The sequence below is a fragment of the Serratia sp. CY27727 genome (genome assembly GCF_052169275.1).
In the GTDB taxonomy this organism is placed as follows: Bacteria; Pseudomonadota; Gammaproteobacteria; order Enterobacterales; family Enterobacteriaceae; genus Serratia; species Serratia sarumanii.
In genome coordinates this window covers 115,343-342,891 of the sequence record NZ_JBJNLB010000004.1, presented here as the reverse complement: position 1 = coordinate 342,891, position 227,549 = coordinate 115,343, and the positions used below count along the sequence as shown (strand labels likewise).

Sequence of the window (227,549 nt, the reverse complement as noted above, 5' to 3'; positions counted from 1 at the left end):
GTCAACGATCCGAGCGCCCGGCCGAGCCAGATCCAGGGCCAGATCAAGGCCGACGGCACGGTGATGGTGGTCAACCGCAACGGTGTGGTGTTCAGCGGCAGCAGTCAGGTCAACGTGCGCAATTTGGCGGCGGCGGCGGCCAATATCAGCGATGAGCAATTCAGTCAACGCGGGCTGTATTACGACAACACAGGCAGCCGCCCGACATTCACCGATGCGGCGGGCGCGGTGCGGGTGGAACAGGGAGCACAGTTGACTACGGCGCCTTCGGCCAGCTCGACCCAGGGGGGCGGATACGTGCTGCTCCTCGGTGGCGAGGTGGAGAACGCCGGGCAGATCGTCACACCCAAGGGCCAGACCACTTTGGCCGCCGGCGATAGTTTTGTCATTCGCCGCGGGCAGGGTACCGACGGCAACGTGATGTCGACCACGCGCGGCAACGAGGTGCTGCCGGGCTTCGCCGCCGACAGCAGTGCCGGCCGGGTGCGCAACAGCGGCCTGGTGCAGGCCGCCACCGGCGATATCAGCCTCAGCGGCCGCGAGGTGGAGCAGGCCGGCGTATTGCTTTCCAGCAGTTCGGTGGACAGTCGCGGCACCCTGCACCTGAAGGCCAGCGAGCGGATCACCCTGGCCGAAGGTGCCACCAGCGCGATTCTGGTGGACAGCAGCGGCAGCGCCGCCCTCGATAGCCAGCGCGAGGCCTTGCTCAAGCCGCTGAACGGCTCCAGTGCCGCCGTCAGCCGGGGCGACGACGACCGCCGCGACCTGTCACGGGTAGAGATCGACTCCGCCGGCAGCGTCGATTTCCAGGGCGGCTCCATCACCCTCGCCAGCGGTGGTCAGGTGGCGGTCAACGCTGGCCAGCGCGCGCAGCTGCGTGACGGCGCGGTGATCGATGTCTCCGGCGCGCAAGGCGTGCAAGTGGCGATGGAGACCAACAGCATCAAGGTCAACGTGCGCGGAAACGAGCAGCGCGACGCCTCGGTCAACCGCGAGGGCGGCGGTCTGAACAGCCAAGACGTGTGGGTCGACGTGCGCGACCTGGTACGGGTGCCTGCCGGCACCAACGGCTATGCCAGCGACCGCTGGTACACCGCCGGCGGCCTGCTGGAACTGGGCGGTTACCTTGGCACGCGCAACCATTCGGCAGGCGAGTGGATGGCCCAGGGCGGCATCGTCAGTTTCACCGGCAACGACGTGGTGACCCAGGCCGGTTCGCAGATCAACCTGTCCGGCGGTACCCTCGATGTGCAGGGCGGCTACATCCGCCAGACCTGGCTGAAGGGCTCGGACGGACGCCTTTACGAACTCGGGTCGGCGCCGGGCGACCTGCTCTACGACGGCATCTACCGCGGTTACGAGGCACACAGCGAGCGCTGGGACCAGACCCGTTATTTCTACAATCCGCTGATCGCGCCGACCCAGCGCTACGAGAACGGCTACATCGTCGGCCGTGACGCCGGCAGTCTGGTGATCGGCAGCGCCAATGCGCGGCTCGACGGCCTGGTAGTTGGCGATACCTATCGCGGCGAGCGGCAGAGCGAAGCGCCACAGGCCGGTCTGGACGGCTACAACCAGTCGCAGAATGCCGTGGCGCGCGGCGCGCAGTTGGTCGTCGGACGCTACACCCCCTACTACGTGAAGAGCAGCGGCCTGCTGGAGTACGCTCTCGGCGCCGATGCCGGCAGCCTCAAGCAGGTGGTCATCGGTGCCGGCGAGGCGGCGGCCGAAGAGCTGACCCTGGACGCTCCGGTGGCCACTGAGCGCCAGGGCCGCCTGAGCCTGGACAGCGAACTGCTCAACGGCTTCCAGCTGGGCGGCCTGAAGGTGGCGGCCGGCGAGAGCATCCGCGTCGACGGCGCGCTGACCTTGGCCAATGGCGGCGAAGCGATCCTGTTCGCCAATGACGTGGCGATCGACGCCGACATCACCGCCCGTGGCGGCAGCCTGCAGGCCGGCAACGTACTGGCGCAGATTTCCCCGAACGGGACGAACGATGGGGTCGTCGATGCCGGCCGCGAAGCCGGCATCCTGCGCGTGGGCGATGGCGTACGACTGGATGCCAGCGGCTTGTGGAGCAACCTGCTGCTGGCGCCGGAGGTCAACGATACGTTGGCCTACCGCGACGGCGGACGGATTTCCCTGCGCAGCGGCGGCGACCTGAGCCTGGGGCAGGGCAGTTTGCTCGATGTGTCGTCCGGGGCAGCAATGCTGGCCGATGGCAAGCGACTGGGCGGCCGTGGTGGGGATATCGCCTTGCATGCCAGTGCCGGTCCGGCGCTGGCTGGAGACGGCCAACTGCAGTTGGGCGGTACATTGAGCGGTCTCGGCGTGAGCGGCGCCGGCACGCTGTCGCTGCAGAGCGGCAAGGTGCGGATCGGCGGCGACGATCTCGGAGATGGCAGCCTGCAACTGGCCGAAGATTTCTTCCAGCAGGGCTTCGCCAACTACCGGGTGGTCGGTCGCTCCGGATTGACGATAGCCGAGGATGCCCAGGTGCGGGTCACGCGACCGGTCTACCGTGTCGCCGCCGGGGCCGGCGAGGTCGCGGCTGGCGAGGCGCCGCGAGAGGCGCTGGAGGCCTGGACGCCGCCGCTGTACCTGGAGGATGTCTTGGCCGGACGCTTGATACAACGCGAAGGGGCGGATCTGTACCTGCAGGCAGGCGGCGACGGCAATATCCTCGAGCAACTCGATCCCGCCAGCCAGACGCTGGAGCTGGGGCATGGTTCGCTGGTTGAGGTCGATCCGGGGCGCGCCATCGTCCTGCGCGGTTCCGGACAGATCACCTTGGATGGCACTCTGAACGCTTGGGGCGGACGCATCGACGTGCGCCAGCAGCAGTTCGGCCAGATCGATGTCGCCGAAAGCTTCCAGAGCGCCCAGGCGCAGGCTCACGCACGTTCCATCTGGATCGGCGAACAGGCCGTGCTGGATGTTGCGGGGCGCGCTACGACGGCGCTCGACTGGCGCGGACGGACTTATGGAGAGGTGCAGTCCGGCGGCAGCATTGTCATCGGCGGTGAGATCGACCCGACCAGGGCGACCGCAACCTCGGCGGATGCCTTTGTCATCGTTCGCCCCGGCGCGCGCCTGGAGGCCTCTGGCAGCCAGGCGCTGCTGGATGTACCCGGCCAGGGAAGGATCCTGGTGGCTGGTGACGGTGGACGCATTGCCCTCAGTTCCTATAACGGATTGTTCCTCGATGGTGCGTTGCGCGCTGCAGCTGGCGGTCATGGGGCGGCGGGCGGCAGCCTGGAATTGGCGCTGGAGTCGCCGCTGTATCGCGTCAGCGAGTTGCAGGGCGCTGGAGTGCTGGCGTGGCGCGAACTGCAGGTGGCGCAACAGATGGAGGAGCCGCTGGGCAGCGAGTTATCGCCGGGGCAGGCGGATACTGCGCTGCGCTATGGCCAGGGGCGGCTGGCGGTCGAACAGGTCGAGGCGGGAGGTTTCGATCGACTGTCCTTGCTGAGCAACGGCGGTATCAGTTTTGCAGGTGATGTGAGCTTGGCGCTGGGGCAGAGTCTCAACCTGTACAGCGGCTCCCTATCCTTGGCCGTGGGAGCGGCAGATGACACTGCGGTGAGCCTGAGGGCGCCCTATGTGCATCTTTCCGGGCTCGGAAATTATTACGCCGTCAGCGGCATGCGACGACCGCAAATCCTGCATTCGCAATTGCCAGAGGCGGCTGTCTCCCGGGCGCGACTGCAGATCGCTGCCAGCGGACTACTGGAGCAGGCCGGCAGTCTGTCCCTCGGTATGCGTGGCGATATCCCGGGCCAGTCCGAGTATTACCAGCGACTGGGGTTCGAGCAGGCGATCCTGAGCAGCCAGGGTGATCTGCGTTTCTTGGGGGCCGTGTCGGACGGGGACTCGCGCGGACGATTGTGGACGCGTGGTGGTCTGGAACTGCTGGCGGCGCAACTTTATCCCAGCAGCGGGGTGGTCGCAGAAGTCCGTGCCGGGGTCGTCAGCGATCCCGGTCGGTCTGAACGTTTTGACGAAGCCTATGGCCTGCGGATCGGCAGGACGACGTCGACCTCGTCGGCTATGCCTTACTCCGTCTTTGGTGCTCTCGAATTGTTTGCCTCCGATGTGCAGCAGGGCGGTGTGATCCGCGCGCCGCTGGGCCGCATCGAACTGGGCAATGGCCTCAGCGGCGCCGAGAGCTGGCAGGTCGAGTTGCTGCCCGGCAGTCTAACCTCTGTCAGCGGTACCGGCCTGGTGATGCCCTATGGCGGTACCACCGACGGAGTCAGCTATCGCTACGACGGCAAGGATATCGGTCTGGCCGGCGCCGGTGGCGTTTCGGGTACCGGGCTGACCACCGGTATCACGTTGAATGGCCAGCGGGTGAAGGTTGACGATGGTGCGCGCCTGGATCTGTCCGGCGGTGGCGAACTGACTGGCGCCGGCTTTATCTCAGGTCGCGGCGGTTCTACCGACGCCCGCTTCCATCCGCTGGTGCAGATAGATGCCGAGGGGCGCTTCCACCTGCCGGAGTTGGGCGACAATCCGGTCTACGCCATCCTTCCCGGGGTGCAGCCCGGCTATGCGCCGCAGGGCGGCGAGGCCGGGGCGGTGGCGCCGCTGGCCGGCCAGCAGGTCACCCTGACCCTGGGCGTCCCCGGATTGCCGGCCGGTACCTACACCCTGTTGCCTTCCACCTATGCCCTGTTGCCCGGTGCCTTCCGCGTCGAACTCAACGGCCGTGGGACGCCGGTCGCGACCCAGGCCCTGCGCAATGGCTCCTGGTCCAGTGCCGGTTATCTGTCCGTAGGCGGAACCGCGATTCGCGATAGCCTGGCCAGCCAGGTGATCCTGTCTTCGGCCGATACTCTGCGACGATACTCGCAGTACAACGAAACCAGCTATGCCGATTTCGTCCGTGCAGACGCCGCACGCCTGGGTGTGCCGCGCGCCATGTTGCCGGCGGACGCCCGTGCGCTGCTGCTCAACCTGGCTAGGAGTGAGGACGCGCAGGTCGGTTTTCACTTCGCTGGCGAAGCCTCGTTCAAGGCGGCGAAGGACGGCTATGGCGGCTCGCTGATCCTCAGTAACCTGAATGGCTACGAGGTGCTGGCCGCCGGTACCCAACCGACCTCCGGCTTCAACGGTGCCTCGGTGTACGCCGACGATCTCGTTGCCCTGGACGCCAGCCGCCTGGTGATTGGCGGCATGCCGGCGGTGCAGTACGGCCAGACCGGCAATCTGGTCAATTTCACCGGTCCCAACGGAGCGGTCGCGGTGCGCTCCGGAGCCCGCCTGTCCGCCGCCGAGGTGTTGCTGCTCGGTAATGTTGAAGTCGAGGCGGGCGCCGCCATCGATACCCGCGGGCGTGGAGAGGGCGCCTTCGATTCCAGTGATGGCTATGTCTACCAGTCTGGCGACCGTGGTCTGTTGGCGCTGTCCAACGGCTGGCTGAATTTCCTCGCGCCGGCCGCTGGCAATACCGCCCAGATCAGCATCGGCGAATGCACGCTCAGCGTTTGCGCGCCGGTGGAACTTTATTCGGAAGGCACCCTGGGAATCGCCACCAACGGTTCGGTGCAACTCGACGACAACGTTCGTTATGGCACGCGCAATCTAAGCCTGGCGCTAAGTGCGATCAATATCGGCTCCAGCCAGTCGCTGGCCGACGCGGCCGCTCGTGGCGTGTTGCCGAACGGCCTGGTGCTGGATCAGACGGTGCTCCAGCGCCTGCTGCGCGGCGAGCGCGGGGCGGGTATTCCGGCCCTGGAAAATCTGATCCTCAGCGCCCGCGACGCGGTGAACATGTACGGTAGTGTCAGCCTCGACACCTACGACCCGGCCACCGGCAAATCCAGCCTGGCCAACCTGGTGCTGGGCACGCCGGCCATCTACGGCCATGGCACCGGCGAGGATGTCGCCAGCATTCGCACCGCTAGCCTGGTCTGGAGCGGCTCCAGCCAGCCGGCTGCGGCACCGGTCGCCGGCGGCGCCGGTAGCGGCAGCGGAACCCTGCGGGTGGACGCCGAGCGCATCACCCTAGGCTACGGCGCGAATACCCAGCCGACCGGCGAGACCGACGAGGCGCGCCTGGCGCTGGGCTTCGCCGAGGTGCAACTGAACGCCAGCGAGCGGATCAGCGCCAACCACAAGGGCAGCTTGCGGGTCTACCAGCGCCTGGACGGCTATGTCGCCGGCGAAGGCTTGCACTACAGCGGCGGCGACCTGCGCCTGAGCACGCCGTTGCTGACCGGCGAGGCCGGTTCGCTGAGTCGGATCAGCAGTGGCGGTAGCCTCAGCCTGGCGGCACCGGCGGGCGCTGCCGCGGTGACCTTCGACAGCGGCACCGCCGGGCTTGGTGCCGAGTTGTCCCTGAGCGCCCGCGAGATCCGCCTGGATAGCGCGGTCTCGCTACCCAGCGGCAAGCTGAGCCTGAGCGCCGAAGACGACCTGGAGCTGGGCGATGGCGCGCGCATCGACCTGGCCGGACGCAAGGCCAGCTTCAACGATGTGGATAAATACAGTTGGGGTGGCGACCTGCTGCTGAGCAGTCGCGCCGGCGACATCCGCCAGGCTGCCGGTTCGCTGATCGACCTGTCGGCGCGTAACAACCGCGGCGGTACCCTGAGCGCCGTGGCGTTGGCCGAGGACGCCGGGGTTGTGGACCTGCAGGGCCGCATACTGGGTAGCGCCAGCGGCGACTACGATGCCGGCGGCACCCGCGTGCCGTTCCTCGGTGGCGAGCTGGAAATCCGCGCCCAGCGCCTGGGCGACGGCGTCAGCCTGAGCGAGCAGTTCACCGCCTTGAACCAGCGCCTGAACCAGGGCGAGGTCTTCGGCGCGCGGCGCTTCCAGCTCAAGCAAGGCGACCTGCAGATCGGCGACGGCCTGAAGGCGCATCGCATCGAGGTGTCCCTCGACAATGGCCAGCTCGGCGTGAGCGGCACGGTGGACGCCAGCGGCGCACAGGTCGGCGAGATCCGTCTGGCCGGCGGCCGCGGCCTGAGCCTGGGCGGCAACGCGCTGCTGGATGCGCATGGGAGCCTGCTGCGGCGCGACAGCTACGGGCAGATCATCGACAGCCCGAACCGGGCGATGGTCGAGCTGAGTTCCGGCAGCGGCACCTTGGTCCTGGCCGGCAGCGCGCGCATCGACCTGCGCCATGGCACCGCGGCGCCAGCGGAACAGGCCGATGGCGTCGCCCGTGGCACGTTGGAGTTGCACGCGCCACGCGTGGGCGAGGTCAGCGCCGGCGACATCGCCATCGATGCCAGCGGCGCGCTGGACATCCGCGGCGCCGGCAGCATCACCCTGAACGCGGTGCAGCGTTACGACGGTGCGCCCTGGGGCAACGATCCGGCGGCCGGCGGGCGGCCCTACCAGGTGATCGACCAGGCTTACCTCGATGCGCGGCATGCCGAGAGCAGCGCGTTCATCGCCGCGGCGCTGGCCAACCGCGAGTTGCTCGACGGCAAGCTGGCCGGACTGACCAATGCCACCTACGCGGATGCTTTCCACCTGCGTCCAGGGGTGGAGATCGTCAGCGCAACGGCGGACGGCGACTTGGTGGTGCAGGGCGATCTCGATCTGTCCGGCTACCGCTACGCCAGCCTCAATCCGAACACGCCGCTGACCGAGGTCTACGGTTCCGGCGAGGTCGGCGCGCTGGTGCTGCGCGCCGGCGGTGACCTGAACCTCTACGGCAGTATCAACGACGGCTTCGCGCCGCCGCCGGACTCGCCGGACGACAAGGGCTGGATCCTCACCCCGGGAGTGCAGCCGTTCGGTGGCGACCTGGTGGTTCCCGGTCCGGGCGTGGTGCTCGGCGACGGTACCGCGTTCCTCGGCGGCCGTACCCTCAACTACGACCTGCCGATCAAGGGCACCACCCTGGCCGCCGGCACCCGTCTGGCCACCGAGGCGGTACTCGAACAGCCCTATACCCTGGCCGTCGGCAGCGTGCTGGTAGCGGACATCCACGATGCCGCTGGCAACCTGCTGTACGCCGCGGGCAGCCTGCTGCGCGACGGGGTGACGCTGGAGGCCGGCAGCCGGCTGGGTGCCGGTACCCTGCTGGCGGCACCGGCCAGCGTGCAGGCGATGACCTGGCCGGCTGGGGTACCGTTGCCGAGCGTCGAGGCTTCCGGCAATACACTGCTGCTCAATGGCGAACTGCCCCTGGCACGGGGCGCGCTGATTCCTTCGCAGACCGACGTGGTGCTGAGCGGCGATGCGTCCTCCATCGAACTGCGCCCCAGCGACGGAACACGTCAGGGGCGCAACTGGGCGCTGGCCGAGATGTTGCCGGCCGGCAGCCAGTCCTGGTCCCTGCGTCTGGTCGCCGGTGCCGATCTGTCGGCTGCCGACAATCGGTTGGTGCGGCCGGATTCCACGGCGAGCTTGAACCTGGCCGATGCGCATTATCAGGTCAGGATCGCAGAAGGGGCTGGCGGCGGCCAGGTCTGGAGCGATCGCATCGGCGAGATGGGCATGGGGTTGGAGCCGGGAACGCCGGTCGATGAAGACAATGCCTGGATTTGTTCCATCGATGCCGGCTATTGCGTATCTACGCCCAAGGCCACCTGGGCGCCTGGGAACTGGCTAGGTATGCCGGAAGGTGTGGCAGTAACCGACGAGGAGTTTGCAGGCATCTGCCAGTTCTTCCCCGACCAATGCATCATCAACTCGACGACCAAGCTGGAGCCGCAGAACCAGTTGTTCAGCGTCCTGCGCACTGGCACCGGTGACCTCGATCTGGCCAGCGCCGGCAACCTGACACAGTGGTCGCCGTATGGCGTCTATACCGCGGGAACGCAGGCCGTCGATGTCGGGGCGCCGTTCAATCAGCCGCGCGGCCAGTTCGACGGAACGCTGTTGGGTAGCAATGGCGCGGACTACGAGTCGCTGGCGGCAGGCCAATACCAGGCCTGGTATCCGCAATACGGCGGCAACCTGAATGTCAGTGTGGGGGGCGACCTGGCGGGTGATGTCTGGGCAAGCAGTCTGAACAACGCCATGAGTCTGACGCGTTCCAGCGCGTCGGTCGGCAATTGGCTATGGCGCCAGGGCAATGACGATACACCCGTCGCTTGGTGGGTTAATTTCGGTAGCTATGCAATGGTAGCGGATGCCGAACTTCCGGCCCTGCTCGGTTTCACTGGTTTTGGCACCCTGGGCGGTGGCGATGTCAGCATGCGGGTCGGGGGGGCCGCTGGCAACCTTGTGCCGCGGGGAACCGACAGCCTGCCGGCGATTAGTGAGAAAGCCTTCCGTAGCCAGGGGTTAATTGTCGCGGTGGGGAGCAACGGACGGGTCGAGCGCGATGGCACCCTGACGCTTGGCGGCGGCGGTGATATGGACATCCGCGTCGGTGGGACGCTCAATCCCGACTTGCAGGCTCGGGTCATTTCCGTCGGCGACAAGAGCGGCAGCAGCCGGCTTGATCTGCAGGGTGTGCTGGTCAACCTGCGCGGCACGGCGCAGTTTAGCAGCGGCGCTATCGGTGGCGTCGGTCCTTTATATGACATGTTCGCCGGACAACGGGACCCGACGGACACCCGCCCGTACGATGCCTTTACCGCCACGCGCAGCAACGCGTCCGGCGGTCTGGTAGTGATCCCCGGTGACGCCACCTTGCGCCTGGATACTCGCGGCGACCTGGTGCTCGGTGGGAGCGGCGACCCAGGACGGGTCAACCTGCCCAACAGCTCTGTTTTCTCGACTCAAGAGGGTATTCAGTACGCTGGCGGTGGGGTCAGCTGGTTTAGCCTGTGGAGCGAGCATACCGCCATTGACCTGTTTGCCGCCGGCGGTAACCTGACGCCGAGCACTCAAGTCGCGGAGTATGCCGTCAATAGCGGGTTGAACACCTCACCCAGCGATGGGCGTTTCATTTATCCAGCGATTCTGCGTGCTGCCGCTCCGACAGGGAGTATCTACCTGGGGCCATCGAGCAGTGTGCTGCAATCGGACCATTTGCTGAATACCGCCACATCGTTGCTGCTGGCGCCGTCGCTCAATGGCGAGCTGGCGTTGCTAGCCGGCGAGTCCATCTATGCGGGAGGCTACTCGGTGCAGCGCTCGGGCGCCGATCCGGCCAGTCTCCCATCGATCTGGTCGCCGGCTTTCGCCGGCTATGCGGACGCCGGTTTCGTCGACCGGGTAGCTGGCAACGGTAGTCCAGACGGCAACCCGGCGCTGGTAGAGGGGCTACCGTTGTTCTACTTCGGCGCTGACAGCGCAGCGGCCCTGGTGCGCAACCTACAGCCGGTACGTTTCTATGCGTTGAGTGGGGACATCGTCGGGCTCAACAGTGGTGCGCTGATTCGCTTCAGCGACCAGGCGGGCGGGCGCGCCGGACAAATCTGGTATGAGGGCGCTGGTCCGGTGTGGATGCGCGCCGGACGCGATATCGTCGCTTCCGGCACTCCGTTGGGAAGGACGGCCAGCCAGATCGATATGACGACCTCTTTCACCGGCAACCTCTTCGTCCATGACAACCCCAACGACCTCTCTTTGGTCCAGGCCGGCCGCGACATCCTCTACAGCAACTTCAACGTCGCCGGCCCCGGTACCCTGGATATCAGCGCCGGGCGCAACATCCTCATGGAGGACCGCGCGGCGATCACCAGTCTCGGCGCGGTGGTGCCGGGCGACAGCCGGCCGGGTGCCGATATCGTGCTCCAGGCCGGCGCGGCGGGTGCCGACTACCAGGCCTTCCTCGAGCGCTACCTGGATCCGGCCAACCTAGCGCAGGCCGGCACCCCGCTGGCCGAGCAGCCGGGCAAGGTGGTCAGGACCTACGAAAGGGAGTTGGCCAAGTGGTTGGACGAGCGCTTCGGCTTCGCCGGCGACGCGGAACAAGCCCAGGCGTTTTTCGCCGGCCTGTCCGCCGAGCAGCAGCGGATCTTCGCCCGCCAGGTGTACTTCGCCGAACTCAGGGCCGGCGGCCGCGAGTACAACGAGGTCGGCGGCGTGCGTCAGGGGAGTTACCTGCGCGGGCGCAACGTCATCGCCGCGCTGTTCCCGGAGAGTGATCCGGCAGGTAACTCGATCAGTTATGAGGGTGACATCATTATGTACGGCGCTGCCGGCGTACACACTGATTTTGGCGGTGATATCCAGTTGCTCACCCCAGGCGGGCGGCAGGTATTCGGCATCGAAGGTGAGGCGCCGCCGTCCACCGCAGGCATCGTCACCCAGGGCCAGGGCGATATCCAGACCTACTCGCGGGGCAGTATCCTGCTCGGCCAAAGCCGTATCATGACCACTTTCGGCGGCGGCATTCTGGCCTGGTCTGCAGAAGGCGACATCAACGCTGGCCGCGGCGCCCAGACTACCGTGGTGTACACTCCACCGCGGCGTATTTACGACGGCTGGGGCAACGTGACGTTGTCGCCGCAGGTGCCGAGCACCGGCGCGGGCATCGCCACGTTGAATCCGATTCCTGAGGTGGCGCCGGGCGACATCGACCTGATCGCGCCGCTCGGCACCATCGATGCCGGCGAGGCGGGCATTCGGGTCTCCGGCAACGTCAACGTGGCGGCGCTGCAGGTGGTCAACGCGGCGAACATCCAGACCCAGGGCCAGAGCAGTGGTATCCCTATGACGGCGGCGGTGAACGTCGGGGCGCTGACCTCGGCCAGCCAGGCGGCGGGCAGCGCGGTGCAGGCAGCGGAGCAGGTATCGCGCCAGGCGAAGCGCAATCAGCCTTCGACGATCAGCGTGGAGATCCTCGGCTACGGCGATGAACGTCTGGAGGCGGGAGGCAGCGCGACGGCTACGCCGGTGGCCGGCTACCGCTATGACAGCCAAGTACAGGTATTGGGTGCCGGGCCGCTAAGTCCGCAATCGCGCGAGCAACTGACCCCCGAGGAACGTAATCGATTATCGCTGTAATATGACGACCTACCCGCCGCGGATACCGCGGCGGGTTCTATCCTCTGTCACCGTTCCCCCCCTGCATAACCTGCGCATATTTCGTTTCTATGACGATGGTGCCTTTTTTGTGATTTTTTTTCGTTATTTTCTGCATGTTGGCCGGTAAATCCCGAATTTTGTGAAGTTTTGGTGACAACCGTTCGGTCTACGCCATCGCCAACCGTCTAGATAGTGTCAGTTGATATCGGTGAGGCATGTGGGCCGATTCAGCACCAGGTTGCGGCTCTTGCTCATAACTCACGAGCAAGGTGTCAGCGGTTGATGCCATCAAGAACAGAGTTCATCCAATGCATGACATTGATAAGAATAATCGGTGGGTTGTTTGCCTGAGCATGCTGGCGGTAACCCTGCCTGCGATGTCGTCAGCGGCTACCGAATCGCCGTCCGCCGTCGCGTCGGAAACCGTCGTCGACGCTGCGCAAGCGCCTCGGGTCAATATTAATGAATATATCGTGCGCGGCAATACGGTGCTCAGCGCCCGCGAGATAGAAAAGGCGGTCTACCCGTTTTTAGGGCCGCAACGCACACTGGCGGATGTGGAAAGCGCTCAGCAGGCATTGCAACAGATCTATCACAGCAAAGGTTATCAATCCGTTTATGTCGCGCTGCCTGAACAGCAGGTCAGCGGCGGAGTGGTCTATCTGCAAGTCACCGAAACCCGCGTTGGCCGGGTGCGCGTGGTGGGCGCTAAGTATCATTCACCGCTGGCGATCCGCGATGAGGTGCCTGCGCTGGCTGAAGACAAGGTGCCCAACTTCGGTAAAGTGCAAGACGAGTTAAGCGCGGTGAATCGCAGCGGTGAACGCCAGGTGACGCCAACGGTAAAAGAAGGAGTGGTGCCCGGGACCATGGATGTCGACCTGAACGTCGACGACAAGAACCCCTGGGGTGGCAGTCTGACGTTGAACAACGACTACAGTGCCGATACCAAGCGGTTGCGGGCCATCGCGTCTTTGAGCAATTCCAATCTGTGGCAGAAAGGGCACAGCGCTTCGCTGACCTTCTTCACCGCGCCGGAGAAGACCGATAACGCCAAAGTCTGGTCAGCCAGTTACAGCCTGCCACTGAGCGAACAATGGGCGCTGCGTTTCTCCGGATACCAGTCGGACAGCGACGTGGCGACGGTGGGCGGCACCAACGTGTTGGGTAAAGGGCACTCTTATGGCGCGACGACGATCTACACCTTGCCGTCCGGCGGCGAGTGGACTCATCAACTGAGTCTGGGGCTGGAGTTTAAAGATTTTGATGAAAACGTGATGTACGGCGGCGTCGAAGACCGGGTACCGCTGAAGTATGCACCTTTTACCTTCGGATATAGCGGCTACTACTTCAACGATCGGCGGCAGGGCAACCTCAGTCTCAGCATCGTGACCGCTACCAGCGATTTTCTCCATTACGGCAGCGACTACGACGAGTTTGATCGCAAGCGCTATCGCGCCAGTAAAGATTTCGCTTTGCTGAAAGGGGACGCAGGTCTGACGGAAGCGCTCGGCGGCGATTGGCTGTTGGCGGTAAAAAGCGCGTTTCAGATCGCCTCCGGCCCGTTGGTTTCCAATGAGCAATTCTCAGCGGGTGGCGCCACATCGGTGCGCGGCTATCTCGCGGCGGAACAGTCCGCCGATGATGGAGTGATGGGCAGTGTGGAGCTACGCACGCCTTCATTCTCTTCCTGGGTGGGTTCACCGGTTACCGAGTTACGTCTGCACGCGTTTACAGATGCGGCGCAGCTGTGGTTACGCGATGCGCTGCCCGAACAGAAAGACAGTTTCAACATGGCCAGCGTTGGCGTAGGAGCCAGCGCTGCGATTTCCGACTGGCTATACGGCAATGTCGATCTGGGATTGCCGCTGATTGAAGGGCCCAACACCGGGAAGAACGACCCGCGCGCGCAGTTCAGCGTCAGCGCGAATTTCTAATTATTCGGGGTGTGCGAATGAACACCGTCATTACCAACACAGCGCTATTTCGGAGTGTTTGACCATGCAACGCTTATTGATGTTATTGCTCGTTTGTCTAAGCACGCTATTGACGCCGTTAGCGGCGCAGGCCTGGTGGCAGGAAGACTGGAGTTACCGCAAGCAGATTTCCGTCGATACCACCGCGGAAGGGGCTGCGTTAAATGACCGTATCGGGCGTGTACCGTTGCTGGTGCGCTTGCATACCGGCAACTTCGCGTTTGATGGCACGCAGGAGAAAGGCGCGGATTTGCGCTTCGTCGCCGCCGATGACAAGACCGTGCTGAATTATCAGATAGAAAGCTTCGATCCGTTGCTGGGGGTGGCCTACATATGGGTCGATGCGCCGGATGTCGCGGGTGGACAGCGGCAGGACATCTGGATGTATTACGGCAACGCGAAGGCGCCCGCCACGGTCAACGGCCAGTTGACCTTCGATCCCGATTATACCCTGGTGTACCACTTTGACAGTGCGCCGGGCGCTGCGCCGCGCGATACCACGGCGTATGCGAACAATGCGCAAACAGCGCCGGGCGGCATTGTCGACGGTGTCCTGGGACATGCCGCGCAGTTTACCGGCGGTGAGCCGATGATGATCCCGGCGTCACCTTCGTTAGCGGTGCCGGCAGCGGGCAGCTTTACCTTAAGCGCCTGGATCCGTGCCGATCAGCCGAGTGGAGAGCAGTTGATCTATGCGCGCCGCGATTCCGGCAATTCATTCCTGATCGGCCTGGCGGAGGGAAGTCCGTTCGTGGAAGTTAACGGGCAACGCAGTGCGGCGGCGCAGCCGATCGGCGAGGCGCAATGGCAGCATCTTGCTGCGGTCGCCGGCGCGGACGGCGTCACGCTGTATCTGAATGGCCAGCCGGTGAGCACGCTGGCGCTGGCTTTGCCGCCTTTGAATACGATCGCCGCCGTCGGCGGTGATGTCGCAAGCGTACCGACACAGGAAGGCGCTGTCGCCCCACCAGAGAATGGTGTTGCGCTAGATCATCGGGCGTTTATCGGTGCGATTGATGAACTGCGGCTGTCGAAAGTGGCGCGCCCGGCGGCTCTGCTGATGGCTGATTATCTGGCGCAGGGGGCGGATTCGAAACTGGTGGTCTATGGCGTCGACGAAAAGCAGTCCGGTTTCGGATTCGGCAGCCTTGGGTTCCTGCTGAACGCGGTGCCCGTGGATGCCTGGGTAATCATCGCCATCCTCTGCCTGATGATGGCCCAATCCTGGGTGATCATGGTGCGTAAAAATCGCAACGTCAGCCGCGTCGAAGAAGCCAACAAAAACTTCCGCGAGGTCTTTGCCGATGTCGGCACGCGTTTGGAGGCGTTGGCCGACGACGCGCCGTTGGCCAACCGGCTGCAGCACTCCACGCTATGGCGAATTTACGCTGTGGCAGTGCACGAGTTGCGCGTCCGCCGCAGCCAGTCGGGCGGACGAGTGATGACGGTTTCGCTAGCTACGCTGGAGGCGATTCGCGCGTCTATGGACTCTGTGCGTACGGAAGAGAACCGCAAGTTGGGCGCGCGCATGGGTATTTTGTCCAACGCTATCGCCGGTGGGCCGTATATCGGTCTGTTGGGAACGGTGCTGGGCATTATGGTGGTGTTTCTTGGCACGGCGATGGCGGGGGACGTGAACATTAATGCGGTGGCGCCCGGTATGGCGGCGGCGTTGCTGGCGACCGCGATGGGACTGTTGGTCGCTATACCCGCCCTGTTTGGCTACAACCGGCTGGTGGCGCGTAATCGCAACGTCAGCGCCGACATGCGCGTGTTCCTCGACGAGTTCATTGCACGCATGGCTGAAGTGTACGGCTCCGAAGGTCGTGAACCGTCCCCTGCAGCGGCAGGAGGGGAGCGCTAATGGCCTCGATGAACCTTTCCCATGACGATGAGGATAACGACGGCCCGGTAGATGGGATCAACATCACTCCGTTGGTCGATGTGCTGATGGTGGTGCTGGTGATGTTCATCCTGACGGCCACGGCGCAGATCGCCGGTATTCAGGTCAATCTGCCGAAGGCCAGTGCGTCGGTCTCTTTATCGGAACAAAAAACCAAGGCCATTTCGGTGAACGATGCCGGACAGGTTTTTCTCGACGCCTATCCGGTCACCTTGCCCGAACTGGAAGATCGTTTACGCACTGAGAAAGCGTTGAACCCGAATTTTCCGGTGATCGTGCGCGGCGACGCCGGGGTGCAATACCAAAAGGTGGTTGAGGTGCTCGATCTGTTGCGTCGCCTCGAGCTGTCTCAGGTGGGGCTGGTGACGGGCAAACCCCGTCAATAAAAATGAGTTCGGGGAAAAACATGTTGTTTAACTCAAAACAAACGAACCAGCCGGCTGAGCCTAGGGTTAAGCGTTCGCCGAAGTTTTACCTTTGGCTGGCGCTTGCCGTAGCGCTGGTGGCGGTGGTGGGAACGTTTATCTGGCAATGGGCCAATGAGATGAGCGGGGTTCGGCGTGAGACGCCGAAGGTACCGATGATCATTCCTTTGCCGCCACCGCCGCCACCGCCACCGGAACCGCCGAAACAGCCGGAACCGGAACCGGAAAAAGTCGTGGAGCCGGAACCGCCGCCGGAGCCGAAGCCCGTTGAGGAACCCAAACCGCAGGAAGAAGCGCCAAAGCCGGCTGACGATCTGGCCAAGGCGATGGAGATGGACGGCGCCGCGCAAGCGGGCGGCGACGCTTTCAACATCGGCGCCGGTTCGGGAAGCGGCATGAGCGGTAGCGGCGGTGGTGGCGGGATAGGTAATGCGACCTACGGCCAATATTTGTCGCACGTCTTTCAGAAGGTCCTGCGTGAGGACGAGAACACGCGGATGTTGAGTTTCCGGCTGCAGCTCAATCTGTGGCTGAACGAGTCCGGACAAGTAACACGTGTGGACATCGTGAAGTCCAGCGGCGAACGGGATATCGACGAGAAGGTCGTCGCCGCATTGCGGCGCGTGCCGGCGATGACGCAAAAGCCCCCGAAGTCGCTGTCGTTGCCAGTGCGAATTTTATTACAGGGGCGGCGCCCAGGCTGACCTATTACCACTTATGAATCGTATTATTGCGGGAGCAGCGTGAAAATGAATTTCCAGCTTAATGGTGTGGCAACGTGGGTTGCCGTAAGCCTGGCTCTGTCTGCGGGGTCGGCGTTGGCGGCCCCTTCGGAAAACGCCACGGTTAATTTGATCCGGCTGTTGGTCAAGCAGGGCGTGTTGACCAAGGAACAGTCCGAAACGCTGGTGCGCCAGGCGGAGGAGGAGGCGCAGCAGGCGCGTCAGCGGCAGCCGCGCACCGCGGTGGCCGCTGACGCAGGGTCTGACGTGCAGCCGGGCGATGTACGTGTGCCCTATATTCCGGAAACCGTGCGCGATCAAATTCGCGACGAGGTTAAAGGGGAAGTGATCGCCCAGGCGAAGTCAGAGAATTGGGCGGCGCCGAATACTTTCCCGGACTGGGCTTCACGCATTAAAGTGACCGGTGATGTGCGAACGCGCAACGAATCGCGTTTTTATTCCGGCGCGAACAGCGATCAGGTCATCGATTTTAATGCGTTGAATGACGGTGAGCCGTATGACGTCAATACTATGACCAGCTCTTCACTGCCGCCGTTGCTGAACACGCGTAAAAATCGTGAGAATCGCTTCCGCGTGCGTGCGCGGCTGGGCGTCGAGGCCGCGCTGAGCGATAACTGGAGCAGTGCCGTTCGTGTTGCGACAGGCAGCGACGATAGCCCAGTCTCCACTAACCAGACGCTGGGCGATAATTCGAGCAAGAAAAACATTTGGTTGGATCGTGCCTGGATCGGTTGGCATTCGTCGAATAACGTCTGGGACGTAAAGCTCGGCCGTGCGGCTAACCCGTTCGTTTCTACGGATATCCTCTTTTCCAACGAGTTGAATCTGGATGGCGTTGCGCTGAGTGCATCGCATCTGAAGGTGGCGGACAACGCCAGCCTGTTCGGCACGCTGGGCGCTTTCCCATTGGAATACGGTTCCGACTCCTGGCCTTCGCGCAGCCAAAATAAAGGCAAGAGTGAAGACAAGTGGCTATTCGGCGCTCAGGTTGGTTCCGAGTGGCAAATCAATGAGACCAATAAATTGCGCGGTGCATTGGCCTATTACTACTTCGATAATATTGAAGGACAGCGCTCGTCATCCTGCAGCTTGTATACTGGCGATCCCGCCTGCGATACGGACTGGTCGCGCCCTGGTTTCATGCAAAAGGGCAACACGTTGTTCCTGTTACGCAATATTGCGCTGGACCCCAATAATCCGCAACAAACGCCGCTGCCGCAATACGTCGGTCTGGCTTCCGAATTTAATCTGCTGGATGTGAACCTGATTTGGGATACCGAAACCTTTAACGCGCTGAAACTGCGCCTGCAGGGTGACTATGTGCGTAACCTGGCCTATGACGAGAGCAAAATGCGCCGGCGTTCCGAGGGGCAGATCATCAATAACCTGAACGGCGATGGCGCAGTGCAAAGTGGGGCGAATGCCTGGATGGTGCAGGCGGTGCTCGGCCGCTCTATGGATATGAGCCATGAAGGCGATTGGAATGTGTACGCCGGTTATAAATACATTCAGCCGGATGCCCTGCCGGACGCTTACAACGATTCCAGTTTCCATCTGGGTGGTACCAATGCCAAAGGGTATTACCTAGGCGCCAATTATGCACTGACCGGCAATGTGTCGGTGGAAGGGCGCTGGAGCAGTTCGGATGAGGTTTACGGCGATCCTTTATCGATCAACGTCTTCCAGCTGGATCTTAACGCGCGTTTCTGACGCTGATGAACGGTGAGGGAAAAGAGGCATGAATGAGCAACGTTTTCGTCTCCCATTCTGGTGGGGGTGTTTGCTAGCGGTACTGTTGTCGGAGATTTTAATGCCAGGATCGGCCTCGGCCGTGGAACAGACCATGGAGGAGCGTCTGCGCGCGCAGCTACGCAACACGAACCAACAATTGCAAGCGATGCAATCGGGGCAGGCGCAACTGCAGGCGGCGCGCAACGCTGCGGAAGCCCAGCTGAAAGCGGCGCAGGCTCAGGTGAAGCAATTGCAGACGGAGTTGGAACATGCGCAGAACCAGGGTAAGGCGCTGGCGCAACAGCAGGATAGCGTACGCAACCAGGCCAGCGAACAAATCGCCGCCAGCCGACAACAGGCGGGGCAATACAAGCAAGCTTACGATGAACTGTTGGTGTTGGCGCGAGGGAAAGAGGCGGAACGGGTCAACTTACAGACTCGTTTTCAGCAGCAGCAGATGGCGTTGGCCTCTTGCACGGTCAAGAACCAGAAACTGTATGCCCTGGGTAAGGAGGTGCTGACGGAATATGAAAGCCTGGGCACTGGCAGTCTGTTGAAAATGCGGCAGCCGTTCGCCACCTCTTCGCGCGTCAAGTTTGATGAAATTGCACAATCTTACGGCGATCGGCTCTATGAAAATCGCGCCGATGCGCGCCAGACGACGCAACAACCCTAATTCCCATGCAACTAAAGAGAGCCAATGCGATGAGTGCACATGACATGATAGAGAGTGTTACTTCCCCGTTATTGACGGAAATGCTGCAGTCGGCGGGATACCGAACCAATGAAACGGAACTGAATGGCGTAATGCAATTGCTCAGCGCCAGCCAGGGAGTGGGGTTTAGCCTGCGGTTCGGTAATCCGGGCCAAGCGTTGGGTGAATACCTGGACTTCACGCTGAGCACCGCCCTGCGTATCGATGGGGTCTTGCCGGAGGGGCTGGTCGCGCAATGGAACCACTCCAGGCGTTTCTCACGCTTGACGGAACAGAACGGTTTTCTGGTGCTGGAAACGGATGTGATGGTTGCCGGTGGCGTAAGCCGCGGTTATTTGCAGGCGACGCTCGAGCTATGGGACCGCTTGCTGCAGGAGTTTCTGTTGTATTTGCGTAATACGATTCATTCGGTAAATGAAAAAGAACCTGCCACCGTCGAAGAGCCCGATCCCGCGCTGCCGCAAACGTTGCGCAGTGAGTTAGCTTCGTAACGATGGGAACCCGCCGTGCGGTGGGAACCTGATCGTGAGTTATTTCCGGAAAAATGGGGACAGGCAAAGTATGTCGATGAAAGAAAGGGGCCGGCGTCGTCGTGTCGTTATCGGTTTGGTGGGAGGAGGAATAGGCATTGCCGTTCTGGTCGGCGTCATGGCGCTGCGGCCCACTACGGTGGAAAGCGTCGCATCACGCGAGCAGCCGGTCAAATCTCTCAGCCCGGTGGCGAGTCTGGGAGCCGTGTCCGTGGCGTCGACGGAATTGCGTCAATGGTTGGCAGGCTTGACGCCGGCCTGGCGTAACGCACTGGCGGAAAAAGCCGAGCTCAGAGACCAATGGCTGAAGGAGCGGCTGGCCGAAAAAGCGCTGGTGGCCGAAGCTAAAGCCAAAGGCTGGGAACAAAACGAACAGGTTCACGCCGCGATTGCGGCGGCGACGCAGCAGATCCTGTTGCGCAGCTATCTTGATGCCGTGAGCCAACCACCGCAAGAGTACCCTTCGCAGCAGGAGTTGACGGAGGCTTATGAGCAGGCAAAGAGTCGCTTGCAGATCCCGGAACGTTTTCATTTAAGGCAGATTTTTTTAGCCGCATCGGCTGAGGATATGTCGTCTCTGAATTCGGCTCGCACTCTGGCGAATCAGTTGGTGAAAGAAGCTAAGGCGAAGGACGCCAATTTCGCCGATCTTGCACGCCGCTATTCGCAGGATCCGCAAACGGTGGTGCAAGGCGGTGATCTGGGCGAGTTGCCGTTACAACAGCTGTTGCCAGAAGCCCGTTCGGCGGTCTCGGCGCTGAAACCCGGCGAGGTGTCGGCGGCCATTCAGTCGGCATCAGGCTTTCATATCATCAAGCTGGAAGGCGTCACACCGGCGCGCACCGCGACGGAAAATGAAGTGGTACCGCAGTTGCGCAGCGCGTTGCGTCAACAACGGCAGGCGCAACTGGCGCAACGTTATCTGCAGAACATGGTTGGGACAGCGACGCTGAATATCGACGGTGCGGCCTTGAGCGCCATCATGGCATCCCCCTGTACGATGGAAGACCTATGTTGATGAAAAGCATGTTCTGGCGTTCGTGGTGCCGCCGTATTGTGGACGGAATGGCTTTGCTGGGCGGCGTAGCGGCCACGCGGTCGGAGACCGACAAGCATAGCGCATGGCATGAGTACGCGCTGTTTGTTGGCGCTGCATTTCAACGGATGCTGGCCGATGATAAGCCGGCCGTTAAGCGGTTCCATACGTTTTTCGACGATTGGTCAATCAGGAATAGTGGGGGGATACCGCCTTCGATCATCATTCGCGTTTGGTTGGATGAGGAGGGGGGCGTTGCACGCCTGGATACCGTGTCAGTATTGGAAGAAAGACAGGCAATAACGGCGGATTTGCAGCAGATTTTGACGGCGCGTCCAATCGACAAACGTCCTCCTGCAGGCATGCCGATGCCTTTGCTTGTGCGACTGTGGCTGACGTATAGGGAATGATCGATGCCACGATATAAAGAGCAGCGGGAGGGGGGGGCCGAGACACAGGACGAGATGGAAAATGTGCTGTCAAACGTCACGTGGAAGGTCATCTTTGATGAAGATGACCTGGCCGCACGCAAGTTTGCGGCTGTGGCGCGCAGCGGCAGCCTGAAAAAAGTCTCCCGCCAGTTCGGTGTGCGCGTCGATAAGCTGCGCGATGAATTAACTCTGCTTGAATCGCGAGTGGGGTATAAGTTGTTCGTGCGCAATAAGAGCATCCTCGAACTCACACCAGTTGGTCGGCGGATTTATGCTCTGTTGCATGCCTCGACATTGTCCGGTTTGAATGTGGCGTCCGCAACAATAAAAATATCGGTGTCGCCGCTGTTGTTGGATGGTTTTTTGCTGCGGCCGCTGATTTCCTGGTTGCGCAAAAGCGCCGGTGAAAAAGTCGTGACGCTGATTCCCGATTGCCCGTATGAAGACGATGCAGATATTCGCGTATGGCTCAGTCAACCCGGCGAAGTTTCGAGCCTGAATCAGCATGTGGCGGGGAAACGGCTGGCCCCGTTGCCGTTTATGCCTTTTATTGCCAGCAGTTACGCCAGTAAACTGATATTGCCGCATTGTCTTGACGATCTGAATGACTATATGTTGATTCATTATCAGGGATATCAGGAATACCCGGCGCTTGACCCCTGGAATCATTTCATCGCGCACCGCAGGCATTCGGTAATGCACGTCTCCTCCTATACGGCGGCGAAGGAGCTGATTCGCTGGGCCGGCGTAATCGGCCTGTTGCCGGCGCAACTGCCGCAGTTCAATAGCAATTTTTTACCGTTACCTGACCTGTTTCCACAACTGATGGCATTGGACGTTTGGATTGGGCTAACGCTGCGCGCGGAAAGAGAACCGGAAATTTGCAGGGTGTTTAAACTGTTTGAGGCTGGCTTGCTTAATGCCATCAACGAAAACAACTCGCGGTAGCTATGTAATAGGTTTTATTGACAGAGAGAGTTGTTGGGTAGAAGGGAAAAAGTGAGATGACTGCGTGACGTTCGTTATGTATTGGTTGCTATTGTTTACTAAAGTGCAACCCACTATTGTCATAACTGCGGTTTTTGCAGCGAAACAAGCAACCTAGAATAGCCGCATTCCGCCGTCTCCGCTTGGTGAGAGCCTGTGTCCGCGGAGATGGCCGGAATATCCTCATCAGCCATGGGAGAAGAGATATGCCAACCCCTCTTGAAATAGTGCGCGCAACCTATGAAGGCAGCTCCGAAGAAAACGGCCGTAATCTGCTGGCGGCGCTGGCCCCCGATGCCGAGTGGACCGAAGCCGCCGGTTTCCCCTACGCCGGTACCTATATCGGCCCGGAGAACATCATCAAGAACGTGCATCAGCGCCTGGGCAGCGAGTGGCAAGGTTACCGCGCCGATGTCGACCACTTTTACGACGCCGGCGACAATGTGATCGCGCAAGGTTTTTATCACGGCACCTACCGGGCCACCGGCAAATCCTTCAGCGCCTCTTTTGCGCATATTTATACGCTGCGCGGCGGCAAAATCGTGAAGTTCGTGCAGATCGTCGACAGCGCCAAAGTGCTGGAAGCGATGCAGCCTTAATCGCCGCTGCGCTTGCCGAATTTGCGGTCGAACTCGCGCCGGTAACCCCGGGCCTTGTTGCGATCGCGGATCCACAGATAGCCGCACACCAGCGCAACCGCTCCCGAGAAGGTGACGTTGCGCATATCCCGGTCATACCAAAACACCAGCAGCGCATCCAGCGCCGCAATCAGCGCGATCCATTTATACATATGGGATTGACGCCGCGTGGCGGCGTTGAGTCGCTTTAACTGTCTGGCTTCGTCCAACACCGGTTTTTGCTGCATAGCGTTTCGTTATCATCAGGCTGTTCACGCTAAATTAGCAGAATTTCCCTCACCGTCGCAAAGATTAACGCGCGGTGCCATGCGGTTTTCCCCGCCGCTGGCGCGGGGCAGAAAATTTGTGCCGGACGCTTGAATTGTCCATTGGGCGTGGTAGGTTATTTATTCGCTATTTTTGGGTTTTTATTCAATGGGGGAATGATGATTGTAAGAACTTGGCATGGCTGCGTTCCCTTAAAATATCAACAAGGTTTTGCGGATCATTTAGTTGTCACAGGTGTGCAGCACGCTAAGGCCATTGCTGGGAATTGCGGTGCTTTTGTACGACAGGAAATCCAGGGGGAATATGCTCATTTTTTCCTTGCCACCTATTGGGAATCTCTGGCGGCAGTAAAAGATTTTGCCGGTGAAGAATATCAGATTGCAGTGACCTATCCCGATGATGAGCGTTTTTCTTTGATTTCAGATCCCTATGTATTTCACCATCAGGTAGAAGAAATTGCTGCGCTATGACTTTAAAACAGCAGGAGGATGTGATGAACGATAAAACGGCACGCCCGCAGGATGTGGTTCAGCAACAGCTTGACGCCTATAACGCCCGCGACATCGACGCCTTCATGGCCTGCTGGGCGGACGACGCGCAGTATTACGAGCATCCCGACACGCTGCTGGCCAGCGGCAAGGCGGCGATCCGCGAACGGCATCTGGTGCGTTTCCAGGAGCCGAGTCTGTACGGTGAACGGATAAAACGCATGGCGGTGGGGAACATGGTGGTCGATCAGGAAGTGGTGACACGGAACTTCCCGCAGGGGCGCGGCAAAATGGATGTCATCGCCATTTACGAAGTGGAACAGGGGCGGATCGCCAAAGCCTGGTTCAAGATCGGCCCCTGCGTGCCGGATGAGGGCGCGCTCTAGCCGCGCATTATTGCAACGCCATCACCGCTTCTATCTCTACGCACACCTGCGGTGAAAACAACGCGCTGACCGCCATCAGTGAACAGGCCGGCAGCGCGCCATCGAAATAGTCAAACAGCACCGGGCGCACGCCCGCCAGATCGGCGATGTCGGTCAGGAACACGCTGATTTTAATCAACGCTTTAAGATTAACGCCTTCGCTGGCGGCGATAGTGGCTAACTGCTCGAGGATCTCTTGCGTTTGCTCCGGCGCGCTCAAGCCTTGCGCGTCGGTGGCGAAGGCCGTCAATCCCGATACGTACAGGCGATCGCCGTGGCGCACCGCATGCACATAGGGGCCGCCCGGCGTAGGTAACTGCGGATAATTCGTGCGTTTTAATGATGTCATGATCAAACCCCGCGCAAGACCGGTTAATAAAATCGACAAACTTGGTTAGGATACTGAGGAAACGGCGGCCAGACGCCGCGCACCGATGATATTTGAGAGTATCATCCCTCTTTATTTTATACGCCGTCTCTCACCCGAATGTGACAGTGCGGCGCAGCTCGGCCACAAGGACGCATGAGACGATGAACCCGCTTTTTACTCCCTACCTGCAACGCTGGCAACTGGAACAGGACGGCAAAGCCTTCGAAACCCACAGCAGTCTGCTGATGCCGGTGCGTTACCGGGGCGAGGCGGCGATGCTGAAGATCGCCCGCGAGCAGGAGGAGCGCTTCGGTGGCCAACTGATGTGCTGGTGGCGTGGGAAAGGCGCCGCGCAGGTGCTGGCGTGGCATGACGACGGCATTCTGCTGGAGCGCGCGCAGGGTGAAGGCTCGTTGGCGCAGCTGGTGCGTGACGGCGACGATGAGCAGGCCACGCAAATCCTGTGCCGGGCGATTGCCGCCTTGCATGCGCCGCGAGCGGAACCGTTGCCCGAGCTGATCCCGCTGCAGGAGTGGTTCAGCTCACTGTGGCCGGCGGCGCAGGCGCACGGCGGCATGCTGCGTCTCTGTGCCACGGCGGCGGCGGAATTGCTGAACAGCCCGCGAGAAGAGAGCGTGCTGCACGGCGATATTCACCATGACAACGTGCTGGACTTCGGCGAACGCGGCTGGCTGGCGATCGATCCCAAGCGTTTGTACGGCGAACGGGGCTTCGACTACGCCAATATCTTCTGCAATCCCAACTACGGCATCGCCACCGATCCGGCCATTTTCCAGCGCCGCGTGGAACAGGTCTGTCGCTTGGCCGGGCTGGATCGCCGGCGCTTGCTGCAATGGATCCTGGCCTGGTCGGGGCTCTCCGCCGCCTGGTTCATGGAAGACGGGCAGGCGGCGGACATTGACTTTCGCGTCGCCGAGCTGGCGGCGCGCGCGCTGGATCTCCCGCTGCCGGGCGGCGACTCAGGGTTCATCCTGCCAGTAATCGAGCGAGGTTGAAGGGCGCTGCAGGTAGCGCACCTGCTGGCCGTCTGCGCCGCGCGCCATCGCCTGGTATTTGCCGGAATCCGGGTACATCACCAGCTCCGGCTGTTCGCGCGTGCTGACGGACAGGTACTTCAGCGGCGCATCGGAGGTGTTGATGATCTGGTGCGGGTATTCCGGGCCCGGCGGAATGAAGATGACATCCCCGCTGACGATCGGCAGCATTTCTCCGGCCACCCGCAGCGTACCGCTGCCTTCCAGAATGATGAACATTTCCTCCTGCGCGTAGTGAAAATGGTAGGGGCAGGAGCGCATACCCGGCGCGACACAATCGAAAGAGGCGCCCAGCTTGTCGGCGGCGGTGCCGGTGCCGAGGCGAGCGCCGACGCTGTCATACAGCGGCGGCCGCCGATCGTGCCGCTTATCTACTCGTTCGACATTGCGTATCAGGCGCTGAGCCAACAGCGCAGCTTTCTCAGTCATAGGCTTCCTTGGTGACGGCGTCACTTATTTTGTGAATTGATCTCAAGACGACAGAGAAAGTGAAGGCGCCATGGCGGCACTTGTCAATGTAGACCGCCCGTTATGCTTGGCTTGTTCGCTGCGGCAGCGACAGCAGCAGATGGGCGATCGCGCCGCCGACGATGCCCCAGAAGGCCGAACCGATGCCCAGTAACGTGACGCCGGAGGCGGTGATGAGGAAGGCGATCAGCGCCGCGTCGCGCTGTTTCTCATCATGCAGCGCGCGCTGCAGGCTGCCGCCGATGGTGCCGAGCAGCGCCAGCCCGGCGATGGTGTGGATCAGGGCGAGGGGCAACGCGCTGAACAGCAGGCCGATGGCGCCGCCGAACAGCCCGGCCAATAGGTAGAAGCCGCCGGCGGCCACCGCGCCCATATAGCGGCGCTGCGGATCGGGATGCACGTCCGGGCCCATGCAGATGGCGGCGGTGATCGCGGCGATGCACACCGAGAATCCGCCGAACGGCGCCAGCAGCAGCGCGGTGAGCGCCGTCCAGGCGATCAGCGGTGAGGTGGGGACGCGGTAGCCCGCCGCCCGCAGCGTGGCGATGCCAGGCGCATTCTGCGAAGCCATGGTCACCACGAAGAACGGCACGCCGATGCCCAGCAGCGTCGGCCAGCTGAAGTGCGGCGCGATAAATTCCGGCATGGCAAACGCCGGCGCGTGTTGTGCCGGCTGGATATTGCCCTGCAGCGCGGCGATCGCCAGCCCGGCCGCCAGCGTCAGCACGATGGCGTAGCGCGGCAGATAACGGCGGCTGAGCAGATAGGCCAGCCCCATGCCGGCGCTCAGCGGGAAATTGAGCTGCAGCGAAGCGAAGGCGTCCAGCCCGAAACGCAGCAGGATCCCCGCCAGCATCGCGGCGGAAATCGCCTGCGGAATATAGTCCATCAGGCGGGCGAACAGCCCGGTGACGCCGCACAGCAGGATCAGACCGGAAGCGAAGATAAACACCCCGATCGCCTCGTTGATCGGCGTACCGGGCAGGCTGGTGACCAGCAGCGCCGCGCCGGGCGTCGACCAGGCGGTGAGGATAGGAGTGCGATAGTAAAGCGACAGTCCCAGCGAGGTGACGCCCATCGCGATCCCCAGCGCGCTCAGCCAGCCGCCGATCTGCGCCGGTGTGGCGCCCGCGGCGGCGGCGGCCTGGAAAATGATCGCGGCAGAGCTGGTGTAACCCACCAGAACGGCGACAAAGCCGGCCATGACGGCGGGCAGGGTCAGATGGCGCAGGGAGAGGGCTGGGCGCATGAGAAGCTCCAATTGGTGGTTGTGCGTTATAACGCACGATGAGAAATCAGCATAGCACCGTGCGCTATAGCGCACAAGCGGGTATAATCGAGCCCGACATGCAGAGGAGAACAGGATGCAGGAACTTGCCGGCCATTTGGCGCACACCCTTCGCACGCTGCGTGCACAGCGCGGCTGGAGCCTGACGCAGGCGGCGGAATACACCGGCGTCAGCAAGGCGATGCTCGGGCAGATCGAACGCGGCGAGTCCAGCCCGACGGTGGCGACGCTGTGGAAGATCGCCACCGGTTTCAACGTGGCGTTCTCCGCTTTTCTTGAGGCGTCGCCCGCGCAGCAGCAGGCGACGCTGCACCGCTACGGCGATCTGCCGGTGTACGATCAGGACAACGCCGACATGCGCGTGGTGCCGTTGTTTCCCTACGATCGCCAGCTGGGTTTCGATATGTTCGTCATCGATCTTGCGCCGGGCGCGCTCAGCGAGTCGTCGCCCCATGAGCCGGGCGTGATCGAGCATGTGATCGTGATCAGCGGCCGGTTGGAGTTGGCGATAGAGGGCGAATGGCACAGCCTGGCCGCCGGCGAGGCGATGCGCTTTCAGGCCGATCGGCCGCACGCTTACCGCAACGCCAGTTCACAAACGGTGCGTATTCACGATCTGATCCACTATCCTCAATCCTGACTCAACGCGGCGGCCGTGGGCTTTGACTCCGCGCCGCCAAACGCCTACCTTGTTGAAAATGACTCTTATTTCAAAGGCTGTCGCCCACGACGGGGCGGCGTTGCAGCCGACTCAAAAGGAGCTTGATTTTGCCGGTCACCAATCGACGTCAGTTTATTAAACTCAGTGCGCAAACCGCAGGAGCCGTATTCGCAATGACTTCATTACCCAACAGTATCCGCCTGGCGATGGCGGCGGAGGGCGGCGCGGCCGCCGGCGATGAATTCCTGTGGCTGGAAGAGCTGCAGGGTAAAAAAGCGCTGCAATGGGTGCAGCAGGAAAATCAGCGCACCGTGGCGCGTTTCGGCCAGGGCGAAGACTTTCAGCGCATTGAGCGCGAGGTGCTGGATATCCTCAATAAAGACACCCAGATCCCGTGGGTGAGCAAGCGCGGCGAGTACTATTACAACTTCTGGCAGGACCAGGCCAACCCGCGCGGCCTGCTGCGGCGCACCACGCTGGACGAGTACCGCAAGGCCAAACCGGCCTGGGAAACGGTGCTGGATATCGATGCGTTGGGCAAGGCGGAGGGCAAGGATTGGGTTTATCAGGGCTCGCAGCCGCTGGCGCCGGAATACCGCTATTGCCTGATGCAGCTGTCGCCGGACGGCGGCGACGCCACCGAAATCCGCGAATTCGATCTGGTGGCCAAACGCTTCGTCAAGGACGGCTTCAACGTGCCGGTGGCGAAAAGCCGGGTCTCCTGGGTCGATCGGGACACGCTGTTCATCGCCACCGATTTCGGCCCCGGATCGATGACCCAGTCCGGCTACGCGCGCATCGCCAAACGCTGGCGGCGCGGCACGCCGCTGAGCGCCGCCGAAACGCTGTACGAAGCGCAGCCCGAGGACATGGCGGTCTTCGCCTATCACGATCGCACGCCGGGCTTTGAGCGCGATTTCGTCGGCCGTAGCCTGGACTTCTATCGCCGCGACTACTTCTTGCTGGCTCAGGACGGCCGGCAGATCAAAATCGACATCCCGGCCGACGCCGAGCTGGATACGCACCGTGAATGGCTGCTGATTAAACCGAGCAGCGACTGGGAGGTGGGCGGCAAGCGCTATCCGTCCGGCGCGCTGTTGGCGGCCAACTTCGATGACTATCTGGCGGGCAAGCGTGAGCTGCAGCCGCTGTTTATCCCAACGGCGGAGCAGGCGCTGAGCGGCTACAGCGGCACCCGCGATCACCTGATCCTCAGCATCATGGATAACGTGGTCAACCGGCTGGAAGTGCTGACGCCGAAGGGCGGCAGTTGGCAACGTCGCCCGCTGGGCAACCCCGGCGCCATCAGCACCATTTCCGCCGGCGGCATCGACGAAGAGAGCAACGCCTATTTCCTGACCGTCAGCGGGTTCCTGCAGCCGACCTCGCTGTACATGGGCAATCTCGACGGCGGTGAGGCGACGTTGCTGAAACAGGCGCCGCAGGATTTTGACGCGTCAGGCTACCGGGTGAGCCAGCATTTTGCGCGCTCCAAGGATGGCACCCGCGTGCCGTACTTCCAGATTGCCGCCAAAGATCTCAAATCGGACGGCAGCACGCCGACGCTGCTGTATGGCTACGGCGGGTTTGAGGTGCCGCTGCTGCCGGGCTATCTCGGCGGCAAGGCGCCGGCCTGGCTGGAGCGCGGCGGGGTGTACGTGGTAGCCAACATCCGCGGCGGCGGCGAATACGGCCCGGCCTGGCACCAGGCAGCGCTCAAGCAGAATCGCCATCGCGCCTACGAGGATTTCGCCGCCGTGGCCGAAGATCTTATCGCACGCAAGGTGACCTCGGCGCCGCATTTGGGGGCGCGCGGCGGCAGCAACGGCGGCCTGTTGGTGGGCAATATGCTGACGCAGTATCCGCAGCTGTTCGGCTGCATCGTCTGCGAAGTGCCGCTGCTGGACATGCAGCGTTATACCCAGCTTTCCGCCGGCGCGTCGTGGATCGCCGAATACGGTGACCCGAGCAAGCCGGGGGAGTGGGCCTACATCAAGACCTTCTCGCCGTACCACAACATTCAGGCGCAGACGGCCTATCCGCCGGTGCTGTTCTATACCGCCACCAGCGACGATCGGGTCAACCCGGCCCACGCCCGTAAAATGGCGGCGCGCATGCAGGCGATGGGGTATCAGCAGGCTTATTTCTACGAGAATACCGAAGGCGGGCACAGCGCCGCCGCCGACAAGCAACAGGCGGCGTTCCACAGCGCATTGGTGAGCGAGTTCATGTGGGCCAACCTGAGCGGCAAACCCAAGTCAGCGTAAGCCTTTTTCTTGCAGGCATAAAAAAACACCGGGGCGTTAACTCCGGTGTTTTTATTTACGCTCAATCTGCCGGCGATCAGCGAGCCGCGGTGGCTTCCTGCGCTTTCTGATTGGCGTCTTCGGTGGTGTCCAGCGTCATGCGGTACAGCTTCGGCGCGGTCAGCATCATCAGGATAGCGATGACGGCGGTGACGATACCGATCTGCATAAACACATGGCTGTAGATGGCCAGCGAAGCGTGCGCGTCGTTGATGTCGCTCGGGACGGCGGTCAGACCGGCAACCTTACCGGCGATCAGCGCGGCGGCGGCGGTAGTCAGGAACCAGGAGCCCATGATGAAGCCCATCAGGCGCTGCGGCACCAGCTGCGCCACCATCGCCAGGCCCAGGCCGGAAATCATCAGCTCGCCGATGCTCTGCAGCGCGTAGCTCAGGATCAGCCAGTTGACCGACACGATGCCCTGTTCGTTGGCGAAGCTGGCGCCCCACGGCAGCACCAGGAAGGCGCAGGAGCAGAGGATCATGCCGAAAGCGAACTTGTGCGGCATCGGCAGGCGATCGCCCATTTTGTTATACAGCGCCGCCAGAATCGGGCTGGCGAGCATGATCCAGAATGGGTTCAGCGCCTGATACTGCTCCGGCTCGAAGGCGACGCCGAAGATGCTGTGTTCCACGTTGTGGATGGCGAAGAAGTTCAGCGAGGTTGGCATCTGGCTGTACAGCACGAAGAACACCACCGCTTCCAGCATCAGCAGGAAGGCGACGATCATCTTGCGGCGAGCGGCGCCGTGCAGGGCGAAGGTTTCCTTGGCGAACACCAGAACGATGCCGGCGGAAACCAGGGCCAGCGCCCAGCGCGCGATCACCTGGTTGTGCAGCAGCCAGCTGGACACGGCGATCAACGCCACGATGCCGACCAGCACCATCAGCAGTTTCGGCAGATGCAGCGGCTTGAAGTCAGGCTTGGAACCGTTTTCCTTCACCCACTTGCGGCACATCATAAAGTTGACCAGGGTGATCAGCATGCCGACCACGCTCAGCGAGAACGCCACGCTCCAGCCGTATTTCGCCGCCAGCCACGGAGTGGCCAGCATAGAGAAGAAGGAGCCGATGTTCACCGACATGTAATACATGGTGAAGGCACCGTCGAGACGCGGATCGTCTTTCTCATAGCAGGTGGACAACAGGGAGGACGGGTTGGCCTTGAACAGACCGCTGCCCACGGCGATGGTCGCCATGCCCATGTAGACCCAGAAGATGTCGTGGCCGGAGTAAGCCACCATGGCGTAACCGGCGGCCAGCACCAGCGCGCCGAGCACGATCACGCGTTTGGCGCCCAGCACTTTGTCGCCCAGCCAGCCGCCGATGGCGACGAAACCGTATACCAGGGCGCTGAAGGAAGAGAACAGGGTGATGGAGTCGGCTTCGCTCATGCCGAGCATCTTGACCAGATAAACCGCCATGATGCCCTGCAGGCCGTAGTAGCCGAAACGCTCCCACAGTTCGATCGAGAAGATCAGATAGAACGCTTTCGGTTGTTTGAACGCGTTAAGGCTCACGCTCTCCGGATGTTGGTTGTTTGCTGTTGACACTGGTACCTCTGTTTTTTCGCAGCCCGTCTTTGGAGGACGGGAAAGTACAAAAGTTGATGCGGAACGGCATCCTTTTGCGTTGTTATAGGATGGGGACGGCGGTTAATGTTCACTATCTTTGTCAACGAGGCAAGCAGTTTGTCATATTCGGTTACATTTAACGCCCGCAGGATTATGCCGCGATGTTGCAAATGTTATGCAGTATTAACTTTCGGGTTTTAATGGTTTGCCGATTTTTTGTTTTGATTAAAAGCTATACGAATTTTAAACAGGGATATATTCTGCTGAATTGCTATTTTTTAGCGCATCAGTGTAGGTGAGGTTATTAATCCGTTGGAATGTTGTGCACATGGCGCGTTTTGTAAAATTATAGAAATTTGGGAAAACGAGACTGGCATTTGTGAACGCCTTGTGATCCTGAAAGCGTGACGTTCACCGCAATTTTCGACTAATTTTTCGCTTGAAAATAACACGGCACTGAGTTTTTCACTGAAAACCTCGAAATTGCCGGGGTTACTGCTGCGCGATATCACATTTCCGATAAAAAAGAGGCGCTGGCGGGGGGATAGGTGGCGACGGGTGCGGTTTGCCGCACCCAACAGACTCAGGATTCCGGATAAACCTTTTCTTTATACTCGCACAGGTCTTCGATAATGCAGGAGCCACAGCGCGGTTTGCGCGCGATGCAGGTATAGCGGCCGTGCAGGATCAGCCAGTGGTGGCAATCGACCTTGAATTCGGCGGGCACCACCTTCAACAGCTTCTCTTCCACCTGATCGACGTTCTTGCCTGGCGCGAAGTGAGTGCGGTTGCACACCCGGAAGATGTGGGTGTCCACGGCGATGGTCGCCCAGCCGAAGGCGGTATTGAGCACCACGTTGGCGGTCTTGCGGCCGACGCCTGGCAGCGCTTCCAGCGCGGCACGATCTTCCGGCACTTCGCCGCCGTGCAGCTCCAGCAGCATGCGGCAGGTTTTGATCACGTTTTCGGCCTTGCTGTTGAACAGACCAATGGTCTTGATGTACTCCTTGACGCCATCAACCCCCAGCGCCAGCATGGCGGCGGGGGTGTTGGCGACCGGATAAAGCTTGGCGGTCGCTTTGTTGACGCTGACGTCGGTGGCCTGTGCGGACAGCAATACCGCGATCAGCAGTTCAAACGGCGTGGTGTACACCAGTTCGGTGGTCGGATGCGGGTTGTTGTCGCGCAGCCGGGTCAGAATTTCCAGTCGCTTCTGCTTGTTCATCAGGCCTTCTCAGCACGTCCTTGTTCCAGCAGCGGTTCCACCGCCACGGCGCGGGCTTTGCGCGCCTTCATTTTTTCGTCGATCAGATATTTGACCGCCAGCAGCAGCCCCAGGCCGATAAAGGCGCCCGGCGGCAACATGGCCAGCAGGAAGGGGCTGTCGAAATGCACCACTTCGATGCGCAGTGACTTGGCCCAGCCGCCCAGCAGCTGGTCGGCGCCATCGAACAGCGTGCCGTTGCCCAACAGTTCTCGCATCGAGCCCAGCGTCACCATCACGCCGGTGGCGCCGAGGCCGATGGCCAGACCGTCCAGCGCCGAGAGGCCGACCGGTTTTCGCGCCGCCACCGCTTCGGCACGGCCGACCACGATGCAGTTGGTCACGATCAACGGAATAAAGATCCCGAGCGACTGATACAAACCGAAGGCATAGGCGTTGATCAGCATCTGCACGATGCTCACCACCGCGGCGATGATCATCACGTAGATCGGAATACGCACTTCGCTCGGCACCCAGCGGCGCACCGCGGAAATCGAGGCGTTGGTCAAGACCAAAACCAGGGTGGTGGCCAACCCCAGGCCGAGCGCGTTGGTGACGGTGGAGGTCACCGCCAGCAGCGGGCACATGCCCAGCAGCTGCACCAGGGCGGAGTTGTTCTTCCACAACCCCTGGACGATCAATTCTTTGGCTTCACTCATTCGGCGGCTCCACACGCAGGTAAGCTTTCAAGTTTAGGCGGCAGCGTTTCCATATACAACGCCGTGCGGCGCACTGCATTGACCACCGCACGCGGGGTGATGGTAGCGCCGGTGAACTGATCGAACATACCGCCGTCTTTCTTCACCGCCCAGCGCTTATCGTCCGGGCCTTCGATTTTCTTGCCGCTGAAGAAGGAAATCCAGTCGGAAATGCGCAGTTCGATTTTGTCCCCCAGCCCCGGGGTTTCGTGGTGTTCAATCACGCGGGTGCCGAGCACCGTGCCGTTGAAATCGGCGCCGACCAGCAGCTTGATGGCGCCAGAGTAGCCGTCCGGCGCGGTGGTTTCCAGCGCGGCGGCGGTCGGTTGCCCGTTTTTGCGCGCCAGGTACAAGCGGTGCGGCGCGCCGTCGCCCAGCGCCGGATCGCTGACCAGGAAGCATTCGTTCTGCATAATGTTGTCGTAGTTTTCCGGCGGCACCACCTGATCGAGCAGCGCTTTTTGCTGCAGCGCCGCCTGATGGGCGATGGTGCCTTTCGTCAAGGTATAGACCACGGCGGTCAGGCCGGTGGTGACCGCCGCGAACACCGCCAGCGTGGTGCCGTGCTTTCTCATGGAATTCAGCATGGCGGCTCCTCAGCGATGGCCGTACACGCGCGGCTGCGTGTAGTGGTCGATTAACGGGACGGTGATGTTGGCGAGCAGCACGGCGAAAGCCACGCCGTCGGGGTAGCCGCCATAGACGCGGATCAGCCAGACCAGCACGCCGATCAGCGCGCCGTAGATCAGGCGGCCCTTCGGCGTGGTGGAGGCGCTGACCGGATCGGTGGCGATAAAGAACGCGCCCAGCATGCTGGCGCCGGAGAACAGGTGGATCAGCGGCGAAGCCTGATGCGCCGGATCGATCCACCAGGCAAGGCCGGAGCAGAAGGCGATGGCGGCCAACATGCTGAAAGGGATTTGCCAATGGATCAGGCGCCGCGCCAGCATAAACAGGCCGCCGGCCAGGAAGCCGAGGTTGACCCATTGCCAGCCGATGCCGGCCAGCGCGCCGCCGAACAGCGGCTGCTGCAACACCTGTTCCACGCTGTGGCCGCTGCGCAGGCCGGTTTTGAAGCCGTCGAGCGGAGTAGCCTGGCTGATGCCGTCCACGCCCATCTGCAGTTCGTGCAGCGTCGCGCCTTGCGAGGTATGGCCGCTGAAAATGGCCAGCAGCGTGTCGTGGAGCGACAGCGCGGTGGCGCGCAGCTCATCCGGCGGCAGCCAGCTGGTCATCTGTACCGGGAAGGAGATCAGCAGCACCACGTAACCGACCATCGCCGGGTTGAACGGGTTCTGCCCGAGGCCGCCGTACAGCTGCTTGGCGATGACGATGGCGAAGAAGGTACCGATGACGATCATCCACCACGGGGCCAGCGGCGGCAGGCTGATGCCGAGCAGCAGGGCGGTCAGCAAAGCGGAGTTATCCGCCAGCCGGCTGCGCACCGGCAGCTTGCGCAGCCTGAGGATCGCGCCTTCTGCGGCCAGCGCGACGATCGCCGCCAGCGCCACCTGGATCAATACGCCGTAGCCGAAGAACCAAATCTGCGCCGCGATGCCGGGAATGCACGCCAACATCACCCACAGCATGATGCGGCTGGTGCTTTGCTGGTTGTGGGTGAACGGCGAGCTGGCGATGTGTAAGCCTTTGGCGGCTGTGGGTGATACCGGCCTGAACTTCATAGAGTAACGATACCTTCTGCGCCGCGCCTGCGGCAGTTTCGATGCGCCGTTCTGAAGGCGCGGCAAAAATGATAGCCGAGCATTCTACCTGATTCGATGCGAGGGTAATACGCCTTAATAATAGGGGTATTCAGCTTTCCGCACATCTGGCGATCGGGACGGCGCGATTTGATTTTTTTTTGGCCGGAAAATGGGCTAACGTGAGGAATTGTCAGTGGAACTTGTGCCGCCATCGACTGCAATAAATGGGTTAACCGTATGAATGAAATATCATTTTTCACCAGATTTCCGCACAAAATAACAACTTTCACATAATCCGTGTAGGTTACTATCGCGAACATTATTGAGTCAGTGAACCCATAATAATGACAAATGAAGACATTTTTTTTATTGAAGAGCTAATTGAGTGGGTGGAGATACATCTGGAGAAACGGCCAAACCTGGATGAAGTCGCGCGTATTTCGGGCTATTCCAAGTGGCATCTGCAGCGTAAATTCAAGCGTATTACCGGCATTCAACTCGCCACCTACATCCGTTCGCGTATCCTGACGCGCGCCGCGGTGGCGCTGCGCATTACTCGTCGCTCGATCATCGACATTTCCGATGAGCTGGGCTTCGACTCGCAGCAGACCTTTACCCGCATGTTCAAGCAGCGCTTCGGCACCACGCCCAATCGCTACCGATCGATGACGCACTGGGACGTGAAAAACCTGATGCCGCGCTTTAACTTCGATGCCAGCTACGGCGCCGGTTATTACCCGGAAGTGAAGCGGCTGACGCTGCCCGAGATGCAGTTGGTCGGTTTCACGCGCCGGCTGGATTTCGCCTCCGAACAGGAGCTGGAGTACTCTTCCTGCATGGCGATGAAGGACGAGATTTTCAACGACTTCTTCAAGGGGCTGCACGTCGACTGTCGGCGGATTTACAGCATCTACTCCCCTCATGCCGGGGAGGGCGACGAGCTCTCATCCACGCTGGTGATGGCGGTCGATCCTGAACACAAAAAAGATATTCTTTCCAACTATCAAATCGACACTTTCCATCTGCCGAGCCGCGAGTTTATCTCCATCAACCATAAGGGTTCGGCGAAAGAGTGTTTGCAGTTTTTCGGCTACCTGATGTCGCATGTAATGCCGGGGCTGAAGGATGAAGTGCGCGGCAGTATGGAAATGGAGATCATTCAAACCAAAGAGTGGAATCCGGAATCCAAACTGCGCCAGATTGATGTGGATTACACCTACCTGATCTCTATCGATTAAACGGCGCCGGCGTCAGCCAGGCGCCGCTGTCATCATTTGTCTTCCGTTTCCGCCGCCAGCGATTCCCTGGCGGCTTTTTTGGCTTTGGCGCGGGCGATAGCCGCCGCGACCGCCGCCTTGCGCGGATCTTCCTCGGTGACTGCCGCCGCCGTTTCCGCCGCTGCAGGGGCATCCGCCTGCTGAGCCGCTTTCTTGGCTTTGACACGCGCCAGTGCCGCCGCGACCGCCGCCTTGCGCGGATCTTCCTCGGCGGTTACCGGCGCCGTTTCGGCCGGTGCAGGGGCGTCCGCCTGCTGCGCCGCTTTCTTGGCTTTGGCGCGGGCGATAGCCGCCGCGACCGCCGCCTTGCGCGGATCTTCCTCGGCGGTTGCCGGCACCGTTTCCGCCGCTGCAGGGGCGTCCGCCTGCTGCGCCGCTTTCTTGGCTTTGGCGCGGGCGATAGCCGCCGCGACCGCCGCCTTGCGCGGATCTTCCTCGGTGGCTGCCGGCGCCGTTTCCGCCGCTGCAGGGGCATCCGTCTGCTGCGCCGCTTTCTTGGCTTTGACACGCGCCAGAGCGGCAGCGACCGCCGCCTTGCGCGGATCTTCTTCGGCGGCTGCCGGCGCCGGTTCCGCTGCGGCTGGGGTATCTGCCAGCTGCTCTGCCTTTTTGGCTTTGACGCGCGCCAGGGCGGCAGCAACGGCCGCTTTACGCGGATCGTCCTCTGTTGCCGCCGGGGCGGCGTTGTCTGCGGCCGGCGCTTCCTTGCGCGCTTTCACGCGGGCCAGCGCCGCGGCCACGGCGGCTTTGCGCGCGTCGTCGCCGGAGGCCGCCGGTGGCGCCTCTTTTTCCGCCTCGGCCGCCAACTGGGCGCGGCGTTCACGCGCCTGCGCTTTACGCGCTTCGCGGGCGGCGATCATTTCGCTGTTATCCGGCTGCTGGCCGTCGACCGGCGTGACCGCCGCTTCGGCATTTTTGCTGCGCACGCGCGCCAACGCGGCCTGCACCGCACCCTGATCGTCGTCGGTCAGTTTGACGGCGGCTTTTTTGTGCCGCTCTTCGCGCGCCAGCTTCTCGCGCTCCAGGCGGGCCAGCTTGGCTTCGTAACGCGCCTTGGCCTCGGCGGCGCGCGCCGCTTCCAGATCGATAGCCTTGATCTCGGCCTTTTCCTGACGGTAGTACTGCACCAGCGGGATGTTGCTGGGGCAGACGAACGCGCAGGCGCCGCATTCAATGCAGTCGAACAGGTTATGGTTGCGCGCCTTGTCGTGCTCCTGCCCACGGCTGAACCAGTACAGCTGCTGCGGCAGCAGCCCGGCAGGGCAAGCGTCTACGCACAGGCCGCAGCGGATGCAGGACTGCTCCGGCTCCTGCGGTGTCATTTCATCGACCGTCGGCGCCAGAATGCAGTTGCTGATCTTGACGATCGGCACGTTCAGCGCAGGCAGGGTGAAGCCCATCAGCGGGCCGCCCATGACCACCATCTGCTGCGCCTGCGGGCGGAAACCGGCGAAGTCAAGCAGGTGCTGCACCGGCGTGCCGATGCGCGCCCACAGGTTGCCCGGGCGCTCGATCGCGTCGCCGGTCAGGGTCACTACGCGCTCAATCAGCGGTTCACCGTCGACGATCGCTCGCTTGATGGCGAAGGCGGTGCCGACGTTTTGCATCAATACGCCGATGGCGGAGGAGTGCTTGCCGTGCGGCACTTCCTTGCCGGTCAGGATCTTGGTCAGCTGTTTGGCGCCGCCGGACGGGTATTTGGTGGGGATAACGCGCAGCGCAATGCCGGACTGGCCGCGCAACGCCTGCTTCAGCGCCGCGATCGCCTCCGGTTTGTTGTCTTCAATGCCGATCAGCGTGACCTTGGGTTGCAGAATATGTTGCAGGATCTGCGTGCCTTCAACGATCTGATCGGCATGTTCCTGCATCAGGCGATCGTCGGCGGTGATGTAAGGTTCGCACTCGGCGGCGTTGAGGATCAGCGTTTCCACGCCGCTCATGCCGCCCTGCAGCTTGCTGGCGGTTGGGAAACCGGCGCCGCCCAGACCGGCGATGCCGGCCTGATGAATACGTTGAATCAGATCCGCGGCGGGCGCTTGGCGATAGTCAGCCACCGGATCGCGCTCGCACCAGCGGTCTTCGCCGTCCGCCTCGATAATCACGCACAGCTCCGTCAGCCCGGAAGGGTGCGCGGTGATGTGCGGCGTGATGGCGCTGACGGTGCCCGAGGTCGGGGCGTGAACCGGCACGGTGCGGCCGCGGCCGACGGTCAGCGGCTGGCCTTTCAACACCCGATCGCCGGCATTGACGCACAGCTCGCCTTCCGGCCCCAGATGCTGCTGCAGCGGAATGATAAAGGTCTTGGGCAGGGGAGCGACACGCAGCGGCGCACCGCTGGACTGCGTTTTCATTTCCGGCGGATGGATCCCGCCGTTGAAATCCCAGATCCGGTCTTTTTTAAAGGCGGCGAACAGATTAAGCATGTTGCTCCACGTGGATCACTTGCACCGGGATCGTCTTCATGTCCCACTTCCAGTTGGCGGTGGTGGTGGCGACCGGTCTCATTTCAATACAGTCGGTAGGGCAAGGGGCGACGCACAGGTCGCAGCCGGTGCAGAGGTCGGTGATGACGGTGTGCATGGCGCGGGTGGCGCCGACGATGGCGTCCACCGGGCAGGCCTGAATGCACTTGGTGCAGCCGATGCAGTTGGCCTCGTCGATATAGGCCACTTTACGCTCCGGTTCGGCGGCGGCTTCGCTGCCCAGCGGCTGCGGCTCGACGTTGAGCAGCTCCGCCAGTTTCAACATCACCTGTTCGCCACCCGGCGCGCATTTGTTGATCATCTCGCCGTTGGCCACCGCCTCGGCGTAGGGGCGGCAACCGGGGTAGCCGCACTGGCCGCACTGGCTCTGCGGCAGGATCGCGTCGACCTGCTCGGCGACCGGATCCTCCTCCACCTCAAAACGGCGCGCGGCGTAGCCCAGCACCAGTCCGAACAGCAGCCCGAGCGCGCTTAAAGCCGCGATAGCTATCCACAACGCAGTCATTAGAATTTCACCAGCCCGGTAAAGCCCATAAAGGCCAGCGACATCAGCCCGGCGGTGATCAGCGCGATCGAGGAGCCGCGGAACGGCGCCGGCACGTCGGCGACCGCCAGACGTTCGCGAATGGCGGCAAACAGCACCATGACCAGCGAGAAACCGGCGGCGGCGCTGAAGCCGTACACGGCGGACTGCAGGAAGTTGTAGCCGAGGTTAACGTTAAGCAACGCCACGCCCAGCACCGCGCAGTTGGTGGTGATCAGCGGCAGGAAGATGCCCAGCAGGCGGTAGAGCGCCGGGCTGGTCTTGCGCACCACCATCTCGGTGAACTGCACGACGACGGCGATCACCAGAATGAAGGAGAGCGTGCGCAGGTACACCAGATCCAGCGGAACCAGAATAAAGGTGTTGATCACCCAGGCGCTGACGGAGGCCAGCGTCATGACGAAGGTGGTGGCCATTCCCATGCCGATGGCGCTTTCCAGCTTCTTGGAAACGCCGAGGAACGGGCACAGGCCAAGAAACTTCACCAGAACGAAGTTGTTCACCAGTACGGTGCCGACAAACAGGAGCAGGTATTCGGTCATTGCGATGCCTAAAAAAATAAAAGCCGCCTATTATCGGGAATCGGCGGCCGGACGACAACATATGAATCGCAGGGGTATTGCCTTTTTTGGCGAAAATTTACACAAAACACCCGATAAAACGTGCTGCAACCGCCCTTAACGTTCGGTAAAGGTGCCTTTGACCCGCTGCGAGCGCTTGATGTAAGGCACCAGCAGCGCCGCCATCAGCAGCGGCCAGCCGAGGCTGCGCACCGCCACTTCATCCGGCACCGGCGCGAAGGCGAAGGCTTTCACCGCCAGGAGCACCGTGATCAGCAGCCACAGCAAAAACAGTTTGGGAAAGCGCTGCGAGCGCTGGCAAAACAGCCACAGCAGCCACAGGGTGAAGCACCACATCAAGAGCGTGGTCAGCACCGAAAAGTACCATTGCAGGGTAAACGCCTGGGCGTTGGTCAGCAGGTAGTCGCGCGATTCGGGCATGAAGATCGCCATGGCGTACAGGAGCAGCATCAGGCTGGCGCTGAGCAGGGTGACGATCAGATAGGCCATCGGGGCCAGCAACCAACCGCCGATACGAGAGTATTCAGCTTGAGACATAAAGGCTTCCTGATTGAAACGGGGATCACAGGCGGCATAGCTTAGCGGGTAATACCGGCTTCGTCATCTCAATCAACCGGATAGCTCGGCATCGCGGCGGGTGGCAGCACGTTTGGCTACTCGACGCCGTATTAAGCCCGCTTCAAATTAACATCTCATTTACTTCTTGTTCCATCCGGCCGCATGGTGTCAAATCGAAAGGTCTGTCGTGAGCCTGCAAGAGGAAATCCCATGGCTGAGAAAATTCGTGTCGGGCTGGTCGGTTACGGCTACGCCGGCAAAACCTTTCATGCGCCGCTTGTCGCCGGTACGCCTGGGCTCGAGCTGGCTGCCGTCGCCAGCAGCGATGCCGGCAAAGTGCACGCCGACTGGCCGTCGATGGCGGTGGTGGGCGATGCGCAGGCGCTGTTCACCGATCCCACCCTCGATCTGATCGTGATTCCCACTCCCAACGATACCCACTTCCCGCTGGCGCAGCAGGCGCTGGCCGCCGGCAAGCACGTGGTGGTGGATAAACCGTTTACCGTGACATTGTCACAAGCGCAGGCGCTGCAACAGCAGGCGCAGCAGAGCGGTTTGCTGCTGTCGGTATTTCACAACCGCCGCTGGGACAGCGACTTCCTTACTCTGAAAGCGCTGCTGAATGAGGGCGCGCTGGGCGAGGTGGTCTATTTCGAGTCGCATTTCGATCGCTACCGGCCGCAGGTGCGCCAGCGCTGGCGCGAACAGGGCGGCGTCGGCAGCGGCATCTGGTTCGATTTGGGGCCGCATCTGCTCGATCAGGCGCTGCAACTCTTCGGCAAACCCGAGCGGCTGTTTGTCGATCTGGGTGAGCTGCGGCCGGGGGCGCAGGCGGTGGACTATTTCCACGCGCTGCTGAGCTATGGCGATCGCCGCGTGGTGCTGCACGCCAGCATGCTGGTGGCGGCAGAGAGCCAGCGCTACGTGGTGCACGGCACCCGCGGCAGCTATGTCAAATATGGCCTGGATCCGCAGGAAGACCGGTTGAAGGCCGGCGAGCGCCTGCCGCAGGCCGATTGGGGCTATGACATGCGCGAGGGTGTAGTGACGCTGTCACGTGGCGATCTGCTGGCGGAGCAACCGCTGCTCAACATTCCCGGCAACTACCCGGCTTATTACGCCGCGGTGCGCGACGCGATCGCCGGCATCGGCGAAAACCCGGTGCCGGCCGCCGACGCCATTGCGGTGATGGCATTGATCGAACTGGGGCTGGAATCGGCCCGGTTGCAGCAGGCGCTGCCGGTGGTCTGATCCCGTTCATTTCTCTGTGCCCGGCGCCATGTCGGGCCTTTTTACGACTTTACGTGCAAGGAAATCCGTTTCATGTCCTGGTTGCAGCGTTTGCGCATTGATAAATTTTTGCTGGTCCTGATTTTGGTGGTGATCGTCGCCTCCCTGTTCCCCTGCGAAGGCATCTGGAAAACCTTCTTTGAGCACCTGACCACCGCCGCCATCGCGCTGCTGTTCTTTATGCACGGCGCCAAACTGTCGCGCGAGGCGATCGTCGCCGGCATGAGCCACTGGAAGCTGCATCTGCTGGTGTTCCTCAGCACTTTTGCGCTGTTCCCGCTGCTCGGCCTGGCGATGAACCTGCTGGTGCCGGGCATCATGACGCCGACGGTCTATCTCGGCTTCCTCTACCTGTGCGCGCTGCCGGCCACGGTGCAATCGGCCATCGCCTTTACCTCGGCGGCGGGCGGCAACGTGGCGGCGGCGATCTGCAGCGCCTCGGCGTCGAGCATTCTCGGTGTGTTCCTGTCGCCGCTGCTGGTGGGGGCGTTGATGCATACCCAGGGCGGCAATACCGACGTGCTGCACGCCATCGGTTCAATCATTCTGCAGCTGATGGTGCCGTTCGTCGTCGGTCACCTGGCGCGGCCGCTGATCGGCAAGTGGGTCGATCGCCATCGTAAGCTGATCAACCTGACCGACCGCTCGTCGATCCTGCTGGTGGTGTATACTGCGTTCAGCGCGGCGGTGGTGGAAGGGATTTGGCATCGCATCGACGGCTGGTCGCTGCTGACCATCCTGGTGATGTCGCTGGTGCTGCTGACGGTGGTGTTGGTGATCAACACCTACGCGGCGCGCTGGCTGGGCTTCAATACCGCCGATGAGATCACTATCGTCTTCTGCGGCTCGAAAAAAAGCCTGGCGAACGGCATCCCGATGGCCAACGTGCTGTTCCCGGCCGCGGCGGTAGGCGCCATGGTGCTGCCGCTGATGATTTTCCACCAGGTGCAGCTGATGGTGTGCGCGGTGCTGGCGCAGCGCTATGCGCGTAAAACCGCCAAACAACGGGCCGAGGCGGAGGCGCTGGCGGCCAAATAGACCGCAGGCCGCTAACGGCAGCCCAGCGCGTCGAGCAGAAAGTCGGCGCGCTCGTCGGGTGAGGCGCGCGGCAGCTCCTGCAGCCGATAGCCCGATCGACGGTAGACGGCCAGCATCGCTCGATAGGTCTGCTCGGCTTCGGCGAAAGATTGTTTTCTCTCGCTGTCCTGCGCGTAGATCGCTCGCCATGGCGGGGCGATGAACACCGTATCGGCATAGCGAAAAGCGCCGATCGCCGCGGTTAAGGGGGCGGGGATCGGCAACCCGCACAGCGTCAGGTAACCGGCGATATCCGGCAGGCCGCGATCGAAGAACCAGCATGTTGCGCCCGTCGCTTCCCGCCATGAGCGCAGTTCCCAATCCAGCATCCGCTCGGCGAAAGCCTGGCGATCGCCCCACGGCAGCGCATTGCCGCCAATACTCACCTGCTCCTGAATAATCGCCCGGCCCGCCTCCTGCGAATGCGGGTAGCCACGGCGATGAAGAACCTCGATGAGCGTGCTTTTGCCCGAACCCGGGCCGCCGGTCAGCACGATGCGGCGTAGTTTGTCAGACATAAGAAATTCCTCTAGTGCGGCAGAGTTATGGGTGAAAACAGCGATAAAGACGAGCAGGCAGAAGAAAACGGGGGATGAGAAGAAGGCGCCGTGTGGCGCCTTGGGGGAATTTAACCTTGCACTTTGGCGCGCAGCGCCTGTTTTTCCTGCTCGCTGAGGAAGGCCAGCTTCAGGCCGTTTTCCTGCGCGGTGCGGATTTCCTCCGGCGTCAGCCCGGCCTGCGGCGCGGCGACGCGGTATTCGTGCTCGATCTCGATGCCCTGAACCGCCGGATCGTCGGTGTTGATCGATGCCAGCACGCCGTGGCGCAGGAAGGTGGCCAGCGGATGCTGCGCCAGCGAAGGCACGGTGCTGGTCTGGATGTTGGAGGTCAGGCAGGATTCGATGCCGATGCCGTGTTCCGCCAGGAAGTCCATCAGTGCCGGATCTTCGACCGCTTTCACCCCGTGGCCGATACGCTCGGCACCCAGCTCGCGGATCGCCTGCCAGATGCTTTCCGGGCCGGCGGCTTCGCCCGCGTGCACGGTGATGCGCAGACCGGCGTCGCGCGCGCGGTTGAAGTGGTTGAGGAACAGGCTGCCGGGGAAGCCCAGCTCATCGCCCGCCAAATCCAGCGCGGTAATGCCGTCGCGGAGCGCCAGCAACCCTTCCAATTCCTGCAGACAGGCGGCCTCGCCAAAGGTGCGGCTCATGATGCCGATCAGGCGAATGTCGATGTCGCGATCGCGGCAGCCCGAGCGGATCCCGTCGATCACCGCTTCCACTACGCCGGCGACCGGCAGCTGATGCTTCATCGCCATGTAGTAAGGAGAAAAACGCAGCTCGGCGTAGTGCAGGCCGGCGTTGGCGGCGTCCTCGACGTTTTCGTAGGCCACCCGGCGGCAGGCGTCCAGATCGCCCAGCACCGCTACGCCCCAGTCCAGTTTCTGCAGGAAGCTGACCAGATCCGGTTCGGCGTGGGTGATCTGCACGTGCGGGCGCAGGCTCTCCAAATCGTTGGCCGGCAGGGCGAGGTTGAACTGACGACCGAGGTCGAGAATGGTCTGCGCGCGGATGTTGCCGTCGAGATGGCGGTGAATGTCGGTAAGCGGTAGGCGGGGATCGATCATGCTGGGCACTCGCTAATTTATCGTAGGTAAAGTGCAGAACAGTATAAAAACAAATGAATGAAACTTGCCATCTCGTTGCATAAAAAAGTGACCTTAATCACAAATAATGCGAGGTGTATCGCATTATCGTCGTGAATCAGGCTTTCAACACGCTGACGCCCGCCTGCTGCAACGGCGCGATCAATGCGTCGTCGGTGGCGCGTTCAACGATGATGGTATGTGCCAGCGTAATGTCACCGATCGCATACTGCGAGGCGGCGTTAAGCTTGGCGGCGGAGGCCAGCACCACGGTTTCCGCCGCGCGGGCCGCCAGCGCGCGTTTGATGTAGGCCTCCTCCAGATCGCCGGTGCTCAGCCCCGCGGTGGGGTGCACGCCGGTCACGCCCATAAAATAGAGATCGGCGCGAATATGCGACATCGCTTCCACCGCGGCGGCGCCAACGCTGACGATCGAATGTTTGTACAGCCGGCCGCCGATCAGGATCACCTCCACCGTGGGGTGATCGGCCAGGCCCACGGCGACGCTGGGGCTGTGGGTGACGATAGTGGCGTTCAGATTGGGCGGCAGCTGCCGGACCAGTTCTGCGGAGGTGGTGCCGCCGTCGATGATCACCACCTGGCCGGGGGCGATCAGCGCCGCCGCCGCTTTGGCGATCGCGCGTTTGGCGCCGGATTCCAACTGATTGCGTTCGGCGAAGCTGGCAATGGCGGAAGAAACCGGCAGGGCGCCGCCATGCACCCGCTGCAGCAACCCCTCGGCGTCCAGTTCGCGCAGATCGCGCCGGACAGTATCTTCCGACAGCCCGAACATTTCGCTGAGCTGCTTGGCCAACACCTGGCCGTCCTGGGCCAGTTTTTCCAGAATGATCTTCTTGCGCTGGCTGGTCAACATGGCCATTTTCCTCTCAAATTTGATTTGCACGAAATATCTTGATCATACACGAAACTGCACGATAGTATCAATTTCCTTCCTCTGGCGGAGTAAACCGATGATAGCCACTAAAGACAGGGTTCGCATTGTCGAAACCCGGGTGTTGTCCGATGACTGGTACCTGCTGAAAAAAACCACCTTTGATTTTCTGCGGCGCGATGGCGTCTGGCAGCGACAAAGCCGTGAGACTTACGATCGCGGTGACGGCGCGGTGATTTTGCTGTTCAACCGACAGGCGCAAACGGTGATCCTGACGCGCCAGTTCCGCTTTCCGGTCTTCGTTAACGGCCATGACGGCATGTTGATTGAGGCCGCCGCCGGCTTGCTGGACAACGCGTCGCCGGAGGCGCGCATCCGCGCTGAAGCGGAAGAGGAAACCGGCTATTTCGTGCAGAACGTGGAAAAGGTGTTCGAAGCCTATATGAGCCCAGGCTCGGTCACCGAGAAGCTGCACTTTTTCGTCGGCGAATATCAGGCAGACGACCGCATCAACGAGGGCGGCGGCGTGGCGGCGGAGGGGGAAGATCTGGAGGTACTCGAGCTGCCGCTGGCGCAAGCCCTGCAGGCGATTCGCCAGGGCACGATCGTTGATGCCAAGACCATCATGCTGCTGCAGTTTGTCGCCTTGAACCGGACATTGGAGGAAGAACGATGAAAGCCCAACAAATCCTGATCGCCGGCCCCTATCGCAGCGGCACCGATGGCGATCCGCAGCGTATCGCTGCCAATCTGGCGCGCCTGGAACAGGCGGCGCTGGCGGTTTACCAGCGGGGGCACGTGCCGGTGATCGGTGAGTGGCTGGCGCTGCCTTTGGCGGCCGCGGCGGGTTCCACGCAGGTTGGCGATGCGGTGAGCGAGGCGTTTCTTTACCCGGTGGCCCACCGGCTGATTGCGCAGTGTCAGGCGGTGTATCGCATCGAAGGGGCATCTGCGGGGGCCGATAACGACGTGCGGCTGGCCAACGAGTGGGGCCTGACGGTCTATCGCCGCCTGGAGGAGATCCCGCCTGTTCAGGGGTAACGAAGGGGCGGGCAGAGGCTCGCCCCCTCGCGCTATTGCTCGTCCAGCACCAACCGCAATCCGGCGATCAGCTTGTCCATGCCGGCCTCCAGCTTGCTGCGCGGGCAGCCGACGTTGAGGCGCAGGAAACCGCGGCCTTCCTCGCCGTAGGTAAAGCCCGGCATGATCGCCACCTTTTCGCGCTCGATCAGCACCTGCTGCAGCGCTCGATCGTCTACGGCCAGCGGCCGCAGATCGATCCAGGCCAGGTAGGTGGCCTGCGGCGGGCGCCAGCCCAGCGCCGGAAACGCCTGCTCCAGCCGCTCGGCGACGTAGGTCAGATTATCCTGCAGGTAGTCGCGCAGGGCATCCAGCCAGGGTTCGCCGTGCCGATAGGCGGCCACGTGCGCGGCCACCGCCAGCACCGCCGGCGAAGAAAGGCCGTCGCGGGCTTTGAGCTGCTGGAAGTAGGCTTCGCGGCTGGCGGCGTCGTTGATGAAGCCGTAGGCGCCGGTCAGCGCCGGAATGTTGAAACTCTTGGAACCTGAGGTCAGCAGGGCCCAGGCGCCGCTCGCCACCTGGCTCCACGGTGTATGGCGGTGTTCCCCCCACACCATGTCCATATGGATCTCGTCGCTGATGACGCGCACGTCGTGGCGCTCGCACAGTTCGGCCATCTGCTGCAGCTCGTCGCGGCGCCACACTTTGCCGGTGGGGTTATGCGGGCTGCACAGCAGCAGGATCTTGGTCTGCGGCCGCGCCAGCAACGCTTCGAGGTGCGCCATATCGCAGCGCCAGTCGTCGCCGGCTTTTTGCAGCGGGCAGGCCAACAGCTGGCGCTGGTTGGCGAGGATCACCTTGTAGAAAGCGTCGTAGGCCGGGGTATGGGTCACCACGTAATCGCCCGGCACCGACCACTGGCGGATCAGCTGCGCCGCCATGTAGATAACGGAAGGGCCGTACACCGCCGTCGCGGTGTCGATGGCGACGTTGAAACGTTGCTGATACCAGTGGCGCAGCGCGCCGAGAAAATCCTCGTGCTGCCAGCGGCTGTAGCCCAGCACGCCGTGCTGCAGGCGCTGCTGCAATGCGTCGAGAATGCACGGCGCGGTGGCGAAATCCATATCGGAGATGGTGAACGGCAGCAGGTCGTCGCTGCCGAAACGATCGGCGATATAGTCCCACTGGGTGCACCAGGTGCCGTGGCGGTCGATCGGGGTGGAGAAATCAAACATGGGTGGCTCCCTGCAGCGCCGCGGCAGGTTGCGCCGTGGCTATCAGTGAGTCTAATTCATCCTTCACCGATTGCACCTGCGGGCCGATCACCACCTGCAGATTGTGGTCGTTGAGATGCACCACGCCGATGGCGCGGTTGGCCTTCAGCGCCGCGTCGTCCACCCGGCTCATGTCGTTGACCGACAGGCGCAGGCGGGTGATGCAGTTGTCCAGCGTGATGATGTTGTCCGGGCCGCCGAGCGCCGCCAAAATCGCCGGCACGTTGTAGCCGGATTTGCCCACCGCGCCGCTCGGCGCGCTTTGGCTGCCGGCACCGTCGCTCTCGCGGCCCGGCGTTTTGATGTTAAAGCGCTGGATGGCGAAGCGGAAAATGGCGTAATAGCCGACGAACCAGACGGCGGCCACCACCGGCACCAGATACCACTTGGTGGCGGTGCCGTGCAGAATGCCGAACACCACGAAGTCGATGATATTGCCGTCGGTATTGCCGATGGTCACGCCCAGCAGCGCCATCACGGTAAAGCCCAGCCCGGTGAGCAGCGCGTGGATCAGGTAGAGGAACGGCGCGACGAACAGGAACAGGAACTCGATCGGCTCGGTGGTGCCGCCGACCACGCAGGCCACCACGCCGGAAATCAACAGCCCTTTGATTTTATGACGGTTCTCCGGTTTGGCGCAGTGGTACATCGCCAGCGCCGCGCCCGGCAGGCCGCCGAGGAACGCCGGCATTTTACCCTGCGACAGGAAGCGGGTGGCGCTTTCGGCGAAGCCGGTGGTGGTTGGGCAGGAAAGCTGCGCCTGGAAGATGGTCAGGGCGCCGCTGACGCTGTGGCCGCACACTTCCATCGTGCCGCCCGCCTCGGTAAAGCGGATCAGCGCCACCAGAATGTGCTGCAGGCCGAACGGCAGCAGCAGGCGTTCGCCGGTGCCGAACAGCATCGGGCCAAAGGCGCCGGCGCTGTTGATCACCCAACCCAGCCCGGTGATGCCGGCGGCGAACCACGGCCAGATCAGCGGGATCACCAGGCCGCACAGGCCCAGCACCACGGTGGTGACGATCGGCACGAAGCGCGTGCCGCCGAAGAACGCCAGCGCGTCCGGGAGGCGGATGGTGTGGAAGCGTTCATGCAGGCGATAGACGATGATGCCGACGATCACCGCGCCGAGGATGCCGGTATCGATCGACTGAATGCCGAGGATGTTCTGGATATTGTTGGCTTTCAGCACCAGCGGATCGCTGGTGGGCAGCACGCCGGCGGCGGTCAGGTAGAAATTGGTGCCCAGATTCAGCACGGCGAAGCCGACGAAGCCGGAGAAGGCGGCGACGCCCTTGTTCTCGCGCGCCATACCCAGCGGAATGGCGATGGCGAACATCACCGGCAGGAAGCTGAAGGCGAAGGAGCCTACCTTGCTCATCCAGGTAAAGACCAGCTGGAAGATCGGGTGGCCGATAAACGGCATCAGGGTGATCACGTCGCGGCTGCTCAGCGAGCTGCCGATCCCCAGCATGATGCCGCAGAAAGAGAGCAAGGCGACGGGCAACATGAAGGTTTTGCCCAGGCTCTGGAAGAACTCCCAGAGGGTGATTTTTGGTTTGTTGGCTGCTGACATAACCGACTTCTCCTGGCGAAAAGACGAGCAAAAAGAGGACTGCAGATTAGGTAAAAAGAAGATAAAACGTTTTACCTAGCAAAAATGCGCCGCCAATCACAAATCTGCCGCCCGGTTTTTAGCGACAATGCGGCTGGCAGTAAAACGTTTTACTGAGCTAACGGATTCGGTATACCCTTGATCATTACGGCGCGGGTTGCCCAGGAACGGGTTCGCAGAGACTATGAGCATCAAAAAGATCACCATCACCGATGTGGCGCAACAGGCGGGCGTGTCGGTCACCACGGTTTCCCTGGTGTTGAGCGGCAAGGGGCGCATTTCGCCGACCACCGTCGAGAAGGTCAATCAGGCGATAGAGCAGCTGGGCTATGTGCGCAATCGCCAGGCGGCGACGCTGCGCGGCGGGGAGTCCGGGGTGATCGGCCTTATTCTGCGCGACATCTGCGAACCCTTCTATGCCGAAATGACCGCCGGGCTGAGCGAAGCGCTGGAGGCGCACGATAAGCTGCTGTTTTTGACGCAGAGCGGGCGCGACGGCCAGGGCCTGCAGCGGGCGTTTGACGCGCTGCTGGCGCAGGGCGTCGATGGCATCGTGCTGGCGGGCGGCATTCGCGCGGCGGCGGGCCTGAAGGAGAAGGCGGCCGAGCAGGGCGTACCGCTGGTCTGCGTGGCGCGCTCCAGCGGTCTCGACGGCGTGGACGTGGTGCGGCCGGACAACATGCAGGCCGCCAAGCTGGCCACCGAATTTTTGATCAAGCGCGGCCACAGCCAAATCGCCTACCTCGGCGGCCAGAGCGATTCATTGACGCGCGCCGAGCGGCTGGGCGGCTTTTGCGCCACGCTGGTGCAGTACGGCCTGCCGTTTCGCAGTGAATGGATCGTCGAGTGCGATTGCCGGCAGCGCCAGGCGGCGGAAGCGGCGGAGCAACTGCTGCGCCATTACCCGAACATTACCGCCATCGTCTGCCACAAGGCATCGGTGGCGCTCGGCGCCTATTTTGGCCTGGCGCGCAGCGGCCGCAGCATCGGTTCGGACGGGGTCGACGCCTACTACGGGCGGCAGGTGGCGCTGATCGGCTTTGGCGACGTGCCGGAGGCCGAACTGACCGAGCCGCCGCTGACCTTCGTCTCCAGCTCGGCGCGGGAAGTGGGGCGCAGCGCCGCCGCGCGCCTGCTGCAGCGCATCGGTGACGCCGACCTGCCGGCGCAGAACGTCATTCTGCCGCCGACGCTGATCCGGCGCGGTTCTGCCTAGCCCTGCTGCTGTTCCTCCTCCGCCTCCCGGCGGATCCAGCCGATAAAGGTTTTCATCGCCGGCGTCAGATCTCGCGATTTCAAATGGGTCAGCCAATAGGCGCCGAGCGCGGCCTCGGCGGCGAACGGCCGCTGCAGCGCGCCGGCGGCCAGTTCGCGGCGGAACATGCTGACCGGCGCCAGCGCCACGCCATCGCACTGGATCGCGCCTTCCACCATCAGCCTTGACGAGTCGAACACCGGGCCGTTGATCCGCCACGGCGTCACCTGTGCCGCCGCGAACCAGCGTTCCCACTCGTCCTTGCGGTAGGTGCGCATCAGCTGCTCGTGCTGCAGATCCTGCGGCGTGCGCAGGCGCGCGGCGACCGCCGGCGGGCAAAGCACCGTCAGCGGCGCGTCGAACAGCTTGATATTGCAGGTGGCGGGCCAGAGGCCTTCGCCGAAGCGGATGGCGAAATCCATGCCGTCGGCCGACAGATTGACCAGATTGTTGTGGGTCAGCACCCGCAGATCGATAAACGGGTGCGCCGTGCGGAATGCCGCCAGCCGCGGCATCAGCCAGCCGACGGCGAAGGTGCCGACCACCGCCACCGTCAGCACCTCGTGGAAATGCCCGCCTTCGAACTGCTGCAGCACCGCCTCGATGCGGTCGAAGGCGTCGCTCAATACCGGCAGCAGCGCCTGGCCCTCTTCGGTCAGATCCAGCCCGCGCGGCAGGCGGCGGAACAGCTGAATGCCCAGCTGTTCTTCCAGCATGCGCACCTGCTGGCTGACGGCGGCCTGGGTGACGCGCAGCTCCAGACCGGCGCGGGTGAAGTTCAGGTGGCGAGCGGAGGATTCGAACGCCCGCAGGGCGTTGAGGGGAAGTCGATTGCGCATTGTCGATAGCCATAAGTTTTTCTTTATGCTGGCTGAAATTATTATCGCTTGTCAACCCGGCGGCAAAATCCGATATTTGGCGCGGCTGCTGTGAGCGTCGCCGCAGCCTTAAAGGAATGACATCATCAATCAGGGAAAGCGCCGTGCATAACGCCAATAAAAACTTTTGGCCGCGGCCGATACCCTGCAACCTAAGAGCTTCTATCATGACGAAAATGAACCGCCTGGCGGCCGCGCTGATCGCCGCACTGATCTTGCCGACCGCTCAGGCCGCGCAGCAGCAGGATATCGACGCCGTTATTCAGCCGCTGATGAAAAAATATGGCGTACCGGGCATGGCGATCGCCGTGTCGGTCGACGGCAAACAGCAGATTTACCCGTATGGCGTCGCCTCGAAGCAGACCGGCAAACCGATCACCGAGCAGACGCTGTTCGAAGTGGGCTCGCTGAGCAAAACCTTCACCGCGACGCTGGCGGTCTATGCGCAGCAGCAGGGCAAGCTGTCGTTCAACGATCCGGCCAGCCGCTACCTGCCCGAGCTGCGCGGCAGCGCCTTCGACGGCGTCAGCCTGCTGAATCTGGCGACGCATACCTCCGGCCTGCCGCTGTTCGTGCCGGACGACGTCACCAACAACGCCCAGCTGATGGCCTACTACCGGGCCTGGCAGCCGAAACACCCGGCGGGCAGCTACCGCGTCTATTCCAACCTCGGCATCGGCATGCTGGGCATGATCGCCGCCAAGAGCCTCGACCAGCCGTTTATCCAGGCGATGGAACAGGGGATGCTGCCGGCGCTGGGCATGAGCCACACCTACGTTCAGGTGCCGGCGGCGCAGATGGCTAACTATGCGCAGGGTTACAGCAAGGACGATAAGCCGGTGCGGGTCAATCCCGGCCCGCTGGACGCCGAATCTTACGGCATCAAGTCCAACGCTCGCGATCTGATTCGCTATCTGGACGCCAACCTGCAGCAGGTGAAGGTGGCGCAGCCGTGGCGCGACGCGCTGGCCGCGACGCACGTCGGGTATTACAAGGCGGGCGCGTTCACGCAGGATCTGATGTGGGAGAACTACCCGTATCCAGTGAAACTGTCGCGTTTGATTGAAGGCAACAACGCCGGGATGATCATGAACGGCACGCCGGCCACCGCCATCACGCCGCCGCAGCCGGAATTGCGCGCCGGCTGGTATAACAAAACCGGCTCCACCGGCGGCTTCTCCACCTACGCGGTATTTATCCCGGCGAAAAATATCGCCGTGGTGATGCTGGCCAACAAGTGGTTCCCGAACGACGATCGCGTCGAGGCGGCTTACCACATCGTCCAGGCGCTGGAGAAGCGCTGACGGCCAGGGGCGCCGACGAGGCGCCCCTACCAGCGATGCTGCCGTTCACGTTGCTCGCGCATGAAATCGATAAAGGCGCGCAGCTTGAGCGGCAGATGCCGGCCGGCGGGAAAGTAGATGAAAAAACCCGACGCTTCGCTGGCGTAATCCGGCAGCACTTCCACCAGTTGCCCCTGCGCCAGCTCCTGCAACACCGTGCCCTGAAAACGCTGTGCGATACCCAGGCCCACCAACGCCGCATCCTTGATCAGCCGATCTTCGTTAAAAATCAAACTGCCGCTGACGTCCAGCGCGCGTTCATCGTCGCCCAGGCTGAAATACCAGGGTTCCAGTTTGCCGCTGCCGGGGAAGCGGTAGCGCAGGCAGTGGTGAACGGGCAGATCGTCCGGCGTGGCCGGTACGCCGCAGCGCGCCAGATAGTCGGGCGAGGCGACCAGCACCCGGCGCTGGCCGTTGTCGATCGGCACGGCGATCATGTCCTTTTGCAGCATGGCATGCATGCGAATGCCGGCATCGAAACTGCCTAGCACCAGATCGGAAAAGCGGTCTTCGGTAAACAGCTCCAGCTGCACCTCGGGATAGCGCCGCTGAAACGCCGCCAGATGCGGCATTACCAGCAGCGAAGCGGCCAGCTGCGGCAGCGTAATGCGCAGCAGGCCCGCCGGCTGCGCGCCCAGAGCGCGCACGTCGTCCGCCGCCACGTCGATCTGGCTCATCGCCGGCGATACCTTCTGATAGAACAACCGGCCCTCGTCGCTGAGGCGCACCGAGCGGCTGGTGCGGTGAAATAACCGCACTCCCAGCTGATTCTCCAGCGCCTGAATGTTTTGCGACACCGCCGGCGGCGTGACGCCCAGTTGGCTGGCCGCGCGGGTAAAGTTGCCCAGGCGCGCGACGGCTTCGAAATAGGGCAACAGCTGCAGGAGTGAACTCATCTATCAATAACCTGTGCTTAATGATTCATTAAATTATGCCTTATTTTAATTTATGACGAAGGTTTTAGACTGGTTTTACTTTCCATCAGAGAGATGAAAATCATGTCGGCAGAACAACGGGCGTTAACAGAACGGATCGCGGCGATCGATCAACAGGCGATGGCCGAAGGGCGCATCGTGGGTAGCGTAGTGCTGGTGGCGCGGCGGGGCGAGATTTGCTACGCCGGGGCGGCCGGCTATGCCGATCGCGAAGCGCGGCGGCCGATGCGGCGAGAAACGCAGTTTCGACTGTCGTCGGTCTCCAAACCCTATACCACGCTGGCGGCGCTGCGCCTGATTGAGCAGGGCAAGCTGAGCCTGGACGACGCGGTCAGCGACTGGCTGCCGTGGTTCACTCCGGCGTTGGCGGACGGCCGGCGCCCGGCGATCAAGATTCGTCATTTGCTGAGCCACACCGCCGGGCTGGACTATCGGCTGAACCAGCCGCCGGCGGGCGTTTATCATCAGCTGGGGATCCAGGATGGCGTGGAGCTGTCGACGCTGACGCTGGAGCAAAACCTGCGGCTGTTGGCACAGGCGCCGTTGCTGTCGGCGCCGGGGGAGCGCTTCAATTATTCGCTGGCGATCGACGTGCTTGGCGCGGTGCTGGAACGGGTGACGGGCATGCCGCTGCCGCAGCTGTTTGTCGAATGGGTGGCGCGGCCGCTGGGGCTCGGCAATACCGCGTTTTATGCGGCGGACGCCGCGAACCTGGCGACGCCGTATTACAACACGCCGCAAGGGCCGCAGCGCATGCATGAAGGCCTGCGGCTGGCGCTGCCGGAGGAGATGGCGGGGGGCGAGGTACTGTTTTCACCCGCGCGGGCGCTTAACGCCGGGGCCTATCCTTCCGGCGGCGCGGGCATGGTCGGCGATGCCGACGATGTGCTGCGGCTGGTGGAGGCGCTGCGCAGCGGCGGGCAGGGCATGTTGCGGCCGGACACGGTGGCGTTGCTGCGCAGCCCGCACGTGGGGGCGCAGGCGCAAACGCAAGGGCCGGGCTGGGGATTCGGTTTCGGCGGGGCGCTGCTGGTGGACACAGATGCCGCGCAGACGCCGCAGCATGCCGGCACGCTGACCTGGGGCGGCGTTTACGGCCACAGCTGGTTCTTTGATCCACAGGCGCAGCTGAGCGTGGTGATACTGACCAACACCGCGTTTGAAGGCATGTGCGGCCGCTATCCGCAGCAGATCCGCGATGCGGTTTACGCCGCGAAAATGGGGTAAATAAAAAGGGCCCCGCAGGGGGCCCTTGATCAGGCTGTCAGGCGATTACTGCGCCGGTGCCGGAGCGGGTTCCGCTTCCTGCGCCGGTTCAGCGTCTTCCGCCGGGGCGCCCAGCATGGCGAACTGGCCGATGAACTCTTGCAGCGACATCTTGTTGCCGTTGAGGTCAACCTGGTTGTCGGCATAGTGGAACTTGCTCGCGATCACGCCGTCTTTCTGGGTGGTCAGCTTGAACATCTGGCCCATGGCCGCCAGGCCCTGCACTTGCTGCTGCGCCAGTTTCTGCGCGTCTTCCGCATTGTAACCCTGCAACAGCGCGGTTTTCGCGGTCACTTCGGTGGCCATCGCTTCCGGAATGGTCAGGTTGATATCCAGCTTTTTAACCGCCTGCGCGATCAGCTGATCCGGCGATTGCGCCGGGGAGGCGGCTTTGCTCGGATCGGTCAGCGCCAGATCCAGCGTGAAGGTGCTCTCGCCCTTGCTGTTTTTCCAGCTCAGCGGCGCGATGCTGAGGCTCGGGTTGCCTTTCAGCAGCAGCGGCAGGTTCTTTTGCAACAGCTCGGCGTTTTGCTGCTCATACACGGCCGGATCCAGGTTCTCGCCCTGTTGCAGCAGCGCCATGGTCTGGCGGTTGTAGCTGTCGGCGAAGTCTTTCAGCGCCTTGCCGTCGACGTTGTCGATTTTCAGCGCCAGCTTGCCGGCGCCGAAATCGTTGCCTTGCACCTTGAGCGCGTCCATGGTGTAGTCGATCTGGCCGCCAATGTTGCTGCTGCCTTGCTCGCCGAACTTGCTCACCAGGTTGAAACCGTCCAACGCCACGGTATCTTTACCGTCGATCGTCAGTTTGAACTGCTTCAGCGTCATCGTCTGATCGCCGAGCTTCACGCCGAACTTGCTCTCGTTGCTGTTGCCTTTCAGGTTGAAGCCCTGGAAGGTGATCTGCTCGTTTTGACCGAATTCGTTCGGGCTGGCGAACACGATATTGTCGCTATTGGCGTCCAGCACGAATTTTTTCAGATCGCTGGACACATCGGCGTTAATGGTGGCGCCGCTGAATTTCAGCGAAGACTTATCCTTCTGGTAGTCCAGCGGGATGATGTCGATGGCGGACGAGGTGTCCCCGCTGTAAGAGATGCGCGAATCGGCGGTAAACAGCGATTTGCCTTTGGTGGTGTCAAACAGACCTTTCACCGCCGGGGTATTTTCCAGCTCGGTATGCACCGACGCCATGCTCGGCAGCAGATTGAATTTTTTCAGCTGGGCGAAGGGGAACGGGCCGTGATCGATGGTTTCCAGGAACGCCACTTCTTCGCCGGCTTTCAGCGCCGCGTCTTCACTGGTATCCGTGCCGTCGGAACGCAGCACATAACGCACTTTACTGCTGAACAGGCCGCGCTGGTAATTTTCATAGCTCAGCTTCACGCCGGCTTTCGGCAGGTAAGCTTTCAGCTGGCCGTTGGCGTTGTCGACGACTTCGCCCATGTGCTGCTCGATCAGTTTCCCGGTGTACCAGGATGCCCCGGTCCATGCTGCGCCAAGAACCACAATGACGCTGACAGCGACTAACGATTTTTTCATAGCTCTGTTTCATCCTTTTTTCTTATCACCCTCCGTTGCGCGGGAGGGGCAAATAGGGGCCGAAAATAAACGCCCGCAGGCGTTTAATTGTGGGGGTAGCTCTCGCTTTCAGCAAGCAATTTGCTGAAATTTATCAACGGTTAGGCCAGTTGGTTATAAACCCTGGCGATGCGGCCGCTGCCGCTGACGTTGACCGGGGATTCGAAAGCCCCGATAAAGCAGGATTCGCCCGGCTTGAGCGTCAGGCGTTGCCCGGATTTTTCCAACGTCGCTTCGCCGGTGACGCAGAACACGATGGCGGCGCTTTGCTGCGCCAGCGCCTGTGGGGCGGCGGTCAAATCGTGCAGCGAGAAGGCGAAATCCTCCACCGGAATCGGGAAGAACAGCTCGTTGCCGCGTGGCTCCGGCTGGGTCAGCAGGCCGGAAGCCGGCTGCGGGCGGAACTGCAGATTGGCCAGCAGCTCGGGCACGTCGATGAATTTCGGCGTCAGGCCCGCGCGCAACACGTTGTCCGAGTTGGCCATCACCTCCAGCGCCACGCCTTTCAGGTAGGCGTGCGGTGTTTCGGCATACAGGAACATCGCTTCGCCCGGCGCGAGCTGCACCACGTTCAGCAGCAGCGGTGAGAACAGGCCGCTGTCGTCCGGATAGAAGCCGGCGATAAAGCGTACGGTATCCCAGGGTTCCCCCTGCTGGCTATTGAGCGCGGCTTTCAATACGCCGAGCGCCAGCGACTTTTGCTCGCCGCTCATCGTCAGCAGGCTGGCGAACAGGGTTGCGAGATGCGCGGTGTCCGGCTGTTGCAGGAAGGCGGCGATGTCGTGGTGTGCGCCGGCGATCGGTTGCAGCAGGGAAACGATATCGGCCAGTTCGCGAAAGCCGTTCATCGCCAGGAACGGCGTGAGGGCGAACACCAGCTCGGGCTTGTGGTTGGGATCTTTATAGTTGCGTTCGGCGGCGCTCAGGGGGATGCCGGCGGCATTCTCTTTCGCGAAGCCGATTTCGGCCGCCGCTTTGCTCGGGTGGACCTGGATCGACAGTGGCTGATCGGCGCAGAGTACTTTAAACAGGAACGGCAACTCGCCAAAGCGGCTGGCGACGTTGGTGCCCAGCTGTTTTGGCTGGTCTTCATCGATCAGATCGCGCAGCGAACGCAGCTCGCCGTCGGCGCCCGGCACGCGGGAAGGGCTCTTGGGATGGGCGCCCATCCACAGTTCGGCCATCGGCAGATTATCAGGGTTGGCGATGCCGTAAAGACGGGTCAGCGCATCGTGGCTGCCCCAGGCGTAATTCTGTACCGCGTTGGTCATTTTTTGCATGTCGATAAACGTCCTTAGCGTCATTGCCGTACCGGATGGCAATAACTTACTGATTTTATACGGTTAGTTAAATCTGTGCCGACAACCATCATACGCCCGCGTCGGCAGGAAAAATCATGGGCGCGATCAAAACAACGCCGAATAACGTCGCGCCCGGCAACGGGGCCAAAGTATAGCGTGATAACGATCGGCGCCTCAATTGGCGCGCAGGCCTCAAGGCGGCCCGGAAAACCCGCCGTTCGATTATTTTTTGAACCGGCAGGATTATTGCCGATAGTCCGCTCATCCTGCCGCATTATTTATTATTCAGCATGTCAAAATATGACTGCTGAATTTATTTTTTACCGTCTGAGCCATTCCCTTATTATTATTTTCGCGCTGCGCCGGGCGATCACACGCCGAGCTTAAACCTGCGCGTCAGACCCCTTTACCGTAACGGCTAACGAGTCGATTTAACAAAACCAGAGGTCTGTTGCATGAAGAAACTGTTGTTGCTGTTGGGGCTTTGCGCCGGCGCAGCCCAGGCGGCGGTGATTGTCACCTATCCCTACGCGGCGCCGCGCGCCGTGGCGATCGCGCCGGCGCCGATCGTCGTTGCACCCGCGCCGGTCGCGGTTCCCGCCGCGATCGTGCCCGTGGCGCACCCGTTGGCGCTCACCGCCGGCGCGGTGGCGACCGGGGCCTATCGGCATCATGAACGGCAGGACGCCTACGACGAGATCAATCATCTGCAGCAACAACGTATCGATGAGCTCAATCATTTACAGGCGCAGCGCATCAATAATTTTAATTCGCGTCATCCGCGTTAATGATTAGCCACACTTTTATTCTCCTGGCTCATTCCCGGCCGTTTATTTCGCCGCGGGTTAACCGATGGAAAATAACCGCGTCGTTAATGGGTAAAAAAGATGAAACGTGCTGTGAGATAACTCTCTTAATGCGAATAGTTATTATGTCACTATACTGGGAGTGTATGCCGACGGGGGGTAGCGCGTCGGCCTAACCCTACGATTTTAGGAATTATGCTAAGGAGATAATGATGGCAGGCGTTCGTATCGAAAAAGACTCTATGGGCCCCATCGAAGTACCGGCCGACAAGCTGTGGGGCGCGCAAACCCAGCGTTCGTTGGCGCATTTCCGCATTTCCTCCGAAAAGATGCCGACCGCGCTGATCCACGCGCTGGCGTTGACCAAGCGCGCCGCCGCGCAGGTGAACGTGGATCTGGGGCTGCTGCCGGCCGAACGGGGCGCCGCCATCATCAGCGCCGCCGACGAAGTGCTGGCGGACAGCCATGCCGACCAGTTTCCGCTGTCGATCTGGCAAACCGGTTCCGGCACCCAGACCAACATGAACATGAACGAAGTGTTGGCCAACCGCGCCAGCGAGCTGCTGGGCGGCGTGCGCGGTGAAGAGCGCAAGGTGCACCCGAACGACGACGTCAATAAAAGCCAAAGCTCCAACGACGTGTTTCCCACCGCGATGCACGTGGCGGCGGTGATTGCGCTGCGCGAACATCTGATCCCCGAGCTGAAAGTGCTGCACAAGACGCTGAGCGACAAGGCTGAAGCCTACCGCGACATCGTCAAAATCGGCCGTACCCACCTGCAGGACGCCACGCCGCTGACCCTGGGGCAGGAGATCTCCGGTTGGGCGGCGATGCTGGCGCACAATCTGAAACACATCGAGGACAGTATCCCGCACATCGCCGAGCTGGCGCTTGGCGGCACGGCGGTCGGCACCGGGCTGAACACCCATCCGGAGTACGCGGTGCGCGTGGCTAAAGCGCTGGCGGAGTTGACCCATCAGCCGTTCGTCACCGCCCCGAACAAGTTCGAAGCGCTGGCGACCTGCGACGCGCTGGTGCAGGGGCATGGCGCGCTGAAAGGGCTGGCGGCCTCGCTGATGAAGATCGCCAACGACGTGCGCTGGCTGGCTTCCGGCCCGCGCTGCGGCATCGGCGAAATTTCGATCCCGGAGAACGAACCGGGCAGTTCCATCATGCCGGGCAAGGTCAACCCGACCCAGTGTGAGGCGATGACCATGCTGTGCGCCCAGGTGCTGGGCAACGACGTGGCGGTAAACATCGGCGGCGCTTCCGGCAACTTCGAGCTGAACGTGTTCCGCCCGATGGTGATCCACAACTACCTGCAGTCGATTCGCCTGCTGGCCGACGGCATGCAGGGCTTCAACGAGCACTGCGCGGTGGGCATCGAACCGAACCGCGATCGCATCACCCAGTTGCTGAACGAATCGCTGATGCTGGTGACGGCGCTCAACACCCACATCGGCTACGACAAGGCGGCGGAAATCGCCAAGAAAGCGCACAAGGAAGGGCTGACGCTGAAAGCCGCGGCGCTGAAGCTCGGCTACCTGACCGAAGCGCAGTTCGACGAGTGGGTGCGGCCGGAAGCGATGGTCGGCAGCATGCAGAAATGATTGATCTGTGAGGCAACCGGGGGCTTACTGAGGTAAGCCCTTTTTTTGTGGAGAAATCAAGATGTCGCGCGCACAACGTTTACTCGATCTGATGCAGCTGCTGCGCAGCCGCCGTTATCCGGTGGCGGGCCATGCGCTGGCGCAGACGCTGGGTATCAGCATGCGCACGCTGTACCGCGATATCGCCACGCTGCAGCAGCAGGGGGCGGAGATCGCCGGCGAGGCGGGCGTCGGCTATGTGCTGCGCCCCGGCTTTATGCTGCCGCCGCTGATGTTCTCGCAGGCGGAGACAGAAGCGTTGGTGCTGGGGATGCGCTGGGTCAGCCGCCGCGGCGATAGCCAGCTGGCGAGCGCGGCGGGCCAGGCGCTGGCCAAGATCGCCGCCGTGCTGCCGCCGGCGCTGCGGGAGGAGCTGGAGGCCAACACGCTATTGATCGCGCCGGTTCAGGCACCGTCGGTGGCAGATGAGCTGCGGGTGCTGATCCGTGACACCATTCGCCGCGAGCGCAAGCTGCATATCGACTATCTCGATCTGGCGGGGCAGCGCAGCGAACGCCTGCTGTGGCCCTTTGCGCTGGGCTTTTTCGACCAGCTCCAGGTGCTGGTCGCCTGGTGCGAGCTGCGCCAGGCGTTTCGCCATTTTCGCCTCGATCGCATTCAGGCCGCCATGCCGTTGGAACAGCGCTATCCGCGCGGCCGGCGGCGGCTGCTGAAAGAGTGGCGCCTCAGCGAGGGCATTGTGGAGCAATAGCGGCACGCTGCTGCCATAAACTGTCAGCCGCGCGCTTTAGTCTGTGCCTATCGGGAACCGGCCGGTTCCCATCACCCAGAGGACAGACCGATGACTCTTCCCAGCATGACCCTGCTTTACGTCGACAACCCGCTGAACAGCGCCGCCTTTTATCAACGCTTACTGGGACAGGCGCCGGTAGAGCTTTCCCCTGGCTTCGCCCTGTTCGTGCTCAACAACGGCTTTAAGCTGGGGATGTGGGCCAAACAGGGGGTAAAACCTGCGGCGACCCTGACCGGCGGCGGCGGTGAACTGGGCTTTTTGTGCCAGGATCCGCAAGAGGTCGAGGCGCGCTATAACCAGTGGCGCGAACTCGGGCTGCCGATTGAGCAAACGCCGACCGAGATGGCGTTCGGTTACACCTTCGTGGCGCGGGATCCGGACGGCCATCGCCTGCGGGTGTATGCCCTCAGCGAGTAGCGTCGTCGGTATACAGGTGCAGGCGTGGCACCAGCAGCCGCAGCGGCCGGGCGTCGGGTTTGTAACGGTGTTTCACCGCGTCGACGTCGTAGTTGAGCAGCTCGCCAATCTTCGGCACCGCGGCGCCGTTTTCAACCTGACACAGGGCGATCAGCGGCAGCGGGCAGGGGTGTTGCACCTGTTTTTGCTGCTGCTGATACCACACCCGGGCGATCGGCTGCACTTTGACCGGCCGCTTGATTTTCAGCGTCGCGTGCTGCGGCAGGCGGCTGACGTCGTCTATCTCGCGGCTGACTAGGGCAGCCCACTGTTCACGGCTGTGCGGCGGCACCGCGCGGCCGGCTTTCAGGCTTTTCTCCAGCTGCGCCAGGATGTCGTCCCGCTTGACGTTTTTGATTATGTGCTTGTTGGCCCAGCCGAAGCGCACGGAGTCGGGATTGGTCAGGGCGGTGAGGGTGCGATAGGCGCTGAGGGTAATCAGCCCGTGCAGATGGGTGTGCACGAACTCGAAACGCTGCTCCGGCGCCAGGCCGGAATCGACGGTGATAATCTGTTCCAGCTCGCCCTTCAGGCGATTGATCAGCGCCAGCTGCGTTTGCAGCACCTGATACTCCGGCTGCTCCACCGCCAGACAGATGACGCCGGGCAGGCGAACGGCGGCCTTGCTGCTGACATTCTCCCGGTTATGGTGGATAAACAGCCGCTGATAGTGCTCCAGCGCCAGATCGCGCGCCGCTTGCCCCACATGCTGTTCGACCGCGATATGTGAGATGGCCTGATGTTCCTGGCCTTTTTCAACCTCCGGCAGGCTGAACACCCGCGCCGCCAGCAACCGCAGCGGGGCGATCTGCTGCTGCAGCGCGCCGAGCGCCTGCTCCAGTTCGCTAAAGCAGGCGTTCATCCGGCCTATCACATCGTATCTGCTCATCGCACCTTCCTGTTTTAGTTACAACATACTATAGAAGAGTAGCAGACTGGGGGCAACATAGGCCACCGGGGAAAAGGCGGCTTCATTGGCCACCCGGCTTACCAGCGGAAAATACGCCATAACGGTCTTTGGCGGCAGGGCACGCAATACACTCTGTATGCGTAGTGTTTTGATTCATTTATGGATTTTCTCCTGTTCGTTTGTGTTTTGTTTAATCCATTTTCCGCTCGCCGTTGTCCAAACGCTGGAACAAACGGAATGGCAGGACGCGATGAGCCCTTGGGGTTATCTTTTCTTCTGTCATTAACGGGCGCTTTAAACGGAGGTTCACTGTGGATATTAAACAGAAAGTCAAAAACATGACGCTGGAAGAGAAAATCGGGCAAAAAATCATGCTGGATTTTCGCTACTGGGATCGGAGCGGTAGCAGCAATCAGGATATGACCGTTCCCGATGAAGCCATTGGCAAGCTGATCGCCGATAACCACGTGGGTGGGGTGATCCTGTTTGCCAATAATCTGAAAGACAAGCAGCAGATCAACACATTGACGGCCTGGTATGCCGCGATGAAAACCCACGCGGGCATTCGTTTGTTTATTGGCACCGATAACGAAGGCGGTAACGTTTTCCGGCTGCCGCGCGGCGACTATGCCTCATTTCCCGGCAATATGGCGCTCGCAGCGGCGATTGAGGGCGGTGCGGATAAACATCTCGCCGTTGAACAAGGCAAACTGATGGCCCAGGATATGCGCGCGTTGCATATCAATACCAACTTTGCCCCGGTCGTGGACGTCAACACCAACCCGTTCAATCCGGTGATTAACGTTCGCGCCTTCAGCGATGATAAGAACACCGTTTCCCGTCTGGCAGAGAAAATGGTGGCGGGCATGAAACAGCAGGGGCTGATCACCGCTTACAAGCACTTCCCCGGCCATGGCAGCACCTCGACCGACTCGCATACCGGTTTGCCGCGCGTCGATCGCACGCGGGAAGAGGCTTTTGCCATCGATATCGCCCCTTACAAGCAGGCCATCGATCGCTGCGCGGCGCCGGACATGGTCATGACCGCCCATATTCAGTATCCGGCACTGGATAACCGCCAGATAGGCACCCGCAGCGGTGAAAAAATCACGGTGCCGGCCACCATGTCGCATGAAATTCAGACCCAGATCCTGCGCAATGAATTGGGGTATGCCGGCGTAACGATTTCAGACGCGCTGGATATGGGCGCGATTGCCGAGCATTTCAGCCAGCAAGCGGCCGCTGAAAACGTCTTTGCCGCCGGGGTGGATATTGCCCTGATGCCTGTCAGCATCGCCTCGCCGGCCCAGGCGCGCTTGCTGCCGGAACTGATCCGTTACCTTGCGGACAGGGTGAAAACGGGGCATCTCAGCGAGGCTGATATCGATGCCTCGGTCGAGCGAATTTTGCGCCTCAAATTACGCCATAACCTGATGGGGCATCGCGAAGCTCCTTGTTCCAGCAGCGTTTCGTCCTCAGCGCACAAGCTGGAAAAACGCATCGCCGATCGCTCCATTACCGTGGTGATCAATCGCCACAGCCTGTTGCCGTTGAAGGACAAAACGCTGCGCTACTTTATTTTGACCCCGTGGGGCGAGCAGGCCAACGGCATTGCGCGCGTGATGGCGCAGGAGGGGTATCAGAACGTCGTTGCCGCGAAGGAAACGGAACTGAGCGATGCCCAGATCAGAGAGCATATTGCCGGCTGCGACGTGTTCCTGCTCGGAACGCTGTCAACCCGCTTTACGCCTGCCGAGCAGGATGGGGTGGTGACTTCCGCAACCGGAGCGGGCAATGACGGCAGCCCTTATCCGGGCTGGTTGAAATACGCTGCCGAGCAGGGGAAAAAACGCGTTCACCTCTCACTGCGCGCCCCTTACGATATCGTGAACTATGCCGCAGAGGTGGAGGCGGCCGTCGCCACCTACGCCTACTACGGTTATGACAGCGGCGTGTGGCGCGGCCCTTCGATGGTCTCTTTAGCGCAGGTGCTGACGGGTAAAACCAAACCGCAGGGCAAATTGCCGGTCAACACTTGGCATGACTACGATGCGGAAACCAATACGGGCAAGGTGGCGTTCCCTCGCGGGACTGGGCTGAGCTGGTGATGGGGTAAGGACACCGGCGTCGTCTGAAAAAGGCGACGCCGGCAGCTTGATAGCGGGCAGTTTCTTGCTCTGCACGTAACGACATGGGATAACCGTCACTCACGGAAGGAGAATCAGGATGCCGACAGGCGCAACAAAATTAGGCGGATGGCTGTTGATGGCCGCCATGCTGGGCGTGAGCGGATGCGCCAAGCCACCCGAACCGGAGAAGCCCCCGCGGCCGACACCGCCGATAACACCGATGCGGGGCATCTGGCTGGCCACGATCATTGGCCTGGACTGGCCGCCGGCGGCCTCCCTGAAGGCGGAAACCGCGCAAGAGCGGGTTTGCCAGCAGAAACAGGGGCTGACGGACGCGCTGGACGAGATGGTGAAAACCGGGATTAACACGGTTTATTTTCAGGTTAAACCGGACGGCACGGCCCTGTGGCGCTCAAACATCTTGCCCTGGTCTGAGGTGTTGACCGGCACCGTTGGCCAGGATCCCGGCTATGATCCGCTGGCCTTTATGCTGCAAGAAGCGCACCGGCGCGGCATTAAGGTGCATGCCTGGCTGAACCCTTATCGGGTTTCCATGAATACCCGCCCACAGACGATTGAGGCACTCAATCATACGCTGCAGTCGCCGCCGGCCAGCGTCTATGCGCTGCATCCCGACTGGATACGCACCGCCAACGAGCGCTTCGTGCTCGACCCCGGCCTGCCCGACGTGCGCAACTGGATCACCGGCGTGGTGGCTGAAATAGTCAAAAACTACGATGTCGACGGCATTCAGTTTGACGATTATTTCTATTACGAAACGCCGCAATCGCCGCTGGATGATGAACGAACGTATCGCGCATACGGCAAAGGATTTGCAGACAAAGCCGCCTGGCGCAGAGACAACACGCTGCAATTGATAAAACAGGTGTCAGCCGCCGTCAAAGCATTGAAGCCCGAGGTTGCGTTTGGCGTCAGCCCGGCGGGCGTATGGCGAAACAAAGCGGACGATCCTGACGGTTCGGCGACGCGGGCAGGCGCGCCATCGTACGATACGGCCTATGCCGATACGCGCCAGTGGGTAAAACTGGGGCTGCTCGATTACATCGCACCGCAGCTGTATTGGCCTTTTGATCGCGAAATTGTCCGCTACGACGTGCTGGCCAACTGGTGGGCCGAGGTGGTGAAAGGCACGTCGGTTCGGCTCTATGCCGGGGTGGCGCTGTATAAAGTAGGCACGCCTGCCGCCGGTGAGCCGGCCTGGGCCGTCGAGGGCGGCGTTCCCGAACTGAAAAGGCAGCTCGATCTCAACGAAAGCCTGCCGGGAATGGGGGGAACCATCCTGTTCCGGCAACGCTATCTGACTGAGCCGCAAACGGATAAGGCGGTGGAGTACCTGCGCACCCGCTGGAAAACCGGTCAATAATCACAGGCACTGGCATGACAAGCCGCGGCAAACCACCGCGGCTTTTTCTCTTCAAAGGCGCGCCGCTTCCGGCAGGCGTTTCAGGTAATGCACCACCAGCAGCGCCAGCAGCAGCATCAGGCTGATGAACGCCGCCACGCCATTCCAGCCGAAACTGTGCCAGAACACGCCGCCGAGGGTGCCGGCCACGCTCGAGCCGACGTAATAGCAGAACAGATACAGCGACGACGCCTGGCCTTTGGCGCGGCGCGCGCGGCGGCCGATCCAGCTGCTGGCCACCGAGTGGGCGGCGAAAAAGCCGGCGGTGAACAGCATCATGCCGATAAAGATCGCCGGCACCTGCGGCAGCGCGGTAATCAGGATCCCGATCAGCATAATCACGATCGAGGCCAGCAGCACCGGGCCGCGCCCGAAGCGCGAGGTGAGCGCGCCGGCCTTGGGCGAGCTGTAGGAGCCGGTGAGGTATACCACCGACAGCAGGCCGACGATCGCCTGGCTCAGGTGGTAAGGATCCGCCAGCAGGCGATAGCCGATGTAGTTGAACAGGGTGACGAAGCTGCCCATCAGCAGGAAACCTTCCGCGAACAGCAGCGGCAGGCCCTTATCGTGCCAATGCAGTTTGAAATTGATCAGCAGGGTGCGCGGGCGCAGCGAGCTGGCGCGAAAATGCCGCGAGGCGGGCAGGATGCGCCAGAACATGCAGGCGGCGGCGAGGGCGAACAGGCCGATGACCCCGAGCGACACGCGCCAGGAGAAGAAGTCGGTCAACACCCCGGTCACCAGGCGGCCGCTCATGCCGCCGATCGAGTTGCCGCTGATATACAGCCCCATCGAGAAGGCGACGAAGCTGGGATGGATCTCTTCGCTGAGATAGGTCATGCCGACCGCCGCCACGCCGCTCAGCGACAGGCCGATCAGCGCGCGCATCAGCAAGATGCCGTGCCAGCTGGTCATAAAGGCGCAGATCAGCGTGCAGACCGCCGCCAGCAGCAACGCCACCACCATCACCGATTTGCGGCCGATGGCGTCGGACAGCGGCCCGGTGAACATCAGGCCGATCGCCAGCAGGCCGGTGGAGACCGAGAGCGACAGGCTGCTTTCCGCCGGCGAGACGCCGAAATCTTGCGACAGCACCGGCAGGATCGGCTGCACGCAGTAGAGCAGCGCGAAGGTCGCCAGCCCGGCGGAAAACAGCGCCAGCGTCACGCGCATAAACTGCGGCGTGCCGCGTTCGATGTAAGGGAGTTTGTTGTTGAGGGTGGAGCGTTTTACTTTTGGCGCAGCGGCCGCGTCATCGTTGGCGGCCAGCGTCGACGGCATCGCGGCCGCAGAACGCACAGGGGTTGTCACAGCGTTTCCTTACCGAACGTCGGGGAGATAAACAGACACTTTGCAGATAACAAAATGATAGGGAGTGGCGATTTTTTTGTCTAATATATTAATAATTAAAATTAAGACGTTTTAAATATGAATATCGAATTGAGGCACCTGCGTTACTTTATCGCTGTGGCGGAAGAGCTGCATTTTGGCCGCGCCGCCGAGCGGCTGCGCATCTCCCAGCCGCCGCTCAGCCAGCAAATCCAGGCGCTGGAGGAGATGGTCGGCGCGCGGCTGCTGGCGCGCAACAACCGCAACGTCAGTTTGACCCAGGCCGGGGAGATGTTCCTCAAAGAAGCCTATCAGGTGCTCGATCAGGTCGGGCGCGCGGCGGAAAAGGCGGCGCGTCTGGATCGCGGCGAACTGGGGGAAATTACCATCGGCTTTACCTCTTCCGCGCCCTTTATCGGCGTGGTGTCGCGCAGCCTGCGCGCCTTTCGTCAGCACTCGCCGCAGGTGCATATCAAAATGCGCGAAATCAACACCAAACAGCAGATCGAACCGCTGCTGAACGGTGAGCTGGATCTGGGGGTGATGCGCAACACGCGGCTGCCGGAAGCGCTTCACTATCAGCTGCTGCTGCGCGAACCGCTGGTGGCGGTGGTGCCGCAAGGGCATCCGCTGGGGGAAACGCCCGGCGGCGCACTGCGTTTCCAACATCTGGCGCAGGAGCCGTTCGTGTTTTTCTCGCGCGAAGTGGGCACCGCGCTGTACGACGAAATTCTGCTGCTGCTCGGCAAGGCCGGCATAACTCCGTACATCACCCAGGAAGTGGGCGAAGCGATGACCATTATCGGGCTGGTTTCCGCCGGGTTGGGGGTGTCGATTCTGCCGGCCTCTTTCGCCCGGGTGCGGGTGGACGGCGTGCGCTATCTGCCGCTGGCGGAACCCGACGCCACCACCGAAGTGTGGCTGGTGCATCACCGCCGGCGGCCGCTGACCGCTGCGGCGCAGGCGCTGATGGCGTTGATGCTCAAATGACGCCGAAACCGGGTAAATAAAACTCGATTCACGCTGAAATTGCGAGGAATTTGTGCAGCAAATCACATAACGAATCAAATAGTTGACGCTGTATGACAAAAGCCCCACCATAACCCCTAGTCTTTATTTAGAAGCGCGAAAAATAGTAGGAGCAGGTTTGTGATTGCGGTTGGGCAGCCTGGGCATATCGATCAAATCAAGCAGACTAATGCGGGGGCGGTTTATCGGCTAATCGATCAACTGGGCCCGATTTCGCGCATCGAACTGTCAAAACGCGCGCAGCTGGCGCCCGCCAGCATCACCAAGATAGTGCGCGAACTGCTGGAAGCCCACCTGGTCAAGGAAACCGAGTACCAGGAAATCGGCAGCCGGGGCCGCCCGGCGGTGGGACTGGTGCTGGACACCGAAGCCTGGCATTACCTGTCCGCCCGCATCAGCCGCGGCAGCATCACGCTGGCGCTGCGCGATCTCAGCAGCAAACTGGTGGTGGAGGAACAGCTGCCGCTGGCGGCCGAACACCCCGAACCGCTGTTGAAACGCATTCTGACCGAAGTCGATCAGTTCTTTATCCGCCACCAAAGCAAGCTGGAGCGGCTGACGGCGATCGCCATCACGCTGCCGGGCATGATCGACGTGCAGTCCGGCGTGGTGCACCGCATGCCGTTTTACGACGTGCTGGAGATGCCGCTCGGCCCGGCGCTGGAAACCCGCACCGGCCTGCCGGTTTACCTGCAGCACGACATCAGCGCCTGGACCATGGCCGAGGCGCTGTACGGCGCCTCACGCGGCAGCCAGAACGTCATTCAGGTGGTGATCGACCATAACGTCGGCGCCGGGGTGATCACCGGCGGCCATGTGCTGCACGCCGGCAGCCACAGCGTGGTGGAGATTGGCCACACCCAGGTCGATCCTTACGGCAAACGCTGCTACTGCGGCAACCACGGCTGTCTCGAAACCGTGGCCAGCATCGAAAACATGCTGGAGATCGCCCAGCAGCGGCTGAGCGGCTCGATGAGCTCCAGCCTGCACGGGGCGCCGCTGACCGTCGAATCGCTGTGCGACGCCGCGCTGGCGGGCGATCAGCTGGCGCGGGACATCATCCTCGGCGTCGGCCACAGCGTGGGGCGCATTCTGGCTATCATGGTCAACCTGTTCAATCCGGAGAAGATCCTGGTGGGCTCGCCGCTCAACCGCGCGGCGGAGATCCTGCATCCGGCCATCGCCTCCTGCATTCGTCAGCAGGCGCTGCCGGCCTACAGCGAGCAGGTCAAGGTCGAATCCACGCAGTTCTTCAATCAGGGCACCATGCCCGGCGCGGCGCTGGTGAAAGAGGCGCTGTACAACGGTTCATTGCTGGTGCAGCTGCTGCAGGGCTAACATCAGAACTTCTTATTAATTCCGCAAAAGATTGAGCTACCTCAAGCCCCTATGAGGGCGCATCCCCTAGAATTTTTCCGCAAGACTTCTTCGCCGCCGGTGCGGCGACACATTGTTAACGGGGCATTCTGGGGCATTTTATTCATGTTGAAGCGTTTATTTGTGACAGGCACGGATACCGACGTCGGTAAAACCGTGGTTTCCCGCGGGTTGATGCAGGCGCTGGCCGCCGATGGCCGTTCGGTGGCCGGCTACAAGCCGATCGCCGCACGCTGCCAGGAAACCAGTGAGGGCATCCGCAATAAAGACGCTTTGGTGTTGCAGGCCACCTCAACCCTGCCGCTGTCCTACGAGGAGATCAATCCCATCACCTGCCTGGATGAGGTGTTTCACGCGCATGCAACCGAGGACATCAACTATGGCGTGATGAGCAGCGGTCTGCGCGATCTGTCCGCCAAAGCCGACACGGTGGTGGTGGAAGGCAGCGGCGGTTGGCGGGTGCTGATGAACGATCTGCGGCCTTACGCCGAGTGGGTGGTGCAGGAACAGCTGCCGGTGGTGCTGGTGGTGGGCATCAAACTGGGCTGCGTCAGCCACGCGCTGCTGACCGCGCAGTCGATCATCAACGACGGCCTGCCGCTGCTGGGCTGGGTGGCCAACCGCATCAACCCGGGGTTGGCGCACTATGCCGAAACCATCGCGGCGCTGCAGCAGCGCATTCCCGCGCCGCTGCTGGGTGAAATTCCGTATCTGCCGCGCGCGGAGCAGCGCGAACTGGCGCACTACCTCGATATTTCCACGCTGCTGTAAGCCCGCTCAGGCGCAGAGCGTCGCCAACAGCCGGGCGGCGATCAGCAGGCCCAGCCCATACACCGTGTGGGTGAGCAGGCTGAGGAGCCGCGCTTTTCGTGGGTAGGCGGTTTTCGCCGCCGCCACGCCAAAGCCCAGCGCGGGCTGCATCACCAGAAACGGCGCCGCCAGGCTCAGCCAGCCGCTCAACAGCGCGATGAGCGGCTCCGGCGCCGCATACCACTCGCTGCCCGCCAACCCGAGCGGGATAAAGGCAAACGCGATGCCGATGGCGTAATGCAATATCCAGCCGATTTCTCTCTCCCCCCGGCGCGGCGGCGCCGTAACGATGGTGGCGTGAAACCAGCGGCCGTCGAACATGCCGAGAAACCAACGGCCCACCAGCGCATAATCGAGAGAAGGGATGCCGAAGCGCCGCTTCAGTAGCAGCGCCCACAGATCCATGCAGAGGATGGCGCCGGCGCCGGTTAACAGGATGCGCACTAACAGATCGGGGGTCATAGGGTGTCCTTGGCTCAGTGACGTGATAATGTGCGCACAGTGTGCAACTTAAAGTCGGCTTCAAGTCAATGGCAAAAGAACTGGATATCGGCGCGGTGGCGCGCCTGAGCGGAGTCGCGCCTTCCGCGCTGCGGCATTACGAGAAAAAGGGGCTGATCGCGTCGACGGGCCGCCACGGTTTGCGCCGCCAATACGCCGCCGGCGTGCTTGACCAACTGCGGCTGATCGCGCTGGCGCGCCTGGCCGGTTTTACGCTGGACGAGATGAGCGCCTTGTTTGACGAACGGGGCAAGATAGCGCTCGATCGCGGGCTGCTGGCGGCGCGGGCGGATGAACTGGATCGCCATATCCAACGCCTGATGCAGGTGCGCGACGGGCTGCGCCACATGGTCAATTGCCCTGAACCCGAGCACCTGCAGTGCCCGCAGTTCAGGAAAATCCTGCAGCAGGGCGAGTTCTAAGCCTCGCGTTTGGGCGGCGGCGCCGAGTGATACACCGACACCGGCCGCAGGCCGCGCGACACGGTGGTGGCGATCACGCACGAGAGCAGAATGCCGGGCAGCAGCGCGTATTCGCCGGTCATTTCAAACACCATCAGCGCCGCCATGATTGGCGCATGGGTGGTGGCGGCCAGCAGGGTGGCCATGCCGGTCAGCGCCAGCAGCAGCGGCACCGCCGCATCCATGCCCGGCCACAGGCCAAACAGCTGACCGATGATCGAACCGAGCGCGGCGCCGACGAACAGCGTCGGGGTGAAGACCCCGCCCGGCGCGCCCGACCCGCTGCTGGCGAGGATCGCCAACAGTTTGCACACCAGGATCGCCCCCAGCAGCAATACCCCCGGCGGCGCGATCAGCAGCGCCTGTACCACGCTGTAACCGTTGCCCCACACCTGCGGGAACAGCAGAGAAAGCAGCCCGACGATCAGGCCGCCCAGCGCCAGCTGCAACGGCGGCTTCAACCGCAGCGAGCGGAAGGCATGGCCGGTGGCGGTCATCAGCCATAAAAACAGCGGCCCACCGGCGCCGGCCACCACGCCGACCAGCGCCATCAGCAGGTATTGCGTCGGCAAGGGGGCGGCGAGCGGCGTCACCAGATAGAGCGGCGCCTGGCCGCCGTTGAGCAGGTTGGTCATCAGCAGGGCGCTGACCGCGGCGATCACCACCGGGCCGATCGAGGCCAGCATCAGGGTGCCGAACAGGATCTCGGCGATAAACAGGCTGCCCGCCAGCGGCGCATGATAGGCGCTGGCCATCCCGGCGGCGGCGGCGCAGGCCACCCACAGTTTCCACTCTTTCTCGTGCGTAAAGCGCTGGGCGAACAGCGAGCCCACCAGCGCCGCCAGCAGGATCATCGCGCCTTCGCGGCCGATGGCGCTGCCGCTCGACACCACCAGCAGCGACGCCAGGCACTTCACCAGGCTGGCGCCGGTGTCCAGCTTGCCGTTGCCGGTCTCGATCGCTTCCATATAGTCGGTGGGCGCCGCCGGGCGCTGGTGGCGGTAGCGCTGATGCATATACAGCAGCAGGCCCGCCGCCAGCCCGCCCAGCGCCGGAGTGAGGGCGCGCCGCCAGCCGGGCAGCGCGGCGGCGGCGGCCACCAGGCTGCCGTCGGCATTGCCGAGCAGCAGCCACTCGAGGCCAATCATCGAACGGTGGAACAGCCACACCGCCAGAGCGGCGGCGACGCCGATGAACACGGCGATAAACAGGCTGCGCAACAGGGCGCGATAGTGGTGCAGGTGGACCAATCTTTTCATGCGTGGGCGGCGTCGTGAGAAAAATCAAAGGGTCATCAGCGCATTGTGCTTGGCGCTCCGGCCGATGACCAGTGAATCTTTAGCAAACTGCGGCGTGGGCGGGGCGGCGAGCGCCCCGGCGTGGGTTATTGCGGCGTCAGCACCCGGCGCGTGCGGCCGGAGCTGAGGTAGTCGGCGATGTAATCCTGCGAGATTTCGCCGCTGTAGCGGCCGTCTTCATCGACGATCGGCATCCAGGAGGTGTTGTGCTCGTACAGCTTCGACAGCACCACGCGCAGGTTCTCCTCCGCACGGGCGGTGACGCGGAAACGGTGCAGGCTGTCGGCGCAGACGCCCGGCGCGCCGCGCGCCTCGCGGCGCTTGACGTACCCCAGCGGCTTGCCGTCGGCGTCCACCACCGTCACCGAGCGGGCGTCGATATCGTCCATCAGCCCGAACGCTTCCACTAGCGGCGTCTCCCGCCGCACCGTCACCGTTTCCTGTTGATCGGCCACGTCGCCGGCCTGCACCAGCAGCAGGCGCTTCAGCGTGCGATCCTGGCCGACAAAGGAAGCGACGAAGTCGTTGGCCGGCCGCGCCAGCAGCTCATCGGCGCTGGCGTTCTGCACGATTTTGCCTTGGCGGAACACCGCGATGCGATCGCCGAGCTTCAGCGCCTCGTCGATGTCGTGGCTCACCAGCATCACGGTCTTTTTCAGCTGGCGCTGCATGTCGAGAAACTCGTTCTGGATGGTTTCGCGGTTGATCGGATCCACTGCGCCGAAGGGTTCATCCATCAGCAGCACCGGTGGATCGGCCGCCAGCGCGCGGATCACGCCGATGCGCTGCTGCTGCCCGCCGGACATCTCTTTCGGGTAGCGGTGCAAAAAACGCTTGGGATCCAGCGCCACCATGCTCATCAGCTCCTCGGCGCGATCGTGGCAGCGTTTTTTGTCCCAGCCCAGCATGCGCGGCACCACGGTGATGTTCTCCTCGATGGTCATGTTGGGAAACAGGCCGATCTGCTGGATGACGTAGCCGATTTTGCGGCGCAGGCTGACGGTATCCAGCGCGCTGGTGTCTTCGCCGTTGACCAGAATGGTGCCGCCGGTGGGTTCGATCAGGCGGTTGATCATCTTCAGCGTGGTGGTTTTGCCGCAGCCGGAAGGGCCGAGCAGCACGCAGATTTCGCCTTCCGGCACGTCCAGATTGATGTTGTCTACGGCGTTGAACGGCGTGCCGTTCTTTTGCATGAACTGTTTGGTCAGATTTTCCAATTTAATCATGAGCGGATCCCCTTGGGCGTTAGCGCAATTTGCAAGCGGTGCAATAACCAATCGAGGACGATCGCCAGCAGGCTGATCATCACGGCACCGGTAATCAACTGGCGGATGTCGCTGCTGCTGATGCCGTTGAGCAGCAGTAGGCCGAGGCCGCCGGCGCCGATCACCGCAGCGATCGCCATCACGCCGATATTCATTACCACGGCGGTGCGGATGCCGCCGAAAATCACCGGCAGCGCCACCGGGATCTCCACCCAGCGCAGGCGTTGCCAGAACGTCATGCCGATGCCGCGGCCGGCTTCGCGCAGCCCGCCGGGCAGGTTGTCGAGCGCGGTGTGGGTGTTGCGCACGATTGGCAGCAGCGAGTAAAGGAACACCGCGGTGATCGCCGGCACGTAGCCGATGCCGTGGCCGATTAAGGAAAACAGCGGGATCATCAGCCCGAACAGGGCGATGGAGGGCACGGTCAGCACCAGCGTGGCCAGGCTCAGCACCGGCGTCGCCAGCCATTTGTGGCGGACGATCAGCACGCCGAGCGGCACGCCGATCAGGATCGCCAGGCCGACGGCGACGCCGACCAGCAGCAGATGTTCCAGCGTCAATCCAGCGATATAGGCCCAGTTTTGCCAGGCGTAAAGTATGGTATTCATCACATGCCTCCCTAAATCAGGCCGCGCTGCTTGAGGAACGCGTCGGCGACCTGTTGCGGCGTCTGGTAGTCGATATCCACCCTGGCGTTAAGCTCGGTGATCACCTGATTGTTGAACTGTTTCGACAGCGTGTTCAGCGCCTCTTCCAGCCCCGGCGTGTTTTGCAACACGTCGGCGCGCACCACCGGCGTGACCGCATAGCTCGGGAAGTAACCCTTGTCGTCTTCGAGCACCTGCAGATCGAAGCCTTTCACCCGGCCGTCGGTGGTGTACACCAGCCCGGCGTCGACGAAGCCGTCGCGGATGGCGTTGTAGACCAGGCCGGGGTCCATTTGGCGGATTTGCGGACGATCGAGCGGCATGTCGTACAGCGCCTGCATCGGCTTCAGGCCGTCCGAGCGGCCGGCAAACTCCAGATCCAGCCCCAGCAGCCAGTTGTGTTTCGGGTCGGTTTTACGCACCTGTTCCACTTTGGCCACCAGCTGCGACATGGTGCGAATCTGCTCTTTTTCCGCGCGCTGGCGCTGCATGGCGAAGGCGTAGGTGTTGTTCATGTCCGCCGGCTGCAGCCACACCAGGCCGAGTTTGGCGTCGAGCTTTTTCACCGTGTCGTAAGTTTCCTGCGGCGTCATGCGCTTATTGATGTGGTTAAAGATGATCAGCGAGGTGCCGGTGTATTCCCAGGTCATGTCGATCTGTTTGTTGATCATGGCGTTGCGGGTGATCACCGTGGCCAGATTGGTCTTGGGTTCGACCTGAAAACCTTTGGCCCGCAGGTATTGCACGGTGATCGCCGACAGAATGCGCTGTTCGGTGAAGTTCTTGCTCGCCAGCGTCAGCGGGGCGGCCCAGGCGGCCGCGCCGGTCATCAGCAAGGAGAACAGCAGCGCGTGGCGGAGTCGTTGTAACCATCGAGTCATCGCGTTTCTCCCATCAGGATGCGGTGTGCGGGCTGAGCCGGCGGCCGAGACCGGCCAGCGCCAGATCGAGCAGCAGGGCGATCAGCGCGGTGGCGGCGGCGCCGAGGATCAGCGTCGGGAAGTCGTTCAGGTAGATGCCGGGGAAGATCAGTTCGCCGTAGCTGCTGGCGCCGATCAAAAACGCCAGCGGCGCGGTGCCGACGTTGATCGCCATCGCGATGCGCACCCCGGCGAAGATCACCGGCAGGGCGTTGGGCAGTTCGACCTGGCGCAGCCGCTGCCCGGCGGTCATGCCAATACCGTTGGCGGCCTCGACCAGCGCCGGCGGTACCGAACGCAGGCCGGCATAGGTATTGCGCACGATGGGCAGCAGCGAGGCGAGGAACAGCGCCACCACCGCCGGCCGGTCGCCGATGCCGATGATCACCATCGCCAGCGCCAGCACCGCCAGCGGCGGCAGGGTGTTGCCGACGTTGAAGATCTGCATCACGTGCTCCGCCCAGCGGCGGGCGAAAGGGCGGCTCAGCAGGATGCCGCTGGGAATGCCGACCAGCAGCGACAGCAGCATGGAGCACGCCACCAGGAACATGTGCTGCTGGCCGAGGTAAATCAAATCTTCCCGGCGCGACTTGAGGGTTTCCCAGCCGATGCCGTAAACCAGCAGCGCGACGACGGCGATAAACAGCAGGCTCCCGAGGAGCAGGCGCCGGTATGGCGCTGACTTGTGCATGATGTTGCGTCCTCCGTTGCGCGGAGCGGCCGATAGGCGGCGCATTCCGCTCTGATTGTTACCCACTGCCCGGCGGGCGTGGTGGTACAAAACGGGCGTTTCGCATGAGGTTAGCGAGATTGAGCGAAGGGTGCGTTCGGCACAGCGTGCTGAACGTAGGCTCAATACGTGAGTTAATCAGCATAAGATACTGATATTTAAACCCGAGAAAGCACGAAGCCCAAAGGCGCCGGCTAGGGAAGGTATAGCACCCTGACGTTGAGCGTGCCAAGTTTTATGAACAAAATCAGCTGATTGAGTTTGCCCAGATTGGCGCCGCAGACCGCGTCAGCGCTGGGATGCGAGGAAAGTAAAAAAAATCCGCAGCAAAACGTTACGCCGTAACAATCAGTCCAAATGGTGCGATTCGCCGCCGGCAAAGGCAGGATGTGAGGGCGGATAGACTCGGCGCAGACGCTTGCTGATATACTCAGGGAAAATAAAAACGCCAGGAAGCCTGCATAACGCCATGACAAATAACGTTTCACCCGCACCCATCGCCCACCGCCCGCTGATCCTGATCGCCTGCATGCTGGCGATGTTCATGTCGGCGATCGAAGCCACCATCGTCGCCACCGCCATGCCGACCATCATCGGCGATCTCGGCGGCTTTTCGCTGCTGGGCTGGGTGTTCGCGGTCTATTTGCTGGCGCAGGCGATCACCATTCCCATCTACGGCCGGCTGGCGGATCTCTACGGCCGCAAGCGGGTGTTCTTCTTCGGCGCCACGCTGTTCCTGCTGGGATCGGTGCTGTGCGGCTTCGCCCCCGACATGTATTGGCTGATCGGCTTCCGTCTGCTGCAGGGGCTGGGCGCCGGTGCCATCATGCCGATCGCCTCCACCATCATCGGCGACATCTACAGCGCCACCGAGCGGCCGAAGGTGATGGGCTACCTGTCGAGCGTGTGGGGCGTGTCGGCGATCATCGGCCCGCTGCTGGGGGCGTTTATCGTGCAGCACCTGCCGTGGGCGCTGGTTTTCTGGGTCAACCTGCCGATCGGCCTGCTGGCGATGTTCTTCCTCTGGCGCTATCTGCCGGCGCATCAGCAGCTGCGGCGGCACGCGCTGGATCTGGCGGGCACCGCCTGGCTGACGTTGTTCGTTTCGGCGCTGTTGCTGGCGCTGTTGCAGATGGAAAGCCTGGGATGGTGGGTGGCGCCGTTGCTCGCGCTGGCGGCGGCGTCGCTGGCACTGCTTGTCCGCCAGGAGCGGCGCGCGGTCGAACCGCTGTTCCCGCTGGCGCTGTGGCAAAGCCGGGTGATCGTCGCCGGCAACATCGGCGGGCTGGTGATCGGCGCGGCGATGATGGGCATCAGCGCCTTCCTGCCTACTTTCATTCAGGGCGTAATGGGCGGCTCGCCGCTGGAGGCGGGCACCACGCTGGCGCTGATGTCGATCGGTTGGCCGCTGGCCAGCACGCTGAGCGGCCGTTTGATGCTGATGACCTCGTACCGCGCGACGGCGTTGCTGGGTGCGCTGCTGTTGGTGGCGGGCGGCCTGATCCTGCTGATGCTGCAGCCGATCGGCGGCCTGCTGTGGGGGCGGGTGGCGGCGTTTATGGTCGGCGCCGGCATGGGGTTGTGCAACACCACGTTTTTAGTGTCGGTGCAGAACGCGGCGCATTACAGCATTCGCGGCATCGCCACCGCCTGTACGGTGTTTACCCGCATGGTGGGTTCGGCCATCGGCACCGCGATTTTGGGCGCCACGCTGAACCTCAACCTGCAGTGGCGTTTGCCGGAGGTTGACGATCCGGTGCAGCGGCTGATGGAGCCGGCGGTGCGGCAGAGCATGGGGAGCGAAGCGCTGGCGCAGCTGATCCAGCAGGTGGCGGCTTCGCTGCATTGGGTGTTCCTGGCGTCGGCGTTGGTGTCGTTGCTGGCGTTGGCGGCGGCGATGCTGATCCCGGCGCGTTGTCGACCGCAGGGCGAAGGGGAAGAGGCGGAGCAGGCGTAAGGGAAAAGTAAAGGGCGCGGCTGTGAATGAACTGCGCCCTGGATAGCCGATGCGGCTTACTGCGTGTTGGAGGTATCCTGGCTGCTGCCGGTCTGCGCCGCGTCACCGCGATCGTCGCCATTGTTCAGGCGGGTATAGACGATCTTCTGGGTGTCGTTTTCGCAGTGGCCGACCACTTGGCCGCCCGCTTGATCGGCCTGATCGTTAGGCACGATCTCCAGTTTGAAGCCGGACTCCGGAACGCCGTTATTGATGATTTTCTGCGAAATGTCCGCTTTCACGCTTTCGCAGGAGGCCAGAGCCGCCAACGGCGCGCCGGCCAGCAAGACAGCGGTTAATATCAGCGTTTTCTTCATCACGTCATCCTTTTAGACAATGGACTTCCTGTAACAGGATAGCAGTAATGGCGGCCGGGTTTCACGCTTGCCCGCCCGCCGCAGGCGGATTAAGGATTAATCCGACGCCCGGTCTGACGATCCAGACATTTACGGGTGTCAGGCTCCCAGTACGCGTTGACGTTGTTGCTGTCGTTGCAGCGATCTTCGTCATCCGCCGCGCGATCGGCCTTGTCGAACTCTTTCTCGACGCGAGTGTTAACCTTGTGGCGCAGGGATTTGGTATCATTCCACTGCTCTTTGCTCTGGCGTGCTTCTTCGGTGCTCATCGCGCCGCTGCCTTTGCCATCGACGGTGACGCAGGTGCTGCCCTGCGTGCAGGTGGCGGCCAGCGCCGGCGCCTGCCAGGCGCCCATAACGGCCAGCATGGCGACCGGCAGCATCCCGCGCAGCAGTCGTTGGGTCGAAAATGTTTTCATCGTTTCATCCTTATGAGTGAGTGCGCCTGATGATGGCGACACTGGCGTTACTTCGCCCGCAGGCGTGGTGACAAATATACCACCGCGCTTCTGAAATTCACCAGCCAAGCGCCGATTCGTTTACTTTATCGAGAGAAAACTGCGACCGATGTTAAAAACCACGCTGTTGTTTTTCGCCACCGCCCTGGCTGAAATTATCGGCTGTTTCTTGCCTTATCTCTGGCTCAAAAAGCAGGGCAGCGCCTGGCTATTGCTGCCGGCGGCAGTGAGCCTGATGCTGTTTGTCTGGCTGTTGACGCTGCATCCGGCGGCCAGCGGGCGGGTCTATGCGGCCTACGGCGGCGTGTATGTGGCGACGGCGTTGCTGTGGCTGCGGGTGGTGGACGGGGTGAAGCTGTCTGCGCTGGACTGGGTGGGCGCGGGGGTGGCGCTGGCGGGTATGTTGATCATCGTTTCCGGCTGGCGCGCAGCCTGAGCAAACACGGCGGGAGTCGCCTCCCGCCGCCGGAGATCAGGCGCCGCGGTGGATGTTCAGCCCGGCGAAGGACTGGCTGACCGGCATCATTTCCAGCGTGTTGATGTTGACGCGCGCCGGCAACGTCGCGACCCAGAACACCGACTCGGCGATGTCTTCCGGCGTCAGCGCATCGGCGCCTTCGTAGGTTTTGTTGACCTTGCCGTCATCGCCCTTGAAGCGCACGTTGGAGAACTCGGTGCCGCCCACCAGGCCCGGCTCGATATCGGTCACGCGGATGCGCGTGCCGTGCAGATCGGCGCGCAGGCCCAGGCTGAACTGTTTGACGAACGCCTTGGTGGCGCCGTACACGTTGCCGCCGGCGTAAGGCCAGTTGGCGGCGGTGGAGCCGATGTTGATCACATGGCCGACGTTGCGCTCGACCATGGCCGGCAGCAGCGCGCGCGTCATGTTCACCAGCCCCTTGGCGTTGGTGTCGATCATGGTTTCCCAGTCATCGGCGTTGGCCTTGTGCGCCGGCTCCAGCCCCAGCGCCAGGCCGGCGTTGTTCACCAGCACGTCGATCTGGCGCAGCTCGGCCGGCAGTGTTTCGATCGCCTGTTGAATGGCGGCGCGGTTGCGCACGTCGAGCCGCACGATGTGCAGCGCTTGCCCTAATTCGTCCTGCAGCTCTTCGAGACGCTCAAGGCGGCGCCCGGCGGCGATCACTTGATGGCCTTCACGGATAAAACGGCGTGCGATTGCCTCGCCGAAACCGGAGGTGGCGCCGGTAACAAAAATAATCATGTTGCTGTTCCTCAACTGTTTTTACCCTACATGCCTCTATCATTAGCACAAACCAGCTGGCAGTGGCAGCGGTTATCGCGGCGCAGAGAAAAAAAGGCCGCACCGGGCCGGCGGCCCGGTGCGGATCAATGCTGAGGCGGCAGGTGGTAGACCACGGCGTCATACTTGACGCGTTCGCAACGCCCGGCCAGCACGCCGCCCAGCGACTCGGCGAGGCGGCGGCTGGCGGTATTTTGCTCGGCCACCGGGTAGATAAGGTGCGGCGGCTGAAAGCGCTCGCTGACCCAGCGCGCGATGCCCTGCACGATTTCGCGCCCGTAGCCCTGGCCGTGCAGGCTCTCTTTCACCCAGATGCCCAGCTCCGGGGTGCGGCTGCGCAGGTTGTGCGCGCCGCCGACGCCGACAAACTGCCGGTCTTCGCGCCGGCGGGCGACGAAGATCACTTCTTCGCCTTCGCGCATCAGCGGCAGCCAGCCTTGCCAGACGTTGGCGAAATCTTCCGGCGACGCCTCCGGCTCAAAGGTCATAAAGCGCGTCAGAGTGGGGGTGATCGCCTGGTAAACATCGTCGGCGTCTGCTGCGGTAAAGGGGGCAATCAACAAACGGTCGGTGTCCACGCGGCACTGAGAAAGGTCATTATGATTCATCTTATTTTCCCTCGCTTTTCAGGCCAGAACGGCAAAAAATCCGCGCCCATAAATCAGGGCGGATCGTCGATATTACGCGCATTGGCGGCAGAAGCGACTTATTTTTCGCCGCTTGGGCAAGATGGAAAGATCGGGATTGGTGACAATGTCACATTATGAATGAAGCGGCGAGCGCGCTGAGGTGCGCCCGCCGCCGGGGATCAGAACTTCACCGAGCCTTGCAGATAGATCGTACGCGGCTGGCCGATGTACAGACCTTTGTTATTGTCGTCATAGGCACGGGTGAAATACTCGTGGTTGAACAGGTTTTTCACGCCGACGCCCAGATTCAGGCCGGCCATTTCCGGGCCGAAATCATAGGCGGCGCGCACGCCCCACAGCATATAGCCGGGAATGCGGCCGGTGCTGCCGTCGGCGCTTTCCGCCACGGTGTTGGCGTTATCGGCGAACTGGCTGGATTGGAACTCGCCGTTGAGGTTAAACGCCCAGTTGCCCGGCGTGTAGTCCAGCCCCAGCGTGCCTTTATGCTTCGGTGAGAACGGCACCTGGTTGCCCTTGTAGCCGCCGTCTTCGCGGATAGTGGCGTTGACGTAGGCGTAGCTGGCGTAGGCGGTCAGATCGTCCAGTTTCGGCGTCAGCTGCGACAGATCGTAACGCAGGCTGCCCTCCAGCCCGGCGTGGCGAGTTTTGCCGCGCGCGGTCACGCTGTCGGTCACCTGGTTGGAGTCGTACTGGTTGTTGAAGTTGATCAGGAACAGCCCGATCTCGCCGGTCAGCGCATCGCCGGCGTAGCGGGTGCCCAGCTCCCAGGTGCGCGCCTTCTCCGGTTCAATCTTGCCGCTGTCGACCGCTTTGCCCATCTGGCTGTACTGCACGGTGCCGAAGGAGCCTTCGGTGTTGGCGTACAGGTTCCAGTATTCGTTAAGGTGATACATCACGTTCAACGCCGGCAGCGGCGCGTTATAGCTGACGTCGAGGCGGTTGTTCTTGATGTAGTTGTTCTGATACGACTTGATGTACTCGTAGCGCATGCCTGGCGTGATGGTCCAGTCGCCGATGTCGATGCGATCGTCGATATAGAAGGCGTGCGCCTCGGTGCCGGACTGGGTATCGCGATCGTACGGGCTGGCGCTGGACGGCAGCCGGCCGGTGCTGGCCTTGCTGGTGTAGCGCAGCTCGTGGGTGGATTCGCTGACGTAGCGGTAGCCGACGCCGACCTCATGCGCCGAGTCTCCCCAGCGGAAGCTCTGGCTGTAGCGCGGTTCCACGCCGCGCACCCAGTATTCGCGCGGTGACAGCGTCAGATTTTTGCCCTGATCCAGATAGCCGCTGCGCAGGGTGTAGGTGTAGAAGCTCTGCACGTCGAACTTGTGCTGTTGATCCGGCTGATACTGATAGCCGAAGTTCGCCAGCTGGCGGCGGCCCCAGAACTTGTCGTACGGGCGCGTCGACTGGAACGGGTTGGCGTTGTAGTCCGCCCGGCTCAGGCCGCCCGGCATGTCCGCCTCGCCTTCGTAGTATTGCAGCAGGCTGTTGAAGGTGTGCACCTCGTTCGGTGCGTAACGGCTTTTCAGCATCACGTCGTCAATCTTGGTCGCGCTGTGCTCGCGCCAGTCGCTGCCGCGCGTGCCGGAGTAGAGCAGCGCCGCGCCGAAGCCGTTGTCGGCGGTGCCGCCGATCATCAGGTTGCCGGTGCCTTTCGGGTGATCCTGGCGCGAAGTCGGGCTGAGCTGCCCCTGCATGCCGGCTTCCATGCCGAAGGTTTTCGGGATGGCGCGGGTGACGAAGTTGACGACGCCGCCGACGCTCTGCGGCCCATAACGCACCGCGCCGCCGCCGCGCACCACGTCGATCGCGTCCATATTGCCGAGCGAGACCGGCGCCAGCGACAGCTGCGGCTGGCCGTAAGGCGCGAAGGGCACCGGGATGCCGTCCATCAGTACGGTGGAGCGGCTGGCGAGGCGCGGGTTGAGGCCGCGAATGCCGAAGTTCAGCGCCATGTCATGGCTGCCGGTGCCGTTGTTCTCCGGCGCCACCACGCCCGGCACGCGGTTCAACGCTTCGCGCACGGTGGTGGTGCCGGTTTTGGCGAATTCTTCCCGGCGCACCACGTCGCGCGCGCCGGGATGTTCGAACACGTCTACCTGGCGGCCTTCCGCCAGCCAGTCACCGACCACGGTGATGTCTTCTTCCTTCTGCGGCTGAGGCCGTTTGGCCAGCGTGTAACCGTTGTTGCCGAGCGCTTTAGCCTGCAGGCCGCTGCCCGCCAGCAGGGCGTTCAGGCCGTCATCGACGCCGTAGCTGCCGCTCAGGCCCGGCGAACGTTTACCGGCGGTCAGCGTGCCGTCCACCGAGAGCGCGATGCCGGCGCGAGCGGCGAAAGCGTTCAGCGCGCCGTCCAGCTCACCGGCCGGAATATGATAGGCTGCGGCGGCGCTGGCGGCGCTCGCCGTCAGCGGTGCGGCGAATGCCAGGCCAATAGCCACGGCCAGCGGTGTGGCGCGTTTTCCCCAAAGCGAAGCCGGCGCTCCCTTTCCCCAAGCGTTGTTCATACCTTCTCCTGAATCATTTTTTATTTATTGCTGCAGTGTTTTCCTGGGAGTCGGATGAGCGAAGCAAAAGGGACAATCAAGAATGCGATTTTTTATCATTTTCATTTAAAAAGATTCAGGCGGGAACGATTTGCAGCCAATAACGGGTAAAGCTCTGCAGGCGCACCGGCAGCGTCTGGCTGAGCAGGGCGAGGGCGCGATCGGTATCGTTGAGCGGGAAACTGCCGCTGACGCGCAGGCCGGCGACGGCCGGATCGCAGCTCAGGTGGCCGCGTCGGTAGCGCGCCAGTTCGGCGATCACCCGGTCCAGCCGCCATTGGCTGACGCTCAGCACGCCGCGCAGCCAGCCGTCCTCCGCCGCCGCCGGTTGCTTGTCGCTGAAGGCCGAGGCGCTGAAGCCGATCTGTTCCCCGGCGCCCACCCGGCGCGTTTGCTGCGGATCCTGCGCCAGCTGCGCTTCGACCGCATGCTCCAGCACTGTCAGGCGCGTCTCGCCGCCGATCTCGCGCACCAAAAAGCGGGTGCCGAGCGCGCGCATCGCTCCCTGCGGGCTTTGCACCCACAGCGGCCGGGGGTCGCGCCCGGTAATCAGGCTGATTTCTCCGGCGTGCAAACGGATCAACCGTTGACGATCGTCGTAATGCACGTCCACCGCACTGGCGGTGTTGAGCACCAGTTGGGTGCCGTCGCTTAACACAATGGGTTTGATTTCGCCGGTGGCGGTGCGGTAGTCGGCGCGCAGCTCCCGGCCGAACGGCGATTGGTAAAGGAAACCGCCGCCGCCCACGCCAAGCAACAGCAGCAGGCTCTTCAGCAGGGTGCGGCGATCGATCGCCGACTGGCGGCCGGCGCGATCGAGCGCACGGTAGCTGAACTTGCCCGGCACGCCTTGCAGCTGGCTCTGCAGCGCTTCGACGCGCTGCCAGGCCCAGCGGTGATCGGCGTGCTGCTGGTGCCAGGCTTGCCACTGTAGGCGCTGGCGGTCGGTGACGTGCTCATCGCACAACAGGGCATACCAGTGTGCGGCCATCTTCAGCGCCTGGCGCTGCTCGGGGGTAATGGCGTTGCTCATGAGAAAACGTCGTTTTCCAGGCTGAACAGCAGGCAATGCTCGGTGGCCTTGGCCATGTATTTTTTAACCGAACTGACCGACACGCCGAGACGCACGGCGATGTCCGCATAGCCCAGGCCTTCGAGCTGCGACAGCAGAAAGGCCTGTTTCGCTTTCGGCCCCAGGCCGTCGAGCATGGCGTCTATCTGCTGCAGGCTTTCCAACAGGCTCTGGCGCTGTTCCGGCGACGGGGCGTAGCCTTCCGGGATCAGCGTCAGCATCTCCAGATAGGCGCGCTCCAGCGTTCTGCGGCGGAACAGATCGACCATCACCCGCTTGGCGACGGTGACCAGAAAGTCTTTCGGCTCGCGCAGGGTCGCCGCGGCGTCGCTTTTCAGCAGGCGCATAAAGGTGTCCTGCGCCACATCGTCCGCGTCGAAAGCGCAGCCCAGCCGCCGGCGCAACCATCCCTGCAACCAGGCGTGATGGGTGGCGTAAAGGCGCGACAGCGCGGCGTGCGGGGCGGAAGCGGTGGCGGACATGGTTTTCGCATTGCTGGTCAAAAAGATGCGCGGATGATAATTGAGAATGGTTATCGTTTCAAGTTTGTCGGGTGGGTTCCTGAATGGTTCCGGCCTCTTTTTATCGCGTTGAAATAGGCTGACGGGCGCGAAAATATCCCTTTGCCCATTAAAGGTGCAGCAACGGTGTTATTTCGGTAAGCAAACGGTTGCTATTAGTCTGCCGTCGAAGATCGCCGCGTGTTTTATTCTTTTTCTTCGGTTGGTTTTCTTTGTTTAATTAGTATCACTTTGTTTTAACGTGAAAATATATTTTATGTCGGTCTGTTGGTACACGGCTTGCTATGCTTAACCCGGTCTTTAAGTTTGGGCAACAGAAGGCATTGTTTCATCGACGCAGGTTATTATGCGGGTGAGATTGGCCGGTCGTCACAAGGAAGAAAATAATGGCACTGCAATTCACCACGGCTATTCGTGGCAATTTTTTTGATATCGCGGCCTGCGTGGAGGAACCGCAACAGCTTGACGAACGCCTGCGGCACATTCCCGACGGTTTGTTGCTGCTGAACGGGGGCGTCATCGTCTGGTTCGGCAGCTGGCAGCAGGGCGAGGCGCTGCTGCCGCCGGGTTTCGCGGTCACGGAGTATCGCGACAAACCGATCGTACCGGGCTTTATCGACACCCATATCCACTATCCGCAAACCGAAATGATTGCCGCCTATGGCGACCAACTGCTGGACTGGTTAAATAATTACACCTTCCCGACCGAAAGCCGCTATGGCTGCGAGCGGCACGCCGACGCGATGTCGGCCTTCTTTCTGCGGGAGTTGCTGAGCAACGGCACCACCACCGCGCTGGTGTTCGGCAGCGTGCACCCGCAGTCGGTCGATGCGCTGTTCAGCCAGGCGCAAACGCTGAACATGCGCCTGATCGCCGGTAAGGTGATGATGGATCGCCATGCGCCGCAGGCGCTGCTGGAAACGCCGGAGCAGAGTTACCGCGACACGCGCGAGTTGATTGAACGCTGGCACGGCAAAGGCCGCCTCGGTTACGCCATTACGCCGCGCTTTGCGCCAACCAGCACCCCGGCGCTGCTGGCGCAGGTGCAGCGGCTGCGCGAAGAATTCCCCGACGTGTGGCTGCAGACGCACCTGAGCGAGAATCCGCAGGAAGTGGCCTGGGTAAAATCGCTGTTCCCGCAAAGCCAAAGCTATCTGGACGTTTACCATCGCTACGGCATGACCGGCGGCAAAAGCGTGTTCGCCCACTGCCTGCACCTGGAGGAGCAGGAGTGGGACTGCCTGTGTGAGACCCGTTCGGCGATCGCCTTTTGCCCCACCTCCAACCTGTTCCTCGGCAGCGGGCTGTTCGACCTGCAGCAGGCCTGGCGCAAGCGGGTGAAGCTCGGCATCGGCACCGACGTGGGGGCAGGCACCTCCTTCAATATGCTGCGCACGCTGGGCGAGGCGTACAAGGTCGGCCAGCTGCAGCATTACCGGCTCTCCGCCGTAGAAGCGTTCTATCACGCCACCCTGGGCGGCGCCCGCGCGCTGTCGCTGGACGACAAAATCGGCAACTTCGACGTCGGCAAAGAGGCGGATTTCGTGGTGCTCGATCCGGCGGTGACGCCGCTGCAGCAGTTACGCTACGCCAACAGCGCCACGCCGGCGGAACAAGGCTTCGTGCTGATGACGCTGGGGGACGATCGCAATATTTATCGCACCTATGTGGACGGCAAGGTGGTTTATCAGGCGGCGGTGTCAGACTGATTTCATTCGCGGTGTTGGCGCAAAGGCATATTGGAATACGCCGACACCGCGTGGCGACAATTTTAACATAAGGAAGTGAAAGCCTTGATAGCGTTATTGCTGCACACATTGTGGATGAAAAACAGACAATGGAAGGGCGGCGCATGATTATTTATTGGACATGCCGAGATGTAGTCTGAATACGATTATTTGGTTAGGAGACTCTTTATTGGTTTTTTATGAATATACCTAGTGATATACAGCCATGTTGCTGGATAAGTGCGTAAAAAGCATTGCATTTCTTCGGGGGGCTCTATATCATAATGAGAATAATTATCTTTACGATATCGCTGCTTAAAAAGCAACAGGCTTGTTTTAATCACTGTTGCTGTTTTTTCGGTGTACTTCTGCATTTTACGAGCCAGGATTGGCTTGAGCTTTATTTCTGGAAAGGGATTTCATGCGTGATTTGTTTCGACAGGAAGCCACGGATCATCAGCGGGCGAAATGGGCGGGTAAGGCCTTATTGATAAACGGCTTGCCCGCCTGGTGCTTTGGTCTTTTATCGTTTTTATTTATTCTTGTTTTCCTCTCTTTTCTTATATTCAGTCATTATACGCGCCGCATTAATGTTTATGGTGAAATCACCACCTTCCCCCGCTCAGTCAATGTGTTTGCACCCCAGCAGGGTTTTATCTCGGAACGCTTCGTCGAAGTGGGCGACGTGGTTAAAAAAGGCCAGCGTCTTTATCAGATTGATGTCAGCCGGGTGACGGATAACGGGAAAGTGAGCGCCAATACGCGCCTGGCGCTGGAAAACCAGTTAAAACACGTTGACAGCATCATCCTTAAGTTGCAAGACAACAAGCGCATGACGCTGGAAAATCTACGCGCGCAAAAAAAACAGTATGAATTGGCGCACATGCAGTCCAAACAGCTGTTGGATAACGCACGAGAAGGGGTGGCATTTGCTCAGGACAACATGCGTTCCTATAAGGAATATCAGCAGCGCGGTCTGATTACCAAAGATCAGCTTAGCGGACAAACCTATTCGTTTTATCAACAACAAAGTCTGTTCCAAAACCTGCATAGCCAACACATTCAGGAATCGTTGCAAATTACGAATTTGGAAAGCGACATCGTTACGCGCGCGGCAGATTTCGATAATCAAATTTCACAGTACCAGTTTCAGCGTAATGATTTGCAACGGCAGTTAGCGGAAGCCGATGCCAGCGGCGCATTGATCGTGAACGCCCCGAGCGATGGCCGCATTGAATCTCTCAGCGTTACCCCGGGTCAGATGGTCAATAGCGGTGACAGTCTGGTACAGATTATTCCACGTAATGGCGCGATTTATCAGCTAGTTTTATGGTTGCCGAACGCCAGTGTGCCTTATGTTTCAGCGGGGGACGCCATCAACATTCGTTATGATGCTTTCCCCTATGAGAAGTTTGGCCAGTTTCCCGGCAGGATAGAAAGCATCGCTTATGTGCCGGCCTCCATGCAAGAAATGTCAACTTACAGCAGTTCTCCCGTGCATCAGCCCAACGCGCAAACGGCATCTTATTACAAGGTCACCGTTTCCCTGGATGAAACGCATATCAGTTACCAGGGCAAGGCGTTGCAGCTCACTAACGGCATGCGGGCTCAATCCACGCTGTTTCTGGAAAAAAGGCCTTTATATCAATGGATGTTCTCGCCTTTCTACGATATGAAAAACAGCCTGATGGGGCCAATCAATGACTGAATCTTATTTCGACACGCTAAAGGGCAAACTCAATTTGTCGCTGCGCCGCAAAGTGCCGCAGATCCTGCAAACTGAAGCCTCGGAATGTGGGCTGGCCAGTCTGGCGATGGTATGCCATTACCATGGCTTGCAAATCGATCTGTTTAATCTGCGCAGCCGCTACGGCTTTTCTTCACGCGGGGCGACGCTGTCCGCGCTGATTGACATCGCGAGCGCACTGAAACTGCAATCCAGAGCGTTATCGCTGAATATCGATGAACTTAAGGCATTGAAAATGCCTTGTATTCTGCATTGGGACATGAAGCATTTCGTGGTGCTTGTCAGTGTCAGCCGAGGGCGGGCGGTGATCCATGATCCTGCCTTTGGCCGTAAAGTGCTGGGGTTGCATGAACTGTCGCGGCATTTTACCGGCGTAGCGCTTGAGCTGTGGCCAGACAGTGAATTTCAGCCGATCAAACAGCAAAGCAGATTGCGTTTTCGCAAGCTGATGAGCAATGTGCGCGGCCTCAAGGGGGCCTTGCTAAAGATCTTCTGTCTGTCGATCGTGATTGAAACGGTTAATCTGCTGTTGCCCGTCGGTACGCAGTTGGTCATGGACCATGTGATTCTGGCCGGCGATCATGATCTTTTAGCGCTGATATGCATAGGATTGCTGTTTTTTATTTTATTCCGTACCGGCGTATCCATGTTGCGCTCGTGGATCTCTATCGTCATGGGCGCGTTGATAGACGTGCAATGGAAGGCGGGAGTGTTCGATCATCTGATGAAATTGCCGCTTTCCTTCTTTGAGAAGCGCAAGTTGGGTGATATTCAATCCCGTTTCGGCTCATTGGATACGATAAGAGCGACTTTCACTACCAGCATCGTCAGCAGTATTATTGATGGCATCATGTCCGTAGGCGTATTTATCATGATGCTGCTCTATGGCGGCTGGTTGGTTTGGGTGGTGCTCGGCTTTACGGCGATATACGTTATTCTCAGGTTGTCGACCTATCAATATTATCGGCAGCTGTCGGAAGAGCAGTTGGTGAAAGGGGCACGAGCCGGGTCTCATTTCATGGAAACGTTGTATAGCGTCAGTACGTTAAAGGCGCTGGGGTTATCTGAAACCCGTTCGCAGTATTGGCTGAATCTAAACGTAGAAACGATCAATGCCGGTATCAAGCTGACCAAATTAAACATGATGTTTGGCGGCCTAGGGGCGTTTATCGCCACCTGCGATCAGGTGATCATCCTTTGGCTAGGCGCGGCATTGGTCATAGACAATCAAATGACGATCGGCATGTTTATCGCGTTTAACGCCTACCGCGGGCAGTTTTCGGAGCGTGCCAGCAGCCTGATCGACATGATGCTTCAGCTGCGAATGCTGAGTTTGCATAATGAAAGGGTGGCGGACATTGTGCTTTCGTCACCGGAATCGCAAATGCCCGCGCGCCAGCTCTTCACAAAAGGCAAAGCCGCAGAGCTTCAGGTGCGGAATCTGCGCTACCAGTATGATCGCTTGGCGAAACCCATTATCGCGGATTTGAATCTCAGCATTGCAGCGGGAGAAAGCGTGGCGATTGTCGGTCCCTCCGGCGCGGGTAAAACCACGTTGATGAAGTTAATGTGTGGGTTGCTGTCGCCGGATGAAGGGGCCGTGCTGGTCGACGGTATGGATATCAGCAACATTGGCGTTAATAATTATCGCCAATGTATCGCTTGCGTGTTGCAGGATGACAAGCTGCTGGCGGGATCTATCGCTGAAAATATTTCAGGATTTGATGCCGAGATGGATCTGAAGCGTATTGAGGCGTGCGCACGACGTTGCAATATGCATGATGATATTCAGAACATGCCGATGGGCTATGAAACATTGATCGGCGAACTGGGGGGGAGCCTTTCTGGCGGGCAGAAACAGCGCTTATTGATAGCCCGTGCGCTCTATCGTCGCCCCAGCATTCTGTTTATGGACGAAGCGACTAGCCACCTGGATCTAGATAATGAAACACATATTAACCGCGCTATTTCACAACTGAACATTACCCGCGTGATTATTGCGCACCGTCCGTCGACGATTGCCTCTGCGGATAGAGTCATTCGACTCGGGTAATGTCAGCTTCGCTTTACCTGGCCTCTTCACCCCGATATTTTCGCTACGTCAACCGCGCACTCATCCTGCGGTGAACCCATGAAAAAAGGGTTATCACAATGATAACCCTGGCATGATGTGACGCTTTAGGCGCTGAAGCCAATGTTAACCGCTGAGGTCAACCGCGAGGCTTGCAGGGCCCCGATCAGTTCGAATCGGTATTGTTGTTGTTCCCCCACATGGTACCGCCGCCGTTGCTCCCGCCCCAGGGAATGCCTGATGGGCCAACTGAGCCGGGGGCACGATCGCCGGTGACATAGTTACCGACAGCACCGCCGACAATAGTGCCGACAACGCCGCCCGCCACGCCACCGATAGAGCCGATGCCGCCGCCGATCGCTGCGCCGACAGTTTCTGCGGAAACCGTCAATGTACCGCTGCGATCTCCTGCACCGGAAATGATTGAACATTCTTCAGAGGTAAGATTGCGCATACTTGCTCCTTAGTAATTAAATTTTAAAATAAGCCACGTTGATCATGCTGAGCGTCGCCCGTGATCGCTATTGAGCAATTTATGCGTGGCGATAACGGCAAAGGCGATAAGGGCGTATTTCAAGAAACGATTGAGGCTGAAATAATCCGCAATCACGCCAACAACAAGCCCGATTAAAATGGCGAACAATATAATGAATAATCTTTTCATATGATGGATACGAATCTTCCTGCATTAGTTACTGTCGGCAGGATTGTTCGTCGATGTTTGTTTATTGCCACCCAACATGGACTCCACCATTTTGCCAGCGGTATAGGCGGCACCACCGATAACGGCACCGGCAACAGCGCCTGGGCCAGCACCGACGCCGCCAGCCATGGCGCCGGTCATCGCTCCACCAACCGCGCCGGCAGCGACTGCACCGCCCAACTCTGCATAGCTGAAATCCCCAGCTGCCGCGATAAAGTTCACTTCATTAAGTGTAAGCTCTCTCATAATGACTTCCTTATATTATTGGTTTTTGGTTTTTGCAGTTTTCCGATACCAGAAAAATGCCACTAGCAAGGTTGAAAAGATAAAGGATTGAATGATTGTGCTGGTAAACCTCCTGTCTTCGGAAAAAAATAAAGAATAAAAAATATCCATAAATGTGTAGTAAAAGCAGAACAAAAAAATCCAACTGCTTGGTAATTTCATCAGTGCCTCGATAGGTTTGATTGATAGGGGGTATCTTCTCGCGTTATTCCAATGATGTTGACAACGCGTGCAGCAATTGCGTCAGCGCTCGAAGAAGTTGAGCGTTGTTTAAAATGCTGTAATGCGTTTCTGCACAATAACTGAGTTGAACGCTATGCGAGGATTGCATCTCCCAGCGTTGTGCAAGATGGGGGTGTTTACGCTGACGTTGCTGGCTGAGCCAAAGCGTTAGCGGTATCGCTATCTGCGGCAGGGGGCCGGCGTTATTCGTTAGTTCGAACGATTTTTTCAGCGCCCAACAGAAGGTTTCGGCATGTTCCAGCGTGATCTTCTCCGCAAGCACGCTCTGATTCAGCGCATAGTGCATTTTTATCTCGTTGGCGAAGCTGTCTATCGCATTCGTTTCTTGACGCCGACACAAATGGCGCGCAATACCGAGGGAGTCGAACAGACTGAGGTAACTTTGGGCCACGCTGAAACGTCGCTTCACTGCGGGCTGCTGGGCGGGCAAACCGCTGTCGACAACCACCGCATGCGCAAAGGGCGCGCCTTGTTCCGCGGCCAGCGCCGCCATATGGACAGCTAATTGGCCACCCAATGACCAGCCGGCGATAACGGCCGTGTCGCGTTTGGCACGCGGTATGGCCGCCAAGTGGGAGGCGGCCAATCGCTGCAGGGTGAGTGTGTCGTCTGCGCCTGGCGCGGCCAACCCCGGGCTGGCGATGGTAATGATGTTGGCGCAGGCGCAAAGCTGTTTTGTCCACTTTGCATATTGATGTACCTGGCCGCCGGCGCCATGCACCAAATACAAGGTGGGCAGAGTGGGGCGATCGGCTGAGCCGGACAGCATCGATAACGGCAGGGGCGCATTCGCGCGCAGACGCTCGGCAAGTTTATCGAGCTGTGAGTAGCCAAGGATTTCCGCCAGGGTTAATTCCACATTAAGGGCGCGCTTGATGTTGCCCAAAAACGTGATGCCGGAAAGCGAGCTGCCGCCATTGCTGAAGAAGCTGGCATGGGGGTCGATCTTGTCTGGGGTACAGCCTAACGTATTCGCCAACAGCTCTCGTAGCAGCATGAGTTCCGCGGACGCCGCGGGTGCAACATCGCTGGCCTGACTCCGTTCGGTGCCTGGCGATAGCAAGGTGCGATCCAATTTGCCGTTGCGTGAAAGCGGGAAACGTTCAATGAGATGATAGCGGGATGGCGCCATATACGTGGGCAATGCGGCCGTAACCAGCTCGCGTATTCTTTGCTCTGCTTGAATGCAGGTTTTCCCCGCCTCGGTCAATGTGATGTAAGCCTCCAGATGCGGTGTGCCGTTCCCGGTTTCATCGCGACAGACGACACACGCTTCAGCGACCAGCTCGCTGCTTTTGAGCGCGAATTCGACGTCACCCAATTCGACGCGAAAACCTTGCAGTTTCACCTGTTGGTCTTCGCGGCCGAGAAACTCGATGTAACCGCTGCGATGCCAACGGCCGCGATCGCCGGTGCGGTACACGCGTTCTCCGGTGGTTGGGAAAAGCACAAAGCTGCCGGCGGTGGTTTGGCTATCGCGCCAATACTCGCGGGCAACCCCAACGCCACCGATATAAATGTCGCCGGTAACGCCGAAACCGCACGGCTCGAGTTTTTCATCCAACACCCACATGCTCTGATTTGGCAATGCGGTTCCATAGGGGATGGCGTTTCTGTAGTGCGTATCTCGTGTAACCGGATGATAAATTGACCATATTGCCCCTTCGGTTGCACCGCCAAGGCTGGTGATGGTGGCGTTGGGGCAAAGCCGATGTGCCTCGGCGATCAGCCGCGAAGAGATGCGATCGCCGCTCAGCCAAATATGCCGCAGTTGAGGCAGCGACAGGATGTTTTCTTGTGCGCAATATTGCACCAACATTTGCAAGATGGCGGGAACCGAGTTCCAGATGCTGATTTGCCGCTGGCGTATCGCATTTAGCCATGCTGACGGCTCTTTCGCTTCATGCGGCGATAGCACCGTTACCGATGCGCCTGCTAGCCAGCTGCCGAACAGGTCATAGACCGATAAATCGAAGGCCAGATCGGCGAGCGCCAATACGTTGTCACGATGAGAAACGTTAAACTGTCGGTTCATGGTCAGCAAGGTATTGGTGACGGCACCCTGTTCCATAGCCACACCTTTTGGCGTGCCGGTCGTCCCCGACGTATAAATGACATAGGCGAGCGCTTCCGCTTCGCCTGGCGGGAAGGTCGTCGCTGTGTCTGTGACATGAGGGGAAAACAGCGCCTCCAGATCTTGAATGCGGGTAGTCTGCGGATAGCGGGCGCGATGGTGAGCCTGGTTGCTCAAAACCCAGGCGCAACCTGATATCCGCATAATGGCCGCTGCGCGGGCATCCGGCAATCCTTCGGCCAACGGCAAGTAGGCGCGTCCGGCGAGGATCACGCCGAGCGCCGCAATAGCTTGATGAGCGCCGCGTGGAAGATCGATGGCGATGAGCGCGCCTGGGGCGGTATGGGCGATCAGCCAATGCGCCACGAGGCCGGCGTGCCGCAACAGTCGATCGTAATGCCATACGCTATCGCCCTCGTACAACGCCGGGCGATCCGCATGCTGGTGGGCAGTGCGTAACAGCCGATCGGAAAGAGGTTGCCGCAAGAATGCCGGCATTGCCTGTCCGATGGAGAGCTGACGCAATTGCCTGTTATCGGCCATTGACGCCAGCGAATAGTGGCCGACGGCCCGCGAGGGATCGCAGGCAATTTGCTGCAGCAGCAATGCGTAAGCTTGCGCCAATCCGTCAATGCGCTCCGGCGTAAACAGCTTGGCGTTGTATTGCCATTCCAACTGAATGCCCTCCGCGCTGGAAATCACTTCCAGAACCAGATCAAACTTGGGCGGCGCATAGCCTCTCGGTAGGGTGTTAACCTGCGCACCGCCAACATTCAGCTCATTGCTTTTGCGATGTTGGCAGACGAACATGATTTGAAAAATGGGGTGAAACTTGCCGCGCGTGGGCTTGAGTTGTTCAACCAGGTAAGAGAATGGCAAACCCTGATGTTTGAAAGCGCGCGCAAATTTATTCGCGTTCTTTTGCAGCAGCGCGGTGAAACTGTCGTCGCCAGTGATGATAAATTGGTGAGCGATCGTGTTGACGAAGCTGCCCACGGCATCGTTTAACGTCGGCTCGTTCCTGTTGGCGATCGGGCTACCGATGACCACGCGATCCGTCGCAGATTCTCTGGCAATCAGTAACGCGAAGGCGGAGTGCAACAGCGTAAACAGCGTCGTACCGTTATGTTTGGCTAACTGGGCCAGAGCCGACTGCAGTTCGTTCGTCAGCGATGTTCTGACGATATTCTGTGTTTTTCCTGCCGCGGTGATGGCGATATCGTATTCAAGCGCGTGTTTTTCCGGCGCACCATCCAGTTCATCGCGCCAAAACGCCATGCTGTCATCGACATTGGCGACGGCGAGGAAAGGGTCTTCAAGGTAGCGGAAAAACGCCTGGCCGTTGTCATAATGGCAATGCTCTTCGTGCGCGTGATAGCCACGGCTCAGTTCATCCACCAGCAAATTGGCCGTCCAGCCGTCGACCACGCAATGGTGAAAAGTCAAGAACAGATAGTGGTGCTGCGCGCTCTTTCTCAAGATCCGGCAGCGCAGGGGATACTCGGCACCGAGATCAAACGGAATCGTGCACTGGGCGTTAAGCGCCGCTAGCATACTTTTTTGCTGCTCCTCACTATTCTGCCCGCTGATGTCCTCGAGACTGTGTTCGAAAATGGTTTCATCAGGGTGCACGATGTCAACGGTGATGGCTTCCCCGTCTAGCCGATAGCGGCCGCAAAGCGCACCGTGCCGCTTGAGTAGTTTTTTCAGCGCGGCGAGCAAACGCGTGGGTTCAAAGGGCCCCAGGATCTCTTTGGCGATCGGAATGTTATACAGCGGGCTGTTCTTGGTGAAGTTTTCATACAGCCACAGGTATTGCCCCGCGTAGTGATTGACGGTGTAACAAGGCTTCTCCCCGGTGTCTCGCACTGCATTATCTGGCGTACAGACAGATAAAAATGCGGTGATGTCTTCCTGCACCGCACTGAGGGCGGCGGCGTCGACATGCTCAATGGTTTGGCGTCGAGGCGACAGCTCGCCGAATGTTGCTCCCTGTTTCGCCATTTCCATCAGATTGATCAGGCCGATGACGCTCATCAGTGCACTCCTTCTATGTTGACGTCGATAGCTTTCCCTGTTCGACCGCTTTTATTCGGGCGTTTGTCGCTGTGGGCGGAAATCAAATTCAGCCAATGCGACAAGCTACACAACTGCACTCCCGGGTTTCTCCGCTGTGCCATTGTGAAGGCGGCGCGATGATCGATATTCTCGCCATCATCGAAGCCGAAGATCCTCAGTACGCAGCCGTTCAATCGCTCATTGGCCGTATCGAACCGGATGTGCGGGAAATAGCCAAGCCGCGCGGAAAAGGCTATCAACTCAGTAACGCCGGCGTCGACGGCTTGGCGGCGCGAATCGGTTTTATGCAGCAACAGCAGCCGCTCATGCCGAAAATCGCGCAGCAGGCTTTGCGTGAGTCTGGCGCCGCCGGCTGTATCATGCATAAAGATCATGTAGTTAACTCGGCCGGGCAGGACGAGCAGCAGGGCCGAAAGCGCATCAAGCCAACTGGCATATTGCGTGGCTTCGTTCGGTACGTTGAATATGGCCGCGTTCAGCGGCCATTCAGCATGCAACGGCAGCGCCTGCGGTGACAGAATGTCCACACCGTGTTTGTCGGCGAGGGCGGCCAACAAAAGTCGTTCATCTGCGCCTTCGGGAGATTGAATAAACAGCCGGCTGCTGGCCGGCGCCTCGGTTGATAGGCGGCGGCCGATAGCGCAGCGGATGTCCAGATGCTGCGGATCCAGGCCATAGCGTGCATGGGCCAGCTGCGTTAGGTGTCGGCAGAAATCGGCGAGTCTCGGATGTTCAAAAATATCGCTCAGGTTCAGATCCAACCGACAGTGGGCGTTAAGCGCGTTAATGATTTTTATGGCCTGCAGCGACTCGCCGCCGAGCGTGAAGAAGTCGCCATCGTCACTGCCCAGCGTCGCGAGCCAAACCTCATTCACCAGGGTGTTGAATGTCGTCGAACGCAATTCCCGTGTGGGTTCAGGCAGCCGGGATTGTCTTTCCAGGGTGCGATAATCAATCTTGCCGTTAGCCAGTTTGGCCAGCGGCGTTGGGTGATGCACGAAGCGCTGAGGAATATGTGCATTGGGCAGTTCGCCATACAGCGTGCGGCGCATTGCCTCGCTGAGCGGCTGCCGGCTGTGATAATGCGCGTACAGTTCCGTTCCCGCGTCGCCGCTTTTGGCCAGCACGGCAATTTCGACAATTGCAGGCAACCGGGCCAGACAGCTTTCTATCTCACCCATATTGACGCGCTGCCCGGCGATTTTCGCTTCACGAATTTTGCGGCCAAGGAACACCAGCTGCCCATCCTGGCGCTGGCAGGCGATATCGCCGGTACGAAAGGCGGGCATGGGATGGCCGTTAACCTCAAGGGTGACGAACTTTTCCGCGCTCAGCGTTGGCTGATGCAAATATCCCAGGCTGACGGTCGCTCCGGCTATCAGTAATTCGCCGCTGCAGCCGAGCGGCAACAGCCTGAGATCCTCGCCGACGATCGCCGTGTATATACCGTCCAACGGTGCGCCTATCGTCACGGCGGCGCCATCGTTTTTGATTTCGGCGACCGTCGCCACCACGGTTGTCTCGGTTGGGCCGTAGGAGTTGAATAACTTTCTGCCTTTGGGATAGTGCGCGAACCAGCTTTCTTTGGCTCGCGGTGAAAGGCTTTCGCCGCCGATGATAACGGTCGTGACGGCCGGCGGCAGCGTCTGTTCGCCGCCGGAGGCGAACAGCATCTCATTAAAGTAGGCAGTCGGCAGATCCAGCAGGCTGATTTGATGATCGGCGCAGAATGTGAAGAAAGCGGCAAAACTGTGCTTGACGGCCTCAGGGGCGATACACAGGTGGGCGCCGGCACCCAGCGTCATGAAAATTTCTTCAATGCACGCATCGAAATGCAAGGGCGCAAATTGCAACACGCGTTCATGCGGTTGAATGCCATAGCATTTTATCGCCGCATCGACAAAAACGTTGAGAGCATGTCGGGCGCCTATCACGCCTTTAGGCATTCCCGTCGAGCCGGAGGTAAACATGATATAGCCGGTTCCGGCCGGGAATGGCGGCGCCTCTGCCGCTGTTTGCCGGCGAAACACGGTGAAGTGCGCGAAATCCGCCGGCATATCGAGTGTCGATGCGCGCCAATGCGCCAATACGTCAGGTTCGGAATGAAAGGAGGGAAGTGTGCGATCGGTAATCAGGATAGCGTCGCTAAACTGTTCAAGCAGTTGACGATGAGCCGCTCCATCCCCTTTGGCATTCAGGTTGACGAACGGCATTTTCAACTGCAGCGCAGCAAGCATGCAGATGATGGCTTCCGGCCCTTGCGGCAAGTCGAGCAACAGCACGGTGTATGCAGCACGGGCGGGGGCCAGGGTATCGGCCAGCGCACGCCACTGTTGCTGCAAAACGGCATAAGACAGCGCTCTTAGCGACAACGAAGCGTGTGCGGGCGTGAGGATCGCCGTGCGTTGCGGCGCTTGAACGACGGCGCGATCGATACGTTGCATTATATCGACCACGTTCTCGTTGGCTGCTTTACCCTGCAGCGAGAGCGGGAAACGTTGTCGCAATGCCGCGACGGAAAGATTTTCCGGGTCGTGATACAGCAAGTCGCACAAGGTCTGTATCCCCTGGCTGTGCCGCACCAGGCTGGCCGCATCGTAAAGCCCTGAGTCGGCATCGATCTCCAGCCGAAGCGTTTGGTTATCGAGATCGGGACGCATGTTGAAGACCAGATCCTGCGCGCCTCCTGAGCGTAAATTACGGATTTCGCTGCGCTGCGCGGAAGAAAATGAGGCTGCCGCTTCAAAGGGAATGATATTGACCACGATGTTGAACAGCGGCGAGCGGCTGGTGACGCTCCTCAGACTTTTTATCTCTTCGTAACGGAACGCTTGATGTTTTTTGAGTTGCCTGAGCATGCGTTCAATGGTTTGCGCCAACTGTCGGCATGAGGCCGTGTCCTCAATATCGAGCGTCAAAGGAACAACGTTGGTTTTGCAAGTCAGCGCCTGCCTCGTCAGGGAGTCTGTTCGCGCCATCATTGGGACGCCGATCGTTTGCTGTTTCTCGCCGGTACACAAGTACAAATATGCCATCACTGCCACGAAAGTGCGCGCCAGCCAAGAAGGGTGCCCGGTTTGCAGCGCAAGGCGCTCGGCAGGATAGGGCAACGACGTCACATGGCGGATCGTTTGTCCCGAGGGAATATTGGCGCAGGCTAATGTCATCGGGTCTGGCAGTGAGGCGCTGGCTGCTTGCCAAAAATGTCGGTCCGCTTGATAGGCGGCTGACTGTTTATACTCAGATTCAGCCCTGAGCAAGGCATCGATCGCAGGTACGTCTTGCGGTTGCTGCGTTTGGCCTCGGTAGGCCTGTGCCACTTGGTGGATCAGCAAATAAGTGCCGTAACCATCAAGCAGCAGATGGTGGCTGCAGAAATACCACAGAAAGCGTTGCTCACCCAGTCTAATGATTTTTTGTCTGAATAACGGCGCAGCGTTCAACGAGAACGGGCGCTTGGTATCCGCTTCCATTAATTCGATAGCGGTGGCCATATTGTTGGCGCGCTGCGAAAGATCTACCCATTCCACTGAGATGTTGGCGGTGACGGGATATTGATAAGGCGTACCGTTATCTTCATCAAACAGAACGTGCAGCGTCGGCGTTTGGCTGATGACGCGATGAATGGCACGTTTCATTCTTGCGATATCGAGAGTGTGATTTATTTCGACATATTCCGCGATATTATAGCTCGATTTGTCATCGCCGATCTTGGTGCCGTAGTAAAATCCCGCCTGTGAATCCAATAGTTGATGCTTGCTCATCGGCTCATCCCTGATGTTTATTTTTCTTTATTTTTTTACCGTCATCAGTTTGCCCGTTCGGCGGGAACGCCATACAACCGTGCGACGTTCTGCGATTGGGTGAACTGTTTTAAGGTGTTCCAAACATAAATGCGCGCTGCCTGGCTTGCAGCAAAAATCTAAAATACACAGCGTGCCGCCCTCATCCCATTCTGAGGTATGGAGAAGAAACTGCGGATCGTTAATAAATCGACCCAGCGTCTCATCTCTCAGGTAGGCCCAGGTTATATATCCTAACGGATTATCCAAATGGTCGAATAATATTTTGAATTGGTTTTGATTAATCGCTTCCTGAGTCCATAGCTGCAACGTTTTTATATGGTACAAACTGTAATTTTTATTCATCAGCATACAGTTAACGGCGAAGCCCAGGCTCTCGTATTGACTGAACTTACTTTTACCCTGCTGGTTTTCTTTGATAAAACTCACGAAATATCCTCAGCGTTATTATTGTAATACGTTGATCGCCTGGCGCTCGAAACGATCCAGATAGGTTTGCAACTGTTCGCTGATCTCGCTGACTTCACCGCGCCAGCCGGCAATTTCTTGAAAAATCACTTCACGGCGCATGAACGCGCGGGAGCCCAACCTTCGGGTGACGGTCTGCTTCATCGCCTGTTGTAATCCGGCGGCGGTTTGATCCGCTGATGTTTCCTGAAGGTACTTCGCGTATAACCGCTGGAATGCCAGAGAAAATTTCTCCTCCGCTGTCGTACCCTGTTGTTCGGCGGAAACCCTTACGGGCGAGTCGATGAGCCGATGCAACAGGGCAATCGCCGGATGAGCATTCCCCTGGCCCAGACCTTGTCGACGGCTAAAGACGCCGGGAGCCAAATCGAACATTTTTTGCAAGCGTTCGCCTAAGGCGAACCATTCGGCGGTGAGAGGCAGGCGTTGTAAAAATGCAGGGGCAAAACCCACCATACCGAGATTATCCAGCAGGCAGGCTCGCTTGTAGGCCATACTAAAGGCCGCGCCGATGCCTTGGTGCGCTGCCGCGAGAAATGCCGGGCCAAATTGATGCTTGGCTAAATAAAAAGCGAGATCTTGCATGCCTCTCAGCAACAAAGGGGCGTCTTCGTTGAGTTTGTTGTGCTGAATGTAGCTGCGGCCGGGATCTCGACGTTCTGCGGGAAAAACGCTGCGAACACCATGAAAGTCCAGCAGCCTGCCGGCCATATCGCAATTGGAGGGTGAGGTCATCATCACCAAATGGCGGGTACGGCAGTAAGCTATCTGCGTCGCAAGGCGCCGGGCAAGCTCGCAGAGCCCGTAGAATGCTCGTTCTTCCTGCGGCAATGCCAACCAGCGCACAGCGTCAAACTCAGAGGGACGAGGCAGAAAGGACGGTGCGGCGACAATGAGCTTTTCGGTCCGCTCAATATCCGAAGGCTGCCTTTGCATCGCATCATGAGGATGATAGTAGGGTGCGCGGCAAAAATGTGCAGGGCGCACGACGGGTTCGCGCACCAGCAACGCCTTACGGTTATGGACATCTCCCGCCGATGCAGGAGAGAGGGTGGCGATGGGGTTGTCGGTCAGCAAGATCGCCTTATTGGGCACGGCGCCGTAAGGCAGCAGTTTGGCCATGACGTTTCCCCACAATGCCTCCAATACTGCGCCGGTCATTGTCAACTCGCCATCGACATGCTTTGCCCCTTGACCGACTAACGCATTGGCTCCGATGCCTTTAACCTGCCATCGCCCATCAAAGCCACAGCGTGCGCCACCGCCGTTGCGCGAAATAGCCCCGCCGCCATAACGTTCGGCGAAAAAGACTTTTTCATCGTTTAAGAGCGGCGTGCCGTCATCAAAAATAGCATGACGATTATTTTCTTCGATGAGATAGCTGGCCTCATTTTTCAGTTCGTCCTGCTCGGCAGGGCTTAATTCGTTGTGCCAGAGTAATTGAGAACCTGTCTTTTTTGCGACAAAAGGAATCAAGCTTTCGTGAAGCATGGCGAGGTTTTTCATTTTTTTAATCGTTATTTTTATGGGCGCAGGGCAAGTTAAATGTCGGCCTTATTTTTCAAGGGATAATAAGGCCCACGTTTTTTTAATTTGAAGAATCCGGTGTTGAAAGTGACGACGACGGTGAAGGGCGACCACCGCCACTGCCATTCCATGTTGGGCCCATGGGAACCTGTGGAATAGCAACGTTAACCGGCATGTGCGGTGCGGCCTGAATAGCGATTTCTGTGCCCACGCCCACGGCTAATGATACGGGGGTGGGCAATTTCGCTATTGTGCTCAGGCTGCCGACAATAAGTGAAGTCGGATTATAAGAATCATTGCCGTCAGAACCGTTAATACATGACAACTCAACTTCCGTTAAGGCTCTCATTTAAGCTCCTTCTTGCGAGAGGTAATAGATAACACAAGCGAAAAAATAACTGCCATCGACAAACCATACATTGCCGTGATTTTAAGGGCGGCTGTATCCAAAAGGATCGCTTGGCGCTGCAGGCAGTAGTCTAAAAATACGGCAAGGGGGAATATCAAGAACAGCATGACGATATGGTACGTGCGCAAGCCTTTTTTCTTCGCGTTTTTATAAGTTGCACTGATAATGAGGATGAAAATGACAATAAGAACTATTTCCGTTATAAGCTGCAATTTGATTAGCTCCGTTAATCAAAATTTACATCAAGTTACATTGAGTAACCTGATAAGTCAACAGGGTATTTTATGATTCTTCTTTATTTATCAATGGCATTGAATTAATTTCCTATAAACTAATTACATTATGTGACTATATGTTGATGATAAAAAACAAAGATGACACCGGAGCTTCTGGCAGCGGCCGGCGAGGCGGCTAACTTCTAATCACTTGTTTTTGCTCAAACTGCCAACTGCACCTAAGCTAGGAGGTGACTCAGAGGGAGCGATTCCCCGAGACCTTATTCCGTGAACATGGAGGAGTTTCGATTTGATGCGTTTATCCACATTGGTGCTGGCGATCGGCATGGCGCTGGGCTCGCAGGCACAGGCAGCAGAAACCCAACCTCACGCCGACCATAGCGCACTGCCCAGCGGCCAGGCGAAGGAGGCTAACGTGACCGGTGAAGCCAATCAGCACGACAAGCAAAAGACTCAAAATCCGTTCTTCTATCAAAGCCGTCTGCCGTTCCAGGCGCCGCCGTTCAACCTGATCAAGGAGAGCGACTACGCGCCGGCGATCGAAGCGGGCATCAAGCAAAAGCGGGAAGAGGTGGAGAAGATCGCCAACAACCCGGCCAAGCCTAATTTCAAGAATACCTTGGTGGCGCTGGAGCAGGCCGGTTCGCTGCTGACGCGGGTGATGAACGTGTTCGGCGCCATGACCTCGGCCAACACCAGCGACGCGCTGCAAAAGCTGGATGAAGAAACCTCGCCGAAGCTGGCGGCGCTGAACGACGACATCATGCTCAACGGCAAGCTGTTCGCGCGCATCAAGTCCATCTATCAGGATCGCGATGCGCTGAAGCTGGATCCGGAGTCGCGCCGGCTGGTGGAAGTGACCTACAAGAACTTCGAGCTGGCGGGCGCCAACCTGTCGGACGCCGACAAGGCCAAGCTGAAGGCGCTGAACCAGGAAGCGGCGACGCTGAGCACCCAGTTCACCAACAAGCTGCTGGCGGCGAGCAAAAACGGTGCGCTGGCGATAACCGACCAGGCGAAGCTGGACGGCCTGTCGGAAGGCGAGCTGGCTGCGGCGGCCCAGGCGGCCGCCGAACGCAAGCTGGAGAAACAGTGGCTGCTGGTGCTGCAAAACACCACGCAACAGCCGTTGCTGCAGAGCCTGAAAGATCGCGACACCCGCCAGGCGCTGTTCGACGCCTCCTGGACTCGTGCGGAGAAGGGCGACGGCAACGATACCCGCCAGACCATTTCCCGTCTGGCCAAGGTGCGCGCCGAGCAGGCCAGGCTGCTGGGCTACCCGAACTACGCCGCCTGGAAACTGCAAAACCAGATGGCCAAGACGCCGGATGCCGCGCTGAGCTTTATGCGCAACATCGTGCCGGCGGCCACCGCGCGCGCCGAGCGTGAAGCCAAAGACATTCAGGCGGTGATCGACCAGCAGAAAGGCGACTTCAAGGTGCAGGCCTGGGACTGGCAGTTCTATGCCGAACAGGTGCGCAAGGCCAAGTACGATCTGGACGAGTCGCAGATCAAGCCTTACTTCGAGCTGAACAACGTGCTGAACAACGGCGTGTTCTACGCCGCCAACCTGCTGTACGGCATCAGTTTCAAGGAGCGCCAGGACATCCCGGTCTATCAGCCGGACGTCAAGGTGTACGAAGTGTTCGACAAGGACGGCAAGTCGCTGGCGCTGTTCTACACCGACTACTTCAAGCGCGACAACAAGGGCGGCGGCGCCTGGATGAGCAACTTCGTCGATCAGTCGAAGCTCAACGGCACCAAGCCGGTGATTTACAACGTCGCCAACTTCACCAAACCGGCACCGGGCCAGCCGGCGCTGCTGTCGTATGACGACGTAATCACCATGTTCCACGAGTTCGGCCATGCGCTGCACGGCATGTTCGCCGATCAGGAATACCCGAGCCTGTCGGGCACCAACACCGCGCGCGACTTCGTCGAGTTCCCGTCGCAGTTCAACGAGCACTGGGTCAGCGATCCGAAAGTGTTCAGCCACTTCGCCAAGCACTACCAGACCGGCGAGGCGATGCCGCAGGAACTGGTCGACAAGATCAAGAAGGCCGACAAGTTCAACAAGGGCTACAGCATGACCGAGCTGCTGTCCGCCGCGCTGCTGGACATGCACTGGCACATGCTGACCGCCGATCAGCCGCAGCAGGACGTGGACAAGTTCGAGGCCGAGTCGCTGCAAAAAGACAAGGTCGATCTCAGCTACGTGCCGCCGCGCTACCGCTCCAGCTACTTCCAGCACATCTGGGGTAACGGCTATGCCGCGGGCTACTATGCCTATCTGTGGACGGAAATGCTGGCGGACGACGCCTTCCAGTGGTTCACCGAACACGGCGGCCTGACCGCCGAAAACGGCCAGCGCTTCCGCGACATGATCCTGTCGCGCGGCAACAGCCAGGATCTGGAGAAGCTGTACATCGACTGGCGCGGCAAAGAACCGAGCATCGAACCGATGCTGATCAACCGCGGGTTGAAGGACGAGTAAGTTCGGCCACTCCCGGTAAGCAAACAAAAGGGCGCGTTATGCGCCCTTGGTCTTTTTGGCTTGGTCGACATTCAGCGGTTCACCACCTTGGCCGGCAGGGCCACTACCAGCAGCGAGCTGAGCAGCAGGCAGCCGGCGAAGGCCCAGAGCGCGCCGCCGCTCTTGCCGGTCAGATCCAACGCCAGCCCCATCAGCGAATTGCTCACCAGCCCGGCGATGTTGGCCAGCGAACAGGCCAGCGCGAAGCCGGTCGCCGCCGCCGTGCCGCGCAGGAAGGTGGCCGGCAGGCTGAAGAACACCGGCACCGCACCGATGATCGCCGCCTGGGCGATGGAGAACAGCAGCACCGTGGCCAGCGCATTGTGGGTGAAGAAGGTGCTGCCGGCCATCGCCAGCGCGCCGACGATAAACGGCACGATGATATGCCAGCGCCGTTCGCGCAGCCGGTCGGAACTGCTGCCGATCAGCAACATGCCGAGCAGGGCGGCGACGCTGGGGATCGCCGTCAGGTAACCGATGGTGGTGATGTCGGTGACGCCGGCGGTTTTGATGAAGGTCGGCATCCAAAAGCCCATGGCGTAGGCGCTGAGCAGAATGGCGAAGTCGATGCCGCCGAGCATCCAGACTTTCAGGTTGAAGAAGCCGTCGCGGAAGCTGTGCTTGCCGTGATCGGCCTCGGCGTCGTCGCGCGCCAGATCGTCGGCGATGCGCTGTTTCTCCTCGGGCGTCAGCCACTTGGCCTGCTGGTAGGTGTTAGGCAACAGCCAAAAGGTCAGCACGCCCAACAGCACGCTGGGAATGCCCTCCAGCAAAAACAGCCATTGCCAGCCGTGCAGCCCGTGAAGCATGTCGAAATGGCCCATGATCCAGCCGGACAGCGGCCCGCCGATCACGCTGGACAGCGGCAGGCCGATCATGAACAGCGCGATGATGCGGCCGCGGCGATAGGTCGGGAACCACAGCGTCAGGTAAAAGAGCACGCCGGGCAAAAAACCGGCCTCCGCCACGCCGAGCAGGAAACGAATGACGTAGAACTGGGTCGGCGTGGTGACGAACATGGTGGCGGTGGACAACAGCCCCCAGGTGATCATGATGCGGGCGATCCACATTTTGGCGCCGACGCGCTGCAGGATCAGGTTGCTCGGCACTTCGAACAGAATATAGCCGACGAAGAACAGCCCGGCGCCGAGGCCGAAGGCCGCTTCGCTCAGCTGCAGCGCGTCGGCCATCTGCAGCTTGGCCAGCCCGACGTTGATGCGATCGAGGTAGGCCGCCAGGTAACACAGGCAAAGAAACGGGATCAGTTTCCAGGTGATTTTGCGGTACAGCAGCAGCGATTCTGCGTCCGCTTTCCCCGCCAGCGGGGTGTCGACAATGGCCATGATGTTGTCTCCAGGTGGTACGTGTTGGCCTCCGCAGGAGGCGCCTGTTGTGTTTGCGTTGCAGGGGCGCCGCCCTGTTTCGGGCGGTCGCGTGAGGCGCTGTTTGCGCCTTCGTTATTGTCGTTGCAGGTGAATCCTTGACTCATAACCGGTTCAGGTAGTCGAGCGCCTCCCGTTTGTGCACCACGTCGCCGTATTTGCTGTCGATGTCGAACAGGTTGGCTTCGTGCGGGCCGGGGTGACGATCGCCGACGCACTCGCGCACCACCATGGCGCGAAAGCCGTGCTGCACCGCGTCCACCGCGCTGGCGCGGATGCAGCCGCTGGTGGAGCAGCCGATCATCAGCAGCGTGTCGATCCCTTGCGCCACCAGCAGCGGCGCCAGCGCGGTGCCGAAGAAGGCGCTGGCGTATTGCTTGCTCAGCACCACCTCATCGGCCAGCGGCGCTACCGCCGGGCAGAACGCCGCCAGCGGGTTGCCCGCCACCATGTCCTTCATCACCGGCGCTTTTTTGACCCACAGACCGCCATCGGCAAAATGGCCTGCATGATAGCGGATATGGGTGTGGATGACAGGAATTCCCGTGCGGCGCGCGCAGGCCAGCAGCTCGCGGCTCTCCTCGACCGCGCTCACCACGCCCGGCGCGAACAGCGGCGCGCCTTCGGTGGTGTAGGCCTGCATAAAGTCGATCGCCAGCAGCGCCGGGCGCCGGCCGAAGCCGATACGCTGGTCCCAGACGCCGCGGTAGTTGTCGCTGAGGGTGTCGTTCATTCTGCCTCCTCAATAGGCGCCGGACAGCAGGGCGCCGGCGCCGGGAACGATCGGTTCCAGCTCCAGCGCGGTCAGCATCGCGTAAGTGGTGGCGATGGCGGCGGTGATCACCGGCTTGCCGGTTTGGGCCTCCACCGTCGGAACCGCCGGCAGCGAAGGCATCTGCACGCAGGCGGACAGCACGATAGCATCGACCTCGCGTAAATCCATCTCGGCGACGATCCCCGGCAGCCTGGCCGGATCGTGCCGGCCGACTTCGAGGTTGTCCGGGATCTCCAGCGCGCGCCATACCTTGACCTCAATGCCTTCGTGCTGGATGTAGTCCACCACCAGCTGGGTCAGCGGTTTCATGTAGGGCGCCACCAGCGCAATGCGTTTGGCGCCGATCACCTTCAGGCCGTTGACCAGCGCGCCGGCGCTGCTGATAACCGGCGCGGCGGCCTGATTGTCTTTCGTCACCTGCGCCAGCCGAGCCTGCGATTCGCGGTGGTAGCCCAGCCCCATCGCCATGATGGCCACCAGGCAGGCGTAGCCGAGCACGTCGACCCGCGCGTCGGACAGCTCCAGCGCGCAGCGATCGGACTCGGCGTCCATCGCCGCCAGCTCTTCTTTATTGACGTGCTTCATGCGCATGCGGCTGGAGTGAAAGGTGAAGCGCTCCGGGCGTATCAGCTGGCGCGCGCCCAGCATCGCCGGGATCTCGGTTTCCATCGTGGTGTTGGAGCTGGGCACGATCTGGCCGATGCGGTAGTGGTTGCTCATGTCGGTGTTCCTCAGTTAATCCAGAAAATCGCCCAGGGCGCGGAAGAAGCCGTCGAAGTCGTCCCACGGGATCATGTGCCCGGCGTTCTCGACCTCGACGATGGCGATCTCCGGCTGCAGCGCGCGGATCTCCGCCCGGTCTTCGGGCTGAATGACGCCGCCTTTGCCCGCGGCCATCAGCAGCGTCGGCATGGTCAGCAGCGGGTAGTCGCGGTGGCTGTCCACCTGATGAAAATCGTCGTAGGCGCGTTGGATCGCCGGCTCGTAGCAGGTGTGCAGCCACTCGGCGCGCAGCCGGCGCTGCTCTTCGCTCCAGGTCGGGCAGAAGGCGCGCATCTGCTCGGCGCTCATGCCCGGCAGCGACTGCCGGATCGAGTCGGCGTACCACGGCCATTGGCCGGGATAGGCGCGGCGGCCGGGGCCGGAAACCGGCGGATCGACCAGCACCAGCCGCCGCACGCCGGCGGGCTGCAAAACGGCGGCGCGCAGGGCGAAGCGGGCGCCCATCGAATGGCCGAGCAGGGCGTAACTGTCCAGGCTCAGCGCGGCGGCGAAGGCGTTGACGTCCTGCGCGCAGGTCTCCGCGTCATAAGCCAGTTCCGGGCCGCTGGACGACAAACCGCGGCCGCGCACGTCGAGCACGTAGACGTCGTATTTTTCCCCCAGCCGCTCGGCGACGAAACCCCAGGTGATCGCCGGGCTGGTGATGCCGGGGATCAGGATCAGCGCCGGGCCGTGGCCGCCGTAGCGCAGGTAGTGTTGGCGAATGCCGTTGGCGTGAACGTGGGCGCCGTAGAGGAAGGTGCTCATGCGGCGTTCTCCGATTTCAGCGCTTGCGCGTACAGGTCATAGCCGTAGACCCAGGCCGGATCTTCCTGGGTGCGCAGGAAGGTGTTGGCGTTGGACACCGCCTGCACCCGTGAAGCGCGCTCCTTGCGGTTGGCTTCATACAGCTGGAAGGCGGTGCGGTAGTCGCCAAGGCCGGTTTCCTGCAGGCAGCGGGTCAGCATGGCGGCGTCTTCGATCGCCATCGCCGCGCCCTGCGCCATATGCGGCTTCATCGGGTGGCAGGCATCGCCGAGCAGCACCAGGCGGCCCTCGCTCCACAGCGGCAGCGGTTTGCGGTTCAGCAATGGCCATTTGGTGACCTGCTCGCTGGATTCGATCAGCGCCTGCACGATCGGGTGGTAGCCGGCGAAGGTCTCGAACATCTCTTCGCGGCTGCTGTCGATGAAGCTGCCCTGGAAATCCCAGGCCGGGTGCGGCACGCCGCTGACGTAGTAATACTCGTCGCGCCGTTGGGTGGTGTAGTAGACCATCAGATGGCGGTCCGCCGACCACCACTTCACGCAGTCTTCGAACGTCAGGTTGTATTTCGCCAGCTTCTCGCCGCGGATCAGCGCGCGGTGGGCCACCCAGCCGCTGTAGGTCGGCGCTTCGGCGCCCAGCAGATGTTCGCGGATGCGTGAATTGATGCCGTCGGCGCCGATCACGATGTCGGCATGGGCCGAGGTGCCGTCGACGAAGTTCAGCACCACCTCGTCACCGCGATCTTCAATCTTGCTCAGGCATTTGCCGAAGTGCAGGGTGCCGGGCTGCAGCGCGGAGAGCTGCAACGCCTGCAAATCGCCGCGGTGCACCGTCACATAGGCGGCGCCGTACTCCCGGCGGGCGAAGCCGCCCAGTTCGATGCGCGACAGGTAGTCGCCGCTTTCAGCGTCGCGGCTGAACCAGAAATCGGGATGAGACGCCATCTGCTCCAGCCGCTGCTCAATACCGAGCCGGCGGAAAATCTTCAGTACGTTCGGCCCCATGTGAATGCCGGCGCCGAGGCGCGAGAACGCCGGGCTCTGTTCATACAGATCGACGGTAAAGCCGGCTTTTTGCAGCAGCCCGGCGGCGGCGGCACCCCCCAGCCCGGCGCCGACGACGGCGATGCGTGGTTGTTTGCTCATCATGTTTCCCCTGTCTGTTGGCTTTTTTCAGCGTAGGTCCAACGCATGGCTGGACGATCGATTTATAGTGTATGCGCTAGATAACGCAAAGTTGCAAAAGTGTTAAATCAGATCTTGCTCACGCTAATTGACAGCGCTTTACTGTTAAACTCATGTTAATCACAGGATTGACAAGGGGTGAAATAGGACTTTCTTATGGTGGATATTCGCAGCTTGCTTTCCTTTGATTTTTTGATTTAGATAAAAATGAGTGTGTTCGCTTTAAATTGTTTGAAAAATCACCGCCGCCTTGCGGGCGTCGGACACCCTTGACGAGACAGGAGACAGGCCATGGCGGTCAATGAAACCCAGTTGGTACAGCTGTTCGAGCAGGTGCTTACGCTGTCGAAGGTCGATGCTTCGCAGAGCGTGGCGATTTTGAAAAGCCATTATTCCGATGCGCGCACGGTGCGCGCCGCGACCGACGCGGCGCTGCGGCTGGGCGCCAGGGTGTATGCCGTCGAGCTGCCGGCGTTCAACCATCCGCGGGCGATGGGCAACGACATGACCGCCTATTGCGGCGATACCGCGCTGACCGGCAACCTGGCGGCGCAGCGTGCGCTGGAGGCCGCCGACCTGATCGTCGATACCATGATGCTGCTGCATTCGCCGGAGCAGGAGCAGATCCTGAAAACCGGCACCCGCATCCTGCTGGCGGTGGAGCCGCCGGAGGTGCTGGCGCGCATGTTGCCTAACGCGGAGGACAAGGCGCGGGTGCTGGCCGCCGCCGCCGTGCTGGAGCAGGCGAAGCTGATGCAGGTAACCTCCGCCGCCGGCAGCGATTTCCGCGCGCCGCTCGGGCAATACCCGACGGTGACCGAGTACGGCTATGCCGATGAACCGGGGCGCTGGGATCACTGGCCGAGCGGGTTCCTGTTCACCTGGCCGAATGAGGAGCAGGCGGAAGGGGTGTTGGTGCTGGAGGTCGGCGATATCTTGCTGCCGTTTAAAAGCTACGCGCGCGAACGCATCACGCTGGAGATCGAACAAGGCTTCGTCACCCGCATTCACGGCGGCTTCGAGGCGGAATACCTGCGCGAATACATGAAATACTTCGACGATCCGGAGGTGTACGGCATCTCGCATATCGGCTGGGGCCTGCAGCCGCGCGCCCAGTGGACGGCGATGGGCCTGCACGACAAGAACGACGGCATGTGCATGGACGCGCGCGCGTTCTACGGCAACTTCCTGTTCTCCACCGGGCCGAACACCGAAGTGGGCGGCACGCGCAAAACGCCTTGCCATATGGACATCGCGCTGCGCCGCTGCGACATCCGCCTCGACGGGCAAACGGTGGTGGCGGACGGGGAAGTGGTGGCACCGGAGGCCTCGCGCGTGCGTCGGGCTTAATCGTTGCTGCCAACGGCGGGGGTTTGTACTATTCTCGTGAATTCCATAGATGGTGAGAGTAACGCAATGACGCCCCCCGAATACCCGTCAGCCGTGAGCGGCCAACCCGAAAATTATCATTTTACCGAGCAAGTCGGGCACCTGCTGCGCAAGGTTTATCAGCGCCACCTGGCGATTTTTCAGCAAAACGTCGGCGATTCGCAGCTGACGGCGGTGCAGTTCATCACCCTGTGCGCGGTGCGCGATATGGGGCCGAGCTCGCTGACCGAGCTGGTGCAGGTGACGGCGGTGGATCAGGCCACCATACGCGGCATCGTCGAGCGGCTAAAGGCGCGCGATCTGATCACGGTGACGCCGGATCCGGTGGATCGGCGCAAGGTGGTGGTCGGCCTGACCGACGCCGGCGCCGTGCTGCTGACGGAAACGGTGCCGCAGGCGGCGAAAATCACAGAGCTGACGTTCGGCACGCTCAACCCGGCCGAACGGATAGCGCTGATATTCCTGCTGAATAAAATGCTGGAAGATCCGCCCACGCAACGTCGGTTGCCTGGTGGTCGGTGGCGAGAGGCCAGCCCATAAGACCATCAAGTGCAGGCGGAGACGCGAACAATGGCGATATCTGAAGTGCAATCGCCCAGGGAAGGCACGAAAACCACGCTGACGGAGCATCCGCTGATGCTGTCGGTGAACGGCGAACAGTTTCATGCGCAGGTGATGGCGGATACGCCGCTCTTGCTGGTACTGCGCAACGATCTGGCGCTCAACGGCCCGAAATACGGCTGCGGCCTGGGCGAATGCGGCGCCTGTACCGTGTTGATCGACGGCGTGGCGGCGCGCTCCTGCGTGATCCCGGCGCTTGGCGTGTCCGGGCGGGCGATCGTGACTCTGGAAGGCCTTGGCGATCGCCAGCGCCCGCACCCGGTGCAGCGCGCCTTTATCGAAGAGCAGGCGGCGCAATGCGGCTACTGCCTCAACGGCATGATCATGACCACCAAAGCCCTGTTGGATCGCAATCCCGCTCCGAGCGAGGCGGAGATCCGTCAGGCGCTGTCCGGCAACCTGTGCCGCTGCGGCACCCATCTCGAAATCCTGCGTGCGGTTCAGCGCGCCATCATTCTCTGCCGCGATGAGGGCGCTCACGCTTATGACTGATTCCCGTCCCTCATCGCCGAGCCAGGCCGAATTGCTGCAGCGCGACGGCGTGCTGCTGATCGTCGACAGCGTGCAACCGCCTTCGGGGCCGGTGCCCAAAGGGCAAACGCCGGTGCTGAAGCCCAGGGAGCAAGGGCTGTTTATCGCCCTGTGCGACAGCGGCGAAATCTATGCCTTTAACGGCCATGTCGATCTCGGCACCGGCGTGCGCACCGCGCTCGGCCAGATCGTCGCCGAAGAGCTGTACCTGCGCATGGATCAGGTGCGCATGGTGTTGGGCGATACCGAGCGCGCGCCGAATCAGGGCGCCACCATCGCCAGCGCAACGCTGCAGATCTCCGCCGTGCCGCTGCGCAACGCCGCCGCCGAAGCGCGCCGTTGGCTGTTGCGCCAGGCGGCGCAGCGCTTCGATGCGCCGGTGGAACAGCTGACGCTGGAGGATGGCGTGATCCGCAGCCCGCAGGGGCAGGCGCTGAGCTACGCCGAGCTGGTGGCCGGCGGTCATGTCGAGCTGTCGATTTCCGGCGACGCACCGCTGAAACCGCAGGCAGAATATCGCCTGGTGGGCACCAGCGCCGCGCGCGTCGATATTCCGGCCAAGGCGACCGGTGAAACCACCTATGTACACGATATGCGCCTGCCGAATATGCTGCACGGCCGGGTGGTGCGGCCGCCCTATGCCGGGTACGACAGCGGCGAATTCGTCGGCACCAGCCTGCTGGCGGTGGATGAAACCTCGATCGCGCATATTCCCGGCATCGTCAAACTGGTGGTGATCGGCGATTTCATCGGCATTGTCGCCGAGCGCGAAGAGCAGGCGATCAAGGCGGCGCAGGCGCTGCAGGTCAGTTGGAAAGACTGGCGGCGCAATTTGCCGCAGATGACCGACGTGGCGCAGGCGCTGCGCGACAACCCGCACTCGACCCGGGTGGTGCATGATACCGGCGATGTGGACGCGGCGCTGGCGGCCGCCGACAGGCGTTTCACCCGCAGCTACCTGTGGCCGTATCAGCTGCACGCCTCGATTGGCCCTTCCTGCGCGCTGGCGGACTACCGGCCGGAGCGCCTGCAGGTCTGGTCGGGCAGCCAGAACCCGCACCTGCTGCGCGCCGATCTGGCCTGGCTGCTGGAATACCCGGAAGCGCAGATCGAGATCGTTCGCATGGAGGCGGCCGGTTGCTATGGCCGCAATTGCGCCGATGACGTCTGCGCCGACGCAGCGCTGCTGTCGCGTGCGGTGGGCAGGCCGGTGCGGGTGCAGCTGACCCGCGAGCAAGAACATGTGTGGGAACCGAAGGGCACGGCGCAGCTGATGGAGGTGGACGGCGGGCTGGACGCCGCCGGGCATCCGGTCGCCTACGATTTTCGCACCTATTATCCTTCCAACGGCGCGCCGACGCTGGCGCTGCTGCTGACCGGCCGGGTTGAACCGCTGCCGGTGGCCTATGAAATGGGCGACCGCACCTCGGTGCCGCCTTACGAATATCCGGCGCTGCGCGTCAGCATCGAGGACATGGCGCCGATCGTGCGCGCCTCCTGGATGCGCGGCGTTTCCGCCTTGCCGAACACCTTCGCCCACGAGTCTTATATCGATGAGCTGGCCCACGCCGCCGGCGTCGATCCGCTGGAATATCGGCTGCGCTATATCGATGACGAACGCGCCAGTGAGCTGATGCGCAGCACGGCAGAACGCGCCGGCTGGACGCCGCATACCGAACCGATGCAGACCCCGGCGGAAGACGGCGTGCTGCGCGGGCGCGGCTTTGCCTACGCCCGTTACATCCACAGCAAGTTTCCCGGCTTTGGCGCGGCCTGGGCCGCCTGGGTGGCCGACGTGGCGATCGACAAAGCCAGCGGCGAAGTGGCGGTGACGCGCATCGTGGTCGGCCACGACGCGGGCATGATGGTCAACCCGGACGGCGTGCGCCACCAAATTCACGGCAACGTGTTGCAATCGACCAGCCGGGTATTGAAAGAGCGCGTGACCTTTGAGGAATCGACGGTCTCCGCCAAAGAATGGGGGGCTTACCCGATCCTGACCTTCCCGGAGGTGCCGGAAGTGGACGTGGTGATGATGCCGCGCCCTTACGATCCGCCGCTGGGCGCCGGGGAATCGGCGTCGGTGCCCAGCGCGGCGGCCATCGCCAACGCGGTATTCGACGCCACCGGCATTCGTTTTCGCGAGCTGCCGATCACCTCGGACAAACTGCGCGAGGCGCTGAACGGGCCGGACGCCGAGTGGCAGGCCGCCCCGCCCAAGAAAAAGAAGCGCGGCAAATGGTGGTTCGGCGGCGCGGCGGGGCTGTTCGGCGCGGTGCTGGGCATCGCCGGCAGCGCCTTGCCGTGGCGGGCGGAGATCGCGCCGGTGGCAACGCCCGGCGCCGGCACCTGGTCGGCGGCCACGCTGGAGCGCGGCCGCCAGTTGGCCGCCGCCGGAGACTGCGCGGTTTGCCATACCGCGTCGGAAGGGGCGACCAACGCCGGCGGGCTGGCGATGGCGACGCCGTTCGGCACGCTCTACAGCACCAACATTACCCCGGACGTGGCAACCGGCATCGGCAACTGGTCGTTTACCGCGTTCGATCGGGCGATGCGCCAGGGCATCGCCCGCGACGGCCGCCATCTGTATCCGGCATTTCCTTACACCGCCTTCAGCAAAATGACCGACGGCGACATGCAGGCGCTGTACGCTTATCTGATGTCGCAACCGGCGGTGCGCCAGAGCAATCCGGCCAATCAGATGCGCTTCCCGTTTAACCTGCGGCCGCTGATGGCCGGCTGGAACGCGCTGTTCCTGCGCCAGGGGGAATTTCAACCCGATCCGCAACAAAGCGCGCAGTGGAACCGCGGCGCCTATCTGGTCAACGGGCTCGGCCACTGCGCCGCCTGCCATTCGCCGCGCAATCTGCTGGGGGCGGAAAAGGGCGGCGCGGCTTTCCTGGCGGGGGGAATGGTGGACGGGTGGGAAGCGCCGGCGCTGAATCAATTGGCCAATGCGGACAAGCCCTGGACCGAGGAACAGCTGTTTCAGTACTTCCGCAGCGGGCATTCCGCCGAGCACGGCGTGGCGGCCGGGCCGATGGGGCCGGTGGTCAGCGAACTGGCGACGTTGCCGCAGAGCGATCTGCGGGCGATGGCCAACTATGTGATGTCGCTGAGCACCAAGGCGACGCTGAATGTGGAACCGCAGGCGCAGTTGGCGGCCCGCGCCTTGCCGGCGGCGGGGCAACTGGCCGGCGAGCGGTTATTTCAGGGCGCTTGCCAGGCCTGCCACAGCGCCGCCGCCGGCGGGCCGCAGCTGTTCGGCGTCAGTCCCGATCTGGCCAATAACACCAATATCTTCAGCGATCGCCCCGATAACCTGATCAAGGTGATCCTGCAAGGGATCCCCAAACCGGCTACCGCCGAATTGGGCTTTATGCCGGGCTTTAAGGACAGCTTTTCCGATCGGCAGGTGACGGCGCTGGTGAATTACTTGCGCCAACGCTATGCCGGCGACAAACCGGCCTGGCGCGACGTGGAGGCGCAGGTGGCACGGCTGCGCGCGGAGCCGGGGAATCATTAACATTGTAAATTGTTACATTGGGTTATTGACTGGCGGCGCTCATTTGGTGATTAATGTTAGCCTGATTTTTACCTTACCTATAAAAAACAGGAAGTTAACATGGCATTAACCACGCATAAAATGGAAAGCGGCCTGGCCGTAACAGTTCGTTTACCTGAAAATCAGGCCAAGGTTCCGGCGATTATTCTGTGTCACGGCTTCTGCGGCATTCAGGAGCTGTTGCTGCCGGCCTTTGCCGAGGCCTTCGTCAACGCCGGTTTTGCGGCGGTGACGTTTGACTATCGCGGCTTCGGCGCTAGCGAGGGTGAACGCGGGCGGCTGGTGCCGGCGCTGCAGATTGAGGACATTCTGGCGGTGAGCCGTTGGGTGCAAACGCAGCCGCAGATTGACAGTGAGCGCATCGGCCTGTGGGGCACATCGTTTGGCGGTTGCCACGTGTTCGGCGCTGCCGCGGCCGAACCGGCCATCAAGTGCATCGTTAGCCAGCTGGCCTTCGCCGACGGGGAAACCATCGTGACGGGGAAAATGGCCGCCGACGAAAAACAGGCGTTCATCGCCACGCTGGACAAAATGGCGGAGAAGAAACAGGCCACCGGCAAAGAGATGTTTGTCGCCGTCACCCGGGTGTTGAGCGATGACGAGTCGAAAGCGTTCTTCGAGGAGAACAAGGCGCGCTACCCGGCGATGGACATCAAGATCCCGTTCCTGACCGTGCGCGAAACGCTGCGCTATCAGCCGCGCGACAATGCGGCGCGCGTCACATGCCCGGTGCTGGTGGTGGTGGCGGGCGACGATACCGTCAATCCGCCGGAGCAGGGCATCGCGCTGTATGAGGCGGTAGGCAGCGCGAAAAAGGCGCTGCACGTCGAGCAGAATGCGAAGCACTACGACATGTACACCGGCCCGCATTTCGCCGGCATCATCGGCCGTCAGATCGCCTGGTTCAACGAGCACCTGTAATACCGTCCTCCTCCTGGCGCAGAAATGCCACCAGCCGCTGCGCCGGCAATGGCAGCTGCGCCCGTTCGCGCACCACGATCGACAGACGCCGGATCGCCCAGTCGTCCGTCAGCGGCAGGGCGTTGCGCAGGATCTCGGGCAGCCGCCGGGCGCTCTCTTCCGGCACCACCGCCAGACCGGCGCCGCGCAGCACCATGCGGCAGATGGCGTCGAAATTGGCGGCGCGCGCCCGCAGCCGCATCGGGCCGCCGCTGCGTATCGCCAGCTGCTCCAAATGCTGTTGCAGCGCGCTCTGTTCCGGCAGGCCGATAAAGTCGAAAGGCAGGGCGTCCGCAAAGCTGAGCTGGCGGCGGCCGCTGAGCGCATGCCCCGGCGGCAGCGCCAGCACCAGACGATCCTGCCGGAAGGGGTAGCTTGCCAGCCCGCGCAGATCGGCATGATCCGCCACGATGCCGATATCCGCCGCCCGTTCGGCGATCGCCAGCGCGATGGCCGGGCTGGGCAGCTCCTCCAGCGTGATGTCGGTGTACGGATGCAGCACCAGAAAATCCGCCAGCAGTTCCGGCAGAAAAGCGTCGGCGGCGACGGTATTGGCGACGATGCGCAGCTGGCTGCGCTGGCCCGGTGCGAACTCGGCCATGTCGCCGCGCAGCCGGTCGCGCTGCTGCAGCAGCACGCGCGCGTGTTGCAACAGGCGTTCACCGGCGGGCGTCGCCTGGACGCCGCGCGGATTGCGCGTCAGCAGCGCCACGCCGGCCTGTTGCTCCAGCCCGCGCATGCGTGCGCTGGCGGCGGCCAGCGACAGCCCGACGCGCTCGGCGCCGGCGGTGATGCTGCCGGTCTCGAGCACCGCCGCCAACAGCCGCAGATCGATAAAGTCAAAATGCATGCGTTCTTCCTCAGTCTTTGCCGCAGGCAGGCTCTGCCATTGCCGCATTGTGCCGTGGCGCGGCGCCGGCCACAATCGGGCCGTTGATTCGCCATAAGGATAGACGCATGTCGCTGACGTTACTCGAAATTGTCGCCCTGACGGGCATTTTTACGCTGGCCGGCACGGTCAAAGGGGCGATCGGTTTGGGGTTGCCGACGGTGTCGATGGGGCTGCTCAGCCTGATGATGCCGCCGGGGCAGGCCGCCGCGCTGCTGCTGTTGCCCTCATTGATCACCAACCTGTGGCAACTGCTGTGCGGGCCGCGGTTGGGGGCGCTGTGCCGTCGGCTCTGGCCGATGATGCTGTGCGTCACGCTGGGAACCTTGCTGAGCGCCGGCACGCTCACCGCCATCGACGGCCGCCTGGCGCCGCTGGCGCTGGGCATTTGCCTGACCGGCTATGCGCTGTTGGGTTTTACCCGTTTCGACTGGCGCGTTTCCGCTGCGGCGGAGCCTTGGCTGGGGCCGCTGTGCGGCCTGTTGACCGGCGTGCTGACCGGCGCCACCGGCGTGTTCGTCATACCGGCGGTGCCTTATTTGAACGCATTGGGTCTGGCGCGTGACGATCTGGTGCAGGCGCTGGGGCTGTCGTTCACCGTCTCGACGCTGGCGCTGGCCGCCGGATTAGCCTGGCATCAGGCGCTGCCCGGCGCGTTGCTCGGCGTTTCGCTGTTGGCGCTGCTGCCGGCGTTGGCCGGCATGTGGCTGGGCGGGATCGCGCGTCGTCACAGCAGCCCGCTGATTTTTCGTCGCCTTTTCTTTATTGGGTTATTCATCTTGGGCGTTGAGATTATTTGGCGTTCAATTAATTGAATCGATAGCATCTACGTGTAATCAGGTTCGGTATATTATTCTGGGTTTTATTCTAATATGATGGTTTTCGATATTTAAAATACACTTTGCTTATTGGTTTGTTTATGAAATACAGAGTGGTTATGGATTGTTATTAGTGTATTTTACTTTTGCAACTACAACCCGTTTTAAACGGGGTAACCCCAGTGAATCCATAGGAGAATATTGATGAAGGAAATTTTAAGCAGCCAACTCGATGCGGTGTCGGGTGGATGGCAGGATCGAGATGGGAGTGGAAAAAGATCGTCTGATAACGGAGGCTCCGGTTCTTCAAGTCGCGGCGGAAATAACGGCGGTGACCGCGGGCTTCAGTCATTCCTGTCAAAAAACAGCCCTTATGGCAGTGGTTCCGGTGCCGGTGGTTTCTGGGGGAATGGCGGTTCTGCAAGAAATGGGTACGGCGGCAATGGCACTGGGCCGAGAGAAGCCAGAGAATTCGGAACCAAACGCTAATTAACCGATGCAATCCCAGCACAGAAGTAAAATTCTGTGCTTTTATGGGGTATATGATGAATAGATATGTTGTTTTTATAAAGAGTGATGAATCAAAAGTGCTAAGAAAGGACGTGGTTACACGCGAAATTATTAAGGATATGAAGCGGAAAGGCTTCAGAAAGCATCATGTCGAAGTAGAGGCTGATAACGAAAGCGATGCCATTAACAAATTAAATAAGAACAGCAATGACTATTTGGATTCATTGAAAAATTTTTCCGGTGATTTATTGCTCTGTTCTATTTGTGTTATTGTGATGGCGATCGTCTATTTTTTTAGCTAAGCCATAATCCAGCATTGAATCATTCAAGTTTTCCATACTATAGTTTTCGTGGTGATTTAAATGAGCCATCAGGCATTGGGTATTGATTTATCAAAGGTAGAAAGGTTATCCGTTCCAAATATCCTGCATTTTGTATGGATTGGTGACTTAAATGAAGTAAATACGCATTATATCGACATATGGAAAAAAACAAACAAAGATAAGCAGATATTCTTTTGGTATGACCAAGACTCTTCACTGTGCCATTTGCTAAACAATGCCATACGCGATTTCGTCAGCGTCAAAAAAATTAAAAATAAAGACAAGGCTGAATTAAAAATAAAAAATCATGCCTTCAAATATATATATCCAAAAATAAAGGCAGGTTTTTCTTTTGATGAGCTCGTTATTGAATTCTTAACCAAGCATGAAATCCCTTATCAGAGACCGCCAAAAGCGATTGAAGACGCATGGTTTGGCAACAGAGGTTTTATAAAAAAGTCTATAACGGAGCTTTTTTGCAATGATTTCGATGATTTTATGAGGTATTATCACTATGAGATTATACTAAGGCATAACATTGCCAGTGCAAGTGACATTGTCAGGCTTTTAATTATCTATCAGTATGGCGGTACTTATATAGATGTTGATACGCTCCCATACATTGACAATATATATCATAAATTAAATGAATATATAAGAAAAGAGGGCATTGTCGAGAGTGACTCGTTTCTATTGTTTAAAACCGTATGTTTTTTAAAAAAGATAAATTCAGAAGGGGGGCTGCCTGAAGCCGTGATCGGCTGCGATGAAAATGAGTTAGGGCTAGATGCTGTTGGATTTGAAGAAATAAAAAGGCTTATCGAACTGGACCTCACTGATTTTTCTCTGGATATGATATTGCCATTGGGGGAGACATACGTTCATAAAAATTTATTGGCGCTAGGATCACTCAGAAGATTTAAAGGTGTTTATTTTAATAACTTCATATCCTCTCACCAAAAATCCAAGGCGGTAAGGATCATTCTTAGAGTAATGAAAAAAAGATACCGCTTTTTAGAAAGAAACAATTGCATATTTGACTGTTATATTGATGATGGGTCAAGGTGTTATCTGACCAGGATATTACCATGGAGGAGCGAGTTAACAACAAGGAACTATTGCGTTACCTCGGTCTTAACGGGGCCGGGTTTAATTGTTGAGGTTTTATTGGGGTTGGCTTATAAGGCCTTTAATATTGGGTGTCTGATAGAGCCATCCAGCATTGCGGAATATATGCAAAATCCTGATTTTGGAATTGCATTGTTTCAACACACCATAGATACCCCTGATGGCGCCTATTCCACGTGGCGCAAATAAAAAGGGATGGTTTGTAATGCAGATTAACTGACGTTCCGCTTGTTTTATTACCAATGCAATAGCCTGTGAATTTGAATATTAGCTTTCAATAAGGGACGCTGATCATGTTTCGCCAGGAAGCGATCGATAATCAGAAAATGAAATGGCGTGGTCGGGCCATCCTGCTACCCGGTATTCCCTTTTGGCTCACGGCAGGGCTCTGCCTGTTTTTTCTCATTGCTTTTCTCACCTTCGCAATCGCCGGCACCTATACCCGGCGGGTCAACGTGACCGGCGAAATCAGCACCTATCCCCGGGCCGCCAACGTCTATTCCGCCGTCCAGGGGGTGGTGGTCAAACAATTCGTCACTGAAGGGCAGGTGATCGCCGCCGGCGCGCCCATTTACCAGATTGACGTCAGCAAAAGCACCCGCAGCGGTGTAGTCAGCGATAACCAGCAGCGGGATATCGACGGCCAGCTGGCGCGCATTGCGCAAATCATCAGCCGGCTGGAAAGCAGCAAGCAGGCCTCGCTTACCATGCTGGAACAGCAGAAGGCGCAGTATACCGCCGCGTTCACCCGTTCAACCGACATCCTCAAACGCGCCCAGGAAGGGATACGCATCATGAAGGAAAATATGGAGAATTACCGGCACTATCAAACCAAGGGATTGATCACTAAGGATCAGCTCACCAACCAGGTGGCGCTGTATTACCAGCAGCAGAACAACCTGCTGGGCCTGTCCGGCCAGAACGAACAGAATGCGCTGCAGATCACCGCGCTGGAAAGCCAGATCCATATCCAGGCCGCCAACTTCGACAACCAGATTTACCAGATGGAGCTGCAGCGCCACGAGCTGCAGAAGGAGCGGCTCAACATTGATGCCGGCGGGGCGATCATCGTTCGCGCGCTGGCCGACGGCCGCATCGATTCGCTAAGCGTCACGGTTGGCCAGATGGTCAACGTCGGTGACAGTCTGCTGCAAGTGATCCCCCACAATATCGCTCACTACGCCCTGGTGCTATGGGTGCCCAACGACGCCATCCCCTACATCGCCGCCGGGACAAAGTCAATGTGCGTTATGACGCCTTTCCGGCGGAGAAATTCGGCCAGTTTGCCGCTACGGTATCCGTCATCTCCAAAGCCCCGGCCTCACCGCAGGAAATGCTGACCTACCAGGGGGCGCCCAAAGCGGCGCTGACCGCCGCCGTGCCGTACTACAAGACGATCGTCATTCCGGAAAAACAGGTCATTGCTTATGACGGTAAACGTCTGAGCCTGGAAAACGGCATGAAAGCGCAAAGCACCCTGTTTTTGGAAAAAAGGCAGATTTATCAGTGGATGTTGTCACCGTTCTACGACATGAAACACAGCGCGACGGGGCCGATCAATGAGTAAGCCCACGTTCAAACAGCGGATCAGCCAGCTGGATCTGCGGCTGCGCCACCGGGTTCCGATGGTGCACCAGACCGAGTCGTCAGAATGCGGGCTGGCCTGTCTGGCGATGATCTGCGGTTTCTACGGCAAAAACGTCGACCTGATCGCGCTGCGTCGGCAGTTCAGCCTGTCGACCCGCGGCGCCACGCTGGCCGGGTTAACCGGTATAGCCGAACAGCTGGGCCTGGCCACTCGCCCTCTATCACTTGATATTGACGAGCTCAGCGCGCTGAAACTCCCCTGTATTTTGCACTGGGAGTTCAACCATTTCGTGGTGCTGGTCAGTATCAAGGGGCACCGCGCGGTGCTGCATGATCCGGCGCGCGGGCGCCGGGCCGTCAGCCTGACGGAACTGTCGCACAGTTTTACCGGCGTGGCGCTTGAGGCCTGGCCCGGCAGCGCCTTCACCGCCGACAGCGTCCGCCACCGCATTCACCTGCGCACGCTGATTGGCAGCGTACACGGTCTTAAGGGGGCGCTCGGCAAAATCTTTTGCCTGTCTCTGGTGTTCGAAACCATCAACCTGGTGATGCCCATCGGCACGCAGCTGGTGATGGATCATGCTATTCCCGCCGGCGATCGCGGGTTACTGACGCTCATCTGCGTTGGTCTGATGCTGTTCATCCTGCTGCGGGCAGCTGTCGGCATGGTGCGCGCCTGGTCCGGGCTGGTCATGTCGACGCTCATCAACGTGCAGTGGCAATCCGGGTTGTTTACCCACCTGTTGCGCCTGCCGCTGGGCTACTTTGAACGACGCAAGCTGGGTGACATTCAGTCGCGCTTCGGCTCGCTGGATACGCTGCGCAGCACCTTCACCACGAGCATTGTCGGGGCCATCATGGACGGCATCATGGTGATCGGCGTGCTGGTGATGATGGTGCTGTATGGCGGCTGGTTGACCTGGGTGGTGATTGCGTTCACCGCGATCTACGTGCTGATGCGGCTGCTGACCTACGGCTATTATCGCCAACTGTCCGAAGAAGCGCTGGTCAGGGAGGCCCGCGCCGGCTCGTATTTTATGGAGACGCTGTACGGTATCGCCACCGTCAAGATGCAGGGCATGGCGGAACGTCGCATTGCCCATTGGCTCAACCTTGAAATCGACACTATCAATACCGGTATCCGGGTCACCCGCATGGACATGCTGTTTGGCGGGATCAACACCTTCATTGCCGCCTGCGATCAGGTCGTTATTCTTTGGCTGGGAGCCAGCCTGGTGATCGATAACCAGATGACCCTCGGCATGTTCGTGGCGTTCGGCGCCTTTCGCGGGCAGTTTTCCGACCGCATCGGGTCGCTGACGGAATTTTTGCTGCAGCTGCGCATGATGAGCCTGCATAACGAGCGCATCGCCGATATCGCCTTGCACCCACGAGAAAACCGTAAACCGGACCTTCCTTACGCGGCGGGCCTGCAACCTTTGGGATTGACGACCCATGCCCTGAGCTATCGTTACGACAGCCAGTCACCGGCGGTCTTCGATGCCTTGGACATCAGTGTTGCGCCGGGCGAGAGCGTGGCCATCGTGGGGCCGTCGGGCGCCGGCAAGACCACGCTGATGAAGGTGCTGTGCGGGTTGTTTCCCCCGGACTCAGGGTGGGTTGAGGTGAACGGCGTCGATATCCGGCAGCTTGGCATCAACAACTACCACAAGATGATCGCCTGTGTGATGCAGGACGACAAACTGTTTTCCGGCTCGATCCGGGAAAATATCTGCGGGTTCGCGGACGAGGTGGACGACGCCTGGATGGAAGCCTGTGCCCGTGCCAGCTATCTGCACGACGTGCTCATGTGTATGCCGATGGGGTATGAAACCCCGATCGGCGAGCTGGGGGAAGGATTGTCCGGCGGGCAGAAGCAACGCCTGTTCATTGCCCGGGCGATTTACAAGAAGCCGGCGATTTTGTTCCTGGATGAGGCCACCAGCGCACTGGATAAGGAGAGCGAAGCTGTGGTGAATCAGGCCATCAAGAGACTCAATATCACGAAGGTGATCATTGCCCACCGTGAAACGACCATTGCGTCGGCAGATCGGGTCATACATTTTGGATAAGGGGGGGTATCACCAGCGGCACCGGCCGTTAACCCTGTTTGCCCCCTAAAAACCCAATAAGCTCAGGCCTGCGGGCCGCCAAAATGGTCCCCCACATGCCGGCGAGTTGGTCTGAACGGCGACGGAGCAAGGCTATTTTTTCTGCCCGCTCCGGTTTTCAATTTACTGGGCGCTTACATTGCGCGATATTCTGGTTTTCTGATGGGCTAAGGCGGATGAGGGAACCATGACGGACAGCCAGGCGTTTGAACAACAAAGCCTCGACAATCTGCTGAGCTATTGGCGGCGCCATCGCCGCCTGCCGGGCGCGCGCTATCCGGCCGGCCCGACCGACACCCTGTGCGACGTGCCGGGCGTCAGCGTCGGGCATCACACCTTGGCCGACGGCGAATGCCAGACCGGCGTTACCGCCATCGTGCCGCCGGGCGATCTGTTCAACCAGCCGTTGCCGTGCGGCAGCGCGGTGCTCAACGGCTTCGCCAAACCGCTGGGGCTGGTGCAGCTGAACGAGCTGGGGGTGCTGCAAACGCCGATCCTGCTGAGCAACACTTTCGCCGTCGGCACGCTGTTCAATGCCATGGTGCGGCGCAGCTGTCTGCGCTACCCGCAGATCGGCCGCGGCAGCGCCACCATCAACCCGCTGGTGCTGGAGTGCAACGACGGCTACCTCAACGATATTCAGGCGATGGCGGTGCGCGAGGAGCACGTCTTCAGCGCGCTGGATAACCATTCCACCCGCTTTGCGCGCGGCAGCGTCGGCGCCGGGCGCGGCATGAGCAGCTTCGGCCTGAAAGGCGGCATCGGCACCGCCTCGCGCTATTGCCCGGGGCTTGGCACCACGCTCGGCGTGCTGGTGCTGGCCAACTTCGGCACCCTCGACTCGTTGACGCTGAGCGGCGTGCGCGTTGGCCAGGCGCTGGGCAGGCTGCTGGCGGATCCGCCGCCGCAGGTGGACGCCGGTTCGGTCATTATCATCATCGCCTGCGATCGGGCGCTGGACAGCCGCCAGCTGAACCGCATCGCCCGCCGCGCGGGCGCGGGCCTGGGGCGAGTGGGCAGCCATTGGGGGCACGGCTCCGGCGATATCGCGCTGGCGTTTTCCACCCGGTTGCTGGGGGCGACGCTGCCGGACGAACGGCTGGAGCCGCTGTTTGCGGCGGCGGCGGACGCCACCGAATACGCGGTGTTGGATGCGTTGCTGAGCGCCGAGGGCGTCAGCGGTTTCCAGCGGCACGATCGCATGGCGCTGGGCCCGCTGCTCGATCGGCTGGCGGAAAATTAAATAACGGGAGCGTGACGTGAAAGTCTTTATCTCTGCGGATATCGAAGGTATCGCCGGCGTAATGCGGCCGGAGCAATGCAACCCGGCCCATGCCGACTATGCGGCGGCGCGCGAGCTGATGGAGCAGGAGGTCAACGCGGCCATCGACGGCGCTTTCGCCGGCGGGGCCACCGCGGTGACGGTGGCCGACAGCCACGCCATGATGCAGAATCTGCGCGCCGATCGCCTCGATGGGCGCGCGCGCCTGGTGCAGGGTAAACCGCGTGGGCTGTCGATGGTGGAAGGGCTGCAACACCAACGTTACGACGGCCTGATGTTCATCGGCTACCACAGCGCCGCCGGCGAGCATGGCGTGCTGGCGCATACCATCAACGGCCGGGCCTTTTACCGCGTCAGCCTGAACGGCGAAGCGGTGGGCGAAAGCGATCTGTACGCGGCGGCGGCGGCCGAGTTGAACGTGCCGCTGTGGCTGGTGAGCGGCGACGACGAGCTGCAACGCTGGGTAGCGGAACGTTACCCGCACGTCGGCTATGCCTGCGTCAAGCGTGCGATCTCGCAAACCGCCGCCGAATCGCTCAGCCCGCAGCGGGCGCGCGCCGAGATCCGCGAACGGGCAATGCAGCAGGTGCGCCAGGGCGGGAAGCTGCCGGTGGAGCGCCGCTTCATGCCGCCTTACCGGCTGACACTGATGGCGGCCAAACCGGTATTGGCGGATCTGTTCAGCCTGGTGCCCGGCGTGGAGCGCCAGGACGCGCTCACCGTGGCCTTCGACAGCGACAACATGGCGGCGCCAATCCGCCTGCTCAGCGTCTTTTCGTATCTGGCGACGACGCAGAATTGATGCACGATGTGCGGGCTAGCCGCCCGCAGCGCACGATTCCTCAACGAAAAAATCCCTTATCAAGATTAGGCCTGCTGGATAATAGGCTACGCTAATTATTGCTCTGTTGCGCTATGTCACCCGACGGGCGCAACAACCCATTCCCATAACAAGATTTGTTTCGCCGAAGGCAGTGACGCCTTCGGCTTTTTTGGAGTCATGAGCAATGAGCATATCCCAAGTTCCGCTTTCGCGGCGGCGGTTTATCGTCGGCGCCGGGGCGTTGGTGATCGGCGCCTATCTGCCGTCCACCGGCGCGCTGGCGCGGTCGAATGCCCCGGCCGCCTCCGGCGCGGCGGCGTTTGACGCCAACGCCTTCGTTCAGATCGGCGCCGACGGCGTCGTCACCGTCATCAGTAAACACACCGAAGTGGGCCAGGGGGTCTATACCGGCATGGCGACGCTGGTTGCCGAAGAGCTCGATGCCGACTGGGCGCAGGTGCGGGTCGTCGCCGCACCGGTGGACACCCATATCTACAAAAACCTGGCCTTCGGATTCCAGGGCACCGGCGGTTCCAGCTCGGTGGCCAATGCCTATGAGCAAATGCGCCGCATGGGCGCCATGGCGCGTGCGCTGCTGGTGCAGGCCGCCGCGCAGAGCTGGAAAACCTCGGCGCAGGAAATCACCGTGCAGGCGGGCAGGATTCGCCATGCCGCCAGCGGACGCGAAGCGGGCTTCGGCGAATTCGCCGCGCTGGCCGCCACGCTGCCGCCGCCCGATCCCGCCAGCCTGACGCTGAAGGATCCGGCTAATTTCACCCTGATCGGCAAAACGCGCGGCCTGCATCGCGTCGATTCGCTGGCGAAAACCAACGGCAGCGCGCAGTTCTCGCAGGATATCCATGAGCCGGACATGCTGACCGTCACCATCAAGAAACCGCCGCGTTTCGGCGGTAAGGTGGCGGCCTTCGACGCCGAACGGGCGCTGGCGGTGCCGGGGGTGGTAGCGGTGAAGCAAATCGCCACCGGCGTGGCGGTTTACGCCAAAAATACCTGGGCGGCGATCCAGGGGCGGGAGCGGCTGAAGGTGACGTGGGACGATGCGCAGGCCGAACGGCGCAACACCGAGGAGATCTACGCCGAATTCCGCCAGGTCGCGCAGAAAACCGGCGTGGTGGCGAAGAGCCACGGCAAGCCGGACGAGGTGTTCGACAAGGCCGACAAGGTGATCGAGGCCGAATACACCTTCCCGTACGTCGCCCACGCGCCGATGGAGCCGCTGGACGGCTATCTGTTCTGGGACGGCGAGAGCGTCAAGGCGCGCTACGGCTGCCAAATTCAAACGCTCGATCACAAGCAGCTGTGCGATCTGTTCGAGTTGCCGCCGGACAAGGTGCAGATTGAAACCATTCTGGCGGGCGGCAGCTTCGGCCGGCGCATCGATTTAGGCAACCCGACGCTGGGGCCGGATCTGGCGGCCGACATGGCGGCGGCGGCCAAGGGTATCGGCCCCGGCCACGGCGTGAAGGTGGTATGGACGCGCGAGGACGACATCCGCAACGGCTGGTATCGCCCGATGATCCTGCACCGCCTGCGCGGCGCCATTCGCGGCGGCAAGGTGGTGGGCTGGACCGATACCGTGGTCGGCCACTCCTGGACGCGCCACAGCGCGATGGATGCGCTGGTGGTCAACGGACTCGATCAGATGATGGTCGAGGGCGCCAGCGAAGTGTCATACACCTTCGAAGCCTTCCGCTGCGATGCGCACATCGTGCCCGGCAAGGTGCCGACTACCTCGCTGCGGTCGGTCGCCAGCACCCACACCGGCCACGCGGTGGAGAGCTTTATCGATCAACTGCTGCAGGAAACCGGCCAGGATCCGGTCGAAGGGCGGCTGGCGCTGATGGGCGACGCGCCGCGCGCGGCGGGCGCGCTGCGGGCGGTAGCGAAAGCCGCTGACTGGCAGGGCGCGAAAGTGGTGGACGGGCGCGCGCGCGGCGTGGGCGTCGCCAAGGCGTTCGATACCTATGTGGCGCAGGTGGCCGAGGTGTCGATCGGCGAAGGCGGCATCCCGAAAGTGCACAAGGTGTGGTGCGCGGTGGACTGCGGCGTGGCGGTGAACCCCGACGTGATCCGCGCGCAGATCGAGGGCGGCATCGGCTACGGCCTGAGCATGGCGCTGTACGGCAATATCACGCTGAAAGACGGCGTGGTCGAACAGTCCAACTTCAATAACTTCCGCCCGCTGCGCATCGATGAGATGCCGGAGATCGAAGTGATCATCGTGCCCTCGAGCGAGAAACCGACCGGCGTGGGCGAGCTGGGGGTGCCGACCATCGCCCCGGCGGTCGGCAATGCGCTGGCGCTGCTCGGGCGGCCGCGCACCTCGCTGAGCCTGCCGCTGCATAATCCCACCGCGAACCCGGCGTCTGACAAGGAGAGAACCTGATGATTCAATTAACCGTAAACGAGCAGCCGCTGACCTTCGAGGGCGATCCGCACATGCCGCTGCTGTGGTTCTTGCGTGACGAAGCCGGCCTGACCGGCACCAAGTTCGGCTGCGGCATCGCCATGTGCGGCGCCTGCACCGTGCATCTTGACGGGGTGCCGGTGCGGTCGTGCATGACGCCGATTTCGGCCGCCGTCGGCAAAAAAATCACCACCATCGAAGCCGTGGGCGCCACGCCGGAAGGCAAGGCGGTGCAGGAGGCCTGGCTTGATCTGGACGTGGTGCAGTGCGGCTACTGCCAGTCCGGCCAGATCATGAGCGCCAGCGCGCTGCTGGCGCAAAGTAAAAATCCGAGCGATGCGGACATCGACGCGGCGATGGGCGGCAACGTCTGCCGCTGCGCCACCTATGTGCGTATTCGCGCCGCCATCCACCAGGCCGCCAAGGCGTTGGGTTAGGGAGAGATGCGATGAGCAACGCCTTGAAAGGGCTGTTATGGCTGATTATCGCCGTGGTGGTGTTGGCGGGAGGATATGCGCTGTACACGCTGCTGCGGCCCACCGGCGCGGAGCCTGCGGCGCCGATCGCCGGAGCGCCGGCCGGCATCACCGATAAACTGGCGCGCGGCGAGTACCTGGCGCGCGCCGCCGACTGCGTGGCGTGCCACACCGCGCCGGGCGGCACGCCTTATGCGGGCGGCTTCGCCTTCAAACTGCCGTTCGGCACCATTTACGGCACCAACATCACCGCCGACAAGGAGACCGGCATCGGCAACTGGAGCGACGATCAGTTCGTGCGCGCGGTGCGTGAGGGCATCGGCCCGCAGGGCAACCTGTATCCGGCGATGCCGTACACCTCCTACACCGGGCTGAGCCGCGACGACGTGCTGGCGATCAAAGCCTATCTGTTCAGCCTGCCGCCGGTGAAGCAGGCCAACCCGCAAAACGATCTGTCGTTCCCGTTCAACCAGCGTTGGGGCATGAAATTCTGGAACCTGGCGTTCTTCCATGAGCAACGCTTTACGCCGGATCTCAACAAGGACGAGCAGTGGAACCGCGGCGCCTATCTGGCGACCGCGCTGGGCCACTGCGGCGAGTGCCACACGCCGCGCAATCTGGGGTTCGGCCTCAACCAGAGCAAGCACCTGAGCGGTGAAGTGGTGCAGGGCTGGTTCGCCGCCAACATCACGCCGGACAAACAGAGCGGCATCGGCGGCTGGAGCGACCAGCAGCTGTCGCAATATCTGGCCACCGGCCATGCGCCGGGGCGCAGCAGCGCCGCCGGCCCGATGGCAGAAGCGGTGGAAAACAGCCTGCAGTTCCTGACGCCGGAAGATAATCTGGCGCTGGTGAAATACCTGCGCGATATCGAACCGATCGCCGGCGACGCCGCTGCGGCGGTAAATCTGCAGCCGAAGGGCGCGGGGGCTTCCACCCCGATCCTGCCGGGCGGGCAAGAGCAGTCGCTCGGGCGGCGGGTGTTCGCCAACGACTGCAGCGGCTGCCACCAGTGGAACGGGCCGGGCCGCCAGAGCGAGTATGCGTCGCTGGTGGGCAGCACGGCGGTGAACGATCCGCAGGGGCGCAGCGTGGTGCAGGCCATCCTGAAGGGAACGAGCATCAGCATCGGCGAACGGCATGAAATGATGCCGGCGTTCGGCAGCGCCTATTCCGACGAGGAAGTGGCGGCGGTCGCCAACTTCGTAGTCGGCCACTTCGGCGATAAGCAGGGCAAAGTCACCGCCAAACAGGTGGCGGAGCAGCGCAAGCAGTAAAGAAAAGCGGCGAGGGAGCTTCTCCCTCGCCGTGGCGTCAGCGGCTGCGGCGCGACATCACCCGTTTGTCTTTCGGTCTATCCTGCCAGTCCTCAATCTGATTATTGAAGTTGTCCGCCAGCAGGTAGGCCGGGGTTTTCGCCAGCCAGTCGGACAGCGAAATATCCTGATAAATGCCGTTGTCCATCACGATCAATACCTTCAAATCCTCATCGCCGATGTTCTCGATGTAATGGCCGAAGCCCTGCGGCACGTAACCGACGTCCGAAGGGGCGTACTCTTCCGTCTGCGCGTGGCCGTGTGAGCTGAACACCGTCATGCGGCCTTTGCCGGCAATATAGTATTGCCATTCGTTGGCATTGGGGTGCCAGTGCAATTCCCGGATCGCGCCGGGTTTCACGATCTCGATGATGCCGGTCATGGTGGTGGAAATGGGAAATTCTTTCGACGACACCAAATGGACGCTGCCGGCGTCATTTTCAAAGAACGGCTTTTGCTTCATTAATTCATAGCGGTGGGTCAGCGGGGCGTTATTTAATCCGCCGTCGTTTTTCGGCAATGGCAAGGTGGGCGGAACGGCGCCGCCGACAATATAAGCCTCGCCCTGTTTGGCCTTGGAAAATACCGCCGCCGGCATGTTGACGCTTTTTTCCAATACCTCTTTCGGCATATGCGCCACCCAATCGGTAATGCTGAAGGTGCCGAACTCGGAGAAATGGCCGTTATCGAACGCCAGAATAAAATGCGCGCCGTCCGCCAGCGCCTGAATGGAATGGCCATAGCCTTTCGGGAAATACCACACGTCACCGGGGCCGAAATCCGCCACTTCGCATTTGCCCTCGGGATCGAGGATGGTGATGCGCGCATGGCCTTCCAGCATAAACGCCCATTCGGCGGCGATGGCGTGCCAGTGCAGCTCGCGCACGCCGCCCGGCTCCAGCGTCATGTCCACGCCCGCCACGCCTTCGGAGATCGGGAATTGCTCGACGGTGGCTTCGCGCGCCCAGCCGCTGGGCAGGCTGCGTTTCTTGCTGTCGGTGAATTTGTATTTATAGAGATGCTGCGCATCGGCAGGCGGCTGATAGCTGCTGGGGGGGACGATATTGCGATGATCGTCGGCAGCGGCATTTTTTACGATGCCGCCGATCATGCCGGCGGCGGCCGCGCTGACGGCGGAGACTTTCAATATATCACGACGCGATAGCATAGTATTTTCTCCAATATAAAACCGCGCGTCTGAATAGGCAGGCGCAGGGAAGGCACAATTGCTCTTGAAAGGTGTTTTGTCATCGGCGAAATAGGCGGCGACCCTTAAATCCTAGCGGCTGGAATGTATTGGGTAGGCGTTTATTTGTTTGCGTTTGTTACTAAGTGAGTGCAGGTTTAATTAATTTATCTGAAGTTGAATAGTCATTGATTGGAATTAATTTTCACCGCTCACAGGCTTAAATAAATAATAAACGAACTTCATTTATTATTGGCCGTTCGGGCTTTTTATGACTGCGCCACGGTCTCCAACACCAGCTGACGAAAGCGCTCGACGATCGGCGAAGCCGGGCTGCGGCGCAGCGCCAGGTAAAGCGGGGCGCTGAGCTGCGCCTCTTCGGCGAGGGTGCGGTAGACGATGCCGTCGCCGCCCAGCCGCCGCATCGAGCCGGGCACCACTGACAGCCCCAGGCCTGCGCCGACCAGGCTGAGGGTGGCCGGCAGGCGCGGCGCTTCCTGCACGATGCGCGGGCTGAAGCCGGCGCGGTGGCAGGCGGCCAGGATGGCGTCGTACAGCCCCTGGCCGGCCGGGCGGCGATAGAGAATAAACGCTTCGTGGGCCAGTTCGGCCAGCGGCAGCGGTTGCTGCGTCTCATGCGCCAGCCGGTGGCCCAGCGGCAGGGCGACGATCATCGGCTCGCTGAGCACCGGCTCCACGCTCAGGCCGGGAATGCCGTTGGCCGGCGAGCGCACGAAGGCGGCGTCGAGGCGCTGTTCCAGCAACGCCTCCATCAGTTCGCCGCTGCCGGCTTCTTCCAGCTGGGTAGTGATGCCCGGCTGGATGTCGCGGTAGCGGCGCAGCAGGTTGGGCACGAACGGGTGCAGCGCGGCGGAACTGGTGAAGCCGATGGCGATGTGCCCTTGCTCGCCGCGGGCGGCGCGCTGCACCGCTTCGCGCAGGCGTTCGGCGCGCGCCAGCAGGGCGCGGGCCTCTTCGAACAGCACGCCGCCCGCTTCGGTGACGCGCACGCCGCGCGGCAGGCGCTGCAACAAGGTTACGCCCAGTTCGTCTTCCAGCCCCTGCAGCAGGCGGGTCAGCGGCGGCTGCTGGATAAACAGCCGCTCGGCGGCGCGGGTGATGTTGCCTTCTTCCACCACGGTGACGAACGCCCGCAGGCGACGCAGTTCGATCATTGGCATACCTCAAAGGTATCTTTAGTTGTTTAGGAATGCATTAGACATCATGGCACGGCGGCGCGCATGATACCAGACATCAAAACAAGCGATGTGGAACGGCAATGTCATGTCAGATATCAATACGTTAAAACCGCACCCGGCGGCAGCGCCGGGCAACGCGGAGCTGTTTGTGGGCTTTCTGTGGCTGGGGCTGATCGGCTTCGGCGGCGTGCTGCCGCTGGCGCGCAGCATGTTGGTGGAGCGCCGGCGCTGGCTGAGCGGTGAACAGTTCACCGAGCTGCTCGGGCTGTGCCAGTTTCTGCCCGGCGGCAACGTCATCAACCTGTCGGTGGCGGTGGGGATGGAGTTTCGCGGGCTGCGCGGCGCGCTGTGCGCCTTGCTGGGCCTCATTAGCGCGCCGACGGCGATCGTGGTGGGGCTGGGCGTGGTCTACGCCCGCTTCCAAAACGATCCGCACGTGCAACATGTGTTCGCCGGGCTGGCCGCCGCCGCCGCCGGGCTGCTGCTCTCGACCGGGATCAAGATGCTGCTGCCGCTGCGCGGTAAATGGCCGGCGCTGGCGATCGTCGCGCTGGCCTTGATCGCCATCGCCTGGCTGCGCCTGCCGCTGCTGCCGACCATGCTGGTGCTGGCGCCGCTGAGCATTCTGCTGATGTGGCGGTTGCCGTCATGAGCGGGGTTTTAATTGCGCTGGCGCTGATCTTTACCGAGCTCTCGCTGCTGGCGTTTGGCGGCGGCATGACCATTCTGCCGGAGATGCAGCGGCAGGTGGTGGAGGTGCATCGGTGGATGAGCGCCCAGGAGTTCAGCGCGCTGTTCGCCATGGCGCAGGCCGCGCCGGGGCCGAACATGATGATCGTGCCGCTGGTCGGCTGGCACGTGGCCGGATGGGCGGGGCTGCTGGTTTCTTCGGTCGCCAAGTTCGGGCCGTCTTCCATCGTTACGCTGCTGGTGATGGGCGCCTGGCGGCGCTTTAAGGATCGCCCGTGGCGCCGCATCGTGCAGGCCGGGCTGGTGCCGCTGACCGTGGGGCTGGTGGCGGCCAGCGGCATCTTGATCGCCGAGGCTTCTGCGCCCAGCTGGCGGCTGGCGGCGATCGTGGCGCTGGCGACGGGATTGAGCATGAGCAAGCGCCTCCATCCGCTGTGGGTGCTGGCGGGCGGCGCGCTGCTCGGGTTGCTGTTCGCCTGAGGGATTAGCGCGGGATCAGCATAAAGCGTGAAGGGCCGTTGCGATCGATCAGCTCATAGCGCTTCGGCGCGGTCAGGGCCAGAAACGCCACCATGCCGCCTTCGGCGTCGGTCAGCGTCATGCCGTCCGGCGTCGGCCGCCAGGCGACCGGCAACGTTTGCAGCGCCAGCGGCTGCAGGCACTGGGCGGAGGCGCTGAAGCGGAAGGCGTTGGTGTTGGCCACCGCTTCGTCGCTCAGCTGCACCTCGCAGACGGCTTTACCGTCGCCGATGGCGGCGAGCTGCCAGTCGCCCTTCAGCGCGGCGGGTTCCAGCAACGGCAGTGAACTGCCCAGGGCACTGCTGCACAATACGCTCATAACGACTCCCGTCAGGCTGGCGCGGCGCAAGGCGCGCATAAGAAAAAAGGTTGGCATCGGGTCACTCCTTTCGGCTGTCCGTTCACACTTTAGCACGTACCCCCGTGATGATGAGGGAAGGATTAGGTTTTTTAATCCTCGATTATTCTGATCTAACCGGCGATAAAATGCGCAAAAAGACGAATGATTAACCCGTTAATGCACTTATTTTTCTCATTAATATAGTGAGAATACAAATTGTTACGAGTATCTCCATCTCAATGCCCGGCACGGTGAAGCCAGGCGGGGCGGGCTCGCGCCGCCGGGGTGAGTCACTATACTGGTCATTCCTAAGCCTTGGCTTAGATTAGAACGACTGATGAATAGTCTTACAAAGCGAGTGGGTTCCTATTGTGTAAAAGGAGAATGCAATGCGCCGTAGCCACAATGACATTTTGCAAGATGATGATGAGTTCACCAGCCTGGCCGCCACATCCCCCAACGATCATAACTATCAATTTTACTATCACCAGCCCGGCAGCCCCTATGACGGCTTGGGTTATGGCGCGCTGTTTACGCTGGACAACGCCAACCTGTACAGTAACCAGCGCGGCGGGGCAGCCATCAACAACCTGGGTAAAATCCGCGATAACTTCAGCTTCGATCGCGCCGCCGATCAGCTGACGCGGCCGGGCCTGACGCACAACGGCGATCAGGTGTATCACCAGCCGGTGGCGCTGACCTATTCCTTCCTGACGCAGAGCGCGCTGAACCGCATCGGCCAGACCGGCGACGGCGACAAGGGGCTGCAGCCGCTGACCCAGGCGGCGCAGGCGCAGGCGCTGAAATCGATGCAGGCCTGGGCCGACGTGGCGAACGTGACCTTTACCGAAACGGCGTCCACCGATATCAATCATCGCGCGGACATCACCTTCGCCTACTTCACCCAGCGCGCCGACGGCAGCACCGCAGCCGGCAGCGGCCCGAATGCCATTAATGCTTACGCCTATTACCCGCCGAGCTCCAAACCGGGCAGTGATAACGCCTTTGCCGGCACGGTGTGGTTCAACAAGAACTTCGCCACCCATCAGGCGCCGGTTAGCGGCGATTTCAGCAGCCAGACCTTCACCCACGAGCTGGGGCATGCCCTGGGGCTGGCGCATCCGGGATCTTATGACGCCTCGTTGGGCAACCCGAGCTACCAGAACGACGCGGCTTACTATCAGGATTCGCTGCAATACTCGATCATGAGCTATTTCAACGCCGGCTACACCGGCGCCGACACCAAAGGGGTGTATGGCTATGGCCCGATGGTGGATGACATCGCCGCGATCCAGAAATTGTACGGCGCCAACATGAACACCCGCACCGGCGACACGGTGTACGGCTTTAACTCCAACACCGGGCGCGATTTCCTGACCGCCACGGCGGACAACGGCAAACCGGTCAACTTCGCGGTGTGGGACGCCGGCGGCAACGACACGCTGGACTTCTCCGGCTACAGCCAGCAGCAGATGATCAACCTGAACGACGGCGCGTTCTCCAGCGTCGGCGGCGGCACGCAGAACGTCGCCATCGCGCGCGGGGCGATCATCGAGAACGCCATCGGCGGCAGCGGGCGCGATGTGATCATCGGCAACGATCAGGACAACCTGCTGGCGGGCAACGCCGGCTCCGACATCCTGTACGGCGGCCTGGGGGCGGATCATCTGTGGGGCGGCAAAGATGCCAACAACTTCACCGACTATTTCGTCTATCTCAATGCCAAAGAGTCCACGGTGGCGGCGTTCGACGTGATTGAAGACTTCGAGCACGGCATCGACAAGATCGATCTCTCCGGCCTGCGCTTCAACAACAGCCTGAGCGAGCTGCGCTTTATCGACAGCGGCAGCGCCTTCAGCGGCCAGAAAGGCGAGATCCAGCTCAACTTCGACGCCTTCAACGGCACCACCGATCTGTTGATGAACACCCAAAGCAACAGCTATGCCGCCGACTTCAAGATCCATGTGGTCGGGCAGGTGGAGCAGAGCGATATTCTGTTTGCCTGAGGGCGATGCAGGGGAAAGAGAAAAGGGCCGAACGGCCCTTTTTTTACGGCTGGGCTACCGCGGCGCTTTCCGCTACGAAGGAGCCGGTTGCCACCGCGCCGGCGCGGCGGTAGTGGGCCACGATCACGCCGCCGGGCGAGACCACCGATTGGGCCAGCGTGAAGGCCGCCGGCGCCGCGTTGTCATCGAACAGCCGTTTGCCGCCGCCGAGCAGCACCGGGTAGGTGAGCAGGCGCAGTTCGTCCACCAGATCGTTGGCCAGCAGCTGTTGCATCAGCGTGCTGCTGCCCTGCACCAGCAGCACCGGCCCCTGCGCGCGTTTCAGCTCGCGCAGCCGGGCGAGGATGTCCCGCCCCAGCCACTGGCTGTTCTGCCACGCCAGCGTCTCGCCGTGGTGGGTGGCGACGTACTTGGTGGCCTGATTGAACACGCGGGCGATATCGGCGGATAACGGGTCGGCCTCGTCGGTGATCTGCGGCCAGTAGCCGGCGAAAATGTCGTAGGTGCGCCGCCCCAGCAGCAGATCGAACGGCGCAGAGAAAAGATCGCCCATCGTTTCCGCAATGGCGTCATCCCAGTAGGGGGCTGTCCAGCCGCCGAAGCGAAAGCCGCCGCTGCGGTCTTCGTCCTGCCCGCCGGGCGCCTGCATCACGCCATCGAGGCTGACGAAGGCGCTGGCAATAATCTGTCGCATGGCTGTCTCCTGCCGTTGAGTGCCAGCTGAAAGTTTAGCCGCCGCGCGGCGGCTGCGCCAACCGGCCGCTCAGGGCTGCAGCGCCTTGAGCAACGCCTGATGGAAACGCTCCGGTTCCTCCATTTGCGGCGCGTGGCCCAGCCCGGCGAACTCGATCAGCGTGGCGTGCGGGATCAGCTTCGCCGCCTGTTTGCCCAGCTCCGCATAGTGGCCGATCCTGGCCTTGACCGCCGGCGGGGCGATATCGCTGCCGATGGCGGTGGTGTCGGCGGTGCCGATCATCAGCGTAGTGGGGGTTTGCAGATCCTTGAACTCGTAGTACACCGGCTGGGTGAAGATCATGTCGTAGATCAACGCCGAGTTCCACGCCACCAGGCGATGGCCCGGCCCGTTGTTCAGCCCGGCCAGCATATCCACCCAGCGATCGTACTCCGGCTTCCAGCGGCCGCCGTAGTAGGTGCGCTGCTCATAGTTGCGGATACCCTCGGCGGTGGTGTTCAGCTCGCGCGCGAACCATTGATCGACGCTGCGCCACGGCACGCCTTTGGCCTTCCAGTCCTCGAGGCCGATCGGGTTGACCATGACCAATTGCTCCACCGCCTGCGGATACATCAGGCTGTAGCGCGTGGCCAGCATGCCGCCGGTGGAGTGGCCGATGATGATGGCCTTACTGATTTTCAGGTTCTGCAGCAGGCCGTGGGTGTTTTGCGCCAGCTGCTGGAAGCTGTACTGGTAATGCGCCGGTTTGGTGGAGGAGCAAAAGCCGATTTGATCCGGCGCGATGACGCGGTAACCGGCCTTGCTCAGCGCCTTGATGGTGTCCTGCCAGGTGGCGGCGCAGAAGTTTTTACCGTGCAGCAGCAGCGCGGTGCGGCCGTTGGCGGCGCCTTCCGGCGGCACGTCCATATAGCCCATTTTTAACGGCTGCCCCTGCGAGGTGAAGCTGAACTGTTGCAACGGGTAAGGGTAATGAAAGCCCTGTAGCTCCGGGCCGAACTTCGGCGTTTCGGCGGCGGCGGGGAACGCGGCCAGCGTGGCGCACAGCAGCGCGCGACGGGTGAATCTCAGCATCCTGATCTCCTGAAAAACGGACGATAGCCGAGTATAGCCACAATCAGGGCGTCGGCGCGCCAGCAGTTTCAGATAATTCTGTAATGTTACGGCCCGATTCCGGGCAAGGTTCCGGCCACGGCCTTGTACACAGTGAACGCGGTCACGCCGCGCAACATTGGCGGAGCCTGAAGGTTTTATTTCAAGGCTAAGTTATGCGATGCTTAAGCATTATTTATGCAAAAGGATCCTCGCATGTCCGCTTTATCCCGCTGCGCTTTCAGCGAAGGCAGCGTCGCTTTGCCGGAAGGCTATGCCGATCGCACCGTCAACGTGCTGTTGGCCGGCGATGATGTTTCCCCCTCAATCAATATTTCCCGCGATGCGCTGCAGCCGGCGGAAAACCTGGAAAGCTACGTTACCCGCCAGCTCGATGCGCTGGCGCAGGGGCTGAAAGGCTGGGCATTCAAAAGCCGCGAGCCGGCGACGCTGGGCGATGGATTAACCGCCGGTGAATGGGTGCGCGCCAGCTACCTGCGCGACGGCAAGCGCATCTGGCAAAACCAGGCGGTGTTCGCGCTGGCGGAGGGCCGGGTGCTGGTGTTCACTCTGGCGATGGCGCGCAAGCTGACGCCGCAAGACGACGCGCTGCTGCAGCAGGTGCTGAGCAGCTACCGGGCGGCCTAACGATGAACTCTTTGCGTAAAAGGACCTTACGATGACCGAAGCGGCTCGCGTCGGCGATACCATCGGGCATTCCCATGCCCTGGCCGGCATGATTGCCGGCACGATTGTCGGCGGCCTGATCGCCGCCGCAGGCGCGGTGGCGGCGGGTGCGCTGTTCGTCGCCGGCCTGGCGGCTTCCTGTATCGGCGTCGGCGTGCTGCTCATCGGCGCCAGTCTGGCGGTGGGGTATCTCACCGGGGAGGCGGCCACCGCGGCGCGCGACGGCATTGCCGACGCCGGCGCCGGTAGCCTGACCCCCAAAGGCAATATCGTCACCGGCTCCCCCAACGTCTTCATCAACGGCAAACCCGCCGCGCTCGCCACCAACAGCCAGGTGGCCTGCAGCGACGACGGCCCGAGCATGCAGATGGCGCAGGGCTCCGACAAGGTCAGCATCAACGGCCAGCCCGCCTCGCGCGTGGGGGACAAAACCAACTGCGACGCGCAGGTGATGGAAGGTTCGCCCAACGTGTTTATCGGCGGCGGCACCGTCACCACCTTGCCGATCAAGCCCGAAGTGCCGGATTGGCTGTACAAGGTCTCTGACCTGACGCTGCTGTTCGCCGGCTTGGTGGGCGGCGTGGGCGGCGCCGCCGGCAAGCTGGGGGCGCTGGGCAAACTGCTGGGCAAGCTGCCCGGCATCAACAAGCTGGCGCGCATCGCCTGCCGCGCCGGCACCCTGATGACCGCGACCGCCGCCGTCGGCATTATCGCCCGGCCGGTGGATATCGTCAGCGGCCAGAAATTCCTCGACGGCGAAGACGATCTCGATTTCGTGCTGCCTTCGCGCCTGCCGGTCGCCTGGCAGCGCTATTGGCGCAGCGGCAACCCCGGCGACGGCGTACTGGGCCGCGGCTGGAACCTGTTCTGGGAGAGCAGCCTGCAGCCGTATCAGGACGGCCTGGTGTGGCGCGCGCCTTCCGGCGACTTCGTCGCTTTCCCCAGGGTGCCGCGCGGCCACAAAACCTACTGCGAAGCCGAAAAATGCTGGCTGATGCACAACGACGACGGCAGCTGGCAGCTGTTTGACGTCGGCGAACAGATTTTCCACTACCCGCCGCTGGCGGGCGATCAGCCGAGCCGGCTCAGCATGATCACCGACGCGATCGGCAACGCCACCTCGCTGTTTTACGACGACGAGGGGCTGCTGAGCGAACTGGTGGACAGCGCCGGGCAGCGCCTGATGTGCCGCTATGCGCAGGGCCGCCTGCGCGAAGTGGCGCTGCAAACCGCCGAAGGCGAACGGACGCTGGCGCGCTACGATTACGATGAGCAGGGCCAACTGACGACGGTCAGCAACCGCGCCGGTGAGGTGACGCGCCGCTTTGGCTGGCGCGACGGCCTGATGATCAGCCACCAGGACGCCGCCGGACTGCTGAACGAATACCAATGGCAAGAGATTGACGGCGTGCCGCGCGTGACGGCCTACCGCAACAGCGCCGGAGAATCGCTGGAGTTCGGTTATGACTTCGCCGGTGGGCGCCGCAGTGCGGTGCGCGGCGACGGCAAGCGCGCGGAGTGGCGGCTGGATGACGACGACAACGTGGCGCAGTACATCGACTTCGACCAGCGCCGCTACGGTTTTATCTACCAACGCGGCGAACTGTGCAGCGTGCTGCTGCCCGGCGGCGCGCAGCGCCAGAGCGAATGGGATCCTTACGGCCGCCTGCTGTCGGAGACCGATCCGCTCGGCCGCGTCACTCGCTATCAATATTCGCGCAACAGCGGCCGGCTGTTCGCCGTCGCGTACCCGGACGGCAGCAGCGAAGCGCAGCACTGGGATACGCTGGGGCGCCCGACGCGCTATGTCGATGCGCTGGGCAATGCCACGCTGTACCGCTATCCGGATGACGAAGAGAGCCTGCCGGCCGGCGTGATCGACGCGCTGGGCGGGGAAGTGAAGCTGGAGTGGGACGCCCGCGGCCAGCTGACGCGCTACACCGACTGTTCCGGCAGCGTGACAGCTTATACCTACGATGCGCTGGGGCAACTGACGGCGCAGACCGATGCCGAAGGCCACCAGACGCGCTACCTATGGGATAACGGCGGGCGCCTGCACACCCTGATCCACCCGGACGGCGGCGAAGAGCGCTTTAACTGGAATGCACACGGTCAACTGGCCGAGCATCAGGACGCGCTGGGCAGCCTGACCCGCTGGCAGTACAACGCCCTGGGGCTGCCGGTCAGCATCACCGATCGCATCAACCGCACCCGGCGCTATCACTACAGCCCGCAGGGCTGGCTGACGCGGCTGGAGAACGGCAACGGCGGCGAATACCGCTTCAGCTACGATGCGGTGGGCCGCGTGCTGGCCGAAGAGCGCCCGGACGACACCCGCCACTATTATCGCTACGGCGCGGCCGGGCTGCTGGAGGAGCACCGCGAGGTCGGCCTGCCGGGCAGCGCGGGCGAGCTGACGCAGCGCGAACAGCGCTTCCGTTTCGACGAGGCCGGGCAGCTGGTCTGGCGCGGCAACGCCAGCGCGGAATGGAATTACCGCTTCGACGCCATGGGGCGGCTGCGCGAGCTGAACCGCCTGCCGACGGCGAGCGGCGCGGCGCTGGGCATTGAGCCGGACAGCGTGCAGATGCGCTATGACGCCGCCGGGCGGCTGCTCGGCGAGCAGGGCGTGAACGGCGAGCTGCAATACCAGTGGGATGCGCTGGCCAACCTGCAGGCGCTGACGCTGCCGCAGGGCGATCGCCTGCAGTGGCTGTATTACGGCTCCGGCCACGCCAGCGCCATCAAATTCAACCAGCAGGTGGTGAGCGAGTTCACCCGCGATCGCCTGCATCGGGAGACCGGCCGCAGCCAGGGCGCGCTGCAGCAGCAGCGGCGTTACGACGCCATGGGCCGCCGCAGCTGGCAGAGCAGCGCCTTCGGCCACGACAAACTGACCCGGCCGGAAGACGGCGTGCTGTGGCGCGCCTATCGTTACACCGGCCGCGGCGAGCTGGCCGGGGTGAGCGACGCGCTGCGCGGCGAAGTGCACTACGGTTACGACGCCGAAGGCCGTCTGCTGCAACACCGCGAACCCAATCAGGGCAAACCGGGCGCGCGGCTGGTGTACGATTTGGCGGATAACCTGCTGGGCGAGCGCAGCCCGCAGAGCGACATCGACGCGCACCTGCCGCTGGCGCCGATTGTCGATAACCGCCTGACGCACTGGCAAAAACTGTTTTACCGTTACGACGCCTGGGGCAACCTGATCAGCCGGCGCAACGGCCTGTATGAACAGCACTACCGCTACGACGCCGACAACCGGCTGGTGCAGGCGCATGGCCGCGGCCCGCAGGGCGAGTTCGAGGCGCAGTATCATTACGACGCGCTGGGCCGCCGCAGCCGCAAGGCGGTGCGCTACAAGGGCAAAACCGAACAGACGACCCGTTTCCTGTGGCAGGGTTACCGGTTGCTGCAGGAGCAGCGCGACGACGGCAGCCGCCGCAGTTGGAGCTACGATCCGGCCAGCCCGTGGAGCCCGCTGGCGGCGCTGGAGCAGGCGGGCGACAGCCGCTCGGCGGATATTTACTGGTATCACACCGATCTGAACAGCGCGCCGATGGAAGTGACCGACGCAGCGGGCAACCTGTGCTGGTCCGGGCAATACGACACCTTCGGCAAGCTGCAGGGCCAGACGGTGGCCGGCGCGGCGAAGCGGCAGGGCGCGCAGTATCAGCAGCCGCTGCGCTACGCCGGGCAATATCAGGACGACGAAAGCGGCCTGCACTACAACCTGTTCCGCTACTACGAACCCGAGGTGGGGCGTTTCACCACGCAGGATCCGATAGGGCTGCGCGGCGGGTTGAACCTTTATCAGTATGCGCCGAACCCGCTGATGTGGGTGGATCCGTTTGGGTTGTCTAAAAATACCTGTAGTGTAGAGAAAGGCATTGAGCATGAGAAAACGTTCAAATCACTCAATGACGCCCGTGATCATGCTAGAAAGGCATCAGGTATAGGTGATGACGCAGTAGACTTTATTCAGGAAATAGGGCCTCAGAAAGGGAGAGTTACTGGTCGAATGTCACCGGATGGCAAGCAAGGATGGCGTTTAGATTATGATGATAAAAAAGGTTATCACGTAAACTGGTGGGATCAGCGTGGTGGACCAAAGAGGAAAGACTGGTTGTTTGGTGCTAACAAAATAGAAAATGGCACTTTAAATGATTATTATTCGCTCATAGAGCATTTTCCTTGAGGTATAAGAAAATGAATTTTATTGATAGTGGTGTTGTTAAGGAATGGCTCGCTAATAACAATGCGATGATTAACGATTCGTTATCTGATGACTTATTTTATAAATTGTCTTCTCTACCTTGGGAAGCTGGTCATATAGACTATGAGAAACTAAATCATCGGAGCGCAGACATACAGGAGATGTTGAGTTATGATGGTGATATAACATATGACAATCTAAAGGTTTTTTTAAAGGGAAGCTCGTTTGAAAGCAATTCACACGTATTGTTTTGGTATGGAAAGGATAACCCTTGTGTTGTTTGCGAAACCAAATTTGGATTAAATAATATTGACTCTGCATATTGGGGGGTTCCTGGTTGGAACTACATATTTAGCTGTGGTTTCGAAAATAATGAAATTAAGGTGGATTATGGTAACATTCTAACCTTTGATGGGATGAGTAGATTGGTTTTATTAATGAGTTGACATCTTTTTGATGTGTTTTATTATGATTGTAGTGGCTTACTACATGCTTATTACATGATAAAGGGGTTTTAAATTTTCTATCGGAGGGTTGATGATATTGATCAGTGTTTTGCACCCACAATGATAAAAATGACTATTATTCAATTGAATAGTATTCTGTGAATTTGGAAAGATGGAAAGATGGAAAGATGGAAAAATGTGTGGAGATCTGAGAGCAATAAGATAATCAGTGGCGATAAAGATTGTTAGTGCTTTACAAAAAATGTGAGAAACATTGAATATGAGATGTAAGGTAGAGGCTTGAAAAGGAGATATTAGGTTCTTTAAAAATAAAAAAAGGAAGAGTAAAAACATTAGATTGTTAGTTGCATCAAAGGCCGCCTGCTGCAACACCGCGAACCCAATCAGGGCAAACCGGGCGCGCGGCTGGTGTACGATCTGGCGGATAACCTGCTGGGCGAGCGCAGCCCGCAGAGCGACATCGACGCGCACCTGCCGCTGGCGCCGATCGCCGATAACCGGCTGACGCACTGGCAAAAACTGTTTTACCGTTACGACGCCTGGGGCAACCTGATCAGCCGGCGCAACGGCCTGTACGAACAGCACTACCGCTACGACGCCGACAATCGGCTGGTGCAGGCGCATGGCCGCGGCCCGCAGGGCGAGTTCGAGGCGCAGTATCATTACGATGCGCTGGGCCGCCGCAGCCGCAAGGCGGTGCGCTACAAGGGCAAAACCGAACAGACGACCCGTTTCCTGTGGCAGGGCTACCGGTTGCTGCAGGAGCAGCGCGACGACGGCAGCCGCCGCAGCTGGAGCTACGATCCGGCCAGCCCGTGGAGCCCGCTGGCGGCGCTGGAGCAGGCGGGCGACAGCCGCTCGGCGGATATTTACTGGTATCACACCGATCTGAACAGCGCGCCGCTGGAGGTGACCGACGCGGCGGGCAACCTGTGCTGGTCCGGGCAATACGACACCTTCGGCAAGCTGCAGGGCCAGACGGTGGCCGGCGCGGCGAAGCGGCAGGGCGCGCAATACCAGCAGCCGCTGCGCTACGCCGGGCAATATCAGGACGACGAAAGCGGCCTGCACTACAACCTGTTCCGCTACTACGAACCCGAGGTGGGGCGTTTCACCACGCAGGATCCTATAGGGTTGGAAGGCGGGCTGAATTTATATGCTTATGGGCCAAATCCTTTAGCTTGGGTAGATCCACTAGGTTTAGATCGTTTCCCTTCGTGGATGGATACCACTCAAGGGTACCAACGTCAGCATTTGATTCCTTACTCACTTAGGAATCATCCTGTTTTTGTGCAATCAGGGATGAGTATTAATGGTGCATCAAATATGATGCGACTTCCTGTTGCAAAAGGAATAGATCCTAATCCGGACTTGGGACTTCATCGTGGCTGGACAAAAGAGCATGCAATATATAATGAAATGATGAAGTCAAAACTAGATGCTTTGGAGAGAGTTGCAAATAAAGAAAAATGGGATTATCGACGAATACAAAATGAAGTATTGAACCTACAGCATGAGGCTCGTAAAGGATTTAAAACAGGAAAGCTTACATGTGCTTGATTACGAGGATAAGGGCATGAACATCTATACTATTAGTAGCTTCTTATTGGGAAATGGAGTTATTGACTTCTCAGACCCAAAGTCAAGATTATCAAGCTTTTTCATTTGGAATGAAGGGGATGGTAAGTTTCTCTCATATTCACTACCAAAAGGTAAAGTACAAAGTACTATGCGGAGTGATAAACTGATGGTTTCAGATTATTTTCCTGCCAATATCGGAGTCCCAATTTTTTCACAGAGAGCGGTATCTATATTTGAACGTAGAATTGCATCTGAAATGTCCTTCTATAAGTGTACTGTGGAAAATGTTAGTGAAACGCTGTCTTTATGTAAGGTGAATAATTACCTTCCAATTATTGACGAGGAAAGAACAACGTTTAGGGAACTTATTGATGGCACTAAACTAATCGATATTCCTGCCTATAAATGTGATAAAGATTTCTTTATAGCGAGAGATAGTGTGTTTTGTGAGCGAATGATTGTCTCTCAACTATTTGTCGATTTATGTAATGAGGAAGGAGTGAATATTGAATTTTCACAATGTTAATGAAGTGTCTGGTTTCTAATGGAAAATGTTTTTTAAATTGAGGAAAATAAGGGGGGGTAAAGAAAAAATCAGGTTACGAGGCACGTTCTTTAAAAATAAGAATGAACTGGTCTATATAAACCTCTGGAACGACATTGACGCGCACCAGCCGCTGGCGCCAATCGCCGACAACCGGCTCCGTGGCCCGCAGGGCGGCAGTCCCATTACTATGCGCTGGGCCGCCGCAGCCGCAAGGCGGTGTGCTACAAGGGCAAAACCGCACAGACGACCCGTTTCCTGTGGCAGGGTTACCGGTTGCTGCAGGAGCAGCGCGACGACGGCAGCCGCCGCAGCTGGAGCTACGATCCGGCCAGCCCGTGGAGCCCGCTGGCGGCGCTGGAGCAGGCGGGCGACAGCCGCTCGGCGGATATTTACTGGTATCACACCGATCTGAACAGCGCACCGCTGGAAGTGACCGACGCGGCGGGTAACCTGTGCTGGTCCGGGCAATACGACACCTTCGGCAAGCTGCAGGGCCAGACGGTGGCCGGCGCGGCGAAGCGGCAGGGCGCGCAATACCAGCAGCCGCTGCGCTACGCCGGGCAATATCAGGACGACGAAAGCGGCCTGCACTACAACCTGTTCCGCTACTACGAACCCGAGGTGGGGCGTTTCACCACGCAGGATCCGATAGGACTGCGCGGCGGGTTGAACCTTTATCAGTATGCGCTGAACCCGCTGATGTGGGTGGATCCGTTGGGGTTGATGAGTTGTGGGGCTTCTAAAGGCTTTGCTAGAAAAGATAGAATCGCTCGCAGATGGGTGGATAAACTATCTGGCAAAAAGCCAGCTGATGTTGACGCGTTTTTAACTAGTCGCGGTTGGGCAAAGCATTACCCTCAAGCAGGCAGACCAGAAGCAATTCAACATACTCAATATGTGCGAACAACGAAATCGGGTGCGACATATAAACTTGATTATCACCCCGGAGGTAATGCAAGTCAGCCTAATATTCATGGCAATGATTATTGGAAGGTTTATAAGGTTGAGAATGGTGAGGATGTTGTTTTTGGTAGAATTGGGCATGGTGAATTTAAAAATTACGATCTGATAAAAGATTCACCTGTGTACGTTGATGGAGTTATTAAGAATGGTGGTGTCTAAGATGATTGACTTTAATGCTGAGATTGTATCGGGGATTTCCATAGGGAATGTCGTTATAAATGAAAACATCTCGTCATATATTAATGAGATTTATTCTGGATTTAGTGTGGAGGTTAAAAGTTATTTTCTCCCTGATGGTGAGGAAAAAAAATCATATAAAATCGACAATACCTTGACCATTGCGACTGATAAAGACGGTGTTATCTTTTCACTTGGATGTAATGAGCGTTATAAAGGCGGCTACAAGGGAATCATATTCACAGGGATGAAGGTGATGGATGTGATAAAATTAACAAAAACTCAGAAATTATATAATGGTTCAATAATTATCAATGATGATTTTGGTATTTCACTTATACTTCCTCCGCCATATGATGAGATTGCTGATACAATAAAACACATTCCTGAAGATATAGAAATAAACGAGTTTTTTGTATCTGATTTTTCATTTTGGCGCTAATTCTTAATGCTTTGCACTAAGAATGACTTGCTCAAGTAGCTTGAAAAAATTGATTTCAAAGCGAAAAAGTCAATGCAGGTAAATTTGGTGCAACTAGGGGCGATCTGTTGGAGTGCCCCCTGATGATAAAACAGGGGGGGAGGATTGAGTATGATGAGGAAATTGGTGCCTATATCAATTTTTGTTGGCGTTTATAAATATTAACCTCAATGATTGCGGTTATAATAGGGTGTTCAATGGCTTTTTGAATTAATATTATTCAGCCAGTTTCTGACTAAAATTAAAAAATAAAATTATGAAAAGTTAATTTTCAGCTCTTTAAAAATGAAGCCATTGAAAATTAAATATTCCAAGTGTTTATTGTAGAGTAGGCCGCCTGCTGCAACACCGCGAGCCCAATCATGGCAAACCGGGCGCGCGGCTGGTGTACGATCTGGCGGATAACCTGCTGGGCGAGCGCAGCCCGCAGAGCGACATCGACGCGCACCTGCCGCTGGCGCCGATTGTCGATAACCGGCTGACGCACTGGCAAAAACTGTTTTACCGTTACGACGCCTGGGGCAACCTGATCAGCCGGCGCAACGGCCTGTACGAACAGCACTACCGCTACGACGCCGACAATCGGCTGGTGCAGGCGCACGGCCGCGGCCCGCAGGGCGAGTTCGAGGCGCAGTATCATTACGATGCGCTGGGCCGCCGCAGCCGCAAGGCGGTGCGCTACAAGGGCAAAACCGAACAGACGACCCGTTTCCTGTGGCAGGGCTACCGGTTGCTGCAGGAGCAGCGCGACGACGGCAGCCGCCGCAGCTGGAGCTACGATCCGGCCAGCCCGTGGAGCCCGCTGGCGGCGCTGGAGCAGGCGGGCGACAGCCGCTCGGCAGATATTTACTGGTATCACACCGATCTGAACAGCGCGCCGCTGGAGGTGACCGACGCGGCGGGCAACCTGTGCTGGTCCGGGCAATACGACACCTTCGGCAAGCTGCAGGGCCAGACGGTGGCCGGCGCGGCGAAGCGGCAGGGCGCGCAATACCAGCAGCCGCTGCGCTACGCCGGGCAATATCAGGACGACGAAAGCGGCCTGCACTACAACCTGTTCCGCTACTACGAACCCGAGGTGGGGCGTTTCACCACGCAGGATCCGATAGGGCTGCGTGGCGGGTTGAACCTGTATCAGTATGCGCCGAACCCGCTGATGTGGGTGGATCCGTTGGGGTTGAGTAGTAAGCCTTGTAAAACAGAAAAAGAGCCGAAAGATTCTTATGAACAAGCTAGGAATAAAGCACTCAAATGGCTTGAGGAACGTGGTTTCAAAGCGGAAAAAGTCAATACAGGGAAATTTGGCGCAACCAGAGGACAACCTGTTGGAATGACCACCCTTGATGGTAAAACAGGGTTTAGGATTGAATATGATGAGAGAAGTGGTGCTCATATCAATGTCTTTAGTGGGAAGGATAAGGGAGAGCACTTCTTATTTGATGCAAAAGAATCTACTGTAACTAAGCTTCAGGAACTATTTGATTTCCCGTCGAAACCGTGGAGAGGAATGTAATGACACTTGATGAAGAAATTAGAAATAAAATAGGTGAGAAATCTATTTTTTTTAATATCGTAGATGATTGGGAAGCGATTGCCGATGAGTTGTCAGATTCTTTCGAATGGACTGGCTCTAAGATAAGTTGGTCTAAAACAAAAGAACATAAGTTTATTAAGTTACATGGAGACTATCAGTCATGGTTATCTCAGGTGTCTTCTTTTTTAGAGGATAATGCAGTAAATAGAGAAATTGCCATGAGCGATGAGATTTACTACATCAATGATTCCTCTCTGGATTTCTCAGTTAAGATGGACTTTGATAAACTTCATGAGTTTCTTGATTTTGCCTTAAAAAATATACCTCAGCATCATTATTTCTTTGAAAGAAATAAAAAGTGGTGCCTTGTAATTAGCTCTGAAGGTTATGCCGATTTTGGTATTTCTGGTAGGTGAAGTGTTGTTGGGGTAGACGTCGAAAAACCTTATAAAACAGTTTAAATAAACATCGTTCCTTGGAAGTTAATTAAAAGATCGATGTTTATTTCACTGAAAGCCACCTATGATGTTGGCAATAATCGTTTTTACTGCTTGATTATCCATAATTATGAAGAATGTAATCACTAAACTGTGGAAAGCTGGTGAGTTACCGATTAAAAATGCTCTGTATTTTTCAGATGGTAGAGCTGAGTTGATCGATATCATATCCTACCCCACGCCTAAAGTATCTAAATCGGGATGTTTCGATTCTTGTGAGTTCTATGAAAAAATAAAGATGAAATCACTACTATTGATGTAATAAAGAAAATTAATTTGAGTTGTGGTGGATACTTATGTTTAGGGGAGGGGAGCTATGGTTCAGAAGGTTGTATCGCTTATTTGGTTCGCGAAGAAAAACTGGTTTGGGTTATTTACTCGGAAAACTCCAATCCCTTCGTTTCTGCAACCATATTACATGATTCAACGATTACTGTAGATTCAAGTGCTGGATTCCGACTGAAGGTCAATGTGCTAAAACCTGAGGAAATGGTGATAGTTTGATTGCTGAAGGTGCAGGCATTGAATGAGGAAATAAAGAACATGGAGGATTACCATGAGGTTTTTTATCGGTGATGACGGTTATCCATCTATAGAAGCCAATAGTGATTATAGGATACTAGCTGACTTTATAATGGATGATATCCAAAGAAGTTTTTATGGTGTCAATGAGTTTATTGAAGCCTGTAAATTTGTGAGGTCCGGAGTCCTGCCTTTTTGGGAGGAGACGGGAAACTCTCATACTATAACTATTAAACCTAATGGCGTGGAGATTTTTAATGAATACACCGAGGAGTCTATGACTGTTTCAAGTATAGATGAGTTTGAGGGGCGCCTTGAACAATGGAAGAGTTTATTTTTTAATATGGGTGATTTTTCAAATGAAACTAAATAAAGAAAATGAGAGAATAGTTCTATCTGGCCATGAAGCAATGGACATATTGTCTGAGGTTGAGTTTATTTTGATATCATTGCGGAACATTGCACGGCATTATTATACCGATGCAAGTGGGGAGGTAAGTCAGAAGGTGAGAAATGCATATTGTGAGGAAACTACGCAGTTTATTGATAAAAATAATGTTACTGGCCGCTTATCAAAAGTAAGAGGGGTTATTTCTGAAAAGTTTAGTCATGAATTAGGGCTGGATGATATGGATGATATAGAAAGGGAAATGGAGAAAATCATTTATTGGGAGAAACCGTTGACGAATGATGTTTAAATCTATTTGAGAAAATACTTTATGAAATTTATTGATGACAATATAATCAATGAGTGGGTTTCCCAGCATTATGCTACGATTAACCTTTCTCTATCTATGGCACTATTTGATAAATTATCCGCTCTACCTTGGATAGCTGGGCATCTGGATTTTTCAAAATTAAATCACAGATTGATAAATGTGCAGGAGATGCTAGATAATGACGATGAAAATCAATGTGTTAGAATAAGTGAGTGGTTAAAAGGCAGTACATTTGAAAAGTGTTCACACGTATTGTTTTGGTATGGAAAGGTTAACCCTTGTGTGATCTGTGAAACTAGCTTTGGGTTGAGTAACATTGATACTGCATATTGGGGTGTTCCTGGTTGGAACTACATATTTAGCTGTGATTTTGAAAGTAATGACGTTAAATTGAATTGTGATAATATTTTATCCTTTGATGGAGCTAATCAGTTGGTATTATTAATGCAATAATTTCAACAAAAAACTCTTTAAAATTAACCCCCGCTAGCTGAACTTCTTTCAGCGAGAGATAATTACTGAGCCTCATTAGGGCAAGCCGAATAGACAGATAAAACCACTCCCTCCAACCTCTTACCCCCCAAACTAAATACCCAATGTACCGTTAATCAGGGTGCGGCAGTGCCCGCCGATCCAGGGTTCGCCGTCAATAAAGTGCACGCTCACGCGGCCATCTCGATTCAGTTGGGTGCCCTGGCGCACCTGGTAGCCCTGTGCGGTCTGGCCGCCGTCGGGAAAGCGGCTGGCCTTCAATAAGCGCGCCAGGCAGGCGTTGGCGCTGCCGGTCACCGGATCTTCAATCAAGGCGCCGCATTCCACCATAAACGCGCGCATTTCGTAATCGGCCGGTTCGGTTGCGGAGCAGGCGCCATAAATCACCACGCCATCCACATCACACGCCGTTTGCAACCGTTTAATCGTGGCCTGATCCGGCGTTACCGCCAGGCAGGATTGTGCGTCCGGCAAGCGCACCATCAGCCAGCGAATGCCCATCTCGGCAATCACCGGTAGGGGGCCTCCTTCAATCACCGCGGGCCGTAAAGCGGCCATCAGCCGTTCTGTTTCCTCAGTCGCCATTGGGCGGAGCTCAACTTCGGGTGCGGCGAACGCCAATGTACCTTCCGGCAGGATATCGACCGCCACCAGGCCGACGCCGCATTCCTGCATCACCGTCCCAGGCCGTTTAGGCGTCAATCCGGCTTCCAGCAGGGCGTGGGCGGTGCCCAGCGTCGGGTGGCCGGCGAAGGGCAGCTCTTTTTCGGTGGTGAAAATGCGCACCTTATAATCCGCCGCCGGGTGCGTCGGTTTAAGCACAAAGGTGGTTTCCGAAAGGTTGGTCCAACGGGCCAATGCCAGCATTTGCGCGCTGCTCAGCCCCTCGGCCTCCAGCACCACCGCCACGGGGTTGCCCTGCAGCGGCGTACGGGCAAACACGTCCACCTGTTTGTAGGCGCGGGGTGTCACATCATCACTTCTGAGCATTGGCCATCATCCGTTATCAACAAAACCTGATGATAACGATATTCGCCAATGGCTTCAAAGGGTTGAGTTTTGTTTCGCGATACCTGGCCGTCGCCATTTCAGCCCCGGCTTGGCGAACATCACCAGGTTGCCCAGTAGGATCAGGCACAGGCCCAGCACGGCGTTGAAGTGCCACTGATAGCCTTCGTAGATCGTTGAGATGGTCAGCGCTACCAGCGGGAACAGCAGGGTGCTGTAAGCCGCCGCGCTGGCGCCGATGCGGCCGAGCAGGCTGAAGTAGGCGGCGAAGGCGATCACCGACCCGAAAATCGCCAGGTACAGCAGGGAGCCGATATAGCGGCTGCTGAATTCGATCTGGAACGATGCGCCCTGCGCCAGGGCGATCAGCGCCATCAGCAGCGCGCCGTAGGTCATGGCGTAGGTGTTGGTGGAAAAGATATCCAGCCCGCGGCGCTGATGGCGCGTGCTGATCATGTTGCCCAGCGAGAAGCCGTAGGTGCCGAGCGCGCTCAGGCCGATGCCTTTGAGCAGCTCCGGCGCCATGCGGGTGGCGGCCAGATCTTGCCAAAACAGCGCCACGATGCCGGTCAAACCCAGCAGCGCCGCCGGCAGCAGGTTGGGGCTGGGACGCTGGCGGAAAAACAGCAGGCTGTTGAGGGCGTTGAACAGCACCGCCATCGAGAAAATCACCGATTCCAGCCCGCTGCTGATGTAGGCCGCCGCGTGGTAGAAGCAGAAGAAGTTGAAGCCGAACACGCAGCAGCCCTGCAGCACGCAGAACAGATGATCGCGCGGGGCGAGGCGGCGCAGGCGGCGTGTTAGCAACAGCACGGCGAACATCACCGCGGCGGAAATGGCGAAGCGGTAAGCAATCGATACGGGAATGGCCACCGGGCCTTCCTGTTGCAGGGTGATCGCAATCCAGGTGGTGCCCCAAATCAGCACTACGGCGAGGTACAACAGCGCATTCATTCTATTTGTTACTCCGAAAAAACCGATGGCGCAGTATCCGCTTTGGCGCGCGGCGGCGCTTGCAGCGCTTTGCGCCCAGTTGCATATTCTTGCGCTTTTTTTGCCAAAAGCGCGGGGCGGCGGCTGGTATGCGGCGGCGCCACTCTTTACACTGTCTGCATGTCGAACAACGGGGCCGGCGATGTCCAACTATCAGGCGTTTGAAACACTGCGTGAGCACAAGGCGCGGCTGCACGGCAGCGTGCTGCTGGGCACCGGCGTGGAGCTGGCCGCCTGGTCCAACTGCAACGATCGCGTCACGCAGGAAAGCGCCGACCACCATACCCTGAGCCTGTACGTCGCCGACGGCTATGAGTGCTACCAGCAGGTGCCGGGCGGCTGGCGCAACGGCGGCGGGCCGGATCGGTTCTGCATCATGCCGCGCCAATACGCCTCCACCTGGGACGTGCGCAGCGATCTGTCGTTCGTGCACCTGTATTGCACCGACGGGCATCTGCGGCAGCTGGCGGAGCAGACCTGGGATCGCAGCCCGGCGGCGATCAACGTAGAGCCGCGCAGCTTCGGCGAAGATCCGCAGATCACGCTGCTGTATCGCCAGTTTTTGCTCAACTGCGACTGGCGGGACAGCGCCAATCTGCTGGCGCTCAGCAGCGCGTCGAACCTGCTGATGTCGCATCTGATCCAGCGTTACAGTCAGCTGCAGTGGAAGCTGCCGCAGGCGCGCGGCGGCCTGGCGCCTGCAGTGGCCAGGCGGGTGCGGGAATATATCGAAAACCACCTCGATCGGCCTTTGCTGTTGGCGGATCTGGCGGCGCAGGCCGGGTTGAGCGAATACCATTTCGCCCGCATGTTCAAGCACGCCACCGGGCTGGCGCCGCACCAGTTTGTGATGCGCGCCCGGCTGCAGCGGGCGGAACGGCTGCTGCGGCACAGCCAACAGCCGATCACCGAGATCGCGCTGGCGTGCGGCTTCAGCTCCGCCAGCCACTTCAGCAACCGCTTCAAGGCGGCCTATGGATTTGCTCCGCTGCAGGTGCGGCTGGGGCGCTAACCGGAAGGGAGAGCAGCATGGATCAACAATTTGCCGGGCTGGGCGTGTTGTTTGTCGCCGGATTCGGGCCCATCACGCGTGAGAGCGACGAGAGCAAGGCGTTTTATGTCGAGGCGCTGGGGCTGCCGCTCAAGCCGATGCCGGGCAACGAAACCTATCTGCTGTCGGAGCAAGGCGCGCTGGACGGCGTGAAGCATTTCGCCCTGTGGCCGCTGGCGCAGGCGGCGCAGTCCTGCTTTGGCGACGATCGCTGGCCGGCGGATCTCGCGCTGCCGCAGGCGTGGATCGAGTTCGACGTGGCCGACATGGCGGCCGCCACCCAGGGGCTGATCGATCGCGGTTATCGGCTGTTGGTCGCCAACCGCGAAGAGCCGTGGGGGCAGAGCGTTACCCGTTTGCTCAGCCCGGAAGGGTTGCTGGTCGGCGTCACCTATACGCCCTGGCTGCGTTAAACGCCACGCCGTTCGCCGCCGCCTTTCGGGGGTGGGCGGCTTAAGAACAAATACGCATTAGCTTAAAGCGATCTGCGCTATAGACCCATCGAATCTCCGAGCAGTTTCCCTTCCTGAAAGCAGAAATTCCGTTCATTGCGTAAAAACCAATGGCCAGAACGCGCTATTGCCATGCCATTCCGCGGCGATTTTTCGCCGTCTTTTTTCGCCGCCAGGTGCCTGATAGGAATAGAGATTATTCTTATATTTCTGGCCACCGCCAAGTGATGATAATGATTCTCGTTTTCAACCACGGAAAGGAGAAGGAACGATGAAAACAGTGAAGAGAACGGGCATCGCGCTGGCGATAGCCCTGACTTTCCCCCTCGCATTAGCCGCCGCTACGGCGGCGCAACCCTCCCTGACTAACAGTAAGGCGGCAACGATGACGGAAAAACACGGGCAGTTCATTGCGGTCGGTAAAGTGGTGCAGGTGACCTTCGGCGATTTCGCCTTCAAGCTGGATTTTACCGATGACAAGACCATGACCTTCACCGGTATCGGCGAGGCGTCGCAGGGCATCACCGATACCGTGCAATACACTGCGGTGGAGATCCGGCCAAAGGTCTATATGGTCTATTGGCACGAACCTCAGTCCGGCGACAACGTGACGCATATCGAGGACTTTGAGCGCGGCGAGGTGTACACCAACATCGCCGCCAAGGACGGCAGCTTCACCCATCTGAAAGGGCAGCTGAAAATCGTAGGTCACTCAGGAAAATAAGGAGCAGTTATGAAAAAGGCATTGATCACCTGTGCGATCGTCGGCGGCTTGCTGGCGAGTTACCCGGCGCTGTCGACGGATCAGGCGGCGTCTGACAAATCGGCCGGCAAAGGCGGTTATCATCATGCTCAGCAGAAGCTGAAGGTGGTGGAAGACCTGTACGCGGGCTTTTTCAATCGCCACGACATCGGCGTGGCGCAGAAGCTGATTGTGGAAAACTACAAGCAGCATAACCCGTTCGTCGGCGACGGCATCAAGCCGTTCCTGGATTTCTTCAGCCAGACCTTTAAAGACAATCCGCAGTACAGCGCCAAAATATACCGCAGCGCGGTCAACGGCGATTTGGTCTACGTTCACGTCAAATACCAAAATAACCCGCAGGATCGCGGTACCGCCAGCGTGGATATTTACCGGGTGAACGATCAGGGGAAAATCACCGAGCATTGGGACGTCAATCAGGATGTGCCGGAAAAATCGGCCAACGACAATACCATGTTCTGATCCGCAAGGGCCGCTGCGGCGGCCCTCAACACACCCGCAACACTTTATTTACTTACATAAATACCAAACGATCGCCGCGTCGAGTAGGCTACGGCCGCCTTTGGCAGTGGTGGCACGGTTGATGGGCGTCATTGTCCCGCCACTGCTTGAGGCGTTTCCCCGCATTCCCCGTTATCCCGCGCGTTGGCTCTCCACTTTTTTGAACTGATGGCGCAGCTGCAGCGCATTGCAAAGCACCAACACCGCCGTCACGGCGAACACCCAGCGGAACCCCATCATCGCCGAAATGCCCGACCCCAGCAGCGGGCCAACCACGTTGCCCAGGTACATAAAGGATTGGTTATAGCCGAAGATGCGCCCGGTCACCTGATCGGAGGAATACTTCAGCAGCAGCGCCTGCACCGCCGGCATCAGCGCGCCGTCGGCGAAGCCGAGCAGGAAACGCAGAATGCCCAGCTGCAGCGGCGTATTGACCCAGGCCATCACGGCGAACAGGCCGGTGGTGAACAGCAGCGCGGCGATCAGGATGCGCGCGGTGCCGATGCGATCGCCGAGCCGCCCGAGGCGCGGCGCCGAGATCAGCGCTGCAATGCCGGGCACGGCGGCGATCATGCCGCTGACAAAGGCGATATTGCTGACGTCGCCGGACAGCTCGCGGATGAACAGCGTCAGGATCGGGCTGATGGACGAGTTGGCCAGCTGGATCATCAGGGTGCAAACGAACAGGGTGAGGATCAGCGTCGGATAGGGCAGCGAACGGAACACCGCCTTGCCGCTCAGCTGATCCGCTTTTTTCACCGTGATGCGCCGCTCTTTAATCAGGAACAGCGTCACCAGGAAACTGACGAACATCAGCCCGGCGGTGACGAAAAACACTACCCGCAGCCCCAGATGGTCGGCCATCAGCCCACCCAGCAGCGGCCCGGCGATCACGCCGGAGATCTGCCCGGTAGAAAGCGTGCCCAGCGCCCAGCCGCTTTTATCGCGCGGCACCTGCGAGGCGACCAGCGCCATGGCGTTGGGAATATAGCCGGACGTCAGCCCCATCAGGGCGCGCAGCGCGAACAGCTGCCAGACGTTGGTGGCCAGCCCCTGCAGCGCGATGACGATCGCCATGCCCAGCGAGGCGCGCAGCAGCATCAGCTTGCGGCCTTTGCGGTCGGCCAGGCTGCCCCACAGCGGCGACACCACCGCCGAGACCAAAAAGGTGCCGCTGAACACCAGCCCGGACCACAGGCTGAGGGATTGGTGATCGCTGACGCCGAGCTGTTCGACGTACAGCGGCAGAAAAGGGAGGATTTGGCTCATCGCCAGCCCGGTGAAGAAACACCCGAGCCAGACCGAGATCAGATTGACTTTCCACGCTTCCATCGGCTTACCGTACCACGTTGAATAAGGAGGGATTTATTGAGCAAAATAATAATAACACTGCAAATTAATCGGCGAGAGGCAATGCGTGAGCAAACGTAACCCTGCCGACGCAGTGTCTTTTTGCTATATATTAATAGCTATATTATCATAGGTAACTGGGTTAAGCCAGAGCCGCGCGATCCGGCGGTGTGAAAGCAGAGATAAACTGAACGCTAGATTGATGCCAATGAAAAAAGATCATCCTGAAGACGTGACGCTGCTGCGCACGCAGTTAATGTCGCTGGTGCGCCGTATGCGGCGCGAATCGCGCAGCGACGAAAAATCCTGGGCCCAGCTGATGCTGTTGGGGGCTATCGATCGCCACGGCGGCGAGGCGACGCCGTCGCTGCTGGCGGAATCGGAGCGCATGCGTTCCTCAAACCTGGCGGCCGCGTTGCGTGAGCTGGAGGCCGATGGGCTGCTGGTGCGCACGCCGGATGCCGAAGACAAACGCCGGGTGCGGGTGCGCCTGACGCCCGCCGGGCTTGGCCTGCTGCAGGAGAGCCGTACCCGGCGCGAGGCGTGGTTGCTGGCGGCGATGGAAAACTGTTTAACGGAGCGGGAGCAGGCGCTGTTGATTGAGGCGGGGGCCTTGATGGCGCGGCTGGCGGCGGCGCCATCAACGGAAACGGAATAATCGGCGGGGCGGCCGGTGCGTCGCCCCCGCGGCGAGGTTACGGCATCGGCCAATCGACCGGCATGGTACTGACCACGTCCACGTAGCGATCCCAGGCCGATGACCAGAATTGGGTGAAAGCTTCCAAGGTGAGGTGGATGCCCATCAGGCCCATCACGAACCAGCAGGCGGTAAACAGGCCCAGGCTGCTGAACATGAACGCCATGCCGTTACGGCTGGTTTTACGGCAAACGACGTTTAACTGGCTGGCGAAGAACATCATCACGGCGCTCAGCAACTCCCAGCGCATCATGACTAAACCGGTGGCAATGGTACTCATCGAACTCGATCCTATGTAACAAAAATCCGCATCCGGCAGGGCGCCGACAGGGAAATGCGGGGGAATATCGGGAATATTGTGATTCAGATCACATTATAGCATTGGGGCGAACGGCGGCTCAATGGGAAGCGCGGTGAAAAAAACGCCGCCGGTAACATTCCAATATGCTGAAACAGTTATGCCATTTCATTAGCAACCTTTTCATGGGGCGGTGCGCCCGATAACGCTATGCTTGCCGGCTTTTCAGTTCCCTGATTTTGCGGGGAAATGTGACGCAAAAGGTATCGGCACCGCATGGCCCTGTTAAAAGAAACAATTCGCGACCACTCTGCGGAAGAGAGGCTGTTTATCCGCCGGGCAGGCGTGGCGCTGGCGCTGGTGGTGGTCTGTTTCGGCGCGCTGATCGTCAACCTCTACCGGCTGCAAATCCGCCAGCACGGCTTTTACCAGACGCGCTCCAACCAGAACGACATCAAAATGCTGCCGATCGCCCCCAGCCGGGGGCTGATCTTCGATCGCAACGGCACGCCTTTGGTGCGAAACGTGACACTGTATCGTATCGAGATCACGCCCAGCAAAATCAGCGACATGGCGGCACTGCTGCAGGCGCTGACGCCGATCGTCGACCTGACGCCGGAAGATATCAGCGCGTTTCGCGACGACATGCACCACAACAGCCGCTACAAACCGGTGACGCTCAAAGCCGGGCTGAGCGACACCGAGGTGGCGCGCTTTGCCGTCAATCAATACCGTTTCGACGGAGTGACGATCGATACCTATCAACAGCGTGAATATCCTTACGGCGCCCAGCTGGCGCACGTGCTGGGCTATGTGTCGAAGATCAACGACAGCGATCTCAAACGCCTGGACAAGGCCGGGCTGAGCGAGAACTATGCCGCCGACCGCAACATCGGCAAACAGGGCATCGAGGCCTATTACGAGGCCGAACTGCACGGCACCACCGGCTATCAGGAGGTGGAGGTGGATAATCACGGTCGCGTGATCCGCCTGCTGAAAGAGCAGCCACCGAAGGCCGGCAAGAACATCTACCTGACGCTGGATCTGCCGCTGCAGCAGTACATTGAATCGGTGCTGAAGGGGCAGCGCGCCGCGGTGGTGGTGGAAGATCCGCGCGACGGCGGCATCCTGGCGATGGTTTCCAGCCCCAGCTACGATCCCAATCCTTTCGTCAAAGGCATCGGCTATCAGGCCTATAAGGCGCTGCTGACCAACCCGGATTTGCCGCTGATCAACCGCGTCACCCAGGGCTTATACCCGCCGGCGTCGACGGTGAAGCCCTACATGGCCGTTTCGGCGCTGTTCGCCGGCGTGATAACGCCCACCACCACCTTTTTCGGCGCCCCGACCTGGACGCTGCCCGGTACCGAGCGCCGCTACCGCGACTGGCTGAAAACCGGCCACGGCATGCTCAACGTCACCAAAGCGATCGAGGAATCCGCCGACACTTTCTTTTATCAGGTGGCGTATGAAATGGGCATCGATCGTATCCACCACTGGCTGAGCCAGTTCGGCTACGGCCAGTCCACCGGCATCGATCTGAACGAAGAGTACCGCGGCGTGCTGCCGAGCCGCGACTGGAAGCTGAAGGTGCACAAAAAAGGGTGGTATCAGGGGGATACGGTTTCGGTGGGCATCGGCCAGGGGTATTGGGTGGCGACGCCGATCCAGATGGTGAAAGCGCTGACCACGCTGATCAACAACGGCCAGGTGAAAACGCCGCACCTGCTGTATTCGCTGCAGCAGGACAACCGGGTGACGCGCTACCCGCCGCCGGCGAAAACGGCGCAGATCGGCGATCCCCATTCGCCTTACTGGGGCATCGTGCGCAATGGCATGTACGGCATGGCCAATCTGCCGAACGGCACCGGGTACAAGCTGTTCCACACCGCGCCGTATCAGATCGCCGCCAAATCCGGCACTTCGCAGGTATTCAGCCTGAAGCAAAACCAGACCTACAACGCCAAAATGATCCCGGTGCGGCTGCGCGATCACATCTTCTATACGCTGTTCGCGCCTTACAAAAAACCACGGGTGGCGATGGCGCTGATCCTGGAAAACGGCGGCGGTAACGGCGTGGTGGCGGGGCCGACCGCGCGCGCCATCCTCGACCATATTTTTGACCCGGCCAACGCGCCGCAGCCCGGCGATGCGGGGCAAAGTAAACCGCAGTTAAACGACAGTGCCGATGTGCAACGGTGAGGCGGTTTGTTTTTACTTTCTTACAAACTGCAATCTCCTGACCATTTCCGGCAAGGTAGACTGAAATAACACCATAAACCGAATAAAAACGCAGGGTTAACACAACAGTGGCGCCATCGACCAAAAAAAGCGGTAAAACCTATTCCACAGTTCGTTTCGGCTGGATTTGCGCCGGCATGCTGGTCTGTTTTTTTCTGTTGGCGTTCAGGGTCGGTTACCTGCAACTGCTGGAGCACCAGCAGCTGGCGGATCAGGCCGACCAGCGTTCGATCCGCACCCAGGTGGTGCCGACCAACCGCGCCATGATCACCGATCGCAACGATGAGGCGCTGGCGGTCAGCGTGTCGTCCAAAGACATCGTGCTGGATCCGAAGCATATTCTCGATTCCCAGACCGACACCGGCAACGAGCGCTGGCAGAGCATGGCCAACGTGCTGAAGATCCCGCTGGCGGACGTGCAGCATCTGATCCAGAGCAACGCGCACAAGCGTTTCGTCTATCTGGCGCGCAAGGTGGAGGACGACAACGCCGCCTACATCAGCAAACTGCACCTGACCGGCGTCAGCACCGAGCAGGATTTCAGCCGCTTTTATCCGATGGGCCAGGACGCCGCCGGGCTGATCGGCATCGTCGGCCAGGACAACCAGGGGCTGGAGGGCATCGAGCTGGGCTTCAACCCGCTGTTGCAGGGCAAAAACGGCCTGCGGGTCTATCAGAAGGACGGCAGCGGCGCGGTGATCGGCGTGCTTAAAAGCGTGGATCCGGTGCCGCCGCCGAACGTGACGCTCAGCATCGACAAATTTATCCAGTACGTGCTCTATGCGCAGATCCGCGACGGCGTGGTGGCCAACCAGGCCGACTCCGGCTGTGCGGTGCTGGTCAAAATCGACACCGGCGAGATCCTCGGCATGGCCAGTTACCCGTCGTTCAACCCCAACAACTATGCCGGCACCCCGGCGAAAGACATTCGCAACGTGTGCAGCAGCGACAGCTTCGAACCAGGCTCGACGGTGAAACCGGTGGTGGTGATGGTGGGGCTGGAACATAAGCTGATCCGGCCGGATACGGTGCTGGACACCACGCCGTATCGGGTGAACGGTCACCTGATTAAAGACGTCGGCCACTGGTCGAAGCTGACCATCACCGGCGTGCTGCAAAAATCGAGCGACATCGCGGTATCGCACATTGCGCTGGCGCTGCCGGCCACGGTGCTGCCGGCGGTCTACCGCAGCTTTGGCCTGGGGCGGCCGACCGAGCTCGGCATCGGCAACGAGAGCAGCGGCTATCTGCCGCAGCATCGTGAACGCTGGGCCGATATCGAACGCGCTACCTTCTCCTTCGGCTATGGGCTGCGCGTGACGCCGCTGCAGATGGCGCGCGAGTACGCCGCGATCGGTTCCTTCGGCATTTATCGGCCGCTGTCGATCACCAAGGTGACGCCGCCGGTGATGGGACAACGCATTTTGCCGGCGGATACGGTACGCTCCGTGGTGCATATGATGGAGAGCGACGCCTTACCGGGCGGCAGCGGGGTGAGCGCCGCGGTGCCGGGCTACCGGCTGGCGATCAAAACCGGTACCGCCGAGAAAATGGGCCCGAGCGGCAAATACGACGGCGGCTACATCAACTACACCGCCGGCGTGGCGCCGGCCAGCGATCCGCAGGTGGCGCTGGTGGTGATGGTCAACAACCCGAAAGCCGGCAAGCACTTCGGCGGTTCGGTGGCCGGGCCGGTGTTCGGCAAGATCATGGCCCAGGTGTTGGAGCACATGAATATTCTGCCGGACGCCCAGCCGCTTAACGTGGTGTCGTCGGTCAAGGGGTAACCGATCTGCAGGCGCTTCAGCGCCTGCAGATCGGTGTTCACCAGCCCGGCGTCGCGGGCGAACAGCGCGTCGACCATGCCCGGCTGGCGGCGATGCTTCAGTGTAGATCCCGACGCGTTCAGAAGTAGTAACCGATGTTCACGTTGGTGCGGAAATACCATTTATTGCTGCCGGAGGATTGGGTGCCGGTCCAGCCGGTGGCGTTTTCCACGCCGCCCCACGGGTTGGCGTTCTGCGCCCAGGTCAGATCCACCCACAGCATCACCGGCATGGCGAACACCTGAACCCCCAGCGTGTTCATTTTGGAATCTGAGCCGCCGTGCCTGTCTTTCCATAGCACGCTGTAGTCGTTGTAGAACCGCAGCTTTTTCACCGGCCCCCAGGGCACGTCGACGTCGCGCGCCAGGTTGATGGCGGCGGTGGTGGCCTGCGACGGGATCAGATAGGCCGGTGTCAGGCCGTTGCCCCCCATCAGGATCACCGAATTGTTGGCCCCGGCCGGGCCTTTGGCGTCGTAACCGTAGCGGATCACCTGGCCGGACAGATGCCAGGGATCGTAATTCACCAGCGTATGTAAACCCGCCGCCCAGAAGCTGCCGTTATCGCCGGTCGCCTGGTTATAGAGCCGCGAAGCCGCCAGCGAACCGCCGAGCTCATTGTCCCAGCCGCCCTGATGGAAAGCGCGCGTCAGCCGCAGGTTTACCTGATCGCGTTTTTCGTTGCGCTGCAGGTGCTGTGACGCATAGTTGGTGTTTTTCAGATCGTCGTAGCTGGCGACGTCGGGGGCGTAACGCACGCCGGTCGGCATCATGCGCGGGTAGTAGGCGGCGTCGAAGGCCCAATCGTCATGCTGATATTGGTATTTGGCACCCAGCCCGGTGTTGACGCCAAAGCCGAGGTAAAACGGAATGCCGTACGACCAGCCGAACTGCGGGTAGGGCATCAGGCCGAACGGTTTGAACGGCGCGCCAAGCTGCACGGCGGAACGTTCAGACAGGTGGTAACCGACATAGGCGCGGTCGATGGCGTATTTGCGTCGATCCTGAAACCAGAATCCGCTATCGAAAAACGCGTTGTTTATCTGGCCGGCGGCATCGATGCGAAAGGCGTCAAAGCGTAAATGCGGCGGATTCCGATAATTGCTGCTGTGCCAGTCTTCATAGCGATAATTGGCGCGCAGCGCGCCGCCGATATCAATATTCTTTTTATTATCCTCGCTTTGCCAATGAATATGCGGCAATGCCGGACGGCTTTTTTTTACCGGTGCCGCGGTGGCGGCAGCGTCGTTGGGCAATGCGGCGGTGGCCGCATAACTCACTGGTGAAACAAGAAAAAAACAAAGCGTGATCGTGCGCATGCCTGGCCCCTGATGAAAGTAGACTGTTTATTAAGGCGAGCGAGTTTCACCTGTGAACAGGGCATTTACGCTCATTGGTTTTATATTTGAGACGATTTTATTGTGCGTTTCATATATTAAATTCAGCGTCGGTTAATATATGAAACTTTGTTTCTTGTTTAATGGAAAAACTATAAATCCGGTATTAAACAAGTCAAGAAATAAAAATGAGAGTTGACGGGCAATACCGATTATTGGGCGCCTTGGCCTGCGGGGGCGACGCAAAGCAGGCTGAAATATTAGTGTCATCAATGCCCGTTAGACTCGCGGCATCCTGGTATTACTGACTAAAAATCATGAACATAAAACTGACACTGGGCCGCAGGGTAAAATCTGCGGCAGCGCTGCCGCGCGCGTTTGGCTTCGGCAAGAGCATGGGCTTATTAAGCGGCGTAATTTGCGTTATCGCGCTATTTTCTCTGCTGCAATTGTTTTCCACCGTATTTATTTCCAATATTCTGCGCGACGCCAAGGTTAACCTGGTGACGGGCGACGCCTTGCATCGCCAGCAGGCGACGATGGATCGCGCCAGACTGTCGCTACTGACGGCCAGCGACACCCTGAACCGTGCGGGCATCTATTATCTGCAGGACAAAGCCACCGGCTCCGACGGCAGCTGGCACAGCCTGCTGGATGAGTCGTTGGCGGCGCTGCAGGCTTCAGAGCAGGCCTTTGCCCGGTTCGAGCGCTTGAGCGCGGATGCGCCGGAAGCGCCGGGTGCCCTGCAAGACAGCTATCGCCTGTTCTATGACGGCCTGAAAGAGCAGGCGCAAGGATTGCAGGGCAACAGCATCGATGCGTTTTTCGCCGTGCCGATCCAGGCGTTTCAGGCGGATTTCAACGAGAAGTATCTCGCTTACCAGGCGCTGAATGAACGGCGTGGCGATGACGTCAACGTGCGGCAGTTGGCGGCGCTGGAGCAGGCCAAAACCTTTGCGCTCGGCGCGTTGGCCGCGCTGGCGCTGATCGCCGTGGGCGTTTGGTTCGGCGTCTCTCGCTGGGTGATCGCACCGCTGCGGCAGGCGATCGCGCACCTCAACGTACTGGCCGCCGGCGATCTTTCGCGGCCGCTGCCGCCTGGGCGCGCGTTCAACCGTGAGATGCGTCAGCTGCAGACCAGCATTGGCCATATGCAGGGCGGCCTGCAGCGCCTGGTGAGCGAGGTGCGCGATGCGGCGGGCGGGATCCTGAACGGCGTCGGGCGGCTGGCGGACGGCAATCGACAGTTGACGGCGCAGTCGGCGAAGCAGGACGGCGAATTGCAGTTGGCGACCGAGCACGTGCGGCAACTGGCGGCGCGGGTGGAAGAAAACGGCCAATATGCGCAGCAGGCCAGCCAACGAACCGAACAGGCCCGGCAGTGCGCGGGCGCCGGTGAGCGGATGATGCAAACCGTCAATGTTTCGATGCAAGGGATCGTCAACCAATCGGCCGAGATGCGCGGCATCGTCGCGCTGATCGACAGCGTGGCGTTCCAGACCAATATTCTGGCGCTGAATGCGGCGATCGAGGCCGCGCACGCCGGGGGGCACGGCCGCGGCTTTGCCATCGTGGCCAAAGAGGTGGGCCTGTTGGCGCAAAAGAGCAGCCATTCGACGCGCGATATTCAGCAGTTGATCAACCGTTCGCTGCAGCAAATCGATCAAGGCTCGCAGGCGGTCGATCTACTGACGGGCAACCTGCGCCAAATTATCGATCTGGTGAACAAATGCAGTGCGCTGATGGGGGACATTTCCCTGGCGTCGCTCAATCAGGGGGAAAGCATTCAGGGCGTGACGGCGCGCATCGCGGCGCTGAATCAGGTGGCGCGGCAAACCGGCACGGTGGTGAACGCGGTGACCGAGGCTTCGCAGCGGTTACAGGGCGAGTCGGAACGGTTAGAAAAAGCGATGGCGCGCTTCAGGCTGCCGGCGTAATAAATAACCACGCCGCAGATTAATGAATAATAAAGCTGCGTTTAACGTTATTTATTATTTTCCCTCACTGAGGGAATTTATCGCGATAAAAAAAACAGGCCGGCGCTTATGGGTTAAAAAAGCGCCGGCCTGCAGAGATTATTTTAACCGGATGATTAACGGCCGGTCTGGTGGCCGATAATGCCGCCCAGCGCTGCGCCGCCAAGGGTGCCCAGCGTACTGCCGTCGGTCAGCACAGCGCCGCCGACGGCGCCCACGCCCGCGCCGATCGCCGTGTTGCGATCGCGCTTGGACATATGCCCGCATGCGGTAACGGAAAGCGTTGCCATGACCACCACCAACACACCTGCGGCACGTTTAATATTCATAATGAGTTCCTGGTAAATTGACTGATTAATGGATTAAAAATAATCCGATTAACCTGCCGGTAGAAGTTGAGATGAATGTATTCCTCCGTAAGAAAATCGAACAGGTAAAAATTCTTAATTTTGCGGCGCTGAAAAGCAATTGCTCGCCGAATGCGCGGCCGCCGGCAAAACCGCTGGTCTATACTGGGAAGACGCCTCGCGGCGGGGCGCACACTCTGGAGGCCGCCATGTCCGATCTCGTTTCCGCATCCGGCAAACCGGTGAAAATCCCCGGCCCTGATCACCCGATCACCTTGACCCGCCATCCGACGCGGGTCGTGGTGCGTGCCGGCGGTCAGACCCTGGCCGACAGCCGCCATGCGCTCATTCTGCAGGAAGCCAGCTATCCGCCGGTGTTTTACTTTCCGCGTGAGGACGTGAATATGGCGCTGTTGCAGAAAAACGAGCACGTCAGCTACTGCCCTTATAAGGGCGACTGCAGTTATTTCTCCCTGGCGCTTAACGGCGAGCAGGGCGCCAATACGGCCTGGAGCTATGAAATGCCCTACAACGCCGTGGTGGCGATCAAGGATCATCTGGCATTTTATCCCGACAAAGTGGCGGAAATCCGTGCCGAAGCCTGAGCCCCGCCGCATCCGGGCGTGGGCAGGTTGACATTCTTCTTATCCCTACTCATTATGTGTATTATCGGAAATTGATACGTTTTCCTTATGTTTTAGTCCGACATAAACGAAACTCTGAGCAGGTGCCAAGGTGTCTACCTCTACGCGATTTGCCGTTGCCATCCATATTCTGACCAATATCACGCTGTGCCGTGGCCAGACGGTGCGTTCCGAAGATATCGCGCGCAGCGTCAACACCAACCCGACGGTGGTGCGGCGCATCCTCGGCGCGCTGGCGGAGGCGGGGCTGACCTGTTCACAGATGGGGCAAGGCGGCGGGGCGCTGCTGGCGCGGCCGGCGGAAGCGATCTCGTTGCTGGACGTGTATCGCGCGGTGGAAGATCAACCGTATTTCATGCTGCACCGTACCCGGCCTAACGATGCGTGCTATATCGGCCACGCCATTACCCCGGTGCTGGAGCAAGAGTTTGCGCGCGTCGGTCTCGCGCTGGAAGCCAGCCTGGCGCAAACCAGCATCGCCGAAATGGCCGGGCAGGTCGAGCGGCGCGCAGGCTATCCTTTTGTCCCTTGTTCGCCGCAATATCAAGCGGATACGCAATAAAAACCCGCGCCAATTCCTTCTTCGCGCAGAGCATTTTTTGCATTGCGTTAATGTAATTGTGTAAGTTACATTAGCTCGCATCAAGTGTGATGTAGCTCACGTTTTAGACTGCCTCCCCACGATACTCAACCGATTGGCCGGAAACCTTTTCTTCCGGCACAGATTCGCTGTGCTTATAAACCAGGAGAGAACGATGTTAGAAATGATTGAAAGCTTGGCCACCGTGGTGGTCCTGGTGCCGGTAATGGTGGCCGTTTTGCTCGGCGCGATTTACGGCCTGGGTGAAGTGTTCAACGTCTTTTCCGCTATCGGCCGCAAAAAAGGCTGAGCGGCACGCCCGGGGGCGGTTCTCGTCCTCCGGCCCCCGCATTTTCCTTCCCATCATTACTCCATCGCGTATACCGTCTCTAGTCCCGAAAAAGCCGGGCGCTCAGCGTATCGATAAACACCCTGAGTTTTGGCGTCAGGTGTTTGCTGGAAGGCCAGAGGACTTTAAAGCTGCCGGTGTGGTGGCAATGCTCAGACAAGATCGGTTGCAATCGCCCCTGTTCCCGTGCGCGCTTTACGGCAAAATCCGGCAAACAGGCGATGCCCTGGCCGCTTTCCGCCAGGTAAATCAGGGTATCGACGGTATTGCAGACCAGCCGGGTGTTGATCCCCTCGGCGAGCAGCTTTTCCCATCCGGCGATCGGCCAGGGCTCCACTCTGCCGGTAGAGGGAAATTTGTACAGCAGGCAGGCATGGCCTTGCAGTTCCGCCGGTTGACGCGGGATCCCCATCTGGCGCAAATAATCCGGCGAGGCCACCAGCTGCAGATGAAACGTGCCCAGCTGGCGGCTCATCAGCCGTGAGTCTTCGGTCTCGCCGACGCGAACCACGGCATCAAAACCTTCTTCGATGACATCGACCCGACGGTCGGAAAAATCGGTTTCCAGCTCAATTTCCGGGTAACGCCGAACAAATTCCGCCAGCACCGGATTCAACAGGCCGCCCACCAGCGGCAAACTGACACGCAGCTTGCCGCGCGGCGCGCTGTGCGTATCGCTGATTTCCCGTTCCGCCGCCGCCAATTCCCCGAGAATGCGCTGACAGCGGTGCAGAAACAGCCGGCCTTCGGCGGTCAGCGTCATGCTGCGCGTGCTGCGGTGAAACAGGCGCGCGCCCAGCCGGTTTTCCAGGCGGGCGATGCTTTTCCCCACCGCGGAAGCGGAAATGCCGAGCACACGCCCGGCCTCAACGAAACTCAGCGTCTCCGCGGCCTGCACAAAGACGCTTACCCCAGACATATTATCCATTGCTTACCCCATTGCGGACGTGAATGTCCGCTATGAAAGGAAATCTAGCCTGTTTTTCCGTTAATCACCACGCTCTATGCTCGGTGGCGACAGCATGGGCTGACTACCTGGAGCAATAAAGATGAGTGAATACGGATCCTCCACCAACGCGATCGACGGCGCGCTAGAAAAAGCTTTGCGTGAAAAACGCTTGGTTGGCGCGGTCGTTTTGGTGGCGCAGGGCGGTGAGATCGTTTATCGACGCGCGGCGGGCATGGCGGATCGCGAAGCGGGCAAGCCGATGGCGTGCAATACGCTGTTTCGGCTGGCTTCGGTGTCCAAACCGATCGTGTCCACGGCGGCGTTGGCGCTGATGGCGCAAGGCGGCATGCGGTTAGACGATCCGATCACGCGTTGGCTGCCGAATTTTCGCCCGCGGCTGGCGGACGGCACCCAACCGTTGATGACGCTATGGCATTTGATGACCCACACCGCCGGATTAAGCTACCGTTTTTTCCAGCCGGAAGGGGGATTCTACGCCCAGTCGGCGGTCTCCGACGGCATGGATGAGGCGGCGGTAAGCCTGCAGGAAAATGTGCGGCGTATCGCTTCCGCGCCGTTGCTGGCTCCGCCCGGCGCGGCGTGGCGTTATTCCATCGCCACCGATGTGTTGGGCGCGGTCATTGAACAGGCGAGCGGCCTGCCGCTGGCGCAAGCGGTCAAAAAATGGGTGACCGGGCCGCTGGCGATGACGGATACCGATTTCCTGGCGGTGGACGCCGCGCGTTTGGCGGCCGCATACGCCGATCATCCCGGCGAGCCACGCCGCCTGCGCCAGCCGGATCGTTTACCGTTCATCGACGGCAGCGCCGGTTTTCATCTGTCGCCGGCGCGTGCGCTGGATCCGCAGGCGTACGCCTCCGGCGGCGCCGGCATGGTCGGTTCGGCGGAGGATTTCCTGCGCCTGCTGGAAACGTTGCGCCAGGGGGGCGGGCAGGTGTTGCCGGCTGATTGGGTGGCGGCGCTGACCACCAACCAAATCGGCGATCTGCCGATGCCGTTTTGGCCAGGGCGCGGGTTTGGCCTGGGCGTCACCGTGCTGAGAGATCCCGTCGCCGCGCAAACGCCGGAGTCCGTTGGCAGCTGGCGGATGGGCGGCACCTATGGCCACTCGTGGTTTGTCGATCCTGCCCGGCAGCTCAGCGTGGTGGCGTTTACCAACACGGCGCTGGAGGGGATGTCCGGCGCTTTTGTCGGCGAGATTTGTCAGGCGGTTTATGCCGCGACGGGAGCGATGTGATGGGCCTGTTGCCACCGATTTTCTTCATCGTGCTGGGGCTGTTCGGCGTTTACTGCATCGAGTTTGGCGTAGTGGGTATCTTGCCGCAGATCATCGCGCGCTATGGCATCTCCACGGCGCAGGCCGGCTGGCTGGTCGGGGTCTTCGCCCTGACCATTGCGCTGTTCGGACCGCTGTTGGTGCTGCTGGCGTCGCGGTTCAATCGTAAACGCATACTGTTGATCGCGTTGGCCGTGTTTGCGGCAGCCAGCGCGCTGGCCGCTCAGGCGGACAGCTTTGCCATGCTCATGCTGCTGCGCATTTTGCCGGCGTTGTTTCACCCGATCTACTTTTCACTGGCGATGGTGGCGGCCGCAGCGCTTTATCCGCCGCATCTGGCCACCAAAGCAACCGCTTATGCGTTTATCGGCACCAGCATGGGCATGGTGTTGGGGATACCGTTGACGCAATGGATCGCCGGGCAGTTCAGCTACGAGGCGTCGTTCCGATTTTGCGCGCTGGTCAACCTGTTGGCGGCGCTGGGATTGCTGTGGCGCTTGCCTGATGCGGCCGTGCAGCGCCTCAGCTATGGCAAGCAGTTGGCCATCCTGCGCAGCGGCACGCTGTGGCTGAATATCACCACCTGCGTGCTGATCTTTGCCGCCATGTTTGCCGTCTACGCTTACGCGGCCGAGTACCTCAGCCGTGAAATCGGCCTCAGCGGCGGCGCCATCGGCTTGCTTCTGGTGGCGTTCGGTGTGGGCGGTGTCGCGGGCAACCTGTTGGCCGGCAAGGGGTTGAGCCGTCATCGTGCGGTGACGGTGTTGCTGCACCCGATAGCCTTGATGGCGGCCTATGCGCTGCTGTATTGCTACGGCAGCGCGAATATCGGTTCAATGACGGCGCTTTGTCTGTACTGGGGAGCGGCGCACACCAGCGGTTTGATCGTGACGCAGATCTGGCTGACCTCCGAAGCGCCGCAGGCGCCGGCGTTCGCCACCGGGCTGTATATCGCTTTTATCAATCTGGGCGTGGCGGTGGGTTCGCTGGTGGGCGGCTGGTTTATCGCTGCCTGGGGGCTGCCGGGCAGCCTGCTGTGCGGGGCCATGTTTGCCGCACTGGCGGCGATCGCGATCGCCGCCAGGCTGTGGCTGCAACGGCAGGCTACGGTTGCGTTGCGTCAATCATCGCCATCACCTGCCGAAACATCGCGCTTTCCGCATCGGCCAGTTCGTTGACCAGCGTAAAGTGATTGCAGTGGCGATCTGCCAGCAGCTGGACGTCGAGGCCGCGCGCCAGGCAGGCGTCATAATAGGCCTGCGTCTGGTTTTTGAAGCCTTGGGTTTCCCGCTGGCCGACGTCGAGCAGGATCTGCGGCGCATGTTCTTTCGCCGGCAGCAAAAACAGCGGGCTGAGGGCTTGCGCCTGTTCGGGCGTCAGGTGCAGCCAGTCGTTGATATAGATATCGCACAGCGGCCGCAGATCGTAGAGGCCGCTCAGCGCCAGTGCGCCTTTGATCGCGTCGGGCGGCAGGCGATAGCGTTGCTGCCAGCCGTCGGCGATCAGCATGCCGCACAGGTGGCCGCCGGCTGAACTGCCGCTGACGAAAATGCGCGCCGGATCGATGCCGAAGGGCGCCCCGTGATGATAGAGCCAGGCGACGGCGCTGCGCACCTCGTGCACGATCTCCGCCAGCGTCGCTTCCGGCGCCAGCGTGTATTCCAGCGTGGCGACCGCCACGCCGCGGCGGGCAAACGCGGCGGCCATCGAGCAGGCCTCCTCTTTGCGCTGTGAATGCCAGTAGCCGCCATGAATAAAGACCAGCAGCGGGGCGGGCTGTACGCTGGCCGGGAACAGGTCGAGGCGCTCGGCGGCGCTCATGCCGTAGCGCAGATCGTAAATGCCCGGCGTCTGCGCCCTGGCACGCTGGGCCAGCGCGGCGTATTCCGCCATGCAGGCGTCAAAATCTTCCACCGAAGCGCGGGCGTTGTATTGCACGGCGCGCGCGCTCAGGTCTGCAAACGTCAGATCGATGCTCATCACTTCTCCTGATTGTTATGCGTTATGCCCTCATCATCATCCCGCAGGCGAAAAGATGTTTGATCTCCGGTGCGCATCATTGCGGCTTCTCTGATGCTGTTTTCTGCTGTATATTGCTGTTTTATGCTTTTTACTGCGGAATAAACCCATGCACAAAGCGGCACGACAGCGCCATTTACTGGATTTGCTCAGCGAACGCGGGCAGGCGGCGGTGGCGGAATTGGCCGGCGCCATCGGCGTTTCGGTCGATACCGTGCGCCGCGATCTGGCCGATCTCGAGCGGCAAGGGTTGGCGCAGAAACATCACGGCGGGGCGATCGCGCTCGAACCGTCCGGCATGCCGCGCCAGGCGCGCGCGGCGCTGTTGCCGCAGGTCAAGCAGCGGCTCGGCCGCGCGGTGGCCGCGCAGATCCCGCCCGGCAGCACCCTGATGCTGGATGCGGGCAGCACGCTGCTGGCGGTGGCACAGGCGCTGCGCGGGCCGGCTACGGTGATCACCGCTTCGCTGGATATCGCGCAGTGCCTGAGCGACAGACCGGAGATCAACCTGATTCTGCTCGGCGGCCAGTGGGATGCGCGCCAGCGGCTGTTCGCCGGCAGCGCCACCCTGGCGTTGCTGGAACGCTACCGCGCGGATATCGCCTTGCTGGGCGCCTGCGCGGTGCATGCGCAGCTGGGGCTGAGCGCCGGCGACGAGGCCGATGCAGAGGTCAAACGCGCCATGCTGGCCAACAGCGGCGAGCGCTGGCTGGTGGCCGACCATATGAAACTGGATCGCTGCGAACCGCATCACGTTGCGGATCTGGCGCAGATCCAACGGCTGTTTACCGATCGCCCGTGGGACAACCTGGACGAACAGTCACTGATTGAACTTTGTGTCGTCGCCGACGACCGCTAGAGGAGAACACTGATGAACGATACCGCTCAACCGTTGCAGGTGGCGCTGATTGGCTACGGCTTTGTCGGCAAGGCGTTTCACGCGCCGCTGATTAACGCGGTGCCGGGGCTGGAACTGAGCGTGGTGGCTTCGCGCGATGCCGCCAAGGTGCATGCCGATCTGCCGCACGCGCAGGTGATCGCCGATCCGCTGGAGGCCATCCGCCGACCGGAGGTGGATTTGGTGGTGATCGCGTCGCCGAATGACACCCATGCGCCGCTGGCGCTGGCCGCGCTGGAGGCGGGCAAGCACGTGGTGGTGGATAAGCCCTTTACGCTGGACTTGGCGCAGGCGCGCACGCTGATTGCGGCGGCGGAAAAACACGATCGCCTGCTGTCGGTGTTCCAGAACCGCCGCTGGGACAGCGACTACCTGGGGGTGAAGCAGGTGATCGAACAGGGGCTGATCGGCAAGGTGACGCACTTTGAGTCGCACATCGATCGTTACCGCCCCGAAGTGAGGGTGCGCTGGCGCGAGCAGAACCTGCCGGGCAGCGGGCTGTGGTTTGATCTGGGGCCGCACATGGTCGATCAGGCGCTGCAGCTGTTCGGTTTGCCGCACAGCGTGCAGGCCAACATCGCCACGCTGCGCCCCAACGCGCAGGTTAACGACTGGGCCCACGTGGTGCTCAACTACCCGACGCACCGCGTGATCCTGCATGGCAGTATGCTGGTGGCGGGCGGCGTGTCGCGCTTTACCGTGCACGGCGAGAAAGGCAGCGTGGTCAAAACGCGCGCCGACGGGCAGGAGAGCCAACTGCTGGCCGGCGTGACGCCGGGCTCGGCGGAGTGGGGCAAAGACGACGACGCGATGAGCCTGTTTATCGGCACGGAGCCGGTGCGCACGCTGCCGACGCCGAATGGCGATCAGCGCCAGTATTACTTCCAGGTACGCGACGCCCTGCGCGGCGCCGGCAGCAATCCGGTTACCGCTGCGCAGGCGCTGGCGGTGATGGCGGTGCTGGAGGCGGCCACCCTGGCGGCGGAAACCGGAGTGACTCAGCCGTTGCCGCTCACCGAGGCGGAAATCGCCGCCTGGTAACGGCTCACGTCAGATAAGGCGTCAGACGCATGGATACAGTGCATACCGTGCGTCTTCCGCCATCCCAACCCCTGGCATAGGCTAATCCTCAGTCTATGTCAGGAGTGTTTACCATGTTATCCCATCCTTCGCCGCAGGGCGTCCGCGGCATATTGGCCGCACTGTCTCTGAGCATGCTGCTGTCATCGCTCGGCATCAGCATCGCCAACGTCGGGCTGCCGGCGCTCGCCGCCGCGTTCCATGCTTCGTTCCAGGCGGTGCAGTGGGTATTGCTCTGTTATTTACTGGCCGTCACCACCTGTATCATCGGCATCGGCCGCCTCGGCGACAGCCTTAATCGCCGCCGCCTGCTGCTGGCGGGCATCGCGCTGTTTACCGCCGCTTCGCTCGCTTGTGCGCTGGCCCCGCAGCTTTGGCTGCTGCTGGCGGCGCGCATGGCGCAGGGGCTGGGGGGCGCGGTCATGATGTCGATCGCCATGGCGCTGGCGGGCGAAGCGCTGGGCACGGATAAAATCGGCCGCGCGATGGGTCTGCTCGGCACGATGTCGGCAGTGGGCACCGCGCTGGGGCCGTCGTTGGGCGGCGCGCTGATCGCCGGTTTCGGCTGGCGGGCGATGTTTCTTATCAATCTGCCGCTGGGGCTGCTGGCGCTCTGGCTCGCCTGGCGATACTTGCCGGATGGGGCACGCCCGGCAGCGCGCCAGGAACCGTTCGATCGCGCCGGTACGCTGCTGCTGGGCGGCGCATTGCTCTGCTATTCGCTGGCGATGACCCTTGGGCGCGGCAACTTCGGTGCGCTCAACCTGGCGTTGATGCTGGGGGCGCTGTTGGCGGGGGCGCTGTTCATCGGCGTGGAACGCCGCGCCGCATCGCCGCTGTTGGCGCCGGCGATGTTTCGCCATCCGGCCCTGACGGCGGGGCTGGCGGCCAGCGCGCTGGTGATGACGGTCATGACCGCCACGCTGGTGGTCGGGCCGTTCTACCTGTCGCGCGCCCTGGGGCTAAGCGCCGCGCAGGTCGGGCTGGTGATGTCGGCGGGGCCGGCGGTGGCGATCCTGACCGGCATTCCGGCCGGTTATCTGGTGGATCGTTTTGGATCGCAGCGCATTGGCCAGTTTGGGCTGGCGGCGGTGGCCGCCGGGGCGGCGTTGCTGTCGCTGCTTAACCGCTGGGGCGTGCTCGGCTATGTTGGCCCCATCGCGCTGCTGACCGCCGGCTATGCGCTGTTTCAGGTGGCCAACAACACCATGCTGATGAAGGATCTGTTTCCCGAACGGCGCGGGCTGGTCGCCGGCATGGTGAACCTGGCGCGCAATCTTGGGGCGATCACCGGCGCTTCGGCGCTGGGGGCGCTGTTTTATCTGGCTTCGCAGCGGGTGGCGGGCGCCGCCGCCGCCGCGGCTTACGGCATGCAGGTGACCTACGGCGTGGCGGCGCTGTTGGCGTTGGCGGCGCTGCTCATCGCCTTCGGCGGCCGCCGCCCGCGTCGGCGATGAATCCGTCTACGCCGGTGGCGATATGAACCGAACATTTCATCAGGCGAGATCGCCCCGGTACACCACATGGACCTTGTTGCCGTCGGGGTCGCGCAGGTAAGCGCCGAAATAGCCCTTGCCGTAATGCGCGCGTTCGCCGGGCTCGCCTTCACCGCTGCCGCCCGCCAGCAGGCCGGCGGCGTAAGCGCGTTTGACCTCCAGCTCATCGGCGGCGAGAAACGCCAGCATGCTGCCGTTGCCGGCGCTGGCGGGTTGCCCGTCGAAGGGTTGGTAAGCATAGAAACGCGGCAGCGTTTGGCCCGGCATCACCCAGCAGCGGGCGGCGGGGCCGCCGTCCGGCGTCACTTCCCGCCGCTGTAATCCCAGCGGCAACAGGATGGCGTCGTAGAAGGCGGCGGCGGCGTCCAGATCGCTGACGCCGACGGTAATATGGCTGAACATGGCGCTTCCTTTCCGAAGAGAGAGTATGAACGCATAAAACAGTAGCAGCGATATTGCCGAATGGACAGACCGCAACGGAGGATTCGGATTAGAGACGCGCGCAGGGGCAAAGCGCGCTTCACGGTGTGCGGGGCAGGCCGCCGCTCAATTGCTTTCGACGCGCGGATTGGCGTGAGTCGGTTGGCTGGGATAGTCCACCTGATGCTTATGCAGGTAATCGCGGATCAGCTGGCGCACCACCTGGGAAGGGGTGACGTCCTGCTGCAGGCACAGTTCCTCCAGGGCTTTCTTCTTGTCCGGGTCAATCAGCACCGTTAGCCGCGCCGTTTTCTTTTCCATCAGGATCCTCCAGAGAATGATAACTGAATGATAATACCATGTGGGCGAAGCGGCCAGCCAGACCGCGTCGCCGCCCGTCTTTAGCGGAAATGCAACCGCTCTATTTTGCGTGACAGGTAGCCGAGTTCGCAGTTGAACAGCTCGCCGCTGCCGGCGGCCAGGCTGCGCAGTGCGCTCAGCGGCAGCGTCACCTGGGCCGGCGTGGCGTAAATGATCACGTTGCCGCTGGGGGCGACGCAAAACAGTACGGTGCCGAATATTCGCTGCAGGCTGTGGTACAGCAGGCTGTTTTCGTCAGGCAGATCGTGGTAATTGAGCACCAGCCAGCCCCCGTCGTTCAGCCGCGCGGCGCAGTTTTCCAGGAAGGTCTGGGTGCCTTGCTGCGGATCCATGGCGAACGCCGAATAGAGATCGGAGAAGATCAGATCGTAACGCGTCTCGACGGGCGGGCGCACAAAGTCCATGGCGTCGGCGGTGCGCAGGCTGATGGTGCCGGTGGCCGGCAGCGTAAAATAGCGGCGCGCGACGGCGATCACCGCAGCGCGCAGCTCAACCACGTCCAGACGCATGGCCGGATCGAGCGCGTGCAACGCGCGCAGCAGACTGCCGCCGCCCAACCCCAAAATCAACGCCGAGCTCGGCGGTTGCCAGGCCACCGCCATCAGCATCGCTTTGATGTAGTTGTGGATCGGCTGCGCGGGGTTGCTGAGGCTCATCTTGCTCTGTTCGCAGATGCCGTCAAACCGCAGCGTGCGGTAGTCCTTGTGATCGGAAACGATGATTTCGCCCCAGGCGTCGGCTTCGCGAGCGATCACCTGGCCGCGCGGAGAGAAATCGAGGGTTTTAAGTAAGCTGTCAACCAGAGACATGGTATTCGCAGGGCTCCTTTGGCAAGCGGCCTATTTACGGGCGCACATGAAATCGGCGGTGCAAATGCGCCGGCCATCGATGCTGGCGCGGCCGGTAAAGCGGGCGATCGCCCCGCGCCGACGAACAAAAGCGACCTCCATCAGCACCTGGTCCCCAGGGCGGGCGGCGCGATAAAACCGCGCGCGCTGAATGGCGGCGAAATAGTAATGCTCCCCCTCATTCAGCGCCCCGAGATAGTAGTGGGCCAGCAGACCGGTGCTTTGTGCCAGCGCTTCCACCAACAGCACGCCGGGAAATCCGGCGAAGTGTGCGTGGCCGTTCCAGAACGTCGGCTCATTGGCGGTGATGTTCTTGATGGCGCTCAGCCGCCCTTCGGCAATGCAGGTGCCGGCGGGCAGCACGCGATCGACCAGCAGGCAGGGATAACGATGAGGCAAAATCGCCTGAATATCGTTGAATTGCAGGGGGTGACCAGTCAATGGCATGAGAGAGCGTGATCCTGTCTGCGGCGAAACCGGTGCGAGGGCCGGCGTTCAGTCCATGATGAGTGTAATAACATTATAATAAAATTATCATCATATGTGCCAGATGAAAAAAACGACGGCGCAGAAACAGGCGAAGAGAGGAGCGAGAGGGAGGCACCCGATCCTGGCGATCGGGTGTGGCAGCGCGTTTAGTGCTTGGAGCGGGTCACTTTATCCAGGTAGCCCATCACGAAGGCGGACAGCACAAAGGTAAGGTGGATGATCACATACCACATCAGCTTGTTGTCCGGCACGTTCTTGGCGTCCATAAACACCCGCAGCAGGTGAATGGAGGAGATGGCGACGATAGACGCAGCAACTTTGTTTTTCAGCGAGGTGGCATCCATTTTGCCCAGCCAGCTCAGCTTTTCTTTCCCTTCGGTGATATCCAACTGCGAGACGAAGTTTTCATAACCGGAGAACATCACCATCACCAACAGCCCGCCCACCAGCGCCATGTCGACCAGCGACAGCAGGGTCAGGATCAGATCGGCTTCGGCGACAGAAAAGATGTTGGGCAGGACGTGCAGGATTTCCTGAAAAAATTTGATCGACAGTGCGATCAGAGCCAGTGAAAGGCCGAAATAAACCGGCGCGAGCAACCAGCGGGAGGCGTACATCGCGTTTTCTAGTAAACGTTCCATCATAAAATTGTGTCAAATGCGTGGCCAAAAGAGCGCTCAGTATAACGCAGGTGGCCCGGGCGAAATCAACTGGTTGCCAATGGCTTGGAGAAATTTGCGAATGGACGCTCGCTGTGAACGGGTTCATGACAATGAGAACGCATGGGGATAAACTGCCGCGATATCTCACCTTGCTACTGTTTCGTCAAGGGCTGCTCAAAACTAAGGATGGTTATATGGTCGACAATGCGTTTATCGCGAGAACGCGAGCCGTCAACGGCTGCTTTTCCATGTTTTTGCTGATGTTCCTGATTACATTTATTCCGCTGTTCCTTGAGAACAGAGCCGCCTTGATGCGACAAGGGCTATTGCTGCCGCTGCTGTATGGAATGGAGTTCATCGCTATCTTTTCGTTATACCTGCTCTTTTTCCGCCGCAGAGAAGGATTGGGCAAAGGCGAGATTAAGCGCAACGATTTTGCACTGCTGCTGTTCGCGCTGTTGGTGATTCAGTTTATTTTCCCGCGTTTGATGGGCGTGGAGAAAACGGAAACCTGGGTGACGGAGCAGGTGGCATTGCCTGGCGAAATTTTGGCGCTCAATGCCGCTTTGTTGGTTTTCGTGGTCCCCATTTATGAAGAGATCGTATTTCGCGGCTGTCTGTTTAACGCGCTGATGTATTGGTTTAACGATAAGGTGCTTTGGGTCGCGTTAACGGTGTCTGTCATCTTTGCCGTTTTGCATACCCAGTACACCGATTGGCGCACATTGGCAGCTCTGGTGCTCATCTCGCTGGTGTTGACGGCCGCCCGAGTGAGATCCAAAGGGATCTATTTGCCCATCGGGCTGCATATGACCATGAACGGCGTCGTGATGGCGGCCAGCTATGCGTTAAGCTGAAGCCGTGCTTACCGCCCGATTTTCAGTGCCGGGCTTTTTTACCGTCGCTGTGGCCGAGAGAGCGATCGGGGAAGCTGTGATCGCGCAGCCGTTGCTTTAACTGCGCCGCATCGGGGAAACCGCCGTCAATCTTGCGATCCCAAATCATTACGCCATCGACGCTGATTTGATAGACCCCGCCGGTGCCCGGCATCAGGGTGACGGAGGCGAGATCGTCGCCGAAGGTGTTCAGCAGCTCTTGCGCCATCCAGCCGGCGCGCAGCAGCCAGTTGCATTGTGAACAGTAGTGGATCGTAACGGCGGGGGCATTTTTCATCGATGATCGACCGGTAGTGGTAACGGCTTGCAATCAGCCTGAGGAACCTGCAAACGATGGTGGCCTCGTCTCGCCAAATAGTCAAGCGTCTGCAGCGGCAGGAACGAGAGGGGGACCGAGCGCGCGTCACGGCCGCTTGCTGCCGGCAAACCATTCAACACCACGCAGCATGCCTGCCCAATAAAACCGGGGTAAAAACCAGGCTTTCAGCCACCAGGCCAGACGGCTGGGCTGGGTGGCGTCGAGCAGCGGAAACGTGGGCAGCAATTTACCGTCATAGCCAAATTCCGCCAGCACAACTTTGCCTTTCTCAACCGTCAATGGACAGGAACCATAACCATCATAATGGGCAGTGAGAGGCGCGCCCTGAATCAGCGCCGCGACGTTTTCAGCCGCCACCACCACCTGCTTGCGGGCTGCCGCCAGGGTTTTGGCGTTTGGCGTCGAGCAACAGTCGCCTACCGCAAAAATATCCGGCCAATGCTTATGCTGCAGCGTCGATTTATCCACATCGCACCAGCCGGCACCATCAGCGAGGCCGCTTTGCGAAATAAACGCCGGGGCCGATTGGGGCGGCACCACGTGGAGCATATCGAAGGGCAGAGTTAACTCGCGTTTTCCTTCTTCATTTGTCTCTACGGCAAATGTCGCTTGCCGCTTCTCGCCATCAACACGGATCAAATGATGATTGAAATTGACCTGTGCTCGGTATTTTCCCAAATACTCGGTCAGCGGGGGGACAAATTGCGGAATGCCGAAAACTGCCGCGCCCGCAAGGCAGAAATTGACGTTAATATTATTCAGGATGCCTTGGCGACGCCAGTAATCGCATGACAGATACAAGGCTTTTTGCGGTGCGCCGGCGCACTTGATGGGGAGCGGTGGCTGAGAAAATATCGCCTGGCCGCCTTTCATTTCGCGGACCAGTTGCCAGGTATATTCGGCAAGATCAAAGCGATAATTAGAGGTGACGCCGTTTAATCCCAGGGTTTCTTCAAGGCCCTCTATTTTATCCCAGCGTAAAATCAGTCCGCATGCAACAATAAGAAAGTCATAGTTTATTTTCTGCCCCTGGCGGGTCTCGATGTATTTTTGACTGGGCTCAATCCTGACCACGCTATCCTGTATCCATGCGGTGCCTGAGGGCAGAACGGCATGCATGGAGCGCCGTGTTTTCGTGATATCAAAGAACCCGCCGCCCACCAGAGTCCATGCTGGTTGATAATAATGACAATCGTTAGGCTCCACTATCGTTATATCGATATCTTTAACTCGCTTCCTTATGCTTGCCGCGATACCTATTCCGGATGAGCCGCCGCCAATAATAACGACGCTTTTCTGGGTATTTATTTTCTCTGGTTTCATGCAGGCCTCCTTTCATAAGAAAGTAGGGGGTTGTCGCCCAGATTAAAAGCGAATTCATAGAACTTGTGGTTATATAAAAAATCACATATTCCATTTTGCTATATGTAATAACAAATCGAAATAAGTTATTTGACATTGCCGGTGAACTGATCGTTAATAAATGACATGAGCATCATTAAGGGATTAACGCAGTGGATTTTTTCCATTTCAGTTTTTATATCGTGATGCTGTTAGTGGTCACCGGGGGAATTGTGGGATTTCTCCTGGCCCTGACCGGCGGCGGCGGCTCAATCGTCTGCGTGCCATTATTGCTGTATATGGTGAAAGTGCCGGATACGCATTTGATTATAGGGACCAGCGCCATGTCTGTGGCCATTAACGCGCTGATCAACCTGGCCGCGCACGCCTCCAAAGGCAACGTCAGGTGGCAGACCGGGCTTGTCGTTTCGCTGCTCGCCGTCATGGGGGCGCTGGCCGGCTCTCAGATGGGAAAAATCACGGACGGACACTACATAACCCTGCCTTTTTCCCTGTTGATGCTGGTGGTCGCCGGATTGACGCTGAAAAGAAATCCCCTTGCCGGCAACCCCTTGCCGTCCTCCCATTCTGCCGTTCATCCCGCCATCGTATGGCCCAGCGTTCTCGCGCTGGGCGGGCTGGCGGGCTTTCTGGGCATTGGCGGCGGATTTTTGGTTGTGCCGGCGCTGGTCTGGTTTTTTCGCTTCTCGATGGTTGAGGCGGTGGCAACCTCACTGGTGGTCGTGGCGGCCATGGGGCTATCGACCAGCGCCAGCTACGCCATGTCCGGAAAGGTGTCGCTCGCCATTACGTGTTGGCTCATCGTCGGCGGCGTTCTGGGGGGCGTGGTGGGGGTGGCACTCGCCGAGCGCCTGAAAAAACGCGAGGGCATTATCAACGTGCTCTATGCCCTCATGCTCCTGGCGCTGGCCCTGTATATGTTATTTAAAAGCCTATGAAACGGAAGGAAAAAAACATGCGCATCCGCACTTACCACCCTCAGCTCTCCTTTTCGGGCGCGCCCGAAGCGAGTGATTTCAAGGCGCTGTCTCAACAGGGCTACCGCCTTATCGTCAACAATCGGCCGGATGAGGAGCCGGGGGAGTATCTTGACCATCAGCAAGAGAAAGCGTTGGCTGAACAAGGGGGAATGCGCTACGTCTATCTCCCTTATACGTTCGATACGCTGACCTGGGAGACCGTTTACACCTTCCAGTTTCTGTTGCGGCAAGGCAAGAAAACCCTGGCGCACTGCAGAAGCGGGGCTCGCTCTGCCTGCCTTTCCCTGCTGTATGCGCTGCGCGAAGGTCAGATAGATGAGGCGCAGTTTCGCCGCCAATGCGACGAATACGGCGCGGACGCCGATAAGGCGCTCAGCTGGTACTACAAGCATCAGTCCGTGCGGGCCACGGCGGAAGTTCACGCGTTTTATGAGCCGGAAAGCGGCAGCCTGCAGTATGTGGTTGCCGATCCCGAGGCGCGCCGCTGTGCGATTATCGATCCGGTGCTGGATTTTGACCGCCGATCGGGCACGGTCTCGCATCAACAGGCCAACGATATCCTGAATTTTATCCATCAACGGGGGTGGGGAGTGGCCTGGGTGCTGGATACGCACCCGCACGCCGACCATTTTTCGGCCGCCACCTGGCTGGCGCAGAAAACCGGTGCCTTCACCGGCATCGGTGAAAAAATTACCGCCGTTCAGGGGCTGTGGGAAGAGATCTATAATTTAAAAGACCTGCCTGCGGCCAATACCGTCTGGGATGCGCTGTTCGCGGACGGCGACGTCTTTTTTATCGGCAACCTGCGCGCTGAAGTCCTGCTGTCTCCCGGGCACACGCTGGCGTCCGTCACTTATTACATTGCGGATGCGGCGTTTATCCACGATACGTTCTTCATGCCGGACAGCGGTACCGCAAGGGCCGATTTTCCTGGCGGCAATGCGGAAACCTTGTGGGAGTCATTGCAGCGGATCTTGAGCCTGCCGGCGGATACCCGCCTGTTTACCGGCCATGATTACCGCCCGGCGGGGCGTGAGGCCCGCTGGGAAAGCACCGTGAGAGAGCAGCGCGAGAACAATCCCTGGGTGGTCAACATGGATAAATCCCGCTTTATTGCGCAAAGAAAGCAGCGGGACGCCACGCTGCCGCACCCGGAACTCATGCTGATGGCGCTGCAGGTCAATATTCGCGGCGGCGTGTTGCCTGACTGCGAAGACGATGGGCAACGCTACCTGAAAATTCCCGTGAATCGATTTAAGCGGTGAATCAAGCCAGAGGTGCGAGATCGTTCGCCGCCGCTGCGGTCAATGCGAATGAGATCGCGCCGTCTGTTAATTGTTTTTTATGAAATAATCATGCTGGTTCATATTTAATTATTTGTTTTTACACAAATCATGCGGCGCTTGCCCTCACCGAATACAGTCACTACATTAACAACTGTACTTCCCACTCTGCTAAGGAAAACACCATGAAAGCTGCCGTAGTGACGAAAAACCATACCGTAGACATTCAGGATAAAGTGCTGCGCCCGCTGAAGCACGGCGAAGCGGCGTTGAAAATGGAGTGTTGCGGGGTGTGCCACACCGATTTGCACGTGAAAAACGGTGATTTCGGCGAGGTGCCGGGCATTACGTTGGGGCATGAGGGCATCGGCGTGGTCTCCGCCGTCGGTGAGGGCGTCACCTCGCTAAAAGTGGGTGACCGCGCCAGCGTCGCCTGGTTTTACCAGGGTTGCGGCCATTGCGAATATTGCGTCAGCGGCAACGAAACCCTGTGCCGTTCGGTGAAAAACGCCGGCTACAGCGTTGACGGCGGCATGGCGGAAGAGTGCATCGTGGTGGCGGACTACGCGGTGAAAGTGCCGGACGGGCTCGATTCTTTCGCCGCCAGCAGCATCACCTGCGCCGGCGTCACCACCTACAAGGCGGTGAAAATTTCCGATATCAAGCCGGGGCAGTGGATCGCCATCTATGGCCTGGGCGGGCTGGGCAACCTGGCGCTGCAGTACGCCAAGAACGTGTTTAACGCCAAGGTGATCGCCATCGACGTCAACGACGGCCAGTTGGAGTTCGCCAAACAGATCGGCGCCGATCTGGCCATCAATTCCAAAACGCAAAACGCCGAGGAGATCATTCAGCAGCAAACCGGCGGCGCTCACGCGGCGGTGGTGACGGCTGTGGCGAAAGCGGCCTTCAACTCGGCGGTCAATGCGGTGCGCGCCGGCGGTAAAGTGGTGGCGGTGGGGTTGCCGCCGGAGAGCATGGATCTGAGCATTCCGCGCCTGGTGCTGGACGGCATTCAGGTGGTGGGTTCGCTGGTGGGCACGCGCGAAGATCTGAAAGAGGCGTTCCAGTTCGCCGCCGAAGGCAAAGTGACGCCGAAAGTGACCAAGCGGCCGCTGGGCGATATCAACGCCATCTTCGACGAGATGAAGGCGGGCACCATTCGCGGTCGCATGGTAATCGATCTCGGCATGGCGAAGTAACCGTTGCTAAACTAAAAAGGAAGGCCACCTGCGGGTGGCCTTCTGGTTGTTACGCCCGGCTCAGAACAGGCCCAGCGGTTTGGCGTCGTAGCTGACCAGCAGGTTTTTCACCTGTTGATAGTGCGACAGCGCCGCCTTGTGGGTCTCGCGCCCGATGCCGGAGTTCTTGTAGCCGCCGAACGCGGCGTGCGCCGGATACAGGTGGTAACAGTTGGTCCACACGCGCCCGGCCTTGATCGCGCGGCCCATGCGATAGGCGCGGTTGATGTCACGGGTCCACAGCCCGGCGCCCAGCCCGAACTCGGTGTCGTTGGCCAGCGCCAGCGCTTCGGCTTCGTCTTTAAAGGTGGTGACGCCGATCACCGGCCCGAAGATCTCCTCGCGGAAGAAGCGCATGCTGTTGTTGCCGGTAATCAACGTCGGCTGCAGGTAGAAACCGTTTTGCAATTCATCCCCATGCTGCGTGCGTTTGCCGCCGGCGAGGATGTTGCCGCCCTCATTCTTGGCGATGTCGATGTAGGACAGGATCTTATCGTACTGTTCTTGCGACGCCTGCGCGCCGAGCATGGTGTCGGTGTCGAAGGGATCGCCCTGGCGGATGGTGGCGATGCGCGCCAGCACTTTCTCCATAAACTGCGGATAGATAGATTCTTCAATCAGCGCGCGTGAAGGGCAGGTGCAGACCTCCCCCTGGTTGAAGAAACCGAGCACCAGCCCCTCAACCGCCTTGTCGATGAACTCCGGCTCCGCCTGCATGATGTCGGCGAAATAGATGTTGGGCGATTTACCGCCCAGCTCGACGGTGCTGGGGATGATGTTTTCCGCCGCGCAGGCGAGGATGTGGCGGCCGATCGGCGTGGAGCCGGTGAACGCGATCTTCTCGATGCGTTTGCTGCGCGCCAGCGCTTCGCCGGCCTCGGCGCCGAAGCCTTGCACCACGTTGAGCACGCCCGGCGGCAGCAGATCGCCGATCTCTTCCATCAGCACGCTGATGCCGAGCGGGGTCTGTTCCGCCGGTTTCAGCACCACGCAGTTACCGCCCGCCAGCGCCGGCGCCAGTTTCCAGGCGGCCATCAGCAGCGGGAAGTTCCACGGGATGATCTGGCCGACCACGCCCAGCGGTTCATAGATATGGTAGGCCACGGTGTTCTGGTCGATCTCCGCCGCGGTGCCTTCCTGCGCGCGCAGGCAGCCGGCGAAGTAACGGAAATGGTCGACCGCCAGCGGCAGATCGGCATTCAGGGTTTCGCGGATCGGTTTGCCGTTGTCCCAGGTTTCGGTCAGCGCCAGCATCTCCAGCCGCGATTCGATGCGATCGGCGATCGCCAACAGCACGTTGGAACGCGCCTGCACGCTGGTTTTGCCCCAGGCGTCCGCCGCCGCGTGCGCCGCGTCGAGCGCCAGCTCGATGTCCTTGGCGTCGGAACGCGGGAATTCGGCGATCGGTTGGCCGGTCACCGGCGAGGTGTTGGTGAAGTAGTTGCCGGATACCGGTTCGACGAATTTGCCGCCAATGTAGTTGCCATAGCGCTTGCGGAACGAAACCAGCGAGCCAGGCAAACCGGGGTGGACATATTTCATGTTAAGCACCTCTCTGCAGATGAAAATCAGCGCTATTGGGCTGCGCCTGTGAATGCGGCATGCCGCCGCAGCACAGAGAAGCACGTCGCGTGCCAGATTAACGAAAGGCGAGGGTGATGATAAAAATGGATTATTTATTAGCGTGTTAAAAACTTATGTGGCTTAGCGAATCGGGCGATTCCGCCGCCGTCGGTGTTTTTTTGTGTCCCGTGTCGCAACGCTTGATGCACATCTGTGATACATATTTGCAACACTCGCAAACGGGGGAGAAACGCATGTTGCCTGACGACCGCTTGCCCACCGAGGGCGCCAGTCCGCTGGCGGAATCCTGGCAGCGCAGCCGGGGCTACGGCCTGACGCGCGCCGATCGCCATATCCCGTTTATCAAAGCCGGACTGCTCGAAGAGCTGCGCAGCCGCAACGACTGGGTGCCGCAACGGGTACAGCCGCTGATCGAGCAGCTGGGCGCGCAAATTACGCGCCAGCCCGCCATTGTGGTGATCGCCGACGCCGACGGGCTGGTGCTGGAAACCCGCGGCAATACCGACTTTTTGCACAAGGCGTCGCGCTTTGCGCTGGCGCCGGGCAACCAGTGGGGAGAAGCGGAGCGGGGCACCAACGCCATCGGCACCGCGCTGGCGCTGGGCGCGTTCTGCGAAGTGCGCGGCGACCAGCATTTCCTCAACCAAAACGCCGGGTTGAACTGCACCGCCGCGCCGATCTATCGGCCGGATGGCCGCATTGCCGGCATACTGGATCTCTCCGCCCCCGCGCAGCGGCCGTATCGCGATGCGCAGCGCCTGATCATGCAGGCGGTGCGGCATATTGAACACCGCTGGGTCAGAAGCGCGATCGCCGATCGTCACTGGACGCTGCGCCTGCACGCCGATGCCGGTCGTCTGGGCAGCGCGCAGGAGCTGCTACTGGTGTTTCACGACGAAGTGCTGGTCGCCGCCAATCGGCTGGCGATGATGGAGTTTCAGCTCTCGCCGGCCGCATTCGGCTCCGTCGAGTTCGCCCAGCTGTTCCCCGATCTGTTGCGACAGCCCTCCGGCGCGCCGCGTCAGACGCTGGCCGGCAATCAACGGCACTATTATTCTCTGCTCGAGGCGCCGCAGCGCCGCGTCAGCGCCCTGCGTTCCACGCCGCCGGCGGAACGGCATGACGAGCAGCATCAGAAAGCGCTGCGGATTCTCAACGCCGGCCTTTCGCTGTGCGTGACCGGCGAAACCGGCTGCGGTAAAGAGCATTTCAGCCGACGCCTGTTTCAAGAGAGCCGCTGGCGCAACGGCAACTTCGTGGCGATCAACTGTGCGGCGCTGCCCGAGCCGCTGATCGAATCCGAGCTGTTCGGCTATGCGCCGGGGGCGTTTACCGGCGCCAACCCGAAAGGCTATATCGGCAAGATCCGCGAGGCGGACGGCGGCGTGCTGTTCCTCGATGAAATCGGCGACATGCCGGCGGGCCTGCAAACGCGGCTGCTGCGGGTGTTACAGGAAAAAACGGTCACGCCGCTCGGCAGCCGCAGCGCCTTTGCGGTCGATTTTGCGCTGGTCTGCGCCACGCACCACGATCTGCATCGGCAGGTTGAGGCGGGGGCGTTTCGCGAGGATTTGCTGTACCGCATACAGGAATACAGCCTGCGCATTCCGCCGCTCCGAGAGCGGGCGCAGCTGGAGGCCTTTATTATGCAGCTGTGGCGAGAGCTGGGCGGCGAGCGGCGCGACATTCGCCTGCTGCCGGAAGCGTTGGCGATGCTGGCGCGCTACCCGTGGCCCGGCAACGTGCGGCAGCTGTTGAGTACGCTCAAGGTGCTGCTGGCGCTGGCGGACGATCATGCGGTGCTCACTCTGGACGATCTGCCGCAGTCCATCGCGGTGCTGGCGCCGCGCCAGGAGAACGCCGATACCGGCCTGGAGGCGCTGCAGGCGGCGATCGACAGGGCGGGCGGCAACCTCAGCCGGGCGGCCAAGGCGCTCGGCGTTTCGCGCAGCACGCTGTACCGCAAGCTGGGAAGGCAGAAAGCGGTGGCGGAATGACACTTCTCGATTGAGCGGCGATAAGGCTCCGCTGCGCGGAGCCTGTTGCTCTCTCAATCCCCCAGTCCCGGCGGGTTAATCTCCGAATGGGCGATCTTCTCGTCGCTCTCCGCCCAGCGATCCAGCACCTGCAGATAGCTGCCGTTGGCGATGGCGCTGTTGAGCGATGCCTGCACCGCATCCACCAGGCCATTGCCTTTCTTCAGCGTGACGGCGATGTTGGCGGTCTTCGGCCAGCCGCCGGGCACGATGCCTACCAGCCGGGTTTTGCCGGTCAGCCGCGCCTGATAAGCGCCGGAGACGTTGGGACCGAAGGTGGCGTCGGCGCGGCCGGACTGAATGGCCAGCGTGGAGGCGGCCTTGTCGGTGACGTACACCGGCTGCAGCGGCGCCAGCCCCTTGGCGCGGTTCTCCTTGTCCCAGGCCAGCAGCACCGCTTCCTGATTGGTGCCGGAATCGACGATGATCTTCTTGCCGGCGATATCCGGCGCGGTGTTGATCTGGGTGATTTTACTGTCGGATTTGACGTAGAAACCCAGCGTATCCTGGCGATAGGTGGCGAAATCGAATTTGGTCTTGCGTTCGTTGGTCACGGTGATGTTGTAAACTGCGGCGTCATATTTGCCGGAGGCCACCCCCAGCGGCCAGTCTTCCCACGAGGTGGGCACCAGCTTGAGTTTCAATCCCAAGCCGTCGGCCACCAGACGCGCGATGTCCGCCTCGCTGCCGATCACCGTTTTATTGTCGCGGGCGTACAGGCCGAACGGCGGGCCGCTGCCCAGCAGGGAAATGGCCACCGTCAGCGTGCCGGGCTCCACGAACTTGAAATCGGCGGGGATTTTGGCCACGGCTTCGGCGCTCTTCACCGTGTGGATCGGCGTTTCGTTGGCGACGAGATCCACCCCTGGCGCGGCCGCGGCGGAAAAGCTCAGCAGCGCCGCCATCACAATCATCTTTTTGCTATATATCATTATGTTAATTACCTGCATTATTATGGGTGTCACAAGGTCGTTGCACTATCTCTAAAGGCGGCAGATCTGTGAACGAACAAAATCAACTATCCAATCTTGGAAATGTCATGAAGCGCCGCCGGTGGCGCTGAATCTCTCGAGGATGAACCATGTCGTCGCGTTTCGCTACGTTGGGCCGCATACCGCGCGGCGTGTGGGTGTTGGGTGGGGTGAGCCTGCTGATGGACGTCTCCTCGGAAATGATCCACAGCCTGCTGCCGCTGTTTATGGCGACGACGCTCGGCGCCAGCGTCATCGTCATCGGGCTGATCGAAGGGCTGGCGGAGGCGACGGCATTGATCGTCAAGGTGTTCTCCGGCGTGCTGAGCGATTACCTCGGCAAGCGCAAAGGGTTGGCGCTGCTGGGCTACGGGCTGGGCGCCATCAGCAAACCGTTTTTCGCCATCGCGTCGTCGTCCGGCATGGTGATGAGCGCGCGCCTGCTGGATCGCGTGGGCAAAGGCATCCGCGGGGCGCCGCGCGATGCCCTGGTGGCCGACGTGACGCCGCCGGAGATTCGCGGTGCGGCTTTCGGGCTGCGCCAGTCGCTGGATACCGTCGGTGCCTTTTTAGGGCCGCTGCTGGCCGTCGGCCTGATGCTGCTGTGGCACAACGATTTTCGCGCCATCTTTTGGGTGGCGGCGATCCCGGCGGCGCTGGCGATTGCGCTGCTGTTTTTCGGCCTGAAAGAGCCGGCCGCCGCGATAACCCACAAGCGCACCAACCCGATCACCCGCGCCAATCTGCGGCTGCTGGGGCGCGGCTATTGGTGGGTGGTGGGCATCGGCGCCGTCTTCACGCTGGCGCGCTTCAGCGAAGCGTTCCTGGTGCTGAAGGCGCAGCAGGGCGGCACGCCGCTGGCGTTGATCCCGCTGGTGATGGTCGCCATGAATCTGGTCTACGCCTGCTCGGCCTATCCGTTCGGTAAACTGTCCGATCGCATGAGCCATGAAGGATTGCTGAAAGCCGGGCTGCTGGTGCTGATCGCCGCCGATCTGGTGTTGGCGCTGAGCGATCATTGGGGCGGGGTGCTGTTTGGCGTGGCGCTGTGGGGCGTGCACATGGGCATGACGCAGGGACTGTTGGCGGCGATGGTGGCGCATACCGCGCCGGCGCACCTGCGCGGCACCGCGTTCGGCATGTTCAATCTGATCAGCGGCGTGGCGCTACTGCTGGCGAGTCTCGGAGCCGGAACCCTGTGGGAGCTGTTCGGTTCCGCCTCCACCTTCTACGCCGGGGCGCTCATCTGCGTGGTGACGCTGGTCGGCATGCAATTGGCGCCGTTCGGCGAACGGCGGCCGTGAAGGCGGCGGCGCTCAACGCCGCCACTCGGTTTACGCCGGATGCGCGTGATTCTCGTTGCCGCTAATCGCCAGATAATCCGTGTAGATTTGTGGCGCGCCGGAGAACGACGCCAGTGTTTTCCACTCGTCGTACATGTGTTCAGTGTCCTGATGCTCCGCCACGAACCTGAGCGCTTGCTCGGTTGAGACATCGAGATCCGGATGGAACGCGTTGAGCGACGCCAGGCTTTCAATGATCAGCATCACCGCGTATTGGTCCAGGCGGTTGCCGCTCTGGCCCTTCAGCAGGTGAAACTTCCAACCTGGGTAGTCTTCCACGCGGTGGATGTTGTCGGTGATGAACCGTTCAAAACGCTGGGGCGTGACGCCCGCTTTGAGCGCCAGGTTATGAATGCCGACGACACGTTGAATGCTTTCCTGTCCCGGTTGGTCGCGATAATTGGGGCCGGGAGGCAACGAACTGCGACTATTCTCCGCCACCAGGCTGTAACAGGTGTAAAGGGTCGGCAGTTCGGCGAAGGTCGCGAAGGTTTTCCACTCCTCAATCAGTGCGGCTGCCTCCGGGCGCTGCCGCCAAAAGGCGTGCGCCTCATCGGTCAGCTCGCCGTTGCCGTCGATATAGCGCGCGTAGGTGGCGGCGTCCTTAGCCTGATAAACCATCAGGTACTGATTTTCACGCTCGCCGCGCAGGCCGCGCAGCAGCGTCCATTGCCAGCCGGGATAGGCCGGGATGGCGACGCCTTTGCGGCGAACGAAATCCTCGAAGCGATCCGAGGCGATGCCTCTTTTCAGGTTGATCCCCACGTAATGCAGGGAGAAAACCGGCGTTGTTGATACATTCATTAAACGATCCTCGCAAATTAAGTCAGTGAGATGAGCGCGTCACGGCTCTGGCGCTGATGCAGACCAGCACCAGGCAGATCAGCGTGCAACCGAAAGCCAAAGTCAGAGTGGTGTATTTGGCGATAAAACCGATCAGCGCCGGGCCGGTTAATAAACCGACATAACCGACCAGCGTCACGGCGGGAAAGGCCTGGCCAGGCGGTACCTGTTTTTGATTGCCGACGGCGTTGAACAGAATGGGAACGATGTTGGCGATGCCCAGTCCGACCAGCATCAGCCCGCCAAAGGCGGCCCAGGCCAGAGGGACGGTGACGATCAACAGCAATCCCGCTGCGGCGCACAGGCTACCGATCAGCAGAGTGCGGTAGCGTCCGATGATGCCGATCAGTCTGTCGCCATACAGCCGTCCGCAGGCCACCGCGACGGCATACAGAGTGAATCCCAACCCTGCCTGCGATTTGGCCACGCCGCGTTCGGCATGAAGGAATAATGCCGACCAGTCGAGCATCGCTCCCTCTGTCATGAACACGAAGAAACAGAGCAGGGCGATAAACAGGATCTTGCCGTGGGCCAGCGCTAGCCGCACGCCGCCCCGGCACCGTTCGCCGATGCCGCCGTACGTGAGCAAGTCGCCGGCGACGATCGGCAGCAGGATCGCGATAAGGACGACGATCAGGCCGATGGCCAGGGCCGGGACGATGCCCAGCAGCAGGAGCAGACTGATGCCACCGGCGCCGGCAATGCCGCCAAGGCTGTAAAAACCATGAAATCCGGACATTTTCGCCTGGCCGCTCTCCCGCTCGACGACTATTGCCTGTGAGTTCATCGCCACATCCATGATGCCGTTAACGGCGCCAAATACCCCCAACGCCACCCCCATCAACAGCGGGACATCGAGTAATGCCAACAACGGCAAGTCGATGCACAGCAAGACGCCTGCACCCAGCAACACGGTGCGGCAGCCCAGTTTGCCGATCAGATAACCGGCAAAGGGCATGATCGCCATGGAGCCGGCAGCAAGGCAAAACAGCAGCAAACCGAGCGTGCCGTCATCGATGCCCAACCGCGCTTTCACGAAAGGGATCAACGGTGCCCAGGCGGCCATGCCCAACCCGGCGAGGAAAAAGATCGCTCGGGTGGCGATTTGCTGGCGATGATTCTCTGTGGCCTCACCGGTTAGCCAATGCAGCATCATGACGATCGGCTCTGTGCGACGGACAGATAATCGGTATAAATTTGCGGCGAACCGGAAAATGACGCCAGTTGCTTCCACTCTTCATACATTTGTTTGGTGTCGCGATGCGCTTTGGCGAAGGTTGCCGCTTCGACGGTGGCGATGTCGGGTTCCGGGTAGAACACGTCCAGCGCCGCCAGGCTGGCGATTTCCATCATGACCGCGTACTGGTCTAGCCGATTACCGCGCTCTCCCTTCAGCAAATGAAACTTCCAACCCGGATAATCTTCAATGCGATGATGATTCTCGGCGATAAAACGTTCGAACTGTGCCGGCGTCACGCCCTCGTGCAGCGCCAGATTGTGGATGCCGATAATGCGTGCTTCGGGTGCCTCTCCGGGCCGTTCTTGATAACGCGGGCCACTCGGCACGTCACTTCTTTCATTCTCCGCCAGCAGACGGTAATCGCTGAACAGCGTCGGCAACTGACTGTAGGTGCCCAATTTTCGCCACTGGGCGAGGATCTCCTGCGCGTCGGCATGCTGCCGCCAGAATTCATGCGCCTGTGTCGTTCGCTGCCCCGTAGCGGTAACGTAACGATCGCGCTGCTCGACGCTGTCAATCTCATACAGCATCAGGTATTGCCCGACGCGCTCACCGCGAAGGCCGCGTAGCAACGTCCAGCGCCAGCCGGGATAACAGGGGATATGTACGCCTTTTTCGCGGACAAAGGTTTCAAACTGTTGTTGCGTTACGCCGGCTTCGGTATCGATGCCGATGTAATAGAAGCTGAATACCGGTTTAGGTTTGGAGGCGGTTGCGCTCATCATTTACTCCTGATGGGGGAATTCTGCGGAAAATTGGGTATTGATAATGGCTTCAACCAGCGTGATGCCGATGGGCGTTAGCGTGACGCACGGGCCATCGACGGTGACCAACGCTTTATCCACCAAGATTTTCAACGTGTGGCGGATGATCGGGTTAGCAAACAGACTGTTGCCGTCAAAGCGCCGTTTAAACACCCGATCGTCCACTGGCTGCAAGGTGGAGAGCGCCATTTTGAAAGCGTTCACTTCGCGCTGGATCGGAGAAAAACCGCGGCTTTCCTCGATGGGCAGCCGATCTTCGTTAAGCGCGTCCTTGTATTTCTTGTAACCGGTGATGTTGATGGCTTCGGAGCGCGTCGATTTGGAACTGCCGCCCAAACCGATCGCCACTTCCGGATACTGTTTGTCGAGATCGGTGATCAGTGCCTTCCACTTTTCCGGTTGTTGATCATTGCGGTGAAAGTACATGGTGGGGTGTTCGGTATAGCCGTCGTTCAGGTATCTTTCGACCAGTTCGCGCATTTGGTACTGCTTGCCCAGTCCTGGGAAACGCATGTTATTGACACTGATCAGCCCCTTTTTCTGCCACAGGCTTTCGCGTTCGCCCGAGACGCCGGTGCGATTTTTAATAAACTCATCCATGTGCAGCTTGGTGCAGACGACATGTGACAAATCCAGCGCAAGCGCCTTTTCCATGTCGTATTTTACGTCGTCCACGCTTTGACCAAGCATGCCATAGATGAGATCCACGCTGACCCAATCGATGCCGAGTGCACGCGCATGATAAATGGTTTCCACGCACTCCTCGGCCGAATGCATGCGCCCACAGGCGGTGATGATGTCATCATTGAAGGACTGGGTGCCGAAGCTGATTTTGCTGAAACCGAGCTCTTTCAACAGTGTCAGATAGGCTTTATTCAGGGTGCCTGGCTCTCCTTCGAAGCGTAGGGTGGCGTTGGCGAAGTTAAAGTGGCTGTAGTAGAAGGCCATCATGCGGCGCAGTTCCGGCTCCGGCAGCAGGGACGGCGTGCCGCCGAAGACGTTGAATTCGCCGATTTCCACCTTGGCCAGACTGGGCACGCGCGCCAGCCACATTTGAGCTTCTTTGATATTGAAGTCGACCAAATCGCGGAATACCTCCTGAGAGGCGGGCGCTTTGGGATTGAGTATCACCGTGGGGTACTGGCAAAAATGGCAGCGATAGCGGCAGGTCGGGATATAGGCCCAGAGATGGATTTTGCCCGCCTGACGAATGTCGTCTTCCATATCGGCAAAAAACGCGGACAGCGGGTAGTCGACGATATCGCCGGGGAACACGTGACAGCCGAAAGGATCCTTATGCACATACTCCAGAAAGGCCCGGTTTTCCGGTTGCGCCAGGAAAGCGTTCACCTGCGGCGTAGGGTAGTTTTCATCGATATCCAATAACGATTGCAAGGCTTCGTCATTCATCAGAAGACCCCTCCATTACCGAAATAGTTATGTGCTTCGCCGGACTCGCGGTCTTCACAGAAGTAATAAACAAAGCGGGAGAAATCCTCGTCGTTGACCGCGTCGAAACAGGTCGGCAATGCGGGCGGGAAACCGATATCGTCACCGACGGCGCGGCGCATGGCGGCAAACAGCGCATCGCGAAACTCAAGGTAGAGCCGATAGGCGGGGGTTTTGTAGGCATGAATTGGTTTGAAATCGATGATGCGCATTTCGTGTTTCAGCTCGTGAATGCGGCGGTAGAGGCGGTCGGCTAACGGGCCGGAGAAGAAATCGCGCACTTCGCTGTTTTCCAACAGCAGATATGGGTTGAGCAGCACGGGCAGTAAGATATTCTTGGGCGTGTAGTCCTTGACCGAGTAATCCCAGGCCAGTTTCGCCTCCGCCGGTGTGGCGTCCGCCAGCACGGTTTTCTGCTGCTCAACGTCCGGCCGGACGTCCTTCATGATAATGATGCCGTCTTTGCCGTAGGCGATGCCGTTGATTACCTCGTCGAGGATGGTGTCGACCCGACGGCTGTTGATCTCAACGTAAGCATGCCGGGCGTAAACCGGTTTGCCGCCGTAGGCGATAACCTTAATGCCGAAATCCCAGTCGTCGGACAGGTGCTCGACAAAACGGCCGTTGTTGAGCTGATAGAAGATTTCAATGCCGCCTACCGCGTCATACAGGCTGCGTTCCACCCCGAACCCCTTGCCGTCGGGGAAGCCGCCGAACAGGGAGAACGAGAATTCGCGCAGACGCAGCGTTTTCTGGATCTCGCGGAACAGGTTGGGGCGCTGCTCAAAATCTACGGGGTTGTAGTAATAGTTGCTGGTGCCCAGGTCACCTTGTTGATCGAGCATGGTATTCACCAGCTCGTAAAGCCAAAATGCATCCACGGTGCAATCGGCATCGGCAGACACGATATAGTGCTTGCGTTTCTTTCCCAGCCGGCTATCGCGAGCTTTAGATCGCAGCGACGCATAATCCATACCGCGTTTTCTGGCCGAAGAGACCCCCTGTACCTTTTCATCGATAACGAGAATATCCATAACCGGATGACTTTCACTAAAAGCATTTATTTTAGCGACGGAATCATCGGTGGAGTTATTATCGACAATAATCAGCTCGTAAGTGTCGTGGGTGATTAATTCATCTTTGGTATTCTGATTGAATAGAGAAAGCAAGACCGCCTCAATACGGTCGCTTTCATTATAAACGGGCAGTACGATAGACACAAAAACAGTATCACGCATAGATCCTCCAGGGCTAATGAAAGTCCACAGTTAGAAATGCCTTGTCTGAAAGTGAAATATCACATCAAGTGATATTGACGTTTAACTAATATTTAAATATTCCATGACGTTGTTTGACAGCACCCGTTTCCCTAGCGTGAAATTGTTTTCCGCTACGCGTCTCATTTTTTCTTTGTTATTAATAAATTGATAGAGTTCGTCGACGAATTCGTCACTTGGCAAACCGTCGTGTAACTCAGAGATCGTCATGATAGGGGCTTCAAAGCCGTGCTGGCCATAGACCTCATGGTAATACTCGTAGCTGGTGGCGATATAGCAGCGCCGGCAGCTTACCGCTTCACCAATGGGATTGCCGTAGCTGTCATAGTCATATGAGGTGAGAAAAGAGACCAAATCGCAGGAATAATAAAGGTCCTCTATGCAAAGCGTATCACTTTGCGAACGCATACTGGCATGGGGAAGCATGCCGACAAATTTGACGTAGGGGAGAACTTGCAGCTCCTGCGCCAATTTGGCGAGCTGCAAATAACATGAAGGATTCTCATATTCATTGCCGGCGATCGCCAAACAGACTCGGCGAGTGTTGTTGTCACGTATAAATAAATCGTTAAGCTTGCTGACCAGTACAATATCGCGGTCCAATCTTTTCTGGGGGATTATGCGGGTGGTTCTGGCAATAAGAATGTCATTTTCACGTATATTAATCTGCTTTCTACAGTTTATCCTTTCGAGGCTTTCCGAGAAATCATAGGTGTTTTTCTTTACCTCGACATGGACATCATGATTGCACCAGGCCTCAAGCTTCTGCTTCAGATCGTGATTGAGCGTGACATAGGTAATGTATTTTGAAGCGATAGGTTTGATGGCGTGAGAATAAGGTGGGGGGCCATATTTGAGCACCTTTTTTTCACTGTTCCACATCAGGTCATGATCGCGCCATATCACGAAACGTGTCAGTCGATAACGCCGGCCGTAATCTTCGATCGCCAGATACAGCGCTTTGGTATAGATGATGTTTTCCGGCAGCGTGCCGTTTTCCACCACCACATGGCTGATTGCGAGCGCTTCCCATTGGGCGATGAGGCGATCCGCCAGCTGCCGCGCCTTCAACGCAATGGTGTGCAACAAAGCGACTTTTTCTTGCTCGTCAATGGGCGTTTTCTGGCCGATCAACGCCGCGTGCGCGTAGTCGAGAAAGGCGGGGTAGTAGTCTGGAATCGACGTGATGCCGTCCAGGCGGACAAGCGTAAAGACATCCCGGTAGATATCATGCTCATGTCTATAGGGTTTATTAAAGTTTCCCTTATCAATCTTGATGTCGTATCCCAGATCAAGATAAGACCGAAATCCACAGGCTTGCAGTCGTTTGGCAATCTTCATTGCTTCTACCGTGATTCCTGAGACCGAGACGGCATCGAACGAAATGAACATTGCATTCTTCTCTTGCCTAGCGTGCATCGCAGAACCTCCTGCCATTGAGTAGTGCATTGATTTGGATTAACTATTTTTTAACAAATCTCCGGTAACGTTCCCAATTAAGTGAAAAAAAATCTCTTTGACGCTCTGGAATACACTCAAATCCGACAGAACGGAAGCTTAAGCGTTCAAAAATGTAAAGATACGTTTATGCTTTGTGAGGGTTCTCACAAATATCTCGCTGAGGAAGTGGTGAAAAAACGGTGGGGAATATGGGGGGCAAAACCCCCGAATATGGATATGCGATGCCTGGTTTAACGGTTCGTCATGCCGCCTTTGGCTGGTTGTCGTATCGCCTGCAGCAGCTCGGGCACCCGTTGGGATTCCACAGCCCGGCTGAACAAATAACCCTGGCCGATATGGAAACCGGCTTCGCACAGCGTTTGCCGCTGCTGCTCGGTTTCCACGCCCTCGGCGATGATATCGATCGACAGTTTTTGGCCGAGGATGCCGATGCTTTCCACGATCGCCAGGATCGCCGGTTCGGTATTCATCCGTTGAACGAAGTCGCAGTCCAGCTTAATGCAGTCCAGCGGGTAATCCATGATATGGCTGAAGGAGGAGTGGCCGGTGCCGAAATCGTCCAGCGCGATGCGGATGCCCATCTCCTTGAGCATTTGCAGCGCGCGCAGCACGTACTTCGAGCCGTGCTTGTTGAACGCGTGTTCGGTCACTTCCAGTTCGATCAGAGGGTGGGGAATGTGGAACTTCAGCAGGCGCTGCAGGAAGGTTTCGGCGTAGTTGTCGCGTAAAAACTCGATCGGCGACACGTTCAGCGAGATGGGCCGCACCGCCACGCCGGCCGCGCGCCAGCGGGCGATATCGGCGAAGACCTTCAGCTGCATGGCCTCGCTGATCTTGGTCGCCAGCTCGTAGTCGTTGAACGCCTCGCTTACCGTTGCCGGCAGCTGCACGCCATTGATCGGGCAGTGCCAGCGCAGCAGCGCTTCAAAGCCGACGATGCTGCCGTCGGTCAGGCAGACCTTCGGCTGGTAGCTGGGACGGATGCAGTTGTCGCGCACGATCTGGCGTGCGTAGTTGAGCTGGCTGGCGCGGGCGCGCGCTTTGTCCATCATTTTGCGGTCGAACATATAGACGCCGCCACGGCCGCCGTCTTTCAGCTCATACAGCGCGGTATCGGCGCATTTCATCAGCTCTGAAGCGTCGCGCGCGTCTTTGGGATAGATGGCGCCGCCAAGGCTCATGCCGCAATGCAGCGTCTTGCCGCCGTGGGTGATCGGCGTCTCCAGCTGCAGCAGAAACTTGTTGGCGATGCGGAAAATATCCTGCTCGTTTTCGACGTCGCTGATCACCACGGCAAACTCGTCGCCGCCGAGGCGGGAGACGAACGAGTGCGCATTCATGCAGGCGCTGAGTCTTTTACCCAAGATCCGCAGCAGATGGTCGCCCGCCGCGTGGCCCAGCGTGTCGTTCACCAGCTTGAAGTGGTCAAGATCCAGCAGCATCAGCCCGAGGGACTTGTTGCCGTGCAGGGCGCGCTTCATCTCTTGCTTCAGCTTTTTCTTGAAGAGGCGCCGGTTGGGCAGGCCGGTCAATTCGTCATATTCGCTGGCGAGCAACAGACGTTGTTCCATCACGCGCTGTGAAGTCACGTCGCGCGAGACGCACAAGATCTCGACCACGGCGCCGTGTTCGTCGCTGACCGGCGTGAGAATGTTGTCCCAGTGCTGTTTTTTACCCTGCGGCGTCACGCTCAATCCGGTGAAGCGCGCATTCTTTCCGGCTCTGACGCTGCGCAGCGCCTTACTGCCGCGGCGCCGGATCTCGGGCGACAGCAGTCCCAGCCAGGGCATGCCAAACTCTTTTTGCGCCGGATCAAGGCCAAGGGCCAGGCTGCCGGAGCGGTTCATGTGGCGCAGCGTGCCGTCGTGATTGATCACTTTGATGCAGTCGACGCTGGCGTCCAGCATGTCTTGCTGGATAGAGAGCGCCTGAACGTTTTGCTGGCGCTGCAGCATTTGCGGATGGATGTCGGTCGCCGTGAGGTACCAACTGAGCTCCAGCGCCATGCCGTCCTGCCGGGCGTTGAACGCCAGCATAAACCAACGGTAGGCGCCGCTGCGATCGCGCAGGCGGGCTTCGCCGGCGAACGAGGAAAGGGCCACGATCGCCTGGCGCCATTGCGCGGCCAGCCGCTCGCGATCGTCGGGGTGCAGGGCATCGAGCCAGTCGGCGGCGCCGTGTTCACCGGCGATGGCGCCGGTATAGTCGCGCCACTGTTTATTGAAGTAACCGCCAAGGCGGTTGCCGAAGCAAATCAGGCCGGGCAAGTCGTCTACGATTTCGCCATAGAGATCAATCGGATTTTTGTTATTGCTCTGCTTGGGCAACAGGGTCATGCGGTATTTCCTCGGAAAATTACCCATATTCTCGCTCTAGGGCAGAGCTTCTTTCAATATAGTCTTACCAATTAAAATGGGAATAGCCAGCGGGCGCGGCTAAAAATCGGCCCGCCAGCATGGAATACATCCCGCGTGAACGCATTAGGAATACTCCTGTTATTTATAAGCATCCCTTATATTGCAGCGAAAAATAAGTAATCGGACCACGCCGCGTTATTGCCGTGAAAATTAATCATTCCTGATGTTTCTCTGTGGCCAAATGTTCAGTCGTCATGATGTACTTCCGAACGGTATTCTGCCTGCTCTATGCGGTAATACTGACAAAAACCCCAGTCCAGACGGTGATAAACGCCATTTTATGCACTCTGCAACGCCCGTCGTCGCCCGTTCACTGGGGCTTAGCGAAAAAATCATGATGCAAATCAAGAAATGTTTTGTTTCATCTGTTGACACTTTGCTTACGTGTGAGATAGCCTCGCGAATGATAATCATTAGCAAAACTGGATGGTGGCGCAAATGCATTCACGTAATTTTCTTCGGGTAACGGTTCGGATAACAGGCAACGGTCACAACACGAGACCACGTCTGCTGTGGTCTCTGGCAACGAGACAAGGTATCGAACGGCCGTTGTCATCCGCCCCTTTGAGCGGCATCTCAACTTAGCCTCAACGCGCAAACTCTGGAATCAAACCCTTGCCGGATCAATGCGCCTATTATTTCCGTGCATTTTGCACGGACATATCGCGATCTCACGCAGTTGCATCAGTTCTCAATCATGGGTAAGGAGGCATCGGGTAGTTAAAAGTCAATTGTAAAGGGATAGGCAAAAAGAGTGGGGCGTATCGGGTGATCGCTATTCTCAGGATCTTGATTATCCCCAAGGGACATTTCGGATGTCATAGCAATACTAGCTACTTTGTGGAGAAAGTTATGGGTAATACCATGAATGGAAACGAAACGGGTTGGGACAGCGTTAACGATCTTATTCACTACCATGAGCGCGGAAATGGTCTGACGATAAATAACAAACCGTCTTATGACATAAATCAGGCGGGGTTGCAGATCGCGCGCGGCGATAAAACCTGGAATGGCGTGCACGTCACGGGAAAAGAGGCGACGGTGACCTATTCCTTCCCGGATTGGGATTATAACGAACTGAACCTGGGCCACCGCTCCCCGGAACGTGATACGGGGCTGAGCGCGTTCACGCAGCAGCAACAAGAACAGGCGAAGCTGTCTTTGCAATCCTGGGCTGATGTTGCCAACATCAAATTTGTCGAAGTTGCCGCAGGCCAACCCTCCAATATTACCTTTGGCAATTATGAGGGGACAGGACAAGCGTATGCCTTGAAACCGTTCTCATATAATGGCAATGATTACAGGGGGTTCAATTCTGATGGGCAAAGCTGGTACAACATTAAGAATCACTCCGAAAATTTGCATCCTGAGCTAGGTAATTACGGCCGCTTAACCATTACCCATGAAGTTGGCCATACTCTCGGGTTAGATCACCCGGGCACTTATAATGCGGGGCAAGGCAGCCCAAATTATACCAAGGCAGTTTACGCCGAAGATACCCGGCAGTTTAGCGTAATGAGTTACTGGAATGAATCCATTACCAACGCGGATCATGGCCATTACTATGCCGCTGCGCCGCTGGTTGATGATATCGCGGCCATCCAGCATCTTTACGGCGCCAATATGACCACCCGAACCGGCGACACCGTTTACGGGTTTAATTCAAATACAGGCCGAGACTTCTATACGCTCAATGACAGCCACGACAAACTGGTGATGTCTGTTTGGGATGCAGGCGGAAATGATACCCTTGATTTCTCGGGGTATAGCCAAAATCAACGTATCAACTTGAACGAAGGCGCTTTCTCCGACGTCGGGGGATTAAAAGGGAATGTTTCCATCGCCGCTGGCGTCACCATCGAAAACGCGATAGGGGGCTCAGGTAATGACGTCATTGTTGGGAATCACGCAGACAATACGCTCAAAGGCGGCGCCGGCAACGATGTCATTTACGGTGGAGCGGGCCAGGATCAATTATGGGGAGGGCAAGGCAACGACATTTTTGTCTTCTCTGATGTGAATGACTCGCCTGTTCGGGCTCCTGATACCATTTGGGACTTTGAGTCAGGCAAGGACAAGATCGATCTGTCCTTCTTCAACCAGGGCGCTAAAGGCAGTGATTTCATTCAGTTTGTCGATCATTTCAGCGGGCAGGCCGGTGAGGCGCTGGTATCCTATGATACCCAGAGCAATCTGAGTGAATTGGCCTTCAATATCCATGGCGGTGCAAATCCAGACTTCCTGGTGCACATCGTCGGGCAGGCCGACGTCGCTGTTGACTTTATCGTGTAAAACGGCAACGGTGGGCGATGATGCCCACCGTTTCGCATGGGCCAGCTATGTGCAAATTTATTCTTGTCGGAATAATTTTCTTGTTTTCAGGAGCCTCTATGGCAAGCAGTCTGGTGTTACCTTCCGCCGAAACGCTATCCGGGCAGTGGACGGTCAGTGATAAATCAAAGTCTTGTGTTGTGCAGCTCAACGCGGAGAGTGTGGAATCGGCCGGCGGCTATAGCCTGAAATTTTTATCTGATTGCACGCCCGACGTCTTGCCGCAAGAGCCTGTGGCGTGGCGTCCTGCTCCCGATGGCATTGCGCTGTTGGACAAGGATGGGCTGACCGTACTTTTCTTCTCTCAGGAAGACGATCATTATCGCAGCCAGATCTGGGCTGAAACTGGGAAGATCCTGAAGAGAAATAACTAGCGGAAAACGCCGGCCTGACCCGGCGCTTCTGAACGCGGTTATCACGCCTCACATCACCCAGCCTCCGCCGTAACGGCGGGGGCTTTTTAATGGGCGGGCGGCAAGCCGTCGACGATGGTAATCATGGCTTCCGCCACGTGGCACCGCTGTTGTTTCGCCAACTGATAGGCCGGCGAATGGTAGCAGGCCAACGCGGTGGCGTAGTCGTCGAATTCGATCAGCACATGTTTCACAAACGATGGGCCTTCCAGCGTTTGCGCCTGTTCGCCGCGGGCGAGAAAACGGGCGTTGAACTGGCGAAACGCCTGGGGCGCCAAATCCATGTAATGCTGATATTGCTGCGGATCTTTCACGGTAACATGGGCAATCCAGTAAGCGGGCATCTCAGGACTCCTGTTGCAGAATGCGCTTGGCCAGCGCGGCGGCCTCGGTCAGGTGATCGATGACTTCTTGCCTGGCCTGCGTCGGATTGTTTTGTTCGATGGCGTGATAAATGCGCGTCATGCGCTCGAAACCGGCCAGCTGGCGCTCCGGGGTTTTCAGGGTCAGGGCGCGCAGGCGGCTGATGCGGCTATTCAGGCGTTGAACGATTTCCCAGGCAATGGCGTGATGGGCCACCTGGAAAATGGTTTCATAAAAGGCCTGCGAGGCTTCAACGCGCTGAATATCGTCCTGCCCGGCCGACGCCTGATTAATCGCAATTAATTTTTCATGCAGTTTCTTTTTATCTTCCGGCCCGGCTTTCAGGGCGCAGTCGTGAGCGGCATCCTGTTCAAGCAGCAGGCGAATAGTATAAATCTGCTCGGCAATTTCCCAGGTCAGAATAGCGACAATCGGCCCTTTCTTGCCGAGCGTTTCAATGAGCCCCTCCGCTTCGAGATAACGGATCACCTCGCGCACCACGCTGCGGCTGACGCCCAGCTCCTCGCACAGGCTGCGTTCCACCAAACGATCGCCGGCCTGAAAATACCCTGAGATAATCGCCTGCCTAATTTTCGCCAATGCCAATTCGCGCAAGGTGACCGGTGCATTCTCAATTTTCAATGACGCCTGAACCATAATTGTCTCTATTTTTTGTGGATCATCATTAATCCGGATAACGACGCGTATTTCCGTTTGCCCGGTACTATTAACATCTTTCCAACCTGCAAAGCAACGGCGGCCGATTTCGCGCCGCATCGCCAAAACGGTGAATGTTGCCGCAGCTCACAAAATCGAAAGATAGCCTAAAAAAACCGCTTTTCGGTGCCGATAGCCGCTGGCTCAACGGCTGCGGCACGGGCACAGGGTGCTGAGCGGACGCGGTTGTGGCCGGCGTTTCATTCCCTGCCAAAGTCCACGAAAATTTACTAATGCATTGATTAACCGCTGTTATTTTCAAATGTGCTCTACCGCCTCAAGTGAAAATAAGAATACCGTATTATGGTATACCAAATTTTGACATACCAATCTGCCCGATGCTATACCCTCGACTCGCGACATCTGATTAACATTTTATTTACTTTTCGAGGTCCCTTATGCATCAAGACATCCGCAAGACCCTGGTTTCCACAGAAACCCTCTACGCCGACGGCGGCAAATCGGCGAGTAAACCGCTGGTGATGATCGCGGCGGCGGCGGTGATTAAAAACCCCTGGGCCGGGCAAGGCTTTGTCGAGGATCTGGCGCCAAAGATTCGAGAAATGGCGCCGGTGCTGGGCGAGTTGCTGACCGGTTTGATCCTCAAAGAAGCCGGCTCCGGCGAGCGGGTGGAAGCCTTCGGCAAAAGCGCGGTGGTGGGGCTGGGCGGCGAGTTGGAACATGCCTCGGCGCTGATCCACACGCTGCATTTCGGCAACCACTACCGTTCGGCGGTCAACGGCAAGAGCTATCTGGCGTTCAACAATACCCGCGGGCCGGCCAACGCGCCGATCCTGATCCCGATGATGGGGAAAAACGACGAAGGCAGCCGCGAGCACTACCTGACATTTCAGTTCAACATCAACGACGCGCCCTTCGACGATGAAATCGTCATCGCACTGGGCGCGGCGCTGGGGGGGCGGCCGCACCACCGCATCGGCAACCGTTATCTGGATCTGAAAGAGCTGGGCCATGATCAGAACAATCCGGCAGCTGTCTGAACCCGCTTTGCGGGTGGGGTATTTGGAGGCCGGGCGTGGCGAGCCGCTGGTATTGATCCACGGCGTAGGCATGAACGCGGAGGCCTGGTATCCCCAGCTCGATGCGCTCAGCGCGCACTTTCGGGTCATCGCCGTCGATATGCCGGGCCACGGAGAAAGCGAAGGCTTCGCCCACGCCGCGACGCTGGAGGATTACGTGCGCTGGATGGCGGCCTTCTTAAATACCCTGGGCGCGCCGAGCGCTGCGGTGGCGGGGCACTCGATGGGGGCGTTGATCACCGCCGGTCTGGCGATCGATTATCCGGAGCGGGTCAATCGCGCGGTGGTGATGAGCGGCGTGTTTCAGCGCTCAGCAAAGGCCAGCGCCGCGGTCGCGCAACGCGCCAGCGCGTTGGCCAGCGGCCAGACGCAGCTCGACTCGCCGCTGAGCCGGTGGTTTGGCGCCGATCCCGCCGAACAGCGTCTGCGCCGGCAGGTGGGCGGCTGGTTGCAACAGGTGGACATATCGGGCTACGCCCGCGCCTATCAGGCGTTTGCTACCGGCGATCGGGTGTATGCCCAGCGTTGGCACCTTATCCGCTGCCCGGTGTTGGTGCTGACCGGCGAGCACGACGCCAACTCCAGCCCGGAGATGGCGCGGCAAATGGCGCAGGCCGCACCGAACGGGCGCGCGGTAATCATTGAGAACGCCAAACACATGGTCAGTCTGACCGATGCGCAACGCGTCAACGCGCTGATGCACGATTTTCTGACCTCAGAGCAACCTTTGACTTTAGGAGCGGCAAATGGACGCGGATAAACGCAGGCAGTTGCGCGACGCTTTCGGCGCCTTTATGACCGGCGTCACCATTGTGACTTCGGTAGACAAGCAGGGGAAGCCGATTGGCTTCACCGCCAATTCGTTTTCGTCGGTGTCGCTGGATCCGGCGCTGCTGTTGGTGAGCATCGATAAACGTTCGGCGAATCTGGCGCATTTTACCCAGTGCAGCCATTTCGCCATCAATATTCTGGCGGAACAGCAAAAAGAGGCTTCAACCATTTTTGCGCAAAAGAACGAAGACCGCTTTGCGCTGATCGATTGGCGCTGGAGCGCGTCACGGGTGCCGCTGATCGATAACAGTTCGGCGTGGTTCGACTGCTCGCTGCATCAGGTGGTGGACGCCGGCGACCATGCCATTCTGATCGGCAAGGTCGAAGGGTTCGAGTCCAACGCCACCGCCGGTCTGGGGTATTACCGCGGCGCTTATTTCACGCCTTATCAAAACGCGCAGTCGCTGATTGGCGGGCCGCAGGTGGTGGTAAGCGCGTTGATCGAGTTTGAAGGGCACGCCGTGATGGTGCGGCAAAATGACGGCGGCTATCAACTGCCGTCCAGCGCGGTGGAGAAACGCAGCGTCAGCGAAACGTTGGGGGAGCTGCTGCAACAGCTGGGCATTAATGCCCATCCGGGCTTCGTCTATTCCGTCTATGACGACCGCCAAAAGCACCAGCAACACATCGTTTTTCTGTGCGCGCTGCCGACCGACGCCGGCAGCCTGACGCCGCAGCTGGGCGCGGCGGAATGGTTCGACATGCCGACGCTGGCGCGGCTGCCGATCAAGGATCCGGCGCTGCGATCGATGCTGGGCCGGTTCGTCAAAGAAAACGCCGTGGGCAATTACGGTATCTATTATGGCGATGAGCACAGCGGTGCCATCAAGCAATTCGCCGGTTGAGGCTGAACGGGAGAGTGTGATGAAACTGTCTTTATTCGTGCATATGGAACGAACGTTACCCGACGAACCGCAGGAAAAGCTCTACCAGGAGATGATCGAGCTGTGTGAAATCGCCGATCGCGGCGGCATGCACGCCATCTGGACCGGCGAGCACCACGGCATGAATTTCACCATTGCGCCGAATCCGTTCATCAATCTGGCGGACATTGCCCGGCGCACCTCGCGGGTGCGGCTCGGCACCGGCACCATCATTGCGCCGTTCAATCACCCGATCCGTCTGGCGGGCGAGGCGGCGATGACCGACATCATCACCGGCGGCAGGCTGGAGCTGGGCATCGCGCGCGGCGCCTATTCCTATGAATACGAACGGCTGATGCCCGGTTTGACCGCCTGGGATGCCGGGCAGCGCATGCGCGAGCTGATCCCGGCGGTGAAAAAACTGTGGCAGGGCGACTATGCCCATCAGGGGGAATACTGGTCGTTCCCGGCGACCACCTCGTCGCCGCTGCCGAAACAGCAGCCGCATCCGCCGATTTGGGTGGCGGCGCGCGATCCCAACAGCCACGAATTTGCGGTGCAAAACGGCTGCAACGTTCAGGTTACGCCGCTGCATCAAGGGGAAGAGGAGATCGTGCGGCTGGTGACCTGTTTCAACGAGGCGCGTGCACGCTTCGCCGCCGAGCAGCCGCTGAAGATCATGCTGTTGCAGCATGGCTACGTAGCGGAAGATGAGGCGGACGCCCGCCTGGCGGCGGAAGAGCTCAACCGTTTCTACCACTACTTCGGCGCCTGGTTCAAGAACCAGCGGCCGGTGCGGCAAGGGCTGATTCAGCCGCTGAGCGACGAAGAGATCGCCGCCAATACCTATTACTCCGCCGAGATGATGCGCACCAACCTGGCTATCGGCACCGCCAATGAGGTCATTACGCGGCTGAAAAAATATGAGGCGCTGGGGTATGACGAGTTTGCGTTGTGGATCGACAGCGGCATGAGCTTTGCGCGTAAAAAGGCCTCTCTGGAGCGGTTCATTCGCTGCGTGATGCCGGAATTTCACTGACGGAGGCGCTGATGGAATCGTTCAAACTCTACATCGATGGCCGGTTTGACGCCGGTTCGGCCACCTTCGACTCGATCAACCCGGCGAGCGGCGAACCCTGGGCGCAGGTGGCGGAAGCCCGCGCGCAGGATGTGGATCGCGCCGTTGCGGCAGCGCACCGGGCTTTCCAGGGGGCCGAGTGGCGCGATATGACCGCCGGCGCGCGCGGCAAGCTGTTGTTGCGGCTGGCCGACTTGCTGGAGCAGCACGCCCCCGAGCTGGCGCGGCTGGAAACGCTGGATACCGGCAAGATCATCCGGGAAACCCAGGCGCAGATCGCTTATGTGGCGGAATACTACCGGTACTACGCCGGCCTGGCCGACAAGATGGAAGGCAGCGTGCTGGCGATCGACAAAGCCGACATGGAAACCTGGGTGCGTCGCGAACCAATCGGGGTGGTGGCGGCGATCGTGCCCTGGAACAGCCAGCTGTTTCTTGCGGCAGTGAAAATCGGCCCGGCGATCGCCGCCGGCTGCACGCTGGTGGTCAAAGCGGCGGAAACCGCGCCGGCGCCGCTGCTGGCGTTCGCCAGACTGATAGACGAGGCCGGTTTTCCACGCGGCGTATGCAATGTGATCACCGGTTTTGCCGCCGAATGCGGTGCGGTGCTGACGGCGCATCCGCAGGTAGACCACATCGCCTTTACCGGCGGCGCGGAAACCGCGAAGCACATCGTTCGCGGCAGTGCGGAAAACCTCGCCAGCACCTCGCTGGAGCTGGGCGGAAAATCGCCGTTTATCGTTTTCGATGATGCGGATCTGACCAGCGCGGCGAATGCGCAGGTGGCGGCCATTTTCGCCGCGTCGGGCCAGAGCTGCGTAGCCGGCTCGCGCCTGCTGGTGGCGGAAAGCATCAAGGACACGTTTTTGGCCCGGCTGACGGAGAAGGTGCGCAGCATCCGCATCGGGCCGCCGGATCGCCCGGACACCCAGTTCGGGCCGCTTTGCACCAGGCAGCAGCAAGAGCGGATCGCCGCCATCGTCAGCCGTTCGCTGGAGCAGGGGGCAAAACTGGTGATTGGCCACGCGGCGATCGACTCACCGGGCTTTTACTACCCGCCGACGATTGTCGATTGCAGCGCGCAACCCGACGCCGAGTGCGTGAAGCAAGAGCTGTTCGGCCCGGTGCTGTCGGTGTTGACCTTCAGGGACGAAGCGGAGGCCATTCAGCTTGCCAATGATTCTGCCTATGGCCTGGCGGCCGGCATTTTCACGCAGAACCTGACGCGCGCGCATCGGGTGACCCGTCGCCTGCGGGTGGGGGTGGTGTGGCTGAATACCTATCGAGCGGTATCGCCGCTGGCGCCGTTTGGCGGCTACGGCCAGTCGGGGTTTGGCCGCGAGGGCGGGATTGACGCCGCGCTGGAATACACCACCAGCAAAACGGTGTGGCTGCGCACCAGCGACGATCCGATAGACGATCCCTTTGTCATGCGCTGAGTCAGCGCAATCAGGCGCGATTTCAGATCGCGCCGGCAGCCCCGTTTTCATCGCATTGATACAGGCGACCGCAATGTCGCCGGGGCAGACGCATGCTTTTTTCGATCTATTCGCACGCTAACACGCTGTAAAAAATAATAATCCACGTTAACCGGGGGATATATGAACTCTCAGCCAGAGCAGACCGCGTTTATTGAAGACAAGTCGATCGATTTTGTTCCCGCCGGGGAGCGTCATGGCCATGCCCGCAGCCTGTTTACCCTGTGGTTTTGCACCAATATTGCGCCGCTGGCGGTGGTGACCGGGGCTATCTCCACACAAACGTTTCATCTCGATATTCTCTCGGCGCTGAGCGCGATTATCGCCGGCCACCTGTTCGGCGGTATTTTTCTGGCGCTGACCTCTGCCCAGGGGCCACAGGTCGGAATACCGCAAATGGTGCAGAGCCGGGCGCAGTTTGGCCGCTACGGCTCGCTGTTGGTGATCGTGTTCGCCACGGTGATCTATCTGGGGTTCTTTATTTCCAATATCACGCTTTCCGGCAAGGTCATCCATAACGTCATCCCGTCATTGAACATGGGCGTGGCGACGGTGATTGGCGCGGTGTTGGCAACGTTGATCGGGGTGGTGGGCTACCGTTTCATCCACAAGATCAACAAAATCGGCGCCTGGGTGATGGGCAGCGCGCTGATTCTCGGATTGGTATTGATGTTTTCTCAACCGCTGCCGGCGGATTTTTGGCAGCGGGGATCGTTCAGCATTGCCGGTTGGTTCGCCACGTTCTGCATCGGCGCCGTCTGGCAAATCAGCTTCTCGCCCTACACGTCAGACTATTCGCGTTACCTGCCGGCGGAAGTCGGCATTGCCAAACCCTTCCTGTATACCTACCTGGGCGCCTGCAGCGGCACCATTTTGGCCTTCGTGTTCGGCGTGGTGGCGGTCAATCTGGTCGCCGGCAGCGACGATGCCATGGAGGCGGTGCGCCAGGCGACGGGAGGGCTGGGGCCGGTGCTGATGGTGCTGTTTCTGATCAACATCATCTGCCATAACTCGATGAATTTGTACGGCGCGGTGCTTTCACTCATCACTGCGGTACAAACCTTCTTACCGCAGTGGATGCCGAATGCGCGTATACGCACGCTGTTCTCGGCGCTGATTTTGCTGGGGGCTGTGTGGGTGGCGCTGGTTGCCTCGGCCAACTTCGTTCATCTGTTCCTGAACCTGATTTTTGCCTTGATTTCGGTGCTGATCCCCTGGTGCATGATCAACCTGATTGATTTTTACCTGCTTAACCGCCAACGCTATGACATTTCGGCCATTTTCAGCGCCGACGGCGGGCGCTACGGCCTGCTCAACACCCGCGCGCTCGGCGTTTATTTCGGCGGTATTGCGGTGCAGGTGCCTTTCGTCGAGAACGCATTCTTCTCCGGCCCTTACGCCAATCTGATCCCGGGCGCAGACATTTCCTGGGTGATCAGCATGGTGCTGACCGGCATCGCCTACCCATTGTGTTGTTCGCGACGGGCTAACTGGGCGGTGCAATTATAATTCTCCTGCATCCCGGCCAGCATAAAAGACCGGTTTGAGTGATATGATAAAGTAATTTTTAGAACAGGATGTTTCTAATTTTTTAATTTATTAAATTAGATAATAATCATATGAAATGGCTAAATGGATTTGGGCTAACTTATGATTGTTATATTAATGTTGCTGCTCATGGTGTTTTATATATCGCTAGCTTATGAGTTTAAAAGAATGAAAAAGCGAAGAATATATGCCTGCCATAAAAGGAAAAGGAGGGCGTCGGTTAGGCGATTAATCAACATGCTGTTATTCAAGTAATTTCTCGCAGTAATTCTTACAGGAGGGAACACGATTATTGAGATATATCTCCCCCTGGTTATTAGTTGTTTCGCTACGTTTATATTGCGTCGGGTTGGCTCCGACGCAACATCAGCCTGCGGCGAATAGCCGCTGCTGCCAATAGGCCAGTTGCGTCAATGTCATGGGCTCGGCGGCAATGATTGCGTGATTTTCCAAGGCGATTTCGCGTGCGCGTTGCAATGGCTCGGCGCTGAGGCGCTGCACGCTTTGCCGCAGCGCCTGTTGCGTTTGCGCCAGCTCGTTTGCGTCCACGTGCGCCAGCTCATGACGCATCTGCAGTAAGAATTCGTCGGTTAACTGCCGCAGCTGTTCAACGTTGAACGTTGGGGATTGCAGCGCGAACAGCAGGCCTTCGGCATCGGCGCAGCGGTGGAAGGCGCATTGCACCACGTAGCCCACGTTGCGGTCCACGCGCAACCGCTGAAAATAGCGCGGCGCGTAAAGCTGGGCCAGCACGCGCAGCGCCCAACGGCCTGCCGCTTCGCCGTTCGGCAGCGGGTAAAACTGCAGCAAGGCGCTTTCGGCGCCGCTTTCCGTCAGCGTGACGGGGCGATGATGCTGATATATCGGCAGCGGCGGCTCGGCGGCCACGGGATAGGGGAAGTCGTACAGCAGGTGCGACAGCTGCCGTTTTAACTCGCCATCGCCGCCGACTAAGGTGGCATGCCACTGCACCGCTGTTGCTATCGGCGCGCTGAGCGCCGCGGGCAATTGGGCCAGCAGGCGACGAATGGCGATGTCGTTTTGCTCTTGCAACTGCGTATGGCGCAGGTTTCTCGCCGCCTCGTTGAGAATGGCCGACGGCAACGCCGCCAGAGCCCGGTTCACCTCGCTCATCCCGTGGCAAAGCAGCGCGGGGCTGCCCGCCAGCTGCAGCAGCCACGCACCCTGGTGGCGTTCGAAGCTTAAATGTCCTTCCCTATGCGCCAGCTCTGCCGCCCCGGCGCGCAGCGCCGCCTGTAAGCCGTAGGCCTGTGCATCACTGAAGGGGCTGGACGGCGTCGGCCGCAGCAGCAGCACCGGCTGCGCTTCGTCGGGGCGCAGATGCCGCAGCGGCGCCAGGCCGGCAGGCAATGTCGGGGGCGGCAGCGCCGCCGAGGAGGAGAAAAAGCGGAAGGGTTCAGCCGTAGCCGTCAGCGCGGCGCCGGCGAAGGGGCCAAGCGCCAGCGGCAGCCCTTGAATTTCACGGGTTTCACCGCCGCCTTCGGGCCGCACGGCCAGGCGACGGCGCGGCGCGCTAATCAACGCCGCAATATGCCGTGGCCAATCGTCGTTCTGCTCCGCCGGCGGCAGCCTAAACGCTCTGGCACGCAGCTGGTCGAGCGGCGCCAAACGGTGGAAATCGCGATTTGCCAGCCGCTCGTAATGCGCAAGCTGGGCCGGTGTCAGCACCTGCAGCGCCTGCAGCCACGCCAGCAGGGCGCTTTCGATGCAGGCAGCCTCAGCGGCTGAACCGTGATTGACGGTAAAGATAAAACTCAGCAGCGCGTTGTTCTCGCTGCAGCGCGAATAATCGAGCCGAACGGCATCGCACCACGCCTGAGCGCGCAGCCGGGCCAGCAGCCCGCCGGGGGCTTCGTCCAGCAGCAGGCGCTCCAGCCGCCGTAGCCAGCCGCGCGAATGAGAGCGCGGCAGGGCAAACACCAGTCTCAGCTGCGGCGTGCCGGGCAGCGTCAGGGTGTAATCTTCCGCAGCGGTCAGCGGCGGTGAGCTCTCGTGCGGTGAGCCGTTGCCCGCCGGCAGCCGGCTGCCGTAGCGCTGGGCCAGCGCATGCAGCTGCGCCAGCGATTGCGGGCCTTGCAGCCACAGCGTCAGGTTTGGCGCGCGAAAATAGCGCTGATGAAACTGCCGCAGCGCCAGCTGCAACGCGGAAATATCGCTGCCAAAGGCGGCGCGGCTGCCGATATGAAAGCGATGCATTGCGTCGAGGCCGCTGAACATCTGTCGCTGCGCGGCTTCGCAGCGGGTTTCCACATCGGCGCGCAGCAGGCGATATTCAGCGTCGATGACCTCAATCTCCTGAGCGATCGCCTCGGCCGCCAGCTGCGGGGCGGCGAGCATATCGCTCAGCCGCGCCAGCCCCGGCGCCAAATGGTCTGCGCTCACCTCGAAGAAGAAGGCGGTTTGCGTGGCCTGGGTGGTGGCGTTCAGCCGGCCTCCCACCGAGGCGACCCAGGCCATCAGACCATCTTGCACGCCGTAGTTCGCGCTGCCGCGAAACAACATATGCTCCAGCAGATGCGCCAGGCCCGGCCAGGCGACGGGCGCCTGAAAACTGCCCGCTTCAATGCGCACCAGCGCGGCGGCGCCCGCGGCGGCAGGATCGCTTATCGCCTTGACGGCCAAACCGTTGTCGAGCTGCCACGAGGCGGCGGCGGGTGTCATCGTCAACCCTTGAAAATCAGACGGGAGTTGGCCTGATTGCGAAAACGCAGCTGATCGATACCGATCTGCGAGCGATTCGCCGCTTCCCGCGCCGCCAGAATGGTGCCGTGGTGGGGCGATTTGCCGCACACCGGGTCGGCGTTGTCGGCGTTGCCGGTCAGCATGAACGCCTGGCAGCGGCAGCCGCCGTAGTCTTGCTCTTTCTCCGAGCAGGAACGGCACGGCTCCGGCATCCAGTCATAGCCGCGATAGCGGTTAAACCCGAACGAGTGGTACCAGATATGCTGCAGATCGTGCTCCAGCACCGACGGGAAGGCGATCGGTAACTGACGGGCGCTGTGACAGGGTAACGCCATGCCTTCCGGCGTCACGCTCATGAAGATGGCGCCCCAGCCGCCCATGCAGCCTTTGGGGCTCTCCTCGTAGTAGTCCGGCGTGACGAACAGCAGGTTGGCCAGCTTGCCGTCGGTGGCCATGCGTTCGCGGTAGCGTTTCACCACCGCTTCCGCGTCGGCGATCTGCTCGCGGGTCGGCAGCAGCCCCTCGCGGTTGAGGTGCGCCCAGCCGTAGAACTGGCAGGTCGCCAGCTCGACGTCGTCGGCGTCCAGCTGGATCGCCAGTTCGATAATGCGGTCGATCTGGCCGATATTATGGCGATGCAGCACGAAGTTGAGCACCATCGGATAGCCGAGCGCCTTGACCGCCCTGGCCATGGCCAGCTTCTGCTGAAACGCCTTGGCGGAGCCCGCCAGCGCGGCGTTCAGCGTTTCATCGCTGGCCTGAAAACTGATCTGGATATGATCCAGCCCGGCGTCGGCGAAGGTCTGCAGCTTCTTCTCGGTCAGGCCGATGCCGGAGGTGATCAGGTTGGTGTAAAAGCCGAGCTCGCGCGCGGCGGCGATCAGCTCGGGCAGGTCTTTACGCACCAGCGGCTCGCCGCCGGAAAAACCGAGCTGCACGCTGCCCATCGCCCGCGCCTGGCGAAACACCTCGATCCACTGCGCGGTGGTCAGCTCTTTTTCCTGCGCGGCGAAATCGAGCGGGTTGGAGCAATACGGACACTGCAGCGGGCAGCGGTAGGTCAGCTCCGCCAGCAGCCAGAGCGGCGGGTTCACCGCCGGCGCGCGCGCTTCAGTCACGGAAGGTCACCCATTTTTGTTCGTAGGCGCGCTGGAAAAACTCCAGCACGTCTTCCGCCAGCCCTTCGGCGCCGGGGAAGCGGGCGTTCAACTGGGCGATGATGCCGTTCAGCGTGGTGTGGCCGTCGACCAGTTGCAAGATGGCGGCGGCGCTGTCGTTCAGCTTGGCCATGCCTTCCGGGTAGAGGATCACGTGGCTGTTTTGCACTTGCTCCCATTGCAGGCGGTAGCCGCGACGGAAGACGGGGGTATGTTCAGGGTTCAGCGTCATTACACCAGCCTCTGGTTGTGCCATACCCGCGCGGCGGTCACGCTGTGGTAAGGCGGGCGGTTCAGGGTATAGGCCATGCTCATGGCGTCCAGCATGCTCCACAGAATGTCCAGCTTGAACTGCAGGATCTCCAGCATGCGCTGCTGTTTTTCTACGGTGTCGCAATAGTCCAGCGCCAGCGCCAGGCCGTGTTCCACATCGCGGTTGGCCTGGCCGAGGCGGCTGCGGAAATAGTCGTAGCCGGCGGCGTCGATCCACGGGTAGTGCTGCGGCCAGCTGTCGAGGCGCGATTGGTGGATTTGCGGCGCGAACAGTTCGGTCAGCGAGCTGCAGGCCGCTTCCTGCCAGCAGGCGCGGCGCGCGAAATTGACGTAGGCGTCCACCGCGAAGCGCACGCCCGGCAGCACCAATTCTTCAGAGAGCAGGGCGTCGCGCTGCAGCCCGACGGCTTCGCCCAGGCGCAGCCAGGCTTCGATGCCGCCTTCGCTGCCGCCGTAGCCATCGTGATCCAGGATGCGCTGCACCCATTTGCGGCGGGTTTCCGGCTGTGGGCAGTTGGCCATGATCGCCGCGTCTTTGATCGGAATGCTGGTCTGGTAGTAGAACCGGTTGGCCACCCAGCCCTGGATCTGTTCGCGGGTCGCTTCGCCGTTGTGCATCGCGATGTGGTACGGGTGGTGAATATGGTAATAAGCGCCTTTGGCGCGCAGCGCCGCTTCAAACGCCTGTGGGTCAAGGGGCAGTGGTTGCGTCATGGCGGTTCCCTACAGTTCGATATTCATGCCGTCCCAGCTCACTTCAATGCCGGCGGCGGTCAGGCTTTGCCGCTCTACCGAGTCTTCATTGAGGATAGGGTTGGTATTGTTAATGTGGATCAGGATTTTGCGCCTGGCGGGCAAGGTGGCGAGCAGGGCCGCCAGCCCGTGTTCTTCCGCCAGCGCCAGATGCCCCATGTCCTTGCCGGTATTGCGGCCCACGCCGGCGTTGGCCAGCTCGTTGTCGCGCCACAGCGTGCCGTCGATCAGCAGGCAGTCCGCGCGGCGCAGCCACGGCAGCAGCGCCTCGTCCGGCTCACCTAGGCCCGGCGCGTACAGCAGCCCGACCCCGCGCGCGGTATCTTCGATAAACAGCGCCACGTTGTGGCCCGGCAGCGGGCGATCGCGGAACGGCGAATAGGGCGGCGCGTTGCTGAGCAGCGGAATGGCGGTAAAGCGCACGTTCGGGCAGACCATCGTGCGGAACGGCTCGCCGGGCGTCACCGGGTGGTGAATCAGGCCGCCGTTCCAGTGTGAGAGCATGGGAAACACCGGGAAACCGGTGCTGAGATCGTCATGCACTTCAGGGGTGCACCAGACGTGATGCGGGCAGCCCTCGCGCAAATTGAGCAAGCCCGCGCTGTGATCGATCTGGCTGTCGGTCAACACGATCGCGCCGATGCCGGTGCCGCGCAGCACCTCGGGATTATTCAATTCGGGCGAGGCCAGCAGCTGATGGCAAATGTCCGGGGAAACGTTGCACAGCACCCAGTTTTTACCGTCGTCGCTGACGGCGATGGAGGACTGCGTGCGGCGCGTGGCGCTGATGCTGTGGTCGCGAACGCCCCGACAGTTGTCGCAGTTGCAATTCCACTGGGGAAAGCCGCCGCCCGCCGCCGAGCCGAGAACTTTTATCTGCATGTCTAAACCAGAAAAGAAGGAAAGAAATGCCCGCGCGAAAGGCGGGCAGACGGGCGATTAACGGTTGGAAATGTACAGCGTCACTTCCAGCCCCAGACGCAGATCAACAAACTCAGGTTTAGTCCAGGTAGTCATAGCGGTGCTCCTTTGCATGCATCGTAATAAGTCGAACCCAATGAGAAACGTTCGCATTCGGCCGGCCCAATGTTGGCGAAATGTGACGGAGATCGCAACCTTTAAAGCGTAACCGGGTTATTCACCCCAGGCGGCGGTGAGCGCGTTCAGCCAGTTGCGCCAGGTCAGCTTCTCCAGCAACCGGTTATCGAACCCGGCCTGCGCCAGCGCTTGCGTCAGGCGCGGCAGGCCAGCGGCGTCCTCCAGCGGTTGCGGTACGTTGACCCCGTCAAAATCAGAGCCAAATCCCACGCGATCTTCACCAAGTTTAGCGATCAAATACTCAACGTGTTTAACAATTTCTGTTAAGCCGGTTGTTGCACTGTCACGTTTACCGTCCGCACGCAGGAAGGCGGTGCCGAAATTGACGCCGACCATCCCGCCGCTCTGGGCGATGGCGCCCAGCTGTGCGTCGGTCAGGTTGCGCGGCTGGGGGCAGAGGGCGTGGGCGTTGGAGTGGGTGGCGACCAGCGGCGCGTTGCTCAGCGCGGCGGTTTGCCAGAAGGTTTTCTCGTTCATGTGCGAGACGTCGATCATGATGCGGCGGCGGTTGCAGGCGCGGATCAGCGCCTCGCCGGCCGGCGTCAGGCCGGGGCCGGTATCGGGTGAGCCCGGGAACGGCCCGCTGACGCCGGTGCCGAAGGCGTTCGGCAGATTCCAGAATGGCCCGATGCTGCGCACGCCCAGCCGGTAGAAGGCCTCCAACTGCGTCAGCTCCGCGTCGATCATGCCGGCGCCTTCGATATGCAGCACCGCGGCGATTTGCCGGTTGAGGCGGCACTGTTCTATCTCGGTGGCGGTGCGGCAGATGCGCAGCCGCCCCTGAGAAGCCTGTTCCAATTGCTGCAGGATGGCGATCTGCCGTTCGGCGATCGCCAGCGGATCGAAGGCGGCCTGCGCCTCGTCCTGCGTTTGGTTGCGCATCTGGGCGATATAGCTGACCGGGGGAATAAATACCGCGAACAGTCCGCCGAAAAATCCGCCGCGCCGCATGCGGGAGAAATCGAGGTGGCCCGGCGTGACGCGGGAATAGAAGGCGGCGGCCGGATCGTCGTCGTGCTGCAGCCACAGGTTGAGCAGCAGGTCGTTATGGCCGTCGAATACCGGCCAGAGAGGGGGAAGCGTCATGAGCGTTTCACTGAGTCAGGCATCGTGAACGCTATGTTCTCCCATCGCGCGAGGGGGAACAACCCTCAGGGTATGGGGGCTTTGCCGTTGGCTGGATCACTCGACGTCAGTAATGCAAAATCTAGTGACATTGTCACTATTCGCGAAACGGTTCCTGCACGCGCTGGCGACAGACCGACAGCACCAATTGCCGCAGCCAGCGGTGATCCGCCTCGGCGTCTAGGCGCGGGTGCCACATTTGCGACACGGTAATGGGCGGCGTTTTCACCGGCAGCTCAAAGACGCGCAGCGGGCCGTCGGCCGGTTGAGCGTGCAGGAAGGAGGCGGGCAACAGCGCCAGCAGGTTCGAGGCCTGCGCCACCGCCAGCGCGGCCGGAAAACTCGGCACCACGGCGGCAATCTGGCGCGTCAGCCCCAGCTCCGCCAGCGCGGCGTCTACCGGCCCGAGAATGCGCCCGCTGCGCGAGGCCACCACGTGGCCGCAGGCGGCATAGTCGGCGGCGCCGATTTCCCGCTGCGGCGCCAAGGGATGCGCGCTTCTCATCACGCCGACGAAGCGATCGCGAAACAGCGCCTGCAGGTGGATTTCCGGGCCCATGTCACCCAGCACGCCTATCTCCAGATCGACCAGCCCTTCACGCAGCGGGCGGTCGCTTTTCTCCGGCTTGGGCGCAAAGCGCAGCCGCACCCGCGGCGCCTGTTCGGCAGCGGCGGCGATCAGCGCCGGGCCGAAGGCTTCGACGAAGCCGTCGTTGGCACGCAGCGTGAAGGTACGATCCAGCTCGGCGGGATCTAATGCTCCCTGCGCCGGGCGCAGCAGCGCACGGGCTTCGAATGCCGTATTTCGCGTCCGCTCGCGCAGCGTTTCGGCATAGGGCGTCAGCACCATATGACGGCCGGCGCGAACCAGCAGGGGATCGCCGGTGGCCGCGCGCAGCCGGTTGAGGGTGCGGCTCATCGCCGAAGCGCTTAAACCGAGACGCCGTGCGGCGCCGACGACGCTGCCCGCCGTCAGCAGCGCATCGAGCGCGATCAACAGGTTGAAATCAGGGTCGGCCATGCGTGCGTATCCTGTGGCGCTGGAATGAGAGAAGGCGTTTGCTGCAGTATATTAGCGTAAACGCTGCGTCTCCTGCGATCTGATGAGCAATAAAAAAGCCGATAACGCAAGTTATCGGCTTGAGTGGCAGACTGCGCGACGTTACGCCGGCAGCTGCTGCGCGGTTTTCTCGACCAGCGCCAGCAACAGCTTGATGTCTTCCAGCGTCACGATCGGGTTCAGCAGCGTCATCTTCAGGCAGGTTACGCCATCGAACTCGGTCACGCCGAGGTTGGCGCGGCCCGATTCCAGCAGGGCGTCGCCGATGCGCTGGTTGAACAGGGCGACGGCCGCGTCGCCGTTCGCCGCCAGCTGTGCCGGACGGTAGCGGAACAGCACGCTGGCCAGCTGCGGCTGCATCACCAGTTCCAGCGATTCCTGATCGGCGATGTAACGCGCTACCTGTTGCGCCAGCGTCACGCCATGATCGATGATCTCGGCGTATTGCTTCTGCCCCAACGCCTCCAGCCCCATCCACAGCTTCAACGCATCGAAGCGGCGGGTGGTCTGCAGCGACTTGGACACCAGGTTCGGCACGCCTTGCGCTTCGTCGAACTCGGAGTTCAGGTAGGCCGCCTGATAGCGCATCAGCTCATAGTGACGCTCGTCTTTCAGCAAGAAGGCGCCGCAGCTGATGGTCTGGAAGAACTGCTTGTGGAAGTCCAGGGTAATGGAGTCCACCAGTTCCAGGCCGTCGAGGTAGTCGCGGTACTGCTCGGAAAGCAGCAGCGCGCCGCCCCAGGCCGCATCCACGTGTACCCAAATCTGCTGCTGCGCCGCCAGCCGCGCGATGTCGCGCAGCGGGTCAATGGCACCGGCGTCGGTGGTGCCGGCGGTGGCGACAATCGCCATCACCTGCTCGCCGTTGGCCTTGGCCTGCGCCAGTTTTTCCGCCAGATCGTTCACGTCCATGCGGGCGAAGCGATCGGTTTTCACCAGGGTGACGGATTGATAGCCGAGGCCCATCAGCGCCATGTTCTTCTGCACCGAGAAGTGGGCATTTTCAGAACAGAACACCTTCAGCTTGCGCAGATCGCCCACCAGGCCGTCCTGCTGCACGGAGTGGCCCTGACGCGCGAAGAATGCATCGCGCGCCAGCATCAGCCCCATCAGGTTGCTCTGGGTGCCGCCGCTGGTGAACACCCCGGCGTCGCCGGGCTGGTAACCAACCTGGGCGCGCAGCCATTCGATCAGCTTCATTTCGATCAGCGTGGCCGACGGGCTCTGATCCCAGGAATCCATGCTCTGGTTGGTGGCGTTGATCAGCACTTCGGCGGCCTGGCTTATCACCAGGCTCGGGCAGTGCAGGTGCGCCACGCACTGCGGGTGGTGCACCGACAGGCTGTCTTTCAAAAAGTACTCGATGGCGCGATCGATCGCCGCCTGGTTGCCCAGGCCTTGCGGGGTGAAGTCGAGCTTGATGCGCTCGCGCAGTTCGGCAACGCTTTTGCCCTGATACATCTCGGGCTGTTGCAGCCACTGCACGACGGCTTCACTGCTCTGCGCGATCGCCTGGCGGTAAGCCTCGGCGCTGTGCGCCGAGGAAGCCAGAATCGGGTTTAACTTGGACATCGCGGTCATTCGCTCCAATCAGACTGGCTTGACGCCGGCGGCCAACAGCGCCTGCTCAAATTTATCCAGGAAAATACCCAGCTCATCGTTGGTGATCAGCAGGGAAGGCAACAGACGCAGCACGCAGCCATTGCGCCCGCCGCGCTCCAGGATCAAACCGGATTCGAAGCACTTTTTCTGCAGCAACGCGGACAGCTCGCCATCGGCCGGGTAGCAGCCCATGTGATCCTGCGCTTCGTTCGGCTTGACGATCTCGATGCCGATCATCAGGCCCAGGCCGCGGACGTGACCGATCACCGGATACCGTTTCTGCAGCTCGGCCAGTTTGCCTTTCAGCCATTCGCCCTGCGCGGCCACTTTGTCGGCGACCTTGTGCTCTTTCAGGTATTGCAGGGTGGTCAGGCCGGTGGCCATCGCCAGCTGGTTGCCGCGGAAGGTGCCGGTGTGGTGACCCGGTTCCCAGGCGTCGAACTCTTTCTTGATGCCCAGCACCGCGAGCGGCAAGCCGCCGCCGACCGCTTTCGACATCACGATGATGTCCGGCTCGATGCCCGCGTGTTCGAAGGCGAACAGCTTGCCCGTACGGGCGAAACCGGCCTGAACTTCGTCGATGATCAGCAGAATGCCATGCTCCTGCGTCACTTTGCGGATGCGCTGCAGCCACTCGGCCGGCGCCGGGTTAACGCCGCCTTCGCCCTGAACGGCTTCCAGGATCACCGCCGCCGGTTTGCGCACGCCGCTTTCCACGTCGTTGATCAGGTTGTCGAAGTAGTAGGTCAGCGCCTTGACGCCGGCTTCGCCGCCGATGCCCAGCGGGCAGCGGTATTCATGCGGGTAAGGCATGAACTGCACTTCCGGCATCATGCCGTTGATCGCCGCCTTCGGCGACAGGTTGCCGGTGACCGACAGCGCGCCGTGGGTCATGCCGTGATAGCCGCCGGAGAAGCTGATCACGCCGGAACGGCCGGTGTGCTTTTTCGCCAGCTTCAGCGCGGCTTCCACCGCATCGGCGCCGGACGGGCCGCAGAACTGCAGGCAATATTCTTTGCCTTCGCCCGGCAACAGAGAGAGCAGGTAATCGGAGAAACGATCTTTTAACGGGGTCGTGAGATCGAGAGTATGTAACGGCAAGCCGCTGGTAATGACATTTTGGATGCTTTGCAGGACGTCGGGGTGATTATGTCCAAGAGCCAACGTTCCCGCCCCGGCCAGGCAATCAAGATATTGATTATTCTCAACATCAGTGATCCAAACGCCCTGGGCTTTCGCAATTGCCAACGGCAATTTGCGCGGATAACTCCTAACATTCGACTCAAATTCGGCTTGGCGCGCCAAATAGGTTTCATTGTTTCCGTTTAATGAGTTTGCAACTAAAGTATCAATACGGACTTTATCCGTCATCATATCTCTCCTACAACCGAAGGTCTCAAGACGCAACGATTGAATTAATGAATTAGAAAAGTAACTGCCTTGTGAAAAGCGCGACCAATATATGGCTTTTTCGCCTGGGACTCAATAGCCGATTTTGTTTTGAATTGTTTAGTTTTTTCTTAGGCTCATCAATATGTTGTTGATTTGTTGACCGTTGGTTTTGCCGGCAAAAAACAACATTTCTTTAACATTGCGTAAAAATGCTTTTCTGCTTTCCTTTGGCTGCTTCTTTAATGCATTTATTATTAAGGTGAATTTCCGATTAATAACATAAATAGAAAATAGCGGCTTATTTTCATCTATTCACCACCTTAAGTCCTAAAGCGGTTATATACACAAAATTTGTGATGAATATAAGCAGCCGAGCGTTAAAAGCGCAGTATCCAGAGCGGTGATTTCTTGCAGATTTTACGTAGCGCGATCAAAAAAGCGGGATTTTTGTGCGGCCGCCGGCGTGTTTGCCGGCGCCGCGGTCATTAACGTTGCTGTAACCAGGCGTGGTAACGCTGCAGGATACGGCGGGTACGCCACTGATCGACGACCAGCGTGAACAGCGGTGAGTAGCGCACATTGCGCGGCCGATCGTCACTCAACGCGCGCATCCGGCGCTTGACCAACGCCATGCGGGCGAGCGACGCCATCACCTTGCTGCGCCAGGTGACCGGGGCAGGCAGCGCATGGGGGGCCGCGCCGGTTTGCCAGCGCCGCGGCAGATCGGGCACTTCCGCCATGGCGGTAGCGATGCCGACGACCGCGACGCCGCTGTCCAGCACCCGCTGCGCCACCGACGGGCGGGCGATGCCGCCGGTGGTCATCACCGGCATGCGCGCGACGGCGGCAAGATCGCGGGCGAAGGTCAGAAAATAGGCTTCGCGCGCCAGAGTGCGGCCGTCCGCCGTGTCGCCTTGCATCGCCGGGCTTTCGTAGCTGCCGCCGGACAGTTCGATCAGATCGACCGGCAACTCGTTCAACATCAGCACCACCTGGCGGGCATCGTCCGATGAAAAACCGCCGCGCTGGAAATCGGCGGAGTTCAGTTTGACCGCCACGCAAAATTCCGGCGAGACGCGCTCGCGCACCGCACGCACTACTTCCAGCAGCAACCGGGCGCGGTTCGCCAGCTCGCCGCCCCAGCGATCGTTGCGCTGGTTGGTCAGCGGCGAGAGAAACTGGGAAATCAGATAGCCGTGCGCCGCGTGGATCTCCACGCCGGTAAAACCGGCCTGTTCGGCGGCGTGCGCGCTGGCGGCGAAGCGCGCGATCACCTCGGCGATCTGCGCTTCATCCATCGCCCGCGGCTGGGCGAACAGCTTGCTGTGCTTGCCCATCGCCAGCGGGATGGCGGAGGGCGCCCACGCGTTACCGCCCATGTTCGCCATCACCTGCCGGCCCGGGTGGTTAAGCTGCATCCACACCTGCGCGCCGCCCTGGCGCGCGGCCTTGGCCCAGGTTTCGAACGGGGCGAGCGGCGTGTCCTGTTCCAGCACCACGCCGCCGGGGCCGGTCATGGCGCGGCCGTCGATCATCACGTTGCCGGTGATGATCAAGCCGGCGCCGCCTTCGGCCCAGTAGCGGTATAAGCGCCACAGCGCCGGGCCGGGCAATTGGCCCGGGGCGGCCAGATTTTCTTCCATCGCCGCCTTGGCCAGACGGTTGGATAAACGGCTGCCGTTGGGCAGTGTCAGTGGGGTAAACATCGGTTTGCGCTCCTGTCGTACGGGGAATGGCGCTATACTAGGTTTAAAGTTAACTTTAAGGTCAATAGGGCATGAAGATCGGAGAATTGGCGCAGCGCGCCGGCATGGCCGCCTCGGCGATACGCTACTACGAGCAGTTGGGGTTGTTGCCGAAACCGGTGCGCGGCGTCAACGGCTATCGGGTGTACGGCGACAGCGCGCTGGAGCGTTTGCACCTGATCCAAATCGGCCAGAATCTGGGTTTTTCGCTGCAGGCGATCCAACGCGTGCTGGCGCTGCAGGGCAGCGCTTATCAGGATGGGTTGATACGTGGCGTCGATGAACGGCTGGCGGAGATCGAGCTGATGATGGCCACGCTGAATGAACAACGAGAAACCTTGTTGACGACCCGGCTGACCTTATTGGAGTCAGGTGTCGCCGGGCTGTGCCAAGCCAAGGGCGAAAAACAGGCCGACGCATCGCCGGCCCGGCCGGCAAAGCTTAGCGGCGTTTAAAGGCGGAACGCCCGGCATACACCGCCGCGGCGCCCAACTGGTCTTCGATGCGCATCAGCTGATTGTATTTTTCGATGCGCTCGCCGCGGCTCGGCGCGCCGGTTTTCAGATGGCTGGCTCGCATCGCGATCGTCATGTCGGCGATAAAGCTGTCGACGGTTTCACCGCTGCGGTGCGAGATAAAGGTGCCCCAGCCGTTCGCCTGGCAGAGCTGTACGGCGGCGAAGGTTTCGCTCAGCGTGCCGATCTGGTTCAGCTTGATCAGCGCCGCATTGGCCAACCGTTCATCAATCCCGCGCTGGATGTATTTCACGTTGGTGACGAACAGATCGTCGCCGACCAGCTCCACCTGGTCGCCCAGGGCATCGCTCAGAATACGCCAGCCGGCCCAATCGTCTTCGGCCAAGCCGTCTTCAATCAGCACGATGGGGAAGTCCTGCACCAGCCGTTGGTAATAGGCCGTCATCTGGGCTGCGTCCAACTCGAGGTTCTCGCTGCGCAGACGGTACTTGCCGTCTGCGTAGAATTCGCTCGAGGCCGGATCCATGCAGATCGCGATATCTTCTCCCGGCCGGTAGCCGGCTTTTTCTATCGCCTGCACGATCAGCTCGAGCGGCTGGCGATTTGAGGCGACCGCCGGCGCGAAACCGCCTTCGTCACCGACGCCGACCGACAGGCCTTTTTCCAACAGGATTTGGCGTAGCGCCTGATAAACTTCACTACCCCAGCGCACGGCCTCGCGCAGCGACGGCGCGCCCAGGGGAGCTATCATAAACTCCTGAAAGTCCGCCCCTTGCCACCGGGCGTGCACGCCGCCGTTGATGATATTCATGCAGGGCACCGGCAGCAGGTTGGCGCCGATGCCGCCCAGATAACGATACAGCGGCAGCTGCGACAATTGCGCCGCGAGGCGGGCGGCGGCCAGAGAAACGCCGAGCAGGGCGTTGGCCCCCAATCGGCTCTTGTTCTCGCTGCCGTCCAGCGCGATCAGCCGGCGGTCAATCTCCGCCTGTTGGCGCACATCCACCCCGAGTAGCGCCTCATTGATCGCCGTTTTGACGCTGTGCACCGCCTCCAGTACGCCTTTGCCGCCGAAACGGTGCGGATCGCCGTCGCGGTGCTCCACCGCCTCGCGCGACCCGGTGCTGGCTCCCGAAGGCACCGAAGCCCGGGCCACGACGCCCGCCGCGCTCATGTCGACTTCGACGGTCGGGTTGCCGCGCGAATCCAGGATCTCTCTGGCGGTTACGCTTTCAATCTCATAGCTCATGGGTAGTCACCTCGTTCTAGGGAGTGGGAACGTGTTTTATCAGCACGTCGATGGATAAATGGTTGATGAATTCGAAACCGAAGGAGGCAAAGACGCCAAACGGACGGTTCTGATGGCCGAGCAACAAAAGATCGACGCCTTCACGGGCAATCAGGGCTTCGACGTCTTTGAAGCGATGGATGCTGACGATTGCGCGCACCTCCAGGGGGATTGAGCAGTCTTCCACCAGGCGGCTGAGCATGGCTTTGGCGGCGATCACCTCGCTGGACTGGCGATCTTTGGTTTGCGCATCGCTGAGGTAGTCCAGCTCGGCATAGTCGGCGCTGATGTGCGCCACGGTAATGCGCGTATTCATCTGCTGATTGAGGCGTTCGGCATGGCGCAACAGCAGCCGGCCGTCGCGTTCATCCTGTACCAGCAGTAAAGCGTGTTGATAGAGCGGCATGACTTATCTCCCTGCGTTAGCGATCTGGAGGGTTAACCACGGTAAAACCTCTTTTTTTCGGCTCGTCATATCGGGCAGCGATACCTGACGAATGCCGAGCACCCGGTTCGACGAGAAATACAGGGTGGAGCGGCGGCGGGTGATATCGGTGACCAATAGTGCAGCCATCTCCAGCCCGGCTTCCTGCTTCGCTTGTTCAAGCGCCTGTTGCAGTGCGGGCAACAGCGGATCGATGTCGCTCATGGCCCGCACTTCTATCTGCGACAGCAGCAGCGAAACGGTATGGATGCGGTAATTCTTGGCGTCGCGCTGCAGCAACTGCGGGGCGGATTGCCCGGAGAGATCGGTTTTGGCGGCCAGCAGCCCGGCGATGAAAGCGTCATAGTCGATGTGAGAGATTGCGCGCAACCGGGTGACCGCCAGCCGATCCTGTTCCGTGGTGGTCGGCGCACTGAGCGCGACGGTGTCGCTCAGGATGGCGCCCAGCAGCAGCGTGGCCTGCGCGGCGTTAAGTGGCATCGGCTTTTCTGCCGTCAGGATCTGCAGGATCACGGTGGCGCAACAGCCGACGGCGCGCACCCAGACATCGGGCGGGTTGCGGGTGACTAACGTGCCCAGCCGGTGATGGTCGATAACGCCGACCACGTCGCTGTCGGGCAATGAGGCCGGGCCTTGTTCGATATCGGTAAAGTCGACCAGCCAGACTTTACGGTCACGGAGATCGCCTTTCAGCAGCGCAGGCGCTTGCACGCCGGCGGTGGCCAGTATGTAGCGGGTTTCCGGCGTCAGTTCGCCGAGGCGGAAAGCCACGGCCGGTTTGCCGAGGTGATTGAGCCAGTCCGCGACCACCAGCGCGCTGCAGATGCTGTCGCTGTCGGGATTTTTATGGCCGAAAACGTACAGGGGCTTTTCCCGCACGGTGAGATCGGGCTGGGACGGAAAAAGGGTAAGACGTGAGATTTCATTCATAGCGACTCCTGACATACCTGCCTAAAAAAATAAAGCGAAGTTGTATATCAGGCGTCATCATCCGGTTCGAGTGAACGCGGCGGTTGGGAAAGGTGGAACACCATCACCTTGTGAACGACTGTAGCGCAGCGCGGTGGCAAACGCAACGTCCGGCAAAGCTGGCGAGAATGCGCAATCGGATTGATACTGAGTGAGTCTATGATGGACAAGGATATTTGTCGCTGACCGACGGATAGGGCGAACGGACTCACGCCGGCTGGCTGCGCCGGATCCGTGGGTGACACAATGGGAGACAACATGCTCGAACCCTGCTTCCCCGAAAACGAAGCCGAACGCCTGTCGGTATTGAATTCGCTGAACGTGCTGGATTCAAACTCGGTGGAAAAACTGGATCGCATCACGCGGCTGGCGGCGAAATACTTCGGCGTGACCATTGCGCTGGTGTCGCTGATCGACCGGGATCGCCAATGGTTTTTATCGCGCTACGGTCTGGATGCCCGGGAAACGCCGCGCAATATCTCGTTTTGCGGCCATGCGATCTTGCAACG

The 227,549-nt window shown here is 60.1% G+C and carries 199 protein-coding genes, 4 pseudogenes and 1 riboswitch (1 of these 204 cut by a window edge); of the genes and pseudogenes, 105 read left to right on the top strand and 98 right to left on the bottom strand.

Going from position 1 to position 227,549, the window contains the following annotated elements:
• The 12 genes from ACJ8HB_RS14090 to ACJ8HB_RS14035 all read left to right on the top strand — a co-directional run.
• A partial coding sequence (locus ACJ8HB_RS14090) for a filamentous haemagglutinin family protein (protein WP_442520185.1) occupies positions 1 to 11,868 on the top strand: 11,868 nt, incomplete at its 5' end.
• Between the two features lie 329 nt (positions 11,869 to 12,197).
• Positions 12,198 to 13,826, top strand: coding sequence for a ShlB/FhaC/HecB family hemolysin secretion/activation protein (locus ACJ8HB_RS14085; RefSeq protein WP_052133438.1), 1,629 nt, complete (start codon positions 12,198 to 12,200; stop codon positions 13,824 to 13,826).
• A gap of 85 nt (positions 13,827 to 13,911) precedes the next feature.
• On the top strand, positions 13,912 to 15,729 hold the full coding sequence (locus ACJ8HB_RS14080; protein ID WP_223307157.1) for a DUF2341 domain-containing protein: 1,818 nt from the start codon (positions 13,912 to 13,914) through the stop codon (positions 15,727 to 15,729).
• Positions 15,729 to 16,154 (top strand): ExbD/TolR family protein, encoded by a 426-nt coding sequence (locus ACJ8HB_RS14075; protein WP_047567712.1) that lies wholly within the window; start codon positions 15,729 to 15,731, stop codon positions 16,152 to 16,154. The genes ACJ8HB_RS14080 and ACJ8HB_RS14075 overlap by 1 nt, the downstream gene beginning before the upstream one ends.
• 20 nt (positions 16,155 to 16,174) lie before the next feature.
• Complete coding sequence (locus ACJ8HB_RS14070; RefSeq protein WP_047567711.1) at positions 16,175 to 16,897, top strand: energy transducer TonB; 723 nt, start codon at positions 16,175 to 16,177, stop codon at positions 16,895 to 16,897.
• 45 nt (positions 16,898 to 16,942) lie between these two features.
• Positions 16,943 to 18,646 (top strand): putative porin, encoded by a 1,704-nt coding sequence (locus ACJ8HB_RS14065; protein WP_047567709.1) that lies wholly within the window; start codon positions 16,943 to 16,945, stop codon positions 18,644 to 18,646.
• A 100-nt stretch (positions 18,647 to 18,746) separates the two neighbouring features.
• Positions 18,747 to 19,343, top strand: coding sequence for a hypothetical protein (locus ACJ8HB_RS14060; protein ID WP_047567708.1), 597 nt, complete (start codon positions 18,747 to 18,749; stop codon positions 19,341 to 19,343).
• A 29-nt stretch (positions 19,344 to 19,372) separates the two neighbouring features.
• Complete coding sequence (locus tag ACJ8HB_RS14055) at positions 19,373 to 19,873, top strand: YbjN domain-containing protein (RefSeq protein ID WP_047571632.1); 501 nt, start codon at positions 19,373 to 19,375, stop codon at positions 19,871 to 19,873.
• Positions 19,874 to 19,943: 70 nt separating this feature from the next.
• Entirely contained in the window at positions 19,944 to 20,930 is a 987-nt protein-coding gene (locus tag ACJ8HB_RS14050) for a peptidylprolyl isomerase (RefSeq protein WP_080298829.1), read from the top strand.
• Positions 20,924 to 21,358, top strand: coding sequence for a hypothetical protein (locus ACJ8HB_RS14045; protein WP_052133436.1), 435 nt, complete (start codon positions 20,924 to 20,926; stop codon positions 21,356 to 21,358). Before ACJ8HB_RS14050 ends, ACJ8HB_RS14045 begins: the two co-directional genes overlap by 7 nt.
• A gap of 3 nt (positions 21,359 to 21,361) precedes the next feature.
• Entirely contained in the window at positions 21,362 to 22,327 is a 966-nt protein-coding gene (locus tag ACJ8HB_RS14040; RefSeq protein ID WP_080298828.1) for a LysR family transcriptional regulator, read from the top strand.
• 245 nt (positions 22,328 to 22,572) lie between these two features.
• Positions 22,573 to 22,965 carry a nuclear transport factor 2 family protein gene (locus ACJ8HB_RS14035; RefSeq protein WP_033638399.1) on the top strand — a complete coding sequence of 131 codons (393 nt, stop codon included), beginning with the start codon at positions 22,573 to 22,575 and terminating at the stop codon, positions 22,963 to 22,965.
• On the opposite strand, the gene ACJ8HB_RS14030 is transcribed toward ACJ8HB_RS14035, so the two are convergent.
• Positions 22,962 to 23,231, bottom strand: a complete 270-nt coding sequence (locus ACJ8HB_RS14030) for a hypothetical protein (RefSeq protein WP_004938382.1) — start codon at positions 23,229 to 23,231, stop codon at positions 22,962 to 22,964. The two genes, ACJ8HB_RS14035 and ACJ8HB_RS14030, sit on opposite strands and share 4 nt — an antisense overlap.
• Positions 23,232 to 23,429: 198 nt before the next feature.
• On the opposite strand from ACJ8HB_RS14030, the gene ACJ8HB_RS14025 reads away from it, so the two are divergent.
• A complete protein-coding gene (locus ACJ8HB_RS14025) occupies positions 23,430 to 23,741 on the top strand; it encodes a hypothetical protein (protein WP_072021626.1) in 312 nt (103 codons plus the stop codon).
• A gap of 23 nt (positions 23,742 to 23,764) precedes the next feature.
• Complete coding sequence (locus ACJ8HB_RS14020; protein ID WP_033638401.1) at positions 23,765 to 24,145, top strand: nuclear transport factor 2 family protein; 381 nt, start codon at positions 23,765 to 23,767, stop codon at positions 24,143 to 24,145.
• A gap of 7 nt (positions 24,146 to 24,152) precedes the next feature.
• Here ACJ8HB_RS14020 and ACJ8HB_RS14015 read toward each other — a convergent pair whose 3' ends face one another.
• The gene (locus tag ACJ8HB_RS14015) at positions 24,153 to 24,533 is read right to left on the bottom strand and encodes a RidA family protein (RefSeq protein ID WP_041037983.1); all 381 of its coding nucleotides are present in this window, start codon (positions 24,531 to 24,533) and stop codon (positions 24,153 to 24,155) included.
• 182 nt (positions 24,534 to 24,715) lie between these two features.
• Here ACJ8HB_RS14015 and ACJ8HB_RS14010 point away from each other — a divergent pair, with 182 nt between their 5' ends.
• On the top strand, positions 24,716 to 25,570 hold the full coding sequence (locus ACJ8HB_RS14010; RefSeq protein WP_079656472.1) for an aminoglycoside phosphotransferase family protein: 855 nt from the start codon (positions 24,716 to 24,718) through the stop codon (positions 25,568 to 25,570).
• Here the strand turns inward: ACJ8HB_RS14010 and ACJ8HB_RS14005 are convergent.
• The gene (locus ACJ8HB_RS14005; RefSeq protein WP_033638403.1) at positions 25,535 to 26,038 is read right to left on the bottom strand and encodes a cupin domain-containing protein; all 504 of its coding nucleotides are present in this window, start codon (positions 26,036 to 26,038) and stop codon (positions 25,535 to 25,537) included. The two genes, ACJ8HB_RS14010 and ACJ8HB_RS14005, sit on opposite strands and share 36 nt — an antisense overlap.
• A 100-nt stretch (positions 26,039 to 26,138) precedes the next feature.
• Positions 26,139 to 27,326 carry a benzoate/H(+) symporter BenE family transporter gene (locus ACJ8HB_RS14000; protein WP_094860115.1) on the bottom strand — a complete coding sequence of 396 codons (1,188 nt, stop codon included), beginning with the start codon at positions 27,324 to 27,326 and terminating at the stop codon, positions 26,139 to 26,141.
• Between the two features lie 115 nt (positions 27,327 to 27,441).
• Here ACJ8HB_RS14000 and ACJ8HB_RS13995 point away from each other — a divergent pair, with 115 nt between their 5' ends.
• Positions 27,442 to 28,005, top strand: a complete 564-nt coding sequence (locus ACJ8HB_RS13995) for a helix-turn-helix domain-containing protein (RefSeq protein WP_033648200.1) — start codon at positions 27,442 to 27,444, stop codon at positions 28,003 to 28,005.
• Between the two features lie 194 nt (positions 28,006 to 28,199).
• Complete coding sequence (locus ACJ8HB_RS13990) at positions 28,200 to 30,293, top strand: prolyl oligopeptidase family serine peptidase (RefSeq protein ID WP_094860116.1); 2,094 nt, start codon at positions 28,200 to 28,202, stop codon at positions 30,291 to 30,293.
• Between the two features lie 76 nt (positions 30,294 to 30,369).
• Here the strand turns inward: ACJ8HB_RS13990 and dtpA are convergent, their stop codons facing one another.
• The 6 genes from dtpA to ACJ8HB_RS13960 form a co-directional block, all read right to left on the bottom strand.
• Positions 30,370 to 31,884 (bottom strand): dipeptide/tripeptide permease DtpA, encoded by a 1,515-nt coding sequence (dtpA, locus tag ACJ8HB_RS13985; protein WP_033638407.1) that lies wholly within the window; start codon positions 31,882 to 31,884, stop codon positions 30,370 to 30,372.
• Between the two features lie 604 nt (positions 31,885 to 32,488).
• Positions 32,489 to 33,130 (bottom strand): endonuclease III, encoded by a 642-nt coding sequence (nth, locus tag ACJ8HB_RS13980; protein WP_019455952.1) that lies wholly within the window; start codon positions 33,128 to 33,130, stop codon positions 32,489 to 32,491.
• Complete coding sequence (locus ACJ8HB_RS13975; protein WP_033638408.1) at positions 33,130 to 33,828, bottom strand: electron transport complex subunit E; 699 nt, start codon at positions 33,826 to 33,828, stop codon at positions 33,130 to 33,132. The genes nth and ACJ8HB_RS13975 overlap by 1 nt, the downstream gene beginning before the upstream one ends.
• Positions 33,825 to 34,454 carry an electron transport complex subunit RsxG gene (gene rsxG, locus ACJ8HB_RS13970; RefSeq protein ID WP_033638409.1) on the bottom strand — a complete coding sequence of 210 codons (630 nt, stop codon included), beginning with the start codon at positions 34,452 to 34,454 and terminating at the stop codon, positions 33,825 to 33,827. The genes ACJ8HB_RS13975 and rsxG overlap by 4 nt, the downstream gene beginning before the upstream one ends.
• Before the next feature lie 9 nt (positions 34,455 to 34,463).
• On the bottom strand, positions 34,464 to 35,549 hold the full coding sequence (gene rsxD, locus ACJ8HB_RS13965) for an electron transport complex subunit RsxD (RefSeq protein ID WP_033638411.1): 1,086 nt from the start codon (positions 35,547 to 35,549) through the stop codon (positions 34,464 to 34,466).
• Positions 35,546 to 35,830, bottom strand: a complete 285-nt coding sequence (locus ACJ8HB_RS13960) for a hypothetical protein (RefSeq protein ID WP_141240928.1) — start codon at positions 35,828 to 35,830, stop codon at positions 35,546 to 35,548. The genes rsxD and ACJ8HB_RS13960 overlap by 4 nt, the downstream gene beginning before the upstream one ends.
• Before the next feature lie 84 nt (positions 35,831 to 35,914).
• Here ACJ8HB_RS13960 and ACJ8HB_RS13955 point away from each other — a divergent pair, with 84 nt between their 5' ends.
• Entirely contained in the window at positions 35,915 to 36,808 is an 894-nt protein-coding gene (locus ACJ8HB_RS13955; RefSeq protein WP_039566349.1) for a helix-turn-helix domain-containing protein, read from the top strand.
• Between the two features lie 32 nt (positions 36,809 to 36,840).
• Here ACJ8HB_RS13955 and rsxC read toward each other — a convergent pair whose 3' ends face one another.
• The 4 genes from rsxC to ACJ8HB_RS13935 form a co-directional block, all read right to left on the bottom strand.
• On the bottom strand, positions 36,841 to 39,270 hold the full coding sequence (gene rsxC, locus ACJ8HB_RS13950; protein WP_094860117.1) for an electron transport complex subunit RsxC: 2,430 nt from the start codon (positions 39,268 to 39,270) through the stop codon (positions 36,841 to 36,843).
• The gene (gene rsxB / locus ACJ8HB_RS13945) at positions 39,263 to 39,835 is read right to left on the bottom strand and encodes an electron transport complex subunit RsxB (RefSeq protein WP_004938428.1); all 573 of its coding nucleotides are present in this window, start codon (positions 39,833 to 39,835) and stop codon (positions 39,263 to 39,265) included. The genes rsxC and rsxB overlap by 8 nt, the downstream gene beginning before the upstream one ends.
• Positions 39,835 to 40,416 (bottom strand): electron transport complex subunit RsxA, encoded by a 582-nt coding sequence (gene rsxA, locus ACJ8HB_RS13940; protein ID WP_004938443.1) that lies wholly within the window; start codon positions 40,414 to 40,416, stop codon positions 39,835 to 39,837. Before rsxA ends, rsxB begins: the two co-directional genes overlap by 1 nt.
• 135 nt (positions 40,417 to 40,551) lie before the next feature.
• Positions 40,552 to 40,992 carry a DUF2569 domain-containing protein gene (locus tag ACJ8HB_RS13935; RefSeq protein ID WP_019455945.1) on the bottom strand — a complete coding sequence of 147 codons (441 nt, stop codon included), beginning with the start codon at positions 40,990 to 40,992 and terminating at the stop codon, positions 40,552 to 40,554.
• A 231-nt stretch (positions 40,993 to 41,223) separates the two neighbouring features.
• Between ACJ8HB_RS13935 and ACJ8HB_RS13930 the strand changes: the two genes are divergently transcribed.
• Together ACJ8HB_RS13930 and ACJ8HB_RS13925 are read left to right on the top strand one after the other, a co-directional pair.
• Positions 41,224 to 42,264, top strand: a complete 1,041-nt coding sequence (locus ACJ8HB_RS13930; protein ID WP_094860118.1) for an oxidoreductase — start codon at positions 41,224 to 41,226, stop codon at positions 42,262 to 42,264.
• Positions 42,265 to 42,336: 72 nt separating this feature from the next.
• Entirely contained in the window at positions 42,337 to 43,341 is a 1,005-nt protein-coding gene (locus ACJ8HB_RS13925) for a bile acid:sodium symporter family protein (protein WP_033648207.1), read from the top strand.
• Positions 43,342 to 43,352: 11 nt separating this feature from the next.
• On the opposite strand, the gene ACJ8HB_RS13920 is transcribed toward ACJ8HB_RS13925, so the two are convergent.
• The 3 genes from ACJ8HB_RS13920 to ACJ8HB_RS13910 all read right to left on the bottom strand — a co-directional run bounded on the left by ACJ8HB_RS13920 (position 43,353) and on the right by ACJ8HB_RS13910 (position 45,899).
• Positions 43,353 to 43,898 carry an AAA family ATPase gene (locus tag ACJ8HB_RS13920; RefSeq protein ID WP_043147398.1) on the bottom strand — a complete coding sequence of 182 codons (546 nt, stop codon included), beginning with the start codon at positions 43,896 to 43,898 and terminating at the stop codon, positions 43,353 to 43,355.
• 110 nt (positions 43,899 to 44,008) lie between these two features.
• Positions 44,009 to 45,007 carry an adenosine deaminase gene (gene add / locus ACJ8HB_RS13915; RefSeq protein WP_094860119.1) on the bottom strand — a complete coding sequence of 333 codons (999 nt, stop codon included), beginning with the start codon at positions 45,005 to 45,007 and terminating at the stop codon, positions 44,009 to 44,011.
• Positions 45,008 to 45,143: 136 nt separating this feature from the next.
• Complete coding sequence (locus ACJ8HB_RS13910) at positions 45,144 to 45,899, bottom strand: DeoR/GlpR family DNA-binding transcription regulator (RefSeq protein ID WP_094860120.1); 756 nt, start codon at positions 45,897 to 45,899, stop codon at positions 45,144 to 45,146.
• 97 nt (positions 45,900 to 45,996) lie between these two features.
• Between ACJ8HB_RS13910 and ACJ8HB_RS13905 the strand changes: the two genes are divergently transcribed.
• Together ACJ8HB_RS13905 and ACJ8HB_RS13900 are read left to right on the top strand one after the other, a co-directional pair.
• Complete coding sequence (locus ACJ8HB_RS13905; protein ID WP_041034946.1) at positions 45,997 to 46,593, top strand: NUDIX domain-containing protein; 597 nt, start codon at positions 45,997 to 45,999, stop codon at positions 46,591 to 46,593.
• Complete coding sequence (locus tag ACJ8HB_RS13900; protein ID WP_033638420.1) at positions 46,590 to 46,958, top strand: hypothetical protein; 369 nt, start codon at positions 46,590 to 46,592, stop codon at positions 46,956 to 46,958. The genes ACJ8HB_RS13905 and ACJ8HB_RS13900 overlap by 4 nt, the downstream gene beginning before the upstream one ends.
• Positions 46,959 to 46,990: 32 nt before the next feature.
• Here ACJ8HB_RS13900 and ACJ8HB_RS13895 read toward each other — a convergent pair whose 3' ends face one another.
• Together ACJ8HB_RS13895 and malX are read right to left on the bottom strand one after the other, a co-directional pair.
• Positions 46,991 to 48,172, bottom strand: coding sequence for a MalY/PatB family protein (locus tag ACJ8HB_RS13895; RefSeq protein WP_094860121.1), 1,182 nt, complete (start codon positions 48,170 to 48,172; stop codon positions 46,991 to 46,993).
• A complete protein-coding gene (gene malX, locus ACJ8HB_RS13890) occupies positions 48,165 to 49,784 on the bottom strand; it encodes a maltose/glucose-specific PTS transporter subunit IIBC (RefSeq protein WP_094860122.1) in 1,620 nt (539 codons plus the stop codon). The genes ACJ8HB_RS13895 and malX overlap by 8 nt, the downstream gene beginning before the upstream one ends.
• 223 nt (positions 49,785 to 50,007) lie before the next feature.
• On the opposite strand from malX, the gene ACJ8HB_RS13885 reads away from it, so the two are divergent.
• Positions 50,008 to 51,039: a Mal regulon transcriptional regulator MalI gene (locus ACJ8HB_RS13885; RefSeq protein ID WP_033648213.1), complete on the top strand. Its 1,032-nt coding sequence runs from the start codon at positions 50,008 to 50,010 to the stop codon at positions 51,037 to 51,039.
• On the opposite strand, the gene ACJ8HB_RS13880 is transcribed toward ACJ8HB_RS13885, so the two are convergent.
• The gene (locus ACJ8HB_RS13880) at positions 51,036 to 51,917 is read right to left on the bottom strand and encodes a LysR family transcriptional regulator (RefSeq protein WP_039566322.1); all 882 of its coding nucleotides are present in this window, start codon (positions 51,915 to 51,917) and stop codon (positions 51,036 to 51,038) included. The genes ACJ8HB_RS13885 and ACJ8HB_RS13880 overlap by 4 nt on opposite strands.
• A 206-nt stretch (positions 51,918 to 52,123) precedes the next feature.
• Here ACJ8HB_RS13880 and blaSRT point away from each other — a divergent pair, with 206 nt between their 5' ends.
• The gene (gene blaSRT / locus ACJ8HB_RS13875; RefSeq protein ID WP_039566321.1) at positions 52,124 to 53,260 is read left to right on the top strand and encodes an SRT/SST family class C beta-lactamase; all 1,137 of its coding nucleotides are present in this window, start codon (positions 52,124 to 52,126) and stop codon (positions 53,258 to 53,260) included.
• A 26-nt stretch (positions 53,261 to 53,286) separates the two neighbouring features.
• On the opposite strand, the gene ACJ8HB_RS13870 is transcribed toward blaSRT, so the two are convergent.
• Positions 53,287 to 54,195, bottom strand: coding sequence for a LysR family transcriptional regulator (locus ACJ8HB_RS13870; RefSeq protein ID WP_094860123.1), 909 nt, complete (start codon positions 54,193 to 54,195; stop codon positions 53,287 to 53,289).
• Between the two features lie 102 nt (positions 54,196 to 54,297).
• Here ACJ8HB_RS13870 and ACJ8HB_RS13865 point away from each other — a divergent pair, with 102 nt between their 5' ends.
• The gene (locus tag ACJ8HB_RS13865) at positions 54,298 to 55,461 is read left to right on the top strand and encodes a serine hydrolase domain-containing protein (protein ID WP_094860148.1); all 1,164 of its coding nucleotides are present in this window, start codon (positions 54,298 to 54,300) and stop codon (positions 55,459 to 55,461) included.
• A 45-nt stretch (positions 55,462 to 55,506) separates the two neighbouring features.
• On the opposite strand, the gene ACJ8HB_RS13860 is transcribed toward ACJ8HB_RS13865, so the two are convergent.
• Both ACJ8HB_RS13860 and manA read right to left on the bottom strand, forming a co-directional pair.
• On the bottom strand, positions 55,507 to 57,039 hold the full coding sequence (locus tag ACJ8HB_RS13860; protein ID WP_033638429.1) for a YdgA family protein: 1,533 nt from the start codon (positions 57,037 to 57,039) through the stop codon (positions 55,507 to 55,509).
• Positions 57,040 to 57,179: 140 nt separating this feature from the next.
• Entirely contained in the window at positions 57,180 to 58,358 is a 1,179-nt protein-coding gene (gene manA / locus ACJ8HB_RS13855) for a mannose-6-phosphate isomerase (RefSeq protein WP_041034960.1), read from the bottom strand.
• A 476-nt stretch (positions 58,359 to 58,834) separates the two neighbouring features.
• Here manA and ACJ8HB_RS13850 point away from each other — a divergent pair, with 476 nt between their 5' ends.
• From ACJ8HB_RS13850 to ACJ8HB_RS13835, 4 genes are all read left to right on the top strand, one after another.
• Entirely contained in the window at positions 58,835 to 59,167 is a 333-nt protein-coding gene (locus tag ACJ8HB_RS13850; protein WP_033654745.1) for a hypothetical protein, read from the top strand.
• Positions 59,168 to 59,397: 230 nt separating this feature from the next.
• On the top strand, positions 59,398 to 60,795 hold the full coding sequence (fumC, locus tag ACJ8HB_RS13845; protein WP_033638434.1) for a class II fumarate hydratase: 1,398 nt from the start codon (positions 59,398 to 59,400) through the stop codon (positions 60,793 to 60,795).
• A gap of 61 nt (positions 60,796 to 60,856) precedes the next feature.
• Positions 60,857 to 61,546 carry a helix-turn-helix transcriptional regulator gene (locus ACJ8HB_RS13840; protein WP_094860124.1) on the top strand — a complete coding sequence of 230 codons (690 nt, stop codon included), beginning with the start codon at positions 60,857 to 60,859 and terminating at the stop codon, positions 61,544 to 61,546.
• 90 nt (positions 61,547 to 61,636) lie between these two features.
• A complete protein-coding gene (locus tag ACJ8HB_RS13835; protein WP_033638436.1) occupies positions 61,637 to 62,005 on the top strand; it encodes a VOC family protein in 369 nt (122 codons plus the stop codon).
• On the opposite strand, the gene tus is transcribed toward ACJ8HB_RS13835, so the two are convergent.
• The gene (gene tus / locus ACJ8HB_RS13830; protein ID WP_094860125.1) at positions 61,995 to 62,933 is read right to left on the bottom strand and encodes a DNA replication terminus site-binding protein; all 939 of its coding nucleotides are present in this window, start codon (positions 62,931 to 62,933) and stop codon (positions 61,995 to 61,997) included. The two genes, ACJ8HB_RS13835 and tus, sit on opposite strands and share 11 nt — an antisense overlap.
• Before the next feature lie 332 nt (positions 62,934 to 63,265).
• Between tus and ACJ8HB_RS13825 the strand changes: the two genes are divergently transcribed.
• Positions 63,266 to 65,062, top strand: a complete 1,797-nt coding sequence (locus tag ACJ8HB_RS13825) for a glycoside hydrolase family 3 protein (RefSeq protein ID WP_094860126.1) — start codon at positions 63,266 to 63,268, stop codon at positions 65,060 to 65,062.
• 118 nt (positions 65,063 to 65,180) lie between these two features.
• On the top strand, positions 65,181 to 66,467 hold the full coding sequence (locus ACJ8HB_RS13820; protein WP_160866757.1) for a glycoside hydrolase family 10 protein: 1,287 nt from the start codon (positions 65,181 to 65,183) through the stop codon (positions 66,465 to 66,467).
• 51 nt (positions 66,468 to 66,518) lie between these two features.
• Here ACJ8HB_RS13820 and ACJ8HB_RS13815 read toward each other — a convergent pair whose 3' ends face one another.
• Entirely contained in the window at positions 66,519 to 67,787 is a 1,269-nt protein-coding gene (locus tag ACJ8HB_RS13815) for an MFS transporter (protein ID WP_031300458.1), read from the bottom strand.
• Positions 67,788 to 67,934: 147 nt separating this feature from the next.
• On the opposite strand from ACJ8HB_RS13815, the gene ACJ8HB_RS13810 reads away from it, so the two are divergent.
• The 3 genes from ACJ8HB_RS13810 to bioD all read left to right on the top strand — a co-directional run bounded on the left by ACJ8HB_RS13810 (position 67,935) and on the right by bioD (position 71,012).
• Positions 67,935 to 68,825, top strand: coding sequence for a LysR substrate-binding domain-containing protein (locus ACJ8HB_RS13810; protein ID WP_049196813.1), 891 nt, complete (start codon positions 67,935 to 67,937; stop codon positions 68,823 to 68,825).
• A 159-nt stretch (positions 68,826 to 68,984) separates the two neighbouring features.
• Positions 68,985 to 70,202, top strand: a complete 1,218-nt coding sequence (gene mlc / locus ACJ8HB_RS13805; protein WP_004938526.1) for a sugar metabolism global transcriptional regulator Mlc — start codon at positions 68,985 to 68,987, stop codon at positions 70,200 to 70,202.
• 144 nt (positions 70,203 to 70,346) lie between these two features.
• Positions 70,347 to 71,012 (top strand): dethiobiotin synthase, encoded by a 666-nt coding sequence (gene bioD / locus ACJ8HB_RS13800; protein ID WP_033638445.1) that lies wholly within the window; start codon positions 70,347 to 70,349, stop codon positions 71,010 to 71,012.
• A gap of 6 nt (positions 71,013 to 71,018) precedes the next feature.
• On the opposite strand, the gene ACJ8HB_RS13795 is transcribed toward bioD, so the two are convergent.
• A complete protein-coding gene (locus tag ACJ8HB_RS13795) occupies positions 71,019 to 71,513 on the bottom strand; it encodes a DUF2938 family protein (RefSeq protein ID WP_094860128.1) in 495 nt (164 codons plus the stop codon).
• A gap of 68 nt (positions 71,514 to 71,581) precedes the next feature.
• Between ACJ8HB_RS13795 and ACJ8HB_RS13790 the strand changes: the two genes are divergently transcribed.
• Positions 71,582 to 71,974: a helix-turn-helix domain-containing protein gene (locus tag ACJ8HB_RS13790; protein ID WP_094860129.1), complete on the top strand. Its 393-nt coding sequence runs from the start codon at positions 71,582 to 71,584 to the stop codon at positions 71,972 to 71,974.
• Here ACJ8HB_RS13790 and clcB read toward each other — a convergent pair.
• From clcB to ACJ8HB_RS13765, 5 genes are all read right to left on the bottom strand, one after another.
• The gene (gene clcB, locus ACJ8HB_RS13785; protein WP_094860130.1) at positions 71,971 to 73,272 is read right to left on the bottom strand and encodes a voltage-gated ClC-type chloride channel ClcB; all 1,302 of its coding nucleotides are present in this window, start codon (positions 73,270 to 73,272) and stop codon (positions 71,971 to 71,973) included. The genes ACJ8HB_RS13790 and clcB overlap by 4 nt on opposite strands.
• A 125-nt stretch (positions 73,273 to 73,397) precedes the next feature.
• On the bottom strand, positions 73,398 to 74,537 hold the full coding sequence (gene osmV / locus ACJ8HB_RS13780) for an osmoprotectant ABC transporter ATP-binding protein OsmV (RefSeq protein WP_041034977.1): 1,140 nt from the start codon (positions 74,535 to 74,537) through the stop codon (positions 73,398 to 73,400).
• Positions 74,534 to 75,184 carry an osmoprotectant ABC transporter permease OsmW gene (gene osmW / locus ACJ8HB_RS13775; RefSeq protein ID WP_033638455.1) on the bottom strand — a complete coding sequence of 217 codons (651 nt, stop codon included), beginning with the start codon at positions 75,182 to 75,184 and terminating at the stop codon, positions 74,534 to 74,536. Before osmW ends, osmV begins: the two co-directional genes overlap by 4 nt.
• An 11-nt stretch (positions 75,185 to 75,195) precedes the next feature.
• Complete coding sequence (locus ACJ8HB_RS13770; RefSeq protein WP_223307178.1) at positions 75,196 to 76,053, bottom strand: glycine betaine ABC transporter substrate-binding protein; 858 nt, start codon at positions 76,051 to 76,053, stop codon at positions 75,196 to 75,198.
• A 64-nt stretch (positions 76,054 to 76,117) separates the two neighbouring features.
• Positions 76,118 to 76,834 (bottom strand): ABC transporter permease, encoded by a 717-nt coding sequence (locus ACJ8HB_RS13765; protein WP_033638459.1) that lies wholly within the window; start codon positions 76,832 to 76,834, stop codon positions 76,118 to 76,120.
• A 508-nt stretch (positions 76,835 to 77,342) separates the two neighbouring features.
• Between ACJ8HB_RS13765 and ACJ8HB_RS13760 the strand changes: the two genes are divergently transcribed.
• Positions 77,343 to 78,830, top strand: coding sequence for an MDR family MFS transporter (locus ACJ8HB_RS13760; protein WP_094860131.1), 1,488 nt, complete (start codon positions 77,343 to 77,345; stop codon positions 78,828 to 78,830).
• A 56-nt stretch (positions 78,831 to 78,886) separates the two neighbouring features.
• On the opposite strand, the gene ACJ8HB_RS13755 is transcribed toward ACJ8HB_RS13760, so the two are convergent.
• Together ACJ8HB_RS13755 and ACJ8HB_RS13750 are read right to left on the bottom strand one after the other, a co-directional pair.
• Positions 78,887 to 79,186, bottom strand: coding sequence for a DUF1161 domain-containing protein (locus ACJ8HB_RS13755; RefSeq protein ID WP_033648229.1), 300 nt, complete (start codon positions 79,184 to 79,186; stop codon positions 78,887 to 78,889).
• Between the two features lie 89 nt (positions 79,187 to 79,275).
• On the bottom strand, positions 79,276 to 79,644 hold the full coding sequence (locus ACJ8HB_RS13750; protein ID WP_004938560.1) for a DUF1283 family protein: 369 nt from the start codon (positions 79,642 to 79,644) through the stop codon (positions 79,276 to 79,278).
• A 148-nt stretch (positions 79,645 to 79,792) separates the two neighbouring features.
• Here ACJ8HB_RS13750 and ACJ8HB_RS13745 point away from each other — a divergent pair, with 148 nt between their 5' ends.
• Positions 79,793 to 80,119: a YnfA family protein gene (locus ACJ8HB_RS13745; protein ID WP_033648230.1), complete on the top strand. Its 327-nt coding sequence runs from the start codon at positions 79,793 to 79,795 to the stop codon at positions 80,117 to 80,119.
• Between the two features lie 36 nt (positions 80,120 to 80,155).
• On the opposite strand, the gene ydfG is transcribed toward ACJ8HB_RS13745, so the two are convergent.
• Positions 80,156 to 80,905, bottom strand: a complete 750-nt coding sequence (gene ydfG, locus ACJ8HB_RS13740) for a bifunctional NADP-dependent 3-hydroxy acid dehydrogenase/3-hydroxypropionate dehydrogenase YdfG (RefSeq protein ID WP_094860132.1) — start codon at positions 80,903 to 80,905, stop codon at positions 80,156 to 80,158.
• A 125-nt stretch (positions 80,906 to 81,030) separates the two neighbouring features.
• Positions 81,031 to 81,552: a GNAT family N-acetyltransferase gene (locus ACJ8HB_RS13735; RefSeq protein ID WP_060420909.1), complete on the bottom strand. Its 522-nt coding sequence runs from the start codon at positions 81,550 to 81,552 to the stop codon at positions 81,031 to 81,033.
• Between ACJ8HB_RS13735 and ACJ8HB_RS13730 the strand changes: the two genes are divergently transcribed.
• A complete protein-coding gene (locus ACJ8HB_RS13730; RefSeq protein WP_154609291.1) occupies positions 81,544 to 81,711 on the top strand; it encodes a hypothetical protein in 168 nt (55 codons plus the stop codon). The two genes, ACJ8HB_RS13735 and ACJ8HB_RS13730, sit on opposite strands and share 9 nt — an antisense overlap.
• Positions 81,712 to 81,752: 41 nt before the next feature.
• On the opposite strand, the gene fecA is transcribed toward ACJ8HB_RS13730, so the two are convergent.
• The 3 genes from fecA to fecI all read right to left on the bottom strand — a co-directional run bounded on the left by fecA (position 81,753) and on the right by fecI (position 85,697).
• On the bottom strand, positions 81,753 to 84,104 hold the full coding sequence (gene fecA / locus ACJ8HB_RS13725; RefSeq protein WP_094860133.1) for a TonB-dependent Fe(3+) dicitrate receptor FecA: 2,352 nt from the start codon (positions 84,102 to 84,104) through the stop codon (positions 81,753 to 81,755).
• A 115-nt stretch (positions 84,105 to 84,219) separates the two neighbouring features.
• The gene (gene fecR / locus ACJ8HB_RS13720) at positions 84,220 to 85,176 is read right to left on the bottom strand and encodes a ferric citrate uptake sigma factor regulator FecR (protein WP_094860134.1); all 957 of its coding nucleotides are present in this window, start codon (positions 85,174 to 85,176) and stop codon (positions 84,220 to 84,222) included.
• Positions 85,173 to 85,697, bottom strand: a complete 525-nt coding sequence (gene fecI / locus ACJ8HB_RS13715; RefSeq protein WP_033638471.1) for a ferric citrate uptake sigma factor FecI — start codon at positions 85,695 to 85,697, stop codon at positions 85,173 to 85,175. Before fecI ends, fecR begins: the two co-directional genes overlap by 4 nt.
• 425 nt (positions 85,698 to 86,122) lie before the next feature.
• Here fecI and guaD point away from each other — a divergent pair, with 425 nt between their 5' ends.
• The 3 genes from guaD to ACJ8HB_RS13700 all read left to right on the top strand — a co-directional run bounded on the left by guaD (position 86,123) and on the right by ACJ8HB_RS13700 (position 91,263).
• Positions 86,123 to 87,445, top strand: coding sequence for a guanine deaminase (gene guaD / locus ACJ8HB_RS13710; RefSeq protein ID WP_060452965.1), 1,323 nt, complete (start codon positions 86,123 to 86,125; stop codon positions 87,443 to 87,445).
• 439 nt (positions 87,446 to 87,884) lie between these two features.
• Positions 87,885 to 89,171, top strand: coding sequence for an HlyD family secretion protein (locus ACJ8HB_RS13705; protein WP_033648236.1), 1,287 nt, complete (start codon positions 87,885 to 87,887; stop codon positions 89,169 to 89,171).
• Positions 89,164 to 91,263 (top strand): peptidase domain-containing ABC transporter, encoded by a 2,100-nt coding sequence (locus ACJ8HB_RS13700; RefSeq protein ID WP_033638474.1) that lies wholly within the window; start codon positions 89,164 to 89,166, stop codon positions 91,261 to 91,263. Before ACJ8HB_RS13705 ends, ACJ8HB_RS13700 begins: the two co-directional genes overlap by 8 nt.
• 184 nt (positions 91,264 to 91,447) lie before the next feature.
• Here the strand turns inward: ACJ8HB_RS13700 and ACJ8HB_RS13695 are convergent, their stop codons facing one another.
• The 9 genes from ACJ8HB_RS13695 to ACJ8HB_RS13655 form a co-directional block, all read right to left on the bottom strand.
• On the bottom strand, positions 91,448 to 91,735 hold the full coding sequence (locus tag ACJ8HB_RS13695; protein WP_025302730.1) for a hypothetical protein: 288 nt from the start codon (positions 91,733 to 91,735) through the stop codon (positions 91,448 to 91,450).
• A 42-nt stretch (positions 91,736 to 91,777) separates the two neighbouring features.
• Positions 91,778 to 91,945, bottom strand: a complete 168-nt coding sequence (locus ACJ8HB_RS13690; RefSeq protein ID WP_160208002.1) for a hypothetical protein — start codon at positions 91,943 to 91,945, stop codon at positions 91,778 to 91,780.
• A 24-nt stretch (positions 91,946 to 91,969) separates the two neighbouring features.
• The gene (locus ACJ8HB_RS13685; protein WP_049196799.1) at positions 91,970 to 92,230 is read right to left on the bottom strand and encodes a hypothetical protein; all 261 of its coding nucleotides are present in this window, start codon (positions 92,228 to 92,230) and stop codon (positions 91,970 to 91,972) included.
• Between the two features lie 244 nt (positions 92,231 to 92,474).
• Positions 92,475 to 96,623 (bottom strand): non-ribosomal peptide synthetase, encoded by a 4,149-nt coding sequence (locus ACJ8HB_RS13680; protein ID WP_094860135.1) that lies wholly within the window; start codon positions 96,621 to 96,623, stop codon positions 92,475 to 92,477.
• Positions 96,623 to 100,429, bottom strand: coding sequence for an AMP-binding protein (locus ACJ8HB_RS13675; RefSeq protein WP_094860136.1), 3,807 nt, complete (start codon positions 100,427 to 100,429; stop codon positions 96,623 to 96,625). Before ACJ8HB_RS13675 ends, ACJ8HB_RS13680 begins: the two co-directional genes overlap by 1 nt.
• 27 nt (positions 100,430 to 100,456) lie before the next feature.
• Positions 100,457 to 100,897: a toxin-activating lysine-acyltransferase gene (locus ACJ8HB_RS13670; RefSeq protein WP_033634445.1), complete on the bottom strand. Its 441-nt coding sequence runs from the start codon at positions 100,895 to 100,897 to the stop codon at positions 100,457 to 100,459.
• A gap of 18 nt (positions 100,898 to 100,915) precedes the next feature.
• Entirely contained in the window at positions 100,916 to 102,442 is a 1,527-nt protein-coding gene (locus tag ACJ8HB_RS13665; protein ID WP_141240929.1) for an MchC protein, read from the bottom strand.
• Positions 102,443 to 102,524: 82 nt separating this feature from the next.
• A complete protein-coding gene (locus ACJ8HB_RS13660) occupies positions 102,525 to 102,812 on the bottom strand; it encodes an E492 group microcin (RefSeq protein WP_125460888.1) in 288 nt (95 codons plus the stop codon).
• Positions 102,809 to 103,084, bottom strand: a complete 276-nt coding sequence (locus ACJ8HB_RS13655) for a hypothetical protein (protein ID WP_060420559.1) — start codon at positions 103,082 to 103,084, stop codon at positions 102,809 to 102,811. The genes ACJ8HB_RS13660 and ACJ8HB_RS13655 overlap by 4 nt, the downstream gene beginning before the upstream one ends.
• A gap of 316 nt (positions 103,085 to 103,400) precedes the next feature.
• Here ACJ8HB_RS13655 and dcp point away from each other — a divergent pair, with 316 nt between their 5' ends.
• Positions 103,401 to 105,602: a peptidyl-dipeptidase Dcp gene (dcp, locus tag ACJ8HB_RS13650; protein ID WP_094860138.1), complete on the top strand. Its 2,202-nt coding sequence runs from the start codon at positions 103,401 to 103,403 to the stop codon at positions 105,600 to 105,602.
• Positions 105,603 to 105,673: 71 nt separating this feature from the next.
• Here the strand turns inward: dcp and ACJ8HB_RS13645 are convergent, their stop codons facing one another.
• From ACJ8HB_RS13645 to ACJ8HB_RS13625, 5 genes are all read right to left on the bottom strand, one after another.
• Positions 105,674 to 106,984, bottom strand: a complete 1,311-nt coding sequence (locus ACJ8HB_RS13645; RefSeq protein ID WP_033655189.1) for an MFS transporter — start codon at positions 106,982 to 106,984, stop codon at positions 105,674 to 105,676.
• A gap of 142 nt (positions 106,985 to 107,126) precedes the next feature.
• Positions 107,127 to 107,756, bottom strand: coding sequence for an N-carbamoylsarcosine amidohydrolase (locus ACJ8HB_RS13640; RefSeq protein WP_094860139.1), 630 nt, complete (start codon positions 107,754 to 107,756; stop codon positions 107,127 to 107,129).
• Between the two features lie 9 nt (positions 107,757 to 107,765).
• Positions 107,766 to 108,518 carry a maleate cis-trans isomerase family protein gene (locus ACJ8HB_RS13635; protein WP_015377793.1) on the bottom strand — a complete coding sequence of 251 codons (753 nt, stop codon included), beginning with the start codon at positions 108,516 to 108,518 and terminating at the stop codon, positions 107,766 to 107,768.
• Between the two features lie 15 nt (positions 108,519 to 108,533).
• On the bottom strand, positions 108,534 to 109,328 hold the full coding sequence (locus ACJ8HB_RS13630; RefSeq protein ID WP_039566278.1) for an alpha/beta hydrolase: 795 nt from the start codon (positions 109,326 to 109,328) through the stop codon (positions 108,534 to 108,536).
• Entirely contained in the window at positions 109,325 to 110,476 is a 1,152-nt protein-coding gene (locus tag ACJ8HB_RS13625; protein WP_033634450.1) for an FAD-dependent monooxygenase, read from the bottom strand. The genes ACJ8HB_RS13630 and ACJ8HB_RS13625 overlap by 4 nt, the downstream gene beginning before the upstream one ends.
• Positions 110,477 to 110,803: 327 nt before the next feature.
• On the opposite strand from ACJ8HB_RS13625, the gene ACJ8HB_RS13620 reads away from it, so the two are divergent.
• From ACJ8HB_RS13620 to uilS, 5 genes are all read left to right on the top strand, one after another.
• Positions 110,804 to 111,862 carry a 2,5-dihydroxypyridine 5,6-dioxygenase gene (locus ACJ8HB_RS13620; protein ID WP_015377796.1) on the top strand — a complete coding sequence of 353 codons (1,059 nt, stop codon included), beginning with the start codon at positions 110,804 to 110,806 and terminating at the stop codon, positions 111,860 to 111,862.
• Between the two features lie 66 nt (positions 111,863 to 111,928).
• The gene (locus ACJ8HB_RS13615; protein WP_094860140.1) at positions 111,929 to 112,441 is read left to right on the top strand and encodes a MarR family winged helix-turn-helix transcriptional regulator; all 513 of its coding nucleotides are present in this window, start codon (positions 111,929 to 111,931) and stop codon (positions 112,439 to 112,441) included.
• 30 nt (positions 112,442 to 112,471) lie between these two features.
• Positions 112,472 to 113,014 (top strand): (2Fe-2S)-binding protein, encoded by a 543-nt coding sequence (locus ACJ8HB_RS13610; protein ID WP_060436266.1) that lies wholly within the window; start codon positions 112,472 to 112,474, stop codon positions 113,012 to 113,014.
• Positions 113,007 to 116,579, top strand: coding sequence for a molybdopterin cofactor-binding domain-containing protein (locus tag ACJ8HB_RS13605; RefSeq protein ID WP_094860141.1), 3,573 nt, complete (start codon positions 113,007 to 113,009; stop codon positions 116,577 to 116,579). The genes ACJ8HB_RS13610 and ACJ8HB_RS13605 overlap by 8 nt, the downstream gene beginning before the upstream one ends.
• A 99-nt stretch (positions 116,580 to 116,678) precedes the next feature.
• Positions 116,679 to 117,539, top strand: a complete 861-nt coding sequence (uilS, locus tag ACJ8HB_RS13600) for a UilS family quorum-quenching N-acyl-homoserine lactonase (protein WP_094860142.1) — start codon at positions 116,679 to 116,681, stop codon at positions 117,537 to 117,539.
• Here uilS and ACJ8HB_RS13595 read toward each other — a convergent pair.
• Positions 117,523 to 118,428, bottom strand: coding sequence for a LysR family transcriptional regulator (locus tag ACJ8HB_RS13595; RefSeq protein WP_094860143.1), 906 nt, complete (start codon positions 118,426 to 118,428; stop codon positions 117,523 to 117,525). The two genes, uilS and ACJ8HB_RS13595, sit on opposite strands and share 17 nt — an antisense overlap.
• Before the next feature lie 107 nt (positions 118,429 to 118,535).
• On the opposite strand from ACJ8HB_RS13595, the gene ACJ8HB_RS13590 reads away from it, so the two are divergent.
• The 11 genes and pseudogenes from ACJ8HB_RS13590 (at position 118,536) to ACJ8HB_RS13540 (ending at position 131,230) form a co-directional block, all read left to right on the top strand.
• The gene (locus tag ACJ8HB_RS13590) at positions 118,536 to 119,282 is read left to right on the top strand and encodes a sulfite exporter TauE/SafE family protein (protein WP_033655282.1); all 747 of its coding nucleotides are present in this window, start codon (positions 118,536 to 118,538) and stop codon (positions 119,280 to 119,282) included.
• A gap of 207 nt (positions 119,283 to 119,489) precedes the next feature.
• The gene (locus ACJ8HB_RS13585; RefSeq protein ID WP_154067230.1) at positions 119,490 to 119,774 is read left to right on the top strand and encodes a hypothetical protein; all 285 of its coding nucleotides are present in this window, start codon (positions 119,490 to 119,492) and stop codon (positions 119,772 to 119,774) included.
• 56 nt (positions 119,775 to 119,830) lie between these two features.
• Entirely contained in the window at positions 119,831 to 120,097 is a 267-nt protein-coding gene (locus tag ACJ8HB_RS13580) for a hypothetical protein (RefSeq protein WP_033638479.1), read from the top strand.
• Between the two features lie 60 nt (positions 120,098 to 120,157).
• Positions 120,158 to 121,435, top strand: a complete 1,278-nt coding sequence (locus ACJ8HB_RS13575) for a TcdA/TcdB catalytic glycosyltransferase domain-containing protein (protein ID WP_094860144.1) — start codon at positions 120,158 to 120,160, stop codon at positions 121,433 to 121,435.
• 104 nt (positions 121,436 to 121,539) lie between these two features.
• Positions 121,540 to 122,813: pseudogene (locus ACJ8HB_RS13570) on the top strand (HlyD family secretion protein).
• Entirely contained in the window at positions 122,806 to 124,905 is a 2,100-nt protein-coding gene (locus tag ACJ8HB_RS13565) for a peptidase domain-containing ABC transporter (RefSeq protein ID WP_094860145.1), read from the top strand. The pseudogene ACJ8HB_RS13570 and the gene ACJ8HB_RS13565 overlap by 8 nt, the downstream one beginning before the upstream one ends.
• 226 nt (positions 124,906 to 125,131) lie before the next feature.
• The gene (locus tag ACJ8HB_RS13560; protein WP_033648254.1) at positions 125,132 to 126,187 is read left to right on the top strand and encodes a P1 family peptidase; all 1,056 of its coding nucleotides are present in this window, start codon (positions 125,132 to 125,134) and stop codon (positions 126,185 to 126,187) included.
• 16 nt (positions 126,188 to 126,203) lie between these two features.
• A complete protein-coding gene (locus ACJ8HB_RS13555; RefSeq protein ID WP_033648255.1) occupies positions 126,204 to 127,028 on the top strand; it encodes a M55 family metallopeptidase in 825 nt (274 codons plus the stop codon).
• A 205-nt stretch (positions 127,029 to 127,233) separates the two neighbouring features.
• Complete coding sequence (locus tag ACJ8HB_RS13550) at positions 127,234 to 129,456, top strand: xanthine dehydrogenase family protein molybdopterin-binding subunit (protein WP_094860146.1); 2,223 nt, start codon at positions 127,234 to 127,236, stop codon at positions 129,454 to 129,456.
• Positions 129,456 to 129,914 (top strand): (2Fe-2S)-binding protein, encoded by a 459-nt coding sequence (locus ACJ8HB_RS13545; protein ID WP_033648257.1) that lies wholly within the window; start codon positions 129,456 to 129,458, stop codon positions 129,912 to 129,914. The genes ACJ8HB_RS13550 and ACJ8HB_RS13545 overlap by 1 nt, the downstream gene beginning before the upstream one ends.
• A gap of 11 nt (positions 129,915 to 129,925) precedes the next feature.
• Positions 129,926 to 131,230 (top strand): cytochrome c, encoded by a 1,305-nt coding sequence (locus tag ACJ8HB_RS13540; protein ID WP_033655269.1) that lies wholly within the window; start codon positions 129,926 to 129,928, stop codon positions 131,228 to 131,230.
• Between the two features lie 37 nt (positions 131,231 to 131,267).
• Here the strand turns inward: ACJ8HB_RS13540 and ACJ8HB_RS13535 are convergent, their stop codons facing one another.
• Positions 131,268 to 132,437, bottom strand: coding sequence for a cupin domain-containing protein (locus ACJ8HB_RS13535; protein ID WP_060430165.1), 1,170 nt, complete (start codon positions 132,435 to 132,437; stop codon positions 131,268 to 131,270).
• Positions 132,438 to 132,724: 287 nt separating this feature from the next.
• Positions 132,725 to 133,636 carry a LysR family transcriptional regulator gene (locus tag ACJ8HB_RS13530; protein WP_047567584.1) on the bottom strand — a complete coding sequence of 304 codons (912 nt, stop codon included), beginning with the start codon at positions 133,634 to 133,636 and terminating at the stop codon, positions 132,725 to 132,727.
• Positions 133,637 to 133,739: 103 nt separating this feature from the next.
• Between ACJ8HB_RS13530 and ACJ8HB_RS13525 the strand changes: the two genes are divergently transcribed.
• A complete protein-coding gene (locus ACJ8HB_RS13525) occupies positions 133,740 to 134,306 on the top strand; it encodes a chromate transporter (RefSeq protein WP_047571628.1) in 567 nt (188 codons plus the stop codon).
• The gene (locus tag ACJ8HB_RS13520) at positions 134,303 to 134,824 is read left to right on the top strand and encodes a chromate transporter (RefSeq protein WP_033655286.1); all 522 of its coding nucleotides are present in this window, start codon (positions 134,303 to 134,305) and stop codon (positions 134,822 to 134,824) included. The genes ACJ8HB_RS13525 and ACJ8HB_RS13520 overlap by 4 nt, the downstream gene beginning before the upstream one ends.
• Before the next feature lie 4 nt (positions 134,825 to 134,828).
• Here ACJ8HB_RS13520 and ACJ8HB_RS13515 read toward each other — a convergent pair whose 3' ends face one another.
• On the bottom strand, positions 134,829 to 135,182 hold the full coding sequence (locus ACJ8HB_RS13515; protein ID WP_033648487.1) for an AprI/Inh family metalloprotease inhibitor: 354 nt from the start codon (positions 135,180 to 135,182) through the stop codon (positions 134,829 to 134,831).
• A 410-nt stretch (positions 135,183 to 135,592) separates the two neighbouring features.
• On the opposite strand from ACJ8HB_RS13515, the gene ACJ8HB_RS13510 reads away from it, so the two are divergent.
• Positions 135,593 to 137,209 (top strand): serralysin family metalloprotease, encoded by a 1,617-nt coding sequence (locus ACJ8HB_RS13510; RefSeq protein ID WP_047567582.1) that lies wholly within the window; start codon positions 135,593 to 135,595, stop codon positions 137,207 to 137,209.
• Positions 137,210 to 137,252: 43 nt separating this feature from the next.
• Here ACJ8HB_RS13510 and ACJ8HB_RS13505 read toward each other — a convergent pair whose 3' ends face one another.
• Entirely contained in the window at positions 137,253 to 137,903 is a 651-nt protein-coding gene (locus tag ACJ8HB_RS13505; RefSeq protein WP_033655260.1) for a dihydrofolate reductase family protein, read from the bottom strand.
• A gap of 69 nt (positions 137,904 to 137,972) precedes the next feature.
• Entirely contained in the window at positions 137,973 to 138,974 is a 1,002-nt protein-coding gene (locus ACJ8HB_RS13500; protein WP_060427816.1) for an alpha/beta fold hydrolase, read from the bottom strand.
• A 234-nt stretch (positions 138,975 to 139,208) separates the two neighbouring features.
• Between ACJ8HB_RS13500 and ACJ8HB_RS13495 the strand changes: the two genes are divergently transcribed.
• The 12 genes and pseudogenes from ACJ8HB_RS13495 (at position 139,209) to ACJ8HB_RS13440 (ending at position 151,836) form a co-directional block, all read left to right on the top strand.
• Complete coding sequence (locus ACJ8HB_RS13495) at positions 139,209 to 139,640, top strand: DcrB-related protein (protein ID WP_041035031.1); 432 nt, start codon at positions 139,209 to 139,211, stop codon at positions 139,638 to 139,640.
• 31 nt (positions 139,641 to 139,671) lie between these two features.
• Positions 139,672 to 143,877: an RHS repeat-associated core domain-containing protein gene (locus ACJ8HB_RS13490; protein ID WP_442520184.1), complete on the top strand. Its 4,206-nt coding sequence runs from the start codon at positions 139,672 to 139,674 to the stop codon at positions 143,875 to 143,877.
• 11 nt (positions 143,878 to 143,888) lie between these two features.
• Positions 143,889 to 144,341, top strand: a complete 453-nt coding sequence (locus ACJ8HB_RS13485) for a hypothetical protein (protein ID WP_141240930.1) — start codon at positions 143,889 to 143,891, stop codon at positions 144,339 to 144,341.
• A 372-nt stretch (positions 144,342 to 144,713) separates the two neighbouring features.
• Positions 144,714 to 145,922, top strand: a pseudogene (locus tag ACJ8HB_RS13480) (RHS repeat-associated core domain-containing protein); the annotation flags it as partial.
• Between the two features lie 16 nt (positions 145,923 to 145,938).
• Positions 145,939 to 146,469 (top strand): hypothetical protein, encoded by a 531-nt coding sequence (locus ACJ8HB_RS13475; RefSeq protein ID WP_072021625.1) that lies wholly within the window; start codon positions 145,939 to 145,941, stop codon positions 146,467 to 146,469.
• 201 nt (positions 146,470 to 146,670) lie between these two features.
• Positions 146,671 to 147,223, top strand: a pseudogene (locus ACJ8HB_RS13470) (RHS repeat-associated core domain-containing protein); the annotation flags it as partial.
• A gap of 390 nt (positions 147,224 to 147,613) precedes the next feature.
• The gene (locus ACJ8HB_RS13465) at positions 147,614 to 148,072 is read left to right on the top strand and encodes a hypothetical protein (RefSeq protein WP_047571625.1); all 459 of its coding nucleotides are present in this window, start codon (positions 147,614 to 147,616) and stop codon (positions 148,070 to 148,072) included.
• Between the two features lie 358 nt (positions 148,073 to 148,430).
• A pseudogene (locus ACJ8HB_RS13460) lies at positions 148,431 to 149,624 on the top strand (RHS repeat-associated core domain-containing protein); the annotation flags it as partial.
• Complete coding sequence (locus ACJ8HB_RS13455) at positions 149,624 to 150,061, top strand: hypothetical protein (protein WP_047567577.1); 438 nt, start codon at positions 149,624 to 149,626, stop codon at positions 150,059 to 150,061. The pseudogene ACJ8HB_RS13460 and the gene ACJ8HB_RS13455, both read left to right, overlap by 1 nt.
• A gap of 637 nt (positions 150,062 to 150,698) precedes the next feature.
• Positions 150,699 to 151,037 carry a hypothetical protein gene (locus ACJ8HB_RS13450; protein WP_052133435.1) on the top strand — a complete coding sequence of 113 codons (339 nt, stop codon included), beginning with the start codon at positions 150,699 to 150,701 and terminating at the stop codon, positions 151,035 to 151,037.
• Complete coding sequence (locus ACJ8HB_RS13445; RefSeq protein WP_047567575.1) at positions 151,024 to 151,362, top strand: hypothetical protein; 339 nt, start codon at positions 151,024 to 151,026, stop codon at positions 151,360 to 151,362. The genes ACJ8HB_RS13450 and ACJ8HB_RS13445 overlap by 14 nt, the downstream gene beginning before the upstream one ends.
• Positions 151,363 to 151,383: 21 nt before the next feature.
• Positions 151,384 to 151,836: a hypothetical protein gene (locus ACJ8HB_RS13440; RefSeq protein WP_141240926.1), complete on the top strand. Its 453-nt coding sequence runs from the start codon at positions 151,384 to 151,386 to the stop codon at positions 151,834 to 151,836.
• Positions 151,837 to 151,968: 132 nt separating this feature from the next.
• On the opposite strand, the gene ACJ8HB_RS13435 is transcribed toward ACJ8HB_RS13440, so the two are convergent.
• On the bottom strand, positions 151,969 to 152,865 hold the full coding sequence (locus ACJ8HB_RS13435) for a PhzF family phenazine biosynthesis protein (protein ID WP_047567572.1): 897 nt from the start codon (positions 152,863 to 152,865) through the stop codon (positions 151,969 to 151,971).
• A gap of 54 nt (positions 152,866 to 152,919) precedes the next feature.
• A complete protein-coding gene (locus ACJ8HB_RS13430; RefSeq protein WP_047567570.1) occupies positions 152,920 to 153,837 on the bottom strand; it encodes a DMT family transporter in 918 nt (305 codons plus the stop codon).
• Positions 153,838 to 154,018: 181 nt separating this feature from the next.
• On the opposite strand from ACJ8HB_RS13430, the gene ACJ8HB_RS13425 reads away from it, so the two are divergent.
• The 4 genes from ACJ8HB_RS13425 (at position 154,019) to ACJ8HB_RS13410 (ending at position 156,604) form a co-directional block, all read left to right on the top strand.
• A complete protein-coding gene (locus ACJ8HB_RS13425) occupies positions 154,019 to 154,888 on the top strand; it encodes a helix-turn-helix domain-containing protein (RefSeq protein ID WP_047567568.1) in 870 nt (289 codons plus the stop codon).
• Positions 154,889 to 154,905: 17 nt separating this feature from the next.
• Positions 154,906 to 155,340, top strand: a complete 435-nt coding sequence (locus ACJ8HB_RS13420; RefSeq protein WP_047567566.1) for a glyoxalase/bleomycin resistance/dioxygenase family protein — start codon at positions 154,906 to 154,908, stop codon at positions 155,338 to 155,340.
• A 310-nt stretch (positions 155,341 to 155,650) separates the two neighbouring features.
• Positions 155,651 to 156,103, top strand: coding sequence for a MoaF-related domain-containing protein (locus ACJ8HB_RS13415; RefSeq protein ID WP_223307156.1), 453 nt, complete (start codon positions 155,651 to 155,653; stop codon positions 156,101 to 156,103).
• Between the two features lie 9 nt (positions 156,104 to 156,112).
• Positions 156,113 to 156,604, top strand: coding sequence for a nuclear transport factor 2 family protein (locus tag ACJ8HB_RS13410; protein ID WP_033648272.1), 492 nt, complete (start codon positions 156,113 to 156,115; stop codon positions 156,602 to 156,604).
• A gap of 171 nt (positions 156,605 to 156,775) precedes the next feature.
• On the opposite strand, the gene ACJ8HB_RS13405 is transcribed toward ACJ8HB_RS13410, so the two are convergent.
• Entirely contained in the window at positions 156,776 to 157,975 is a 1,200-nt protein-coding gene (locus ACJ8HB_RS13405) for a multidrug efflux MFS transporter (RefSeq protein ID WP_039566203.1), read from the bottom strand.
• 226 nt (positions 157,976 to 158,201) lie between these two features.
• On the opposite strand from ACJ8HB_RS13405, the gene ACJ8HB_RS13400 reads away from it, so the two are divergent.
• Positions 158,202 to 158,651 (top strand): MarR family winged helix-turn-helix transcriptional regulator, encoded by a 450-nt coding sequence (locus ACJ8HB_RS13400; RefSeq protein ID WP_047567562.1) that lies wholly within the window; start codon positions 158,202 to 158,204, stop codon positions 158,649 to 158,651.
• Positions 158,652 to 158,688: 37 nt separating this feature from the next.
• Here ACJ8HB_RS13400 and ACJ8HB_RS13395 read toward each other — a convergent pair whose 3' ends face one another.
• Entirely contained in the window at positions 158,689 to 158,970 is a 282-nt protein-coding gene (locus ACJ8HB_RS13395) for a YjcB family protein (RefSeq protein WP_033634498.1), read from the bottom strand.
• Between the two features lie 294 nt (positions 158,971 to 159,264).
• Between ACJ8HB_RS13395 and mrdA the strand changes: the two genes are divergently transcribed.
• Positions 159,265 to 161,190 carry a penicillin-binding protein 2 gene (gene mrdA, locus ACJ8HB_RS13390; RefSeq protein WP_047567561.1) on the top strand — a complete coding sequence of 642 codons (1,926 nt, stop codon included), beginning with the start codon at positions 159,265 to 159,267 and terminating at the stop codon, positions 161,188 to 161,190.
• A gap of 107 nt (positions 161,191 to 161,297) precedes the next feature.
• Positions 161,298 to 163,016 (top strand): penicillin-binding transpeptidase domain-containing protein, encoded by a 1,719-nt coding sequence (locus tag ACJ8HB_RS13385; RefSeq protein ID WP_033634500.1) that lies wholly within the window; start codon positions 161,298 to 161,300, stop codon positions 163,014 to 163,016.
• A 118-nt stretch (positions 163,017 to 163,134) separates the two neighbouring features.
• Here the strand turns inward: ACJ8HB_RS13385 and ACJ8HB_RS13380 are convergent, their stop codons facing one another.
• Positions 163,135 to 164,373, bottom strand: a complete 1,239-nt coding sequence (locus ACJ8HB_RS13380) for a hypothetical protein (protein WP_033655022.1) — start codon at positions 164,371 to 164,373, stop codon at positions 163,135 to 163,137.
• A 413-nt stretch (positions 164,374 to 164,786) separates the two neighbouring features.
• On the opposite strand from ACJ8HB_RS13380, the gene ACJ8HB_RS13375 reads away from it, so the two are divergent.
• Positions 164,787 to 166,328 carry a methyl-accepting chemotaxis protein gene (locus ACJ8HB_RS13375; protein WP_170943491.1) on the top strand — a complete coding sequence of 514 codons (1,542 nt, stop codon included), beginning with the start codon at positions 164,787 to 164,789 and terminating at the stop codon, positions 166,326 to 166,328.
• Between the two features lie 155 nt (positions 166,329 to 166,483).
• On the opposite strand, the gene osmB is transcribed toward ACJ8HB_RS13375, so the two are convergent.
• Positions 166,484 to 166,696: an osmotically-inducible lipoprotein OsmB gene (gene osmB, locus ACJ8HB_RS13370; protein WP_033648276.1), complete on the bottom strand. Its 213-nt coding sequence runs from the start codon at positions 166,694 to 166,696 to the stop codon at positions 166,484 to 166,486.
• A gap of 227 nt (positions 166,697 to 166,923) precedes the next feature.
• On the opposite strand from osmB, the gene ACJ8HB_RS13365 reads away from it, so the two are divergent.
• The 3 genes from ACJ8HB_RS13365 (at position 166,924) to ACJ8HB_RS13355 (ending at position 168,248) form a co-directional block, all read left to right on the top strand.
• A complete protein-coding gene (locus ACJ8HB_RS13365; protein ID WP_047571623.1) occupies positions 166,924 to 167,319 on the top strand; it encodes a DUF427 domain-containing protein in 396 nt (131 codons plus the stop codon).
• Positions 167,320 to 167,449: 130 nt separating this feature from the next.
• Positions 167,450 to 167,920 (top strand): Rrf2 family transcriptional regulator, encoded by a 471-nt coding sequence (locus ACJ8HB_RS13360; protein WP_047567559.1) that lies wholly within the window; start codon positions 167,450 to 167,452, stop codon positions 167,918 to 167,920.
• 193 nt (positions 167,921 to 168,113) lie between these two features.
• Positions 168,114 to 168,248: an AcrZ family multidrug efflux pump-associated protein gene (locus tag ACJ8HB_RS13355; protein WP_033634505.1), complete on the top strand. Its 135-nt coding sequence runs from the start codon at positions 168,114 to 168,116 to the stop codon at positions 168,246 to 168,248.
• A gap of 79 nt (positions 168,249 to 168,327) precedes the next feature.
• On the opposite strand, the gene ACJ8HB_RS13350 is transcribed toward ACJ8HB_RS13355, so the two are convergent.
• Complete coding sequence (locus ACJ8HB_RS13350; protein ID WP_047567557.1) at positions 168,328 to 169,215, bottom strand: LysR family transcriptional regulator; 888 nt, start codon at positions 169,213 to 169,215, stop codon at positions 168,328 to 168,330.
• A 121-nt stretch (positions 169,216 to 169,336) separates the two neighbouring features.
• Here ACJ8HB_RS13350 and ACJ8HB_RS13345 point away from each other — a divergent pair, with 121 nt between their 5' ends.
• Together ACJ8HB_RS13345 and ACJ8HB_RS13340 are read left to right on the top strand one after the other, a co-directional pair.
• A complete protein-coding gene (locus ACJ8HB_RS13345; protein ID WP_047567554.1) occupies positions 169,337 to 170,494 on the top strand; it encodes a serine hydrolase domain-containing protein in 1,158 nt (385 codons plus the stop codon).
• Complete coding sequence (locus ACJ8HB_RS13340; protein WP_047567552.1) at positions 170,494 to 171,711, top strand: MFS transporter; 1,218 nt, start codon at positions 170,494 to 170,496, stop codon at positions 171,709 to 171,711. Before ACJ8HB_RS13345 ends, ACJ8HB_RS13340 begins: the two co-directional genes overlap by 1 nt.
• Here the strand turns inward: ACJ8HB_RS13340 and ACJ8HB_RS13335 are convergent.
• Positions 171,638 to 172,513: an alpha/beta hydrolase gene (locus ACJ8HB_RS13335; protein WP_047567551.1), complete on the bottom strand. Its 876-nt coding sequence runs from the start codon at positions 172,511 to 172,513 to the stop codon at positions 171,638 to 171,640. The two genes, ACJ8HB_RS13340 and ACJ8HB_RS13335, sit on opposite strands and share 74 nt — an antisense overlap.
• Positions 172,514 to 172,661: 148 nt before the next feature.
• Here ACJ8HB_RS13335 and ACJ8HB_RS13330 point away from each other — a divergent pair, with 148 nt between their 5' ends.
• From ACJ8HB_RS13330 to ACJ8HB_RS13320, 3 genes are all read left to right on the top strand, one after another.
• The gene (locus ACJ8HB_RS13330) at positions 172,662 to 173,411 is read left to right on the top strand and encodes a DeoR/GlpR family DNA-binding transcription regulator (protein WP_033655028.1); all 750 of its coding nucleotides are present in this window, start codon (positions 172,662 to 172,664) and stop codon (positions 173,409 to 173,411) included.
• Positions 173,412 to 173,423: 12 nt separating this feature from the next.
• Positions 173,424 to 174,491 carry an oxidoreductase gene (locus ACJ8HB_RS13325; RefSeq protein WP_047567549.1) on the top strand — a complete coding sequence of 356 codons (1,068 nt, stop codon included), beginning with the start codon at positions 173,424 to 173,426 and terminating at the stop codon, positions 174,489 to 174,491.
• A 113-nt stretch (positions 174,492 to 174,604) separates the two neighbouring features.
• A complete protein-coding gene (locus tag ACJ8HB_RS13320; protein WP_047567547.1) occupies positions 174,605 to 175,987 on the top strand; it encodes an MFS transporter in 1,383 nt (460 codons plus the stop codon).
• A 39-nt stretch (positions 175,988 to 176,026) separates the two neighbouring features.
• On the opposite strand, the gene ACJ8HB_RS13315 is transcribed toward ACJ8HB_RS13320, so the two are convergent.
• From ACJ8HB_RS13315 to ACJ8HB_RS13295, 5 genes are all read right to left on the bottom strand, one after another.
• Positions 176,027 to 176,428: a VOC family protein gene (locus ACJ8HB_RS13315; protein WP_033634513.1), complete on the bottom strand. Its 402-nt coding sequence runs from the start codon at positions 176,426 to 176,428 to the stop codon at positions 176,027 to 176,029.
• Between the two features lie 144 nt (positions 176,429 to 176,572).
• Complete coding sequence (locus tag ACJ8HB_RS13310) at positions 176,573 to 176,767, bottom strand: ribbon-helix-helix protein, CopG family (protein ID WP_004928567.1); 195 nt, start codon at positions 176,765 to 176,767, stop codon at positions 176,573 to 176,575.
• An 80-nt stretch (positions 176,768 to 176,847) separates the two neighbouring features.
• Complete coding sequence (locus ACJ8HB_RS13305) at positions 176,848 to 177,636, bottom strand: spermidine synthase (protein ID WP_033655031.1); 789 nt, start codon at positions 177,634 to 177,636, stop codon at positions 176,848 to 176,850.
• Positions 177,637 to 177,666: 30 nt separating this feature from the next.
• Complete coding sequence (fabZ, locus tag ACJ8HB_RS13300; RefSeq protein ID WP_033648284.1) at positions 177,667 to 178,122, bottom strand: 3-hydroxyacyl-ACP dehydratase FabZ; 456 nt, start codon at positions 178,120 to 178,122, stop codon at positions 177,667 to 177,669.
• Between the two features lie 188 nt (positions 178,123 to 178,310).
• On the bottom strand, positions 178,311 to 178,805 hold the full coding sequence (locus ACJ8HB_RS13295; protein ID WP_033655048.1) for a TIGR00645 family protein: 495 nt from the start codon (positions 178,803 to 178,805) through the stop codon (positions 178,311 to 178,313).
• A gap of 215 nt (positions 178,806 to 179,020) precedes the next feature.
• Between ACJ8HB_RS13295 and ACJ8HB_RS13290 the strand changes: the two genes are divergently transcribed.
• Positions 179,021 to 179,683, top strand: coding sequence for a CPBP family intramembrane glutamic endopeptidase (locus tag ACJ8HB_RS13290; RefSeq protein WP_047567542.1), 663 nt, complete (start codon positions 179,021 to 179,023; stop codon positions 179,681 to 179,683).
• A 22-nt stretch (positions 179,684 to 179,705) separates the two neighbouring features.
• On the opposite strand, the gene ACJ8HB_RS13285 is transcribed toward ACJ8HB_RS13290, so the two are convergent.
• Positions 179,706 to 179,999 carry a SelT/SelW/SelH family protein gene (locus ACJ8HB_RS13285; RefSeq protein WP_004928553.1) on the bottom strand — a complete coding sequence of 98 codons (294 nt, stop codon included), beginning with the start codon at positions 179,997 to 179,999 and terminating at the stop codon, positions 179,706 to 179,708.
• A 126-nt stretch (positions 180,000 to 180,125) separates the two neighbouring features.
• A complete protein-coding gene (locus tag ACJ8HB_RS13280; RefSeq protein WP_047567538.1) occupies positions 180,126 to 181,364 on the bottom strand; it encodes an NAD(P)/FAD-dependent oxidoreductase in 1,239 nt (412 codons plus the stop codon).
• Between the two features lie 191 nt (positions 181,365 to 181,555).
• On the opposite strand from ACJ8HB_RS13280, the gene ACJ8HB_RS13275 reads away from it, so the two are divergent.
• From ACJ8HB_RS13275 to adhP, 3 genes are all read left to right on the top strand, one after another.
• The gene (locus ACJ8HB_RS13275) at positions 181,556 to 182,341 is read left to right on the top strand and encodes a sulfite exporter TauE/SafE family protein (RefSeq protein WP_077791463.1); all 786 of its coding nucleotides are present in this window, start codon (positions 181,556 to 181,558) and stop codon (positions 182,339 to 182,341) included.
• Positions 182,342 to 182,358: 17 nt separating this feature from the next.
• The gene (gene blh, locus ACJ8HB_RS13270; RefSeq protein WP_047567536.1) at positions 182,359 to 183,648 is read left to right on the top strand and encodes a bifunctional sulfur transferase/dioxygenase Blh; all 1,290 of its coding nucleotides are present in this window, start codon (positions 182,359 to 182,361) and stop codon (positions 183,646 to 183,648) included.
• A gap of 203 nt (positions 183,649 to 183,851) precedes the next feature.
• On the top strand, positions 183,852 to 184,868 hold the full coding sequence (adhP, locus tag ACJ8HB_RS13265; protein ID WP_033634519.1) for an alcohol dehydrogenase AdhP: 1,017 nt from the start codon (positions 183,852 to 183,854) through the stop codon (positions 184,866 to 184,868).
• A gap of 60 nt (positions 184,869 to 184,928) precedes the next feature.
• Here the strand turns inward: adhP and exaC are convergent, their stop codons facing one another.
• The gene (gene exaC / locus ACJ8HB_RS13260; RefSeq protein WP_033648288.1) at positions 184,929 to 186,449 is read right to left on the bottom strand and encodes an acetaldehyde dehydrogenase ExaC; all 1,521 of its coding nucleotides are present in this window, start codon (positions 186,447 to 186,449) and stop codon (positions 184,929 to 184,931) included.
• Between the two features lie 275 nt (positions 186,450 to 186,724).
• Between exaC and ACJ8HB_RS13255 the strand changes: the two genes are divergently transcribed.
• Positions 186,725 to 188,488 carry a sigma-54-dependent Fis family transcriptional regulator gene (locus ACJ8HB_RS13255; RefSeq protein ID WP_047567534.1) on the top strand — a complete coding sequence of 588 codons (1,764 nt, stop codon included), beginning with the start codon at positions 186,725 to 186,727 and terminating at the stop codon, positions 188,486 to 188,488.
• A 53-nt stretch (positions 188,489 to 188,541) separates the two neighbouring features.
• Here the strand turns inward: ACJ8HB_RS13255 and ACJ8HB_RS13250 are convergent, their stop codons facing one another.
• Complete coding sequence (locus ACJ8HB_RS13250; RefSeq protein ID WP_094860074.1) at positions 188,542 to 189,459, bottom strand: ABC transporter substrate-binding protein; 918 nt, start codon at positions 189,457 to 189,459, stop codon at positions 188,542 to 188,544.
• Between the two features lie 149 nt (positions 189,460 to 189,608).
• On the opposite strand from ACJ8HB_RS13250, the gene ACJ8HB_RS13245 reads away from it, so the two are divergent.
• Positions 189,609 to 190,802, top strand: a complete 1,194-nt coding sequence (locus ACJ8HB_RS13245) for an MFS transporter (protein ID WP_047567531.1) — start codon at positions 189,609 to 189,611, stop codon at positions 190,800 to 190,802.
• A gap of 30 nt (positions 190,803 to 190,832) precedes the next feature.
• Here the strand turns inward: ACJ8HB_RS13245 and ACJ8HB_RS13240 are convergent, their stop codons facing one another.
• The 7 genes from ACJ8HB_RS13240 to ACJ8HB_RS13210 form a co-directional block, all read right to left on the bottom strand.
• A complete protein-coding gene (locus ACJ8HB_RS13240) occupies positions 190,833 to 191,645 on the bottom strand; it encodes a hypothetical protein (RefSeq protein WP_047567528.1) in 813 nt (270 codons plus the stop codon).
• A 22-nt stretch (positions 191,646 to 191,667) separates the two neighbouring features.
• Positions 191,668 to 192,840: an MFS transporter gene (locus ACJ8HB_RS13235; RefSeq protein WP_047567522.1), complete on the bottom strand. Its 1,173-nt coding sequence runs from the start codon at positions 192,838 to 192,840 to the stop codon at positions 191,668 to 191,670.
• The gene (locus tag ACJ8HB_RS13230) at positions 192,837 to 193,646 is read right to left on the bottom strand and encodes a hypothetical protein (protein WP_047571622.1); all 810 of its coding nucleotides are present in this window, start codon (positions 193,644 to 193,646) and stop codon (positions 192,837 to 192,839) included. Before ACJ8HB_RS13230 ends, ACJ8HB_RS13235 begins: the two co-directional genes overlap by 4 nt.
• 3 nt (positions 193,647 to 193,649) lie before the next feature.
• Entirely contained in the window at positions 193,650 to 195,098 is a 1,449-nt protein-coding gene (locus ACJ8HB_RS13225; protein WP_047567520.1) for a radical SAM protein, read from the bottom strand.
• Positions 195,098 to 196,375, bottom strand: a complete 1,278-nt coding sequence (locus ACJ8HB_RS13220; RefSeq protein ID WP_047567518.1) for a glycosyltransferase — start codon at positions 196,373 to 196,375, stop codon at positions 195,098 to 195,100. Before ACJ8HB_RS13220 ends, ACJ8HB_RS13225 begins: the two co-directional genes overlap by 1 nt.
• An 81-nt stretch (positions 196,376 to 196,456) precedes the next feature.
• The gene (locus ACJ8HB_RS13215) at positions 196,457 to 197,806 is read right to left on the bottom strand and encodes a glycosyl transferase family 2 (RefSeq protein ID WP_223307155.1); all 1,350 of its coding nucleotides are present in this window, start codon (positions 197,804 to 197,806) and stop codon (positions 196,457 to 196,459) included.
• A 299-nt stretch (positions 197,807 to 198,105) separates the two neighbouring features.
• Positions 198,106 to 200,211, bottom strand: a complete 2,106-nt coding sequence (locus ACJ8HB_RS13210; protein WP_047567514.1) for a putative bifunctional diguanylate cyclase/phosphodiesterase — start codon at positions 200,209 to 200,211, stop codon at positions 198,106 to 198,108.
• Between the two features lie 933 nt (positions 200,212 to 201,144).
• Between ACJ8HB_RS13210 and ACJ8HB_RS13205 the strand changes: the two genes are divergently transcribed.
• Both ACJ8HB_RS13205 and ACJ8HB_RS13200 read left to right on the top strand, forming a co-directional pair.
• Positions 201,145 to 202,584: a serralysin family metalloprotease gene (locus ACJ8HB_RS13205; RefSeq protein ID WP_033648293.1), complete on the top strand. Its 1,440-nt coding sequence runs from the start codon at positions 201,145 to 201,147 to the stop codon at positions 202,582 to 202,584.
• Between the two features lie 98 nt (positions 202,585 to 202,682).
• Positions 202,683 to 202,997, top strand: a complete 315-nt coding sequence (locus tag ACJ8HB_RS13200) for an AprI/Inh family metalloprotease inhibitor (RefSeq protein ID WP_033648294.1) — start codon at positions 202,683 to 202,685, stop codon at positions 202,995 to 202,997.
• A gap of 86 nt (positions 202,998 to 203,083) precedes the next feature.
• Here ACJ8HB_RS13200 and ACJ8HB_RS13195 read toward each other — a convergent pair whose 3' ends face one another.
• Complete coding sequence (locus ACJ8HB_RS13195; RefSeq protein ID WP_033655039.1) at positions 203,084 to 203,380, bottom strand: DUF1330 domain-containing protein; 297 nt, start codon at positions 203,378 to 203,380, stop codon at positions 203,084 to 203,086.
• Between the two features lies 1 nt (position 203,381).
• Positions 203,382 to 204,176, bottom strand: coding sequence for a GntR family transcriptional regulator (locus ACJ8HB_RS13190; protein ID WP_223307154.1), 795 nt, complete (start codon positions 204,174 to 204,176; stop codon positions 203,382 to 203,384).
• Positions 204,177 to 204,514: 338 nt separating this feature from the next.
• On the opposite strand from ACJ8HB_RS13190, the gene ACJ8HB_RS13185 reads away from it, so the two are divergent.
• The 6 genes from ACJ8HB_RS13185 (at position 204,515) to ACJ8HB_RS13160 (ending at position 210,915) form a co-directional block, all read left to right on the top strand.
• Entirely contained in the window at positions 204,515 to 205,117 is a 603-nt protein-coding gene (locus ACJ8HB_RS13185) for an amino acid synthesis family protein (protein WP_041035081.1), read from the top strand.
• Positions 205,089 to 205,916 (top strand): alpha/beta fold hydrolase, encoded by an 828-nt coding sequence (locus tag ACJ8HB_RS13180; protein WP_047567509.1) that lies wholly within the window; start codon positions 205,089 to 205,091, stop codon positions 205,914 to 205,916. The genes ACJ8HB_RS13185 and ACJ8HB_RS13180 overlap by 29 nt, the downstream gene beginning before the upstream one ends.
• Positions 205,903 to 206,832 (top strand): flavin reductase family protein, encoded by a 930-nt coding sequence (locus ACJ8HB_RS13175; protein WP_047567507.1) that lies wholly within the window; start codon positions 205,903 to 205,905, stop codon positions 206,830 to 206,832. The genes ACJ8HB_RS13180 and ACJ8HB_RS13175 overlap by 14 nt, the downstream gene beginning before the upstream one ends.
• Positions 206,833 to 206,851: 19 nt before the next feature.
• Positions 206,852 to 207,889 (top strand): LLM class flavin-dependent oxidoreductase, encoded by a 1,038-nt coding sequence (locus tag ACJ8HB_RS13170; protein ID WP_033648300.1) that lies wholly within the window; start codon positions 206,852 to 206,854, stop codon positions 207,887 to 207,889.
• 11 nt (positions 207,890 to 207,900) lie between these two features.
• On the top strand, positions 207,901 to 209,367 hold the full coding sequence (locus ACJ8HB_RS13165; RefSeq protein WP_047567503.1) for an aldehyde dehydrogenase: 1,467 nt from the start codon (positions 207,901 to 207,903) through the stop codon (positions 209,365 to 209,367).
• Positions 209,368 to 209,529: 162 nt separating this feature from the next.
• Positions 209,530 to 210,915, top strand: coding sequence for a purine-cytosine permease family protein (locus tag ACJ8HB_RS13160; RefSeq protein ID WP_047567500.1), 1,386 nt, complete (start codon positions 209,530 to 209,532; stop codon positions 210,913 to 210,915).
• Between the two features lie 405 nt (positions 210,916 to 211,320).
• Here ACJ8HB_RS13160 and pqqF read toward each other — a convergent pair whose 3' ends face one another.
• The 11 genes from pqqF to ACJ8HB_RS13105 form a co-directional block, all read right to left on the bottom strand.
• Positions 211,321 to 213,636, bottom strand: a complete 2,316-nt coding sequence (gene pqqF, locus ACJ8HB_RS13155) for a pyrroloquinoline quinone biosynthesis protein PqqF (RefSeq protein WP_094860075.1) — start codon at positions 213,634 to 213,636, stop codon at positions 211,321 to 211,323.
• A gap of 2 nt (positions 213,637 to 213,638) precedes the next feature.
• Positions 213,639 to 214,775, bottom strand: a complete 1,137-nt coding sequence (pqqE, locus tag ACJ8HB_RS13150; RefSeq protein ID WP_047567498.1) for a pyrroloquinoline quinone biosynthesis protein PqqE — start codon at positions 214,773 to 214,775, stop codon at positions 213,639 to 213,641.
• Positions 214,768 to 215,046: a pyrroloquinoline quinone biosynthesis peptide chaperone PqqD gene (pqqD, locus tag ACJ8HB_RS13145; protein ID WP_039566152.1), complete on the bottom strand. Its 279-nt coding sequence runs from the start codon at positions 215,044 to 215,046 to the stop codon at positions 214,768 to 214,770. Before pqqD ends, pqqE begins: the two co-directional genes overlap by 8 nt.
• Complete coding sequence (pqqC, locus tag ACJ8HB_RS13140) at positions 215,046 to 215,801, bottom strand: pyrroloquinoline-quinone synthase PqqC (RefSeq protein ID WP_047567496.1); 756 nt, start codon at positions 215,799 to 215,801, stop codon at positions 215,046 to 215,048. Before pqqC ends, pqqD begins: the two co-directional genes overlap by 1 nt.
• Positions 215,802 to 215,810: 9 nt before the next feature.
• Positions 215,811 to 216,722, bottom strand: coding sequence for a pyrroloquinoline quinone biosynthesis protein PqqB (gene pqqB, locus ACJ8HB_RS13135; RefSeq protein ID WP_041035095.1), 912 nt, complete (start codon positions 216,720 to 216,722; stop codon positions 215,811 to 215,813).
• Between the two features lie 57 nt (positions 216,723 to 216,779).
• On the bottom strand, positions 216,780 to 216,857 hold the full coding sequence (gene pqqA, locus ACJ8HB_RS13130) for a pyrroloquinoline quinone precursor peptide PqqA (RefSeq protein ID WP_004937827.1): 78 nt from the start codon (positions 216,855 to 216,857) through the stop codon (positions 216,780 to 216,782).
• Positions 216,858 to 216,974: 117 nt separating this feature from the next.
• Complete coding sequence (locus ACJ8HB_RS13125) at positions 216,975 to 218,024, bottom strand: dipeptidase (RefSeq protein WP_033653175.1); 1,050 nt, start codon at positions 218,022 to 218,024, stop codon at positions 216,975 to 216,977.
• 136 nt (positions 218,025 to 218,160) lie between these two features.
• The gene (locus tag ACJ8HB_RS13120) at positions 218,161 to 219,084 is read right to left on the bottom strand and encodes a LysR family transcriptional regulator (RefSeq protein WP_047567494.1); all 924 of its coding nucleotides are present in this window, start codon (positions 219,082 to 219,084) and stop codon (positions 218,161 to 218,163) included.
• Between the two features lie 141 nt (positions 219,085 to 219,225).
• On the bottom strand, positions 219,226 to 220,695 hold the full coding sequence (locus tag ACJ8HB_RS13115) for a pyridoxal phosphate-dependent decarboxylase family protein (protein WP_047571621.1): 1,470 nt from the start codon (positions 220,693 to 220,695) through the stop codon (positions 219,226 to 219,228).
• An 18-nt stretch (positions 220,696 to 220,713) separates the two neighbouring features.
• Positions 220,714 to 222,096, bottom strand: a complete 1,383-nt coding sequence (locus ACJ8HB_RS13110) for a diaminobutyrate--2-oxoglutarate transaminase (protein WP_004937838.1) — start codon at positions 222,094 to 222,096, stop codon at positions 220,714 to 220,716.
• 506 nt (positions 222,097 to 222,602) lie between these two features.
• Complete coding sequence (locus ACJ8HB_RS13105) at positions 222,603 to 223,823, bottom strand: NADH:flavin oxidoreductase/NADH oxidase family protein (protein WP_047567488.1); 1,221 nt, start codon at positions 223,821 to 223,823, stop codon at positions 222,603 to 222,605.
• A 71-nt stretch (positions 223,824 to 223,894) separates the two neighbouring features.
• Here ACJ8HB_RS13105 and ACJ8HB_RS13100 point away from each other — a divergent pair, with 71 nt between their 5' ends.
• On the top strand, positions 223,895 to 224,317 hold the full coding sequence (locus ACJ8HB_RS13100) for a MerR family transcriptional regulator (protein ID WP_047567486.1): 423 nt from the start codon (positions 223,895 to 223,897) through the stop codon (positions 224,315 to 224,317).
• Here ACJ8HB_RS13100 and eno read toward each other — a convergent pair.
• From eno to ACJ8HB_RS13085, 3 genes are read right to left on the bottom strand one after another with little or no spacing between them, the layout of a single operon-like run.
• Positions 224,304 to 225,587, bottom strand: coding sequence for a phosphopyruvate hydratase (eno, locus tag ACJ8HB_RS13095; RefSeq protein ID WP_047567484.1), 1,284 nt, complete (start codon positions 225,585 to 225,587; stop codon positions 224,304 to 224,306). The two genes, ACJ8HB_RS13100 and eno, sit on opposite strands and share 14 nt — an antisense overlap.
• Positions 225,588 to 225,603: 16 nt before the next feature.
• The gene (locus ACJ8HB_RS13090; RefSeq protein ID WP_033648314.1) at positions 225,604 to 226,032 is read right to left on the bottom strand and encodes a universal stress protein; all 429 of its coding nucleotides are present in this window, start codon (positions 226,030 to 226,032) and stop codon (positions 225,604 to 225,606) included.
• Positions 226,033 to 226,035: 3 nt separating this feature from the next.
• Positions 226,036 to 227,001 (bottom strand): DHHA2 domain-containing protein, encoded by a 966-nt coding sequence (locus ACJ8HB_RS13085; protein ID WP_080298826.1) that lies wholly within the window; start codon positions 226,999 to 227,001, stop codon positions 226,036 to 226,038.
• Positions 227,002 to 227,042: 41 nt separating this feature from the next.
• Positions 227,043 to 227,118, bottom strand: a riboswitch (Fluoride riboswitch).
• 180 nt (positions 227,119 to 227,298) lie between these two features.
• Between ACJ8HB_RS13085 and ACJ8HB_RS13080 the strand changes: the two genes are divergently transcribed.
• Positions 227,299 to 227,549, top strand: partial view of a diguanylate cyclase domain-containing protein gene (locus ACJ8HB_RS13080; protein ID WP_047567481.1) — the beginning only. It continues 1,630 nt past the right edge of the window; only the first 251 of its 1,881 coding nucleotides appear in the window; it begins with the start codon at positions 227,299 to 227,301; its stop codon lies beyond the right edge, outside the window.

Bases quoted from the DNA above. Each gene is read 5' to 3' on its own strand.
- ACJ8HB_RS13230 (WP_047571622.1), bottom strand. From the start codon at position 193,646: ATGAGCGCAACCGCCTCCAAACCTAAACCGGTATTCAGCTTCTATTAC.
- ACJ8HB_RS13125 (WP_033653175.1), bottom strand. From the start codon at position 218,024: ATGACGCTTCCCCCTCTCTGGCCGGTATTCGACGGCCATAACGACCTG.
- ACJ8HB_RS13870 (WP_094860123.1), bottom strand. From the start codon at position 54,195: ATGAGTTCACTCCTGCAGCTGTTGCCCTATTTCGAAGCCGTCGCGCGC.
- ACJ8HB_RS13705 (WP_033648236.1), top strand. From the start codon at position 87,885: ATGCGTGATTTGTTTCGACAGGAAGCCACGGATCATCAGCGGGCGAAA.
- ACJ8HB_RS13085 (WP_080298826.1), bottom strand. From the start codon at position 227,001: ATGAATGAAATCTCACGTCTTACCCTTTTTCCGTCCCAGCCCGATCTC.
- mrdA (WP_047567561.1), top strand. From the start codon at position 159,265: ATGGCCCTGTTAAAAGAAACAATTCGCGACCACTCTGCGGAAGAGAGG.
- ACJ8HB_RS14025 (WP_072021626.1), top strand. From the start codon at position 23,430: ATGATTGTAAGAACTTGGCATGGCTGCGTTCCCTTAAAATATCAACAA.
- ACJ8HB_RS13305 (WP_033655031.1), bottom strand. From the start codon at position 177,636: ATGTCTCTGGTTGACAGCTTACTTAAAACCCTCGATTTCTCTCCGCGC.
- ACJ8HB_RS13605 (WP_094860141.1), top strand. From the start codon at position 113,007: ATGACTGATTCCCGTCCCTCATCGCCGAGCCAGGCCGAATTGCTGCAG.
- ACJ8HB_RS14075 (WP_047567712.1), top strand. From the start codon at position 15,729: ATGGCCTCGATGAACCTTTCCCATGACGATGAGGATAACGACGGCCCG.
- bioD (WP_033638445.1), top strand. From the start codon at position 70,347: ATGTTGAAGCGTTTATTTGTGACAGGCACGGATACCGACGTCGGTAAA.
- ydfG (WP_094860132.1), bottom strand. From the start codon at position 80,905: ATGATTATTTTTGTTACCGGCGCCACCTCCGGTTTCGGCGAGGCAATC.
- tus (WP_094860125.1), bottom strand. From the start codon at position 62,933: ATGAGCAGATACGATGTGATAGGCCGGATGAACGCCTGCTTTAGCGAA.
- ACJ8HB_RS13505 (WP_033655260.1), bottom strand. From the start codon at position 137,903: ATGCGACAGATTATTGCCAGCGCCTTCGTCAGCCTCGATGGCGTGATG.
- dcp (WP_094860138.1), top strand. From the start codon at position 103,401: ATGCGTTTATCCACATTGGTGCTGGCGATCGGCATGGCGCTGGGCTCG.
- ACJ8HB_RS13585 (WP_154067230.1), top strand. From the start codon at position 119,490: ATGAAGGAAATTTTAAGCAGCCAACTCGATGCGGTGTCGGGTGGATGG.
- ACJ8HB_RS13910 (WP_094860120.1), bottom strand. From the start codon at position 45,899: ATGTTGACCAGCCAGCGCAAGAAGATCATTCTGGAAAAACTGGCCCAG.
- add (WP_094860119.1), bottom strand. From the start codon at position 45,007: ATGATCGATCCCCGCCTACCGCTTACCGACATTCACCGCCATCTCGAC.
- uilS (WP_094860142.1), top strand. From the start codon at position 116,679: ATGGCATTAACCACGCATAAAATGGAAAGCGGCCTGGCCGTAACAGTT.
- ACJ8HB_RS13295 (WP_033655048.1), bottom strand. From the start codon at position 178,805: ATGGAACGTTTACTAGAAAACGCGATGTACGCCTCCCGCTGGTTGCTC.
- ACJ8HB_RS13175 (WP_047567507.1), top strand. From the start codon at position 205,903: ATGGACGCGGATAAACGCAGGCAGTTGCGCGACGCTTTCGGCGCCTTT.
- ACJ8HB_RS13885 (WP_033648213.1), top strand. From the start codon at position 50,008: ATGAGCATCAAAAAGATCACCATCACCGATGTGGCGCAACAGGCGGGC.
- blaSRT (WP_039566321.1), top strand. From the start codon at position 52,124: ATGACGAAAATGAACCGCCTGGCGGCCGCGCTGATCGCCGCACTGATC.
- clcB (WP_094860130.1), bottom strand. From the start codon at position 73,272: ATGAAAAGATTGGTCCACCTGCACCACTATCGCGCCCTGTTGCGCAGC.
- exaC (WP_033648288.1), bottom strand. From the start codon at position 186,449: ATGAAATATGTCCACCCCGGTTTGCCTGGCTCGCTGGTTTCGTTCCGC.
- osmW (WP_033638455.1), bottom strand. From the start codon at position 75,184: ATGAATACCATACTTTACGCCTGGCAAAACTGGGCCTATATCGCTGGA.
- ACJ8HB_RS13475 (WP_072021625.1), top strand. From the start codon at position 145,939: ATGAACATCTATACTATTAGTAGCTTCTTATTGGGAAATGGAGTTATT.
- osmB (WP_033648276.1), bottom strand. From the start codon at position 166,696: ATGAATATTAAACGTGCCGCAGGTGTGTTGGTGGTGGTCATGGCAACG.
- ACJ8HB_RS13770 (WP_223307178.1), bottom strand. From the start codon at position 76,053: ATGACCGGCGCGGCCGCCTGGGCCGCCCCGCTGACGCTGGCGAGCAAG.
- blh (WP_047567536.1), top strand. From the start codon at position 182,359: ATGCGCATCCGCACTTACCACCCTCAGCTCTCCTTTTCGGGCGCGCCC.
- ACJ8HB_RS13455 (WP_047567577.1), top strand. From the start codon at position 149,624: ATGACACTTGATGAAGAAATTAGAAATAAAATAGGTGAGAAATCTATT.
- ACJ8HB_RS13750 (WP_004938560.1), bottom strand. From the start codon at position 79,644: ATGAAAACATTTTCGACCCAACGACTGCTGCGCGGGATGCTGCCGGTC.
- ACJ8HB_RS13325 (WP_047567549.1), top strand. From the start codon at position 173,424: ATGAACGATACCGCTCAACCGTTGCAGGTGGCGCTGATTGGCTACGGC.
- ACJ8HB_RS13210 (WP_047567514.1), bottom strand. From the start codon at position 200,211: ATGACCCTGTTGCCCAAGCAGAGCAATAACAAAAATCCGATTGATCTC.
- ACJ8HB_RS13410 (WP_033648272.1), top strand. From the start codon at position 156,113: ATGAAAAAGGCATTGATCACCTGTGCGATCGTCGGCGGCTTGCTGGCG.
- ACJ8HB_RS13240 (WP_047567528.1), bottom strand. From the start codon at position 191,645: ATGAATGTATCAACAACGCCGGTTTTCTCCCTGCATTACGTGGGGATC.
- rsxA (WP_004938443.1), bottom strand. From the start codon at position 40,416: ATGACCGAATACCTGCTCCTGTTTGTCGGCACCGTACTGGTGAACAAC.
- manA (WP_041034960.1), bottom strand. From the start codon at position 58,358: ATGCAAAAAATGACCAACGCGGTACAGAATTACGCCTGGGGCAGCCAC.
- ACJ8HB_RS13335 (WP_047567551.1), bottom strand. From the start codon at position 172,513: ATGAGCATCGATCTGACGTTTGCAGACCTGAGCGCGCGCGCCGTGCAA.
- ACJ8HB_RS13525 (WP_047571628.1), top strand. From the start codon at position 133,740: ATGTCAGATATCAATACGTTAAAACCGCACCCGGCGGCAGCGCCGGGC.
- pqqC (WP_047567496.1), bottom strand. From the start codon at position 215,801: ATGACGCAACCACTGCCCCTTGACCCACAGGCGTTTGAAGCGGCGCTG.
- ACJ8HB_RS13285 (WP_004928553.1), bottom strand. From the start codon at position 179,999: ATGAAAAATGCCCCCGCCGTTACGATCCACTACTGTTCACAATGCAAC.
- ACJ8HB_RS14070 (WP_047567711.1), top strand. From the start codon at position 16,175: ATGTTGTTTAACTCAAAACAAACGAACCAGCCGGCTGAGCCTAGGGTT.
- ACJ8HB_RS13815 (WP_031300458.1), bottom strand. From the start codon at position 67,787: ATGCCGTCGACGCTGGCCGCCAACGATGACGCGGCCGCTGCGCCAAAA.
- ACJ8HB_RS13615 (WP_094860140.1), top strand. From the start codon at position 111,929: ATGACGCCCCCCGAATACCCGTCAGCCGTGAGCGGCCAACCCGAAAAT.
- ACJ8HB_RS13935 (WP_019455945.1), bottom strand. From the start codon at position 40,992: ATGTCTCAAGCTGAATACTCTCGTATCGGCGGTTGGTTGCTGGCCCCG.
- ACJ8HB_RS13895 (WP_094860121.1), bottom strand. From the start codon at position 48,172: ATGTTTGATTTCTCCACCCCGATCGACCGCCACGGCACCTGGTGCACC.
- ACJ8HB_RS13345 (WP_047567554.1), top strand. From the start codon at position 169,337: ATGAGTGAATACGGATCCTCCACCAACGCGATCGACGGCGCGCTAGAA.
- ACJ8HB_RS13535 (WP_060430165.1), bottom strand. From the start codon at position 132,437: ATGCTATCGCGTCGTGATATATTGAAAGTCTCCGCCGTCAGCGCGGCC.
- ACJ8HB_RS13645 (WP_033655189.1), bottom strand. From the start codon at position 106,984: ATGGCCATTGTCGACACCCCGCTGGCGGGGAAAGCGGACGCAGAATCG.
- ACJ8HB_RS14050 (WP_080298829.1), top strand. From the start codon at position 19,944: ATGTCGATGAAAGAAAGGGGCCGGCGTCGTCGTGTCGTTATCGGTTTG.
- ACJ8HB_RS14060 (WP_047567708.1), top strand. From the start codon at position 18,747: ATGCCAGGATCGGCCTCGGCCGTGGAACAGACCATGGAGGAGCGTCTG.
- ACJ8HB_RS13795 (WP_094860128.1), bottom strand. From the start codon at position 71,513: ATGACCCCCGATCTGTTAGTGCGCATCCTGTTAACCGGCGCCGGCGCC.
- ACJ8HB_RS13445 (WP_047567575.1), top strand. From the start codon at position 151,024: ATGAAACTAAATAAAGAAAATGAGAGAATAGTTCTATCTGGCCATGAA.
- ACJ8HB_RS13790 (WP_094860129.1), top strand. From the start codon at position 71,582: ATGGCAAAAGAACTGGATATCGGCGCGGTGGCGCGCCTGAGCGGAGTC.
- ACJ8HB_RS13490 (WP_442520184.1), top strand. From the start codon at position 139,672: ATGACCGAAGCGGCTCGCGTCGGCGATACCATCGGGCATTCCCATGCC.
- ACJ8HB_RS13420 (WP_047567566.1), top strand. From the start codon at position 154,906: ATGGATCAACAATTTGCCGGGCTGGGCGTGTTGTTTGTCGCCGGATTC.
- ACJ8HB_RS13530 (WP_047567584.1), bottom strand. From the start codon at position 133,636: ATGCCAATGATCGAACTGCGTCGCCTGCGGGCGTTCGTCACCGTGGTG.
- ACJ8HB_RS13955 (WP_039566349.1), top strand. From the start codon at position 35,915: ATGACAAATGAAGACATTTTTTTTATTGAAGAGCTAATTGAGTGGGTG.
- ACJ8HB_RS13700 (WP_033638474.1), top strand. From the start codon at position 89,164: ATGACTGAATCTTATTTCGACACGCTAAAGGGCAAACTCAATTTGTCG.
- ACJ8HB_RS13630 (WP_039566278.1), bottom strand. From the start codon at position 109,328: ATGAGCACCTTCCTCTACGGCGCCCACGTTCACGCCAACGGCATTCGC.
- ACJ8HB_RS13380 (WP_033655022.1), bottom strand. From the start codon at position 164,373: ATGCGCACGATCACGCTTTGTTTTTTTCTTGTTTCACCAGTGAGTTAT.
- ACJ8HB_RS14040 (WP_080298828.1), top strand. From the start codon at position 21,362: ATGCCACGATATAAAGAGCAGCGGGAGGGGGGGGCCGAGACACAGGAC.
- ACJ8HB_RS13110 (WP_004937838.1), bottom strand. From the start codon at position 222,096: ATGACGGATAAAGTCCGTATTGATACTTTAGTTGCAAACTCATTAAAC.
- ACJ8HB_RS13290 (WP_047567542.1), top strand. From the start codon at position 179,021: ATGGTCGACAATGCGTTTATCGCGAGAACGCGAGCCGTCAACGGCTGC.
- ACJ8HB_RS13355 (WP_033634505.1), top strand. From the start codon at position 168,114: ATGTTAGAAATGATTGAAAGCTTGGCCACCGTGGTGGTCCTGGTGCCG.
- ACJ8HB_RS13695 (WP_025302730.1), bottom strand. From the start codon at position 91,735: ATGCGCAATCTTACCTCTGAAGAATGTTCAATCATTTCCGGTGCAGGA.
- ACJ8HB_RS13415 (WP_223307156.1), top strand. From the start codon at position 155,651: ATGAAAACAGTGAAGAGAACGGGCATCGCGCTGGCGATAGCCCTGACT.
- ACJ8HB_RS13495 (WP_041035031.1), top strand. From the start codon at position 139,209: ATGTCCGCTTTATCCCGCTGCGCTTTCAGCGAAGGCAGCGTCGCTTTG.
- ACJ8HB_RS13550 (WP_094860146.1), top strand. From the start codon at position 127,234: ATGAGCATATCCCAAGTTCCGCTTTCGCGGCGGCGGTTTATCGTCGGC.
- ACJ8HB_RS13595 (WP_094860143.1), bottom strand. From the start codon at position 118,428: ATGCATTTTGACTTTATCGATCTGCGGCTGTTGGCGGCGGTGCTCGAG.
- ACJ8HB_RS13200 (WP_033648294.1), top strand. From the start codon at position 202,683: ATGGCAAGCAGTCTGGTGTTACCTTCCGCCGAAACGCTATCCGGGCAG.
- ACJ8HB_RS13620 (WP_015377796.1), top strand. From the start codon at position 110,804: ATGGCGGTCAATGAAACCCAGTTGGTACAGCTGTTCGAGCAGGTGCTT.
- ACJ8HB_RS13660 (WP_125460888.1), bottom strand. From the start codon at position 102,812: ATGAGAGCCTTAACGGAAGTTGAGTTGTCATGTATTAACGGTTCTGAC.
- ACJ8HB_RS14015 (WP_041037983.1), bottom strand. From the start codon at position 24,533: ATGACATCATTAAAACGCACGAATTATCCGCAGTTACCTACGCCGGGC.
- ACJ8HB_RS13730 (WP_154609291.1), top strand. From the start codon at position 81,544: ATGATTCATCTTATTTTCCCTCGCTTTTCAGGCCAGAACGGCAAAAAA.
- ACJ8HB_RS13640 (WP_094860139.1), bottom strand. From the start codon at position 107,756: ATGAACGACACCCTCAGCGACAACTACCGCGGCGTCTGGGACCAGCGT.
- rsxG (WP_033638409.1), bottom strand. From the start codon at position 34,454: ATGCTGAATTCCATGAGAAAGCACGGCACCACGCTGGCGGTGTTCGCG.
- ACJ8HB_RS14000 (WP_094860115.1), bottom strand. From the start codon at position 27,326: ATGCGCCCAGCCCTCTCCCTGCGCCATCTGACCCTGCCCGCCGTCATG.
- ACJ8HB_RS14010 (WP_079656472.1), top strand. From the start codon at position 24,716: ATGAACCCGCTTTTTACTCCCTACCTGCAACGCTGGCAACTGGAACAG.
- ACJ8HB_RS13510 (WP_047567582.1), top strand. From the start codon at position 135,593: ATGCGCCGTAGCCACAATGACATTTTGCAAGATGATGATGAGTTCACC.
- ACJ8HB_RS13255 (WP_047567534.1), top strand. From the start codon at position 186,725: ATGTTGCCTGACGACCGCTTGCCCACCGAGGGCGCCAGTCCGCTGGCG.
- ACJ8HB_RS13635 (WP_015377793.1), bottom strand. From the start codon at position 108,518: ATGAGCAACCACTACCGCATCGGCCAGATCGTGCCCAGCTCCAACACC.
- ACJ8HB_RS13500 (WP_060427816.1), bottom strand. From the start codon at position 138,974: ATGCTGAGATTCACCCGTCGCGCGCTGCTGTGCGCCACGCTGGCCGCG.
- ACJ8HB_RS13690 (WP_160208002.1), bottom strand. From the start codon at position 91,945: ATGAAAAGATTATTCATTATATTGTTCGCCATTTTAATCGGGCTTGTT.
- ACJ8HB_RS13760 (WP_094860131.1), top strand. From the start codon at position 77,343: ATGACAAATAACGTTTCACCCGCACCCATCGCCCACCGCCCGCTGATC.
- ACJ8HB_RS13575 (WP_094860144.1), top strand. From the start codon at position 120,158: ATGAGCCATCAGGCATTGGGTATTGATTTATCAAAGGTAGAAAGGTTA.
- ACJ8HB_RS14065 (WP_047567709.1), top strand. From the start codon at position 16,943: ATGAATTTCCAGCTTAATGGTGTGGCAACGTGGGTTGCCGTAAGCCTG.
- ACJ8HB_RS13485 (WP_141240930.1), top strand. From the start codon at position 143,889: ATGAATTTTATTGATAGTGGTGTTGTTAAGGAATGGCTCGCTAATAAC.
- ACJ8HB_RS13405 (WP_039566203.1), bottom strand. From the start codon at position 157,975: ATGGAAGCGTGGAAAGTCAATCTGATCTCGGTCTGGCTCGGGTGTTTC.
- ACJ8HB_RS13580 (WP_033638479.1), top strand. From the start codon at position 119,831: ATGAATAGATATGTTGTTTTTATAAAGAGTGATGAATCAAAAGTGCTA.
- ACJ8HB_RS13120 (WP_047567494.1), bottom strand. From the start codon at position 219,084: ATGGCCGACCCTGATTTCAACCTGTTGATCGCGCTCGATGCGCTGCTG.
- pqqB (WP_041035095.1), bottom strand. From the start codon at position 216,722: ATGCAGATAAAAGTTCTCGGCTCGGCGGCGGGCGGCGGCTTTCCCCAG.
- ACJ8HB_RS13745 (WP_033648230.1), top strand. From the start codon at position 79,793: ATGTTAAAAACCACGCTGTTGTTTTTCGCCACCGCCCTGGCTGAAATT.
- ACJ8HB_RS13350 (WP_047567557.1), bottom strand. From the start codon at position 169,215: ATGGATAATATGTCTGGGGTAAGCGTCTTTGTGCAGGCCGCGGAGACG.
- ACJ8HB_RS13220 (WP_047567518.1), bottom strand. From the start codon at position 196,375: ATGCGTGATACTGTTTTTGTGTCTATCGTACTGCCCGTTTATAATGAA.
- guaD (WP_060452965.1), top strand. From the start codon at position 86,123: ATGGCACTGCAATTCACCACGGCTATTCGTGGCAATTTTTTTGATATC.
- ACJ8HB_RS13930 (WP_094860118.1), top strand. From the start codon at position 41,224: ATGGCTGAGAAAATTCGTGTCGGGCTGGTCGGTTACGGCTACGCCGGC.
- eno (WP_047567484.1), bottom strand. From the start codon at position 225,587: ATGAGCTATGAGATTGAAAGCGTAACCGCCAGAGAGATCCTGGATTCG.
- ACJ8HB_RS13860 (WP_033638429.1), bottom strand. From the start codon at position 57,039: ATGAAAAAATCGTTAGTCGCTGTCAGCGTCATTGTGGTTCTTGGCGCA.
- ACJ8HB_RS13545 (WP_033648257.1), top strand. From the start codon at position 129,456: ATGATTCAATTAACCGTAAACGAGCAGCCGCTGACCTTCGAGGGCGAT.
- osmV (WP_041034977.1), bottom strand. From the start codon at position 74,537: ATGATTAAATTGGAAAATCTGACCAAACAGTTCATGCAAAAGAACGGC.
- ACJ8HB_RS13810 (WP_049196813.1), top strand. From the start codon at position 67,935: ATGAATATCGAATTGAGGCACCTGCGTTACTTTATCGCTGTGGCGGAA.
- ACJ8HB_RS13905 (WP_041034946.1), top strand. From the start codon at position 45,997: ATGATAGCCACTAAAGACAGGGTTCGCATTGTCGAAACCCGGGTGTTG.
- rsxB (WP_004938428.1), bottom strand. From the start codon at position 39,835: ATGACTGCGTTGTGGATAGCTATCGCGGCTTTAAGCGCGCTCGGGCTG.
- ACJ8HB_RS13340 (WP_047567552.1), top strand. From the start codon at position 170,494: ATGGGCCTGTTGCCACCGATTTTCTTCATCGTGCTGGGGCTGTTCGGC.
- malX (WP_094860122.1), bottom strand. From the start codon at position 49,784: ATGTCAGCAGCCAACAAACCAAAAATCACCCTCTGGGAGTTCTTCCAG.
- fecI (WP_033638471.1), bottom strand. From the start codon at position 85,697: ATGTCCGCCACCGCTTCCGCCCCGCACGCCGCGCTGTCGCGCCTTTAC.
- ACJ8HB_RS14085 (WP_052133438.1), top strand. From the start codon at position 12,198: ATGCATGACATTGATAAGAATAATCGGTGGGTTGTTTGCCTGAGCATG.
- ACJ8HB_RS13280 (WP_047567538.1), bottom strand. From the start codon at position 181,364: ATGAAACCAGAGAAAATAAATACCCAGAAAAGCGTCGTTATTATTGGC.
- adhP (WP_033634519.1), top strand. From the start codon at position 183,852: ATGAAAGCTGCCGTAGTGACGAAAAACCATACCGTAGACATTCAGGAT.
- ACJ8HB_RS13090 (WP_033648314.1), bottom strand. From the start codon at position 226,032: ATGCCGCTCTATCAACACGCTTTACTGCTGGTACAGGATGAACGCGAC.
- ACJ8HB_RS13195 (WP_033655039.1), bottom strand. From the start codon at position 203,380: ATGCCCGCTTACTGGATTGCCCATGTTACCGTGAAAGATCCGCAGCAA.
- pqqD (WP_039566152.1), bottom strand. From the start codon at position 215,046: ATGACGCTGAACCCTGAACATACCCCCGTCTTCCGTCGCGGCTACCGC.
- ACJ8HB_RS13185 (WP_041035081.1), top strand. From the start codon at position 204,515: ATGCATCAAGACATCCGCAAGACCCTGGTTTCCACAGAAACCCTCTAC.
- ACJ8HB_RS13165 (WP_047567503.1), top strand. From the start codon at position 207,901: ATGGAATCGTTCAAACTCTACATCGATGGCCGGTTTGACGCCGGTTCG.
- ACJ8HB_RS13835 (WP_033638436.1), top strand. From the start codon at position 61,637: ATGACTCTTCCCAGCATGACCCTGCTTTACGTCGACAACCCGCTGAAC.
- ACJ8HB_RS13235 (WP_047567522.1), bottom strand. From the start codon at position 192,840: ATGATGCTGCATTGGCTAACCGGTGAGGCCACAGAGAATCATCGCCAG.
- ACJ8HB_RS13680 (WP_094860135.1), bottom strand. From the start codon at position 96,623: ATGAGCGTCATCGGCCTGATCAATCTGATGGAAATGGCGAAACAGGGA.
- ACJ8HB_RS13560 (WP_033648254.1), top strand. From the start codon at position 125,132: ATGACGGACAGCCAGGCGTTTGAACAACAAAGCCTCGACAATCTGCTG.
- ACJ8HB_RS13320 (WP_047567547.1), top strand. From the start codon at position 174,605: ATGTTATCCCATCCTTCGCCGCAGGGCGTCCGCGGCATATTGGCCGCA.
- ACJ8HB_RS13865 (WP_094860148.1), top strand. From the start codon at position 54,298: ATGTCGGCAGAACAACGGGCGTTAACAGAACGGATCGCGGCGATCGAT.
- fecA (WP_094860133.1), bottom strand. From the start codon at position 84,104: ATGAACAACGCTTGGGGAAAGGGAGCGCCGGCTTCGCTTTGGGGAAAA.
- fabZ (WP_033648284.1), bottom strand. From the start codon at position 178,122: ATGCCATTGACTGGTCACCCCCTGCAATTCAACGATATTCAGGCGATT.
- ACJ8HB_RS13880 (WP_039566322.1), bottom strand. From the start codon at position 51,917: ATGCGCAATCGACTTCCCCTCAACGCCCTGCGGGCGTTCGAATCCTCC.
- ACJ8HB_RS13610 (WP_060436266.1), top strand. From the start codon at position 112,472: ATGGCGATATCTGAAGTGCAATCGCCCAGGGAAGGCACGAAAACCACG.
- ACJ8HB_RS14045 (WP_052133436.1), top strand. From the start codon at position 20,924: ATGTTGATGAAAAGCATGTTCTGGCGTTCGTGGTGCCGCCGTATTGTG.
- ACJ8HB_RS13315 (WP_033634513.1), bottom strand. From the start codon at position 176,428: ATGTTCAGCCATATTACCGTCGGCGTCAGCGATCTGGACGCCGCCGCC.
- ACJ8HB_RS13765 (WP_033638459.1), bottom strand. From the start codon at position 76,834: ATGCACAAGTCAGCGCCATACCGGCGCCTGCTCCTCGGGAGCCTGCTG.
- ACJ8HB_RS13425 (WP_047567568.1), top strand. From the start codon at position 154,019: ATGTCCAACTATCAGGCGTTTGAAACACTGCGTGAGCACAAGGCGCGG.
- ACJ8HB_RS13900 (WP_033638420.1), top strand. From the start codon at position 46,590: ATGAAAGCCCAACAAATCCTGATCGCCGGCCCCTATCGCAGCGGCACC.
- ACJ8HB_RS13665 (WP_141240929.1), bottom strand. From the start codon at position 102,442: ATGAAAAACCTCGCCATGCTTCACGAAAGCTTGATTCCTTTTGTCGCA.
- ACJ8HB_RS13995 (WP_033648200.1), top strand. From the start codon at position 27,442: ATGCAGGAACTTGCCGGCCATTTGGCGCACACCCTTCGCACGCTGCGT.
- ACJ8HB_RS13215 (WP_223307155.1), bottom strand. From the start codon at position 197,806: ATGTTCATTTCGTTCGATGCCGTCTCGGTCTCAGGAATCACGGTAGAA.
- ACJ8HB_RS14055 (WP_047571632.1), top strand. From the start codon at position 19,373: ATGAGTGCACATGACATGATAGAGAGTGTTACTTCCCCGTTATTGACG.
- nth (WP_019455952.1), bottom strand. From the start codon at position 33,130: ATGAACAAGCAGAAGCGACTGGAAATTCTGACCCGGCTGCGCGACAAC.
- ACJ8HB_RS14020 (WP_033638401.1), top strand. From the start codon at position 23,765: ATGAACGATAAAACGGCACGCCCGCAGGATGTGGTTCAGCAACAGCTT.
- ACJ8HB_RS14030 (WP_004938382.1), bottom strand. From the start codon at position 23,231: ATGCAGCAAAAACCGGTGTTGGACGAAGCCAGACAGTTAAAGCGACTC.
- ACJ8HB_RS13735 (WP_060420909.1), bottom strand. From the start codon at position 81,552: ATGAATCATAATGACCTTTCTCAGTGCCGCGTGGACACCGACCGTTTG.
- ACJ8HB_RS13160 (WP_047567500.1), top strand. From the start codon at position 209,530: ATGAACTCTCAGCCAGAGCAGACCGCGTTTATTGAAGACAAGTCGATC.
- rsxC (WP_094860117.1), bottom strand. From the start codon at position 39,270: ATGCTTAATCTGTTCGCCGCCTTTAAAAAAGACCGGATCTGGGATTTC.
- ACJ8HB_RS13925 (WP_033648207.1), top strand. From the start codon at position 42,337: ATGTCCTGGTTGCAGCGTTTGCGCATTGATAAATTTTTGCTGGTCCTG.
- ACJ8HB_RS13100 (WP_047567486.1), top strand. From the start codon at position 223,895: ATGAAGATCGGAGAATTGGCGCAGCGCGCCGGCATGGCCGCCTCGGCG.
- ACJ8HB_RS13990 (WP_094860116.1), top strand. From the start codon at position 28,200: ATGACTTCATTACCCAACAGTATCCGCCTGGCGATGGCGGCGGAGGGC.
- ACJ8HB_RS13565 (WP_094860145.1), top strand. From the start codon at position 122,806: ATGAGTAAGCCCACGTTCAAACAGCGGATCAGCCAGCTGGATCTGCGG.
- ACJ8HB_RS13365 (WP_047571623.1), top strand. From the start codon at position 166,924: ATGTCCGATCTCGTTTCCGCATCCGGCAAACCGGTGAAAATCCCCGGC.
- ACJ8HB_RS13440 (WP_141240926.1), top strand. From the start codon at position 151,384: ATGAAATTTATTGATGACAATATAATCAATGAGTGGGTTTCCCAGCAT.
- ACJ8HB_RS13435 (WP_047567572.1), bottom strand. From the start codon at position 152,865: ATGCTCAGAAGTGATGATGTGACACCCCGCGCCTACAAACAGGTGGAC.
- ACJ8HB_RS13375 (WP_170943491.1), top strand. From the start codon at position 164,787: ATGGGCTTATTAAGCGGCGTAATTTGCGTTATCGCGCTATTTTCTCTG.
- pqqA (WP_004937827.1), bottom strand. From the start codon at position 216,857: ATGACTACCTGGACTAAACCTGAGTTTGTTGATCTGCGTCTGGGGCTG.
- ACJ8HB_RS13515 (WP_033648487.1), bottom strand. From the start codon at position 135,182: ATGAGCGTATTGTGCAGCAGTGCCCTGGGCAGTTCACTGCCGTTGCTG.
- ACJ8HB_RS13400 (WP_047567562.1), top strand. From the start codon at position 158,202: ATGAAAAAAGATCATCCTGAAGACGTGACGCTGCTGCGCACGCAGTTA.
- ACJ8HB_RS13540 (WP_033655269.1), top strand. From the start codon at position 129,926: ATGAGCAACGCCTTGAAAGGGCTGTTATGGCTGATTATCGCCGTGGTG.
- ACJ8HB_RS13675 (WP_094860136.1), bottom strand. From the start codon at position 100,429: ATGAGCAAGCATCAACTATTGGATTCACAGGCGGGATTTTACTACGGC.
- fumC (WP_033638434.1), top strand. From the start codon at position 59,398: ATGGCAGGCGTTCGTATCGAAAAAGACTCTATGGGCCCCATCGAAGTA.
- ACJ8HB_RS14005 (WP_033638403.1), bottom strand. From the start codon at position 26,038: ATGACTGAGAAAGCTGCGCTGTTGGCTCAGCGCCTGATACGCAATGTC.
- ACJ8HB_RS13395 (WP_033634498.1), bottom strand. From the start codon at position 158,970: ATGAGTACCATTGCCACCGGTTTAGTCATGATGCGCTGGGAGTTGCTG.
- fecR (WP_094860134.1), bottom strand. From the start codon at position 85,176: ATGAGCAACGCCATTACCCCCGAGCAGCGCCAGGCGCTGAAGATGGCC.
- ACJ8HB_RS13105 (WP_047567488.1), bottom strand. From the start codon at position 223,823: ATGTTTACCCCACTGACACTGCCCAACGGCAGCCGTTTATCCAACCGT.
- ACJ8HB_RS13685 (WP_049196799.1), bottom strand. From the start codon at position 92,230: ATGAGAGAGCTTACACTTAATGAAGTGAACTTTATCGCGGCAGCTGGG.
- ACJ8HB_RS13250 (WP_094860074.1), bottom strand. From the start codon at position 189,459: ATGATATATAGCAAAAAGATGATTGTGATGGCGGCGCTGCTGAGCTTT.
- ACJ8HB_RS13170 (WP_033648300.1), top strand. From the start codon at position 206,852: ATGAAACTGTCTTTATTCGTGCATATGGAACGAACGTTACCCGACGAA.
- ACJ8HB_RS13245 (WP_047567531.1), top strand. From the start codon at position 189,609: ATGTCGTCGCGTTTCGCTACGTTGGGCCGCATACCGCGCGGCGTGTGG.
- ACJ8HB_RS13330 (WP_033655028.1), top strand. From the start codon at position 172,662: ATGCACAAAGCGGCACGACAGCGCCATTTACTGGATTTGCTCAGCGAA.
- ACJ8HB_RS13625 (WP_033634450.1), bottom strand. From the start codon at position 110,476: ATGATGAGCAAACAACCACGCATCGCCGTCGTCGGCGCCGGGCTGGGG.
- ACJ8HB_RS13840 (WP_094860124.1), top strand. From the start codon at position 60,857: ATGTCGCGCGCACAACGTTTACTCGATCTGATGCAGCTGCTGCGCAGC.
- ACJ8HB_RS13465 (WP_047571625.1), top strand. From the start codon at position 147,614: ATGATTGACTTTAATGCTGAGATTGTATCGGGGATTTCCATAGGGAAT.
- ACJ8HB_RS13190 (WP_223307154.1), bottom strand. From the start codon at position 204,176: ATGCGGCGCGAAATCGGCCGCCGTTGCTTTGCAGGTTGGAAAGATGTT.
- ACJ8HB_RS13450 (WP_052133435.1), top strand. From the start codon at position 150,699: ATGAGGTTTTTTATCGGTGATGACGGTTATCCATCTATAGAAGCCAAT.
- ACJ8HB_RS13180 (WP_047567509.1), top strand. From the start codon at position 205,089: ATGATCAGAACAATCCGGCAGCTGTCTGAACCCGCTTTGCGGGTGGGG.
- ACJ8HB_RS13430 (WP_047567570.1), bottom strand. From the start codon at position 153,837: ATGAATGCGCTGTTGTACCTCGCCGTAGTGCTGATTTGGGGCACCACC.
- ACJ8HB_RS13850 (WP_033654745.1), top strand. From the start codon at position 58,835: ATGAAGAAACTGTTGTTGCTGTTGGGGCTTTGCGCCGGCGCAGCCCAG.
- pqqF (WP_094860075.1), bottom strand. From the start codon at position 213,636: ATGACACCCGCCGCCGCCTCGTGGCAGCTCGACAACGGTTTGGCCGTC.
- ACJ8HB_RS13920 (WP_043147398.1), bottom strand. From the start codon at position 43,898: ATGTCTGACAAACTACGCCGCATCGTGCTGACCGGCGGCCCGGGTTCG.
- ACJ8HB_RS13225 (WP_047567520.1), bottom strand. From the start codon at position 195,098: ATGAATGACGAAGCCTTGCAATCGTTATTGGATATCGATGAAAACTAC.
- ACJ8HB_RS13755 (WP_033648229.1), bottom strand. From the start codon at position 79,186: ATGAAGAAAACGCTGATATTAACCGCTGTCTTGCTGGCCGGCGCGCCG.
- ACJ8HB_RS13310 (WP_004928567.1), bottom strand. From the start codon at position 176,767: ATGGAAAAGAAAACGGCGCGGCTAACGGTGCTGATTGACCCGGACAAG.
- ACJ8HB_RS13820 (WP_160866757.1), top strand. From the start codon at position 65,181: ATGCCGACAGGCGCAACAAAATTAGGCGGATGGCTGTTGATGGCCGCC.
- ACJ8HB_RS13205 (WP_033648293.1), top strand. From the start codon at position 201,145: ATGGGTAATACCATGAATGGAAACGAAACGGGTTGGGACAGCGTTAAC.
- ACJ8HB_RS14035 (WP_033638399.1), top strand. From the start codon at position 22,573: ATGCCAACCCCTCTTGAAATAGTGCGCGCAACCTATGAAGGCAGCTCC.
- ACJ8HB_RS13520 (WP_033655286.1), top strand. From the start codon at position 134,303: ATGAGCGGGGTTTTAATTGCGCTGGCGCTGATCTTTACCGAGCTCTCG.
- ACJ8HB_RS13590 (WP_033655282.1), top strand. From the start codon at position 118,536: ATGTCGCTGACGTTACTCGAAATTGTCGCCCTGACGGGCATTTTTACG.
- ACJ8HB_RS13115 (WP_047571621.1), bottom strand. From the start codon at position 220,695: ATGTCCAAGTTAAACCCGATTCTGGCTTCCTCGGCGCACAGCGCCGAG.
- ACJ8HB_RS13975 (WP_033638408.1), bottom strand. From the start codon at position 33,828: ATGAGTGAAGCCAAAGAATTGATCGTCCAGGGGTTGTGGAAGAACAAC.
- rsxD (WP_033638411.1), bottom strand. From the start codon at position 35,549: ATGAAGTTCAGGCCGGTATCACCCACAGCCGCCAAAGGCTTACACATC.